At 67.8% G+C, this 217,480-nt stretch carries 230 protein-coding genes, 2 tRNA genes and 1 pseudogene (1 of these 233 running past the window's edge); 118 read left to right on the top strand and 115 right to left on the bottom strand.

Features of this window, described 5'->3' with window-relative positions:
• Positions 1–8: 8 nt before the first annotated feature.
• The 4 genes from cofC to P1L40_RS05300 all read right to left on the bottom strand — a co-directional run bounded on the left by cofC (position 9) and on the right by P1L40_RS05300 (position 3,697).
• Positions 9–620, bottom strand: a complete 612-nt coding sequence (gene cofC, locus P1L40_RS05315) for a 2-phospho-L-lactate guanylyltransferase (protein ID WP_284010286.1) — start codon at positions 618–620, stop codon at positions 9–11.
• On the bottom strand, positions 621–1,400 hold the full coding sequence (locus P1L40_RS05310) for a hypothetical protein (protein WP_284010285.1): 780 nt from the start codon (positions 1,398–1,400) through the stop codon (positions 621–623).
• Complete coding sequence (locus P1L40_RS05305) at positions 1,378–2,559, bottom strand: tubulin/FtsZ family protein (RefSeq protein WP_284010284.1); 1,182 nt, start codon at positions 2,557–2,559, stop codon at positions 1,378–1,380. Before P1L40_RS05305 ends, P1L40_RS05310 begins: the two co-directional genes overlap by 23 nt.
• 235 nt (positions 2,560–2,794) lie before the next feature.
• Positions 2,795–3,697, bottom strand: a complete 903-nt coding sequence (locus P1L40_RS05300; RefSeq protein ID WP_284010283.1) for a complex I NDUFA9 subunit family protein — start codon at positions 3,695–3,697, stop codon at positions 2,795–2,797.
• Positions 3,698–3,797: 100 nt separating this feature from the next.
• Between P1L40_RS05300 and tmk the strand changes: the two genes are divergently transcribed.
• Positions 3,798–4,391, top strand: coding sequence for a dTMP kinase (gene tmk, locus P1L40_RS05295; protein WP_284010282.1), 594 nt, complete (start codon positions 3,798–3,800; stop codon positions 4,389–4,391).
• On the opposite strand, the gene P1L40_RS05290 is transcribed toward tmk, so the two are convergent.
• A complete protein-coding gene (locus P1L40_RS05290; protein WP_284010281.1) occupies positions 4,388–4,708 on the bottom strand; it encodes a DUF7991 family protein in 321 nt (106 codons plus the stop codon). The genes tmk and P1L40_RS05290 overlap by 4 nt on opposite strands.
• A gap of 50 nt (positions 4,709–4,758) precedes the next feature.
• Positions 4,759–4,986, bottom strand: a complete 228-nt coding sequence (locus P1L40_RS05285; RefSeq protein ID WP_284010280.1) for an Lrp/AsnC ligand binding domain-containing protein — start codon at positions 4,984–4,986, stop codon at positions 4,759–4,761.
• A 149-nt stretch (positions 4,987–5,135) separates the two neighbouring features.
• Between P1L40_RS05285 and P1L40_RS05280 the strand changes: the two genes are divergently transcribed.
• A complete protein-coding gene (locus P1L40_RS05280) occupies positions 5,136–5,822 on the top strand; it encodes a potassium channel family protein (RefSeq protein WP_284010279.1) in 687 nt (228 codons plus the stop codon).
• A gap of 1 nt (position 5,823) precedes the next feature.
• Positions 5,824–6,054, top strand: a complete 231-nt coding sequence (locus P1L40_RS05275; protein ID WP_284010278.1) for an Lrp/AsnC family transcriptional regulator — start codon at positions 5,824–5,826, stop codon at positions 6,052–6,054.
• A gap of 288 nt (positions 6,055–6,342) precedes the next feature.
• Here the strand turns inward: P1L40_RS05275 and P1L40_RS05270 are convergent, their stop codons facing one another.
• A complete protein-coding gene (locus P1L40_RS05270) occupies positions 6,343–6,855 on the bottom strand; it encodes a DUF5813 family protein (RefSeq protein ID WP_284010277.1) in 513 nt (170 codons plus the stop codon).
• Between the two features lie 126 nt (positions 6,856–6,981).
• Between P1L40_RS05270 and P1L40_RS05265 the strand changes: the two genes are divergently transcribed.
• The gene (locus P1L40_RS05265) at positions 6,982–7,629 is read left to right on the top strand and encodes a DUF998 domain-containing protein (RefSeq protein ID WP_284010276.1); all 648 of its coding nucleotides are present in this window, start codon (positions 6,982–6,984) and stop codon (positions 7,627–7,629) included.
• Between the two features lie 827 nt (positions 7,630–8,456).
• Here P1L40_RS05265 and P1L40_RS05260 read toward each other — a convergent pair.
• Together P1L40_RS05260 and P1L40_RS05255 are read right to left on the bottom strand one after the other, a co-directional pair.
• Positions 8,457–8,541: transfer RNA gene (locus P1L40_RS05260), tRNA-Leu, on the bottom strand.
• A gap of 40 nt (positions 8,542–8,581) precedes the next feature.
• Positions 8,582–8,923 carry a ferredoxin gene (locus tag P1L40_RS05255; RefSeq protein WP_284010275.1) on the bottom strand — a complete coding sequence of 114 codons (342 nt, stop codon included), beginning with the start codon at positions 8,921–8,923 and terminating at the stop codon, positions 8,582–8,584.
• Positions 8,924–9,080: 157 nt separating this feature from the next.
• On the opposite strand from P1L40_RS05255, the gene P1L40_RS05250 reads away from it, so the two are divergent.
• The gene (locus P1L40_RS05250; protein WP_284010274.1) at positions 9,081–10,391 is read left to right on the top strand and encodes a metallophosphoesterase; all 1,311 of its coding nucleotides are present in this window, start codon (positions 9,081–9,083) and stop codon (positions 10,389–10,391) included.
• Positions 10,392–10,409: 18 nt separating this feature from the next.
• Here P1L40_RS05250 and P1L40_RS05245 read toward each other — a convergent pair whose 3' ends face one another.
• Positions 10,410–11,186, bottom strand: coding sequence for an MOSC domain-containing protein (locus P1L40_RS05245; protein ID WP_284010273.1), 777 nt, complete (start codon positions 11,184–11,186; stop codon positions 10,410–10,412).
• Between the two features lie 139 nt (positions 11,187–11,325).
• A complete protein-coding gene (locus tag P1L40_RS05240) occupies positions 11,326–12,084 on the bottom strand; it encodes a DUF502 domain-containing protein (RefSeq protein ID WP_284010272.1) in 759 nt (252 codons plus the stop codon).
• Between the two features lie 273 nt (positions 12,085–12,357).
• Here P1L40_RS05240 and P1L40_RS05235 point away from each other — a divergent pair, with 273 nt between their 5' ends.
• Positions 12,358–14,700, top strand: a complete 2,343-nt coding sequence (locus P1L40_RS05235; RefSeq protein ID WP_284010271.1) for an amino acid permease — start codon at positions 12,358–12,360, stop codon at positions 14,698–14,700.
• Here P1L40_RS05235 and P1L40_RS05230 read toward each other — a convergent pair whose 3' ends face one another.
• A complete protein-coding gene (locus P1L40_RS05230; protein ID WP_284010270.1) occupies positions 14,701–15,249 on the bottom strand; it encodes a peptidylprolyl isomerase in 549 nt (182 codons plus the stop codon).
• 98 nt (positions 15,250–15,347) lie between these two features.
• On the opposite strand from P1L40_RS05230, the gene P1L40_RS05225 reads away from it, so the two are divergent.
• Positions 15,348–15,683 (top strand): carboxymuconolactone decarboxylase family protein, encoded by a 336-nt coding sequence (locus tag P1L40_RS05225; RefSeq protein ID WP_284010269.1) that lies wholly within the window; start codon positions 15,348–15,350, stop codon positions 15,681–15,683.
• 7 nt (positions 15,684–15,690) lie between these two features.
• Here P1L40_RS05225 and P1L40_RS05220 read toward each other — a convergent pair whose 3' ends face one another.
• The 3 genes from P1L40_RS05220 to P1L40_RS05210 all read right to left on the bottom strand — a co-directional run bounded on the left by P1L40_RS05220 (position 15,691) and on the right by P1L40_RS05210 (position 17,271).
• Positions 15,691–16,623 carry an alpha/beta fold hydrolase gene (locus tag P1L40_RS05220; RefSeq protein ID WP_284010268.1) on the bottom strand — a complete coding sequence of 311 codons (933 nt, stop codon included), beginning with the start codon at positions 16,621–16,623 and terminating at the stop codon, positions 15,691–15,693.
• 67 nt (positions 16,624–16,690) lie between these two features.
• The gene (locus P1L40_RS05215; RefSeq protein WP_284010267.1) at positions 16,691–16,906 is read right to left on the bottom strand and encodes an NAD(P)-binding domain-containing protein; all 216 of its coding nucleotides are present in this window, start codon (positions 16,904–16,906) and stop codon (positions 16,691–16,693) included.
• Positions 16,903–17,271, bottom strand: a complete 369-nt coding sequence (locus P1L40_RS05210) for an NAD(P)-binding domain-containing protein (RefSeq protein ID WP_284010266.1) — start codon at positions 17,269–17,271, stop codon at positions 16,903–16,905. The genes P1L40_RS05215 and P1L40_RS05210 overlap by 4 nt, the downstream gene beginning before the upstream one ends.
• Before the next feature lie 80 nt (positions 17,272–17,351).
• Between P1L40_RS05210 and P1L40_RS05205 the strand changes: the two genes are divergently transcribed.
• Complete coding sequence (locus P1L40_RS05205; RefSeq protein WP_284010265.1) at positions 17,352–17,657, top strand: hypothetical protein; 306 nt, start codon at positions 17,352–17,354, stop codon at positions 17,655–17,657.
• Positions 17,658–17,663: 6 nt separating this feature from the next.
• On the opposite strand, the gene P1L40_RS05200 is transcribed toward P1L40_RS05205, so the two are convergent.
• Complete coding sequence (locus tag P1L40_RS05200) at positions 17,664–18,749, bottom strand: anthranilate phosphoribosyltransferase (RefSeq protein WP_284010264.1); 1,086 nt, start codon at positions 18,747–18,749, stop codon at positions 17,664–17,666.
• Positions 18,750–18,858: 109 nt separating this feature from the next.
• Between P1L40_RS05200 and ahbB the strand changes: the two genes are divergently transcribed.
• The 3 genes from ahbB (at position 18,859) to mptA (ending at position 21,685) form a co-directional block, all read left to right on the top strand.
• Complete coding sequence (ahbB, locus tag P1L40_RS05195) at positions 18,859–19,953, top strand: siroheme decarboxylase subunit beta (RefSeq protein ID WP_284010263.1); 1,095 nt, start codon at positions 18,859–18,861, stop codon at positions 19,951–19,953.
• A 103-nt stretch (positions 19,954–20,056) separates the two neighbouring features.
• Positions 20,057–20,650, top strand: coding sequence for a response regulator (locus P1L40_RS05190; RefSeq protein ID WP_284010262.1), 594 nt, complete (start codon positions 20,057–20,059; stop codon positions 20,648–20,650).
• An 87-nt stretch (positions 20,651–20,737) separates the two neighbouring features.
• On the top strand, positions 20,738–21,685 hold the full coding sequence (gene mptA / locus P1L40_RS05185; protein ID WP_284010261.1) for a GTP cyclohydrolase MptA: 948 nt from the start codon (positions 20,738–20,740) through the stop codon (positions 21,683–21,685).
• 23 nt (positions 21,686–21,708) lie between these two features.
• On the opposite strand, the gene P1L40_RS05180 is transcribed toward mptA, so the two are convergent.
• Complete coding sequence (locus P1L40_RS05180; RefSeq protein ID WP_284010260.1) at positions 21,709–21,852, bottom strand: hypothetical protein; 144 nt, start codon at positions 21,850–21,852, stop codon at positions 21,709–21,711.
• A 92-nt stretch (positions 21,853–21,944) separates the two neighbouring features.
• On the opposite strand from P1L40_RS05180, the gene P1L40_RS05175 reads away from it, so the two are divergent.
• A complete protein-coding gene (locus P1L40_RS05175) occupies positions 21,945–23,150 on the top strand; it encodes an outer membrane protein assembly factor BamB family protein (protein WP_284010259.1) in 1,206 nt (401 codons plus the stop codon).
• 13 nt (positions 23,151–23,163) lie between these two features.
• Here P1L40_RS05175 and P1L40_RS05170 read toward each other — a convergent pair whose 3' ends face one another.
• The 4 genes from P1L40_RS05170 to P1L40_RS05155 form a co-directional block, all read right to left on the bottom strand.
• Positions 23,164–24,351 (bottom strand): outer membrane protein assembly factor BamB family protein, encoded by a 1,188-nt coding sequence (locus P1L40_RS05170; protein ID WP_284010258.1) that lies wholly within the window; start codon positions 24,349–24,351, stop codon positions 23,164–23,166.
• A gap of 71 nt (positions 24,352–24,422) precedes the next feature.
• Complete coding sequence (locus P1L40_RS05165) at positions 24,423–25,229, bottom strand: TrmB family transcriptional regulator (protein ID WP_284010257.1); 807 nt, start codon at positions 25,227–25,229, stop codon at positions 24,423–24,425.
• Between the two features lie 61 nt (positions 25,230–25,290).
• Positions 25,291–26,910, bottom strand: coding sequence for a DUF255 domain-containing protein (locus P1L40_RS05160; RefSeq protein WP_284010256.1), 1,620 nt, complete (start codon positions 26,908–26,910; stop codon positions 25,291–25,293).
• Between the two features lie 50 nt (positions 26,911–26,960).
• Complete coding sequence (locus P1L40_RS05155; protein WP_284010255.1) at positions 26,961–27,686, bottom strand: nucleoside phosphorylase; 726 nt, start codon at positions 27,684–27,686, stop codon at positions 26,961–26,963.
• A gap of 79 nt (positions 27,687–27,765) precedes the next feature.
• Here P1L40_RS05155 and P1L40_RS05150 point away from each other — a divergent pair, with 79 nt between their 5' ends.
• Positions 27,766–27,990: a hypothetical protein gene (locus tag P1L40_RS05150; protein ID WP_284010254.1), complete on the top strand. Its 225-nt coding sequence runs from the start codon at positions 27,766–27,768 to the stop codon at positions 27,988–27,990.
• Here P1L40_RS05150 and P1L40_RS05145 read toward each other — a convergent pair.
• The 3 genes from P1L40_RS05145 to P1L40_RS05135 form a co-directional block, all read right to left on the bottom strand.
• Positions 27,976–28,455 (bottom strand): hypothetical protein, encoded by a 480-nt coding sequence (locus tag P1L40_RS05145; protein WP_284010253.1) that lies wholly within the window; start codon positions 28,453–28,455, stop codon positions 27,976–27,978. The genes P1L40_RS05150 and P1L40_RS05145 overlap by 15 nt on opposite strands.
• Before the next feature lie 48 nt (positions 28,456–28,503).
• Positions 28,504–29,544, bottom strand: a complete 1,041-nt coding sequence (locus P1L40_RS05140; RefSeq protein WP_284010252.1) for an NAD(P)-dependent alcohol dehydrogenase — start codon at positions 29,542–29,544, stop codon at positions 28,504–28,506.
• A 72-nt stretch (positions 29,545–29,616) separates the two neighbouring features.
• On the bottom strand, positions 29,617–30,453 hold the full coding sequence (locus P1L40_RS05135) for a DUF63 family protein (protein ID WP_284010251.1): 837 nt from the start codon (positions 30,451–30,453) through the stop codon (positions 29,617–29,619).
• 85 nt (positions 30,454–30,538) lie between these two features.
• Here P1L40_RS05135 and deoC point away from each other — a divergent pair, with 85 nt between their 5' ends.
• From deoC to P1L40_RS05115, 4 genes are all read left to right on the top strand, one after another.
• Positions 30,539–31,192 carry a deoxyribose-phosphate aldolase gene (gene deoC, locus P1L40_RS05130; protein ID WP_284010250.1) on the top strand — a complete coding sequence of 218 codons (654 nt, stop codon included), beginning with the start codon at positions 30,539–30,541 and terminating at the stop codon, positions 31,190–31,192.
• Between the two features lie 58 nt (positions 31,193–31,250).
• Entirely contained in the window at positions 31,251–32,534 is a 1,284-nt protein-coding gene (locus P1L40_RS05125) for a tRNA (N(6)-L-threonylcarbamoyladenosine(37)-C(2))-methylthiotransferase (protein ID WP_284010249.1), read from the top strand.
• Between the two features lie 54 nt (positions 32,535–32,588).
• Positions 32,589–32,798, top strand: coding sequence for a hypothetical protein (locus P1L40_RS05120; protein ID WP_284010248.1), 210 nt, complete (start codon positions 32,589–32,591; stop codon positions 32,796–32,798).
• A 66-nt stretch (positions 32,799–32,864) separates the two neighbouring features.
• Positions 32,865–33,422 (top strand): YbhB/YbcL family Raf kinase inhibitor-like protein, encoded by a 558-nt coding sequence (locus tag P1L40_RS05115; protein WP_284010247.1) that lies wholly within the window; start codon positions 32,865–32,867, stop codon positions 33,420–33,422.
• Positions 33,423–33,450: 28 nt separating this feature from the next.
• Here P1L40_RS05115 and P1L40_RS05110 read toward each other — a convergent pair whose 3' ends face one another.
• The 3 genes from P1L40_RS05110 to P1L40_RS05100 all read right to left on the bottom strand — a co-directional run bounded on the left by P1L40_RS05110 (position 33,451) and on the right by P1L40_RS05100 (position 35,919).
• Entirely contained in the window at positions 33,451–34,365 is a 915-nt protein-coding gene (locus P1L40_RS05110; RefSeq protein ID WP_284010246.1) for a cation diffusion facilitator family transporter, read from the bottom strand.
• Positions 34,366–34,411: 46 nt separating this feature from the next.
• Positions 34,412–35,299: a Rieske 2Fe-2S domain-containing protein gene (locus tag P1L40_RS05105; RefSeq protein ID WP_284010245.1), complete on the bottom strand. Its 888-nt coding sequence runs from the start codon at positions 35,297–35,299 to the stop codon at positions 34,412–34,414.
• A gap of 80 nt (positions 35,300–35,379) precedes the next feature.
• Positions 35,380–35,919, bottom strand: a complete 540-nt coding sequence (locus P1L40_RS05100; protein ID WP_284010244.1) for an HIT family protein — start codon at positions 35,917–35,919, stop codon at positions 35,380–35,382.
• 242 nt (positions 35,920–36,161) lie between these two features.
• Here P1L40_RS05100 and P1L40_RS05095 point away from each other — a divergent pair, with 242 nt between their 5' ends.
• Positions 36,162–36,359, top strand: coding sequence for a DUF7835 family putative zinc beta-ribbon protein (locus tag P1L40_RS05095; protein ID WP_284010243.1), 198 nt, complete (start codon positions 36,162–36,164; stop codon positions 36,357–36,359).
• Here the strand turns inward: P1L40_RS05095 and map are convergent, their stop codons facing one another.
• The 3 genes and pseudogenes from map to P1L40_RS05080 all read right to left on the bottom strand — a co-directional run bounded on the left by map (position 36,360) and on the right by P1L40_RS05080 (position 38,496).
• The gene (map, locus tag P1L40_RS05090; RefSeq protein WP_284010242.1) at positions 36,360–37,256 is read right to left on the bottom strand and encodes a type II methionyl aminopeptidase; all 897 of its coding nucleotides are present in this window, start codon (positions 37,254–37,256) and stop codon (positions 36,360–36,362) included. It lies immediately after the preceding gene.
• A gap of 44 nt (positions 37,257–37,300) precedes the next feature.
• A complete protein-coding gene (locus P1L40_RS05085) occupies positions 37,301–37,612 on the bottom strand; it encodes a hypothetical protein (RefSeq protein WP_284010241.1) in 312 nt (103 codons plus the stop codon).
• Between the two features lie 33 nt (positions 37,613–37,645).
• Positions 37,646–38,496 (bottom strand): annotated as a pseudogene (locus P1L40_RS05080) (isoaspartyl peptidase/L-asparaginase).
• A 126-nt stretch (positions 38,497–38,622) separates the two neighbouring features.
• Here P1L40_RS05080 and P1L40_RS05075 point away from each other — a divergent pair.
• The 5 genes from P1L40_RS05075 (at position 38,623) to P1L40_RS05055 (ending at position 43,272) form a co-directional block, all read left to right on the top strand.
• Positions 38,623–40,350 carry a sensor histidine kinase gene (locus P1L40_RS05075; protein WP_284010240.1) on the top strand — a complete coding sequence of 576 codons (1,728 nt, stop codon included), beginning with the start codon at positions 38,623–38,625 and terminating at the stop codon, positions 40,348–40,350.
• A gap of 39 nt (positions 40,351–40,389) precedes the next feature.
• Positions 40,390–40,767 (top strand): DUF7312 domain-containing protein, encoded by a 378-nt coding sequence (locus P1L40_RS05070; protein WP_284010239.1) that lies wholly within the window; start codon positions 40,390–40,392, stop codon positions 40,765–40,767.
• Positions 40,768–40,792: 25 nt separating this feature from the next.
• The gene (locus tag P1L40_RS05065; RefSeq protein ID WP_284010238.1) at positions 40,793–41,368 is read left to right on the top strand and encodes an NfeD family protein; all 576 of its coding nucleotides are present in this window, start codon (positions 40,793–40,795) and stop codon (positions 41,366–41,368) included.
• A 65-nt stretch (positions 41,369–41,433) separates the two neighbouring features.
• Positions 41,434–42,609: an SPFH domain-containing protein gene (locus P1L40_RS05060; RefSeq protein WP_284010237.1), complete on the top strand. Its 1,176-nt coding sequence runs from the start codon at positions 41,434–41,436 to the stop codon at positions 42,607–42,609.
• Between the two features lie 48 nt (positions 42,610–42,657).
• Positions 42,658–43,272 carry a winged helix-turn-helix transcriptional regulator gene (locus P1L40_RS05055; RefSeq protein WP_284010236.1) on the top strand — a complete coding sequence of 205 codons (615 nt, stop codon included), beginning with the start codon at positions 42,658–42,660 and terminating at the stop codon, positions 43,270–43,272.
• 37 nt (positions 43,273–43,309) lie between these two features.
• Here the strand turns inward: P1L40_RS05055 and P1L40_RS05050 are convergent, their stop codons facing one another.
• Positions 43,310–43,552, bottom strand: a complete 243-nt coding sequence (locus P1L40_RS05050) for a DUF7123 family protein (RefSeq protein WP_284010235.1) — start codon at positions 43,550–43,552, stop codon at positions 43,310–43,312.
• Positions 43,553–43,767: 215 nt separating this feature from the next.
• Between P1L40_RS05050 and P1L40_RS05045 the strand changes: the two genes are divergently transcribed.
• Positions 43,768–44,169, top strand: coding sequence for a TRAM domain-containing protein (locus P1L40_RS05045; protein ID WP_284010234.1), 402 nt, complete (start codon positions 43,768–43,770; stop codon positions 44,167–44,169).
• Between the two features lie 12 nt (positions 44,170–44,181).
• Here P1L40_RS05045 and P1L40_RS05040 read toward each other — a convergent pair whose 3' ends face one another.
• From P1L40_RS05040 to P1L40_RS05030, 3 genes are read right to left on the bottom strand one after another with little or no spacing between them, the layout of a single operon-like run.
• Entirely contained in the window at positions 44,182–44,937 is a 756-nt protein-coding gene (locus tag P1L40_RS05040; protein ID WP_284010233.1) for a YkgJ family cysteine cluster protein, read from the bottom strand.
• A 36-nt stretch (positions 44,938–44,973) separates the two neighbouring features.
• Positions 44,974–45,744: an MBL fold metallo-hydrolase gene (locus P1L40_RS05035; protein WP_284010232.1), complete on the bottom strand. Its 771-nt coding sequence runs from the start codon at positions 45,742–45,744 to the stop codon at positions 44,974–44,976.
• Positions 45,745–45,757: 13 nt separating this feature from the next.
• Complete coding sequence (locus P1L40_RS05030) at positions 45,758–46,027, bottom strand: MarR family transcriptional regulator (RefSeq protein ID WP_284010231.1); 270 nt, start codon at positions 46,025–46,027, stop codon at positions 45,758–45,760.
• A 169-nt stretch (positions 46,028–46,196) separates the two neighbouring features.
• Here P1L40_RS05030 and P1L40_RS05025 point away from each other — a divergent pair, with 169 nt between their 5' ends.
• The 3 genes from P1L40_RS05025 to P1L40_RS05015 all read left to right on the top strand — a co-directional run bounded on the left by P1L40_RS05025 (position 46,197) and on the right by P1L40_RS05015 (position 48,235).
• Positions 46,197–46,901 carry a class I SAM-dependent methyltransferase gene (locus tag P1L40_RS05025; protein ID WP_284010230.1) on the top strand — a complete coding sequence of 235 codons (705 nt, stop codon included), beginning with the start codon at positions 46,197–46,199 and terminating at the stop codon, positions 46,899–46,901.
• Between the two features lie 86 nt (positions 46,902–46,987).
• The gene (locus tag P1L40_RS05020) at positions 46,988–47,890 is read left to right on the top strand and encodes a glycosyltransferase family 2 protein (RefSeq protein WP_284010229.1); all 903 of its coding nucleotides are present in this window, start codon (positions 46,988–46,990) and stop codon (positions 47,888–47,890) included.
• Between the two features lie 69 nt (positions 47,891–47,959).
• Positions 47,960–48,235 carry a hypothetical protein gene (locus P1L40_RS05015; RefSeq protein WP_284010228.1) on the top strand — a complete coding sequence of 92 codons (276 nt, stop codon included), beginning with the start codon at positions 47,960–47,962 and terminating at the stop codon, positions 48,233–48,235.
• Here the strand turns inward: P1L40_RS05015 and P1L40_RS05010 are convergent.
• Positions 48,232–49,035: an amidohydrolase family protein gene (locus P1L40_RS05010; RefSeq protein ID WP_284010227.1), complete on the bottom strand. Its 804-nt coding sequence runs from the start codon at positions 49,033–49,035 to the stop codon at positions 48,232–48,234. The two genes, P1L40_RS05015 and P1L40_RS05010, sit on opposite strands and share 4 nt — an antisense overlap.
• 166 nt (positions 49,036–49,201) lie before the next feature.
• Between P1L40_RS05010 and thsA the strand changes: the two genes are divergently transcribed.
• Entirely contained in the window at positions 49,202–50,761 is a 1,560-nt protein-coding gene (gene thsA / locus P1L40_RS05005; RefSeq protein ID WP_284011109.1) for a thermosome subunit alpha, read from the top strand.
• Positions 50,762–51,425: 664 nt separating this feature from the next.
• Here the strand turns inward: thsA and P1L40_RS05000 are convergent.
• Positions 51,426–52,181: an SAM hydrolase/SAM-dependent halogenase family protein gene (locus P1L40_RS05000; protein WP_284010226.1), complete on the bottom strand. Its 756-nt coding sequence runs from the start codon at positions 52,179–52,181 to the stop codon at positions 51,426–51,428.
• The gene (locus P1L40_RS04995; protein WP_284010225.1) at positions 52,178–52,750 is read right to left on the bottom strand and encodes a nicotinamide-nucleotide adenylyltransferase; all 573 of its coding nucleotides are present in this window, start codon (positions 52,748–52,750) and stop codon (positions 52,178–52,180) included. The genes P1L40_RS05000 and P1L40_RS04995 overlap by 4 nt, the downstream gene beginning before the upstream one ends.
• 171 nt (positions 52,751–52,921) lie before the next feature.
• Between P1L40_RS04995 and lonB the strand changes: the two genes are divergently transcribed.
• On the top strand, positions 52,922–55,018 hold the full coding sequence (lonB, locus tag P1L40_RS04990; protein WP_284010224.1) for an ATP-dependent protease LonB: 2,097 nt from the start codon (positions 52,922–52,924) through the stop codon (positions 55,016–55,018).
• A 4-nt stretch (positions 55,019–55,022) separates the two neighbouring features.
• Positions 55,023–55,871 (top strand): CPBP family intramembrane glutamic endopeptidase, encoded by an 849-nt coding sequence (locus P1L40_RS04985; RefSeq protein ID WP_284010223.1) that lies wholly within the window; start codon positions 55,023–55,025, stop codon positions 55,869–55,871.
• Here the strand turns inward: P1L40_RS04985 and P1L40_RS04980 are convergent.
• Complete coding sequence (locus P1L40_RS04980) at positions 55,866–56,336, bottom strand: methylated-DNA--[protein]-cysteine S-methyltransferase (protein ID WP_284010222.1); 471 nt, start codon at positions 56,334–56,336, stop codon at positions 55,866–55,868. The genes P1L40_RS04985 and P1L40_RS04980 overlap by 6 nt on opposite strands.
• Before the next feature lie 142 nt (positions 56,337–56,478).
• Here P1L40_RS04980 and trpC point away from each other — a divergent pair, with 142 nt between their 5' ends.
• The 4 genes from trpC to P1L40_RS04960 are packed head-to-tail and all read left to right on the top strand — an operon-like array spanning position 56,479 to position 60,270.
• Positions 56,479–57,279, top strand: a complete 801-nt coding sequence (trpC, locus tag P1L40_RS04975) for an indole-3-glycerol phosphate synthase (protein WP_284010221.1) — start codon at positions 56,479–56,481, stop codon at positions 57,277–57,279.
• Positions 57,276–58,607 (top strand): tryptophan synthase subunit beta, encoded by a 1,332-nt coding sequence (gene trpB / locus P1L40_RS04970; protein ID WP_284010220.1) that lies wholly within the window; start codon positions 57,276–57,278, stop codon positions 58,605–58,607. Before trpC ends, trpB begins: the two co-directional genes overlap by 4 nt.
• Positions 58,607–59,440, top strand: coding sequence for a tryptophan synthase subunit alpha (gene trpA / locus P1L40_RS04965; protein WP_284010219.1), 834 nt, complete (start codon positions 58,607–58,609; stop codon positions 59,438–59,440). The genes trpB and trpA overlap by 1 nt, the downstream gene beginning before the upstream one ends.
• A gap of 26 nt (positions 59,441–59,466) precedes the next feature.
• Complete coding sequence (locus P1L40_RS04960; protein WP_284010218.1) at positions 59,467–60,270, top strand: 2-amino-3,7-dideoxy-D-threo-hept-6-ulosonate synthase; 804 nt, start codon at positions 59,467–59,469, stop codon at positions 60,268–60,270.
• Here the strand turns inward: P1L40_RS04960 and P1L40_RS04955 are convergent.
• Positions 60,267–61,352, bottom strand: a complete 1,086-nt coding sequence (locus P1L40_RS04955; protein ID WP_284010217.1) for a MinD/ParA family ATP-binding protein — start codon at positions 61,350–61,352, stop codon at positions 60,267–60,269. The two genes, P1L40_RS04960 and P1L40_RS04955, sit on opposite strands and share 4 nt — an antisense overlap.
• Before the next feature lie 183 nt (positions 61,353–61,535).
• Between P1L40_RS04955 and P1L40_RS04950 the strand changes: the two genes are divergently transcribed.
• Positions 61,536–62,702 carry a 3-dehydroquinate synthase II gene (locus tag P1L40_RS04950; protein WP_284010216.1) on the top strand — a complete coding sequence of 389 codons (1,167 nt, stop codon included), beginning with the start codon at positions 61,536–61,538 and terminating at the stop codon, positions 62,700–62,702.
• Between the two features lie 33 nt (positions 62,703–62,735).
• On the opposite strand, the gene P1L40_RS04945 is transcribed toward P1L40_RS04950, so the two are convergent.
• From P1L40_RS04945 to P1L40_RS04935, 3 genes are all read right to left on the bottom strand, one after another.
• Complete coding sequence (locus tag P1L40_RS04945; RefSeq protein WP_284010215.1) at positions 62,736–63,983, bottom strand: MFS transporter; 1,248 nt, start codon at positions 63,981–63,983, stop codon at positions 62,736–62,738.
• Position 63,984: 1 nt separating this feature from the next.
• A complete protein-coding gene (locus P1L40_RS04940; protein WP_284010214.1) occupies positions 63,985–64,407 on the bottom strand; it encodes a zinc ribbon domain-containing protein in 423 nt (140 codons plus the stop codon).
• A gap of 163 nt (positions 64,408–64,570) precedes the next feature.
• Positions 64,571–64,750, bottom strand: a complete 180-nt coding sequence (locus P1L40_RS04935; RefSeq protein ID WP_284010213.1) for a DUF8107 family protein — start codon at positions 64,748–64,750, stop codon at positions 64,571–64,573.
• A 72-nt stretch (positions 64,751–64,822) separates the two neighbouring features.
• On the opposite strand from P1L40_RS04935, the gene P1L40_RS04930 reads away from it, so the two are divergent.
• The 6 genes from P1L40_RS04930 (at position 64,823) to P1L40_RS04905 (ending at position 69,169) form a co-directional block, all read left to right on the top strand.
• The gene (locus tag P1L40_RS04930) at positions 64,823–65,167 is read left to right on the top strand and encodes a hypothetical protein (protein WP_284010212.1); all 345 of its coding nucleotides are present in this window, start codon (positions 64,823–64,825) and stop codon (positions 65,165–65,167) included.
• A 38-nt stretch (positions 65,168–65,205) separates the two neighbouring features.
• Positions 65,206–65,610 carry an SRPBCC family protein gene (locus P1L40_RS04925; RefSeq protein ID WP_284010211.1) on the top strand — a complete coding sequence of 135 codons (405 nt, stop codon included), beginning with the start codon at positions 65,206–65,208 and terminating at the stop codon, positions 65,608–65,610.
• Positions 65,611–65,699: 89 nt separating this feature from the next.
• The gene (locus tag P1L40_RS04920) at positions 65,700–65,924 is read left to right on the top strand and encodes a hypothetical protein (RefSeq protein WP_284010210.1); all 225 of its coding nucleotides are present in this window, start codon (positions 65,700–65,702) and stop codon (positions 65,922–65,924) included.
• Positions 65,925–65,967: 43 nt separating this feature from the next.
• On the top strand, positions 65,968–66,264 hold the full coding sequence (locus tag P1L40_RS04915) for a DUF7990 family protein (protein ID WP_284010209.1): 297 nt from the start codon (positions 65,968–65,970) through the stop codon (positions 66,262–66,264).
• A 1-nt stretch (position 66,265) separates the two neighbouring features.
• Positions 66,266–67,237, top strand: a complete 972-nt coding sequence (locus P1L40_RS04910) for an ArsA family ATPase (RefSeq protein WP_284010208.1) — start codon at positions 66,266–66,268, stop codon at positions 67,235–67,237.
• A 102-nt stretch (positions 67,238–67,339) separates the two neighbouring features.
• Entirely contained in the window at positions 67,340–69,169 is a 1,830-nt protein-coding gene (locus P1L40_RS04905; protein WP_284010207.1) for a carbon starvation CstA family protein, read from the top strand.
• 113 nt (positions 69,170–69,282) lie between these two features.
• Here P1L40_RS04905 and P1L40_RS04900 read toward each other — a convergent pair whose 3' ends face one another.
• A complete protein-coding gene (locus P1L40_RS04900) occupies positions 69,283–69,897 on the bottom strand; it encodes a DUF8052 family protein (protein WP_284010206.1) in 615 nt (204 codons plus the stop codon).
• 130 nt (positions 69,898–70,027) lie between these two features.
• On the opposite strand from P1L40_RS04900, the gene P1L40_RS04895 reads away from it, so the two are divergent.
• Positions 70,028–70,231 (top strand): DUF8007 family protein, encoded by a 204-nt coding sequence (locus tag P1L40_RS04895; RefSeq protein ID WP_284010205.1) that lies wholly within the window; start codon positions 70,028–70,030, stop codon positions 70,229–70,231.
• Between the two features lies 1 nt (position 70,232).
• Here the strand turns inward: P1L40_RS04895 and P1L40_RS04890 are convergent, their stop codons facing one another.
• The 4 genes from P1L40_RS04890 to P1L40_RS04875 all read right to left on the bottom strand — a co-directional run bounded on the left by P1L40_RS04890 (position 70,233) and on the right by P1L40_RS04875 (position 73,951).
• Positions 70,233–70,922, bottom strand: coding sequence for a type I 3-dehydroquinate dehydratase (locus tag P1L40_RS04890; RefSeq protein ID WP_284010204.1), 690 nt, complete (start codon positions 70,920–70,922; stop codon positions 70,233–70,235).
• Between the two features lie 40 nt (positions 70,923–70,962).
• Entirely contained in the window at positions 70,963–71,991 is a 1,029-nt protein-coding gene (locus P1L40_RS04885; protein ID WP_284010203.1) for a DNA-methyltransferase, read from the bottom strand.
• Positions 71,992–72,028: 37 nt separating this feature from the next.
• Complete coding sequence (locus P1L40_RS04880) at positions 72,029–72,913, bottom strand: methyl-accepting chemotaxis protein (RefSeq protein WP_284010202.1); 885 nt, start codon at positions 72,911–72,913, stop codon at positions 72,029–72,031.
• Between the two features lie 75 nt (positions 72,914–72,988).
• The gene (locus P1L40_RS04875; RefSeq protein ID WP_284010201.1) at positions 72,989–73,951 is read right to left on the bottom strand and encodes a transcription initiation factor IIB; all 963 of its coding nucleotides are present in this window, start codon (positions 73,949–73,951) and stop codon (positions 72,989–72,991) included.
• Positions 73,952–74,237: 286 nt separating this feature from the next.
• Here P1L40_RS04875 and P1L40_RS04870 point away from each other — a divergent pair, with 286 nt between their 5' ends.
• Positions 74,238–74,948, top strand: coding sequence for a class I SAM-dependent methyltransferase (locus P1L40_RS04870; RefSeq protein ID WP_284010200.1), 711 nt, complete (start codon positions 74,238–74,240; stop codon positions 74,946–74,948).
• 41 nt (positions 74,949–74,989) lie between these two features.
• Positions 74,990–75,316 carry a VOC family protein gene (locus P1L40_RS04865; RefSeq protein WP_284010199.1) on the top strand — a complete coding sequence of 109 codons (327 nt, stop codon included), beginning with the start codon at positions 74,990–74,992 and terminating at the stop codon, positions 75,314–75,316.
• 105 nt (positions 75,317–75,421) lie between these two features.
• On the opposite strand, the gene P1L40_RS04860 is transcribed toward P1L40_RS04865, so the two are convergent.
• The 6 genes from P1L40_RS04860 to P1L40_RS04835 form a co-directional block, all read right to left on the bottom strand.
• Positions 75,422–76,342 carry a sulfide-dependent adenosine diphosphate thiazole synthase gene (locus P1L40_RS04860; protein WP_284010198.1) on the bottom strand — a complete coding sequence of 307 codons (921 nt, stop codon included), beginning with the start codon at positions 76,340–76,342 and terminating at the stop codon, positions 75,422–75,424.
• Between the two features lie 89 nt (positions 76,343–76,431).
• Entirely contained in the window at positions 76,432–77,220 is a 789-nt protein-coding gene (locus P1L40_RS04855; RefSeq protein ID WP_284010197.1) for a hypothetical protein, read from the bottom strand.
• Positions 77,221–77,262: 42 nt separating this feature from the next.
• The gene (locus P1L40_RS04850) at positions 77,263–79,800 is read right to left on the bottom strand and encodes an AAA family ATPase (RefSeq protein WP_284010196.1); all 2,538 of its coding nucleotides are present in this window, start codon (positions 79,798–79,800) and stop codon (positions 77,263–77,265) included.
• Positions 79,797–80,543, bottom strand: coding sequence for a 4-phosphopantoate--beta-alanine ligase (locus P1L40_RS04845; protein WP_284010195.1), 747 nt, complete (start codon positions 80,541–80,543; stop codon positions 79,797–79,799). Before P1L40_RS04845 ends, P1L40_RS04850 begins: the two co-directional genes overlap by 4 nt.
• A 38-nt stretch (positions 80,544–80,581) precedes the next feature.
• Positions 80,582–81,418, bottom strand: a complete 837-nt coding sequence (locus tag P1L40_RS04840) for a pantoate kinase (RefSeq protein ID WP_284010194.1) — start codon at positions 81,416–81,418, stop codon at positions 80,582–80,584.
• Positions 81,419–81,539: 121 nt separating this feature from the next.
• On the bottom strand, positions 81,540–81,785 hold the full coding sequence (locus P1L40_RS04835) for a hypothetical protein (protein ID WP_284010193.1): 246 nt from the start codon (positions 81,783–81,785) through the stop codon (positions 81,540–81,542).
• Between the two features lie 124 nt (positions 81,786–81,909).
• Here P1L40_RS04835 and P1L40_RS04830 point away from each other — a divergent pair, with 124 nt between their 5' ends.
• Positions 81,910–83,148 (top strand): hypothetical protein, encoded by a 1,239-nt coding sequence (locus P1L40_RS04830; protein WP_284010192.1) that lies wholly within the window; start codon positions 81,910–81,912, stop codon positions 83,146–83,148.
• 61 nt (positions 83,149–83,209) lie between these two features.
• On the opposite strand, the gene P1L40_RS04825 is transcribed toward P1L40_RS04830, so the two are convergent.
• The 3 genes from P1L40_RS04825 to P1L40_RS04815 form a co-directional block, all read right to left on the bottom strand.
• Positions 83,210–83,283 (bottom strand) — tRNA-Ile (locus P1L40_RS04825).
• A gap of 87 nt (positions 83,284–83,370) precedes the next feature.
• Positions 83,371–83,916, bottom strand: a complete 546-nt coding sequence (locus P1L40_RS04820) for an FxsA family protein (RefSeq protein ID WP_284010191.1) — start codon at positions 83,914–83,916, stop codon at positions 83,371–83,373.
• Between the two features lie 84 nt (positions 83,917–84,000).
• Complete coding sequence (locus P1L40_RS04815) at positions 84,001–85,377, bottom strand: cytochrome P450 (protein ID WP_284010190.1); 1,377 nt, start codon at positions 85,375–85,377, stop codon at positions 84,001–84,003.
• 121 nt (positions 85,378–85,498) lie between these two features.
• On the opposite strand from P1L40_RS04815, the gene P1L40_RS04810 reads away from it, so the two are divergent.
• The gene (locus tag P1L40_RS04810) at positions 85,499–86,944 is read left to right on the top strand and encodes a universal stress protein (RefSeq protein ID WP_284010189.1); all 1,446 of its coding nucleotides are present in this window, start codon (positions 85,499–85,501) and stop codon (positions 86,942–86,944) included.
• Here the strand turns inward: P1L40_RS04810 and P1L40_RS04805 are convergent.
• Complete coding sequence (locus P1L40_RS04805; RefSeq protein ID WP_284010188.1) at positions 86,941–88,107, bottom strand: NAD-binding protein; 1,167 nt, start codon at positions 88,105–88,107, stop codon at positions 86,941–86,943. The two genes, P1L40_RS04810 and P1L40_RS04805, sit on opposite strands and share 4 nt — an antisense overlap.
• Positions 88,108–88,212: 105 nt before the next feature.
• Here P1L40_RS04805 and P1L40_RS04800 point away from each other — a divergent pair, with 105 nt between their 5' ends.
• The 3 genes from P1L40_RS04800 to P1L40_RS04790 are packed head-to-tail and all read left to right on the top strand — an operon-like array spanning position 88,213 to position 91,894.
• Entirely contained in the window at positions 88,213–89,430 is a 1,218-nt protein-coding gene (locus P1L40_RS04800; RefSeq protein WP_284010187.1) for a potassium channel family protein, read from the top strand.
• Positions 89,427–91,577 carry a DUF8167 domain-containing protein gene (locus P1L40_RS04795; RefSeq protein ID WP_419181191.1) on the top strand — a complete coding sequence of 717 codons (2,151 nt, stop codon included), beginning with the start codon at positions 89,427–89,429 and terminating at the stop codon, positions 91,575–91,577. The genes P1L40_RS04800 and P1L40_RS04795 overlap by 4 nt, the downstream gene beginning before the upstream one ends.
• A gap of 41 nt (positions 91,578–91,618) precedes the next feature.
• Positions 91,619–91,894 carry a ubiquitin-like small modifier protein 1 gene (locus P1L40_RS04790; protein ID WP_284010185.1) on the top strand — a complete coding sequence of 92 codons (276 nt, stop codon included), beginning with the start codon at positions 91,619–91,621 and terminating at the stop codon, positions 91,892–91,894.
• Here P1L40_RS04790 and P1L40_RS04785 read toward each other — a convergent pair.
• Both P1L40_RS04785 and gatD read right to left on the bottom strand, forming a co-directional pair.
• Positions 91,891–92,784 (bottom strand): GNAT family N-acetyltransferase, encoded by an 894-nt coding sequence (locus P1L40_RS04785; RefSeq protein ID WP_284010184.1) that lies wholly within the window; start codon positions 92,782–92,784, stop codon positions 91,891–91,893. The two genes, P1L40_RS04790 and P1L40_RS04785, sit on opposite strands and share 4 nt — an antisense overlap.
• A gap of 69 nt (positions 92,785–92,853) precedes the next feature.
• Entirely contained in the window at positions 92,854–94,101 is a 1,248-nt protein-coding gene (gene gatD, locus P1L40_RS04780) for a Glu-tRNA(Gln) amidotransferase subunit GatD (protein ID WP_284010183.1), read from the bottom strand.
• Positions 94,102–94,202: 101 nt separating this feature from the next.
• Here gatD and P1L40_RS04775 point away from each other — a divergent pair, with 101 nt between their 5' ends.
• Complete coding sequence (locus P1L40_RS04775) at positions 94,203–94,700, top strand: hypothetical protein (RefSeq protein ID WP_284010182.1); 498 nt, start codon at positions 94,203–94,205, stop codon at positions 94,698–94,700.
• On the opposite strand, the gene P1L40_RS04770 is transcribed toward P1L40_RS04775, so the two are convergent.
• The 3 genes from P1L40_RS04770 to P1L40_RS04760 form a co-directional block, all read right to left on the bottom strand.
• A complete protein-coding gene (locus P1L40_RS04770; protein WP_284010181.1) occupies positions 94,692–95,339 on the bottom strand; it encodes an ArsR/SmtB family transcription factor in 648 nt (215 codons plus the stop codon). The genes P1L40_RS04775 and P1L40_RS04770 overlap by 9 nt on opposite strands.
• 52 nt (positions 95,340–95,391) lie before the next feature.
• On the bottom strand, positions 95,392–97,050 hold the full coding sequence (locus tag P1L40_RS04765; protein WP_284010180.1) for a hypothetical protein: 1,659 nt from the start codon (positions 97,048–97,050) through the stop codon (positions 95,392–95,394).
• 95 nt (positions 97,051–97,145) lie between these two features.
• Positions 97,146–97,802, bottom strand: a complete 657-nt coding sequence (locus P1L40_RS04760; RefSeq protein WP_284010179.1) for a DUF1405 domain-containing protein — start codon at positions 97,800–97,802, stop codon at positions 97,146–97,148.
• A gap of 115 nt (positions 97,803–97,917) precedes the next feature.
• On the opposite strand from P1L40_RS04760, the gene P1L40_RS04755 reads away from it, so the two are divergent.
• Complete coding sequence (locus P1L40_RS04755; protein ID WP_284010178.1) at positions 97,918–98,292, top strand: DUF5802 family protein; 375 nt, start codon at positions 97,918–97,920, stop codon at positions 98,290–98,292.
• Between the two features lie 25 nt (positions 98,293–98,317).
• Entirely contained in the window at positions 98,318–98,629 is a 312-nt protein-coding gene (locus P1L40_RS04750; protein ID WP_284010177.1) for a DUF7126 family protein, read from the top strand.
• Here P1L40_RS04750 and P1L40_RS04745 read toward each other — a convergent pair.
• The 3 genes from P1L40_RS04745 to P1L40_RS04735 form a co-directional block, all read right to left on the bottom strand.
• Positions 98,624–99,298 (bottom strand): MBL fold metallo-hydrolase, encoded by a 675-nt coding sequence (locus tag P1L40_RS04745; RefSeq protein WP_284010175.1) that lies wholly within the window; start codon positions 99,296–99,298, stop codon positions 98,624–98,626. The genes P1L40_RS04750 and P1L40_RS04745 overlap by 6 nt on opposite strands.
• A 161-nt stretch (positions 99,299–99,459) precedes the next feature.
• Positions 99,460–100,422: a WD40/YVTN/BNR-like repeat-containing protein gene (locus P1L40_RS04740; protein WP_284010174.1), complete on the bottom strand. Its 963-nt coding sequence runs from the start codon at positions 100,420–100,422 to the stop codon at positions 99,460–99,462.
• Positions 100,423–100,679: 257 nt separating this feature from the next.
• The gene (locus P1L40_RS04735) at positions 100,680–101,522 is read right to left on the bottom strand and encodes a molybdopterin-binding protein (protein ID WP_284010173.1); all 843 of its coding nucleotides are present in this window, start codon (positions 101,520–101,522) and stop codon (positions 100,680–100,682) included.
• Between the two features lie 140 nt (positions 101,523–101,662).
• Here P1L40_RS04735 and P1L40_RS04730 point away from each other — a divergent pair, with 140 nt between their 5' ends.
• Together P1L40_RS04730 and P1L40_RS04725 are read left to right on the top strand one after the other, a co-directional pair.
• Entirely contained in the window at positions 101,663–102,004 is a 342-nt protein-coding gene (locus P1L40_RS04730; protein WP_379773060.1) for a DUF7977 family protein, read from the top strand.
• A 65-nt stretch (positions 102,005–102,069) separates the two neighbouring features.
• The gene (locus P1L40_RS04725; RefSeq protein ID WP_284010172.1) at positions 102,070–103,812 is read left to right on the top strand and encodes a histidine kinase N-terminal 7TM domain-containing protein; all 1,743 of its coding nucleotides are present in this window, start codon (positions 102,070–102,072) and stop codon (positions 103,810–103,812) included.
• A 1-nt stretch (position 103,813) separates the two neighbouring features.
• On the opposite strand, the gene P1L40_RS04720 is transcribed toward P1L40_RS04725, so the two are convergent.
• The 4 genes from P1L40_RS04720 to P1L40_RS04705 all read right to left on the bottom strand — a co-directional run bounded on the left by P1L40_RS04720 (position 103,814) and on the right by P1L40_RS04705 (position 106,177).
• A complete protein-coding gene (locus P1L40_RS04720) occupies positions 103,814–104,512 on the bottom strand; it encodes an SDR family NAD(P)-dependent oxidoreductase (protein ID WP_284010171.1) in 699 nt (232 codons plus the stop codon).
• A 59-nt stretch (positions 104,513–104,571) separates the two neighbouring features.
• Positions 104,572–105,132 carry an NUDIX hydrolase gene (locus tag P1L40_RS04715; RefSeq protein ID WP_284010170.1) on the bottom strand — a complete coding sequence of 187 codons (561 nt, stop codon included), beginning with the start codon at positions 105,130–105,132 and terminating at the stop codon, positions 104,572–104,574.
• 26 nt (positions 105,133–105,158) lie between these two features.
• Positions 105,159–105,806, bottom strand: coding sequence for a helix-turn-helix domain-containing protein (locus tag P1L40_RS04710; RefSeq protein ID WP_284010168.1), 648 nt, complete (start codon positions 105,804–105,806; stop codon positions 105,159–105,161).
• Between the two features lie 95 nt (positions 105,807–105,901).
• On the bottom strand, positions 105,902–106,177 hold the full coding sequence (locus P1L40_RS04705) for a DUF7553 family protein (RefSeq protein ID WP_284010166.1): 276 nt from the start codon (positions 106,175–106,177) through the stop codon (positions 105,902–105,904).
• 92 nt (positions 106,178–106,269) lie between these two features.
• Between P1L40_RS04705 and P1L40_RS04700 the strand changes: the two genes are divergently transcribed.
• The 4 genes from P1L40_RS04700 to P1L40_RS04685 all read left to right on the top strand — a co-directional run bounded on the left by P1L40_RS04700 (position 106,270) and on the right by P1L40_RS04685 (position 108,820).
• Positions 106,270–106,686: an SRPBCC family protein gene (locus P1L40_RS04700; RefSeq protein ID WP_284010165.1), complete on the top strand. Its 417-nt coding sequence runs from the start codon at positions 106,270–106,272 to the stop codon at positions 106,684–106,686.
• A gap of 60 nt (positions 106,687–106,746) precedes the next feature.
• The gene (locus P1L40_RS04695) at positions 106,747–107,046 is read left to right on the top strand and encodes a CGCGG family putative rSAM-modified RiPP protein (protein ID WP_284010164.1); all 300 of its coding nucleotides are present in this window, start codon (positions 106,747–106,749) and stop codon (positions 107,044–107,046) included.
• Positions 107,046–108,113: a radical SAM protein gene (locus P1L40_RS04690; RefSeq protein WP_284010163.1), complete on the top strand. Its 1,068-nt coding sequence runs from the start codon at positions 107,046–107,048 to the stop codon at positions 108,111–108,113. The genes P1L40_RS04695 and P1L40_RS04690 overlap by 1 nt, the downstream gene beginning before the upstream one ends.
• 65 nt (positions 108,114–108,178) lie before the next feature.
• Positions 108,179–108,820, top strand: coding sequence for a helix-turn-helix domain-containing protein (locus P1L40_RS04685; RefSeq protein ID WP_284010161.1), 642 nt, complete (start codon positions 108,179–108,181; stop codon positions 108,818–108,820).
• Here the strand turns inward: P1L40_RS04685 and P1L40_RS04680 are convergent.
• The 7 genes from P1L40_RS04680 to P1L40_RS04650 form a co-directional block, all read right to left on the bottom strand.
• Positions 108,817–109,980, bottom strand: a complete 1,164-nt coding sequence (locus P1L40_RS04680; RefSeq protein WP_284010160.1) for a hypothetical protein — start codon at positions 109,978–109,980, stop codon at positions 108,817–108,819. The genes P1L40_RS04685 and P1L40_RS04680 overlap by 4 nt on opposite strands.
• A 1-nt stretch (position 109,981) precedes the next feature.
• Positions 109,982–110,212, bottom strand: coding sequence for a DUF2249 domain-containing protein (locus P1L40_RS04675; RefSeq protein ID WP_284010159.1), 231 nt, complete (start codon positions 110,210–110,212; stop codon positions 109,982–109,984).
• Between the two features lie 24 nt (positions 110,213–110,236).
• Entirely contained in the window at positions 110,237–110,395 is a 159-nt protein-coding gene (locus P1L40_RS04670; RefSeq protein WP_284010158.1) for a DUF7560 family zinc ribbon protein, read from the bottom strand.
• Positions 110,396–110,431: 36 nt separating this feature from the next.
• Positions 110,432–110,941: a GNAT family N-acetyltransferase gene (locus P1L40_RS04665; RefSeq protein WP_284010157.1), complete on the bottom strand. Its 510-nt coding sequence runs from the start codon at positions 110,939–110,941 to the stop codon at positions 110,432–110,434.
• Between the two features lie 192 nt (positions 110,942–111,133).
• Positions 111,134–112,438 (bottom strand): aspartate--tRNA(Asn) ligase, encoded by a 1,305-nt coding sequence (gene aspS / locus P1L40_RS04660; protein WP_284010156.1) that lies wholly within the window; start codon positions 112,436–112,438, stop codon positions 111,134–111,136.
• A 35-nt stretch (positions 112,439–112,473) separates the two neighbouring features.
• Positions 112,474–113,409 (bottom strand): phosphotransferase family protein, encoded by a 936-nt coding sequence (locus tag P1L40_RS04655; RefSeq protein WP_284010155.1) that lies wholly within the window; start codon positions 113,407–113,409, stop codon positions 112,474–112,476.
• The gene (locus P1L40_RS04650; RefSeq protein WP_284010154.1) at positions 113,406–114,098 is read right to left on the bottom strand and encodes an HAD family hydrolase; all 693 of its coding nucleotides are present in this window, start codon (positions 114,096–114,098) and stop codon (positions 113,406–113,408) included. The genes P1L40_RS04655 and P1L40_RS04650 overlap by 4 nt, the downstream gene beginning before the upstream one ends.
• 101 nt (positions 114,099–114,199) lie before the next feature.
• Between P1L40_RS04650 and P1L40_RS04645 the strand changes: the two genes are divergently transcribed.
• The 3 genes from P1L40_RS04645 to P1L40_RS04635 all read left to right on the top strand — a co-directional run bounded on the left by P1L40_RS04645 (position 114,200) and on the right by P1L40_RS04635 (position 117,498).
• Positions 114,200–114,685, top strand: coding sequence for an Lrp/AsnC family transcriptional regulator (locus P1L40_RS04645; protein WP_284010153.1), 486 nt, complete (start codon positions 114,200–114,202; stop codon positions 114,683–114,685).
• A 147-nt stretch (positions 114,686–114,832) separates the two neighbouring features.
• Positions 114,833–115,294 carry an NAD-binding protein gene (locus tag P1L40_RS04640; protein ID WP_284010152.1) on the top strand — a complete coding sequence of 154 codons (462 nt, stop codon included), beginning with the start codon at positions 114,833–114,835 and terminating at the stop codon, positions 115,292–115,294.
• Positions 115,295–115,296: 2 nt separating this feature from the next.
• Positions 115,297–117,498, top strand: coding sequence for an APC family permease (locus P1L40_RS04635; protein ID WP_284010151.1), 2,202 nt, complete (start codon positions 115,297–115,299; stop codon positions 117,496–117,498).
• A 146-nt stretch (positions 117,499–117,644) separates the two neighbouring features.
• On the opposite strand, the gene P1L40_RS04630 is transcribed toward P1L40_RS04635, so the two are convergent.
• A complete protein-coding gene (locus P1L40_RS04630) occupies positions 117,645–118,364 on the bottom strand; it encodes a phosphoglycerol geranylgeranyltransferase (RefSeq protein WP_284010150.1) in 720 nt (239 codons plus the stop codon).
• Between the two features lie 151 nt (positions 118,365–118,515).
• Here P1L40_RS04630 and P1L40_RS04625 point away from each other — a divergent pair, with 151 nt between their 5' ends.
• Together P1L40_RS04625 and P1L40_RS04620 are read left to right on the top strand one after the other, a co-directional pair.
• Entirely contained in the window at positions 118,516–119,235 is a 720-nt protein-coding gene (locus tag P1L40_RS04625; protein ID WP_284010148.1) for a DUF547 domain-containing protein, read from the top strand.
• Between the two features lie 37 nt (positions 119,236–119,272).
• Positions 119,273–119,674 carry a Rieske (2Fe-2S) protein gene (locus P1L40_RS04620; protein WP_284010147.1) on the top strand — a complete coding sequence of 134 codons (402 nt, stop codon included), beginning with the start codon at positions 119,273–119,275 and terminating at the stop codon, positions 119,672–119,674.
• A 280-nt stretch (positions 119,675–119,954) separates the two neighbouring features.
• On the opposite strand, the gene P1L40_RS04615 is transcribed toward P1L40_RS04620, so the two are convergent.
• Entirely contained in the window at positions 119,955–121,304 is a 1,350-nt protein-coding gene (locus P1L40_RS04615; RefSeq protein WP_284010146.1) for a helix-turn-helix domain-containing protein, read from the bottom strand.
• Between the two features lie 187 nt (positions 121,305–121,491).
• Here P1L40_RS04615 and P1L40_RS04610 point away from each other — a divergent pair, with 187 nt between their 5' ends.
• Both P1L40_RS04610 and P1L40_RS04605 read left to right on the top strand, forming a co-directional pair.
• Complete coding sequence (locus P1L40_RS04610) at positions 121,492–122,448, top strand: hypothetical protein (RefSeq protein WP_284010145.1); 957 nt, start codon at positions 121,492–121,494, stop codon at positions 122,446–122,448.
• A gap of 122 nt (positions 122,449–122,570) precedes the next feature.
• Positions 122,571–123,482, top strand: coding sequence for a hypothetical protein (locus P1L40_RS04605; RefSeq protein ID WP_284010144.1), 912 nt, complete (start codon positions 122,571–122,573; stop codon positions 123,480–123,482).
• On the opposite strand, the gene P1L40_RS04600 is transcribed toward P1L40_RS04605, so the two are convergent.
• A complete protein-coding gene (locus P1L40_RS04600; protein WP_284010143.1) occupies positions 123,418–123,969 on the bottom strand; it encodes a hypothetical protein in 552 nt (183 codons plus the stop codon). The two genes, P1L40_RS04605 and P1L40_RS04600, sit on opposite strands and share 65 nt — an antisense overlap.
• 187 nt (positions 123,970–124,156) lie before the next feature.
• Here P1L40_RS04600 and P1L40_RS04595 point away from each other — a divergent pair, with 187 nt between their 5' ends.
• Positions 124,157–125,452, top strand: a complete 1,296-nt coding sequence (locus P1L40_RS04595; RefSeq protein ID WP_419181206.1) for an aryl-sulfate sulfotransferase — start codon at positions 124,157–124,159, stop codon at positions 125,450–125,452.
• Positions 125,453–125,469: 17 nt separating this feature from the next.
• On the opposite strand, the gene P1L40_RS04590 is transcribed toward P1L40_RS04595, so the two are convergent.
• Entirely contained in the window at positions 125,470–126,984 is a 1,515-nt protein-coding gene (locus P1L40_RS04590) for a PAS domain-containing sensor histidine kinase (RefSeq protein ID WP_284010141.1), read from the bottom strand.
• Between the two features lie 247 nt (positions 126,985–127,231).
• Between P1L40_RS04590 and P1L40_RS04585 the strand changes: the two genes are divergently transcribed.
• Positions 127,232–129,766 carry a DNA topoisomerase I gene (locus tag P1L40_RS04585; RefSeq protein WP_284010140.1) on the top strand — a complete coding sequence of 845 codons (2,535 nt, stop codon included), beginning with the start codon at positions 127,232–127,234 and terminating at the stop codon, positions 129,764–129,766.
• Positions 129,767–130,030: 264 nt separating this feature from the next.
• Here P1L40_RS04585 and gatB read toward each other — a convergent pair whose 3' ends face one another.
• Complete coding sequence (gene gatB, locus P1L40_RS04580; protein WP_284010139.1) at positions 130,031–131,545, bottom strand: Asp-tRNA(Asn)/Glu-tRNA(Gln) amidotransferase subunit GatB; 1,515 nt, start codon at positions 131,543–131,545, stop codon at positions 130,031–130,033.
• Between the two features lie 155 nt (positions 131,546–131,700).
• On the opposite strand from gatB, the gene P1L40_RS04575 reads away from it, so the two are divergent.
• The 3 genes from P1L40_RS04575 to P1L40_RS04565 are packed head-to-tail and all read left to right on the top strand — an operon-like array spanning position 131,701 to position 136,547.
• Positions 131,701–132,009: a DUF7518 family protein gene (locus P1L40_RS04575; protein WP_284010138.1), complete on the top strand. Its 309-nt coding sequence runs from the start codon at positions 131,701–131,703 to the stop codon at positions 132,007–132,009.
• A gap of 18 nt (positions 132,010–132,027) precedes the next feature.
• Positions 132,028–135,609, top strand: coding sequence for a chromosome segregation protein SMC (gene smc / locus P1L40_RS04570; RefSeq protein ID WP_284010137.1), 3,582 nt, complete (start codon positions 132,028–132,030; stop codon positions 135,607–135,609).
• Between the two features lie 2 nt (positions 135,610–135,611).
• Positions 135,612–136,547 (top strand): segregation/condensation protein A, encoded by a 936-nt coding sequence (locus P1L40_RS04565; RefSeq protein WP_284010136.1) that lies wholly within the window; start codon positions 135,612–135,614, stop codon positions 136,545–136,547.
• Here P1L40_RS04565 and P1L40_RS04560 read toward each other — a convergent pair whose 3' ends face one another.
• Positions 136,548–137,759: a cation:proton antiporter gene (locus P1L40_RS04560; RefSeq protein WP_284010135.1), complete on the bottom strand. Its 1,212-nt coding sequence runs from the start codon at positions 137,757–137,759 to the stop codon at positions 136,548–136,550.
• A 33-nt stretch (positions 137,760–137,792) separates the two neighbouring features.
• On the bottom strand, positions 137,793–138,281 hold the full coding sequence (locus P1L40_RS04555; protein ID WP_284010134.1) for a cation:proton antiporter regulatory subunit: 489 nt from the start codon (positions 138,279–138,281) through the stop codon (positions 137,793–137,795).
• Positions 138,282–138,471: 190 nt separating this feature from the next.
• Here P1L40_RS04555 and P1L40_RS04550 point away from each other — a divergent pair, with 190 nt between their 5' ends.
• The gene (locus P1L40_RS04550; RefSeq protein ID WP_284011107.1) at positions 138,472–139,530 is read left to right on the top strand and encodes a site-2 protease family protein; all 1,059 of its coding nucleotides are present in this window, start codon (positions 138,472–138,474) and stop codon (positions 139,528–139,530) included.
• A gap of 1 nt (position 139,531) precedes the next feature.
• Here P1L40_RS04550 and P1L40_RS04545 read toward each other — a convergent pair whose 3' ends face one another.
• Entirely contained in the window at positions 139,532–140,182 is a 651-nt protein-coding gene (locus P1L40_RS04545; protein WP_284010133.1) for a hypothetical protein, read from the bottom strand.
• 79 nt (positions 140,183–140,261) lie between these two features.
• On the opposite strand from P1L40_RS04545, the gene P1L40_RS04540 reads away from it, so the two are divergent.
• Positions 140,262–140,525 (top strand): hypothetical protein, encoded by a 264-nt coding sequence (locus P1L40_RS04540; protein WP_284010132.1) that lies wholly within the window; start codon positions 140,262–140,264, stop codon positions 140,523–140,525.
• Positions 140,526–140,574: 49 nt separating this feature from the next.
• Positions 140,575–140,844, top strand: coding sequence for a glycine zipper domain-containing protein (locus P1L40_RS04535; protein WP_284010131.1), 270 nt, complete (start codon positions 140,575–140,577; stop codon positions 140,842–140,844).
• Here P1L40_RS04535 and P1L40_RS04530 read toward each other — a convergent pair.
• A complete protein-coding gene (locus P1L40_RS04530) occupies positions 140,841–141,551 on the bottom strand; it encodes a phosphoribosyltransferase (protein ID WP_284010130.1) in 711 nt (236 codons plus the stop codon). The genes P1L40_RS04535 and P1L40_RS04530 overlap by 4 nt on opposite strands.
• A 45-nt stretch (positions 141,552–141,596) precedes the next feature.
• The gene (locus P1L40_RS04525; RefSeq protein WP_284010129.1) at positions 141,597–141,746 is read right to left on the bottom strand and encodes a hypothetical protein; all 150 of its coding nucleotides are present in this window, start codon (positions 141,744–141,746) and stop codon (positions 141,597–141,599) included.
• 85 nt (positions 141,747–141,831) lie between these two features.
• On the opposite strand from P1L40_RS04525, the gene P1L40_RS04520 reads away from it, so the two are divergent.
• The 10 genes from P1L40_RS04520 to icd all read left to right on the top strand — a co-directional run bounded on the left by P1L40_RS04520 (position 141,832) and on the right by icd (position 153,625).
• Positions 141,832–142,734 carry a PhzF family phenazine biosynthesis protein gene (locus P1L40_RS04520; RefSeq protein ID WP_284010128.1) on the top strand — a complete coding sequence of 301 codons (903 nt, stop codon included), beginning with the start codon at positions 141,832–141,834 and terminating at the stop codon, positions 142,732–142,734.
• Positions 142,735–142,819: 85 nt separating this feature from the next.
• On the top strand, positions 142,820–145,138 hold the full coding sequence (gene ppsA / locus P1L40_RS04515) for a phosphoenolpyruvate synthase (RefSeq protein WP_284010127.1): 2,319 nt from the start codon (positions 142,820–142,822) through the stop codon (positions 145,136–145,138).
• Between the two features lie 43 nt (positions 145,139–145,181).
• A complete protein-coding gene (locus P1L40_RS04510; protein WP_284010126.1) occupies positions 145,182–146,087 on the top strand; it encodes a chemotaxis protein CheY in 906 nt (301 codons plus the stop codon).
• A gap of 40 nt (positions 146,088–146,127) precedes the next feature.
• Entirely contained in the window at positions 146,128–146,601 is a 474-nt protein-coding gene (locus P1L40_RS04505; RefSeq protein WP_284010125.1) for a DUF3592 domain-containing protein, read from the top strand.
• A 109-nt stretch (positions 146,602–146,710) separates the two neighbouring features.
• On the top strand, positions 146,711–147,763 hold the full coding sequence (gene mfnA, locus P1L40_RS04500; protein ID WP_284010124.1) for a tyrosine decarboxylase MfnA: 1,053 nt from the start codon (positions 146,711–146,713) through the stop codon (positions 147,761–147,763).
• A 189-nt stretch (positions 147,764–147,952) separates the two neighbouring features.
• On the top strand, positions 147,953–148,546 hold the full coding sequence (locus P1L40_RS04495) for a YqaA family protein (RefSeq protein WP_419181190.1): 594 nt from the start codon (positions 147,953–147,955) through the stop codon (positions 148,544–148,546).
• A 58-nt stretch (positions 148,547–148,604) separates the two neighbouring features.
• Positions 148,605–149,282 (top strand): LiaF transmembrane domain-containing protein, encoded by a 678-nt coding sequence (locus P1L40_RS04490; protein ID WP_284010123.1) that lies wholly within the window; start codon positions 148,605–148,607, stop codon positions 149,280–149,282.
• Positions 149,283–149,340: 58 nt separating this feature from the next.
• The gene (gene metG, locus P1L40_RS04485) at positions 149,341–151,530 is read left to right on the top strand and encodes a methionine--tRNA ligase (protein ID WP_284010122.1); all 2,190 of its coding nucleotides are present in this window, start codon (positions 149,341–149,343) and stop codon (positions 151,528–151,530) included.
• 52 nt (positions 151,531–151,582) lie between these two features.
• Complete coding sequence (locus tag P1L40_RS04480) at positions 151,583–152,281, top strand: hypothetical protein (protein WP_284010121.1); 699 nt, start codon at positions 151,583–151,585, stop codon at positions 152,279–152,281.
• Positions 152,282–152,362: 81 nt separating this feature from the next.
• Positions 152,363–153,625: an isocitrate dehydrogenase (NADP(+)) gene (gene icd / locus P1L40_RS04475; protein WP_284010120.1), complete on the top strand. Its 1,263-nt coding sequence runs from the start codon at positions 152,363–152,365 to the stop codon at positions 153,623–153,625.
• A gap of 130 nt (positions 153,626–153,755) precedes the next feature.
• Here the strand turns inward: icd and P1L40_RS04470 are convergent, their stop codons facing one another.
• Complete coding sequence (locus P1L40_RS04470) at positions 153,756–154,559, bottom strand: hypothetical protein (RefSeq protein WP_284010119.1); 804 nt, start codon at positions 154,557–154,559, stop codon at positions 153,756–153,758.
• A 45-nt stretch (positions 154,560–154,604) separates the two neighbouring features.
• Positions 154,605–154,943 (bottom strand): cupin domain-containing protein, encoded by a 339-nt coding sequence (locus P1L40_RS04465; RefSeq protein WP_284010118.1) that lies wholly within the window; start codon positions 154,941–154,943, stop codon positions 154,605–154,607.
• Positions 154,944–155,023: 80 nt separating this feature from the next.
• Here P1L40_RS04465 and P1L40_RS04460 point away from each other — a divergent pair, with 80 nt between their 5' ends.
• A complete protein-coding gene (locus P1L40_RS04460; protein ID WP_284010117.1) occupies positions 155,024–155,548 on the top strand; it encodes a DUF5817 domain-containing protein in 525 nt (174 codons plus the stop codon).
• On the top strand, positions 155,545–155,907 hold the full coding sequence (locus P1L40_RS04455) for a hypothetical protein (protein ID WP_284010116.1): 363 nt from the start codon (positions 155,545–155,547) through the stop codon (positions 155,905–155,907). The genes P1L40_RS04460 and P1L40_RS04455 overlap by 4 nt, the downstream gene beginning before the upstream one ends.
• 4 nt (positions 155,908–155,911) lie before the next feature.
• Here the strand turns inward: P1L40_RS04455 and hmgA are convergent, their stop codons facing one another.
• The gene (hmgA, locus tag P1L40_RS04450; protein ID WP_284010115.1) at positions 155,912–157,123 is read right to left on the bottom strand and encodes a hydroxymethylglutaryl-CoA reductase (NADPH); all 1,212 of its coding nucleotides are present in this window, start codon (positions 157,121–157,123) and stop codon (positions 155,912–155,914) included.
• 48 nt (positions 157,124–157,171) lie between these two features.
• Complete coding sequence (locus P1L40_RS04445) at positions 157,172–157,591, bottom strand: DUF8059 family membrane protein (RefSeq protein ID WP_284010114.1); 420 nt, start codon at positions 157,589–157,591, stop codon at positions 157,172–157,174.
• A 211-nt stretch (positions 157,592–157,802) separates the two neighbouring features.
• Here P1L40_RS04445 and nadA point away from each other — a divergent pair, with 211 nt between their 5' ends.
• From nadA to P1L40_RS04420, 5 genes are all read left to right on the top strand, one after another.
• On the top strand, positions 157,803–158,933 hold the full coding sequence (nadA, locus tag P1L40_RS04440) for a quinolinate synthase NadA (RefSeq protein WP_419181189.1): 1,131 nt from the start codon (positions 157,803–157,805) through the stop codon (positions 158,931–158,933).
• 2 nt (positions 158,934–158,935) lie between these two features.
• The gene (locus tag P1L40_RS04435; protein WP_284010112.1) at positions 158,936–160,507 is read left to right on the top strand and encodes an L-aspartate oxidase; all 1,572 of its coding nucleotides are present in this window, start codon (positions 158,936–158,938) and stop codon (positions 160,505–160,507) included.
• A complete protein-coding gene (gene nadC / locus P1L40_RS04430) occupies positions 160,507–161,313 on the top strand; it encodes a carboxylating nicotinate-nucleotide diphosphorylase (RefSeq protein ID WP_284010111.1) in 807 nt (268 codons plus the stop codon). The genes P1L40_RS04435 and nadC overlap by 1 nt, the downstream gene beginning before the upstream one ends.
• A 160-nt stretch (positions 161,314–161,473) precedes the next feature.
• Positions 161,474–162,325, top strand: a complete 852-nt coding sequence (locus P1L40_RS04425) for a hypothetical protein (protein WP_284010109.1) — start codon at positions 161,474–161,476, stop codon at positions 162,323–162,325.
• A gap of 481 nt (positions 162,326–162,806) precedes the next feature.
• Positions 162,807–163,454 carry an RNA 2'-phosphotransferase gene (locus tag P1L40_RS04420; protein WP_284010108.1) on the top strand — a complete coding sequence of 216 codons (648 nt, stop codon included), beginning with the start codon at positions 162,807–162,809 and terminating at the stop codon, positions 163,452–163,454.
• Between the two features lie 6 nt (positions 163,455–163,460).
• On the opposite strand, the gene gpmI is transcribed toward P1L40_RS04420, so the two are convergent.
• Complete coding sequence (gpmI, locus tag P1L40_RS04415; RefSeq protein WP_284010107.1) at positions 163,461–165,020, bottom strand: 2,3-bisphosphoglycerate-independent phosphoglycerate mutase; 1,560 nt, start codon at positions 165,018–165,020, stop codon at positions 163,461–163,463.
• Positions 165,021–165,131: 111 nt separating this feature from the next.
• Here gpmI and P1L40_RS04410 point away from each other — a divergent pair, with 111 nt between their 5' ends.
• Positions 165,132–165,524 (top strand): DUF7522 family protein, encoded by a 393-nt coding sequence (locus P1L40_RS04410; protein WP_284010106.1) that lies wholly within the window; start codon positions 165,132–165,134, stop codon positions 165,522–165,524.
• Here P1L40_RS04410 and P1L40_RS04405 read toward each other — a convergent pair whose 3' ends face one another.
• Positions 165,525–166,493, bottom strand: coding sequence for a sodium:calcium antiporter (locus P1L40_RS04405; protein ID WP_284010105.1), 969 nt, complete (start codon positions 166,491–166,493; stop codon positions 165,525–165,527).
• A gap of 85 nt (positions 166,494–166,578) precedes the next feature.
• Between P1L40_RS04405 and P1L40_RS04400 the strand changes: the two genes are divergently transcribed.
• Positions 166,579–167,829: a DNA double-strand break repair nuclease NurA gene (locus tag P1L40_RS04400; RefSeq protein ID WP_284010104.1), complete on the top strand. Its 1,251-nt coding sequence runs from the start codon at positions 166,579–166,581 to the stop codon at positions 167,827–167,829.
• A 1-nt stretch (position 167,830) separates the two neighbouring features.
• Here P1L40_RS04400 and P1L40_RS04395 read toward each other — a convergent pair whose 3' ends face one another.
• From P1L40_RS04395 to P1L40_RS04385, 3 genes are all read right to left on the bottom strand, one after another.
• Positions 167,831–168,121, bottom strand: a complete 291-nt coding sequence (locus P1L40_RS04395) for a HalOD1 output domain-containing protein (protein ID WP_284010103.1) — start codon at positions 168,119–168,121, stop codon at positions 167,831–167,833.
• 194 nt (positions 168,122–168,315) lie between these two features.
• Positions 168,316–168,654: a DUF7113 family protein gene (locus P1L40_RS04390; protein ID WP_284010102.1), complete on the bottom strand. Its 339-nt coding sequence runs from the start codon at positions 168,652–168,654 to the stop codon at positions 168,316–168,318.
• Positions 168,655–168,701: 47 nt separating this feature from the next.
• The gene (locus P1L40_RS04385) at positions 168,702–169,484 is read right to left on the bottom strand and encodes an endonuclease/exonuclease/phosphatase family protein (RefSeq protein WP_284010101.1); all 783 of its coding nucleotides are present in this window, start codon (positions 169,482–169,484) and stop codon (positions 168,702–168,704) included.
• 125 nt (positions 169,485–169,609) lie between these two features.
• Between P1L40_RS04385 and P1L40_RS04380 the strand changes: the two genes are divergently transcribed.
• Positions 169,610–171,442 (top strand): ATP-binding protein, encoded by a 1,833-nt coding sequence (locus tag P1L40_RS04380; protein WP_284010100.1) that lies wholly within the window; start codon positions 169,610–169,612, stop codon positions 171,440–171,442.
• Between the two features lie 11 nt (positions 171,443–171,453).
• Here the strand turns inward: P1L40_RS04380 and P1L40_RS04375 are convergent, their stop codons facing one another.
• On the bottom strand, positions 171,454–172,317 hold the full coding sequence (locus tag P1L40_RS04375) for a class 1 fructose-bisphosphatase (protein ID WP_284010099.1): 864 nt from the start codon (positions 172,315–172,317) through the stop codon (positions 171,454–171,456).
• 137 nt (positions 172,318–172,454) lie between these two features.
• On the bottom strand, positions 172,455–173,234 hold the full coding sequence (locus P1L40_RS04370) for a TSUP family transporter (protein ID WP_284010098.1): 780 nt from the start codon (positions 173,232–173,234) through the stop codon (positions 172,455–172,457).
• Between the two features lie 217 nt (positions 173,235–173,451).
• Here P1L40_RS04370 and P1L40_RS04365 point away from each other — a divergent pair, with 217 nt between their 5' ends.
• Positions 173,452–174,150, top strand: coding sequence for a hypothetical protein (locus P1L40_RS04365; protein ID WP_284010097.1), 699 nt, complete (start codon positions 173,452–173,454; stop codon positions 174,148–174,150).
• A gap of 43 nt (positions 174,151–174,193) precedes the next feature.
• On the top strand, positions 174,194–174,625 hold the full coding sequence (locus P1L40_RS04360) for a universal stress protein (RefSeq protein ID WP_284010096.1): 432 nt from the start codon (positions 174,194–174,196) through the stop codon (positions 174,623–174,625).
• A gap of 36 nt (positions 174,626–174,661) precedes the next feature.
• Here P1L40_RS04360 and P1L40_RS04355 read toward each other — a convergent pair whose 3' ends face one another.
• Complete coding sequence (locus tag P1L40_RS04355; protein ID WP_284010095.1) at positions 174,662–175,105, bottom strand: universal stress protein; 444 nt, start codon at positions 175,103–175,105, stop codon at positions 174,662–174,664.
• Between the two features lie 105 nt (positions 175,106–175,210).
• Here P1L40_RS04355 and P1L40_RS04350 point away from each other — a divergent pair, with 105 nt between their 5' ends.
• Positions 175,211–175,912, top strand: coding sequence for a DUF4013 domain-containing protein (locus P1L40_RS04350; RefSeq protein ID WP_284010094.1), 702 nt, complete (start codon positions 175,211–175,213; stop codon positions 175,910–175,912).
• Between the two features lie 7 nt (positions 175,913–175,919).
• Here P1L40_RS04350 and P1L40_RS04345 read toward each other — a convergent pair whose 3' ends face one another.
• Entirely contained in the window at positions 175,920–177,071 is a 1,152-nt protein-coding gene (locus P1L40_RS04345; RefSeq protein ID WP_284010093.1) for a KaiC domain-containing protein, read from the bottom strand.
• A 139-nt stretch (positions 177,072–177,210) separates the two neighbouring features.
• Positions 177,211–177,486 carry a PadR family transcriptional regulator gene (locus P1L40_RS04340; protein WP_284010091.1) on the bottom strand — a complete coding sequence of 92 codons (276 nt, stop codon included), beginning with the start codon at positions 177,484–177,486 and terminating at the stop codon, positions 177,211–177,213.
• A gap of 273 nt (positions 177,487–177,759) precedes the next feature.
• Here P1L40_RS04340 and P1L40_RS04335 point away from each other — a divergent pair, with 273 nt between their 5' ends.
• Genes P1L40_RS04335 through purM form a run of 3 tightly spaced genes read left to right on the top strand, consistent with a single transcriptional unit; the run spans position 177,760 to position 180,947 of the window.
• Positions 177,760–179,268: a TraB/GumN family protein gene (locus P1L40_RS04335; RefSeq protein ID WP_284010090.1), complete on the top strand. Its 1,509-nt coding sequence runs from the start codon at positions 177,760–177,762 to the stop codon at positions 179,266–179,268.
• The gene (locus P1L40_RS04330; protein ID WP_284010089.1) at positions 179,265–179,897 is read left to right on the top strand and encodes a site-2 protease family protein; all 633 of its coding nucleotides are present in this window, start codon (positions 179,265–179,267) and stop codon (positions 179,895–179,897) included. The genes P1L40_RS04335 and P1L40_RS04330 overlap by 4 nt, the downstream gene beginning before the upstream one ends.
• Before the next feature lie 42 nt (positions 179,898–179,939).
• A complete protein-coding gene (purM, locus tag P1L40_RS04325; protein WP_284010088.1) occupies positions 179,940–180,947 on the top strand; it encodes a phosphoribosylformylglycinamidine cyclo-ligase in 1,008 nt (335 codons plus the stop codon).
• Between the two features lie 17 nt (positions 180,948–180,964).
• On the opposite strand, the gene P1L40_RS04320 is transcribed toward purM, so the two are convergent.
• On the bottom strand, positions 180,965–181,507 hold the full coding sequence (locus P1L40_RS04320) for a CBS domain-containing protein (RefSeq protein ID WP_284010087.1): 543 nt from the start codon (positions 181,505–181,507) through the stop codon (positions 180,965–180,967).
• A 45-nt stretch (positions 181,508–181,552) separates the two neighbouring features.
• On the bottom strand, positions 181,553–181,921 hold the full coding sequence (locus P1L40_RS04315; RefSeq protein ID WP_284010085.1) for a DUF555 domain-containing protein: 369 nt from the start codon (positions 181,919–181,921) through the stop codon (positions 181,553–181,555).
• A 254-nt stretch (positions 181,922–182,175) separates the two neighbouring features.
• On the opposite strand from P1L40_RS04315, the gene P1L40_RS04310 reads away from it, so the two are divergent.
• From P1L40_RS04310 to P1L40_RS04290, 5 genes are all read left to right on the top strand, one after another.
• On the top strand, positions 182,176–182,346 hold the full coding sequence (locus P1L40_RS04310) for a hypothetical protein (protein ID WP_284010084.1): 171 nt from the start codon (positions 182,176–182,178) through the stop codon (positions 182,344–182,346).
• Between the two features lie 52 nt (positions 182,347–182,398).
• A complete protein-coding gene (gene psmB / locus P1L40_RS04305) occupies positions 182,399–183,127 on the top strand; it encodes an archaeal proteasome endopeptidase complex subunit beta (RefSeq protein WP_284010083.1) in 729 nt (242 codons plus the stop codon).
• Positions 183,128–183,404: 277 nt separating this feature from the next.
• Positions 183,405–184,763 carry a phosphohexomutase domain-containing protein gene (locus P1L40_RS04300; protein WP_284010082.1) on the top strand — a complete coding sequence of 453 codons (1,359 nt, stop codon included), beginning with the start codon at positions 183,405–183,407 and terminating at the stop codon, positions 184,761–184,763.
• Positions 184,764–184,808: 45 nt separating this feature from the next.
• A complete protein-coding gene (gene cdd, locus P1L40_RS04295) occupies positions 184,809–185,201 on the top strand; it encodes a cytidine deaminase (RefSeq protein ID WP_284010081.1) in 393 nt (130 codons plus the stop codon).
• Complete coding sequence (locus tag P1L40_RS04290) at positions 185,198–186,022, top strand: nucleoside phosphorylase (protein ID WP_284010080.1); 825 nt, start codon at positions 185,198–185,200, stop codon at positions 186,020–186,022. The genes cdd and P1L40_RS04290 overlap by 4 nt, the downstream gene beginning before the upstream one ends.
• 34 nt (positions 186,023–186,056) lie before the next feature.
• Here the strand turns inward: P1L40_RS04290 and P1L40_RS04285 are convergent, their stop codons facing one another.
• Positions 186,057–186,380 carry a hypothetical protein gene (locus tag P1L40_RS04285; RefSeq protein WP_284010079.1) on the bottom strand — a complete coding sequence of 108 codons (324 nt, stop codon included), beginning with the start codon at positions 186,378–186,380 and terminating at the stop codon, positions 186,057–186,059.
• Positions 186,381–186,600: 220 nt separating this feature from the next.
• Between P1L40_RS04285 and P1L40_RS04280 the strand changes: the two genes are divergently transcribed.
• Complete coding sequence (locus P1L40_RS04280; RefSeq protein ID WP_284010078.1) at positions 186,601–187,371, top strand: class I SAM-dependent methyltransferase; 771 nt, start codon at positions 186,601–186,603, stop codon at positions 187,369–187,371.
• 206 nt (positions 187,372–187,577) lie between these two features.
• Here P1L40_RS04280 and P1L40_RS04275 read toward each other — a convergent pair whose 3' ends face one another.
• Together P1L40_RS04275 and P1L40_RS04270 are read right to left on the bottom strand one after the other, a co-directional pair.
• A complete protein-coding gene (locus P1L40_RS04275) occupies positions 187,578–188,741 on the bottom strand; it encodes an NAD(P)/FAD-dependent oxidoreductase (RefSeq protein WP_284010077.1) in 1,164 nt (387 codons plus the stop codon).
• Positions 188,742–188,864: 123 nt separating this feature from the next.
• Complete coding sequence (locus tag P1L40_RS04270) at positions 188,865–189,398, bottom strand: HTH domain-containing protein (protein ID WP_276180423.1); 534 nt, start codon at positions 189,396–189,398, stop codon at positions 188,865–188,867.
• A gap of 103 nt (positions 189,399–189,501) precedes the next feature.
• On the opposite strand from P1L40_RS04270, the gene P1L40_RS04265 reads away from it, so the two are divergent.
• Genes P1L40_RS04265 through P1L40_RS04255 form a run of 3 tightly spaced genes read left to right on the top strand, consistent with a single transcriptional unit; the run spans position 189,502 to position 192,780 of the window.
• Complete coding sequence (locus P1L40_RS04265; protein ID WP_284010076.1) at positions 189,502–190,419, top strand: NAD-dependent epimerase/dehydratase family protein; 918 nt, start codon at positions 189,502–189,504, stop codon at positions 190,417–190,419.
• A gap of 57 nt (positions 190,420–190,476) precedes the next feature.
• Complete coding sequence (locus P1L40_RS04260; RefSeq protein WP_284010075.1) at positions 190,477–192,048, top strand: hypothetical protein; 1,572 nt, start codon at positions 190,477–190,479, stop codon at positions 192,046–192,048.
• Positions 192,049–192,051: 3 nt separating this feature from the next.
• Entirely contained in the window at positions 192,052–192,780 is a 729-nt protein-coding gene (locus P1L40_RS04255) for a PH domain-containing protein (protein WP_284010074.1), read from the top strand.
• A gap of 34 nt (positions 192,781–192,814) precedes the next feature.
• Here the strand turns inward: P1L40_RS04255 and P1L40_RS04250 are convergent, their stop codons facing one another.
• Positions 192,815–194,368 (bottom strand): receiver/sensor box histidine kinase, encoded by a 1,554-nt coding sequence (locus P1L40_RS04250; protein ID WP_284010073.1) that lies wholly within the window; start codon positions 194,366–194,368, stop codon positions 192,815–192,817.
• Positions 194,369–194,439: 71 nt separating this feature from the next.
• Here P1L40_RS04250 and rocF point away from each other — a divergent pair, with 71 nt between their 5' ends.
• Positions 194,440–195,354: an arginase gene (gene rocF / locus P1L40_RS04245; RefSeq protein WP_284010072.1), complete on the top strand. Its 915-nt coding sequence runs from the start codon at positions 194,440–194,442 to the stop codon at positions 195,352–195,354.
• A 38-nt stretch (positions 195,355–195,392) separates the two neighbouring features.
• Here rocF and P1L40_RS04240 read toward each other — a convergent pair whose 3' ends face one another.
• The 5 genes from P1L40_RS04240 to gyrB form a co-directional block, all read right to left on the bottom strand.
• The gene (locus P1L40_RS04240; RefSeq protein WP_284010071.1) at positions 195,393–195,725 is read right to left on the bottom strand and encodes a DUF7521 family protein; all 333 of its coding nucleotides are present in this window, start codon (positions 195,723–195,725) and stop codon (positions 195,393–195,395) included.
• Position 195,726: 1 nt separating this feature from the next.
• Complete coding sequence (locus P1L40_RS04235; RefSeq protein ID WP_284010070.1) at positions 195,727–196,086, bottom strand: ArsR/SmtB family transcription factor; 360 nt, start codon at positions 196,084–196,086, stop codon at positions 195,727–195,729.
• 89 nt (positions 196,087–196,175) lie between these two features.
• Positions 196,176–197,393: a hypothetical protein gene (locus tag P1L40_RS04230; protein ID WP_284010069.1), complete on the bottom strand. Its 1,218-nt coding sequence runs from the start codon at positions 197,391–197,393 to the stop codon at positions 196,176–196,178.
• A 177-nt stretch (positions 197,394–197,570) separates the two neighbouring features.
• Positions 197,571–200,021: a DNA gyrase subunit A gene (gyrA, locus tag P1L40_RS04225; protein WP_284010068.1), complete on the bottom strand. Its 2,451-nt coding sequence runs from the start codon at positions 200,019–200,021 to the stop codon at positions 197,571–197,573.
• Positions 200,018–201,946, bottom strand: a complete 1,929-nt coding sequence (gene gyrB / locus P1L40_RS04220) for a DNA topoisomerase (ATP-hydrolyzing) subunit B (protein WP_284010066.1) — start codon at positions 201,944–201,946, stop codon at positions 200,018–200,020. Before gyrB ends, gyrA begins: the two co-directional genes overlap by 4 nt.
• Before the next feature lie 221 nt (positions 201,947–202,167).
• Between gyrB and P1L40_RS04215 the strand changes: the two genes are divergently transcribed.
• The 4 genes from P1L40_RS04215 to P1L40_RS04200 all read left to right on the top strand — a co-directional run bounded on the left by P1L40_RS04215 (position 202,168) and on the right by P1L40_RS04200 (position 206,807).
• Complete coding sequence (locus P1L40_RS04215; protein WP_284010065.1) at positions 202,168–204,555, top strand: DNA topoisomerase VI subunit B; 2,388 nt, start codon at positions 202,168–202,170, stop codon at positions 204,553–204,555.
• A gap of 1 nt (position 204,556) precedes the next feature.
• The gene (locus P1L40_RS04210) at positions 204,557–205,657 is read left to right on the top strand and encodes a DNA topoisomerase IV subunit A (protein ID WP_284010064.1); all 1,101 of its coding nucleotides are present in this window, start codon (positions 204,557–204,559) and stop codon (positions 205,655–205,657) included.
• Positions 205,658–205,750: 93 nt separating this feature from the next.
• Entirely contained in the window at positions 205,751–205,909 is a 159-nt protein-coding gene (locus P1L40_RS04205; RefSeq protein WP_284010063.1) for a hypothetical protein, read from the top strand.
• Between the two features lie 46 nt (positions 205,910–205,955).
• Complete coding sequence (locus P1L40_RS04200; protein ID WP_284010062.1) at positions 205,956–206,807, top strand: NAD(+)/NADH kinase; 852 nt, start codon at positions 205,956–205,958, stop codon at positions 206,805–206,807.
• Here the strand turns inward: P1L40_RS04200 and P1L40_RS04195 are convergent.
• Positions 206,804–207,091: a DUF8006 family protein gene (locus P1L40_RS04195; RefSeq protein WP_284010061.1), complete on the bottom strand. Its 288-nt coding sequence runs from the start codon at positions 207,089–207,091 to the stop codon at positions 206,804–206,806. The two genes, P1L40_RS04200 and P1L40_RS04195, sit on opposite strands and share 4 nt — an antisense overlap.
• Positions 207,092–207,196: 105 nt before the next feature.
• On the opposite strand from P1L40_RS04195, the gene P1L40_RS04190 reads away from it, so the two are divergent.
• A complete protein-coding gene (locus P1L40_RS04190) occupies positions 207,197–207,763 on the top strand; it encodes a response regulator (protein ID WP_379775764.1) in 567 nt (188 codons plus the stop codon).
• A gap of 18 nt (positions 207,764–207,781) precedes the next feature.
• Here the strand turns inward: P1L40_RS04190 and P1L40_RS04185 are convergent, their stop codons facing one another.
• Positions 207,782–208,384 carry a hypothetical protein gene (locus P1L40_RS04185; RefSeq protein ID WP_284010059.1) on the bottom strand — a complete coding sequence of 201 codons (603 nt, stop codon included), beginning with the start codon at positions 208,382–208,384 and terminating at the stop codon, positions 207,782–207,784.
• A gap of 110 nt (positions 208,385–208,494) precedes the next feature.
• On the opposite strand from P1L40_RS04185, the gene P1L40_RS04180 reads away from it, so the two are divergent.
• Entirely contained in the window at positions 208,495–209,043 is a 549-nt protein-coding gene (locus P1L40_RS04180) for a response regulator (RefSeq protein ID WP_284011104.1), read from the top strand.
• A 3-nt stretch (positions 209,044–209,046) separates the two neighbouring features.
• On the opposite strand, the gene P1L40_RS04175 is transcribed toward P1L40_RS04180, so the two are convergent.
• Complete coding sequence (locus tag P1L40_RS04175; RefSeq protein ID WP_284010058.1) at positions 209,047–209,664, bottom strand: TetR/AcrR family transcriptional regulator; 618 nt, start codon at positions 209,662–209,664, stop codon at positions 209,047–209,049.
• A 240-nt stretch (positions 209,665–209,904) separates the two neighbouring features.
• Here P1L40_RS04175 and P1L40_RS04170 point away from each other — a divergent pair, with 240 nt between their 5' ends.
• From P1L40_RS04170 to P1L40_RS04160, 3 genes are all read left to right on the top strand, one after another.
• Positions 209,905–211,830, top strand: a complete 1,926-nt coding sequence (locus P1L40_RS04170) for a sialidase (RefSeq protein ID WP_284010057.1) — start codon at positions 209,905–209,907, stop codon at positions 211,828–211,830.
• A 1-nt stretch (position 211,831) separates the two neighbouring features.
• Complete coding sequence (locus tag P1L40_RS04165) at positions 211,832–214,351, top strand: efflux RND transporter permease subunit (protein ID WP_284010056.1); 2,520 nt, start codon at positions 211,832–211,834, stop codon at positions 214,349–214,351.
• 78 nt (positions 214,352–214,429) lie between these two features.
• Positions 214,430–215,833, top strand: coding sequence for a dihydrolipoyl dehydrogenase family protein (locus tag P1L40_RS04160; protein ID WP_284010055.1), 1,404 nt, complete (start codon positions 214,430–214,432; stop codon positions 215,831–215,833).
• A gap of 44 nt (positions 215,834–215,877) precedes the next feature.
• Here P1L40_RS04160 and P1L40_RS04155 read toward each other — a convergent pair whose 3' ends face one another.
• Positions 215,878–217,480 carry the 3' portion of a hybrid sensor histidine kinase/response regulator gene (locus P1L40_RS04155; RefSeq protein ID WP_284010054.1) on the bottom strand. 431 nt of this gene lie beyond the right edge of the window, so only the last 1,603 of its 2,034 coding nucleotides appear in the window; its start codon lies beyond the right edge, outside the window — the gene reads right to left on this strand; the stop codon is at positions 215,878–215,880.

Raw genomic sequence — 217,480 nt, 5'->3', positions numbered from 1 at the left:
AAAAGGGTTCAGTTTCGGGTGACGCCGACGCGGCCGTCCTCGAAGGCGAGTTCGACGCCGGCGTCGACGAGCCAGTCGGCCGCCCGGCCGTCGCTGTGTAGCAGCACCTCCGCCAAGTCCGCGGGTTCGTCGATGTCGGTCGCCAGTCGTCGGGAGTCCACCTCGACAAGATCGGCCCCGATCTCGCGGGCGATCCGCCGGTGGTCGCGGATCGATGCGCCGTGGTAGTCCACCCGGAAGTCGGGGTGCCGACAGACGAAGGCGTTCGTTCCCCCACCCAGTCCCGGGGCCAGCACCACGTCGGCGTCGGGTGCGAACAGTCGCTCGACGGCGTCGCCACTCAGCAGCGGGAGATCTGCCATCACGACGGCCAGGGCGCCAGCGGCGTCCGCGAGCAGCCCGTTGATAAGCGGGTCCAGCGGACGCTCGTCGACGGTCACCGGCGCCGGACAGTCGACTGCTGCGGTCGCGACGACCTCGGGTGCGTGGCCGGCCGCAGCGAGGGTCTCGACCACGTCACCGAGCATCGCCTCGGTAAAGGCCAGGCGCTCGTCGGCGTCGAGAACGTCTGCGAGGCGGGTCTTCGGGTCCGACCCCGAGACGGGGACGACGACGCGCATCTACAGCTTGCTGTAGTCGTCGCCCTGCTGGGACCACCAGTAGACGCCGCCACCGAGCAGGAGGAGGACGACGACCGCACCGCCGACCAGGAGGAGCGTCTGGGTGGTCTGCTGGCTCTGCTGGGCTTGCTGAGCCTGGGACTGGGCCTCCTCTGCCAGCGAGATCGCGTTCTCGAAGTTCTCGCCCTCGTAGGCGGAAATCGCGCGGTCGATGTCGGCCCGTGCGTCGCTGTTGTCGCCCGGCGCGTTCTCGACGGCCTGCTGGGCGCTCGCGATCGCTTCACGGGCCGCCCGGCTGTCCTCGGTGTAGTGGTGGGCGGTGTCGTTCTGGAACTCCTGGGTGTTGTCCCCGGTCGTCCGGCTGAGCGACGCGACCAGGAACTGCTCTTCGGGCTGGTAGGTGTAGTTCCCGACTTCCGGGACGGTCCCGACCAGTTCGACGCGGACCTGGTCGCCGTTGTTGTCGATCGCCAGGTCCCGCGTGAAGTTCTGGCCGCCGGCGGTCGTCTCGCCGTCCTCGACCGGGTTGCCGGCCCGCAGGACCGTCACCGTCCAGCTGACGTTCTGGAGGCCGGTCTCGCCGGCCAGCGTCCACTCGTCGGGCGCGTCGGTGAACGGGTCGTCGATGGTGTACGTGACCGAGATCTCGTCACCGACCGCCGTCTCGCCGGGCACGCCGTCGGCCGAGACGGTGAAGGCACTGACCGGGCCAGCGATGGCGAGCAGACACACGATTCCAAGCACCGCGGCGATACCCCTAGAACAACGGGTCGAGTTCATCTTCATCGTCTTCCACCAAGTCAGTCAAGTTGTCTTCGCTTTGCTGTCGAATCTCGTCGATATTGTCCTGTGCCTCGATCGCGACCTGCTGGAGTTCCTTGATCCGCGGTACGTTGTGCACGCCCGACAGCAGGATCGACGCCGCGACTTTCGGCGTCTCGGTCGGATAGTCACCGCCCCGGACCTCCATCGATCCGGTCTGCTCTTCGAGCCACTTGCGCCCGCGCTCGATCCCTTTCCGGTTGAGGTGTTCGGGCGGCCCGGCGATCACGAGCAGCGCCCGCTCTGACCCGTCGATCTCACAGGGCAGGGTCAGCCGACCCAGCGCGGCCTTCCGGACCAGCGAGGTGATGCGGTTGGTCGTGTTGGCCGTGTCCAGCCCGTCGTCCATGCCGTCGTCGCCGCCCTTGAACCGCGAGAGCAGGCCGCCGCCGCCGGAGAGCTCCACGTCCTCGGCGGCATACCCCACGGTCGAGACGCCGCCGCCGTCGAGCGTGTTGATGATCTCGGAGGAGTCGACGACGCTCTCGGCGACGTTGTCGCCCGCCTCCACCTCGCCGGCGCCAAAGAGGACGCCGAACCGGCGGACGATCTCGTCGTTGATGTGGTCGTAGCCGCCCTCGACGGACTCGCCGGTCTGGCGCCAGGCGTCGTTGTCGAACACGAGCAGGTTGTCGACCTCGCGGACGAACGTCTGGAACGACCGGGCGGCGTTGAGGGTGTAGATCCCGCCCTCGTCACTGCCCGGCAGGACCCCGAGCCCGTACACCGGTTCCGTGTAGATCCGCTTGAGGTGTTTCGCCAGTACCGGCGACCCGCCCGAGCCGGTCCCGCCGCCCAGCCCCGCGACGATGAGGAACGCGTCGACCTCGTGGACCGGGATGTTGTCGATCGCGCCCTGGATCTCGTCGATGTCCTCCTCGGCGATCTCCGCGCCGAGTTCGTTGTCGGCCCCGACCCCGTGACCCTTCACGCGTGCCTGCCCGATGAGGACCCTGTTGTCCTGGGGAATGCGCTCGAGTCCGAGCAGGTCGGCCTTGGCCGTGTTGACCGCGACCGCCGACCGGACGATGTTCGACCCCGTCTTGTGGTCGTACTCGAGGAATTTATCGACGATCTTGCCGCCGGCCTGCCCGAAGCCGATCATGGCGAGTTTCATTATAGAGTACTCCGCTTAAAAGTGGTATGCAGTATCGCGCGTATAAGTTTTTTCCCCAAATCTCAACTATGAAACCCTTCTTGATGGACACGAAGCACAAGATGCCTCGGTAACGGGTGTTTACGGGCGCAACGCGCGGTTGTGTGATATTCCCTGACGAACTCTCCCCGAAGGCAGCCCGGTCGCGATACGCGTGCCTCCCGTCGCTCGGGCTGTCGGCGGTGGTATTCGGGAGTCAGGTGCCCCGGAGGTAGTCGCCGAGTGTCGTCAGACCACCCGGCTCACGACCCAGTGCTTCGAGGTCGTTCTCCGAGGGGACGTTGTCGAAGTCCAGCGACTCGTACTGGTCTTTCCCCATCTTGAAGCCCAGGTTCCCGAGCACTGTGAGTCCGATCTTGGCCATCGGCATCGGGAGCGGGACGATCGTGATCGACTTGCCTTCGGCGTCGTAGACGGTGTTGGTCACCTCTCGGAGCGTGAGTATCTCGGGACCGCCGATCTCGTAGGTCTGGCCGGCGTGGCCCTCCTCTTCGAGGATGTCGCCGAGGATCGGGGCGAACTCCTCGACCCAGATGGGCTGGAAACGCATCGTGTCCCCGCCCGCGGGAAGCGGGTACAGCGGCAGCCCGGGCGCGAACATCCCCTTGAGTTGCTTGGTGAAGCTGACGAACTCGCCACCGTCGCCGAAGACGATCGAGGGGCGGATGATCGTCCAGTCGAGGTCGGAGTCCTCGACGACGCCCTCCGCTTTCCCCTTCGCGCGGATGTAGTGGGTGTCGCCGTTCGGGTCCGCACCGAGCGCGCTCATCTGCATGTACCGGTCGACGCCGTGTTCCTCGGCGGCTCTGACGCAGTTCTCGGTGCCCCCGAGGTGGACCCGCTCGTGCATCCCGTCGCCGCCGCTTGGCTTGAACAGCGGCGACAGCGCGACGAGGAACACGACCGCGTCCTGTCCCTCGAAAGCGCCCTCGATGCTGTCGTAGTCGGTGACATCGCCCTGCTTGCGGGTCACCCCGTCCGGCAGCGACCCTTCGCGTGGGTTGCGTGCCAGCGCGGTCACGTCGTGTCCCCGACTGTCGAGTTCTCGACACAGGTACTGTCCGATGAAGCCGGTTCCGCCGGCCACGAGTACGTCCATGCACGTGACAACTCTCGGATACGGTATAAGCGTGGCGCGCAACTGGTTTGGGTCGGTCCCGGTCGGCGTCCTTACATACCCCCGACTGTACCATCACGGTATGCTCGTCACGCTGGAAGGCCTCGACGGGACCGGCAAGACGACGGTCTGGGATCGGCTCCGGGCCGACGACGCCGTTCCCGCCGATACCGTGTTCACCCGGGAACCGACCGAGAGCTGGTACGGCGAGGCGGTCCAGCGCTCGATCGACGACCCCGACGCCGACTCGCTGGCCGAACTCTTCCTCTACACTGCCGACCACGCCGCCCACCTCGCCGACACCGTCCGCCCGGCGCTGCGCGAGGGGCGACTCGTCGTCTCCGACCGCTACAGCGACTCCCGATACGCGTACCAGGGCGCGACGCTCGCGGACGCGACGGATCTCCCGGATCCACTCGCGTACGTCCGCGAGGTCCACGCACCCTGGACCCGGCCCCCGGATCTGACGGTGTATCTCGATCTCGACCCGGAGACGGCGGCCCGACGAAGCGGCGCGACGAACAAGTTCGAGACCGCAGACTACCTCGCGGACGTACAGACGAACTACGAGCGCCTGGTCGAGGACGACCCCGAGCGGTTCGTCCGGGTCGACGCTACCCAGTCGCCGGAGACGGTCTACGCGGCCGTCCGCGAAGCGATCCTGGAGCGACGCTAGCTCGTCGACTGGGGCAGTTCGACCTCGTCGGGCGAGGGCATCCAGACGTAGTCGAAGGTCATCCCGACAGCCAGCGGTACGGCGATTGTCACCAACAGCGCCAGCGACCGACTGCCGAGGTTTCCGCCGAGACTGAACACGCCACTGAGCACGAGGACGATCACGAACATGACGACCGGGCAGAGGAGGACCGCGTAGGCGAGACTCCCCCACCTGGTGTCCAGGCGAACCCGGAAGAAGCGTGTCATCAGCGCGGTCACCACGCTGTTTGCCAACACGATGACGAGCAGTCCGATGACATCGACGACGGCGACCATACCACCAGTAGGTGACCGACACTCTTTGCCGTATCGGAACCCCGCCGTCGCTACTCCAGGCAGACGTAGGTCCGCGTGTCCAACACCCCCTCGATATCCCGGACCTGCGTCGCGACTGACTGCATCACGTCGTACACCTCCCCACTCGCCTCCGCGACGATATCGTACTGGCCCGCGACGATGTGTGCCTCGGAGATACCCGGGAGTGCCTGAACCTCCGCCAGGAGTTCGTCGGACTTGCCGGTGTCGGTCTTGAGCATGATGAACGCGTCGACCATATTACTTGCTAACGATACACATGGTAAAAACGTTTGCTGCGGTGTCACGTCGCCGCCGGTCGCAGCCACCGATCCCCCCGTCGTCACCCACTCTTCCGGGGCCCTCACGACGGGCTAGCTTTATCCACCCCCGTGCCATACGACAGCACATGCGATTCGTTATCGTGGGTGCAGGTCGCGTCGGACTGCGCACCGCACGCGTCTTGCGTGAGAGCGACCACGAGGTCGTCCTCATCGAGCACGACGACAGTGCGGTCGAGCGGGCCCGCAACGCCGGGTTCGAGGTGATCGCTGGCGACGGCGCGCTCGAAGACACACTCGGGGAGGCCGACCTCGGCGCGGCGGACGCGCTGGCGGCGCTGACCGGCGACCTCAACGACAACTTCGTCGCCTGCATGGTGGCGAAAGAACACGGCTGTCGCACCGTCATGCGGATCGACGAGGACTACCGCGAGGAGATCTACAAGCGCTACGCCCAGGATGTCGACGAGGTCATCTACCCCGAACGGCTGGGCGCCATCGCCGCCAAGAACGCGCTCCTGGGGGGGAACATCCGGGCCGTCGCCGATATCGCCCACAACCTCCAGTTGGTCGAACTGGCGATCACCGACTCCTCACCCATGCGTGGGTACTCCCTGTCGGAACTGGAGTTACCCGCCAAATCGCGACTGCTCGCTCACGGGAAAGGCGACGGCCCGCTGGCCGTCCCGGACCCCGACCAGACGCTCGAACTCGACGACAGCCTGGTCGTCCTCGCCGACTTCGATGTCCTCGGGGATGTCCGGAGCCTCGTCGTCGGCGAGACCGACCGCGCGACCGCACTCGGAGGTGCCTAAGATGGTTACTGCCTACATCATGATCAAAGCGAACACGGGAGACGCCGATCGACTACGAGACGAGATCGAGGCCGTCGAGGGGGTGCTGGAGGCCCACATCGTCGCCGGCGATGTCGACCTCATCGCGAAGGTCCAGGTCGACAGCCCCGCCGCCGTCAAGGACGTGGCGGCGACCCACATCCAGGGGATCAACGGGGTCGAGAGCACACAGACGTACATCGCGATGGACTAGCAACCACTTTTTACGCGGGGGTTCGGCGAGCGCGGCGCGCTCGCCTCAACCCCCGCGCAAAAACGTGGGGAAAAGGCGGGACCGTCGCTTCGCTCGGTCCCGTGAAACCGCTCGCTTCGCTCGCGGTACGCTCCATGGTCAGCCTGCCCTCCCCCGTCTTCGCGGCACGGAGGCCGCGAACGGCCACAGTACCGCCCGGCCACCGCACCGCCCCCGTTACAGCACCGCCCGGCCACCGCACCGCCCCCGCTACAGCACCGCCCCGCAACAGCAAACGGCGCGGCTCCGCTACAGCGGCGTCCCGCCGCGAGTCCCCTCGCTGCCGCCGGTACTCGCGGAGTCCATCAGGTCGGCCACGACGCCGACGTAGCTGTAGCCCGGGACGATCCCTTCGACGTAGGTCCCCTCGACGTACTCGACGAACGCCTTCGCCACGTCGGCGGCCTGGCTCTCGCTGCCCAGGCTGAACCGATAGGTGACGACGACCTCCTCGCCGTCGCGTTCGACGGTGTACTCGTCCAGTTCTACCGTTGCCCGCGTCGACTTGGGGGCGTCCTCTAGCCGGCGCTCGAACGTGTCGAACCACCCGCCGGCGACGGCCCCGCCGACCTCGTCGGCGGTCGCGGCCTGTAGCGTCGGCGCTCGCACCGTCACCTCGTAGTCGGTCCGCCACTTCTCGCCCTCGCTCGCGGTCACGTGACCCTCGAAACTGGTCGTCTCTACCGCGTAGCCGTCACCGCCCGCGACGAAGGTGTCGCGGCGCTCGAACACGTCCGCAACGTCGTCTGGCACGTCGGTCATTGGCCGTCTCTAGGCCGGTGCGCCGGAAAAACGCGTCGTATCGGTGCCCAAGGCCAGCGTCGTCGCTCGACCGGTCCATAGCCGACGGGACCGAGCTGTTAACCCCTACCTCCGAGTACCTATAGTATGGACAACACGAACGATCGCACACGCTCAGAACGGCTCGGCTACCCGGACGCGTCGGTCGCAGGGTTCAGTCTGGTCCTCGCGGGGTTCGTCGGTTTCATGGGGATCATCACCGCCGAAGTGCTCTACCCCGACTACTCGACGCGCCAGGAGATCAGCGACCTGGGGTCGACGGTCCCGCCGAACCCGATCATGCACGAGCCCTCGGCGACGATCTTCAACAGCACGATGCTGGCCACGGGCGCGCTGGTTCTGGTCGCCGCCTACTTCGTCGCCAGGACCGCCGACCGGCGTGGTTTCCCGGTCGCACTCGCCGTCTTCGGGGCCGGCGCGTTCGGCGTCGGTGTCTTCCCCGGCAACGTGACGCCGTGGCACGGCCTGTTCGCGCTGCTGACGTTCTTCAGCGGCGGCGTCACCGCCGTCCTCTCCGCGCGTGTCGCCGACCGGCCGTTCTCGTTCCTCTGTGGCCTCTTCGGCGCCATCTCCCTGACCGTGCTGGTCAGCGTCTTCGTCTACGGACTGTTCCTCGGCGGTCCCAGTCCGCTTGCGCCGCTGGGCGCTGGCGGGATCGAACGCTGGGTGGCGTATCCGATCGTCCTGTGGGTGCTCGCCTTCGGCGGCTATCTGCTGGGTGGGTCCTGGGAGTAAGCGACAACTCACGAGACGGTCGTGGATGTGAGGGATGGGGCTCGAACCCGATGCCAGACCTCACTGCGTCGGGTCTCTCGTGTCTCGAATCGACATCGGGTGGATCTTCACGCCTCTCATCTGTTCGGGTCGGAAGACGCGAGGGATGGGCCCTGTTGACTCCCTCCAGACCCGATAGAACTGGTGTGCGAGATACAGAGGACCAATACAGCACCCGGATAGTACTAATAGTACTATATAAAACATAAAATAAAAGCTAAGAGTGTATCGAGTTCCCCTCACATCTGTTTGCCGATTTAGCTCTAACTGACAAATATTTGAAACAACGGTGGGCAATGTTTTACATGGAATTACGAGAATTAATCTCCGCTCACCTCCCAAACGCCGTGGTCGCTGCGGTGATCTTCACGCTTTACAACATCTCTATCGACGGTATTGCTGATCCGCTTACGATTGCCCTCAATTCCATCTCGTACGTAATCACAATCTTCCTCGGGTTTGTAATCATCACTCCAATTTTGGACAGAGCATTCGGTAGCAACACAACGTGACCGGACTATCCCAAACAACTGTAGTTGCGGCTCACGATCTGTTCGCCGCAAAATGCGAGGGATGGGATTCTCACTCGATGCCAGACCTCACTGCGTTCGGTCTGCCGTAGTTCGAATCGCCATCCAGACGATTCGGCGCGGCGCGGAACCGCGCCGCGCACTCATGCGAGGGATGGGATTCGAACCCGATGCAAACGCTCGCTTCGCTCGCGTTTCCGTACTTCGAATCCCATCGGTTAGATTTTCACGACTCTCACGTCCGTTCGAGTCGGAAAATGCGAGGGATGGGATTCGAACCCATGGACCCCTACGGGAGCGGGTCTTAAGCCCACCGCCTTTGGCCAAGCTCGGCTACCCTCGCCCAGTCCCCTCTCTACGCCCCTCGGGAAAACGGGTTTCGGTTACCAGTCGACCGAGAGCGTCCCGTCGCCGTTGGGGTCGGGGGCGATCTCCTCGTTCGTCCGGCGGTCGACGACGTGGATCACGCCGCGGTCTTTCTTGGCCGGACAGACCTCCGCGGCGGCGACGTTGTGGTCGAGGTCGGCCTCGTCGATGTAGTAGGTCTCGGGCCTGGCGATGCCGGTATCCAGATCCAGCGACCACGTCTCCGAGACCTCCGCGCACTTGCCCGCGCCGAAGCACTTGTTTGCCTCGAAGATGATCTTGTACGGCTTGTCCTCGATCGGGGGACCGTCCTGGTCCCCGAACTCGCTGGGGTCCACGGGACCGTCTTCGTCTGCCATGCACGCCGGTTGGCGGTCGACGCTCTTTCCGCTGTCGGTTGGGCGCGGTCAGTCGCCGTCCCACTGTCGACTCGACGGCGGCCACACGGCTGGGTCCGGTTCCGGGGCCGACGGCGCCGTGACAACACCTATTACCGTCGGAAAAAAGAGACGGACAATGCCAGACGCGGCCGACGATGCGGTCTACTACGTCATCAGTGACCTCCACATCGGCGGCGACGAGCAACTGGAACACGTCGAGTTCCTCGACGAACTCCTGGCCTTTCTGGAGCGACTGGAGACGACCGACGAGGACGCGGAGCTGCTCATCAACGGTGACGCCTTCGGCCTCTGGGAGTTTACCGGGGCCGACGGGCCCGAGAAGTTCGACATCCTCGTCGAGACGTATCCCGAACTGTTCGAACAACTCCGGGCGACCGGTGAGGCGATCCCGATTACACTGCTTCCCGGGAACCACGACCACGAGTTGGCGGCCTACGACGAGTACGTCGAGCGGTTCGCCGAGTACAACGTCGAACTGGTGCAGACAGAATCGACCACCCGGCCGGTCGGCGATCGGACGATCTGGTTCGAACACGGCCACCAACAGGACCCGAACAACCGGATCGAGGACTTCGGGAATCCGGACGCGACGCCGCTTGGCTACTACTACAACACGCTCGTGACCAGTCGAGCCGGGAAGCTCTCCGACCGGGGGCGGTTCAACTGGCTGAAAGACGTACAGGCGGTGACGCCGACCGAACGGATGCCCAACTGGATCGTCTCGAAGTACTTCTACCGCGAGATGAACCCCTTGATCCGGTACGCCGCGATCCCGTTCCTGTTCCTGTTCAACGTCAGTGCGGTCCTCGCGGTCCTCGCCGGATTGGATCTCGTGGGGCTCTGGTCGCTCCCGGTCACCCAGACCGAGGCGTTCCTGGGACAGTTCGGTCAGGCCGGCGCGACGGTGTACCTGATACTGTCGGTCAACGTCACGATCGCCGGCCTGCTGTTGATCGTCGGTATCCCCGTCTCGTTCCTGATACGGGATGCCAGGAAGACGATCGACCGGTTCGGTGTCTTCGAGACCGACCTGACTGTCGATCCCAGTGAGCCGTACGAAGACGCCGCCAGGGAGGTGTTCGACGAACACCCCGAGACGGCGATCTACTGCTACGGGCACACACACCGGCCACGGACGACCGAGGTCGACGGGCGACTGCTCGTCAACACCGGTACGTGGCTGAAGCGCCTCCACCGCCGGGACGTTATCGCCGGCCGGCTTCCACCGGTGTTTTACCCGTCGTACCAGCTCTGTGCCGTCCGCATGACGGCTGGCGAGGACGGCATCGTCGTCGACTACCAGGGGATCGACAAACCGAACCCCAGCGCCGAGGAACTCACGCGGACGGAGCGGCTGCTCACGCTGGGCAGAGAACCGGACCCATCGCTCCCCGATCGACAGATCGTCGCCGTCGAGGACGACTGACCGCTGGGAGCGGGCTGGCTACCCGTCGACGACCTCGACTTCGTCGCCGACAGCGATCGTCTTCCCGCGGTCGCGCTCGGGAATCCGGGCGATGAGCATCAGCGTGTAGAAGTGATCGAACGCGTCCCGGTCGGCCCAGTCGGGAAACGTCTCCCGGCGGCGCCGGACGAACTGCTCGCGGAACTCCGGTGTGGGCTCGCCTGTATCGGGGTCTCGCTCCGGGACGACACAGCGGCCACAGGGGGTCACGCCCTCGATCCGGACGCCGCCGGCCTCGAACGCCGGCGCGTCGGCCCCGACGAAGCGGTCCTCCCAGAACGCCGGCACTCCGCCGACCTCGATGTTCGCACGCAGGCGCCGCCGCGCACCGTCGACGGTCACGTCCGCGAACCACGAGGCGACCGTCTCCAGCGTGGCCGTGCTGATCACCGACGGCCCCATCTCACGGCGGTCGACGTAGCCGCGGTCGGTGTCACGGACGACGGTCAGGTCGACGCCGAAGAAGTCGCTGAACCACGCACCCGCCCGCGCTCGGCCGTCCTCGGTTCCGAGCGCGAACTCCTGGCGCTCGTCGGGTGCATCGACCGTCAGCCCCCGGGTCGCCGGCTCGAACGCCGTCGACAGGTCGTGGACCGCGGCGGCCTGTTTCCCGTTGTAGGCCGCCCCGTCGGCGTCGTGGAGGGCGAACTCGCGGTCGAACGCGAGGGTCCCGCCCGGCAGTATCTCGCTCTCCTCGCGGTCCATGCCGTCCAGTGCCTTGACCGGATAGACGGTGAGTCGCTCGATGTGTGCCACTACCGGACGGGTGGCGGCGAGCGGATAAATCAGTTGTCTCGACTGGCTCGGCCGTGTGTCTGCGGGCTCTGTCACCACGGGGACTGTGACAGCGATGGGACGATCCGCCGGAACCCGATCGCGTCGGTACGGGCCGGCATCACGGCTCTCTGTCCTCGTCCGTCGCCCGGTCGCCGTCGAACGCGTCGTTGATCGGATCCATCGTCATGTCGCTGAGTTCGTCCATCGACATCGGCCGGTCGCGGTCGCGGTCGGCGACCTCGACGGAGACACCGCTCGTGACGATCGATTGCACCGCTTCCTCGACGGTGAGGTCGACCTCGTGGATCTGTTCGGCCGTGAAGTTGACGAGAAAGCCACCCATCACCGGGTTCGGCGCCAGCGGCACGAACAGCGTCTGCATCTCGATCTCGCCCGCCGCGGCCTGGATCTTCCCCGGCGTGTCCGCGGTGACGAAGGCGATCGAGTACGCCCCTTCGTGGGGGAACTCCACGAGTTTCACGTCCCGGAAGGTCTCGATGTCACTCTCGACGAACACGTCGCTCATCCGGCGAAAGCTGCGGTAGACATCTCCGGCGACGGGGACCGCCTCGACCGCCGAGTGAAACGTCGGCGCGTAGTTGTCCTCGGTCAGGTCGGCGACGGCACCGATCGCGATCACGAGACCGAGCAGTGAGAGGAGACTGGTGAGCTGGATGAGAAAACCCTCGACGACGGGTGTCACCCCGGGGATTATCTCGACCAGCGTCACGACCGGCGAGACGACGTTGAACAGGAAGTTCACGACCACTCCCAGGACGAGTATCGTGATCACGAGCGGAATCGTCAGCGCGGCACCGCTGAGCAACCACTTCCGAACCCGTCCGAGCGTAACGCCGATATCGTCAGACTGCTTCATGCGAGGGAACCGGCTGGCGGACGTAAAAACGTCCTACCAACGGGGACGCTCACTCTGGGGTCGGTCCCCGAGCGAAGGCGGATACCCCTGTTTCCGGCCGCACCCGGGTCGGAACCGCAACCGTGGGGTCGTCGGCACACGCGCCTGTCCAGTGCATGACGCCCGGGAGCGCGCTCGGTCGAGCGGTTCGACAGGGCCGTTCCGGCCCGCTCACGGTTCGTTCGTGGAAGCGACACAGTTACAAGCGAACTGAAACAACCGCTGTTCCAACGAATGGTCGAGCACACCCGAACCCTGGATTTCAAGATCGCCTTCGCCATCGGCCTCGGGACCATGATCGCGGCCGGGATCTTCTCTCTGTCCGGGACGGCGGTCGCCGCCATCGGGTCGAGCGCGGTGATCGCGTTCGTCATCGCCGCGCTGGTCGCCGGCGTCACCGCGGCGGCCTACTCCGAGTTCGCGTCGGTCTACTCCGAGAACGGCGGGGGCTATCTCTTCTGTTCCCGGACCTTCGAGGACCGGGACCTGCTGACCTACGCCATCGGGATGTCGCTCTTCTTGGGTTACACCGGGACGACGGCGTTCTACCTGGCGACGATGGACGAGTGGTTCTTCGAGTTCGTCCTGCCCGAGTGGCTCCACGTCCTCCCCCACGGGACGACCGGGGTCGTCGCGGCCCTGTTGCTCGGCGTGCTCAACGCCCGCGGGACCGAGGAGAGCGGCGGCTTCCAGTTGATCGTCACCGGCGCGAAGGTGGCCGTCCTCTTTGCTTTTATCGGCGGCGCCTTCGCCTTCCGCGGGCCCGGCACCGCCGTCTCGACCTTTGCCGGCAGCTTCGGCGGCGACGCGGTCGGTATCCTCACCATCTCGGCGCTGGCTTTCATCACGTTCTTCGGCTTCTCCGCGATCGCGGCCAGTGCCGGCGAGATCATCGACCCCCAGCGGACGGTCCCCCGGGCAATCGCGGCCAGCATGGTGACGGTCACGATCCTCTACGCGCTTGTCATCGTCGCGATGGTCAACTCCCCGGTCCCGCCGGAGGTCATCGCCGAGCAGGGCGAGACGGCGATGGGCCGGGTCGCCGCGGGCTTCCTCGGGAGCATCGGCGAGTCGCTCATCGTCGCCGGCGCCATCTTCTCGATGGTGTCTGCCTCGAACGCGTCGATCCTGGCCGCGAGCAGCATCGGCTCGCTGATGGGCCGACAGGGTCAGGCCCCACGGCGGTTCGCACGCATCCACCGGGAGTACGGCACGCCGTTCTGGAGCGTGATGACGGCGACGGCGACCATCGTCGCGCTCATCGTCCTCTTCATCGGCGTCTTCCCGGCCGAGGGTGGTCTGGGCGCGCCGATCGGGCTCACGCTCGGGCTGACGCCGCTGACCGGGTTCGCGACGCTGAACCTCCTCCTCCCGCTCGCGGTCGTCAACGTCGCGCTCGTCTTCTCCCGCCGGAAGTTCCCCGACATCACGCGGGGCTTTCGGGTTCCGGGGGTCCCACTCGTCCCGGTCGTCGGCGTCCTCGCGAACCTTGGGCTGATCTACAACCTCCCGCCCAAAGGCGTCGTCGCGGGGCTGGTCCTGACGGCTGCCCTGGTCGTGGCGTACCTCGTCTGGGGCGGCGCCCCCGACCAGGCGGAACTCGTCAAGCGGGTCGTCCCACCCGAACCCGGCGAGGAACCCGCGTCGGGGATCGTCTCGGAAGCCGAGACGGAGGCCCCGGCGAGCGAGCAGTTCCGCGTCCTCGTTCCGATCGCCCGGCCCGACCGCACGCTCCGGTACGTCCGCCTCGCCGCGGCGCTTGCCCGCGTCTCGGACAAGGAGGCCGTCGTCCACGTCCTGAACGTCACTCAGATCCCCGACCAGACTCCCTGGGAGACGGTCCAGGACACGGCCCGCGCCCGGACCGAGCGCATCCAGGACGAACTGGCCAGCACCGACATCGACGTGGACTACCTCGTCGAGGGCCACACCTGCCGCGACATCGCCTTCGACATCCTCCAGACGGCCCGGGACGACGAGGCCGACCTCGTGTTGATGGGCTATCCCGAGCGCCATCGAGAGGTCACCGAGACCGTCGAGCGGGAAGCGCCCTGTGACGTGTTCTTCGCCGACAAGACCGTCGACGAGGCCGATCTGGATGTCATCAACATCGGCGCGGGCGGCGGGCCACATCACAAAGCGCTGCTCCCGCTCGTGAACGCGCTGGGTCAGCACGGGAGCGAACTCCACCTGATCAACGTCTCGGCCGGCGAACGCGGGACCGACGAGACATCGGGTGTGACGATGGACGCGCTGGAGGGCGTCGAGACCACGCAGGTCCACAACGTCACCGCCGGGTCGGTCGCCGACGGCCTGGTCGAGACGGCCGCCGACAACGGCGGCGTGTTGATCATCGGGGCCTCGCGGGACCGCTGGCTGCGACAGGCGCTGTTCGGTAGCACGCCCGACGAAGTCGTCGCGCTGGCCGCCGAGCGTGACGTGCCGGTACTCGTCTACGCCAGCCAGACGGGCGTCTCCGATCGGGTGACCGAACGGCTGTTCCCGGTCGCACGCTACCTCAGAAAACGGCTCTCGCGGGCCGGCAAGACCGGCGGGTCCAGCCCGGACTGGGGCTGATTACTGGTCGATGTCGACGGATTCGAGCAGCAGTTCCGATTTGGGTGCGTCGTTGCGGTCCGTGTCGGCGTTCCCGATCGCCTCGACGACATCCATCCCGTCGACCACGCGGCCGAAGACGGCGTGTTTCCCGTCGAGGTGGGGCTGGGCGTCCAGCGTGATGAAGAACTGCGAGCCGTTGGTGTTCGGGCCGGCGTTGGCCATGCTGACGACGCCAGCGCCGTCGTGAGTCAGGTCGTCGTGGAACTCGTCGTCGAACTGGTAGCCCGGGCCACCCCGGCCGGTGCCGGTCGGGTCGCCCATCTGGATCATGAAGTCGTCGATGATCCGGTGGATCTCGATGTCCGTATAGAGGGGGTCGATGCGCTTCTCGCCGCTCTCGGGGTCCTCCCAGGCGCCGGTGCCACGGCCGACCTCGGTCCCCTCGTAGTCGTTCGCGCCCTCCGCCAGACCGACGAAGTTCTCGACGGTCTTGGGCGCACGCTCGTCGTACAGTTCGATCTCGATGTCGCCTTCTGTCGTGTGCAGTGTCGCCGTCAGGTCGCTCATGCCCGGCCAGAGGCGTCCCCCGGGGAAAAGCCTGCTCACTGGTCGTGTGGTGTGGTACCACAAGCGCTGTTACCCCTCGGTTCGACCACTCGCCCGTCATGTCTGATACGGTCGACGACACGGACGAACTGCCTGCGACGGCCAGCGACTTCGCCGATGCCTATCCCGAGGTCTGGACACAGTACGCCGACCTCGGGAAGGCCTGTTCGGAGGCCGGCCCGCTCGACGGCGAGACGAAACGGCTCGTGAAACTCGCGCTCGCGGTCGGCGCGCAGTCCGAGGGCGCGGTTCACTCTCACACCCGTCGCGCCCTCGACGAGGGAGTCGACCCCGCGGCGCTGGACCACGTCGCGGTGCTGGCGACCACGACGCTGGGGTTCCCGAAGGCGATGGCCGCCCGGTCGTGGATCCGGGATATCACGGAGTCGGAGTGAACGTGAGTTACGCCGGGGGCAGAAACGCCAGCAGACGCTCGGTCACGTCCTCGGGCGCGTCGAACTGCACCCAGTGGCTCGCGTCGGGGAACCGCTCGACTTGGATGTCGGGCACCCACCGGTCGAGTCCCTCGGAAAGCGACACGTCGAGCATCCGGTCTTGCTCGCCCCAGAGTAGCAGCGTCGGCCGCGCCACGCGCAGGTCCTCGACGCCGCGCATCGTGAGCGTGCGGGTGGCGCTCCGGCGACCCATCGCACGGTAGTAGTTCACCGCCGCGGTCAGTGCACCGGGCCGGCTCAGTGCGGTCTTGTAGTACCGGATATCCGTCTCGCTGAACGCGCCGGGGGTGACGGGCTGGTCGGTCAACAGCCCGTCGAGCGCCCGGTAGTCACGGGCTCGGAGGACGGCCTCGGGAACCACCGGGAGCTGGAAGAAGAACACGTACCACGATTTGAGAAGCTGTGTGGGCGAGGCTCGCAGCGCCCGCTCGTACGCCGAGGGGTGTGGCGCGTTCAACACTGCCAGCCGGTCGACCACGTCCGGTCGGCGCGCGCCGACGTACCAGGCCACCAGTCCGCCCCAGTCGTGGCCGACGACGTGTGCTGACTCGCGGCCGGTACCCTCGACGAGCCCGGCCACGTCCGCGACGAGTTCGTCGATGTCGTAGGCGGCGACGCCCGTCGGTTTCTCCGAACAGTTGTACCCCCGGAGGTCCGGCGCCACGACCCGGTAGCCCGCGTCGGCCAGGGGCTCGATCTGGTGGTGCCAGGCGTACCAGAACTCCGGGAAGCCGTGCAACAGGACGACCAACTCGCCGTCTTCGGGGCCGGCCGTCACCGTGTGGAGCCGTATCCCGTTGGTCTCTGCCGTCCCGTGTGTCCACACCTGGCCGTCGGCGGGGACCGTCCAGTCGTCGCCGTCGGGTGGCGTCGTTGCCATCGCCACCAGTTCGGGCCGGGAAAGGATGGGCCTACTGGTCGCGTGGTTCGATGGAATCCGTCTCTCGCTACGCCCGCAACAAGCGGAAGGCGATGTCCCGACCGTACTCCCGGCTCAGGTCGATCCACAGCCGAGCGAGGTGTTCCAGCCGGTCGGCGGCCCCGAGGTCGCCGGCGATCACCGGCTCGAACCCGAGGTCGGCGGCCAGGTCGGCCACGGTGTCGGTGCCGCTGCCGGCCACGAACATCGTCGCCCGCTCGCCGTCGATCACGGGATCTGTCATCCGGTTGGCGCCGATAGTGTTGAACGCCTTGACGACGCGGGCCTCGGGGGCGGCGTCGGCGATCCGCTCGGCGAGCGACCGGTCCGCGGTCGGTTCGGGGTACTCGTTCGTGGCGTCGACCAGCGTCGTGCCTGCCAGTTCGTCGGCCAGGCCGGCCGCGACTTCGGGGCGGCGCCGCCGGGGACCGCCAGCACGACCACTTCGCCGTGGGCGGCCGCGGCCCGCTGGGAGTCGACGGACACGCCCGCCGGTCCAGTCGCGTCCGCGGGCGACCGCGAGCCGAGGACCACGTCGTGACCCGTCTCGGCGAAGCCAGTGGCCAGTGCCGTTCCGACGCTGCCGGTCCCGATGATACCGATTCGCATGGTCGGCCTACGCCGTCCGGACGGATAGCGCTCGCGGCGGTGACACCGGGCTTTTGCCGGTCGGGCGCGAGCGACCGGACATGACCGACGAGCGAGATCCCGAAGCCAGCCTCCAGGAGTGGAAAGAGACGATGCAAGCAGAACACGCCGAGGCCATCGCCGACCCCGACCCCGGCGCGGACCACCGGATCGAGGGGGTCACACAGGTCAATTATCGGGTGTACTTCGACTACGACGCCGAGGCGGACGAACTGGAACGCGCCGAGCGCGAACAGGTCGACGAACTCCGGGACCCGGAACTGCTCGCCTGTGCGTGTGGCGTCCGCGGGATGACGCCAGAGGAAGCGCGCCGGCACGTCGCGGCCGCCCGAGCGGCCGAGGAGTAACCCAGTTCAGAACGCCCGGAGGTCCTCCAGCGCGTCGGCGGCGCTTCCGTCCTCGATCGCCGCGCGGGCCTGTTCGAGGCCGTCCTCGATGCTGTCGGCGTCCTCGCGGGCGTAGATTCGGAGGGCGGCGTTGAGCGCGACGGCGTCCGCGAAGCCGTCCTCACGCTCGCCGGTCAGGACCGCCTCGGTGATCTCGGCGGACTCCTCGGCGACGTTCTCGACCTGGAGGTCTTCGCTGACCAGATCCATCCCGTACTCCGCCGTGCGGATCTCGAAGTCCGCGATGTCCTCGTCGTCCGAGTCGGCGCCCTCGACGGGCCACTCGGCGACGATGGTCTCGCCGGGGCGCACGTCGTCGTACCCCTCCATCCCCTGGAAGAACAGGGCCCGCGAGACGGTGCTCTCCGTGGAGTTGGTGAGCGTCCGGACCATCTTCTTGGCGAACGGGAGGTGATAGAAACTGCCCAGGTGGACATCGGCGCCGGCGGGGTTGGCGAGCGTCTCGACGGTGTTGACGAACGACCGCACGCCCATGTTGTCACGCCGGTCGAACAGGGCGTCGATCCCGGGGTTGAACTCGGGCTGGTAGTAGAAGCCAAAGCCCACGTCGTCGACCATGTCGGCACTCTCCTGAGGGTCGATCTCGGTGCGGACGCCCAGTTCGTCCAGGACGTGCTTGTAGGCGTCCTGTTTCTGTGTCGGGACCCGGTCGCCCGAGTGGACGACGACGGGTGTCCCTGCGGCGGCGGCGACCAGGCCGGCAGCGACGCCGAGGATCGCCGAACGCCCTTTGCCGTCGTAGTTCGCGCCACAGTCGACCGGATCGGCGTCGGGTTCGGCGGTGACGACCGACTCCTCGTGCATCACGTCGACGTAGGCGCCCAGTTCCTCGGGGGTGTTTCGCTTCCAGCGGTTGGCGAGCCAGAACGCCCCGAGTGTGGTGTGGTCGGGCTCGTCGTCGAGGATGCGCTGGAACGCCTCCCGGGCCTGGTCGCGTGTCATGTCGTCGGCGGACTTGTGGCCGGAGCCGACGACTTCGGTCATCAGTCGCTTGAGCGGCCATTCGCCGTACTCCCGGGTCGCTTGAGCCATGGGAACCCGTTCGGGCGCGAGTTCAAAAGCCCCTGCGTTTCGTTCCCATCCGCTGGGAACGCTCGGGCCGGACGAAAGGGATACACCCCTCGACTCCTAACGACAGCCAATGAGCCTCCAGTCGGGTGACTGGCGCGAGCGCATCGACGACGTGGACGCCGCTCTCATCGACGGGTTCCAGAGCGACTTCCCGATCGAAGAACGGCCTTTCGAGGCGGTCGGCCAGGCACTCGGCGTCGACCCCGCCGACGCGCTCGCCCGCGTCGAACGGCTCCGCGAGGAGGGAGTCTTCCGGCGGTTCGGCCCCGTCCTCAACCCACCGGTGATCGGCTCGTCGACACTCGCCGCCGTCAGCGTATCGGAGGACCGCTTCGACGAGGTCGCCGAGGTGATCAACGGCTACCGGCAGGTCAACCACAACTACGCCCGCGACCACGAGTGGAACATGTGGTTCGTCGTCACGGCCGGCTCGCGAGCGAAACGCGACGAGATCATCGCCGACATCGAAGCCCGGACCGGCTGTGACGTGCTCGTGCTCCCGATGCTGACGGACTACTACATCGACTTGGAGTTCCCGGTCGTCAACGGGGACCGATTCGCGAGGGAGACGCGCCCGGAGAGCGGGTCCCCGGACGGGCGAGCGGGGGACCCGCGAGCCGGAGAGGGCCTGGAGGAGACCGACGCCAGCGCGACCCGGATCAGCGAGGACGCCGCCGCGGACCTCTCGGCGCTCGACCGGCGATTGCTCCTTGAGATCCAGGAGGGGGTTCCGCTGACGGCGACCCCGTATCGGGATGTCGCGGCGGCCGTCGACGCCGATGTCGCGGACGTTCTCTCGGCTATCGAGGCTCTGCGCGCCGACAACTGTATCAAGCGGATCGGCTGCGTGGTCAACCACATCGTCACCGGCTTCGACAGCAACTGCATGGTCGTCTGGGACGTGCCAGACGACGACCTGGACCGGCGCGGCCAGGCCGTCGGCGAACTGCCCTACGTGACGCTCTGTTACCACCGGCCACGGCGGCCCGACCAGAACTGGCCGTACAACCTGTTTACGATGATCCACGGGCGGGAGAGCGAGGCCGTCGACGCGAAGATCGACGACCTGGCGACCGACCACCTGCCGTACGACCACGACCGCCTGTACTCGACGGCGACGCTGAAACAGACCGGGGCACGGTACGACGACATCGTCGGAGAGTAGTCCAGCGACGAATCGGCGACGGCGGCCGGACCGGGGGTTTGCTTCGCCGTCGTGGACGCCGGAACGTTTTTGTCCGTCGTGGGGGTACTTATACTGGTACCAGATGACACACCAGGGGAAGCTGACGGTGTTGGTCGTCGACGACGAGTCGGCCGTCGCCGATGCGTACGCCGAGACTGTCGACCAGCGATACGAGGTCGAGGTCGCCTACAGCGGTGCCGAGGCACTGGAGAAACTGTCCGCGGCGATCGATGTCGTCCTGCTCGACCGTCGGATGCCGGACATCTCCGGCGACGAGGTGCTCGAAGAGGTCCGTGACCGCGGGATCGAGGCACGGGTCGCCATGGTGACGGCGGTCGACCCCGACCTGGACATCATCGAGATGCCCTTCGACGACTACATCGTCAAGCCGGTGTCCCCCGAGGCGCTGTTTGAGACCATCGAACGCCTCTACAAGTGTGTCGACTACGAGGACCAACTCCGGGAGTACTACTCGTTGACGGCCAAGTACGCCGCTCTGCGGTCGAGCAAGCCCGTCGAGGAACTCGAAACCAGCGAGGAGTTCGAGGCACTGGAGTCGGACATGACCGAGAAACGGGACGAACTCGACGACCTCACCTCGTCGCTTGACAACCGGGACTTCCAGAAGATGTTCGCCGATATCGGGTCCGACCGCGAGTGGCTCGACAACGAGTGAGACCGTCCCGCACGCCCCGGTTTCCTGTCGGTTCTCCCGGGCTACCCTTCCGAAAGCACTAACGGTGTCTCTTCCCTAGGACGGTCAATGAGTCAGCAACTCCCGGACGTACAGGCGTCGAGTCCGGATGTCACCGTCGGCCTCAACCGCGTCGGTGTGACAGGTGTCGAGAAGCTTGTCAAGCTGGGGCGACGCGACCGCGATCCGATCGTCCTGATGGCGGAGTTCGAGGTGTTCGTCGACCTCCCGTCCTGGCGAAAGGGGGCCGACATGTCCCGCAACATGGAGGTCATCGACGAGACGCTGGAGACGGCCGTCTCCGAGGAAGCCTACCGCGTGGAGGATGTCTGTGGCGACGCCGCGGAACTCCTCCTGCAGAAACACGACTACACGACCAAAGCGGAGGTCCGCATGGAAGCGGAGTACGTCACCCACGAGCGGACGCCACAGTCGGACGTGGCGACCCAGTCGACGGCCGACATCATCGCCTCGGCCACCGCGACCGAGGACGGGACCAGCGAGGAGATCGGTGCCCGCGTCACCGGCATGACGGTCTGTCCCTGTTCACAGGGGATGTCCGCGGCCCGCGCCCGCCAGACGCTGCGCGGGATGAACGTCGAGGACGAGGTCATCGACGAGTTCCTCGAAGCGATGCCCCAGGCGGGCCACTCACAGCGCGGTCACGCCACGCTGACCGTCGAGAGCGACGGCGCGCCCGAGGTCGATCTCAACGAACTCATCGAGGTCGCTCGGGACTCGATGAGCGCGCGGATCTACAACCTCGCGAAACGGCCTGACGAGGACCACATGACCTACGAGGCACACAAGGACGCCAAGTTCGTCGAGGACTGCGTTCGGGCGCTCGCTGAGGGCGTCGTCGAGCGGTTCCCCGATCTGGACGACGAGGCCGTCGTCACGATGAAACAGTCCAACGACGAGTCGATCCACCAGCACAACGCCCACGCCGAGCGGGTGGCGAAACTGGGCGCCCTCCGCGGCGAGATCACGGCCGACGCTGCCGCGGCGGACGACTGAGGGCAGTCGGCCGGGACAGTCGTTCACTCGGTGCTCAGAGCGTCCAGTGTGCCACCACAGGCCGGACACGTCGGTTCTCCGTCCGGCGTCTCCGGGACGACGCTGAGCCGGCAGTTCCGGCACCACACACGCCGGTCCGGCGCGCCGTTCGGTGTGTCGTGTGTCACGGCGTCCCGTTGGGACTCGATCCAGTTGAGTCGTCCGGCGTGGCAGTACCGTTATGACCCACTGCGCGTAACCGTTGAACCGACGAGGAGTCGTGTCCGGACCGAACCGCCGCCGCCTGCTGACGACGCTCGGAACCGCCCTGACTTCCGGGTGTCTCCGAGCCACGACTGAGACCGGCCAGTCGCCGTCTGACGGGGACGTGACACCCGACGACCGACCGACGGCCGACGCCGGTGGGGCGACACAGCGCACGTCCACGTCGCCCGCCGACGGGGGGCTCGATCCTTCCTCGCTCTCGGTCGTGTGGGAGACGGAGCCGGAACTGGAGTTCTCCCAGGCCGGCCTGGTGGCGGCCGAGACGGTCCTCACGCAGCGACCCGGCAGGCAGACCTACGTCGCGCGGTCGCTCGGGGACGGGAGCGAGCAGTGGCGAACGACTCTCGACGCCGGTGTCACGCTCCCGCCGCGGGTCGTCGGATCGACGGTGCTCGTGGGGACGACGGCGGGGACGCTCCACGCGCTCGCGCTCTCGGACGGGAGCGAGCGGTGGCGCTACGAGACAGACGGGGACCTGTTGGTACTCCCGGTCGCCGGCCCGGACGCCGGAACGGTACTGCTTCCCGTCCGGTTCGACAGCGATCGGTCCGGGGTGGTCGACGCGGTATCGCTGGCGAGTGGCGAGCGACAGTGGCGTGTCGACGGGATCGATCGGCCAAACTCGATCTCGCCGGTCGTCGACGGCCGGTTCTATCTCGGCTTCAGCGACAGTTTCCGGGGCTACACGGCGATCGACGGCCGACCGCTCCCGCCCGGACAGCAACCGTCCTCCGTTCCGGGAGTCAGTACCGGGTGGTTCCCACACGGGCGGCTCCTGTTCGTCCACGAGGGGACGGTGTACCTCCCGGAACCACGGACGGCCGACCCGATCGTCGCCTACGACCCGGTGGCCAACGAGGTCCGCTGGCGGTACGAACCGTTCGGCGACCTTCGCTCCGTTACTGCCTGGGGTGAGACCCTGGCGTTCACCGCGAGTGACAACGCCGTCTACGGACTCGACCGCACCACTGGGGACCGTCGCTGGCGCGTCCAGCGCGACGACCGGCTCTCGCCCGTCTCGGCAGCGCGCGGCGTCGTCTGGACGGCGCGGGGCCGGACGCTGCTCGGGATCGACGCCGTGACCGGGACGGTCCACGTCGAACGGGACCTGCCGCTGTCGGCCGACCTCGTCTTCGCCCTCGACCGGCAGGTCGTCGTGTTGGGCGCGGATGGCGTGCGAGCGTACCGCGTCGAGACCTGACGGCGCGGGCGGATCACGTATCGGGGTGTCGGTACGCGTAGACGCTCGCGTCCTCGGCACCGACGTAGACGCCAGCGCTGTCGGCGGCGGCGCCGGTCGACACCTCGTCGATCATCTCGACCGCGCCGCGGCGCTGCCCGTCCGCGCCCAGTTCGTACAGCCGTCCGTCCGACGGAACGAGGAAAGCGCCGTCGTGGACGGCCGGGGCGGCAAACGAGTCCGTCTCGTGACCGCTGAACGCCCACTCCGTCCGACCGGTCGCCGGATCGATCGCGCGAAACCGATCGCCCCCGGTGTAGATCCTCTCTCCGATCGCGGTGACGAAGTACGCGTCCAGATCGTCGCGTTGCCACGCGTGGTCGCCGGTCTCGGTGTCGAACGCGTGGAGGGTCCCGTCGTGCCCGCCGCTGACAGCGTACCCGTCGGCCGAAGCGACGTTCAACTCGCCGACGTTCGCGTTGACGGCGGTCTGCCAGCGCTTCTCGCCTGTCTCGGCGTCGATTCCGTACGCCGCGCTGTGTGTGCTAGGGCGCTGTCCGCCCTTCCCCGCGACGACACAGACGAGGCCGTCCTCGTAGGCCGGTTGCGCGACGACGAAGGTCCGCTCGTCGGTGTCGCGCTCGGTGAAGAGCCACTGTACGTCTCCCGAGGACAGCGACCGGGCGACGACGCGGACCCCGATCCGCGACCGGGCGCCCAGGAAGACGGTGTCGTCGACGGCGAGGGGCCGATAGCTGGTGGCCGTCGAGGCCTTCTCCCACCGTATCGCCCCCGTCGTCACGTCGATCGCGTAGACACGAAAGTCGCCCAGCACGACAGCGGTGTCCCCGGCGACGGTGAACAGCGGTTCGGTCTCGAACTCGACGACCCACTCCCGGGAACCGTCCGCAGCGTCGAACGCGTACAGGTGCCGGTCGGTGCTGCCGACGAGGACCAGGCCGTTCGCGGCGACCGGCCGCTGTCGGACCGGTGCGCGCGTCCGGCGGACCCACCGGGCCGGCCCCGGAACGTCCGCGGAGACTGTGGCCGTGGCCGGCGGCGACGTGGTTTGTGCGTCCGTCTGCCGTGTCGGTGTCGAGACAGCCGTGCTCGGCCCGTCGTCGGGTTCCTGCAGGGTCAGACAGCCACCGGTCGATCCCAGGCCGACGACGCCTGCTGCCGCTCGGAGGAACGTCCGACGGTCCGTCCGCGTGCCGTCCATACACGGCTCGTCGGCGACGGGACACAAATTATGTCGGGGTGCGACGCCCGCCGCCGGACCGGTCGACTCGCTCAGGGCGGCCGAATCGGCGTCGCCGACTCCCAGTGGTCGACGAACGCCTCGCTGATGTCCTCGGTGAAGTCGGGGTCTTTGAGATCGATGACGCCGAAGGTCTCCTCCAGTCCGAGGGGGTGGGGAACCTCGATGCACACCTCGATATCGTCGATGAGTTCGAACGTCGTCGTGATGTTCGAACTGGCGCGGGCGGTGTAGTTGTCGTACGGCGCAAGCCGGTCGTAGTACTCCTGGTTGGCCGACTCGGGGAGGTTCTCGAAGAGGTCCGGCCGGACCAGTAGCGACACGTCGACGCCACGCTCCAGGGCCGCCTCTAGCTCGTCGACGATCCGTTCGGTCCCGGCCCGGATGTCGACCTGCCGGGCCGGCGAGGAGCCGACCATGACGATCCGGTGGTCGGCGGCAGCCAGTCGCTCCAACAGGAGGTCGAGCGAGTCCTCGGGCCCGACCGCGGCCGTCCAGAACGGCTCCTCGACCGGGTCGGCGCTCTCTAACTGCTCTGCGAGGTCGTCGACGATGCTCTCGTACTGCTGGGACTTCTCTTCGAGTTCCCGTTTCTTGTCCTCCAGCAGCCGATCGAGCGCCGTCTCCGGTTCGACGGCGACGTACTTCTTCGGCCGACTCGCCGTCTGGCTCCGGACGAGGTTGTAGGTCACCAGACTGTTGAGTACGTCGTAGATCCGCCCCATCGGCACGTCACTGGCACGGGACAACTCCTTGGCCGTGGTCGGGCCAGTCTCCAGCAGCGATCTGTAGGCCCGTGCCTCGTATTCAGAGAGACCGAGGTCGCGTAGGCTCGCCATATCCGCATATGAACTGGCCGTCCCAAAAAACTAGCTGTGTGTTTACCGTTTCTCCGCGCCGCTACTCCCCGCCGGTCAGTGCCGTCTCCAGTGCGGCCGGCGTCTCGGCCTCGGCCGTGACGGTCCCGGCTTCCCGGCGTCGCGCGACGCCGTCGCCCTCGGGGTCCGGGACGACCGTCGTCTCGTGGTCGGCCAGTCGCAGCGCCGCGCGGTGGAGGTCGGTTCCCGCCTCGGTCCCGACGACGACTGCCTGGGGGTCGCGGAGCCGGGCCGCCACGGCGGCGTAGCCGGCCACCTCGACGCCCATCCGTTCCGCGGCCCCGGCGAACGCCTCGACCGCCTCGGTCGCGGCCTGTCGGTACCGGTCGTCGCCGGTCAGCGCGGCGAGGTCGACCAGGGCGTCGGCCAGTTCGACCGTCGTGTCGAGGGGGTGCAACGAGCGCCCGCAGAGGCCGGCGCCGCTGTCGGGGCCGTCCCGGAACGCGCCGTTGTCCTCCTGGCGGTGCTCGATAGTCCAGTCGGCGACCGCCTGGGCCGGCCCGGCCTCGCCGGTCACCTGCCAACTGGTCGTCAGCCCCTGGAGCAGGCCGGCCTGGTCCCCGAGGAGGCCGCGCTCGCTGTCGGCCCCGTCGTAGTGGGCGACCGCGCCGTCCTCGACCAACTGCTCGCAGACGCTGTCCCTGGCCCGCTCGGCGTACCGCCGGGCGCGCTCGTCGTCGGTGTAGGCCGCGAGCCACAGCAGGCCGTCGACCGCCAGGCCGTTCCGGTCGGCGAACACCGTCCCGTCGACGTACGGCGGGTCGGCCTCCTCGCGCTCGCTGGGTTCGAGCCGGTAGTAGTCGTCGACGCCGGCCTGGCTGCCGGCGAAGGCGTCGGCGTCGTCGGCCCACAGCGTCGTCGTGAGATACTCGGCGGTCCGCTGGGCGGCGTCGCGGTAGGTCTCGGTCCCGGTGTACCGGTAGCCGTGGGCGAACGCCCGGACCAGCGCGGCGTTCTCGTCGAGCAGTTTCTCCCGACGGGGGCTCGCCCAGCTCCGGTCGGTCGCGTACCGGAAGAAGCCGCCGTCGTAGGTGTCGAACAGGTGGGTGTGGATCGCTTCGAGCGTCCGGGTCGCCTGGTCGCGGGCCCGGACCAGCGCGAACTCGACGGTCCGGGCGAGCGGGAACTTCACGTCGGTGCCCCAGCCGCCGAACTCGTCGTCGTAGGCGCCCAGCAACTGTTCGACCATGTGCTCCTCGATCCGGGGGCGCAACTCGCCCGCCGGCGGGGCCTCGTCCTGAAGCTGTCTGGGGATCGAGCCCGCCTCGACCCCTCGGGAGTCCCAGGCCTCGCGGACGCTATCGAGGATGCCCCGGAAGCCGTCCGGGCCGAGATACGTCGCGCCGGTGATGACCTCGCCGTCGGGGGTGAGAACCACGGTCGACGGGAACCCGCCCATGGTGTACCGCTCCCGGACGCGGGGGTTACGGTCGGCGTCGACCCGGACGGGGACGAACCCGTCGTTGATGTTGGCCGCGATACGGGGCTCGCCGTAGGTCCCGTGGTCCATGGCCCGACACTCCTCGCTCCAGGGCACGGTCAGGGCAAGCAGGACCGGCCGGCCGCTGTCGGCGGCCGCCTCGAAGGCCTCGGCGCCCCACTCGCGCCACTCGACTTTCGTCTCCGCCGCGAACTCGTCCATACCGGTCGTCGGCCCCGGGCGTACATAGGCCCTTCACTCCCCGACGGCGACTACAGCGACGCTGCGGCTGTCAGGCCGAGTTCGATCGCCCGCTCGACGTTGTTCCGTGCCTTCTCGGGCAGTTCGTCGGCGTCGGTCTCGCCTTTCTGTGTCCCCTCGACGAGGTTGCCGTCGACGGTACAGATCGCGCCGGCGGCCAGCCCCTTCCGGCGGGCCAGGGTGAACACCGCCGACGCCTCCATCTCGACGGCCAGCAGGCCGGCGTCCTCCCAGTCGCTGACGTACGCGTCCGTCTCGGCGTAGAAGGCGTCGTCGGTGGCGATCGGGCCGACGTGGACGGCCTCGTCGTTGGCCTCGGCGGCGTCGACCAGCGCCGAGAGCACGTCGTAGTCCGGGACCGCCGGGACGGTCACGGCCTCGTAGCGCTCGCTGGTCCCCTCGTCTTTCGCGGCCCCGGTCGCGACCACCATGTCACCGATCTCGATGTCCGACTGGAGCGCACCGGTGGTGCCGACGCGGATGAACGTCTCGACGCCGACGGCGGCCAGTTCCTCGACGGCGATGGCCGCCGACGGGGAGCCGATCCCGGTCGAACAGATCGTCAGCTCCCGGCCCTCGTAGGTCGCGTTGACGACCTTGTACTCGCGGTTCTGTGCCACCGTCTCCGCGTCCTCGCAGTGGCTCGCGATGCGGTCGACCCGGCCCGGGTCGCCCGGGATGAGCGCGATGTCGGTCAGATCGCCCGGTTCGACGAGCAGGTGGGGCTGTTTTGCCATATCCGCGGTTGCACTGGCGGGGCGAAAAACGGCGGGGGTTCGCCACAACAGTGAGGTGCGCGGAGCGCCTGGGTGGGCTATGAGCGACGACCTCTCGCCACTGGATCGGCGGATGTTCTGGCCCGGCGTGTTCGCCCTCGGCGTCGGACTCGGCCTCGCGGGCCTGGCGGTCATCACCGCACGACAGGGCGGAACCGGCCCGACCTGGGCCGCCGGACTCCCCGCCGGCCTGCTCGCGGCAGTGGCGCTGTACGCCGTGATGTACCGCAACCTCTCGCGTCGAGTCGCCTCAGAAGGAGAGTAGGCGGACCATCACCGGGACCAACAGCGCGAGTGTCACACCGTAGATGAACGCCGACAGCGCCCACTGGCGGACGATCGGCGTCGCCTCCTCGCGGAGACTCCCGCCGGCGCGTGGCATCGCGATCCGTTCGAAGAAGTAGTAGATGAACAGCGTGAGCACCGCGACACCGACGAGGTGGGGGATCACCGGGACGCCGTTGAGCGACAGCGGGCTCGGCAGTACCGACAGCGCGAGGGCGACGCCGCCGTACAGCAGGGTCGCCACCGTCCCGGTCACCTGGTGGACCGCGACAGCGAGGGGCTGGCTCACCTCGGTGGGATCACACCGGCGGAGCCCGGCAGCGGCGACGGAGGCCGGCTGATACCCCTGTGGCTGGACGTACATGGGGATGTTCATCAGCGCCGCTGCCATGGCACCGGAGGCGAGACAGACGAGCACCCACTGCCCGAGCGGGAGGGCGAGCATACCGTCCGGTGTGACGGGCAGCACAAAGGGCGTTGCGGACCGATCCGGTCAGGGAGTGATGACCGCCCGGCCGTCGATCTCCCGCGCTTCCAGCGCCACCGCCACGTCGTTGACCTCGCTCAGGTCGTACCGGGTCGTGTGGAGGTCGACCTCGCCGCGCTCGACCAGCGCGACCAGTTCCTGGAGTTCGGTGTACCGCCCGACGATGTTGCCCCGATAGCTGAACTCGCCGTTGACCAGGGCCTGGGCCGGCTCGTGGATGTGGCCGCCGTAGCCGATGATGTGGTGGTCGCCGCCGGCGGCACACAGGTCCGGCGCCAGCGCGGTCGTCTCGTCGGCGCCGACGAAATCGAGCACCTGGGCCGCGCCGACCCCGTCGCTGATGTCGGCGACCTCGCTCGCGATGTCCTCGTTCTCGGGATCGAGCGTGTAGCGAGCGCCGAGATCGGCCGCGAGGTCGCGGGCGGACTCCTTGAGATCGACGGCGACGATGTCGGCCGCGCTCATCGCGTCCAGACACTGGAGGCCGATGTGCCCCAGCCCGCCGACTCCGATGACGACGGCGGTGTCACCGGGGTTGAGCCCGTCGACGGCCTTCTTGACGGCGTGGTAGGCCGTGATCCCGGCGTCGGCGTGGGGCGCGATGTCGACCGGGTCGACGCCGTCGGGCAGCGGGATCACCGCCCGCTCGCTCGTGAGCAACTCGTTAGCGAAGCCCCCGTCGGTCGTCAGCCCGTTGAACGACTGGTTCTCGCAGTACATCGTCTCGCCCTGCCGACAGGGCCGGCAGGTGCCACAGGTCTGGACCGGGTGACAGATCACCTGATCGCCCTCGGAGACGAGTTCGACCTCCTCGGCCGTCTCGACGACGGTCCCGGCGTTCTCGTGGCCCAGCGTCATCGGGAGCGGCTGCTCGACGTACTGCTCCCACATCCCCTCGATGATGTGGTTGTCGGTCTGACACCACCCTGCGCCCTCGACGGAGACGACCACCTCTGTTGGCGTCGATACCTGCGGTTCGTCGACTTCGTCGAGCGACAGACCCGCGGACATGTCGTGTGTGTACTCGTGGAGTCGTGCGGCGCGCATCGTTCGTAGTCGGGTCGGTTAGATAATAAAAATTCGTGAGGGACCGGCGAGCGGACGACCCCGAACGGACGGTCAGGGCGCCAGAAACAGGAACAGGACGAAGTTGTTCGTCGCCGGCCCGAGTCCGACGGCGGCGATCAGCGACAGCAAGAGTCCGCCTTCGACGGGTTCCTCGTCGAGGTACTGGTGCATCAGGAGGACGACGCCGACGGCGACGACCAGCTTGACGACCACGAACAGCCACCCGCTCCCGATCAGCGACGCGGCTTCGAGACTGCCGGCGAACTCCATGATCGCCCGCGGGACCGGCGAGCGCTCGCCGATCCCGAGGATGTCGGTCCCGATGGCCGTCGAGATACCGTCGAACGTGTGCGCGAACACGACGACGGGCGCGGCGTAGCGAGCGCGGACCATCACCGGGGTCCGCCACAGCGCGACGACGAGGACGACGACCGCGGCGACGACGACGCTCGCGACGACGGCAACGGTCGGCCACAGGAGCGACAGCAGTCCTGATTCGAGCGCCATCGCGACGCCGATCACCAGGAGGACGGTGAACACACCGGTTCCGATGAGTCCGAGGTTACGGGTGACGGTCTCGTCGTGACCGCTACGAACCCCGAACAGCGACGCGGCGATCCAGGCGGTCCCCAGGACGATGTAGGTCGTGAGATACACCGACGGCGTCCCGAACAGCGGCCGGTAGACCGCGTCGTAGGCCTCGATGGGCGGTTGATTGAACGCGTGGAGCGCGCCGCCGACGGCCATCCACGGGGCCAGCGCGGCGACCGTGCGCTGGTCGATCGGTGGCTCGACGGCGTACAACAGCGCCGTCACCAACAGGACCCCGGAGACGAGCGCGATCAGGTAGGGCAACGGTGGCAACCCGAACCCCGACGGCAGTACCATACCCCAGCGGGGGACCCGGGGGCGGGAAAAGGTTCCGGCCCGGGGCGCCGAGACGTTTACGTGCCGGCCAGTCGTTGCCGGGCGTATGGACGACGTTCCCGACCGGATCGAACACACCGTGCTGGGGCCGACGACGACCCCCGAGGACGTGCGGACCTGTCTCGACGAGGCCATCCAGTACGGTACACGAGCCTGCATCCCGCCGTGTTACCTCCCGCTGGCGACCGACTACGCCAACGTCACGCTGTCGACGGTGATCGACTTCCCGCACGGCCAGGGGAGCCCGGACGCGGCCTGTAGCGAGGCCAGACAGGCCTGGGACGACGGGGCCGACGAACTGGACCTCGTCTGTAACGTCGGACGCCTGCAAGCCGGCGAGGACGAGGCCGTCCGCGAGAAGATCGCCGAGGTCGTCGCCGCCGTCCCGATCCCGGTGAAGGTCATCGTCGAGGCGCCGCTGCTGACCGAGGCCGAACTGCACCGCGTCGGCGACCTGGCCGTCGAGGCCGACGCCGCCTTCCTCAAGACCGCGACGGGGTTCTCGGAGGGCGGCGCGACGGTCCCGGACGTGGAACTCTTGAGCAACTACCTCCCGGTCAAAGCCAGCGGCGGCGTCGGTTCGTGGGCGGACGCGAAGGCGCTGTTCGAGGCCGGCGCCGAGCGGATCGGCGCCTCCAGCGGGGACGTGATCGTCGGCGAGTGGCGCGAGACACAGGAGCAGGCCGGTCGGGAGTGGTGACCTCGCGGTCCAACCGTCGCGCTTTTGCCCGCCCGGGAGAAGTATGTCGTGACCGCAGATGGCCCGCTATCACATCGAGACGTACGGGTGTACCTCCAACAGAGGTGAGACCCAGCAGATCGAGCAGACGCTCCGCGAGGGCGGCCACCACCCCGCCGACGGCCCCGAAGCGGCGGACGTGGCGATCCTCAACACCTGCACGGTGCTCGAAAAGACCGAGCGCAACATGCTCGAACGGGCCAAAGAACTCGACGCGGAGACGCCGGCCGATCTCGTCGTGACCGGCTGTATGGCGCTGGCCCAGGGCGACGAGTTCCGCGAGGCCGGCGTCGACGCCGAGATCCTCCACTGGGACGACGTGCCCCAGCACGTCCTCAACGGCGAGTGTCCGACGGTGACGCCCGACACCGAGACGGTCCTCAACGGCGTCGTCGGCATCCTCCCGATCGCCCGCGGGTGCATGTCGGACTGCTCGTACTGTATCACCAAGCAGGCGACGGGCCGCATCGACTCCCCCTCCGTCGAGGAGAACGTCCGGAAGGCCCGGGCGCTGGTCCACGCCGGCGCGAAGGAACTCCGGATCACGGGCCAGGACACCGGCGTCTACGGCTGGGACACCAACCAGGGGACGAGCCTGCTGCCCGAACTGCTAGAGCGCATCTGCACCGAGATCGACGGCGAGTTCCGGGTCCGCGTGGGAATGGCGAACCCGAAGGGGCTCCACGGGGTCCGGGAGGAACTCGCTCGGGTGTTCGCCGAGCACGACGAACTGTACAACTTCATCCACGCGCCGGTCCAGTCGGGCAGCGACGACGTGCTCGCGGACATGCGCCGCCAGCACGCCGTCTCCGAGTACGTCGAGGTCGTTGAGGCCTTCGACGACGCGCTGGACTACTGGACGCTGTCGACGGACTTCATCGTCGGGTTCCCCACCGAGGAACCCGAGGACCACGAGCAGTCTTTGGCGTTGCTCCGGGAGACTCGCCCCGAGAAGATCAACGTCACGCGGTTCTCGAAGCGGCCCGGCACCGACGCCGCCGACATGAAGGGACTGGGGGGCCAGACGAAGAAGGACCGCTCGAAGGCCATGACCGAACTGAAGATGGAGGTGACCGGCGGGGCCTACGAGGAGATGATCGGCCGGGAGTCCTCCGTGTTGCTCGTCGAGGACGGTACCGAGGAGTCGCTGGTGGGCTACGACGAGGCGTACCGGCAGGTCGTCATCGCCGACGCCCAGGAGCGCGGGCTGGAACTGGGCGACGTGGTCGATGTCGAGGTGACGAGCCACAACACGGTGTACGCCTTCGGCGAACCGATCGAAACACGGCTCGCCGCCGACTGACGGATTGTCTCGGCTTGGCGTACAACTATACTTACCGAGCCCGTAGCCGTACGTATGCCGGACGAAACGCCTACCTACGAGTGTGGCCGGTGTCGGGAGCCGTTCCCGGGGACAGCGAACCACACCGAACTCGTCCGTCGGGACTTCGTCGACAGGCCTCGTCCGTCACAGATCGACCGACTCTGTCCGGAGTGCTGGGCGGCGTACGTCGGGGAGTTTCTCGGTCGGGACTTCGACGCCGTCGTCGCCGAGTACGAACAGTGATCGGGGACGGCCCGCGAGGACGACCGGCACCGAAGGGGGGAAGTACGCGACGCCGTCAGTTGTGGTATGCGACGCCGCTCGCTCCTGGCGGCAGTGGGGACAGCGCTCGGGACCGCCGGCTGTGTCGGCTCGTCGAGCCCCGGCCGGCCGCTGCGGGTCTCGCTGCCCGGGAGTGACGGGCGGCTCCCGACCCGGTACACCTGTGACGGCGCGGGGGAGTCACCGCCGATCACCGTCGAGTCGGTCCCCGAGCCAGTGTCGGCGCTGGCCGTGACCGCCGAGTCCAACCGGGACGCGATCATCGAGCCCGTTCACTGGACGCTCTGGAACGTCCCCGCAGACCGAACCGAGATCCCCGCCGGCCTCCCGCGGACGGCGACGGTCGACGACCTGGGGGGCGCGCGACAAGGACGGTCGGGCGGGCCGCCCGGCTACGATCCGCCCTGTCCGGCCACCGGTGGGACCGAGGAGTATCGCTTCCAGGTGTACGGCCTCGACGCCCCGCTCGAACTGGCGGGCGGGACCGCGAACGACGACGCGCTGGACGCGATCAGCGCCGCGACCGTCGCCAGCCAGCGGTTCGTCCGGACGTACGAGCGGCCCGCCGACGACGAGTCCGGCTGAGCCTGTTGGACGCGCCGGCCAACCACGCTCACTCCAGGTCGGCGAGTCGCTCGACCTCGTCGTCGGCTTTCCACTCGCCCAGTTCCTTCGGGTCGACGTGGACGAACACGTCGTCGACTTCGGGGAGGGCCTGGACCGACTTGATGACGGCCGTCTCGATGTCGTGGGCCTCCCGCAGGGTGAGATCACCCTCGACCTCGATGTGGAGGCTCACGTCGATCTCGGGGCCGACGTAGTGAGCGATCACGTCGTGTGCGCCCCGGACCTCCGGGTGTGAGAGCGCCCGCTTGAGGATCTCTTTGCGCAGGTCCTCCGGCGGTGCGGCGCCGACGAGGTACGCGACGTTGTCCTGGACCACCTCGACGCCGGTGTAGAGGATGCCGACGGCGACGACCAGCGCAGCCAGCGGGTCCGCAAGCGGGAACCCAAGCAGGGCGCCGGCGACGCCGACCAGCGCCGCCCCTGCGGTGAGGATGTCGTTGCGGTTGTCCGTCGCCGTCGCGACCAGCGCCGGCGAGTTACGGTCCCGGCCGACGGCCAGACAGTAGCGGTAGAGGCCGTACTTGGCGACCCCCGAGAGGACCAGCACCGAGACCGCCGCCGGGCCGCGCGTGACGGCGACATCGCCCGAGAGCAGGACGGTTCCGGCCTGCCAGAAGACGACGCCGCCGGCCACGAAGATGCCCGCGGCGACGAACAGCGAGACGAACGGCTCGATCCGCTCGTGGCCGTGTGGATGTTCGAAGTCGGGCGGCTGGGTCGTCAGATAGAGGCCGGCGACGATGACCAGCGAGTAGGCGGTGTCGGCGGCGCTGTTGACGGCTTCGGACTGGACGGCGAAGCTGCCGGTCACGGCCCAGACACCGCCTTTCAGCAGTGCCAGCACGAGGTTCACACCGAGGACCAGGAGGCCGACCCGTCGGAGCGTCGCACGGCGTGACATCGGCCGTCTGTAGACGGCCCCCCGTCAAAGCCGCTTCGCCACTCGATCAGCCCAGCGGGCGGGGGCGGGCGACGAAGGTCTTCTCGATCGGGCGGAAGGGATCGTAGACCGACTGGTGACAGTTACAGTACACCTGGTTCTCGGCGCCGAAGTCGGCGCTGCCGGGGATCGTCTTGTAGCCGGGGTTACAGCAGAGGTGGGTACACTTGTTGACCCAGGCCATGAACTCCTCGGCGGTCGCGGCTTCCAGGAAGGTCCGCACTCGCTGTGACAGTTCGGCGTACTCGCCCTCGCCGGCGATCATCTTCGGGAGTTCGGGGGTACGAAACACCAGCACCTGGATCGGCGTGGTCACGTCGCCCTGCGAGCGCCAGGTCGCCAGCGCGGGCTTGCCCAGGCCGTCCCGCCCGATTCCGTTGCCCCACTCCTCGTAGTCCCGGAACTGCTCGACCCGGAGTTTCGCCCCGTCGTCGAGACCGGACTGCCAGTCGTAGCGACCGGCCGATCGGAGGTAGGGGTCCCGGTCGGGGTTCGGGTGTAACCCCTCGGTGACCTCCAGGCCGCAGTACTGGAACCACCGCTGGGAGTAGGTCAGGCCGCCCAGTTCCTCCTCGGCGACGCGGTAGGTCCGCTCGCCTTTCGTCTTCTCGACGACCGCCGGCCAGACGCCTTTCAGCGCCCCGTCGTCGATCTCGATCGGCAACAGCGGCATCGGCCGACCGGCGGGACCGTCGATGTTGTTGATCCCGACGTAGGTGGCGCCGCCGCCACCGACGCCGCTCTGATCGGTCGTCGCGTCGACCGCCAGTCCGCCGGCAGTCGCGGCGCCCGCCAGTGCGCTGGCACCGACCATGCCCTTGACGAAGCGTCGTCGCCCGGACTGGGGCGGGTATTTGTCAGACTGTCCGTCGGTTGGAGGGGGTGTATCAGCCATCGGAGACCACACCCGTGGCTGCCGGTGCCACGGTAAAGACGGGTGGGCGTGGTTTCCAGAATCCGGAAATCGGCTCGGGCTCAGGCGAACCGAACGGCGCTGTCCGGCCCCGACACGTCGGCCCCGTCCTGTTCGGCGAACGCGTCGTGTAGCCGCTCGTAGGTGTCGTCGACCGCCTCGACGATCACCTTCGTGTCGCTGACGACCGGCATGAAGTTCGTGTCGCCGTCCCACCGGGGGACGACGTGGGTGTGGAGGTGGTCGTCGATCGACCCCCCGGCGGCGGACCCGCCGAGGTTCAGTCCCGCGTTGAACGCGTCCGGCCCCATCGCGGTCTCCAGCGCGTCGAAGGCCCGCTGTTTCAGCCGGGCGTGGTCCAGCAGGGCCGCCTCGGTAAGCTCGCCGTACTCCCCGGTGTGGTCGTGGGGGATGACCATCACGTGCCCGGGGTTGTACGGGTAGTTGTTCAACAGCACGAACGACCGATCGCTCCGGGCGACCACCCGGTTCTCGCGGTCGGCGTCGTCGTCCCGGAACGCACAGAACACGCAGTCGACGCCCGGGTCCGACTCCTCGCGTTCGACCCACTCGATCCGCCACGGCGCAAACACCTGATCCATGCGCCGACACTCCGTCCAGCGGCCCCTAAACCGCTTCGCACACCTCGAAAACAGGGATATAAAACTATCGGCCGTTCATCCGTGAAATGGGGTGAAAACGGCAGGAGAACGGTCGATAAAGTCTCTCGGGGCAACGAGCGACGCCGTTCCGATTTTCCCGCTGCCGTCCCGCGATAAACGATCTGAACGGTGTGGAACCGAACTGGGTTTTTATGCGGTCTATCGCCCTCGTTTCGGGTACGATGGCAACGACACCCCACGATCCGGACATGGCCGAGCCCTGTTCCACGTGTGACCGCGAGACGCCCCACGCGGTCAGGGTCGAGATCCTGACCGAGAGCTCCCAGCCCGAGAACGCAGCCTTCTCACGGGAACCCTACCGGGTCAGCGAGTGCCAGGTCTGTGGCACCACGACGAAGATCCGGATGAACAACGCCTGATTACCGCGAGCGAGTCGTCACTTCACAGCCGTCCTCGGTGATGATGACGGTGTGTTCTTTCTGGCTGACGTAGTAGCCGTCCTGTTCCTTGAGGACGGGATAGCCGTGGACGATCCCCTGTTGCTGGAGGCGGCGAAGCGCCATCTCGGCCCGCGAGGAGTCGAGCCAGCGGGCGGCGAAGGGCAGCGTCCGGAACTCCTCGGCGATCTGGTCGAGCACCTGCCGCGCCTGGCGGTTCCGGACGTTGCCTTCCCGTTCGAGCGCGAAGATCTCCTCCTCGGCGCCCTCCTGGACCTTGCCGCCGCCGTCGGTCGCGAACGGTTCGATGGCGACCACGTCACCGGTCTCCAGGACGGCGCCCTGCTGGACCTCGCGGTTGGGGATGTTCGGGGCCGTGTGCTGTTCCCAGTGGCCCAGTCCGTGACCGGTGAGGTTGACAACGGGGTTGAAGCCGTACCCCTCGATGACATCCTCGACGGCGGCACCGATCTGTCCGACATCGACGCCCGGGCCGGCGACCTCGAGGGCGGCGTCTAGCGCCTCCTCGGAGGCCGCGGCCAGGTCGTCGTGTCCCGAGAGGTCGACGGTGACGGCCGTGTCGGCCAGCCAGCCGTCGACGTGGACGCCGATGTCGAGGTTGATCATCTCCTCGCCGAAGGTGGCGTCGTCGTCACGCGAGGGGGTCGCGTGGGCGGCCTCCTCGTCGATCGAGATGTTGACCGGGAACGCCGGTTCGCCGCCCAGCTCCCGGATGCGGTCTTCGGCCCACTCCGCGAGTTCGAGGTGGCTGGCGCCGACCTCGACCCGCTGGGCGGCCTCGTCGCGTACCTGTGCGAGAATCTCACCGGCCTCGCGGCACTGCTCGTACTGCTCGGCCTGGAGGTCCACGTCGCTCATGCCCCGTCGTTGTGCGCTGTGGGTGAAAGCGTTTGCCGTTGGACTCAGCCGGTCGGCCGGAACCGCGAGAGGGCGCCGTATCCCGACAGGACGGCGACGAGCGCGACGACACCGACCACGAGCGCGAACACCTCCCGGGGCGACGTAACGACGAGGGGACCACCGGTCACGGCGGCGTAGCTGGTCACGAGCCAGTCACTGCTCAGGAGGGCGCCACCACAGCCGACAGCGGTCGCGCCGCCGACCCCGACGGCGACACGGCCCCAGGGGCGATCTCTGGTGGCCGCGTCGTGGCCGGCGACCGCGGCCGCGAGGAGGGCACAGACGGACGCGAGGGCGAGATAGACGGGAGTCACGGACCGAGATTCGCCCCTCTCGGGGATAAACGTTCACTCCGGACCGGCGCGTGCCGTCTGCATCGCCTGGCTGTTGAACTCCGCGCCGGCGTGACCGGCTCGGTCCATGACGATCACGCCGGCGCGGCCGTCCGTCTCGGCGGCGAACTCGTCGATCGCCTCGCTGGCGGCCTGCCGGGGGCCGTAGGTGTCGAGCGACTCGACGGCTCGCCGGGCGAGGCCGAACCGCGCGATCGCCTCGCCCTCGCCGGTCGCGCTCGCGCCGCCGCGCTCGTCCGCGTAGAACCCCGCGCCCAGGTGCGGAACGTCGCCGACGCGGCCGGCCAGCGCGAACCACCGGCCGGCTGTCGAGGTCGCCGTCGCCAGGCGGTCGCCGTCGGTGGCCACCGCGCCGACGGTGTCGTGGCCGCCAAATCGGTCCCGGACCCACTGGAGGTGGGCCTCGTCCAGCGGTCCCGGCGGGTCGGCGTCGGTCCAGCGACGCCGGGTCTCGTCGGTCAGGAGCGATTCGTCGGTGTCGACGCCACACACCCCTGCGAGGTCGACCGCTTGCTGGCCGGCGACGAGGAGGTGTGGCGTCTCCGTGGCGACGGCGTGTGCGACATCGACGGCGTGGGCGACGCCCGGCATCGAGCAGGCCGCGCCGGCGGTCCCGTCGGCGGTCATCAGGCCGGCGTCCGTCCGGACCACGCCGTCGCTCTGGACGGCCCCACCCACGCCGGCGTTGAACGCCGGCTCGCGTTCCAGCGGGCGAACCGCCGCGCGGACGGCCTCGATCGGTGTCGCCGCGTCGCGGCCCTCGTGGCTGCCTCGTCGAGGGTCTCGCGGCGCTCGGTCGGCTGGTCGGGTGCGCTCCCGGCGCCGCCGTGGACGATCACGTGCATACCGGTTCTCACACTGCCAGCCCGAAAGGCGCTTGCACCGCGGCGCTAGTCCGGCAGCGGAGGCGGGACCGGGCGTGCCGGGCGAACCGACGGTATATTGATAATCGTCGACACGAGACACAGCCTGTGGCGGTTCCACCCGTCGTGGTCGCGCACGTCGTCCCGCCAGTGCTCACCGTTTTCCTCTCGCTGGCCGTCGGCGGCGTGCTCTGGCGGACACAGAACGAGGTCCGCGGCGTCAGGTTGTACCTCGCAGTGGTGTTCGTCGCGGGGATCCTCTGGCAGCTCCAGCTCGTCGCGCTGGTCCTCACGACGGAGTGGCGACTGGCCCGCGCGCTCGTGATCAGCGAGAAGTTCACGGGGTTTCTCGCGAGCTTCCTCTGGGTCGCCTTCGTCGCGGCCTACACCGACAGCGACCTCCACCGACAGCGATGGGTCCAGGTGGTCTCGGCCCTCGTCGTCGGGGGCTACGCCGTGCTCGCGGTGACAAACGGCACACACCACCTCTTGTTGACCGATGTCGTGCGCGTCCAGACGCCGTTCTTCCACGGCAGCGCGGTCCGCGGGCCGGTGTACTACCTGTTCCTGACCATCACCTACGCGTTCGTCCTGATCGGCGTGCTCGTGCTCTCGCAGTTCATCGGGCGGACCCGGCGGGGGAACCGGATCCGGACGGCGCTGCTGTACACCGGTGCCATCGGTGTCGGGACGGCGAACATCGCGTCGATCCTGGAACTCGGCCCGGTCGAAACCTTTCAGTACGGCGGCTACGGTGCGTTGCCGTTCATCCTCGCGACGACGGTCGGCGTGTTCGGGATGGGGCTGTTCGACATCGCACCCGTCGCTCGCACGCGGTTGGTCGAGACGCTCTCGGACGCCGTCGTCGTCCTCGACGACGAGGCGCGTGTGGTCGATTACAACCGGGAGGCACGCTCGCTGTGGCCTGGCCTGGCCGACAGCGAGGGCGGGGAGTTCACCACAGTGTGTCCGGAGCTGGCGAGCCAGGTCACGCTCCCCGTCCCGGCGGACCAGACGACCCGGATCACGCTGACGGTCGACGGGGAAACCCGGTACTACTCGCTTCGGACGACGCCGATCGAGGAGCGCGACACCGCACACCGGATCGGTCACTCACTGCTCCTGCGGGACGTGACGCCGCTCGAACGGTCACGCCGCCGCCTCGAAGCGAAAAACGACCGCCTCGACCAGGTCGCCGCGACGGTCAGTCACGACCTGCGGAACCCGCTCCAGGTCGCCGACGGATACACGAACGTCCTGGCGGAGGAACTCGACGACCCCGAACTGACCGGCTACGTGGCGTCGATCTCGGAGTCCCACGAGCGGATGGACGAGATCATCGAGGACGTGCTCACGCTGGCCAGACAGGGCGACGACATGACCGAGCAGGAACCGCTCGACTTCGGGGCCGTCGTCGAGGCGGCCTGGAAGAACGTGGAGACGGGCACGGCGACGCTGTCGGTCCAGGGCAGCGGGACCGTCCACGCCGACCGGACGCGACTGCTCACCCTGCTCGAAAACCTGATTCGGAACAGCGTCGAACACGGCCCCGCTGCCGACGACGAACCACCGGACGGGGACGTGTCGCCGGTCACGGTCACCGCAGAACTGTTCCCGGGTGGGTTCGCGGTCGCCGACGACGGCCCGGGCGTCCCGGCCGACCACGCCACGGATGTCTTCGAGTACGGCTACACGACCAGCGACGACGGCACCGGCCTCGGCCTGGCGATCGTCCGGACCGTCGCCCACTCACACGGCTGGACCGTCGAACTCGACGAGGACCACGACGGCGCCCGGTTCGTCTTCGGCGGCGTCGAGACGACCGAGCGCACGTAGTCACAAGCCCTTTTGTAGGCTCGCCGACTACCGACTGACATGGACGATGGTGACGCGCCCGGACCGCGACGGCGCGACGACACCGACGGCGGCGACCGGTTCGTCGAGGAGTACGACAACGCCACCGAGGCCGACGTTATCAGGGTCGACGACACCGAGGACGCGGAGAACCCCTACGATGACGGGAGCGAGGCCGGGACGTTCTCCCCCGACGTGGAAGTGACACCCGGGCGCCCCAGCGTGGAGAGTGTCGTCTTCGTCGCGCTGGGCGTGTACATCGGGCTGTTGGCGATCGGCGGGATGTTCGCCGGACCGGCACTGGCCTCGCCGACCGTCCTCGGCGGGATGACCGCCGCCGTCGCCGTCGGCGCAGCAGTGCTGTACGGACTGTTCGTCCGGACCAACCCGGACACTTAATCCTGCTCCGCCCCTACTGGGTGGTATGGTAGGCTCGCTGGCCGTCCTCGCCCCCGCCCAGGTCGATCCACTGTTCGGGCTGTCCCTCTCGGTACTGCTGTTTCTGGCCGGCGCCGGCCTCATCGTCGCGGAGGCGCTGGCACCGGGAACGCACTTCTTCGTGCTCGGCGTCGCGCTCCTGACTGCCGGGCTCGTCGGCCTGTTCATCCCCGCGAGCCTGGGTATCTTCGCACCCATCGTCCTCACCGTTGTCGTCCTCGCGACGACAGCGGTGACGCTGTGGGGGTACCGGAAACTGGACTTCGCCGCCCCCGGACGCGGCCAGACACTCAGTTCGGACTCCCTGAAAGGCCAGTTCGGCGTCGTCACCGAGCGGGTCACCACGTCCGACGGCGAGGTCAAACTCGAAGACGGCGGCTTCAACCCCTACTATCAGGCCCGGAGTATCGACGGGACCATCGAGGAGGGCGAAGAGGTGATGGTAGTCGACCCCGGCGGCGGCAACGTCCTCAAGGTCGAACGCGTCTCGGGGACCGACGACGACATCGACCGCGCGCTGGAACGGGACCGCGAGCGGTCGACCGAATCGGAGAAAGCGTGACTCGCGTTAGTGTGTGACACAGACACCGAAGGCTTTTCTTTCAGGGAGACCGAGTTGGAGGCGTTATGCTCCCCGCGTTAGTACCGCTGCAGATTCTGGGCGGCATCATCGGCTTCGTCGCCGTCGTGTTCCTGCTCATCGCCATCGCGCTGGTGTACTCCAGCGTCGTCATCATCAGGCCCTATCAGCAGGGTGCCTACACCGTGCTCGGGACCTACCGTGGCCTGCTCGACCAGGGGATCCACTTCATCTATCCCTTCGTCTCGGACGTTACCCGCTTCGACATGCGGACTCAGACGTTAGACGTGCCACGGCAGGAAGCGATCACCCGCGACAACTCGCCGGTGACCGCCGACGCCGTCGTCTACATCAAGGTGATGGACCCCAAGAAGGCGTTCCTCGAAGTCGACAACTACGAGCGCGCCGTCTCGAACCTCGCACAGACGACCCTCCGTGCCGTCCTGGGTGACATGGAACTGGACGACACGCTCAACAAACGCCAGGAGATCAACTCCCGCATCCGGAAGGAACTGGACGAACCCACCGACGAGTGGGGTGTCCGCGTCGAGAGCGTCGAGGTCCGCGAGGTCAACCCCTCCAAGGACGTTCAGCAGGCCATGGAGCAACAGACCTCCGCCGAGCGGAAACGCCGTGCGATGATCCTGGAGGCCCAGGGTGAACGGCGTTCCGCGATCGAGACCGCGGAAGGTGACAAGCAGTCCAACATCATCCGCGCACAGGGTGAGAAGCAGAGCCAGATCCTGGAAGCCCAGGGTGACGCGATCTCGACCGTGCTGCGCGCGAAATCCGCCGAGTCGATGGGCGAACGCGCCGTCATCGACAAGGGGATGGAGACGCTGGCCGAGATCGGGCAGGGCGAGTCGACGAAGTTCATCCTCCCGCAGGAACTCACGTCGCTGGTCGGCCGGTACGGCAAACACCTCCAGGGGTCCGATGTCAAGGAGAACGGCAGCGTCCTCGAAGGACTGGAGTTCGACGCCGAGACCCGCGAGATGCTCGGACTGGACGACATCGAGGAGATCCTCGGCCAGATCGACGAGGAGGCCGAGGTCGACGTAGAGGCGATGGAGGAGGAAGCCCAGAAGATCAAACACGGCGAGGACGCCGGCGTCGACAGCGCAGACGAGGTCATCGAACAGATGGACGCCGAGATCGACAACGGCGGCCAGACCGACGTTGCCGGCGGCCCGGACGACGACGGCAGCGAGAAGTCCTCCTGATCAAGGCCGAAGCCTTTTTACAGCAGAATCGCTTCCCCTGACATAGTTATGGGTCGGGATGGGACAGTCGACGAGGACAAGCGGGCGACGCTCCGCCGCTTTGCCGCCCTCGGTGCGGCGAGCCCGTTCGCCCGATTCGGCGAGGACAGTGGGGACAGCGACAGTGATGCCCCCGGTGCCATCGCCGGCTACGTCTCGGCCCACCCTGGTACCCACTTCTCGAAGCTCCGTGACGATCTCAAACTGGGGACCGGCGAGACACAGCACCACCTCCACCGTCTGGAGTCCGAGAACGTCGTCGCCTCGCGCAAGGACGGCGACTACCGCCGGTATTTCCCGGCCGGGCAGTTCTCCGAAACCGAGCAGGTGATCCTCGGATTTCTCCGCCGGGAGACCGCCCGCGGGATGCTCGTGACGCTCCTCCGGAACCCGGCAGTGTCGGCCGCCGAACTGGCCGATGAACTGGATGTCTCGCGGCCGACAGTGAGCAACTACGCCGGCGACCTGGAAGCGGCGGGCCTGCTGTCGCGGGCCGACGGCTACGCGATCACGAACCCGGAGACGGTGTTGACGCTGCTGATCCGCTACGCGGACTCGTTCGGCGACGACGCCGCCGCGCTGGCGGGCGAAGCGGACTCGCTGGTGCGGTACGATCCGGCGTGAGAAGGGCGAAACGCCACGTCTGCCCGCAGGCGCGAACTTACGTTTCGACCATCCACGTCGTCGACGACGAGTAGCCCCACTTCTCGACATCGACGGTGGTGGCGCTGTTGGCAATCGCGGTCATGTTGGCGCCGACCTCTTTGGCGGACATGTCCAGCTCGTCGCCGATGAGCCGCGACTTGAAGTAGGTTTGGCTGTCGGCGTTGGCTTCGAGGTACTCCAGGATGCGACGCTGCTTGTCCGAGAGTGGGGCGTCAGTCGCCTGTACGGTCGCGCTCATTGGTACAGTACGGGGTAGCACCGAAACTCCCTTAGGGGGTTTGGTACAGTCGGTTAACACGCCGCTGTCTTGCGGTTTTGTCGCAGCGAGTCGCGGAACCGACACGGCGACGGGCGGCTCACATCGGTGGTTGGTACAGGGCGAAAACAGCGACTGCTGCGTCCGGCAGTTCTATAGTGGTGGGCGAACAGTAGCGCAAACGGAGGTCTACTACATTGGAAATCTCGGAGAAACTCCTGTGTCTGTTCAGCGCTGACGTGACCGACGAGGGTGACAGGTACGTCGTCGAGGTCCCGCGCCGCGAGGTCGAGACGGGGGCCGTCGAGGCCGGTGGCACCTACCGCGTCGCACTCATCTCCGCCGACGACGAGAGCACCGAGGACGAGGCGTCGGTGAGCGAGACGCCGCCGGACCAGCCCCAACCGCCGGTCGAACCCGGTGAGACACGCTACGTCGAGATCGAGGACATCGGCAAGCAGGGCGACGGGATCGCCCGCGTCGAACGGGGCTACGTCATCATCGTCCCCGGTGCCGAGATCGGCGAGCGCGTCAAGATCGAAGTGACGGAAGTCAAATCGAACTTCGCGGTCGGCGAGATCATCGACGAAAGCGTCTGAACAGCGTCTGGCCTACTCTCTCGGCGTCCCATCGGGTCGTTTCTGGCCCTCGGAGTCGTGGACGACGACTTCGCCAGGGGCCGTCTCCACCGGCTGGTACTGCTCGCGGACGCCGATGGCTTCTTCTAACTCACGGACCGCTCGCTCTTTGAGTGCCGCTGCCAGTTCTTTCGCGTCCGCCCGCGAGATGTCACGCCCGAGCCCTTCACACTCGTGGGCGCGGACCATCCCCGAGCCGTCGTCGGGTTCGTCGGCTTCGCCGTCCCCCTCCGGGGCAACGCTGTCGACGACCTCGCCCATCGGCTGTGTCGTCCCGCCGAGCGCGACGCTGAACGGGTAGGTCCGACAGATGAGCGGCCGGTCCTCGTGGACCGTACAGGCGCCGGTGCCGCCCGTCTCCTCGTAGAAGGTGCAGTCGCCGCAGCCGTCAGTCTGGAGCGCCCACTCGAAGGTCTCGCCCTCGGGGCCGTCGGGACCCTCGGTCAGCCCGTAGGGCATCGGTCGGGCGACATCCCGGAAATCGTAGTCGGTCCCGTCCGACGCCTGGAGCCGGCGGATCTCGTCGGGGAAGACGGTCGCCGTGTGTGGGTCGGCGCTCTTCGATCCATCGTCGTCGGCTGCGGTCCCGTCGGCGCCCCCACACCCCGTCTCGGCCTTGCAGCAGGCGCCACAGCGCGTACACTCGAACCCGATCGTCTCGATCGCGTCGGCCAACTCGGCCACGTCGAGGTCCCTGGCGCGGTCGAGTTCGGTTTCGAGCGACTCCATGCGAACTCGTACGCGTGGACGGGGAAAAAGTACGCGTCACGGGCCGGCGACGGTCGCGCGCTCGCCGTCCCAGGCCAGCGCGCCCTCGACCGCGAGTTTCTTCAGGTGCGCCCGGACCGTCGCGGCGGCGAGGTCCCGGACGCCCGAGAGGTCCTTCTCGTAGGCGGCGTCGAGTATCGCGTCGACGGTCGCCGCGCCGTCCGCGACCGCCGCCCGGACCCGACGCTCGCGTTCGAGTCGATGCGCGAGCAGGCGCTCACACGTCGCCCGTGGCTCGTCGATGATCGGACCGTGAGCCGGCAGGAGCCGAGTCGGGGACCGGGCCGCCAGTCGCCGCAACGAGGTCAGATACGCCCGCATGTCCCCCTCCGGCGCGCCGACGACGACGCTGCCCGCCGCGATGGCCAGATCACCGGAGACGACGGCGTCGCCGGCCACGAACGCGACGTGTTCGGGCGCGTGGCCGGGCGTGTCCAGAACCGCCACGTCGCCCCCGCGGGTCGGAATCCGTGTCCCCTCGGCAAACGTCCGGTCCGGCGTGACGCCGGTCGCCCGCTCGAAGGCCGCCGTGCGGCCGGTCCGAGCCCAGACGGTCGCGCCGGCCTCGGCAGCGTAGTCGGCGACGGCGCCCGTGTGGTCGGGATGGTGGTGGGTGACGGCGACGTGCTCGATATCCGGTACGAGCGCGTCGAGCGCGTCGGTTCTGGCTGCGGGGTCGATCAGCAGCGACCCGCCGATCAGATACGCGGCCGTCTGCCCGGTCGGTGCGCGCGTCGCCACGGGCACGTCGACCCGCGTCCAGTCCATGCGGTAGCGTCGGTCAGGTCGACAAAAAGTACACCTGTTTGCGAGCGTCGGTGAAACTGTACCGGGACTCGACGAGCTCCGAGTCTTCGAGCCTGTTCAGCGCGTAGCGGACGGTGCGGTCGGGGAGCAGAGAGGCGTCCGCGAGCTGCCCCTGGGAGAGCGGCGCCTCGTCTTCGAGCACCTTCGCGACGAGTTTCGCGCTCGGCGGCAGGTCACGGAGCCGCTCGCGAAACTCCTCGGTCGCGAAGGGGGTTGCCAGCGTTTCATCGGAAATCGTGCTCATACTGGACAGAATCACAAACATCCTGGTAAAAGTTGGCTATGTGTGTGACCAAACAATACAGAGAGTATTGACTGTATAATGAATCCTTATACACGCGTCCCCTACAACGGTTGACGACCGACCGTCGATTCCAGTATCGTTTTATTCCCCCAGTGGGGACGATTGAGACGTGAAAGGGCAGGAGTGGTACCAGGCCGACAACGTCGCCGAGGAGTACGACGACAAGCGGTTCTCCCGCGGTGGCCGGCTCATCGACCGCCGCGAGAAACAGGCTGTCCTCGACGCGCTCGGGCCGGTCGACGACCGGAGCATCCTCGAAGTGGCCTGTGGTACCGGACGGTTTACCGTCATGCTCGCCGAGCGAGGCGCCGACATCGTCGGCCTGGACATCTCCGGGCCGATGCTCCAGCAGGGACGCCAGAAGGCCGCCGCGGCCGGGGTCGACGACCACGTCGAGTTCATGCGCGGCGACGCCGCCCGCCTCCCGTTCCCCGACGACCACTTCGACGCGGTGCTCGCGATGCGGTTTTTCCACCTGGCGGACACGCCCGCGGCCTTCCTCGCCGAGATGCGCCGCGTCGCCAAAGAGCAAGTGGTCTTCGACACGTTCAACCGGTTCTCGACCCGCTCGACCTACAACTGGGCGCTCCCGATGGGGTCGCGGCTCTACTCCCGGTGGGAGGTCGACCGGCTGCTCGACGGCGCCGGGCTGGAACTGACCGAGGCGACCCACGACTGGGTGCTTCCCTACGGTTTCTACCGGAAGATCCCCAACGAACTCGCCGCCTCGTTCCGCTCGATCGACACCGTCATCGGCGGGACGCCGCTGGGCGAGAAGATCGCGTCGGTCTCGTACTGGAACACACACGTCTAGGCCGCGGTTACCGGAGGTGGCGCGCTCGCGCGTCGGTGGCAGGTCGCCCGCGGGGTTTATGCGGTTCCGGCGAACTACCGGATACCATGGAGCTATCGGTGGTGGTCCCGACACTGAACGGCCGGGAGGAACTCGCCGGCTGTCTGGACGCACTCGCCGAGCACGTCCCGGACGCGGAGGTGATCGTCGTCAACGGCCCCTCGGCCGACGGGACGACCGGGATGGTCAGGGACCGCGACGACGTGTCGGTGCTGGTCGAGATCGCCGACCGGTCGGTCAACACCGCACGGAACGCCGGGCTCGACAGGGTCACCGGGGACGCGGTCGCACTGGTCGATCAGACCCTCTCGGTCGGCGACGGCTGGGCCGAGGCTGTTCGCTCCGGCCTCGCCGCCGGCGCGGTCGTTACCGGGCCGACACACGAACGCCTCACGGCCGGCCTGACGACCGACAGCAAGGAGATGCGGACGATCGCCGGCCGGCAAGTGACCTACTTCAACCCGGGCAACGTCGCGTTCCGTCGGGAGGTACTGAACGCGCTGGACGGCTTCGACGAGTACCTCACTGTCGGCGGTGCCCGCGATCTGGCACACCGGCTCTCGGGAACCGGTCGCGAGGTCATCTGGGACGCTTCGATGACCGCCAGCCGGGAGTTCGAGTCCGACGGCGGCATGCTCGCGACCGACTGGGGGAGCAAGTACCGCTCTCTGACCTATCGGCTGGTGAAAAACTACGGCCTCCGGCCGACCGTCGTCCGGCGGATCGCCAGCCACGCGGGCCGGGACGGAGCGGACGCGCTCACCGGCGTCCTCAGAAACGAAACGACGCTCTCGGAGTGGCTTGGCACCGGGCGGTCGGTGCTTGGCGGTGTCGGCGTTGGGATCAAAGACGGACTGCTCGCCTCGGTCCGGGACCGCACCAGCCGCCGCAACCCGAACGGGCGCTCGGAGCGGGCCGACCGGGCCGTGACCGTCTACGACTGGCGCTGACGGCGTGTGTGCGGGCCGTCCCCGCGGCGGAACCGGAACCGACAGGTGGCGCTGGCCCCTCTCGACGGTGTGACACGGACTGTCGACGAACTCAGGAACGACATCAGAGCGGCCACGGGGCGGTTCGAGCGCGAGATCTCCGCCACGTTCACCAAAGAGGACCTCGCGGCGCTGTGTGAGGCGGTCGGCTACGACATCGATACGGGATCGCTGCCGTCGAAACCACAGATGCGGGCGGGCGCCCTCTCCGCGATCGGTGTACTCGACACGGACGACCCAAGCGAGAGCGAGCGACCGTTCCGCAAGGGAGAACTCGAAGCGATCGCCGACGCCCTCGACGCCTAGAGTGGGTCGAAGACCCGCGCGGGGTTGTTCGAGAAGACCTTCTTCATGGCGTCTTCGGGCACGTCCAGCGTGAGAATCTCCATCACCGCGACGTTGGGATGGGTGTCGGGTGCGCCGCTGCCGAAACACACCCGATCCGGGTGTTCGCGGATTGCGCGCTCCAACGGGTCACGGTACCGGACGACGCTCGTGTCGAGATAGAGCCCCTCGTAGCTGTCGAGCAGGTCGATCGCCTCGGCCATCAGGTCCCGCCGCAACGGGTGGGCCCCGAAGTGGGCCAGGACGACCGGAACGGCCCCGTCAAGCAGCGACTCGGCGACCGCCGACGGGGGGAACCGCTCGCCGCCGTGGACCAGTATCGGCTGTGAGACGGCCGAGAGTTCCGCCAGCACCGCCTCGTCGGGGAGGCCGTCCTCGGCCGGATCGAGGGCGAAGCCGCCGAACCGCTCGTCGTACGCGAACTGCTCGATGTCCTCGGGCGAGACGTGGTCGGGGCCGCGGCTGCTCGTGAAGTTCCGGAGCGCCGCAGTCGGCCCGTCTCCGACCGCGCGGACGCCGTTCAGCCGGGCGAGCGCGACCAGCGGGCGGCCGACGGTCGTCCTGGCGACGGCGTTGTTTACCTTCAGGTAGCTCCCCTCGCGCGTGCTCGGGTGGACCAGCGCCCGCGTGATGCCTGCCTGGCGCATCTCCCGCTCGAACTGCTCGGCGCCGCCGATCCCGGGCCGCGGACGGCGACTCTCCTCGGGTTCGATCCGCCCCGCCACGTCGACGATGCGGAACCCGTGCTCCAGTTCGAGCATCACCGAACGGTACGGGCACCGCCGCATTAAACCATCGCCGGGGTCGGTGGCGGTCGAACCGCCGTCGTCCGGGGGTGTCGGGACGGTCCTGTTCGAAGGATTTATATAGAACCGCTTGCGATGTCTTAGGTGAGGTAACCCACATATGTCATCTGGCCAGCGACGCATGGGCGGCCAGCCCCTCTTCATTCTCGACGAGGACGCCCAGCGCACACACGGCAAGGACGCACAGTCGTCGAACATCTCCGCCGGGAAGGCCGTCAGCGAGTCGGTACGTACGACGCTTGGCCCCCGCGGAATGGACAAGATGCTCGTCTCCGACGACGGGGATGTCGTCATCACCAACGACGGCGCGACCATCCTCTCGGAGATGGACATCGAACACCCCGCGGCACAGATGATCGTCGAAGTCGCCCAGACCCAGGAGGACGAGGTCGGCGACGGCACGACGACCGCGTCTGTGCTGGCCGGCGAACTGCTGGCGAAGGCAGAGGACCTGCTCGACGACGATGTCCACCCGACGACGATCGTCGAGGGCTATCACGCCGCGGCCCAGCTCGCCCAGGAATCCATCGAGGAGAACGTCCTCGATGTCGACCTGGACGACGACACACTCGTCGAAGTCGCCGAGTCCTCGATGACCGGCAAAGGCACCGGCGATGTCGAGGCTCACCGACTGGCCGAGGTCGTCGTCGACGCCGTCCGCCACGCCAAGACCGACAACGGCGTCGTCCGTGACAACATCGAGATCCACACCCAGACGGGTGCGGCTTCCTCGGCGACGGAACTGGTCGAGGGCGTCATCATCGACGAGACGCCGGTCCACGACAACATGCCGACCTCGGTCGAGGACGCCGAGATCGCCGTCGTCGACGCCGAGCTCGAAGTTCGGGAGAGCAACATCGACGCCAGCTACAACGTCACGAACGTCGACGAGCTCAACGCCGCGCTGGACGCCGAGCAGCAGGAACTCCAGGGCTACGCGAAAGCGATCGTCGACAGCGGGGCCGACGTGGTCTTCGTCACCGACGGCGTCTCCGACCTGGTCGCGTCGACCCTCGCCAAGGAGGGCGTCTTCGCCGCAAAGAGCGTCGACTCCTCGACCGCGAAAGACATCGTCGAGACGACCGGCGCAAAGCGGGTCGGCTCCGTCGAGGACCTGACCGAGGACGCACTGGGCCATGCCGACAGCGTCACCGTCGAGAAACACGGTGACGACGACGTGACGTTCATCCGCGGCGGCGCCGCGGCCAAGTCCGTCACCGTCTTCGCTCGCGGCTCGACCGACCACGTGGTTGACGAGATCGAGCGCGCGCTGACCGACGCGCTGGATGTCGTCGTCGCAGCCCTGGACAAGGGCGGCGTCGTCCCCGGCGCGGGTGCGACCGAGATCGCGATCGCCGACGAGATCCGCAGCGAAGCCGCGTCCATCGAGGGCCGCAAGCAGCTGGCCGTCGAGGCCTTCGCCGACGCCGTCGACGTGCTCCCCCGCACGCTCGCGGAGAACACCGGCCTGGACGCCATCGACGCGCTCGTCGACCTCCGCTCGGAACACGAGAGCGAGGGCATCGCCGGCATCATCAGCGAGGGCCAGACGGGCGTCGTCGGTGACCCCGTCGAGTACGGCATCCTCGACCCCGCCGCGGTCAAGCGCGAAGCCGTCGACTCGGCGACCGAGGCCGCGACGATGATCGTCCGTATCGACGACGTGATCTCGTCGTCGTAAGCCGGCACAGCGCGTCGCCGACCGACGATTCGCGTTCACCACCCGACTTTTTATCGGCGAATCGAACTGCCAGTGGCCTCCGTAGCGTATACCTGGCTGTCTCCGGAAGGTCCAGGGTGCCACGAGCGAGGAGCAACTGGGATCGAGCGAGGCGGCGGCGATCGGTCTCGGCGGGAGGATCGGCGGCGTTCGGCCCGACTCTGCTGTGGCATCTGACGACGATGTCGCTCTCCCGGACTTCGAGCGGGAGACGATCTAGGACGGGGCCCCCACTGTCGAGACACACGTCTGATCGGCGTCCACGTCGACGACGGAAAACTGCTGGGAGAGTCCGGGCTGCCCGCGTTCGCGGGCGAGAAGATGGGACAGACACGAGTCGGCACTCGTGTGTGCGGCGGCAGACCGTGCCCACGGTAGCACCGCCGCGCAGCCATGAACCGAGTCTGGACGACTACAGCGCCTGATCGACACCCCCTGTCGTCGAACTCGGTCCGAGTGCGGCGAACGGGCGGCCGGCTACGCATGACACGCTCTCTCCCCGGCGACGCTCGGCCGCGTGCCAGCCCGCTCGGTGACTCGGCATACAACTGTTTAGGCTACCCTAAAACACAAAAAACCATCGATTTTAGTCTTGCCTAAAAAGTGACAGGCAGAAATCGTTCGGCTACAGCGACAGGGAGACCGGGTCGCCGACGCCGACGCCGAACGCCTCGTCGCCCCGCCCCCGATTGACCGCGAGTTCGACGTTGCCGTGGCTGCCGACGGTCACCAGCCGCTCGCCGGGGTCCAGAGCGGCGTAGGCCCGGCGGACCGGCACTGACTCGCCGTCAACGCGGACGGTGTCGCCGAAACGTCCCTCCAGCACCGATCCAGGGATGTTCGTGACGACGTTGCCGAAGCCGTCGACGACCAGCACTTCGCCCGTCGCGCCGTCGTCGTCGGTCTCGGCCGTCGGAAAGCGCAAGTCGGCGTAGTCGTCGGTGGGCGTCGTCCGGTCCAGATCCCCGAGGGCGTCGACGCCGGCGTCGTGGACCGCGGCCGCCGCGGGCGCGAAGACATCACGTCCATGGAACGTCGAACTGGCCGGGTCGTCGTAGGCCCACGTGAACACCTCGACGGTGTCGGCCAGTTCGCGGGCCGCCGGGAGGACGACGCCGTTGTCGGGCGCCACGAGGGCGTGGTCATCTGCGCGGACGACGACCGCGTCCCGGTCCGTGCCGACGCCGGGGTCGACGACCACGCAGTGGACGGCCGGCGGGAAGTACGGCAGCGTCTGTGTCAGCCAGAACGCCGCGGTACGGACGTTCTGCCGGGGGAAGTCGTGAGCGATGTCCTCGATCCGGGCGTCGGTCCGCTGGCAGATCACGCCGCGCATGGCGGCCGGGTACGGCGTGCCGAAGTCCGACGCGAGGGTGATCATTGGTCCGCCGGGTCACCGACCTCTGGCTCGTCGAGGTCCTCGCTTTCGGCGGTGTAGCGCCGCAACGAATCGGTGTCCGAGACGTGCTGGAGGCGCTTGACGCCGTGGATCTCCTCGATAACGTCGACGACCGGGCTCGGCACCCGGTCGCGCCAGGACTCGTCGTGGATCATCCGCTGGCGGATCTCGCTGCCTTCGAGGCGGTCCCGATCGAACATCGGCGACTGGCGCACCTCGATCCCGCCCTCCTCGAACAGCCTGACCACGAGCGGGTTGTTCGAGTAAGCAACGTCGAAGTCCGGGCACATGCTCTGGACGTGGCTCACCCAGACGGCGTTGCGGTTGATGTCCTCCAAGGGAACGACGTACGTCGTCAGGTCGAACTCGGCGACGGCCTTCGTGATCATCATGATCCGCTCGCCGGCGGTAAACGGGTCGTGTGTCGTGTGCGAGTCGTCGGCGCTCCCGATCCCGAGGACCAGTTCGTCGACCTCGTCGGTGATCCGATCGACCATCGCGTGATGGCCGTCGTGATAGGGCTGGAACCGACCGATGTAGAACCCACGCATACCCCACTGTGTGCTTGGTGGTTTGATAAACCCGACGACGGCTCCGAATGGACGGCAGCTCTCGATGGTATCGGGTCGCCTTCTTGCGGTTTTCGGGGTGTCTCGGGGCCGGTCACGGGGAGAAAGTATATCAGTAGACAGCCCTTGAAATCCGATGTTAGCAACGTTTGTATGAGCGACAATACCGAACACGACGCGGCTCCCGACGCCGGCCGGGAGGACGCCGATGCCGGCGAGGCCACGGCGGCCGACAGCCCTGCCGAGGCGAGCGACGAGCAGGTGTCAGAGCCGACCGTCGACGAGCCAGGTAGCGACGACGAGGGGACGACCCTCGGGAGCGATGTCGAAGTCGAGGGAGAGAGCAACCTCGACGGCGAGGAGGAAGACCTGCTCGGTGGTCTCGACATCGATTCGACCGCCGATATCGAGGTCCCCGACCGTCTCGTCGATCAGGTCATCGGGCAGGACCACGCCCGAGACGTGATCAAGAAAGCAGCCAAACAGCGCCGGCACGTCATGATGATCGGCTCGCCCGGGACGGGCAAGTCGATGCTGGCCAAAGCGATGAGTCAGTTGCTCCCCCGCGAGGAGCTACAGGACGTTCTGGTCTATCACAACCCCGACGACGGCAACGAGCCCAAGGTCCGGACCGTGCCAAGCGGGAAGGGCGAACAGATCGTCGACGCCCACAAGGAGGAAGCCCGCAAGCGCAACCAGATGCGGACCTTCCTGATGTGGATCATCATCGCCATCGTCATCGGCTACTCGCTGATCATCGCCCAGCAGATCCTGCTGGGTATCCTGGCGGCGGGTGTCATCTACCTCGCGTTCCGCTACGGCTCGCGGGGCAGCGACGCGATGATCCCGAACCTCCTGATCAGCAACGCCAGCCAGAAGACCGCGCCCTTCGAGGACGCGACCGGTGCCCACGCGGGTGCGCTGCTGGGCGACGTGCGCCACGACCCGTTCCAGTCCGGCGGCATGGAGACCCCCAGCCACGACCGCGTGGAGGCCGGCGCCATCCACAAGGCCAACAAGGGTGTCCTGTTCGTCGACGAGATCAACACCCTGGACATCCGCAGCCAGCAGAAGCTGATGACGGCGATCCAGGAGGGCGAGTTCTCGATCACGGGCCAGTCCGAGCGCTCCTCGGGCGCGATGGTCCAGACCGAGCCCGTCCCCTGTGACTTCATCATGATCGCGGCCGGGAACCTAGACGCGATGGAGAACATGCACCCGGCGCTGCGCTCCCGGATCAAGGGGTACGGCTACGAGGTGTACATGGACGACACCATCGAGGACGACCCCGAGATGCGCCGGAAGTACGCTCGGTTCGTCGCCCAGGAGGTCGAGAACGACGGGCGGCTCCCCCACTTCACCGAGCAGGCAGTCGAGGAGCTCATCCTCGAAGCCCGCCGCCGCGCGGGCCGGAAGGGCCACCTCACCCTGAAGTTCCGTGACCTGGGTGGCCTCGTTCGGGTCGCGGGCGACATCGCTCGCGCCGAGGACAAGGACAACACCACGCGCGCCGACGTGCTCCAGGCCAAGCGCCGCTCGCGCTCCATCGAGCAACAGCTCGCGGACAACTACATCGAGCGCCGCAAGGACTACGAGCTGACGGTCAACCAGGGCGATGTCGTCGGTCGCGTCAACGGCCTGGCCGTGATGGGCGAGGACAGCGGGATCGTCCTCCCCGTGATGGCCGAGGTCACGCCCTCGCAGGGTCCGGGCCAGGTCATCGCGACCGGCCAGCTCCAGGAGATGGCCGAGGAGGCCGTCCAGAACGTCTCGGCGATCATCAAGAAGTTCAGCGACGAGGACATCTCCGAGAAGGACGTGCACATCCAGTTCGTCCAGGCCGGGGAGGGCGGTGTCGACGGCGACTCCGCCTCGATCACCGTCGCGACGGCCGTCATCTCCGCGCTGGAGGACGCCCCGGTCGAGCAGAACATCGCGATGACCGGCTCGCTCTCCGTGCGGGGTGACGTGCTCCCGGTCGGCGGTGTCACCCACAAGATCGAGGCCGCCGCCAAGGCCGGTCTGGATACGGTCATCATCCCCGAGGCCAACACCCAGGACGTGATGATCGAAGAGGAGTACGAGGACATGATCGAGATCGTCCCCGTCTCCCACATCTCGGAGGTCCTGGAGGTCGCGCTGTCGGGCGAGACCGAGAAGGACTCGCTGGTCGACCGCCTGAAGTCCATCACGGGCAAGGCCCTCGAACACGAGGTCGGCCGCCAGGGCGGCAGCCCGAGCCCGCAGTAAAACCGTGCCCGGTTGGGCCGCCTTCGTCGGCCTGACGGGGCTCCTTCTGACCGCGTTACTCGCGCTCGCACGCCTTTCGCAGGGAGTCGCCGACGAGCAGAGCGGTCTCCCGGCGACCGCCGAAGGCGTCCCGTCCGTCGAGGGCCACGCCGACACGGCGACCCCCGATCCCGTCGTCCCGCGGTTCGAGACGCCCGAGACCGCCCGGCGGCGGCGCTGGGTCGAACGCCGACAGTCCACGACCCCCGAGGATTTCTCGACGGGGGCCTTACTGGCGAACGTCGCGCTCACACAGGGGCTGTTCGGGGCGCTCCTGCTCGCCGGCGCGTTCTACTACCAGATCCCGGCCAGCGCCTTCGGCGTCACCGCGGCGCCGCTCTCGACCGGCCTGCCCGCGGTCGCCGTGGGCGTCGCCGCCGGCGTCGGGTTCTGGCTGGGCAACGAAGCCGCGGCGTCGCTCGCGGCGGGGTTCGACATGGCCTTCGACGAGTCGGTCCGCGAACTACTGGCGCCGGACTCGCTTACCGGGTGGGTCGTCCTCCTGGGGGTCATCCTGCCGACCATTGCCGTCGTCGAGGAACTGCTCTTCCGCGCGGCGGCGATCGGCGTCCCCGTCGCCGGCCTCGGTGCGCCGGCGTGGGCGATGGCGCTCGTCTCCTCAGTGGCGTTCGCGCTGGGCCACGGCGCCCAGGGTCGCGTCGGGATCGTCGTCACCGGGACGCTCGGCCTGGGACTGGCCGGCCTGTTCGTCGTCACCGACAGCCTGCTGGCCGTCGTCGTCGCTCACTACCTCGTCAACGCGCTGGAACTGGTCGTCCACGAGGGGCTGGGGATCGATCGACTGTCCCTATAGGCCTTCCAGCGACCGCAACTTCTGTTCGACGGGTGGCGGCGCGGCACTGGGGCCGTCGCGCACGCGGTGGTCCGGGATGAGGAGCGGGACCGGGTTGGCCGCGAGCGCCTCACGGACCGCAGTCAGATCTTCCTGTTCGGTCGAATCCAGATCGGGCGTCATCCGGGCGACCTGCTCGACGGTGGCGTTCTCGCCGTACGGGATCTCCCGGACGGCCTCCAGCACGCGTCGCTGGTCGGTCGGGACCGTCAGCCCGAGGGCTACGTCCCGGAAGTCGTCTTCCGCCCCGGCGAGGTACTCGTCGATTCGATCCAGCAGGGCGTGGTCGTCGCTGGTGACATCCTCGGGGTGGGTCGGGAACGACAGCGAGATGATCCGGTCGCCAGCCGCCCCGAACTGGACGTACCGGTCGAGATACTCCGACTCGCGGGCGTAGATGCCCGCGTCGTCGCTCGGCGTCTCCATGCGCGGACAGACGACGGGTCGTGCCTTCAACGTTCGGCTACCGTCCGGGACGGAGCGGGTCCCGAGAGTCCCCGTGCCAGGTCCGACAGCCCCGGCGCCGAAGGCAACTCTTATGTACACTTCTGTACGTTAGTGTTCAGTAATGGACGACAGTGTGGGTGCGATCGCACCGGAAGTGGCGTCGATACTCGCGGCGGCGCGTGAGCGCGGCGGTGGTGGCGAGCGGGTCGCTGCCGACGCGCGCTCGCTGCCGGCGGCCTTCGAGCGGGCCGAGAGCGAGGGACGGGTCCCGCTGATCGCCGAGATCAAACCGACCAGCCCGACGACCGAGGGCGCGCGGACCGACGACCCGGTCGCGCTCGCGGAGCGGATGGTCGAGGGCGGCGCGGCGGCGCTGTCGGTGTTGACCGAACCGGACCACTTCGGCGGCTCCGCACGGACGCTCGAACGGGTCCGCGAGGCCGTCGACGTGCCCGTCCTGCGGAAGGATTTCGTCCTGCACGAGGCGCAACTGGACGTTGTCGAGGCGGACGTGATCCTCCTGATCGTCCGGTTCCTGGAGGCCGAGGGGACCGACGACCTGGGCGATCTGGTGGCGGCGGCCCGCGACCGCGGGTTCCAGGTCCTCGTCGAGACTCACACCGAGGCCGAAGTCGAGCGGGCCATCGAAGCGGGGGCCGACATCGTCGGCGTCAACAACCGCGACCTGGCGCAACTCGAAGTCGACCTGGGAACCTTCGAGCGGGTGAGCGAGGCGGTGCCCGAGAGCGTTACCCTCATTGCCGAAAGCGGCATACACACGCCGGAGGACGTGCGACGGATGCGCCGGGCCGGTGCCGACGCGCTGTTGGTCGGCTCGGCGATCATGGACCACGGCGCGGACACCGACGTGGCAGCGAACACGCGGCGACTGACGAACGCGGAGACGGAGACACAGACATGAGCACGGACGACGCACACGACCCCAAGTTCGGCGAGTACGGCGGACAGTACGTACCCGAGGCGCTGATGCCGGCCATCGAGGAGTTGGCCGACGCCTACGAGCGGTACGTCATCGAGAACGAGGACGGTTTCATGGACGAGTTCAGGGACCGACTGGCCGACTTCGGCGGCCGACCGACCCCCCTGCAGTACGCCGAGCAACTGTCCGAGCGGTACGACACCGACGTGTACCTGAAACGTGAGGACCTGCTCCACGGCGGCGCACACAAGCTCAACAACGCGCTCGGACAGGTCCTGCTGGCGAAGTACATGGGCAAAGAGCGCATCATCGCCGAGACGGGCGCCGGCCAGCACGGCACCGCGACGGCGATGGCCGCCGCCCACCTCGATATGCCCTGTGAGATCTACATGGGCGAGACGGACATCGCCCGCCAGCGGCCCAACGTCTTCCGAATGCGGATCAACGGGGCCGACGTGAACCCGGTGACGGTCGGTCGCGGGACGCTCAAGGAGGCTATCTCCGAGACGATGCGGGACTGGGCGACCACCGTCGAGAACACCCACTACGTCATCGGCAGCGTCGTCGGTCCGCACCCGTTCCCGAAGATGGTCCGGGACTTCCAGTCGGTCATCTCCGAGGAGGCCCGCGAGCAGGCCATCGAGCAGACCGGCGGGCTCCCGGACTCGGTGATCGCCTGCGCCGGCGGCGGGTCGAACACGATGGGGACGTTCGCGGAGTTCGTGTCCGACGAGGAGGTAGCGCTGTACGCCGTCGAGGCCGGCGGCTCCTCGCTGGCCGTCGACGAGGACCGCGGCGTCGCGCCCAACTCCGCGACCCTCTCGACGGGCGACGAGGGCGTCCTCCACGGCGCCCGGACGAAGCTCCTGCAGGACTCGGACGGCCAGATCATGGAATCGCACTCCGTCTCTGCGGGGCTCGACTACGCCGGCGTCGGACCGGAACTCGCACACCTGGTCGACGAGGGGCGGGTGACGCCGGTCAACGTCGACGACGACAGCGCCCTGGAGGCGTTCCACCGCCTCTCCCAGGACGAGGGGATCATCCCGGCACTGGAGACGGCTCACGCCTTCGGCTACCTGGAGCGCGTGGCGGGACCCGCCACGGACGGTCGAGCGGCGGAGCCGCGAGACGAACACCACGACGAGGTCGGCGACACCGTCGTCGTCAACGTCTCGGGCCGCGGGGACAAGGACCTGGAGACGGTCATCGAGGAGACGAGCAAGCGTGACCTCTCGATCGCGCCCGACATGTCGGTGTTCGACACCGGCGGGATGATGAGCCCCGGCGGCGCGGGGGGTGAGCACTGATGGGACTGGAGCGAGTCTTCGCGGGCGACGACCCAGCGTTCGTCCCGTATCTGGCTGCGGGCGACCCCGACTACGAGGCCTCACAGGCCTACGTCGAGGCCCTCGAACGGGGCGGCGCGGACCTGATCGAACTCGGGCTGCCGTTCTCGGAACCGATCGCCGAGGGCAAGACCATCCAGGACGCCGTGGTCCGATCCCTGAAGGCGGGCATGACCGTCGAGCGGTACTTCGAGTTCGTCGAGGAACTGGACGTGGACGTACCGCTGGTCTGTATGACCTACTACAACCTGGTCTTCCAGTACGGCGAGGAGGCCGGTCCGCGGCCGTTCGTCCAGAAGGCCGCCGAGGTCGGCATCGAGGGGTTCGTCGTCGTCGACCTCCCAGCCGAGGAGGCCGGCCCGCTCCGGGCGGCCTGTGACGAGTTCGGACTGGACCTGGTCTTTATCGTCGCGCCGACGACCGAGGGCGACCGGCTGGACAGCATGAAAGCACAGGTGTCGGGCTACGTCTACGTCCAGGCTCGCCTGGGCGTGACCGGCGCTCGCGACGACGTGGACGACGCCACCGAGGACTCGCTGGCCCGACTGTCCGACTGGGACGTGCCCAAGGCCGTCGGCTTCGGCATCAAGACCGGCGACCACGCCGAACGGATCGTCTCGGCGGGCGCCGACGGCATCATCGTCGGATCGGCGCTGGTCGACATCGTGGCCGAGGGCCACGAGAACGACGAGTCAGTCGAGACGGTCGCCGACCGACTGGAGGCGAAGGCGCGCGAACTGACCGAGGGGGCCCACCGTGGGGCACAGAACCGGCCGCAACCGGAACGCACATAATTGTACTTGCCACACTGTCTCATATCATGAACACAGGGAAACACGCACGGCTCACACGCATCGGGACAGACGGGCAGTACGTCATCGTCCCGATGGACCACGGGATCACGATGGGGGCCGTCAAAGGACTGAAAGACATCGAATCGACGATCGACGCGGTGACACGCGGCGGTGCCGACGCCGTTCTCACCCAGCGGGGGATCGCCGACCGCGTCCACCCGAACAAGAACGACGCCGGCTACATCGCCCACCTCAACGGCTCGACGACCATCGGCCCGGACGAGAACGACAAGCGCACCACCGGCACCGTCGAGGACGCCATCCGCGCCGGTGCCGACGCCGTCTCCTTCCACATCAACGTCGGTAGCACCTACGAGCGCGAACAGATCGAGGAGCTGGCAGCACTGACCAGCGAGGCCGACCGCTACGGACTGCCGGTCCTGGCGATGGCCTACGCCCGCGGACCCGACATCGACCCGGCGGCCGACGACTACAACCAGGCGGTCGGCCACGCGGTACGGCTGGCCGAGGAACTGGGATCGGACGTGGTCAAGACGGGGTACACCGGCGACGCCGAGAGCTTCCAACACGTCGTCGAGTCGACGGCGCTGCCGGTCGTCATCGCCGGCGGCGCGAAAGGCACCGACGAGGAGACCCTGAACATGGTCCGTGGCGCGATGGACGCGGGCGCGTCGGGGATCTCGATGGGCCGCTCGATCTTCCAGCACGACGAACCGGAGAAGATCGCCCGGGCCGTCGCCGCCGTCGTCCACGACGACGCCGGTGCCGTCGACGCGCTCCACGAGGCGGGCCTGGCCGTCGAAGCCTAGAAACCAAACACCGCGCGGATCTTCTGTCCGAACGACCGCGAGGCGTCGCCGTCCCGGTCGGCCGTCGGTTCGTCCTCTCGACCGGCCGTCGGTTCGTCCTCTCGGTCACCCATCCGTTCGTTCGGTCGACCGTCCGGGACCGTGTCGTCGCTCCCGTCCGAGCCCGTTCGGTCCGGTGCTGTCGTCTCTGTGGGCGGCACCGACTCGTCGGTCGTCCCGGAGGCCACCGAGTCAGTGTCTGCGACCTGTGCCGTCTCCTCGGCCACTTTGGAGACGTGCCCGCCGTCGGTCCGCTGGCCCATGCGGTCGGCCGTCGCCGCCGGTCCCGGTTCGGTGTCGGGACGTGGCTCGGCCGTCGAGGTTGCTCCGACGAGCCGACGAGCGATCTTCCGGTACGCGACAGCCGCCCCGCTGCGTGGCGCGTCCTCGACGACCGGTGACCCCCGGTCCTGTGCGTGTGGCACCGCGTCGTCGTCGGGGACGTGTCCGAGCAGGTCGACATCGAGAAACGACGCGATCCGGTCGGCACCCGGGGAACTGCCGGTCCCCGACATCGTCAGGACGAGCCCACGGACCTCGGTCTCGACGCGATCGGCCAGTTCGCGGGTGTTGTCGGCGTTCCGGATCGACGACACGCGGGGCGTCGAGACCAGCACGACCGCGTCGGCCAGTTGCATCGGCCGGAGCGTCTCCTCGCTCAGTCCCGCCGGTGTGTCCATCAGGACGGCGTCGTACTGCTCCCGTAGCGTCTCGACGACCGCCGGGAGCCGGGCGAGGTCCGTTCGAGCGTACCCGTCGAGCTCCGTCCCGCTCGGGACCACGTCGAGGCCGTCGACGGCCGGATACGTCGCGTCCTCGACGGCCGTCTCGGCCCCGAGGACATCGTGGAGCGTCGTCGCGACCGTGACATCGATATCGACATCCAGGAAGTCGACGAGGTTGGCCATGGCCAGGTCGAGTTCGACGACGGCGACATCGTACCCCTCGGCCGACAGCGCGGCACCCAGGTTGATACTCGTCGTCGTCTTTCCCACGCCACCTTTCGCGCCTGCGACTGCGTACACGTTGCTTACTGTTGTCATCTACTCCCGAACCCCTGTGTCCCCTGCATCCACCCGAACGGGCATTGTTATGGATCGGCTTATCACGGCAGTAAGCATGGCCTAACGGCACGAAACCGACCGGTATCGGCGCACCGGCCGACCGCGTCCCCGGGCGTTGCTGAATCCGCCACGTTCAAGCCCCGGCGTCGCGCACGTCGCGGTATGACACGAAGCGTGTGGCTCAAAGCCGACGACGAAGTCGGCGACTGGGAGACACGGAAGCGCCGTATCACCGCCGGCCTGGAGGCCGGCGTCGACTGGGTCCTGGTCGACGAGGCGGATGTCGACCGTGTCCAGGAACTGGGGGCAGTCAACGTCGCCGCCTTCTCGAACGGCGATGTCCACGTCATGGAGGCCGAAGAGGAGGTCTCGGAGAGCGACGCCACTATCGTCGGCAAGGGCGGCGAAGGCGACGGCACCGTCGACCTCCCCTCGGATTTCTCCGGCTCCGCGGACCTCTCGACGCTGCGCCGCAACGAGACCACGCCCGACGGCGGCTACGTCCGGATCTTCGACGAGGACTACGAGGCCTTCGCCGAGGCGGTCGCGGCCGAGGCCGACTTCACCATCGTCATCGGTGAGGACTGGCAGATCATCCCCCTGGAGAACCTCATCGCCCGGGTCGGCGACGAGACCCAGCTCATCACCGGCGTCCAGACCGCCGAGGACGCCCGCACCGCCTACGAGACGCTCGAACACGGCGCCGACGGCGTCCTGCTGGACACCGACGACATCGACGAGATCCGCAAGACCTGCGAGGTGCGCGACGCCGTCGGGCGCGAGCAACTCGACTTGCAGTACGCCGAGGTGACCGCCGTCGAGCAGACCGGCTCGGCCGACCGGGTCTGTATCGACACGGGCAATCTGCTGGAACACGACGAGGGGATGCTCGTCGGCTCGATGGCCCGCGGACTCTTTTTCGTCCACGCAGAGACCGCCGAGTCCCCCTACGTCGCCTCCCGGCCGTTCCGGGTCAACGCGGGCGCCGTCCACGCCTACGTCCGCACTCCCGACGGCGGCACGAAGTACCTCTCGGAGCTCCAGAGCGGCGACGAGGTCCAGGTCGTCGACAGCGAGGGCCACACCCGCGAGGCGATCGTCGGCCGCGCGAAGATCGAGAAACGCCCGATGTTCCGCGTCCAGGCCGAAACCGGGGACGGCGACCGCATCGAGACGCTGCTCCAGAACGCCGAGACGATCAAGGTCCACACCCGCGAGGGTCGGACCGCGGTCACGGACCTGGAACCGGGCGACGAGTTGCTCGTCTACTACGAGGACACGGCGACGCACTTCGGCGAGAAGATCGAAGAGAGCATCATCGAGAAGTAGCGCCGAGACGACAGCCGTCCTGCTTCGACCGCGTCAACTGGTCTGCTGTCCGGGATCGCCGTGTTCGGCCCCGCCGGCGAGCCCGGGCGGGCGGAGTGTCAGCGTCGCGAGGCCGGCGACCGCGAGCAACGCAGCCCCGACCAGGAACGACGGCACCCAGCCGAACCGCGCGATCAGGAACCCCGCGACGGTCCCGCCGAGAACGCCGCCGGGGACCTTCGCCGAGTAGACGAGCGCGTAGTTCTCCGAGGAGCGCGCCCGGCCGTAGTAGCTCCCCACCAGCGACGGAAAGACCGCGAACGCCGGGCTCCGGAAGAAGGCGGTCGCGCCCACGAGAACGACGAACAGCGGCGCGATCCCCCGGACGCCGACGGCGACAGCGCCCGCGAGGGAGGCCCCACACAGCAAGAGAGCGACGCCGACAGTCCGCTCCCCGCCGACCCGATCCGAGAGCCCGCTGACGACGACGATACCGCCGGCGTCCGCCAGCGCGACGGCCGAGGCCACCGTCGTCGCCGTTCCCGGCCCCAGTCCCAGCCCCCGGGTGAACCCGATCGACTGACCGATGAGCATGAGGCCGACGCCGTTGACCACGATCATGACGCCGAAGAACACCCAGAACTGCCAGGACCGCAGGACAGAGCGCCAGCCGACCGCCGCCGTCTCGTCGACGCTGACCGTGGACTCGCTCGCGGCTTCGTCGGGGTCGCTCGGTGGGTCCCGGAGGACCAGCGCCGCCAGCAGCCCCGTGGCCCCGACCACGAGTCCCAGTGTCAACAGCGTCGCGCGGTAGGACGCGTCCAGTCGGGACTGGAGCAGCGGGATGGCGACGACGCTGACGGCGCTGTAGGCCATCGTGACCGCCCCCGTCGCCAGCCCGCGCCGGTCGGTGAACCACTTGACCGGCGTGTTGACCGCCACCGTGTAGGCGATGCCGGAGCCGACGCCGCCCACCGAGTAGGCGGCGGCCGCGAGCGGATACGACTGGACGACGGCGAGTCCGGCGTACCCGCCGGCCAGCAACAGGCCGCTGGCCGCCAGAAGCACCCGCGGGCCGTAGCGGTCTCTGATACTGCCGGCCGGGATCTGGACGAGGGTCTGTGCGACGACGAAGGCCGTAAAGACGGTCCCGAGTTCGGTCGGCGACGCGCCGACGCGGGCGCCGACGGCGCCGCTGAGCGAGCTCCAGACGAACTGGTAGGTGCCGGCCCCGCCCATCACGCCCGCGGCGACGACCACCAGCAGCCAGCGGCTCCCGGGCGGCGATGGATCGTCGGCCACGTCACCGGGCCGCGTCCGCGCCGGTGTCCTCGGCGGTCGACAGTTCGGTCGTACACCAGTGACAGAAGTCGATGTCCTCGTCGAGTTCCTTCCCGCAGTTGGGACAGCTCATCCCGTCCGAGACGGCGGCGTCCTGCTGTGTCCGTGCTGCCATCCAGTAGGCGTCGGCCATGCTGAGAAGCGTAATCGCGAGCAGTGCGACCGACGCCTCCAGGGGAAGCGCGCGCGAGGCCGCGAGGAAGGCGTCGACGGACAGCTCCGTCGGGAGGTCCCCCTCGCCCAACAGCAGTGTGGTCGTGCTGAACACGAGCCCGAACCACAGGACGGCACGGAGCCACTCCCGCAGGTAGACGTGACCCAGCCCCGGGTAGATGAACGCCAGGCAGACCGCCAGCCAGGGCCGCTTGCGTCCTGTATCGCTCATATCTCCGATATCCAACAGCCACGCCCGTATATCTTCCGAAGCCGGGAACCGGACGGCCGTTTCGAGACCCGAGAGCGCCCTCGCTGTCGCTGTCCAGACCCCGCTGTGTCCGCCCGCGCTTCCGGGGCGGAGCCACGCCGGGCGCGGACACCTACTCGGTCGCCTATCGAAGGACGACGAGATACGTCAGGAACGCGAGCGCGAACGTCCCCAGGAGGATCGTCTCGGCGGTAAACGACGCCAGCCCGACGAGACTCGCTCCCCAGACGACGACGGCACTGAACGTCGCCGAGAGCAGGAGGTTCAACACGAGTAACACCCTGATGTCCCCGTCGGAGGCCATACTGGTGCTGCCGGCGCGGCCGACGTATAACTGTTGGAACGTTCATTGACATCAAATGACATGAGAGCGTTCATGCCGACGCGACACCAACTACGGGGCATGTTCCACAACAGCGAGGGAATCCGGGTCGATCCGGTCCCGTTTCTCGTCGTCAGCGGCCTCGGGTTCGCGGTCGCGTTCTCGTTCGGGCCGATCTACGTCACGACGCTCGGGGCGTCGCTTGCTGCGGGACTCGTCGTCGCCGGCGCGGCCGCCCTCGCGACGACGGCCGTCGCCTACCACCGGTACGTCTGGACCGAGCGGCCCGCCCTCCGGAGGGAGATCCCGGCCGCCGCTCGGTTTCGGCGGCTGATCTACGGCCTGATCGGTGGGTTCCTGGCCGTCGCCGCGCTGGCGCTCCCGCCACTGGCGCTGTGACCCGTGGAACTAACAGGGCGCGGAGCGAGGACGACTGCATGCGCGAGGTCGAGCGCACGTGCTTCGTCGACGCGTCTCCAGCCGAACTCGACAGGGCGCTGACCCCGACGGGGCTCATCGAGTCGGAGGGCACCTTCACGGTCCGGGCAACGGAGGAGACCGACGCCGGGACGCGCGTGATCGCCGGCGGTGGCGGTGTCGAAGCCGCGTTCGTCGTCGAACCCCGAACGCACGGCTACGACTACCGCCAGGTCGGCGACCGCGGCCCGTTCGAGGCGATGGAGACGAGCCTGACCTACGACAATCGGGACCACGGGAGCGACGTGACCGTCCGCTCTGCGGTCAGCCTCGGCCTCCCGCTCGCTCCGGTGAGCGACCGGGTCGCCGCCTGGAAGCGACGTGCCGAACTCGACCGGCTGCTCGACGCGCTCGAAGCCGTCTGAAGCGCGACCGCCGGCAGGCAGTGGGTCGGTCGTGAGCACCGCGGACAATCCACACGAACGTTTATGTTGGATACGGCACACGTCACCGTATGGGATTGTTGACGACGGTCAGAGACGTTCTCCAGGCGTCGACGGAGTCGGCAAACAGGGGTGACGTGACCGACGAGCGGTCCGAGGGTGCCTACTGGTGTGACGACTGTGACGTGCGTATCCGCGACATCGATGTCGAGGGCGACGACCCGCCGGACTGTCCCGACTGTGGAGCGGCGATGCGGTTCGAGCGGTCGCCCGGTTCGACCGGCTGTGCCTGTTGAGACGCCACAACACGTATGAGTGTCGGGCGTGGTACCGGAACACATGACTGTCTCGGACCGTATTCGGGCGTACCTCGACGGCCTCGACGCGTGGCTCCACGGGCTGTACCACGGCATGATCGAACACCCCTCCTTCGAGAAGATCGAGAAGGAGGCGGAGGATACGGCCGACGTGTTCATGTTCGCCTGCTTCGCCGACGCGTTTGGCATCCCGAGTCCGGTCTCGTACTACACGGCCGAGTTGCTGCCCCACCTCACCGAGGAGTTCGTGGCCTGGGAGCGGCGGATGTGGGACCGCGAGTCGCTCGTCGAACGGAAGGGCCAACAGTACCACTTCTGAGATGAACAAGTTCGTCTTCTTCGGTGGGAAGGGTGGTGTCGGCAAGACGACCGTCTCCAGTGCCTACGGGCTGCGCTGTGCAGCCGAGGGGATGCGGACGCTGTTAGTCTCGACCGATCCCGCCCACAGCACCTCCGACGTGTTCGACCAGCAGTTCGACGACGATCCGGCGGCCGTCGGAGGCTACGAGAACCTCTGGGCGATGGAACTGGACCCCGACGAGGAGGTGAAACGGCACATGCAGTCGATCAAGTCCTCGATGACCGACCAGGTCAGTCCCGCCATCGTCAACGAGATCGACCGACAGATCGAACTGGCCCACCGGACGCCCGGTGCCTACGAGGCGGCACTGTTCGACCGCTTTATCGACGTGATGCGCGACAGCGAGGCGTACGACCGCGTCATCTTCGACACCTCGCCGACCGGTGGGACGCTCCGGCTACTCGCGCTCCCGGAGTTTCTCGAATCCTGGATCGAACGACTCGCCGCGAAGCGCGAGGAGAGCGTCGATCTCTTCGAGAAAGCCGCGGTCGGGGACAAGTCCGCACGAAGGAAATTGGAGCAGGACCCGATCCTCGAACGTCTCGCCGAACGCAAGGCGGACTTCGAGTTCGCCGGCGAGACGCTTCGAGAGGCCGCCATGTTCTACCTCGTGCTCAACCCCGACGAACTCTCGATCGAGGAGTCCCACCGCGCGGTCGCGGACCTCACCGACGCCGGCCTGACTGTCGGGGGGTTGATCGTCAACAAGGTCGCGCCGGCACCCGACGACGGGGAATCGGGCACCGGGGCGACGTACTTACGGGAACGTCACCGCACCGAACAGCAACGTCTCGAGCGGATTCGCGGAGAGTTCACACAACCGGTCGCCGGCGTCATCGAGCAACGCGTCTCGGAAGTGAAAGGTGACCTCCTGGCCGAAGTCGCAGACGACCTCGTTATCGACACCGAAGCCACGGCGCCGACGATCTGATCTGTGCTCCGACGACCGAGGTGCTCTAATACTTTATCCATCATAATATTCCCATAATTATTAAATACTTTTTCGCCGCACGTGTGTCTGAGGTACATTACCATGGTACAGGTACTCTGGCTCGTCGTCGCGACACTCATCACGTTCAGTATCGGGTATCTCGGCTATTCGAGATACCTCGCACAGTTCGTCGAACTTGACGATTCGAACGACACACCTGCCCACAAGTACGAGGACGGGCAGGAGTACGTCCCCTCGAAGAAACCCGTCCTGCTGGGACACCACTACTCCAGTATCGCCGGCGGAGCACCCATCGTGGGTCCTATCACGGCCGGTGTAGTCTGGGGGTGGGTGCCGGCCCTGCTGTGGATCGCTATCGGCAATCCGCTGATGGGGAGCGTCCACGACTTCGTCTCGCTGTCGGGGAGTCTGCGACACGAGGGGAAGTCGATCGGGTACATCATCGGCGAGTACGTCGGCGACCGCGGCAAGAACATGCTCCTGTGGTTCGCGTTCCTGACGATAATCCTCGTCGTCGCGGTGTTCGCACTCGTGGTTGCGATCGTGTTCAACGCCTTCCCGCAGGCGGCGACGGCGAGTTTCGTCTACATCGCCTTGGCGCTCGTATTCGGGGTGTACCTCTATCAGCTTGATCTCCCCTTCCTCCCAGGGACGGCGGTGTTCGTCACTGCCGTCTTCGGGGGCGTCTGGGTCGGCATCAACTTCCCTGTCGCGCTGTTCCCGGCGGCGGAAGCCGGGACCTACCCGGCCGGAACGATCGTCCTGTTCGGTTCGGGACTGGCGTCGATGGTCCCGGCCGCGGGAACGCTGGGCGCGAACACGGCCGGCTGGATCCCGGTCATCCTGCTGTACGCGGCCAGCGCCTCGGTACTCCCGGTGTGGACGCTGCTCCAGCCCCGTGACTTCCTCTCGTCGTTCCTGCTGTACGCGGGCGTCGGGGGCGCGTTGCTCGCGGTCGTCGTCGGCACGCTGCTGGGAACGTCCGCCCAGCCGCTCGTCATCAATCTGGAGCCGTACTACGGGTTCATGGGGACCGCGGGACTGCCGCTGTTCCCCCTGCTGTTCGTGACCATCGCCTGTGGGACCATCAGTGGCTTCCACTCGCTGGTCTCCTCGGGCACGACCGCGAAGCAACTGAACAAGGAGTCTGACGCCCGGGCCATCGGTTACGGCGGGATGCTCGGCGAGGGACTGCTCGCGACAGTCGCGCTCGGTACCGTCGCTATCGCCGGCGTCACCGCCGGTGGCGGTATCGGTCGCGCGCTGCCGAACTTCGCGACCGGCGGGAGCGTGATGCTGACGAGCTTCGGTATCCCGACCTCGGTCGGTGCGCCGTTCATGGCACTCGTGCTCGTGAGCTTCCTGCTGACCTCGACGGACACGGCGGTCCGGCTGGGCCGCTACATGGCGGAGGAGATCGTCGGCACGCCCGACGCCGAAAACGTCGTCGTCCGCCAGGTACAGGAGGTCGGCATCAACCGTTACAGCAACGCGACGATCCAGTGTCTGCTGGCCTACGCGCTGGTCGCAAGCGGCTCCTGGGCGAGTCTCTGGCCCCTCTTTGGCGGTGCAAACCAGTTGCTCGCCGCGCTGGCACTGCTGACGGCCACGGTGTGGCTCGCCAACTGGGACGACGACAAACAGCTCATCAGCACCGGCGTCCCGATGGCGCTGATGACGGTCATCACCGTCTGTGCGTTGCTGTACCTCTCGCTGTATCAGAACCTCTACCAGCAGTTCATCCAGGGCGGTTTCGCCGAGAGCGCTGGCATCTTCGCACGTATCTCCGTCGCGGTTCAGATCGTGCTGGCGCTGGTGCTGGTCGGCCTGGCGCTGTCGCTCGTCTGGATCGGCTACAGCAACATCAAGTCCGTCCGTGAGGCGCCCGGCGCCACGCCGGCCGACGACTGATTCGACCGCGATCCTGTTTTATCGGCGCTTCGGTCACCGAGGAGCCGCGTGACTCGTTCCGGTCGCGCGACCGACCGCGGACGGTGACGACACCGACAGACCGAGACGGCGCCTCAGCCGAGCCAGGAGCGAAGCCGGCCCAACAGCCCCGAAGGTGTGAGTTCCGCCGGATCACGCCACAGCTGGAAGGCGACGGCCGTGTCGGCCTCGCTGCTGGCGACCGCCGTCTCACGCTCCGGTGCGACGACTGCCAGGTTGATCTCGTAGTCGCCGTAGTAGCCGTAGCGCAACAGCGTCCGGTCACGGAAGCCGTCGACGAACGACCGCACACCGTCGGGAATCCGCGGCACGACCAGGACGAAGGTAAACTCCGTTCCCTGGTGTTCCTCGTCGGCGTCGATCCACTCGTCGGCGAGGTCGTGACCCAACTCGACCAGGTGTTCCAGATCCGCCCGCGAGACGCCGTCGACACGGCGGACGAACAGGTGTTCGGCGGTCTCGTAGTTGGCCCAGTTGATCGACTGGTGGAGGAACTGCTTCTGACTCTCGATGGCGAGTCGCCCGTACATCTCGAAAGATTCCCCTCGGACGGTCCTGTCGCGTTCGAGGTCGTAGTTGAACTTGAGCCGGTCGGCGACCGATCGAAGGTACTGATCGTCCCAGGACGGAAGATCGGGGTCCTCGCTCTCCGGGTCGGCCGTCTCCTCCCCGTGGTCCGCTTCGCTCATGGCACCGGCGCCCCGTCCCCGTTCAAACCGTCACGACAGCACATATCACAGTCCAGAACGGCGACCCACCTAAAACGTCGGTCCGACCGCGGCAAGCTTTATTCCGGTCGCCCAACAACTATCGGCGCAAATGAGCAAGGACAGCGAGGCCTGTGGTCGGTGCAGTATGACCGCCGTGGTCGACACCACCGACGACGGAACCGAGGACCCGTTTTCCGGGTCCCGGATCGAGGTCGACGACGCCCAGGCACGGGCTGTCTCACCGGGGGCGTGGCTGGCCGGTGTCAAAGCGCGTCTCGACGACTGGGCGACCCGACTGACGTACGGGCGGTGACTCAGCCCTCGCGCTGAAGCTGCGTGACCAGCGAGCGCAGCGTCGCCAGGTCGTACTGTCCGGGCGCGGTGGCGTCGGCGGGATCGACCGGCGCGTAGCCGATCCGCGAGCCATACACCGGCGCGACCGCCCTGGAGTGGCGCCCGGCAGCGCCCATACACATCGTCGCCACGGTGTCACCGGCAGCCGTGCGGTCCCGCGTCGCGCCCAGCATCGCCAGCACGTCGTCCGGCGAGTGGGCGGTCGAGGCCATCTTCCCGACATCGCCGTACGAACACGCCCGTTCGAGGCGTTCGGCGATATCCGCCCGCTCGGGGGTCGACTCGAAGTCGTGGGTCGAGACGACGACCGACACACCGCGGTCACGGGCGGCGTCGACGACGCGCCCCGCATCGTACTCGCCCGCCCCGGAGACGGCCGCCAGTTCCAGGTCGACGGCGGTGACGGCGTCGTACCCCAGTGCCCGTTCGAGCGTGTCGAGCCTGTCGGCCGAGTCCGGCGCCTCGCCGCCCTCCCACTCGACGCGGTTCGTCACGAGCACCGGGAGCTCTCCGTCGTAGGCATCGAGTTGGGCCAGCGGGTCGTCCGCGAAGTCCATCCGGAGTTCGACGCCGTCGGCGTGGGCGCGCCCCTCGGGTTCGACCGAGAGGTCGTCGGTCGCGGCAAGCAGCGTGAACGACTCGAAGTTCATACTCGAACTTCGCCCGAGGACGACAAAAAGCGTCGCCCTCTCACTCGACCGGGACGTGTGTAGCGCGGTAGCCGTCTTCGGTTCCCTCGACGGAATCGACGCCGTACAGGCGGATCTGACGCTCCTGTTTGGTGTTGACCGGGAAGTCGTAGTGCGCTGCGTCGTAGCCGGGTTCCCCGCCGTCGGCGCGCCGGTTTGTGACCCACTCGCGGTGGTCGGCCAGGCGGTCGCGCGCGATCTCGCGGGAGCGGTCGGGCGCCGTCTCGACCCGCCCGGCAAGGGCCGCCAACAGCTCCGGGTCCCGGTCGACACCGACGGAGTTCCTGGCCGAAACCAGCGCCGCCAGCGTCGTCGTCCCGGTCCCCAGGAACGGATCGAGGACGGTATCGCCGTACACCGAGAACATCGAGATCAGTCGGTAGGGGACGACGAGCGGGAACGCGCCCGACCGGTCCCGCAGTCCCGCCTCGATGTCCTGGGCCTCGCCGGGGAGCTCCCAGAGGTCGGAGAACCACTCGTTGCGCTCCTCCCAGAAGTACGCGCTCTCGTAGCGACGGGTTGCCCCCGGTTCGAGGCGCCGCCGTTCGCCGTTGCGGAACACGAGGATCTGTTCGTGTTCGAGCGTCGGGTAGGCGTTGGGCGGCACCATCCCCGATCCCATGAACTTCGCACCGCTGTTCGTGGGTTTCCGCCAGAGGATGTCCGGCAGCGCCCGCAGACCGTGGTCGGTGACACGGGCGGTCACCTCGGCGCCGTTCGGGTAGGAGCGAAAGCCGTCGGCCAGCGAGCGGGTCGCGTCGCCGACGTTGAGACAGGCGATCCCGCCGGGGACGAGGACGCGAGCGATCTCGGCCCAGACCGAGTCGAGCACGTCGTGCATCAACCGGAAGGCCCGGTCGCCGTCGCCGTCATCGAGCGCGTCGGCGATGGCGGGGTCCAGTTCGCCGAAGATGTCGTCCCACATCTCGATCATCGGATACGGAGGGGACGTGACGACGAGTTCGACGCTGTCGTCGGGCAGAGGGAGGTCGCGGGCGTCACCGGTGTGGACCCGGTGTGTCGTCTCCATACCGGCCCGAGAAGGTGGGGCGACTCGTGTCTTGTGGTTAGCGGTCGCCGACGGCGCTCTGGAGTTCGGTGATCTTCGCGGTCTGTTGCTCGTTGGCCGCGGCGATCTGTTCGATCTGTTCGGCGACCTTCTCGGCGTTCTCGGCGGTCATGTCGACCATGCTCGCGACCTGCTCTGTCGAGGCGGCCTGTTCGTCCGTCGCGGAGGCGACCTCCTCGGCGCCGCGGGCGGCTTCCTCGACGGCCTCGTCGATCTCCCGGAGGATCTCGACGGTGCGGCTGACCTGTTCGATGCCGGATTCGACCTGTTCGTTCGCGTGGTCGATGCTGTCGACGGTGTCCTCGGTGTCGGCCTTGATGTTGGCGACGAGCTGTTCGATCTCGGTCGCGTTCTGCTGGGACTCCTCGGCCAGCGATTTCACCTCGTCGGCGACGACGGCGAACCCTTCGCCCGCCTCGCCGGCCCGAGCGGCCTCGATCGAGGCGTTCAGCGCCAGCATGTTCGTCTGGTCGGCGATGTCGTTGATGACTTCGACGATCTCGTCGATCTCGTCGATGCGCTCCTGGAGTTGCTCGACATCCTCGGAGACATCGCTGTTGGCCTCGTCGACGGCCTCCATCGCGCCGATGGCGTCGTCGGCGACCTCGCGTCCCTCCGCCGCGAGGTCGCGGGCCTCGTCGCTGACCTGTCGGACCTGGCTCGCACTGGAGGCGACTTCCTCGACGGTCGCCGAGAGGTTCGATACTTCGCCGGCGACTTCACGCATGTTCTCGGACTGCTGGTCGGCGAGGTCGCTGATCTCCTGAGAACTCGACGAGACGTTCTCGGAGACGCGAAGCAGTTCGTCGATCGCGTTCCCGATGTTCTCGCCGGTGACGCTACCGACACTCTCCATGCCGGTCTCGTCGATATCAGAGGCCATAGCTCACCGGCCGGGGGCCAGCGGATTAAACGTACCTCCGCAGTTATCAGCGGTGATTTTCCGCCGCGGCGCCGACTACGCGACCGGGAGGTCCTGCTCGGCTTCGAGCAGTTCGTGGTAGCGGTTGCGGATGGTGACCTCCGAGATGTCCGCGACCTCGCTGACCGCGGCCTGGGTGGTCTTCTCGTTGGTCAGCAAGGCAGCGGCGTAGACGGCGGCTGCCGCCAGGCCGACGGGCGACTTCCCGGAGTGGACGCCCTGTTCCTTGGCGTTCTGGAGGAGCTGGCGCGCGCGGTGTTCGGCCTCGTCGGAGAGTTCCAGCGAGGAGGCAAAGCGGGGGACGTAGCTCTCGGGGTCGGCCGGCGCGACTTCCAGCCCGAGTTCCCGGACCACGTAGCGGTAGGTGCGGGCGATCTCGCTCTTCTCGACGCGGGAGACCTCGGTGATCTCGTCGAGCGACCGCGGCACGCCGGCCTGACGAGCGGCGGCGTACACCGAGGACGTGGAGACGCCCTCGATCGAACGGCCGGGCAGGAGGTTCTCGTCGAGCGCGCGCCGGTAGATCACACTGGCGGTCTCGCGGACGTTCTCGGGGAGGCCAAGCGCCGAGGCCATGCGGTCGATCTCGCCCAGGGCCTGCTTGAGGTTCCGCTCCTTGGAGTCACGCGTGCGGAACCGCTCGTTCCACTTGCGCAGGCGTTGCATCTTCTGGCGCTGCTTGCCCGACAGGGAGTTGCCGTAGGCGTCCTTGTCGCGCCAGTCGATGTTGGTCGAGAGGCCCTTGTCGTGCATCATGTTCGTCGTCGGGGCGCCGACGCGTGACTTCTCGTCTTTCTCGCTGGCGTCGAAGGCGCGCCACTCGGGGCCGCGGTCGATCTCGTCGGTCTCGACGACCAGGCCACAGTCCTGGCAGACCGTCTCGCCGTGTTCGTCGTCCATGACGAGCGTGCCGCTGCATTCCGGGCAGGCCGTCTCTGTCGAGGCGGATTCCTCGGTCTGTTCGTCCGTCCGTCGTCGCGTGCGTGTGTGTTCGCTCATGGGGTGCGAAGGCGGGTGCTCACCGGGCAGGGACAAACCTGGAGAAACCCGGCGGCAATCGGTAATCCTGGCTTCGGTCGAAAGTCATTTAAACGCTATGGTATCGATCCGAGGACCGGCCGTTCACGCCACGAACTCCGATTCTGTGTCCAGCGCACACGACCATTGAAATGTCCGTTTAGACAACCTCTCCGTGGTTGTTCCGGGAGATGTCCCCGTGAAACCGGCGGGAGCGTGTCTCCCAGTGACGGACATATTTATACAACGATGGGCAGATGTTGACACCATGTCTCGCGGGTTCAAAGTGAACGAGGACTACCGGTTCATCGGGCGGACTTTCGCCGAGTACACGCGGATGTTCGGGATCAGCGCCGGAGACCTGGCCGGTCGCGTCGTCCTCGACTGTCCGGGCGGTCCGGGGTCGTTCACTGCGGTCGCCGCACGGCTCGCAGACCGGACGCTGGCGGTCGACCCCGCGTACGGGCCGCCGGCCGACGCCCTCGCGCCGGTCTGTCGTGACGCCGTCGAACGGACCGTCTCGCAGTTACAGCGGGACCCCAGCCGGTTCGTCTGGGACGAGTATGGCGACCCGAAGACACGCGGGCGGTACCTGCGAGCGGCCGCCGAGCGGTTCCTCGCGGACTACGCCACCCACCCCGATCGATACCTGCGGGCGGCCCTGCCGTCGCTGCCGCTCCCCTCCGACAGCGTCGACCTCGCGCTCTCGGGGAACCTCCTCTTCCTGTACGACGACCGGCTCGACGCCGAGTTCCACGTCGACGCCGCGCTCGAACTCGCCCGGGTCGCCCGGGAGGAACTGCGCGTGTTCCCGCTGCACGCGCTGGACCGCGCGGAGTCGTCCCTGCTGGAACCGACCGTCGAGCGACTCCGCGAGCGTGGGCTGGCCGTCGAGCGACGCGGGGTCCCCTACGAGTTCCAGCCCGGCGCGACCGAGGCGCTTGTCGTCTCCGACACGGCGGGGTTCGACGGGCGCTGAGCCGGCGGTGCGTATTTGGGCGTACCGTTCCCACCACCGCTATGGACGGTATCGTCTTCTTCGCCACCGAGCGCCACGACGAGGTGGTCCGGTTCTACCGTGACCTCGGCGCGGCGGTGTGGCGCGAGCAGCCCGACTGCACGATCCTCGAAGCCGGCGGCTTCCGTTTCGGGTTCTGTGCCCGGGACCACGCCGACACCGAGGGGATCGTGACGTTCGTCTTCGAGGACCGCGCGGGCGTCGACGCGGCCTACGAATCGCTCGCCGATCCCGGCGACCCGCCGGCGTTCAACGACACATACGACATCTACCAGTGTTTCGCCACCGATCCGGAGGGCCGGACCGTCGAGTTCCAGACCTTCGAGTAGCCGACGCTCACCGCGCTCCACGGTCGAAACACGGTGGGCCGCGCTTCCGGCGGTTTGAGATTTGCAGACGGGTATCGCTGTGGTAGCCCGCGCAGTAGGACGTGACTAGTCGTCAGCGGGCGTCGCGCGACTCGTCAGGTCCACCTCGGCAGCGTCGACCTCCAGTTCGTCCAGGGCGACCTGGGCGGCCCGCTTGCCGGAGACGAGCATGGCGCCGAAGGTCGGCCCCATCCGCGGGAGGCCGTAGGTCGTCGCCGTCGCCATCCCCGTGACGACGAGGCCGTCGTGGGCCAGGCCGGTGTGTTCGACGACGGCGTCCTCGCTCTCGCCGACCCACATCGAGTCGTGGCCGGGCGAGTCGTGGCCGGGGGCGCCGTAGGTGTCGTCGTCGGTCTGGTCCATCCCGCTGTCGCCCTCCTCGATGCCCGGCGCGTTCAGGACGCCGCGCTCGTCGAGTTTCTTGACCGCCATCGCGTCGTGGCCCGTCGCGTCGATGACCAGATCGGCCTCGACGGCGATGGGGTCGACGCAGGTGATCTCCCGCGGCAGCGCGTGGACTGGGGTCCAGTTCATGACGATGCCGCCGACGCGGTGGTCCTCGCGGATGACGATGTCGGTAAACTCGGTCATGTTCTGCATCTTCGCGCCGGCGTCGCAGGCGGCCTTGATCAGCCCCGAGCAGGCTTCCGGCCCGTTAGCGATGTACAGCCCCTCGCTGTCCTGGGACTGCTTGAAGTCGACATCGAGTTCGTCGAGCACCTGCTGGGCGGGGTCCCGGACGGTGACCTTGTTCATCAGGAAGCCGCCGAGCCAGAACCCACCGCCGAGGTAGTTGTTCTTCTCGACGACCATCGTCTGGACCCCCCGCTCCGAGAGTTCCTTGGCGGCCATCAGTCCGGAGGGGCCGCCACCGACGATGATCACGTCGCTGTCCGAGAAGTCCATGAACTCGTCGGTCCACTCCTGGCCGATCGCGCGTGTCACTTCCGCCTCGCCGACATCGCTGAACTGATCGAAGTTCTGCATACCACCTAGTGATATTTTGCTGTGGTAGAAAGGCGTTGCGGTGTCCGGAGCCACGGCTGGCCGATCGAGCGAACGACAGCGAGACGCGGCTACGACCAGGCGTGCAGGCCCGCCGCGGTGAGGACCTGCTGCCCGCCGTCCGGCTGACAGACCGCCCACCGGCCGAGATCAGCGTCCTCGGGGAACAGATGTTCCGGGACGAGCGGCATCGGGACCGGCGCGTAGCCGTCTCGCCGCATCACGGTCGGCCCGGGGAACCGCTCGACTACCTCGTCCTGAGCCGTGACCTCGAAGCGGCCGTCGTCGGCCCGCCGATAGGCATACTGGAAGGCGTGGCGCTCGGCGGCCGCCAGCGCGTCGACGTTCTCGAAGACGGCGACGACTTCGGTGCCGACCCCCAGTTCCAGTCGGGGCCGGTCCTCGCCGACCGGGACCTCGCGCCACTGGAGTTCGGCCGTCGTCGCCCGAGCGCAGGCGTAGCTCCCGTCCGAGAGCGGGACCCGGTCGGGTCCCTTGTAGAAGTGTCGCCCGTCGGGGCCGCCGTCGGCGACACAGGCCGGCTCACCGAGCACCGTTGCGACGACCTGTGTGAGCGTCGTCCCAGTCGATTCCGTCGAGGGAACCACGAACAGACAGTCCCGTCCTTCCCTGAGCGCACCGGCAAAGCGCGGGACCAGTCCCGCCGGGCCGACATCGGCCTCCGTGAGCGGTTCGATCGCGACCGGACGCGGGGTCCCGGCGTCGACTAAGCCGACGGCGTCGCGTGTCGGTGTCGCCAGTGCCGTCGGCGTCCGCCGGTCGTCCGCCGACTCGATCTCGTAGCCGGCCCGCTCACACAGTTCGATGCCGTGATCGCGGACCGAAGGATAGACGGGCATTCGCCGGAGGTAGGTCCCCGAGTCGCAAGAAGGTCCCGCCGGTCAGTCAAGCGCCGTCGTGCCGTCGGCGGCGTCGTACCGATCCCGCCCCTCCCAGTTCTCGATACTGGAGTGGGTCTCCCACACCGCCGTTTCGAGGTGTTCCTGAGCCAGGTCGGCGCCGTCACGGAGCGCGTGGCGGGCCGCGTCCTCCGCGAGCAGTTCGAGGTCGCTGGCGGCGTACCCCGCGGTATCCTCGACGATCGGGTCCCAGTCGATCTCCCCGGCCACCGGCCGCCCGTCGAGATGGATCTCCAGGATCTGGCGCCGTGCTTCGGCGTCCGGCGGGGGCACCTCGACGCGCTCGTCGAACCGGCCCGACCGCCGGAGCGCGCCGTCGATGTCCTCGACGAAGTTCGTCGCTGCCACCACCACCACGTCGTCGTCGGACGCCCCCTCAAGTTCGGTCAGCAGTTGGTTGACCAGCTGTTGCTCGCTCGTGTTCATCGAGCCGTGGCGCGAGCCGGCGATGCCGTCGATCTCGTCGATGAACAGGACACACGGCGCGTTGGCCCGCGCGATCTCGAACACCTCCGCGACGTTCTTCGCGGGCTCGCCCATCCACTTGCTGGCGATGTCCGCGGGCGCGACTTCGACGAAACTGTGGCCGAGTTCGCCCGCCAGCGCCCCTGCCAGATGGGTCTTGCCACAGCCCGGCGGCCCGTAGAGGAGCAGGCCCGAGAGCACGTCGATCCCGTACTCCGCGTAGGTGTCGGCGTTCTCCAGGGGATCGATGACAGTGTCGTCCAGCCGCGCTTTCAGGTCGGCCATCCCGCCGACATCACCGAACTCCCGGCCCGGGTCGGTCTCGACCAGACTGGACGCCTGGAGGTCGACGCCGTCGGGCTGGACGACGCCGTCGACGGCCACGTCCTCGGGATCGACCCAGTCCTCGATGCTGGTCTCGGACTCTTCGACGACGGCCACGAGGTGGTCGGTGCCGATCGGTTCGTCCGCGCGCAGCGCCTTCCGTGCGGCGTTCTCCGCGGCGAGTTCGAGGTCACTGGCGGCGAACCCGGCCGTCTCCTCGACGACGGTAGCGAGCGAGATGTCGTCGGCGGTCGGACGGCCCGCCAGATGGAGTTCCAGGATCTGTCGGCGGGCCTCGGCGTCCGGCGGGGGCACCTCGACGCGCTCGTCGAACCGGCCCGACCGCCGGATCGCGTCGTCGACATCCTCGACGAGGTTCGTCGCCGCGACGACGACCACGTCGTCCTCGGCGATCCCCTCCAGTTCGGTCAGCAGTTGGTTGACGAGCTGTTGCTCGCTCGCGTTCATGTTGCCCTCGCCGCTGCGGGAGCTGGCGATACCGTCGATCTCGTCGATAAAGAGGACACAGGGCGCGTTGGCCCGCGCGATCTCGAACAGCTCCTCGATCTTCTTGGCGGGCTCGCCCATGTACTTGCTCGTCACGTCGGCGGGCGTCACCTCGACGAAACTGTGGTCGACCTCGCCGGCGAGCGCACCGGCGACGTGGGTCTTCCCACAGCCCGGCGGCCCGTGCAACAGGACGCCGTTGACGACGCCGATGCCGTACTCCTCGAAGGCGTCGGGGTTCTGGAGCGGCCGGGCGACCTTGTGGTTCAGCGTGTCCAGGAGGTCGCTCATCCCGCCGACATCGGCGAAGCTCCGCTCGGGGTCGGGCTCGACGAGCGACTCGGCGTCCATCTCGACGCCGTCGGGCTGGACGACGGTGTCCTCGTCGGAGGGACGCTCACGGTTGATCGTCGGAGCGCCGTCAGGTTCGTCCGCTCCGTGGCCGCTCCGACCGTGCTGCTCCTGTTGGTCCTCGCCGTCGGGCTGGTCGACCCGCTCGCGGATGTCGCGTTCGAGGCGGTCGGCGTCGACCTCGTAGCCGTAGGTCGCCAGCCGCCGGGGGTCCGCGCTGACGTACTCGGCCAGCCAGGCGTGCCGGCGGAGTTCGTCGGTGTCGGCATCGGGGTCGCGCAGCGAGACCATCACGACTGCCTCGCTGTGTGGCGCGTGGAACTCGGCCAGCCAGAACGGGAGGTAGAGCCGGTCGACAGCCTGCACGCCCTCGAACCCGTCGGGGTCGAAGTCCGCGGGAAGCCCGTACGCCTCCCGGAGCTTTCGCAGGAAGACGTTCGCCGTCCCGGCGTTTTGCTCGCGGAACTCGGTGAGCCGACTGGGGAGGATCGACGCCGCGTCGTCGGTCGTTCCCTGGAACTCCAGAAGCACCGACCGGCCCAGCGACGGCGTGTCGGTCCCGAAGTCGTAGCCGCCGGTCCGCAACTGACGGGGGTCACCGGCCCCGTCGGCGTACTGCGAGAGCGCGCGGTCGTTGTCGGCCCAGAGGCCGTCGAGCAGCGCCGTCGCCTTCCGGCGCTCGGTCCCGAACAGTTTGCCCTCGCCGGTCTCGTAGGCGTACTCGACGCGAAACACCGGATAGAACACCCGGTGGAGCCGTTCGAGCCGCTCGTCGTCGCCCAGTTTCGTCAGCGTCCGGTCGGCCAGCGTCTCCCGGACCCGCTGCTCGTCGGGGAGCGGCCGATCGATGTCGATCGTCGACGGGAGGCTCATTCCACTCCCTCCCGGATGCGACGCCTGGCGTCGTCGAGCGTCGCCTCGGCGTCGAACCCGTCGATGGCGGCCTGCTGTGCCTCGGGGTCGCCGGCCAGTTCGCGGGCGTGGTCGATGACGGTGGGAATCGCCCGGATGATGTTGTCGACGATCGGCACCGTCGCGACCTGTGGCGAGCGGCTCAGCGGGTTCAGATCGACGACGAGTTCGGTCTTGCCCATCTCGCCCAGCGCCTCGGCCCGGTCGCCGTCTTCGAGCGGGACGAGTACCACGTCGGCGTCGTAGATACCGTCCGCGTCGACTTTCGCTCGCTCGTGGTCCAGCCCCGGGATACGGGCGTCCGCCGCTAGCCCTTTCACCTCCTCGGCGCCGTGCTCGCGGAGGTAGTCGGCGATCGCCTCGATGCGCTCGTCGGTCCGGTTGAACAGGTTCACTTCCAGGTCGGCGCCGGTCACGTCGGCCAGTTCGACGAGCTCCTCGGGGACCAGGGCAGCGGCGTTACCGTTGACGGAGACCACCGCGTGCTCGGCCGACAGGAGGTAGGCGGCGGCCGCACGCGCCGCGCGGTCGGCGCTGTCGGTCGTTTCTTCGCCGAGGAGGTAGTCGAACGCCTCCCCTCGTCCCTCCGCGATGAGTCCCTGTTTGGAGGTGATGCCGCGCTCGACGCCCGCCTCGATGCGGTGGCGCGTCAGTAGCGACTCGTATCGCGGGTGGCTCTCCGGTACGGAGACCTCTTCAGTCATACGTTCCGTTGACGCCCCGAGGGTAGAAAAGCCGTCGGTCAGGCGCCGTCCTCGACGGTCGCGCCCGGCGGGTACGCCTCACAGACGGCGGCGTCGTAGCCGGCGTCGGTCAGCCCCGTCCCGAGCGTGAACACCGTCTCGCCCAGCATCGCCATCGAGGCGTCGCCGCCGGCGTCGGTCACCTCGTCGATGACGCGCTTTACTTCGGGCGTCAGCAGCTCTGCCTCGCGGGCGAACTGCCGGGAGGACTGCATGAACGTCGACAGCGTGGGTTCACGGACCACCTGGGAGATCGCACGCTCGCCGGCGGCCGTCAGAGCGTCGGTCTCGCCGTCGATGACCTCGGCCGTCGATAGCTCCCCCAGCGAGTGGTACTCGACGCGGGTCCGTGCCGGCACCGCGTCGACGTAGTTGTACTGTGGCCCGCCGGGTTCGAGGCGAAGCGGGATGCCGCCCCGTGCCTGTGCGACCACGTCGCCGAGTCCGGTCCCGGCCTGGACCTCGGCGCCGTGGGCGACCGTGACCAGTTCGTTGTACGACAGTCCTCGCTCGAAGGCGGCGTTCGCCGCGAGCGCCGTTCCCAGCGCCATCCCGCCGGAGACGCCAAAGCCCGCCCCCAGCGGGAGGTCGGTCTCGGCGCTGACGTGTGCCGTCGCCCGAAGCGCCTCCAGCACCCGGTCGACGGCGTCCATCTCGATTTGCTCCCCGTCGAGTTCGACTGCGTTCTCCTGGGCGCGCTCGACGGTCACGCTGACCCCGTCCGAGAGCGCCAGCCCGCCCCCGCGGGAGCCCGCTTTCGTCGGATCGTCGTCCCGGTCGACGGTGAAAAACCCCGTGACGTGCCCCGGAACGAACGCGTGTGCCTCGTCGCTCATACCGCACCAGTCGGACCGGACGGGGTTTAACGGTTGGCCGTCGGATGCGGGCGACGGCGGCGCTCGGTGCGCTCTGCCGGCCGACGTGAGCGAGTGACGACTACGCCGCTACAGCGGACCGCTACAGGTCCCGCGGGACGCGGATCTCGCTGTCGGTGACCGTGGCGACGCTCTCGGCGGGGACCTCGATGTCGTCGGCGTCGGCGTCACCGAACCCGAGTCCCTGGACGATCGCCTCGGCCACGTCGGGCTCTGGCTCGACGTACGCGATCTGTTCGTCGGGGTCGACCTCGGTGACGATACCGATCTGCTCGCCCTCGTTGTCCATCAGGAACTTCCCCTCGTCGGTCGTCGACAGGACTGTCATGTCACTCGTGAGGTGATACCCGGCCGACAAATAACCCGGTGGTTCCGGGCAACGACCGCCCCCGGCCGGTCCGCTGTGACCGATAGCCCCGAACGTTCTTTTGCGAGCTGGCTGAATCCCGCCCATGGCCGCCGCCATCGAGACCGAACCCCGGGTTCTCGCCCGGGCGAAACGACGGCTCTTTCCCGACGACAGGGCCGACCAGTACGTCGTCACCGACACGCAGTTCGCCCAGGAACAGTGGCTCTCGGAGACGCCGATCCCCGCGGAGACGCGGGCGGCGCTGGCCCCGTTCAACCACGTTCGCGTCGGCTCGGGCTACCCGGATCTGGTCGGGGTCGGTCGGCTCGACAACGAGGTACTGGCCGTCGACCGACTCGGCGAGGAGCCGCCGCTGGTCGCCGTCGAGGCGAAGGGACTGACCCGCCACGGGGGCGCCGACGTGGCCCGCGGCGTCGTCCAGGCCCACGACCGCCTCGGCGAGGCCAACGTCGCGTTCGTCGCCGCGCCAGCCCGGACGATCGACCAGTCGACGCGGACGCTGGCCCGGCAGGTCAACGTCGGTCTCCTCGGTGTCGACGCCGACAGCGTCAGTGTCCTCGAACGCCCCCGCGTCGTCGGCGCTCGCTCGCCCGACGACGCGACCGCGATCCGCTTCCAGGCCAGCCCACAGGGCGTCACCGACCGGAGCTTCGGACTGAACCACCCCAAGAACTACCTCGCGGTGCCGCTGGCAGTCGTCCACGACGGGCCGACCGACGACATCCTGGCCGACCGCGTCGTCGGCGCCGTCGACGACGCCCGCCGAGGAGCGGTCTTTCTCGGGCTGCTCGACCGCGGTCCCACTGACCGACTCACTCCGCTTGGCCGCGAAGTGGTCCGGTTCGCTCACCGGGAGTACGACACCGTCGACGAGGCACTGGACGCCTTCGGAGCCTGGAAACGCTCGCGGAAACGGTTCGCCGACATCGCGCCCCGGTGGGGGCAACTCGCCCGCCGCGTCGTCTACGCGTACCCGGCGACACAGTTGCTCGTCGAGGAACTCCAGTGTCTCCACGACGACGGCTTTCCGGCGCCGTCGCTCGTCGCGTTCGTCGAGTACCTCCACGCCACGCACCCGACGTTCACCGTCGAGTTGTTCGTCCGCGGGGACGCCGACGTGCGGCGCCGCGTGCTGACCGACGACGGCGGCCTCCGCCGGCCCGCGCTGACGGACGGCGGCGTCTATCACTCACCGACGGTGTTTCAACTGAAGGCGATGCTGTACCACGCGGGCGTGGTGACAGAACGCGGGTCCGAGCCGTCGCGGCTCGATCCCGAGACGGATACGTGGGCGCTCCGGGAGTCGGTGCCCGAACGGTGACACGGTGGCCGGGGGATCGACTGCTGAGTCCGTATCGGCTAGGAAACGGAAGGAAAGCGAGTGGGCCAACGCGGATTTGAACCGCGAACCTCCCGGTTATCAGCCGAGCGCTCAACCTGATTGAGCTATTGGCCCGCTGGACGCACCAGATTGTACCCGAGGGGTAGTGAAAAGGGTAACGTTTCGCGGGCGCTCGGGTGTGAAACCGCACCAGGGCAGTGACTACCGATCCGAGTCTTCGAAGTCCACGTCGGTGGCGTCGTCGGGGGAAAAGCCCGAGCCCGAGCCACCGCTGGGACCGGACCCGGCGTCCGGGCCCTGGCCGGCGCCCATCCCGCCTTGGCCCTCGTCGGGGAAGCCGCCGACGTACACCTGGCCGCTGGCGAAGCCGCCGGTCTTGGCGTCGATGTAGGGTCTGACGACCCAGCGGTTGGTGGCGGCCCGGATCGGATAGCGGGTGAACGGAATCGCGAGCAACAGACCCACGGCGTCGGTCACCAGCCCGGGGGTGAGGAAGAACGCGCCGGCGGCGATGAGCAGGCCGCCGTCGACGAGTTCGTCCGTCGGGACCTCGCCGGTGGCGAGCTTCCGCTGGATCGATCTGAGCGTCGCACGGCCCTCCGCGCGGACCAGGAGCATCCCGACGAGCGCCGTCAGGACGACGAGCGCGACCGTCACGAGCGGACCGAAGAAGGGGATGGCGACGGTCACCAGTAACACGATGTCGAACAGCGGGATGAGCAACAACAGCCCGATGACCCGGAGCATACCCGATCTTGCAGGTCCGGCCCCAAACGCCTTTCGAGAGCCCGGGCGACCGAAAAAGAGACGAGCGTGTGCGACGGGGTCCAGTCAGCGCTGCCGTGCTCGGACTTCGATCGGCTCGGCCGGCGAGAGGGTGATCTGCATGGCCAGTTCGAGGGGCGGTTCCGTGACGGGGTCGACCGCGAACCGCTGGGCGATCGTCGCCAGCGCGAGTTTCGCCTCCATCCGAGCGAAGCGCATCCCGATGCAGTGGCGCGGGCCGCCGCCGAAGGGGTAGTAGGCGTAGTCGGGCAGCGTCGCCTCGAAGTCGTCTGTCCAGCGGTCCGGACGGAAGACGTCGGGGTCGTCGTACCAGCGGGCGTCCCGGTGGACGAGCCACTGGGGGAGGGTCAGTTGTGCGTCGGGGGCAATCTCGTAGCCGCCAAGCGAGACCGGCGCGGTCGGCTGTCGGAAGACGGTAAACGCCGGCGGGTAGAGGCGAAGCACCTCCGAGAGGACTCGATCCAGATACGGCAACTCGAAGAGGTCGGCGGGTGCGGGGGTCGCACCGTCCAGCGTCTCGTCGAGTTCGTCGTGGAGGCGTTCCTGAACGTCGGGGTGAGTCGCCAGCAGGAACCAGGCGTACGACAGGGTCAGCGACGTGGTGTCGTGGCCGGCGACGAGGAAGGTCAGCAACTGGTCGCCCAGGCGCTCGCGGTCCATCGTCCCCTCGTCCATCGCCAGCAACAGCGAGAGCACGTCGTCGCGGGCCTCGCGGGTCGCCTCGGCTTCCTGACGGCGGGCGGCGACGATGTCGTCGAGCGTCGCCTCGAACGTCGCCAGCGAGCGGTTCACCCGGCGGTTGATCGGTGTCGGGACCCACAGCGGGAGATACGCCGACAGTGCCCGCGGATCGAGCCGGTGTCGGAGCGCCGACAGCAGCGGTTCGAGTGCGTCGGCGGTGGTCTCGATGTCTACGTCCAGCAGCGTCTTGCCGAGGATACGCAGCGTGAGCGACTGCATCGACGGCCGAACGTCGAGGACTTCCCCGTCGGTCCACTCGTCGGCGGTCGCGGCGGCGAAGTCGGTCATCGTCTCGCCGTAGGTCTCGATGCGGTCCCGGTAGAACGCCGGCTGGAGCGCCGTCCGCTGGCGCTGCCACTCCTCGCCCTCCAGGAGAAACAGTCCCTCGCCGACGAACTTCCCGAGGGTCCGCTGGAGCAGGGCGCCTTTCTCGTAGTCGCCGGCGTCGGTGACCAGCACCCGTTCGACGAGGTCCGGGTGGGTGAGGAAGTAGCCCGTGGTTCCGGCGACGTTGTAGCCGACGACATCGGCCTCGTGGGCGCCGACGCGGTCGTAGAAGGCAAGCGGATCCCGTACCATCGCGACGGTGTTGTCGACGACGGGGACGCGGCCGAGAGATGGCGGCCGGTCGCCCGGCGTCACCGGCGCGTCGGCGGGCCGACCCACCTGTTGGGCACACATGACCGGACGTTGGGGCGGCCGCCCAATCGGTCTTTCGTCGGGTCTCCGAACACGGCGGCGTTCGCTACCCACCGACCGGGCGGTGGTTTTACTCTCGCCGACACACAGAGTCAACACAGCCATGCTCGACGGGATCAGACATCGGGTCCGGGCGGGAGTCCAGCGACTCCACCGCGTCGAGCGCCGCGAGGTGCGGGAGTTCCGCCGCTGGATGGAGACCACCGACCATCTGGTCCACCTCTCGATGCTCGTTGTCGTCCCGCTGTTGATCGGCGTGGTGACCGCGCTGGCGAACGCCGTCCCGTCGCTGACGTTCCTGCTCTTTCCGCCGCTGGCCTCGGGCACGTACACGCTCTTCGTCGACCCGACCGGGAAGTACTCCAGCCCGGGGCGGTTCGTCGCCGGGCTGACACTCGGGGCGGCCTGTGGCCTCGCGGCGCTGTGGGTCTCGCAGTCGTTTCTCGTGACGCCGCCGGGGCCGTTCGCGGTCAACGCCGTCGCCGCGGGCGGTGCGGTCCTGCTGACCGGGCTGGTGACCTGGCCGCTGGGGATCGAGGAGCCGTCGGGCTACGCCACCGCGCTCCTGACGCTGTTGCTCCAGCCGTCCCAGCAACTCCCCTTCCTCGGGAGCATCTTCCTGGCGAGTTCGCTCGTCGCGGTGGTGTTTACCGTCTGGCGCGAGCGGTTCTACGACCGGCGGGCGACGTACCTCTACGAGTCGACACAGGGCGACGACCACGTGCTGGTCCCGATGCGGGGGGAGACCCCGGGGCGGACCGCGCTGCTGGGGGCGCGACTGGCCGCGGCCCACGACGCCGGGAAGGTCGTCCTGCTCGATCTCGTCTCGGATCGCGAGATCGCGGCCGCCGAGCGGGCGCTGCTGGACGGCGAGGAGACGGATATCGACCCCGACGCCGGCGGCGAGTCCCCGCTGGACGAGGAGCTGGCGACCCGTGTCGACGCCCTGGAGCGGGAGGCCGGCCGGATCGAGACCCGCGCCGGCGTCCCGTGTGAGGTGGTCGTCGCCGTCGACGGCGGGGACCCGGCCACGACCACGCTCCGGACGGCGGACGAGGTCAACTGCGACCTCGTGGTCGCGCCCTACGAGAGCGAACACGGCGCGCTCACGCCGTACCTCCGGCAGTTGTTGGGCGGTGACACCGACGTGTTGGTCCACCGTGCGCGGACCGACCGCACTCGCTGGAAACACGTCCTGGTCTCGGTGCGCCGGGCCAGCGATGTCTCGCACAACATGGTCGACTTCGCGACTCGCCTGGCCGGCCGTAGCGGCCGGGTCGCGGTCGCGACCTGTATCGGCGCCCGCTCCGATCGCCGGCGGGCCGAGGAGATGCTGGCGAACCTGGTCGAACCGTTTGAGGGCACCTTCGAGACGCGGGTCGCCCGGACGGACATCCAGTCGTTTCTCACACAGACCGGGTCACAGTACGACCTGGTCGTCATCGGTGCCAGTCAGGACCGCAGCGCAGCCTCGCGCTTTATCTCGCCGCCGACCTTCGAACGGCTCGAAGCCGTCGAGGCCGACGTGGCGATCGTCGACCGGAACTAGATGTCGGGTTCGTCCTCGTCGACTTCGAGGATCGTGTCCGCTAGATTCTCCATCCCCTGTCGACCCAGCGCAGACTGGACGATCAGGTGCCCGCCGATGACGGCGGGGCTGATGACCGTGTCCGCACCGGCCCGACGGAGTTTCTCGACGTTCTCGCGGTCGGTCGCGGCCGCGACGAACGTCGCCGCCGGGTTCAGGTTCTTCGCGGTCAGCAGCGCCAGGGCGTCCTGTGCGTCGTCGTTGGTGGCCGCGACGACTGCCCTCGCGTCCTCGATGCCGGCCCGCTGGAGCGGTTCCTCGTCGCTGGGATCGGCGGTGAGGACGGCGATGTCCTGTTGCTGGAGCCGCGTTGCCGTCTCCGGGTCCGGCGTGATGACCACGAACTCCACTGCACCGGTCAGTTCTTCGAGGATCGGTTCCGTCAGGTCGCCGTAGCCCAGGACCAGCACGTGGTCCTGAAACAGTTCCAGTTGTGCGTCAGTCATGTTCCCGAGTGCCTCAGAGAGCCGCTTTTCGATGGCCGGCCCCAGCAGCGACCCCAGCGCGATGGCGAAACTGGCGGTGCCAAGCACGACCACCGACATCGCGAACAGCGTCGCCTGCTCGCTCGTGGGGGTCACGTCGCCGTAGCCGACGGTGCTCGCGGTCACGAGCGTGTAGTAGAACGCGTCGGTCAGCGTCGAGACGTTGTTGAACTCCTCCCGCAGCGCGAAGGTACCGACGGTGCCGTACACCTGTGCGCCGATCAGGGCCGCACCCGCAGCCAGTTGGGCCGTCGAGAGGTCGATCGCGCGGTCGAACCGCCGCCGATTGAACAGCATCGTCGGGATCGAGACGAGCGACAGCACCACGAGCGGCACCGACACCGCAGAAGACTGGACGAGGCCCTGTGCCGCCGAGACCGGCAGGAGAACGACGGTCACGTACCACGCCACTCTGAGCCGACGGCGCAGTCCCAGTACCCCCACTAGCAGCGTGAACCCGGTCAGTGCGCCGGTAAAGCCCGCTGCCCGCTGTGCGCTGCGCGGGACGTACTCGGCCGCCGGGCCGAAGGTAGCGGCTTCGCTGATGTTGACGACCCCGGTCGCAAACGAGAGGATCGCGACCACCGTCGGGAGAAGGATCGCGGCACGCGCACCGACCCAGTCCCGTGGCTGGTCCATACCTCCCTGTCACCGTGGCCTGGCCTAAATGTACTGCCTCGGATTGGCCGCAGTGGGGTGATCCCCGCCGGAAGCGATTTACTGCCGGGCACATACGGTGGGGACATGGCTTCGCTCCCGGTCGAGATTCTCCTGGGCGTCTACCTGGGGCTGCTCGTGGGGATCATCCCCGCGCTCGTCTCCGGTGCGCTGGGGTTTACGTTCAAATATTTCACCGGGGTGACACTGCCCGGGTTCGGTGTGGCCGTGCTGGCGATCGCGCTGGCCGGCGTCAGCGGCGGACTGCTCGCGCTTGCCGACCAGTCGATCACGTCCCTGCCCAACGCCGAACGGGTCATCACCGCGATCCTCGTGGTCGCGATGGTGTCGCTGTACGCCCACGCGAAGGGCGACCAGATCGGCGCAAACTTCCCGAAGCGGCTCTCTCTCCAGTCCCTGCGCGAGCGGAAGCTCTCGACGGACCTGGCGGACCTGGTCGGCGGGCGCGACGAGGTCCGGATCCACGTCGTCGGCGAGGTCGCCGACATGGAGGGGTACCCACCGCTCTCGGAACCGCTGCGGGCGGAGATCCGGGGCAGCGAGTGGACCTTCCCGGTCGACCTGCGGATCGGCGAACTGGAGACTCGGCTGGCCGACCGCCTGAAGACCGAACACGACCTGGGTGACGTAGCCGTGAGTATCGACGAGCGGGGGCAGGCGACGGTCGTCGCGGCGCCGCCCTTCTCGGGGCTCTCGAAACGCGTCGGCGACGGTCGGCACGCGGTCTCGGTCGACGCCGTGCTCCCGACGGGACTGGCTCGCGGGGACGAAGTGACCGTATTGACGACGGACGCACAGGTCCGGGGGACCGTCGTCAGCGCCCGCTGTGAGGGGTCGAAACCGGTCGAGACGCCCGAAGAGCCGGCCGTCGACGCCGCCGAGAAACCCCCGACGCCGGTCCAGGCGCCGACGACCGACGGCGGCCAGGGGCGGCTGACCGTCGGCGTCAACCGGACCGACGCCCAACCCCTGTTGCGGGCCTCACGGGCCAAGGTCGTCGTCGAGCCCCGCGGCACCCGCCGGGAGTTCGAACTCGTCTCGTTGCTGCGTCGGGCCGGCAGCCGGTTCCAGCGGGTCCCGGTCGGGACCGACGGTGCGCTCGACGGGCGGACGATCGGGAGCGCACAGGTCCGGGAGACCTACGGCGTCGCTATCGTGGCCGTGCGCACCCAGGGCGGCTGGCGGCTCGCACCGCGTGGCGACACCGAGCTGACCGCGGGTGACGAGCTGTACGCCGTGGGGCCGCGGGACGCGCTGACCGAGTTCGCGGAGGGGATCGCGTGACCGCACTCGGGCTGGCGCTCCAGGGCGTCGTCCCGCAGAACGGGACGCTCACCGACCAGATCGTCGGTGTCGTCGCGGGCCTGCTCGGCCTGGCGGCCGTCGCGGGCACGCTCTCGGGAACCGTGGCGCTGGTGTATCGCTGGTACGTCCGCGAGCGTGCTCCGACCGGACTGGCGGTCCTGGTCGGGCTGAGCGCCGTCGCGATCTACATGGGGACGACGACGGCGCTGGGCCAGGTCATCGGCGGTAGCGACGACGTGCTGGCCGCCGAGGCGATCCTGGCGAACCTCGGGGCGTTCGTCGTCGGCGGCGCGGGCGCCTACACCGGGATCCGCGTCGGCGAGCGGCTGGGGACCGACCTGTTCGCCGCGACCGGGGGCAAGGAGATCGACGCCGATGTCAGCGAGATCGTCCGGACGGTCGGACGTGTCACGTCGGTCACGCTCCCCGACGAGATCGACGACATCGTCGGCTACGATCCGATGCCCGACAAGACCAAGGAGACACTGGCCGGCCGGCGGTTTCTCTTCCCGCGGCGACTGACCAAGGGCGACCTCCGCGAGCGGTTGGTCTCCCGGCTCAAGAACGACTACGGCGTCGGCCACGTCGATCTGGAACTGCGCGACGACGGGACAATCGAGTACCTCGCCGTCGGCTCCCGGGCCGCGGGGATCGGGCCGACGCTCCCGCCGGCGACAAACGCCGTCGCCATCCGGGCGGACCCGGCCAACGCCGCGAGCGCCGGCGACCTCGTTCAGGTCTGGGAGCCCAACCCCCTCCGGCGGGTCCTGACGGGCGAACTCCGCGGCGTCGCCGGCGAGGTCGTCACCGTCGCTATCGACGCGGCCGACACGCAGAAAGTCGATCCCGACACGCAGTACAAACTCGTCACGCTGCCGGTCCAGGACCGCCCTGACCGGGAGTTCGCGTCGCTGCTCCGGGCGGCCGACGAGACCCTCGGGACCGCGACGGTCGAAGCCAGCAGCGCCCTCGACGGCGTCACCGTCGGCGCGTTGCAGGCCACCGTCGTCGCAATCACCCGCGAGGACGCGAAACCGGAGCCGATCCCGCCCAGGAGCCGCGTCCTCGCCCCCGGGGACGTGCTCTACGCGATCGCGACCCCGGACGCCTTGCGCCGGCTGGACGCCGCCGCTGCGGGCGACGACCCCACCGAAGTACAGACTCGGGACGGGGCGACGACGGGTGCGGTCCCGGCCGACGGTGACCAGGCCACGGACGACAGTTCCGACCCGCAGCCGGGTGCCGACCGGGCCGAGACGGGGGCCGACGAGCCACTCCCTGAGACCGACGACTCCGCGCCCCCGTTTACCGAGGCTGTGGTCCCGTCTGACGACACCGTAACCGAGCAGTCGGCGCCCGCCGAGACCGACGACTACGGGGGCGCGGACGACGCTCCGGCGGAAGGTCCCGAAAGCGAGGACGACCCTCCCGAACCCGAGCGCCCGGCGGACGCACCGTCCGCCGACGACACGGACGGAGCCGACGCGATTCCCGACCCGTCCGACGACGACCAGTCGCTCGTCGACGCCCTGGGCGGGACACCCGACGGGGCCGATTCCGGGACCGAACCGGCGCCCGGTCCGTCCCCACTCGACGACGTATCCGCGGACGCGGGCGATTCCAGCACCGCCCCGGACGCCGATCCAGACGCGGAGCCAGCGCCGGACGACAGCCCGGACGCCGACGGAACACCGTCGGAATCGCCCGCTGACCCGAACGGGACGGAAGCGGAACGATCCGCCGACGAGACTGATACCGAACCGTCGACTGCTGGGGCTGACACGGACCAGCCGGCCGGTGCAGCGGAAACGGGGGCGTCCGACGAGACGAACGACGACACCGATCTGCTGGACGCCTTCGTCGAGGACGCCGACGACGAACCGGCGGACGAGGGTGACCTGACCGACGCCGACGACTCGGACCGCCAGACCGATCCGGCCGTCGACACGGCCGACAACATCTTCGAGTCGCTCAACGAGAGCGACGAGTCGGATGTCGACCTCGACGCGTTGCTCCAGGGCGACGAGGACGATGTCACGGTGTGGGACCCCGAGGCCGACGACCCGGCCGACGGGGAAGACGCGACCGCCGACCCGGACGCGGACGACGACACCGACCGCGCCTGACGTTCGGAACCCTCTTTGTCTCCGGGCTATCCCCTTCGCGTATGGAGTGGAAACTGTTCGCACACCTTCGGGAAGCCGCCGACGGCGACACCGTCACCGTCGAGGTCGACGGCGAGCCAACGGTCGGTGCCGCCCTCGACGCACTGCGCGAGGAGTACCCGGCACTCGCCGAGGAGGTGTCCGACGACGGCGAACTGGTCGACCACGTCCGGCTGCTCGTCGACGGTGAGGACCCGTTCAGCGGTGGCGACGGGCTGGACACGATCGTCGACGAGGACACGGAACTGGCGCTGTTCCCGCCGGTCAGTGGCGGCTAGGTCCCGGTGAGGTCCGCAGAGAGGACGAACGTCGGCCAGTCGCTCGTGTTCGCTCTGACGTAGGCCGCCTCGGCGACGTGACGCGGCGTCTCCGGAATGAACACGCGGGTGCCGTCGACACCCAGTTCGGCCGCGTCGGCCCTGATCGCGTCGAACAGCGCGTCGGCCGCGTCGGTGTCCGCCCACGTTCCGACGGCGTACTCGGCCAGCGTCCCGTCGCTTCCGGCGTCCGCTGTCGTCCGCACACGGCAGGCCATCCCGCGGGTGCCGTCGCCCATCACCGCGAAGACGGCCTGCTCGTCGGCCAGACGCTCGACCCGCTCGCGGGTCAACTCGGCGACGGCCCAGGACCGGTCGGTGTCGAGCGTGACCCCGGAGAGGGCCGTCCGGCCGTCGCTGCGGGTCCAGTAGCTCCAGGCCGCTGCCGGATCGTGTTCGACCGACACGGACGGCTCGACCTCGGTCGGTGTCGGCCGCGCCCAGCGGAAGGCGCTCTCGGGCTCCAGGCCGGCCGCGACGGCCTGGCCGAGGCCGGCGTCGTTCCAGGAGAACACCATCCCGCGGGCGACGATCGCGCCGCGGTCGCTGGCCCACTCGAAGAGGCGTCCCAGCATCGACAGTCCGTGGCCGGCGCCGCGGTGGGCCGGATCGACCCGGATTCCCTGGACGTAGGCATCGTAGTCGGTGAGAAGCACGGCCTGACAGAGGCCGACGACGGTCCCGTCGACCTCGACGACGACCGTCCGCTGGCTCGGGCCGTCGGTGGCGACCCACTCGCGGAACACGTCCGGGACGTAGTCGGCCGTCTCGCGGTCGTCCCAGACGCCGTCGACGACCGACACCACGTCCTCGTAGTCCTCTTCGCGCGCCTGGCGGACGCTGGCTGACATACGGGTACTGGCGGCGGCCGCCGTCTTGAAACTGTGGCGGGAGATCCAGTGTGCGCGACCGATCCGAGGCTACAACCAGGGCGTCGAGCGGTCCTGTATCTCGCCGGCGAGGGACTCGCCCATCGCGTCCTCGACATCCTCGGTGTTCGCGAGCGTCCACATCAGCTTGACCTTCGCGGTGCCGGGGAGCATATCCTCGCCTTCGACGACGCCGGCCTCTAGGAGGTCCCGGCCGGTGTCGTAGACGCGGTCACAGACGCGGCCTTCGAGACACTGGCTCGTCATCACGACCGGCACGTCCAGCGCCTCGATGGCGTCGATCCAGTCGGTGTTGACGTGGCCCAGGCCGGTCCCCTCGATGACGATTCCGGCGCTGTCCTCGGCGGCCGCTTCGAGCAGACTCGCGTCCATCCCCGGCGTGAACTTCACGAGGTCCACGTCGGTCTCGATGTCGTCGGCCAGCGCCAGGTCGGTCTCGCCGCGCTCGGCGTACGCCCGGCGGAAGCTGACCTCGTTGTCGCCGTCGGTGTCGTAGTCGACCTCGCCGAGCGGTCTGGCACCGACCGTCTCGAAGGCGTCACGCCGGGAGGTGTGGTTCTTCCGGACGCGGGTCCCGCGGTGGAGCGCACACCGGTCGTCGGACTCGTCGGCGTGCATGCAGACAAGCACCTCCGCGCAGTCGCTCGTCGCCGCCTCGACCGAACAGACCGCGTTCATCACGTTGTCCGAGGAGGGCCGGTCCGCCGAGCGTTGGCTCCCCGTGAACACGATCGGAACCGGCGTATCCAGCATGAACGCGATCGCGGCGGCGGTGAACTGCATCGTGTCGGTGCCGTGCATGACGACGACGCCGTCCGCGCCGGCTTCGATCTCCTCGTGGATTGCGCGGACGAGGTCCTGCCAGACTGCGGGGGTCATGTTCTCCGAGAGGATGTTGGCGACGACCCGGCCGCGATAGTTGGCTATTCCCGCCAGGTCCGGCACCGCCCGGAGGACATCTTCGGCGTCGAACTGTGCCGTGACTGCACCGGTACGGTAGTCGACGGTCGAGGCGATGGTACCGCCCGTCGAGATCAGCGACACCGTCGGCAGGTCGTCGTCGAACTCGATCCGGGACTGGCCCTGTTCGTCCTGTGCGCTCTCGACATCGTAGACATCGGATTCGAGCACTTCGACATCGGCGTCGGCACGGTCGACGCCGACGTTGTAGCCGCCGTCGAGCTTGATCGCCAGGTGATCGGGGGTGCTCGACGGGAGCAAGACCCCCTCGTAGGTCTGGTCCGCGCGGTCGACGCGGACGCGGTCGCCTGCGTTCATGAGCGCCCGTTCCGCCCGGCGGGACTTGAACCCATCCGTTCGCGGGCCGAAGCTGACACGTTCCCGAAAGGTCCATGCCCTTCGGCGTGCCATCCGTACGTATGTCCGAGCGAACCGAGGAGCGGACCCGCGAGGCAGACACCACGACCGACGCCGACACGGGCGTCGACATCGGTGGCCTCGGGGGGACCGCGACCGAGCGCCAGCCCGCCGAGGAGGCGGAGTCGAGCGGGAGCTACTTCTCCGCGCGGGCGCTCCTGTTCGCGTTCGCGGCGACCGGCGGCGGGATGGTCGCCGGCAGTCTCGTCCCCGTCATCCCGTTCACCGCACTGCTTGGCATCCCCGCCGGCGCGTTCGTCTACGGCCTGCTCACCAGCGAGCGTCGCTACGTCGAGACCGGGCTGGCCGGCGGGCTCGTCGCCGGCGTCGGCACCGTGCTCTCGGTGTTCTCACAGCTCGCGCTCCGGGGGGTCGCCGGCGGGAACGTCGGTGCGGGCCGGCTCTTTCTCGTCGCGGCGGCGCTGGGCCTGGTCGCGTCGCTCGTGGCACACTACTTCGGGCGGGACCTGCGTTCGGGGCTCACGGCGGATCTATCGTAACTGCCAGCCGTCCTCGGTCTCTTCGACGACGTTCTGTGCCGCGAGCCGGTCGAGTGCCTCCTCGATCAGTTCCGGCGGCGCCTCGACCTCGCGGGCCAGCGCCGGGACGCCGGAGATGCCCGAGGCCAGCGCGCTCACGAGTTCGGCGTAGAGGCGGCCGTCGCCGTCCTCGACGGCCTCGTCGATCCGGTCCCGGACCTCCGTCGCGCGGCCCTGGACCCACCGCTGGGCCAGCGACAGCTCGTTTTCCAGCTGTTCGAGCCGTTCGAGTTCGCTCGCGAGGTCGCCGAGCGTCTCCTCGCCGCCGTCGCCGATGTCGATGCTGATGTGGCGACACCGGGACATGTCGAAACCGGGGTTCGTGGGATAGGCGCTCTTGGTCCCGAACTCGTAGGGCGAGACCCGGACTTCCAGCCGGAGGTTCCGCGAGATGGAGAAGTACTTCCGCCGCTTGTCGTCGGTCCGTGAGGTGACCAGCCCGGCGTCCTCTAGCTTCTGGAGGTGGTCGATAACCGCCTTGGGGCTGACGCCGAGATACTCGCTGATCTCCGTGATGTAACAGGGTTTGTGCGCGAGCAGTCGGAGGATACGCCGACGGTTGGCGTTCCCGAGGAGATCGAGCAACTCGGCGGAGTCCATTCACCCGAGGGTAGCGGGTCGGTGTAGAAAAGGGTGACTCCTCCGGCCGGAGTCAGGGCGGGCCGCCGCTGCCGCCGTTTCCGCCGTTGCCGCCGTTATCGGGTGGGCCACCGCTGCCGCCGTTGCCGCCGTTGCCGCCGTTATCGGGCGGGCCACCGCTGCCGCCGTTGTCCGGCGGTCCACCGCCGTCCTCTGCTGGCCCCTCGTTCCCGGTGTCCCCGTCCTCGGGCGGGCCGCTGCCGGGTGACTCACTCCCCTCGTTCGGTTGGCCGCCGTCACTGTCCTCGGGCGGGCCGCCGTTCCCGGTGTCGCCGTCCGCAGGCGGCCCGCCGCCGTCGCTCGGCGAGTCACCGGAATCGGGCGGACCGCCACCGTCGTTTGGTGGTGCCCCACCGTCGCTGGGTGATCCATTGGTTCCGTCGTCACCGTTCGCGGGTGGTGCCCCACCGTCGCTGGGTGATCCATTGGTTCCGTCGTCACCGTTCGCGGGTGGCCCCCCACCGTTACCGGGTGAACCATCGCCGGCGTCGGGCGGCCCGTCTCCGTTGTCAGGCGGGCCGTCGTTCCCGGGTTCCTCCTCAGGTGGTCCTCCCTCACTCTCGTCGTCGTCAGGCGGGCCGCCTTCATCTGGCGGCCCGGTATCATCTGGTGGTCCGGTATCCGATTTGTTGTCGTCGGGCGGCCCCGTCTCGGATTCGTTATCGTCAGGAGGCCCAGCATCGTCCGGTGGTCCGGTGTCATCGGGCGGCCCCGTGTCGGACTCATTGTCGTCAGGAGGCCCGGTATCGTCGGGCGGTCCCGTATCTGATTCGTTATCGTCAGGTGGTCCAGCATCGTCGGGCGGTCCCGTGTCGGACTCATTGTCGTCAGGAGGCCCGGTATCGTCGGGCGGTCCCGTATCTGATTCGTTATCGTCGGGTGGCCCGGAATCGTCGGGTGGCCCGGAATCGTCGGGTGGCCCGGAATCGTCCGGTGGTCCGGAATCGTCCGGTGGTCCGGTGTCGCCGGGCGGCCCCGTATCTGATTCGCTGTCCTGGGGCGGTCCGGCGTTGTCCGGCGGTCCCTGGCTGGAGTCGTTGCTCTCCGACGGGCCGGCGCTGTCGGGCGGTCCACGCTCGCTCTCGTTCGGTGGCCCGGCCCGTTCGGGCGGTCCGGCGATCCCGCGAGCGATCTCTGACACGTTCGGACCCGTGAGGTTGCTCGCGTTCTGCTTGAGCCGTTCGAGTTGGGTGTCGTCGACGCCCGTCTCCGTCGCGGCCGTGTCAGTCTCGTTGACGGCCGTCTTCAGGGCAGAGATCCGGGCGGCCAGCCGGCTCTGCTGTGCGACGTAAGCCTGCTCCGGGAGCGTCCCGTTCTCGTATTTGGCCTGTAGCGACTCGTTTCGGTCCCGTAACCGTTCGAGCCGCCGTTCGAGCCTTCCCGTCCGGTTCTTGACGAGGTCCGGCCGCTCCTCGTCGCTGGCCTGCTCGTAGCCGGCACGCCACATCCCCGACTCGACGGCGTCCTCGGTCGCTGCCGAACTGGCCTGCAGGAAGGCCGTCAGCTGTGTCCCGACCGTCGTTCCGTTGTCGGTCGCGTTCACCTGATCGACCGCGACGCCGCTCTCGGCGGCGGGACCCGCCACGGTGTCCTGTGCGGCGACTGTCGGAACACCGAGTGCCAGCGCGAGGACGGTAACCAACGTAACCAACACGAGGTGGCGGTGGCGCATCTACCTACGGCTTTGGCTACACGGGCGTAAAAATAGGGGCCTTCGTTCGTACCGTTTACCGACGGCGAAAACAACGACAGACCGTCCAATAGCGTTTATTCCCTCGTCTCGCTCCGTCTCGGGAGCAGCCATGCTGCGACCGCGACGGCGGCGATCGAGAGCGCGACCGTCGCCGCCGTGAGCCCGATGCCGGGGTCGTAGCGAAGCGGTGGGTAGTAGCCAAAGCCGTAGTCGAGCACGTCGTTGGCGAGCGCGAGCGCCAGCGCCGTCAGGAGCGCGCCGCGGGTCGTCCGGGCGTAGTGGGGCACCAGCAACCCCTCGGCGACGAACCCCAGGTGCGTGACGATGATCCCGAAGTACGCCCACGGCGCCGGGAAGTAGGCGTCGAACCCCAGGTTGAGCGCGACGACGGTCCACAGCCCCATCTTGAGCAGCCAGACCAGCGCGATCGTGTGGAGATACGCCAGCGGGCGGCTCAGCGGCACCTCGTCCAAAGACCGGCCCAGGAAGGGGAGAAGCGTCGCCAGCGAGAGCGTCATGAGAAACAGTGCGGCGGGCGAATCGGCGTACAGCGGCCAGAGGAACGTCGAGACCTCCGGCATCGTCTCGACGTAGTACCGGACTCCGACCAGCATCGCGACGACGTTGACGAGCAGCAACCAGATCAGACTCGGCGTGTTCTCCAGATAGTAGCGCGCGTATCGACGTGGAAGCAGCCGGCCGCCGGCGCTGGTCGCTCGCTCGCCGTCCATACCGGACCGGGACCCCGCGGGGAGAAAGCCCTGTCGGAGTCGGTCGGATTGCCCGACGACAAAAGCCTGTGGGCCAGTGTTTATGCGTGTCGATGACACACATGCATCCGTACCGATGTTCGAACAGTTCTCCCGCGGATACTATCTCGGCCGACTGTACGTCGAGCCACACGACGACGCGGCCGCACGGATGTGTCGCGACCAACACGAGCGAGTCAACCGACAGCTGTACGCCACCGGCGAGGGAGTCGAACGCACAGACCTCCCACTGGTGATGAAACTCGGCTCGCAGCATTTCACCGTCCACGGCGACGACGGCGTCCCCGCCGACACACTCGCGGTCCCTCACGGGCTACTCGACGACCAGCGGTTCGAGAACCCGCCCGACCTGCGCGAAGTGTTCCTGGCGAAGGCCGACCACGCACAGCAACTCCTCTCGGTCGCCGGCGACACCCCCGACGCCGGTCCGTCCTGGAACCGAACACATTAACGCCTCGAAGCTCCCCCCTCAACGTATGAACATCGTTCTCGCCGGGTCCGACGAGCACGGACTGGGTACCGCGCTGGCCGACATCGAGGCCGACGTTCGCGCGGTCGACATCGCGAACCGGCCGGGACTGGAGGAGGCCGGCATCCACGACGCCGACGTGTACCTGCTGACGGAGATGCGCCAGGCGACTTCGATCGCGGTCGCGAAGGACCTCAACCCGGATGTCCGCGTGGTCATCTACGCCGAGGGATCGCTCCCCGATTTCGCCAGCCGGCAGGCCGACCTCGTGGTCGATCCGAACCTGCTTCCCCCCGAGGCGGTCGCCGAGGAGCTATAGCCGCGCGGCCAGGTCGGCCAGGCGGTCCGAGCCGCCGCGCTCGAAGGGCGTGCCGTGGCCCGGTACCGCGATCTCGAACGGCGGTGCCCGTTCGACCAGCGACGTGATCGACCGCCGAACGTCACAGGTGTCGTAGCTCAGGTACCACGGGGACGGGTGGAACTGTCCGCCTTTCTCGCGGACAACGTCCCCGAGCAGCGCGGCCGACAGCGACTCGCTGACGTAGCTGACGTGACCCGGCGTGTGACCGGGGGTGTGGTACGCCGTGAAACTCCCGACGGTCTCGCCGTCCGAAAGCGGTTCGATCGGGAGTTCGGGTGGGTCGACCAGCGCCGAGGAGAGCCGCTGGAACGCGCCTTTGTGGTTGCCCAGCGGCGGCGACCGGTCGCCCGCGACGAGGGTCGCATCGGCCGCCCCCACGTAGACCGTGGCGTCGGTCCGCTCGAACGCTGACAGGCCGCCGACGTGGTCCATGTCGTAGTGGGTCAGGAGGATGCGTTCGACATCCCGGCGTTCGAAGCCGGCCTCGATCAGGCCCGCGATCAGTCGGTCGCCGTGCCAGGGCATCCCCGTGTCGATCAGCGTCAGCGTCCCGCCGTCGTCGACGAGCGCAGCGTTGACGCCTGTGAGATCGTACCACCACACGTCGTCGCCGAGAGACTGAACCATAGCCGGTCGTACGGACGCCGGCGGCAAAATCCTTCCCGGCCCGGCGGGCGTGATACCCGGTCGGGTCGGTCGCCGGGCGGTGCGGGAACCCGGTGTCTAGTCCGGGTCTCGATCGAGCGTGGCTGGAGGGCCGAACGAGTCCGTCGTGCCGTAAGGCTGTCCTACCGTTCGACGATGGTTCCGCCGGCGCCGACGGCGATGTCGGTCTCGCCGCGGACGACGGCTTTCAGGTTCTGGCCGCTCGGGGTCGCCTGCTGGGTCCACTTCTCGTCGAGGTCGTACACTTTCCCGCCGCCACCGACGGTGAGGCCGTCGCCGTCGTCGTCGGTGACCTCGATGTCACGCAGACCGGCGTCGCCGGTGTCGGCGGGCGTCCACTCGACGCCGTCCCAGTGGAAGATCATCCCGCCGCCGCCGGAGATCCACACGTCGTCGAAGCCGTCCGAGTCGACGCCGTAGAAGTTGACGTTGGCGTCGGCCAGTCCGATCTTGTCCCAGGTCGCGCCGTCGGCCGTCCGGAAGACGCACTTGTTCCCGTCGACGATGTGTCCCTTCCGGTCGCCGAAGAAGTCGACGGCGTTGATCGCGGAGCCGGACCCGGGCGTGACGTACTCCCAGGTCTGGCTGGCGCCGTTCTCGAAGGAGTAGTACAGCTTCCCCGAGTCGCCGGCGACGTAGACGTTGGCCTCGCCGGCCTGTCCGGTGACCGACACGTCGTTGAAGTTGTTGGTCACGTCCATCGGGGCGCTGTGGTCGGTCAGGACGCCCGACTCGACATCGTACTCGCCGATCGCGCCCGAGGAGCCGACGAACCACAGGCGCTTGCCGTCGTCGGTCACGTCCGCGCCGTAGAGGCTGTTGCCGTTGCCCGTCGGGCCGCCGTCGACGATCTTCTGCCAGCCCAGCGGCGTCCGTTCGAGGACGACGCCGCCACCGCCGACCGCGTACGCGCTCTCGTCGGTGTACTCGACATCGTGGAGCGTGTTCCCCGTCGGCGACTCGACGGCGGTCCAGGGCGACTGGGCGGCCGCCGACCCCGAGAGGGCCGTGATGCCCGTCGCCGCGGCAACTGTCGCTCCGATACCCTTGAGCGCACCACGTCGCGTCGCAGTTCGATCGGACATTGCATGCTCACCTGGTGGGTGGAAGCAACTTGAAGGGTGATCGAAGTTAACGCGATTTAGTCGGTTTAGAGACCTCATGCGGCCGATTTTCCGGCGGCTCGGTCGCTGAGCGCCGAAACCGGCGGCGGTCGGGTCGGCCCGTCGCTCAAGCAGTTCATAGCGTCTCGCTTCACTCGTTTTACGAACCGCCGGTTCGATTACGACGTTTTATTCGTTTTACGCGGTCGATTTCGACACGGAGAACCGTCCGAACGGCGCTATTCGAGTTCGGCGACGAGCGCCGGGGCTTCGGCCGCGACGACCGCCTCGACGGCACGGTTCGCCAGTCTCCGCTCGCCGGGAAGACAGAAGATCGGGCTCGAACCGGTGATCCCGGCGGTCGTTCGGACACCGACGACACCGGTTCCGGCCTGGTAGAACAGGAGGTTCCGGACCACTTCACCGAACCCCGGCAGGACCTTCTCGAACAGCGGGTGGACCGCTTCGATGACCACGTCGGACTGGGCGACGCCCGTCCCGCCGACGGTGACGATCGTCTCCACGTCCGGGCGTGAGACGAGTCCGTCGACCGCGCTCTGGACCTCGTCGTACCCGCCCGCGAGTTCGCGGGTCACGGTGACCGTGTGGCCGGCGGCGACCAGACTGTCGGTGAGCCGGTCGGCCGTCGGGTTCGGGTCGCCTTCGGGGGTCGTCGCGTCGCCGACGGTGACCAGAGCCACGTCGACCGAACGCGAGGGCGTCTCGGACGCCGCGCTCGGTTCCCGGGTCGCCGATGTCGGGGAACCGCCGGCCGGCGCCGATCCGGGGGGTGTGACCGACCCCTCGGTCTCCGGCGGGGTGCTCGCGGGGCCTGTCTCGGGCGAGTCGACCTGTGTCGACGCTTCCGCTTGCGGCTGGTCCCCGCCCGGCTCCGAGTCCGTCCCTGGGCCGGTGTCGCGTGCCGACTTCGCCGGCTCCGAGCCGTCGTCGGTCGACGCCGCCGTCTGGTCTTGCTCCGCCGTTGCCTCCCCGTCCGCCTCCTCGGAATCAGCTGCCTCGTCGGCCTCGTCGGCCGCCTCGCCTGCCCTCCGGCGGGTGTCCCTGGACTGGAAATCGACCATGCCGGTACGTGGATGGCGCCGGGTAAATACTCGGGGGCCAGTCCGGGGCCGGACCGCCAGCGTTTTGCGGCCGCTGGCCCGACTGCGTGGTATGTCCAGTCCCGACCGCGGCGCCAGGACCGTCACCTGCTCCGTCCGTCATGAGTGACGACGCCGCGAGCGACCGTGTCACCGTCGACAGCGACGGTTCGGTGACGGTCACCGGCGACGACGAGGCCGGGTACGAGCGGCCCAGCGGCGAGCCGCCACGGCAGGCCGAACCGACGGAGGGATTCGGTTGGCACGGCTGGGTGCTCGTCGGCCTGATCTTCGTCGCCTTCCTGGTGATCCCCGGGATGATCCTCTTTCTCCCCGCGGCACAGGGAGTCGTCGCGTCGCTGGGGCTCACACTCCGGGACGCCTATCTCGTCTTGCCGCTGGTGCCGGCGCTCGTCCTCGGGGCGGTCGCCGTGTGGTCCGCACTGCGTTCCCGCCGATCCTGACCGCAGTATCAGAGCTTGTAACCTCGGGGAACGATTTATACTGGGGTTCGATCTACCATCGGTAGATGCTCCTCTCGGTCGTCCTCCTGGCGGCCGTCCTCGGGATGTGTGTCGCCTTCCTGGTCTGGCTCCACCGCGACCGCCCGGGTGCGGGTCCCCTCGCCGCGTTCGTCGTCGCCGCGAGTTTCTGGGCTGTCGCCCACGGTCTCGAACTCGCGGTCCCCGACATCGACACGATGCGCTGGCTCTTCCAGGTCCAATTGACCCTCTCCGTAGTCGTCCCGGTGGCCTGGTTCGTGACCGTCATAGAGTACAGCGGCCGCCCGGAGTGGCTCACCCGGCGGCGACTAGCGCTCCTGTTGGTCGAACCGGGCGTGTTCGTCACGCTCGTCTGGTCGAACCCGGGCCACCGGCTGATCTGGGACGGTGGCACGACGACGCTGCTGGGCGGGACGAGCGCGCTCGTCCCAGAGTGGACGCTGCTGTACTGGGGCCATCTGGTGTACATCCTGGCACTGATACTCGCCGGCGGCGTGTTGCTGATCCAGTCGATGCTCCGGGCCAACGAGTCGTTCCGGGGCCAGATCGTCGCCCTGTTGCTCGCGATCACCGCCCCGACGGTCGCACACGCGCTGTACGTCCTCGACACGGTGCCGACGGAGTTCGACCCGACGAGCCTGGGCTACGTCGTCTCCGGGATCGTCCTCTCGGCGGCGCTGTTGCGCGGGCAACTGCTCGATGTCGCGCCGGTGACCCGTGACCTCGGGCGGGAGGCCGTCTTCGCCGAGATGGACGATCAGGTGATCATCGTCGACGAGGCCGGCCGTCTCGTCGATGTCAACGACGCGGCAGCCGCCCTGTTCGACCGCGATCGAAACGAGATCCAGGGGCAGCGACTGGCCGAGTTGGTCCCGGCGCTGGCGGCGACGGTCCCGGACGCCGGGGAGTCGGCACAGGCGGAGACGGAACTGCAACACGACGGTGCGGTGAACTACTACGACGTGCGTGTGACGCCGCTGTACCGGGCCTACGGCGTCGTCTCCGGCCACCTCGTCAGCCTCCGGAACGTCACCGACCGCCGCCAGCGCGAACAGCGCATCGATGTCCTCAACCGCCTCCTGCGGCACAACATCCGCAACGAGATGAACGTCGTCCGGGGCAACGCCGACCTGCTCGTCGGAGAGGTCGACGACGACGCCCGGGACCGGATCGAGCGCATCCGCGAGACGGTCGACACCGTCGTCGACCGGAGCAACAAGATCGGTCGGGTCTCGGAGGCGCTGGAAGACGAGTCGGTCCGGCCCGTACGACTCGCGAGCGTTTTGACGCCACTCGTCGAACGCGCCCGCGAGACGTATCCAGAGGCGGACATCTCCCTGACCTGTGACGACGATGTCTGGGTGTCGGCCGCCCCGTCGCTCTCGATCGCCTTCGAGGAACTCGTCGACAACGCCGTCGAACACGGCGGCCCGGCGGCCGAGAACCCCGGTCCCGGAACGACGCCGGCGACCGGGCGAACGGACGGCGGCAGTGCCGGCGTCCACGTCGACATCGATGTCGGCTACCGCGCGGAACCGCCGAGAGTCTGTGCCACCGTCGCGGACGACGGACCGGGGATCGACGCCCACGAACGGGAGGTGATCCAGGCGGGCGAGGAGACGCCCCTCCAGCACGGCTCCGGCGTGGGCCTGTGGCTCGTCGCCTGGGTCGTCCGCAGCGTCGGGGGCACCCTCTCGTTCAAGGACGGCCCGGGCACCACCGTCGCGGTCGGGCTCCCCGCCGCGAAACCGCCCGAGGCCGTCGACTGACTCACCAGGGCTTCGGTTCCCGGTCGCGCCAGAACTCCCCGCTCGGGGCCTCGGGTCGGAACCGCGCGAGCCACACCGGGGTCTCGGCGCCTTTCTCGGGTGTCCGCGGGGCGCTCCCCTCGGTCATGTCCGTCCGGACGTAGCCGGGACACACCGAGTTCGCCAGCAACCCGTCGCCGCCGTACTCGCCGTCGAGATAGCGAGTCAGGCCGTTCAGTCCCGTCTTCGACACCCGGTAGGCCGGCATGCCGCCCGACTGGCGTTCGGTGATCGCACCCAGCCCCGAGGAGACGTTGACTACGCGTCCCCCCGGGCGGTCGAGCAACAGCGGGAGCGCATGTTTGGTCAGGACCATCGGCCCCCAGAGGTTGGTGTCGAGCGTGCGGTCGATGGCGTCGGTCGGCATCTCGGCCAGCGACTCGCGCGTGTCCATGACGCCGGCGTTGTTGACGAGCACGTCGAGCCGGCCGGTTTCGGCCTCGATGCGGTCGACCGCGCCGGCGATCTCGCCGTCGTCGGTCACGTCGAGTTCGATCGCCCGCCGGTCCGTCGCCGCCACGTCCGCCGGGTCCCGTGCTCCGGCGTACACCGTCGCCCCGTGGCCGACGAGGCCGTCGGCGATGGCCTTCCCGATCCCCCGCGTCGCGCCGGTCACCAACGCGACCTGACCGTCGAGACTGTCGTACAGCGAGACGTTCATGTCCCGAATAGGCAGTCCGTCTTGAAAAGCCGGCCGACGGCACGGAGTTCCGGAGCGCGTTACCGTTCCTCGTCGCGCCGCATCGCGATCTCGAACCACGGGCAGAGTCGCAGTTGCCGGTAGTACTCGGGGTGTTCCCGCAGGCGCTCGTAGGGGACCCACATCAGGCCGTCGACCTCCTCCGGGTTGGGGTCGAGCGAGGTGTCGTGCAGCGTCGCCTGCAAGACGGCACAGACCTCCCACTCCAGGCCGGCGTTCTCGTAGTAGCGCTTGTACTCGAAGCGGTCGGTGACCCGCAGGTTCTCGTACTGATCGGGCGAGATTCCCAGTTCCTCTTCCAGTCGCTCCCGGGTCGCTTCGACCTGCGTCTGGCCCTGGACGGGGTGGGAGGCGACGGTGCCGTCCCAGTGGGTGTCCCAGAGGCGTTTGCCGGCGGCCCGCTGGGCCAGCAACACCCGGTCGTCCTCGTCGAACAGCAGTGCGGTAAAGGCGCGGTGCCGGACGCCGTCGCCGGTGTGGGCGTCGAGGCGGTTGACCAGCCCCTCCTCGTTGTCGTCGGCGTCGACCGCGATGACATCCTGCTCGGCGTTCTCGTGTACCTCGGCCGCGTCGTTGCTCATTGTCAGTTCACTCACAGCGGGGATTCTTACGCGCTTCGACTCGGCGCGGCCTCCAGTTCCGAGACGAACCGCTTGAGGACTTGCTCCTCGGCCCGGTGGAGCGTCTCGCTGCAGGTCGACTTCGCGATCCCCACCGTCTCGGCCAGTTCGGTCAGCGAACAGCGTCGCGGCGTGTCGTAGTACCCCTCCGAGACGGCCGTCTGGACGAGTTCCCGCTGGCTCTCGGTCAGCACCGGCTCCTCGGTGACGTGTTGCTGGACCTTCTCGACGGTGAACGGGATCCCGAACTGGTCGAGTTGCTCGCCCAACTCCGAGAGCCGTTCCTGCGGGGCCGTGATCTCCCAGATCGCCTGCCCGTCCTGGAGCGTGAACGGCATCTCTAGGGGGATCCCCGACCCCTGGATCGGGAAGAGCAACAGCGGCGTCGACGTTTCGAACTGGATCAACGCGGTGTCGCCCGTGTTCGAGAGGATCTCCATCGAGGTCACCGGGTCCCGGGACTCGATGTCCCCGAGGACACCCGGCAGGTCCTCGGTGGTCACCTCCGCGAGGCCGACCCCGGAGTCCTCGTCCGGGAGCGCGGCCAGGACCCGGACCGTCACGTCGTGCTGTCTGGAGACATCGCCGATCCAGATGTCGTCGGGCACCGTGAGCGTGAGTTCCGCGCGTGGCATCGTTCTCACCCGAATATATTCGGCGGAGCGCCAGACCAGTGTCGCCGAACATGTTCGGTTCGACGGCTTGGTTTATAAGTGCCGTGGCTCACGGTTCAGACCGGCTCCAGCAGCCGACGGTACTCGTCGAGCGCCTCGCGGGCGCGCCGGAGCCGTCGCGCGCGCCGGTCGTGAGCCTGTTCGGCGAGCTGTCCCAGCGAGTACCTGAGCCGTGCGATCTGTCCGGTGTCGGGGTCGTGTGGGTGTTCTTCGGCGAGGTACCACAGCCGGGCCGCCACGTCGTCGAGGCGCTCCTCGATGCCGGAGTCGGGTGGGGTCTCGATCGCACACAGGACCTCCCGGTTCGCCCGAAGGAGTGGACGGCGGCGCACGGAATCCAGTAGGCGGTCGACGGCAATGAGCGTCGAGCCGGACATGTTCGGTCGTGGCGAACGCTTATCCCGTCGGGCGGTCGCCATCCGATATGGAACGCGTGTCGGTGGCACGAACCTTCGACGCGACACCGGAGGCGGTCCGGGAAGCGATGGCCGACCTGGAGGCGTTCATGCTCGGTGCCGGCTTCGACGACGTGACCGTCGAGGACGACACCATTATCATCAACAACCGCGTGGGGCTGTTCGACATCGAACTCGTCCTGGCGGTCGTCGACGACGCGGACGCAGCACTGGCCTACGAGCAACGCGACGGCGTCTTCGAGTCGATGCGGACCGAGTACCACGTCGACAGCGCCGGCGACGGGACCACGGTGACCGCGACCACCGAGTACGCCGCCCTGGACCTGGCCGTCGTCGGCCAGTTGCTCGACTCGACGGTCGTCGACCGCCAGCGCCGGAAGGAACTCGACGCGCAGTTCGACTGGCTGGAAGCCCGACTCGACTGACGGCGTTTCCCGAACATGTACGGGACAGGACGGACCCGCCGGGCGGGCCAACCTCCGGGTATGAGCCACGCCCACGAGGACATCCCGCCGGTGACCGACACTGTCCACGACAACTCCTGGTCGGCGAACCTAGAGCAGCCGAGCCACGCCGACGACCGGGACCTGGTGGTCGAACAGGCCATCGAAGCCGTCGACCACACCACTGCGGGCAACCACGTCAACCTCGTCACCCACGGGGACCAGGGACATCCGGAGACGTACCTGTTCGCCGAACTGACGGCAGCGTTCGGCGACGACATCGACATCGAGTACGTCCAGCAGTGTGGCTGTGGCGGCCACGTCACCCGGGTGTTCGTCTGATGTACGGTGACATGGACCTCACCGAACGGCCGCTGGTCCTGATCTGGGAGCTGACCCAAGCCTGTGAGCTGGCCTGCAAGCACTGTCGGGCCGACGCCCAGCCACGGCGCCACCCCGAGGAGCTGACTACTGCCGAGGGGAAGGCCCTGCTCGACGACGCCCGCGAGTTCGGCGAGGGACAGCTGGTCGTCCTCTCCGGTGGTGACCCGCTGGCGCGGGACGACGTGGTCGACCTCGTCGACTACGGCACCGACCAGGGGCTCAGGATGACCCTGACCCCGAGCGGGACCGCTTCGGTCACTCGCGACGCGCTCACGGACCTCTCCGAGGCCGGGCTCCGGCGACTGGCGCTCTCGCTGGACGGCGGTGACGCCGTCGCCCACGACACCTTCCGGGGCGAGAGTGGGAGCTACGAGGCGACGATGGACGCGGCCCGAGCGGCCGACGACCTCGACGTTCCGCTCCAGATCAACACTACGGTCTGTGCGGAGACGGTCGACCAACTGCCGGCCATCCGCGAGCGCGTCGCCGAGTTGGGCGCCGTGCTGTGGTCGGTGTTCTTCCTCGTGCCGGTGGGCCGCGGCCGGGTCCTGACGCCCATCTCCCCGGCCCGCGCCGAGCGGGTCATGGAGTGGCTCCACGAGGTCAGCGACGAAGCCCCCTTCGGCGTGAAGACGACCGAGGCACCCCACTACCGCCGGGTCGGGATGCAACAGGCCGAGGACGGCGGGCCGACCCGGCGGATGGGCGTCCGCGCCGGCAAGGGGTTCGCCTTCGTCAGCCACACCGGCGAGGTGTACCCCTCGGGGTTCCTCCCGGAGTCCGCGGGCGATGTCCGCGAGGACAGCGTCGTCGACATCTACCGGGACGCGGAGCTGTTCCGGTCGCTCCGTGACGACGACGCCCTGTCGGGGAAGTGTGGCGCCTGTGAGTTCCGCGGCGTCTGTGGCGGGAGCCGCTCGCGGGCGTACGCGACGACCGGCGATCCGCTAGCGGCGGACCCACTGTGTGACTACGAACCGCCGGGGTACGACGGCCCGGTCCCCGACCAGCACCCGGCCGATTGAGGGGGTTTTTCACCCACTGGGAACGCGCGACCCCCGTTTTATGCCAGTGGTCCCCACAGTCAGGTATGAGCGACTCGGGTATCAGGGTCGAACTGGCAGTCGACTCCCCCGGCGCCTGTCCCGTGGCGGACGTGACCGAGGAGGTCGGCGCGTCGGTGACCGACGTGTCACGGTCCAGCCCACAGGGGGGACAGGTCGTCGAGGAGTTCACCACAGACGGCGACGCCGACGTGGTCGAGGCGTATCCGGGCGCAGAACAGGTGTTCGCGGCGGGCGACGGCGGGCGCTACCGGTTCGAGCGCGACCGGACCGACTGCGTCTGTGAAGCCGTCGAGACGTTCTCCTGTCCGATCGCCGACATCCGTGCGGTCGACGGGCGGCTCCTGTTGACGTTCCACGCGCCCGATGTCGACCGGGTCCGGGCGATCGTCACCCGACTCAAGGACCTCTACGACGGTGTGTCGCTGCGGTCGCTGCGGCGGGACGGCGAGCAGACCGCCATGGACACCGCCGTCGTCGACCGGAGCAGGCTCACCGACCGTCAGCGCGAGGTTCTGGAGACGGCCGTCGAGATGGGCTACTTCGAGTATCCGAAAGGGGCAAACGCGGGCGAGGTCGCCGAGGCGCTGGACATCTCTGTCTCGACGTTCGCCGAGCACCTGGCGGCGGCCCAGACGAAGCTCCTGGAGTCGATCCTGGCCGACTAACGCCGGCGAAACGCCGCGCCGAGCAGCCAGCAGTACAGCACGGCGCCGGCGATCCCGGTCGCGGCGCCCCCAGTCACCAGCAGCGAGTGACCGCTCACGAGGCCGAGTAGCTGTCCCCCGAGTCCGACACCGAGCAAACCGATCACTCCCCCCGCGGTCCGGTCCGTCGACAGCCGGGAGCGCCCGACCGTGGGCGGATAGAACTGGAACGTCGCACCGACGATCGTCAGCCCGAGGAAGCCGGCGAGCATCGTTCTGTAGTGTGCTCGGACGAGCGCGGGGTCCCGTCCGTCGAGGACCGCCATGACCGCCAGTCCGACGCCGACGGCGCCGTATCCGACGGCTCCGAGCACCGCGTAGAACCCGATCCGGCGACGATCCGAGCGACGGAACAGGGCGACGTACGCGACGGCGAACCCGACGACGGCGAGCGCTTCCAGGACGCCGCCGAGAAGCAGGAGCCACCGGTCGAACAGGCCGCCGGCGAGCAACGCCGGCGCGAGCGCACCGGCCGGGAGGACGAGTCGGACCAGCGACCGGGGTGGCTCGGCGACGAGGAACCGGGGGAACAGCCTGAAGCCGACGCCGAACACGAACAGCGCGGCCGTCCCGGCGCCGAGCAGATGCGAGACCTGCGCCGCGACGAGCCACCGGCGGCCGACGGTCGGGAGCGCCACGGCGACCGCCGCGGCCGCCAGATACACCAGCGCAATCGGGAGGACAGCGTTAGCGAGCCTGTCGACCGGCTGCCGGTGGGTGTTCGCTCCGCCGGTGCCTGTCTCCGCTCCCGTCGGGTTCGTCCGGACGGTCCAGCCCACCGCTCCGACGAACACGGCGACACCGAGCGCCCAGCAGACGCTGCCGATAGCGCCAACCCACCCCGGAGCGACGGGCGCAAGCGCCAAGCCGACGGTCCCGAGGACCGACAGCGGGAACTGCGCGGCGGGTGCCTGCGGGACCGAGAGATCACGGTCGAAGTACGCCGGGACGAGAGCGTACGCCTTCCCGAACAGGACGTGCAGGACGAACCCGTACAGGCCCAGGACGACGACGAACCGGCGACCTGCACCGGTCGCTACTGCGAGGTGAAAGGCCAGGAAGAAGCCGGCGCCGGCCGCGACGAGCCTGCGGGCCCAGCGTGTGACCCGCGGGTCGCTCATCTCACGCCGGACTGATGTGGACGTGCCACTCGTCGTCGTCGACTCGCTCCGTTTCGTGGGTGAACCCCTTGGACTGGAGCGCCTCGTACAGCGGCACCGGCTCGAAGCTGTTGATCAGTTTCAGAGTCTCGCCCTCGTCGAGGTCGTCGAGCGCGCTCATGATCCGTCCGAACGGTTCGCCGTCGATGGTTCGGACATCCAGCGTCCGAACGTCACGCTGTTCGGGAGCCATGCGTGAGACAACGGCTGCTGCCGGTCAGACGCTTGTCCCGAACGTGTTCGTCGCGGTGAACGCCGCCGTTCCGACGCGTGCGCCACACACTGCACAGCCGGCGTCGAGCAACCGTTCGCGGGCGCCCGAGTCGACGGTGACGGCCGCGCCACACTCCGGGCAGGTGAACCGATACGTCGACATCGGTATCGGATGGTCCCGCGACGGGAACAAAACCGCTCACCCATCGTTCTGTGGGTCTTCAGGGGCGAGCCGTCGCGCCATCGCCACGAACGGGACGGTCACGCCTTCGATCTCCCGGTCGGTGGTTCCGGTCCGCTCGTAGCCGTGGCGCTCGTAGAACCCCACCGCGGTGAGCGAGGAGGTGAGTTCGATCCGCTCGATGCCGGCGAACTGCGCGGCGGTCTCCAGTTGCTTCAGCAGCGTCGTCGCGATTCCCGCGCCGGCGTAGAACGGGCTGACGAACAGCGCGTCGAGTCGCTCCTCGGGCAGGTGGAGGACGCCGTACCCCACCACTGTGTCGTCGATCGTCGCCACCCGGATCTCGTACTGGTCGGCCGAGGGCGACGCTTCGAACGCGCCCAGGTTACCCCCGTCGGGCGCCCAGGCCGCCAACTGGTCCTCGTCGTAGCGGTCGTCCTCGATCCCGAGGATCGCCGCACGCTTGACCGACAGCATCGTTCCCGCGTCGCCCGGTCTGGCCTTGCGGAACTGAACGTCGTCACCCACTGCCGGCTGTCAGATAGACGAACTGATAAACGTTCCGTCGTCACGAGCCCTCACACCGTTCGGGCTCTCTCCATCGACTCAGCCGCTGGCGATCCCGCGGGAGCTCGACAGTTGCGCCGTCGCCTATGGCGACAGGCGCTGTCGGTCCTGCGAGACTCACTGCGTTCGTCTCGCTGGCTCCCAACGTCTTCCTCAGGGACTCAGACGTTGGCGATCCCGCGGGAAGAGAACTGCTTCCCGGATGTTCTCTAGGCCGAGCATCGTCATGATGAGCCGTTCACCACCGAGGCCCCAGCCGGCGTGTGGCGGCATGCCGTAGCGGAACATCTTGGTGTAGTACTCGAAGGCCTCGGGGTCGAGGCCCTGCTGCTCGAAGCCGGCGACGAGGTGGTCGTAGCGGTGTTCACGCTGGCCGCCGGAGACCAGTTCCATCGACGGGTGCATCATGTCGAAGCCCGTCGAGACCTCCTCGTCGTCGTCGTGGTCCTTGATGTAGAAGGGCTTGATCTCGCTGGGCCAGTCCGTGATGAAGTAGTGCTCGCCGACCTCCTGGCCGAGGACGTGTTCGGCCTCCGTCGAGAGGTCGTCGCCCCAGACCAGCGGCTCGTCGAGTTCGCCGGTGGCGTTGATCTTGTCGAGAGCGTCCTGGTAGGTGAGCCGCGGGAACTCGCCCTCGGGCGCCGCGAAGTCGTCGGCGAGATCCAGCGCTTCGAGCTGGTCCTGACAGTTCTCGGCGACGGCCTCGTAGGCCGACTTGACGACGTGTTCGCAGGCGTCCATCGCCTCGGTGTGGTCGAAGAAGGCGGACTCGAAGTCGATCGACGTGGCCTCGTTGAGGTGCCGGGGCGTGTTGTGTTCCTCGGCGCGGAAGATCGGACCGATCTCGAAGACCCGTTCGAGGCCGGAGCCGACCATCAGCTGCTTGAACAGCTGCGGGCTCTGGTTCATGAACGCCTCGCGGCCGAAGTACGTGATCGGGAACAGCTCGGTGCCGCCCTCGGTCCCCGTGGCGACGATCTTGGGCGTGTTGATCTCCGTACAGCCGATCTCGCGGAAGGCGTCCCGGACCGCGCGCAGCACTTCGGCACGGATCTCGAAGATGGCCTTGATCTCGGGCTTGCGCAGGTCGAGCGTCCGGTTGTCGAGTCGGGTGGGCAGTTCGGCGTCGACCTTCCCCGAGGGGTCAAGCGGCAGTTCGGGGTCGGCCTCGGAGATCACGTCGACCGATTCGGGCGTGACCTCGACGCCGGTCGGGGCGCGCGGTTCCTCCTCGACGGCGCCGGTGACCGAGATGACCGACTCCCGGTGGACGTTCAGCCCCGTCTCGACGAGGTCTTCGTCCATCTCGTTTTTCTCGAACTTGACCTGGATCTTACCGGTCGTGTCCCGCAGGATGAGGAAGGCGATACCACCCAGATCTCGGAGTTCGTGGACCCAGCCGGCGACGGTGACCGTCTCGCCGGGCTCGGCGTCCGCTGTGTAGGTTCGGTCGTCCATATTCCCCCGTTTGGGGGGATGGACTTAAACTCCGTTTATTCACTCTCGCCGGCGTCCAGCCACTCGGTCATCCACGCCCGGTGGATCGCGACCGCCGCCTCGCCCGTCCGCTCGGGGTAGTGTGGTCGGGTCACCACGCCCTGCGAATCCACTGCGGCGGTGACGACGGCGGCTAAGCGGTAGGCCCGCGGAACCGCCGGGAGCGGACGCACTGACCGATAGCCGGCCCGGAACGCCGACCGGAGCGGGTCGGGGTCGGTCCCGTACCACCGCGTGACGAGGTGTTCGGTCTTGGCGATCGACAGCGCCGGATCGGCGGCTCGCGGGTCGCCCCAGTCTAGCACCGCCGCGAGGTCGCCGCCCGAGACGAGCGCGTTCCCCGGACGGAGGTCCCAGGGGAACAGCCGCGGCCGGCGGGTCCGCTCGGGCGGGTCGAGCGCCGCCAACAGCGCCGGCCGCAGGTCGTCGAAGGGACCGGGAAGCGCCGTCAGGGCGTCCTCGGCGGCCGCCGTGAACGCCTCGGCGGGCGCCAGCCCGGCCGCGACCAGCGACCCGTCGCTCTCGACCGACAGCGACCCCGCAGACTCGAAGGGAAACGCCGCGTGGAGCCGTGCGAGGCCGATCCCGAACCGCCGGGCGAGGTGCTGTCGCCGCCCGGCGGGCAGGCCGACGAACCGCTCGTGGAGGTCCGCACCGTCGACGTGCTCGGTGACCAGATACCCCCGGCCCCCGAGCCGACCGTGTGCCAGCAGCCGCGGGACCGGCACGCTCGTCCGTTCGGCGACGGCGCCCAACAGCACCGCCTCCGTGTGGATCGCGTCGGCGTCGTCGGCCAGTTGCACGACGACGGCGGGGTAGTCGGTGTAGCGGGCGACGGTTGTCTCCTTGTGGTTGCCCTGTCTCGGCCGCTCGATCGTCTCCGGGGAACGGGTCGGGACGACACGCCGGAGGACCCGCTCGCTGTCGGTCACGGCTGTTCGGCGTGCTCTGTCCGCCCCAACACTCCGACGAGGTCACCGATGTCGTTGAGGACGTACTCCGGCCGGTACCCCTCGCTGTCGCCCGGCGACCGCGGACACCAGGCCGCCTGGAGCCCGGCGCCGTGGGCGCCCGCCACGTCGTAGGAAAGCGAGTCGCCGACGTACAGCGTGGCTTCGGGGGCGATCCCGAGCGTCTCGCACACCTCGACGAACGGCTCCGGGTGTGGCTTGCGCCGCGGGCGGTCGCCGGCGTAACAGACGGTGTCGACGCGGTCGGCGAGCCCCAGGGACTCGACTTTCGGGCGCTGGCGGCGCGCGGGGCCGTTGGTCAACAGGCCGACGGGGCCGTGCTCTCCGGCGGCCCGCAGCGCCCGGTCTGCCCCCTCGCGGAACGCGACGGCGCTCCGGTCGACGGTGTCGAGCAGCCCGGCGGCCAGTTCGTCGGCCGGGACCTGTCTGTGACCGTGCTGGGCGCCGAGTCGGCGAAAGCCGGCGGCGAGATACGACTGCTCGTCGTCGGGGTCCGGCGGCCCGTCGAGTGCCGCCCACAGTTCCTCGGCGGCGCCGAACTGCGGCAGGTCGACGGCCGCGAAGGCGCCGGCGTACAGCGTCGCCTCGTCCTGGGTGGACTCACACAGCGTGCCGTCCAGATCGAAGACGACGCCGGCTGGCGGTGTCATAGCCGCCGTACGGGCTGCACGGAGAAAGCCGTTCGGTCCCCGCTGTGGCCGGCGGGACGGAACCCTGAACGTTTGTACCACACCCTGCACAACCGGTGGGTATGGCCGACGACAGGACTCCGATCGACGACCTCGACCGCCGGATCATCCACGCGCTCCAGCAGGACGCCCGACACACGACCGCAAGCGAGATCGCCGAATCGTGTGACGTGTCCGCACGGACCGTCCGAAACCGGATCGACCGTCTCGAAGAGCGCGGCGTCATCCAGGGGTACGATGTCGATGTCGACTACGAGGCGGCGGGCTATCAGCTCCACACCCTCATCGTCTGTACCGCGCCGATCCACGAACGCGAGGAGATCGCGCTCCGTGCGCTCGATGTCGACGGCGTCGTCGCGATCCGGGAGGTGATGACCGGCGCCGACAACGTCCACGTCGAAGTCGTCGGTGTCGACAGCAACGACCTCAGTCGGATCGGCCGGGACCTCAACGACGTGGGCTTGGAGGTCGTCGACGAGGACCTCATCCGCAACGAGTACACCCGGCCGTTCCACCGGTTCGCCGCACCCGCCTCCGACGACGAATAGTTCTGTAATAGGACCTAAATCTAATTCTATTTCCGTATCGGAACTAGAAGCTAGGCATTTATCTTTTTCCGGAATCTCTTGTCGGATGAACGGTTCTGAGCCGTCGACGACTTGTCGGCGGCCCCAGGTCGCCGATCGTCTCTACTCATGCTATCCGCACGAACGTTCCGAGACAGGCTCTCAGGGGAACGGGACCGACCGTCGGTCCTCGTCGTCACCGACCGGTTCGCCGGTGCAGTCATCGCAGGGGAACTGGCGGCCACCGCAGCGGTCGGCATCGTCACCGACAGGGAACCCGTCGCTGATCGCGCCGGTGACGTGGACGCGACGGTCGGCGACCCGGCGGCAGTCGAGACACTCGCCGCGGCGAGCGCCGCCGACGTAGCGGGCGCTATCGTCGCCTTACGGAGCGACCGCCGGGCGCTCCTTGTGGCACAACTGCTCCGTACACGGTTCGGGCTCGACCACGTCGTGGTCCTGGTCGGCGACCCCGCTCTCGAAGACGCCTTCGAGGGAATCGCGACGGTCACCGTCTCCGAGGGCGCGGTGCTCGCCGCGGAGGCGTGTGCACAGTTCGAGAACTCGATCGAAGTCACTCATCTGGACTGACGATGCCGAAAGACCTCGAACGCGACCTCGGGCTTCCGGCAGTCATCGCCATCTCGATCGGTGCGATGGTCGGCAGTGGCATCTTCATCCTGCCCGCACTGGCCGTCAAGGAGGCCGGCGCGGGCGTCATCGTCGCGTATCTGCTCGCGGGTGTGTTGGTCCTCCCGGCCGCGGTGAGCAAGGCCGAGATGGCCACCGCGATGCCCGAAGCCGGCGGGACCTACGTCTACATCGAGCGGTCGATGGGCCCGCTGCTGGGAACGATCGCCGGCGTCGGGACCTGGTTCTCGCTGTCGTTCAAGGGCGCGCTCGCGCTCGTGGGCGGCGTGCCCTACCTCGTTCTGGTGTTCGATCTCCCGGTTCGACCCGTGGCGGTCGGCCTCGCGGCGCTGTTGATCGTCGTCAACATCGTCGGCGCCGAACAGACCGGCCGGCTCCAGGTCGGGATCGTCGCCGTGATGCTCGCGGCGATGGCCTGGTTCGTCGTCGGCGGCGGGCCGGCCGTCGAGACGGCGTCCTACGGCGGACTCTGGAGCTACGGCGTCGAGGGGATCTTCGCCGCGACGGGGCTGGTGTTCGTCTCCTACGCCGGCGTGACCAAGATCGCCAGCGTCGCCGAGGAGGTCGAGGACCCCGACCGCGTGATCCCGGTCGCGATGCTCGGCTCGCTCGGCATCACGACGCTGCTGTACGTCCTCATCGTCGCCGTCATCGTCGGCGTCGTCCCGCTGGAGACGATCGCCGGGAGTTCGACGCCGGTCGCCGACGCGGCCGACGCGACGCTGGGGGCCGCCGGCGTCGGCGCGGTCGTGCTCGCGGCCCTCCTGGCGCTCGTCAGTACCGCAAACGCGGGCGTGCTGTCGGCCTCGCGGTACCCGTTCGCGATGGCCCGGGACGGGATCGCACCGAGGATCTTGAGCACCGTCAGCGACCGGTTCACCACCCCCGTCAACGCGATCACGCTGACCGGCCTCGTCATGCTGGTGTTGATCGCGTTCGTCGATATCCTCGAGATCGCGAAGCTCGCGAGCGCGTTCAAGATCCTCGTGTTCGCGCTCATCAACGTCGCCTTGATCGGCTTCCGCGAGTCGGAGACGACCGCCTACGATCCCTCCTTCGAGTCCCCGCTGTACCCGTGGACCCAGATCTTCGGCACGGTGACCGGGTTCGCTCTGCTCACGCAGATGGGGACGGTCGCCATCGTCGGCGCGGTCGTCATCGTCGCCGCGAGCGCGCTCTGGTACTTCGGCTACGTCCGCCGCCGTGTCACCCGCGAGGGGGCGATCCGCGAGTCCGTCCGCCGGAGCGTCGGCCAGCAGGCGATGGAGCGGACCAGAACGGCGCTGGCGGAGACGCCGGGCGAGACCGTCCTCGTCGCGCTCCCCGAAGGAGCGAGCGCCGAGAGCGAGCGGTCGCTGGTCACGCTGGCGTCGACGCTGTGTCCCGACGACGGCCGCGTCGTCGTCGTCCAGTTCGACGAGGTTCCCGACCAGACGCCCCTGCGGTACGCCGCCGACGTTCAGTCGGTGACCGACGCCGAGTTCGAGCGCCGGACCGACGAACTCGCGGCCGATGTCGATGTCCCCGTCGAGTACGGCGAACTCGTCAGCCACCACCCCGATCGCGCGGTCGCGAACGCCGTCACCGACCTCGGCGCGACGCTCTTGGTGGTCGACCGCGACGCGACCTTCGAGTCCTCCGTCTTCGGCGACAGTGTCGCCCGGATCGGGGAGAGGGCCGACTGCGACACGCTCGCGGTCAGTGCCGGTGAACTCGCGGACATCGGGACCGTCTCGCTCGTGACCACGCGGGGCCCCTACGACCCGCTGAAGGTCCGGATCGGGGACGCGATCGCCAGCGACACGGGGGCGTCGCTGCGGTTCGTCTACCCGCTCGCCGAGGACAACTCCGGCGAGCAACTCCGCGTCCTCCGAGAGTACCACGACGACCTCGTCGAGGCGTGCTCGGTCCCCACCGCCTGTACGTTCGCCCGTCGCGACGACATCGACGTGGCGGTCTCGACCGACGACCCCGAGGGCAACCTCGTCATCCACAGCTGGGAGGGGGGACTGACCGCTCGTCGATCCGAGCGCGAACGGGCGACGCAGGCGGCGATCGACGACACCGGGCAGGCGACCGTCGAGGTCCACCCGCGGACCGACCACGGCCCGCTCCGCCGCGCGCTCGATCGACTCGTGTTCTGAGTGGTCGTGGCCGTGACCGGGCACGGCTCTCGCGGCGATTCAGACGGGAAGAAGCGGAGCGGACGGATGGACGACCGACCAGCGGAGCGGATCGACGACTGGAACGTGTGTGCTGGGCAGTGAGCCCGTATCGCGGGCGCGGCCGGTCAGCGGTCGGCGGTCGCGGCGTGGGCGTCCCTGGCACCCTCGACGGTCTCGCGGACCGCTTCGACGCCCTCGTCGTGGACCAGGTCGCCGACGACGATGGTGTCGGCGTGCTCGGCCATCCGGCGGGCGGACTCGTAGTCGCCGATGCCGCCGCCGTAGAAGAGGGTCGCGTCGTCGACTGCGTCGGCGGCCGCGGCGACGATCTCGGGGTCGCCCAGCGTCCCGGAGTACTCGACGTAGACGATCTCCTGACCCAGCAGGTGTTCGGCCGCCTCGGCGTAGGCCGCGACCTCCTCGGCGTCGAGATCACAGTCGGCCTGGGTGTAGGTCGCGACGGAGGCCTCTGGGTTCATCACGATGTAGGCCTCGGTGAACGTGCGCGACCAGTCGATCTCGTCGTCGATGCGGATCCACTCCTTGTGGGCGCCGGTGATCCAGGTCACGTCGCCGGCGTTCATCACGACCGGGACGAGATAGCCGTCGTGGCGGTCGCTGTGGACGACTGAGGCGGGGTTCGACGGTTCGATGTAGACGGGGATGTCGTACTTCCCGCAGGCCTCGACGACCCGCTGCATCTTCTCCTCGGTCATCCCGGTCGTGCCGCCGACCTCGATCGCGTCAGTGCCGGTCGCGGCCACGTCTTCGAAGGTCTCGCCGTCGACCAGCGTCTTGTCGGGGTCGATCTTGACGATGTGGTCCCAGTCCGCCCAGTCGCTCATACCGCAGTGACGTTCGTCTGTCGGCATAACGGCTTCGGATGGGCCGGACCAGCACGGTGTGGCCCGCGCGACAGCGCACGCCCACCCGGCCGTGGCCGACGCCGGAGACACCCGCACAAGCCTTTTCGACGGTGGCTCCCTCTCGGGAGACATGCAGCCGACGACGGCGGCGACACCGACCACACTGTCCGCGGATCTCCTGGTCGCCACACGCGTCGGCGACGATCCGGCGCCGGTCCTCTCGGCGTTGGCTGCCCTCGACGAGGCGGCACTGGCTCCCGTTCGCGAGGACCGCCGGACTGCGCTCGCGTTCTGGCTCAACTGCTACAACGCTGGGACGAATCTCCTCCTGGACCGCCGCCCCGGCCTCTACGAGGGCCGGGTCCGCTCGCTGCGCTTCTTCCGCGCGCCGGCGGTCACCGTCGGCGACCACCCGCTCGGGCTGGACGACATCGAGCACGGCATCCTCCGGGGCTCGCGCTCGAAGTTCGGCCTGGGCTACTTGCCGCGCCTGCTGCCCGACAGCTTCGAACTCCGCTACCGGCTGGCCGACCCCGACCCCCGTATCCACTTCGCGCTGAACTGCGGGGCCGCAAGCTGTCCGGCGATCAGGGCCTACGACCCCGCCGCCGTCGACGACCAACTCGACATCGCGACGCAGACGTATCTCGACGCGACCGTGCGCTACGACGCCGACGAGGGGGTCGTTCGCGTCCCCCGTGTCTTCCGGTGGTTCCCCGGCGACTTCGGCGGCAGGGGGGCCATCGTTCCGTTCCTCCGGCGGTACGACCAGCTCCCGGCCGACGCCGCGCCGCGGGTCCGCTATCTGCCGTGGGACTGGACACGGACCGACCCGGCCTTTGTCGACTGACCGCCACGAATTAGCCGTTCGCGTCCCACGTCCCTCTATGCATCAGTTGACGACGGTCGAGACCGTCCACGACGAGGGGTCGTTCCTGTTCACCGCGACCGATCCGTACGGCGACCGCGAAGAGGTCGTGGTCGTCCCCTGCGAGGACGGGGTCGAGGCGTGGGTCAACACCTGTACCCACGAGCAACAGCGCTTCGACACCGGACGGGGCGTCCCGATGCGGGATGGCCAACTCATCTGTCCCCGGCACGGCTCGCTGTTCGACGCCTGCGAGGGCGACTGCGACAATGGCGAGGCCGCCGGGACGACCCTTCCCGGCGTCGACCTCGCAGAGCGCCACGGCACCGTCTTTCTGACGGACGACGACTACGAGTTCCACCACGAGGGCGGGATCGACGACGACGACGGTCCGAGTTCGACCTCGCATCTGCAGTTGTAGGCGGTGGCGGTTGGGGTGGCAGTACGGTTGCTGTGGCGGTAGCTGTCGCGGTTGCGGTGGCCGGGAGCGCACTGCGTCGCGCGTGCCGGGAGACCACTGGTCTCCCGAACCTCGCGGTGTAACCGCGAGAACCCGGGGCAGGGCAGGGGTTGCCTGAGAGCATCCGGCGGCGAAGCCGCCGGTTCCCCGGACGCGAGGCATCGCCGAGCGTCCGGCCGTTTTTCCCCATGTTTTTGCGATGGGGGTCGCCAGTGGCGACCCCCGACGTAAAAAGTGGTTGCTAGTCACCGGGACTGGAACCGACGGCGGTCGAGTCGCCGCGGTCGCCGACGCGGGGTGTGATCGCCGCGGCGGCGGTCGGTGCAAGCGAGTTGACCACCGCGCGGCCGTCGCGCTCGCGCTCGACGAGCCCCGACTCCTGCAGGCGATCGAGGTGGTGGGTGACGGTACTGGGGTCTCGGTCGAGTTCGTCGGCCAGCGCCGACACCGAGGCGGGACCGACGGTGGCCAGCGCCCGGAGGACCGACTCGGTGGCGTCGTCGGCCAACGCGGCGGCGAGTTCGTCGGTGGGTTCGTCGCCGGGGAAGTACCGCCGTTTGCCCCGGATCTTCACCGGCGTGACGACCGCCTCGCGTTCGAGGACCTTCAGGTGGTAGCGGACGGTGCTCATCGAGGCGTCGCTGGCGTCGGCCAGTTCCGAGAGGTACGCGCCCGGGTTGTCCTCGATGGCCGACGCCAGGTCCGCACGAGTGTCGTGTTCGAGGGTGTCACCGGAGTGGAGCGCGTAGCCGGCGATACCGAGGACCCGCCAGAGCCGGTCCACGGCGTCGCGATAGGCCGTGCGGACGAGCGGGACGCCCGACTGGGCAACGCCGTGTGCGGCGCTTGGACTACCGCCCGTGGCCCCGACGTAGGCCCGGCCCGCCGCGCCGGCAGCGACGGTGGCACCGACGCCGACGGCGACGGTCTTCCCGTCCGGCGTCGGCATCTCGCCGCCGAGTCCCGGCGGGCCGGAGCCGTCCGGGCCGGCCGCCGAACCGTTGGCCTCACTGGAGGGGTTCCCGGCGGAGCGGTTGGGGCCCGGGGATTCCGGACCGGTCGCCCCGCGGGCCGCGCTGGCGTTCGACCGGGGCGTCTCCGGGGCCCGAGCAGGTGTTGACGGAGGAGCGCGAGCCGTCGCGTCGGCCGCTGCCTGTGCACTCGCGTTCAGGGACGCGTCCGCGGTCGTGTTCGTCGAGGCACGCACCGTCGTGTTCGCCGACACGTCAGCGGTCGTGTTCGAGACCGGCGAGAGCGCCGTCTCCGCGGACTGGTTGGCCGTCTCGACCGTCTCCTCGGGCGCTCGGGAGGTGTTCGTGAGCGTCCGGGAGGCGTCCGTCGTCGAATCCTCGTCGGTCGTCTCCGTCTTCTCGTCTGTCGTCTCGTCGACAGTCTCGGTCGTGTTTTCCGCCGTCTCCTCAACCACGCCAGTGGACGTGTCCCCGGTGTCGTTCGTGGCGACGACGCCGTCGGCCGCGACCTGTGTCGCCGCCACGCCGCCCTCGCCCGTGGTAGCCGCGGCTCCGAGCCCCGAGGCGAACACCAGACAGCAGACGAGCCCGACCGCGAGGGCGATGGTCGTTCGGCGCATCGGCGGTTCTATCTGCGGGCTAGTTTCCCAGAAGGACGCAAGTATCTTGTGCCCGAACGCGGATCTTTTATATACTCTTCCGGATTTCCGATCGGCGGGATAGAGAACTGCTGCTGGTCGAACACCTACCTTTGGACGGTTTTGTCAGAAACTCCTTTTAACAATCTCCCATCGATCCGAGTGGACGATGATCCGACGAACGACACTGACCGCGGTGATGGCAGTGCTGCTGGCCACCGCCGGGATCGCACCGGCTGCTGCGGCCAGCGGCGACGCGAGTAGTACAGCCAGCGAGTCACTGACCGTGACGGTCCACACGACCGAGAACGAGACCGTCGTGACCGTCGAAGCCGACGGTGAGGCCGTCTCGAACGCGTCCGTCGAGGTGGACACCGTCGGCGACGGCGAAGTCGCCGCCGAGGGCGAGTACGAGACCGACGCCGAGGGACAGCTCCGCGTCCCCACGCCCGAGACGACTACGGCCGGCGAGGTCGAGATCGAGAGCGATGCCGTCGACGCCGAGGGCGTCGTCACCCTCGCCGGGACGGACGCCGCCGAGCGGACGATGACGGTGACCGTCGACGTGGAGGCCGACTCCGAGGCCCGCGCGGCCGAGGACAACGAGACCGCTACCGACGAACAGCCCACGGCTGACGAGGAGCCCGAGAGCCCCGAGGATCGAGGCCAGAACCGGTCGAACGCTGACCGCTCCCCGAACGCCGGCGAGGGTAACGGCTTCGACGCCAGCGTCGTCATCGACATGGTCGTCGAACTGTTCGCCGGCGGCCCCGGCGAACCCGCTGAACCCGCAAACGAGAACGCACAGAACAACAGCGCGAGCGAACGCGGCCAGGGCAACGCCGACCAGTCCGACGGCGCTACCCGCGGTGAGGGCAACGGCAGCGCGGCCGCCAGCGCCCGGGCCAACGCAAACGCAAGCACCAACGCCGACGTGAACGCGACCGCCAACGTCGACGCCAACGCGGCTGTCCACGTCGACAGTGGCACAGACGAGGAGAGTGACACTGACGCAGACAGCGAGAGCGACGCGAACGCGCCCGTCGACTCGGACGCCGAGACGAACACGAGTGCAAAGGGTAACGCGTCCGCCAGCGGTGGCGCAAGCGGTATCCTCGGCCTGTAAGCAGCCCAATAGTCGACTCCGACAGTAGCGCCCCCTGACCCCGTCGCTCCCCCGCTTCGGCCCGCTCGTTTTCCGCACCGATCCGGCAGAAGGCCTTTACCGTCGCTTCTGGCAGTTCCGGTATGCCCTCTACCCCCTCCAGGAGAGCCCTTCTCGGCAGTCTCGCCGGCCTCTGTACCGGATTCAGTGGCTGCCTCGACGGCACGTTCCAGGCGCCCGAGACCGACGCGCCGGCCAGTACCGACGAGGCAGGGACGACGCCGACTCCCGTCACCAGTTCCGACGACGCCGAGCCCCGACTGGGCACCGTCTGGGTGACCGATAGCGTCGTCCACGTCGCCGCCGTCGACAGCCTCGTGGTCACCGGCGCGCCCGACGGCCACCAGTTCGTGTTCGCCGGTTACCGCGACGATAGCGACGTTCTTCCCGAACGGTTCGGGCTTCGGATCGACGGCGACCGGCGCGCGCCGGAGGAGCCGAAGGGGTCCTACGTCAGTTTCGACACCATCGCGCGGACGAGCGACCGGGTCGGCGACGGGGAGACAGTCACCGGATTCGTCGTCCCCGTGCGTGACACCGTCGAGCGGGCGACACTGACCTACGCCGGACGGCCGATGCGCGAACTCGACCGGCGGGCGCGCCGGCGGCTGACCGGCGACCCGACCTTCGCCGTCCGGGCGTTCTCGCTGCCGGATCGGCTCAGTCCGACCGAGCGACTCGTCGCCGATCTCACCGTCGCGAACGTCGGCAGTCGGGACGGGACGTTCCGAGCGACTGCACCGCAGTTCGCCGTCCTTCCAACCGTCGTCGAGCACGAGATTCCGGCCGGCGAGACGGCACAGTTCACGACCGCGATCACCTGGGGAGCGAGCGCGACACCGATGCAACGGTCGGTCGGGGAAGAACTGACGCTCACGCTGTCCTGGTCGGGCGGGACACGGACGGCGACGGTGTCCGTCGAGCCGACGGTTAGTTCTCGGCTGTCTCGCCGGCTTCGGCCTCGGTCGGACCGGTCTCGCCCCGGTCGGGGATGATCGCCGGGTCTCTCCACAGCAGCGTGACGAAGGCGGCGACGCCCAGGAATTCGACGGTCTTGATCGCCGATTCGACCGGTTCGGTGACGAAGTGGTCGGCGATCAGGAGGAGGAGGCTCCCACCGTGGTGGCCGGCGCCGCCGCCCGGTGCGTCGAAGCCGTTGACGAGGAACGCCCCGTGGCCGGTCGCGTGCCAGAACACCCACGCACCGATCGATCCCGCGAGCAGGACCATCCCGGCCAGGTAGCCGTTCCGGAGGCTGACGTACCGTCGAGTGACCAGATACGGGCCGGCGAGCAGTATCGCCGCGAACGCGACGAAGAAGAACGGCCGCGGGTCCGGCGGGAGCCCCCGCAGGAGGAACCCCTCGGCCGCCTGGAGGTAGATGATGCTCCGGGGCAGGCCCCACCAGAGGTGAAACGCCGCCGTCACGAACACCAGCGCCGCGGCGGTCGCACGGAGGCCGGTGACGAGCCGTCTGTCCATACCGGCGTTCGGACCCCAGGCGACAAGAGCCCATCGGAATCACGGGTACTGGGGGCGGTGTGCGGCCCGTCTCAAAAGGGTTAATCCGCGGGCTCCCCGACCGGGTGGTGTGCTCCCCGCCGATCGCTCCCGCGCGACCGTCGCACGCCTCCTCGCCGCGCTCCTCGTCGCCTCGCTGCTCGCGCCGATGGCCGTCAGCGCCGTGACTGCCGACGGCGAGCAGGCGACGACCCTCCAGCGCGGAACCGTCACTGCGCCGGCCAACGGCACCACCGTCGTCAGCACGCAGGGCTACACTTTCCGCGGGAACACGAACCCGAAGAAGCCCGCTCGGCTGGTCGCCGTCGACGAACGCGCCCGCCACGAGTGGACCTACACGAGCAGACAGGGGACCGACGCGTGGTTCTTCGATGTCGACCCGCTCCCGAACGGGAACCTGCTCGTCGTCTCGCCGCGTGAGGGCAAGACCCTCGTGTACGAACTCGACCCGGCGACCAAAGAGCGAGAATGGGAGCAGTTGCTCCCGTACGAGGACACCCACGACATCGACATGCTGAACGACACCGCGCTGGCGATCTCGCACATGCGCGGGTGGAACGAGAGTCGCGGCGTCTCGACCGACGAGCTACTCGTCTACAACCTGACGACCGAGCGCGTGACCTGGCGGTGGCGCTACCGCAACCACTACCCGGACAGCACCGACGGCGGGCAAGACCGGGACTGGACACACAGCAACGACATCGACCCCGTCGGTGACGACCAGTTCCTGGCCTCGCCGCGGAACTTCGATCAGGTCATCCTCGTCAACCGGACGACCAAGGAGATCGACCTCCGTCTGGGCGAGGACGACAACTACGAGATCCTCAACGAGCAACACAACCCCGACTTCCTGCGCGGCGAGGACGGCACGCCGACGATCCTGGTCGCCGACAGCCACAACGACCGCGTCGTCGAGTACGCCTACACGGACGGGACCTGGACCCGGACCTGGGAGGTCGGGACCGGCCAGCTGAACTGGCCCCGTGACGCCGACCGGCTCCCCAACGGCAACACACTCATCACGGACACGCTGAACCACCGCGTCATCGAGGTGACGCCGACCGGCGAGGTCGTCTGGGAGTACTACGCCACCTGGGGGCCATACGACGCCGAACGGGTCGCTCACGGTGACGGCTCGACGGGACCGACGATCCGCGAACAGAACGCGACCGGGAGCTACGAACTCACGGGCAGTGCGGGTCTGAGGGCCGGCGAGAACGCCACCGCGTCGGTCGATACGTTCATCGAGGCGACGTTCGCGGGGACGCCGCTGGCGGGCGCGGCCGAGGGCGTCGGCGCGCTCTGGGGCCACTACACCCCCTGGCTGCGCCCGGTCTGGATGAGCGGCTGGGACCTCTTCTACGCGTTGCTGGCCGCGCTCGTCCTGCTCGGCTGGACAGTCGCCGAAGGCGTCAGCGTCGGCCGACGGCGGCTGGGGCGGTAGTGACCGCTGCTCGGTGTCTAACTGCCGACGAAATCGACACCGCCGATCTCGAACCGCGCACCACCCGCCGCCGATTCGGCCGCTGAGACCTGCCAGTCGTGGGCCGAGGCGATGTCTTTGACGATGTTCAGGCCGAACCCGGTCCCTTCGTTCTGTGTCGTGTAGCCCGGCTCGAAGACCTGGTCCCGCTCGCCCGTCGGGATACCGACACCGTCGTCCGCGACGTAGAAGCCGGGTTCGTCGTCGAGTAGCCCGACCTCGACTCGCGTCGCGCTCTCACCGTGTTCGGCCGCGTTCCGAAAGAGGTTCTCGAACACCTGCCGGAGCCGACCTGGGTCCGCCAGCACCGTGGCGTCGTCGGCCGTAACCGTGATCTCCACGTTCGTCGGATCGACGGTTTTCCACGCCGTCCGGGCGGGCTCTGGCAGTCGAACTTCCGATGTCTCCTTGACCTTCTGTCCGTCGCGGGCCAGTGTGAGCATATCGTCGATGAGTCGCTCCATCTGGTCGAGCGAGCGCTCGATGGGCGGGAGATGCTCGCTGTCCGTCTCCGATTTCAGTAACTCGATACGGGCAGTCGCCGTGTTGAGCGGGTTCCGGAGGTCGTGTGAGACGACCTGTGCGAACTCGTCGAGGCGATCCCGCTCCCGCAGGACCTGCTCTGCCGCCTGGTTTCGCTCCAGTTCGTAGCCCAGCCAGCGGGTGAGCAGTTCGACGAACGTCCGCTGGGTGTCGGTGAACCCCTCGTCGTGGGCCCTCGTATCGGCGAAACAGAGCGTGCCGTACAGCTCCCCGTCGACGGTCAGTCGGCCGCCGATGTACGTCTCGAACTCGAACCGATCGTAGGCCGGATCGTCGTTCCACCCCTCGTCCGAGGCGTTGACGACGGTCATCAGTTCGTCGAGTTCGATCGTCCGCTTGCAGTAGGCCTCGTCGAGGGGACAGGAACTGCCCTCCTGAACCTCCGGGTGTGTCGCCGCCGAGTGGACGATGTACTGTTCGCCCTGTTCGATCCTCGTGACGAACCCGTTCGGGAGGTCGAGGAACTCACACCCCAGCGCGAGCAGGTCGTTCGTCTTCGTGTCGAAATCCGTGGACCCGTCGGAGGAGATTGAGTAGAGTTGCTGGAGCGCGTACAGGCTGTCCTGTCGTTCCTGTGCGAGTTCCTTGTACGCTGAGATATCACGAAAGTACACCGACAGCCCGGAGTCGGAGGGAAACACCCGGACTTCGAACCACGCATCGACGAGCGCGTAGTACGTCTCGAACGTCACCGGCTCCTGTGTCACCATCGACTCGGTGAACTTCTCGAAGAACACGCTCTCCCGTGAGTCCGGGACAGAATCCCAGAGGTTCATCCCTTCGATGTCGTCGATATCGTCGGCCACGCTTTTCCGGAGGATCGCCTGGCCCTTCGCGTTCGCGTAGGTGAGACACCACGAGTCGTCCAGCGCCAGAAAGCCGTCGCCCATCCGGTCGAGAATCGTCCCCGGATCGGCATAGTCAGCCTGCACGGGAGAACCGTCGGTCATACGTAACACCGTGGGTGGCGATGGATAGTACTGCCGATGTCTGTCGTGTTACGTCCTCACAGCCCAGTATTCGCGATCCGGTGTCGTCCCCGGGACCGCCGAAGGGCGACCGTTGATAATCCTCGTCGCACGCGAGCGCGAGCGGCCGTGTACGCCGCGCACACCCGCGCTGTCTGCCGGTTTCGGCGAAACACTTTAGAACTCGTCCGGGCCTATCGGGACCAATGACAATCGAAGGTGGTGTCCGATGGAGCTGATAATCACCGAGAAGGACAACGCCGCACGCCGTATCGCCGAAATCCTCTCGGAGGGGAGCGCCGACAGCGAGCGGCGAAACGGCGTCAACGTCTACCGCTGGGGCGACAAGCGCGTCGTCGGCCTCTCGGGCCACGTCGTCGGCGTCGACTTCCCGCCCGAGTACAACGACTGGCGCGACGTGGAACCGGTCGAACTCATCTCCGCCGACGTGACCAAGGAGCCGACCCAGGAGAACATCGTCACGACGCTCAAACAGCTCGCCCGCCGCGCCGACGAGGCCGTCATCGCGACCGACTACGACCGCGAGGGGGAACTCATCGGCAAGGAGGCGTACGAACTCATCCGCGAGGAGACCGACATCCCCGTGAGCCGGGTCCGTTTCTCCTCGATCACCGACCGGGAGGTGCGCGAAGCCTTCGCCGACCCCGACGAGATCGACTTCGATCTGGCCGCGGCCGGCGAGGCGCGTCAGATCATCGACCTCGTGTGGGGGGCCGCGCTCACCCGCTTTCTCTCGCTGTCGGCCCGGCAACTGGGCGACGACTTCATCTCCGTTGGCCGGGTCCAGTCGCCGACGCTGAAACTCATCGTCGACCGCGAGCGCGAGATCCAGGCGTTCGACCCCGAGGACTACTGGGAGCTGTTCGCCGACCTCCAGAAGGACAGCGTCACCTTCGAAGCACAGTACTTCTACGACGACGACGGCACCGAGGCCGAACGCGTCTGGGACGAAGCCGACGCCGAGGCGGCATACGAGGACCTCCGGAGTACCGACGCCGCGACGGTCACGAGCGTCCGCCGGCGGACCAGAACAGACAGCCCACCGACGCCGTTCAACACGACCGCGTTCATCTCGGCGGCCGGCTCGCTGGGCTACTCGGCACAGCGAGCCATGTCCATCGCGGAGGAGCTCTACACCGCCGGCTACGCCACCTACCCCCGAACCGACAACACGGTCTACCCGGAGGATCTCGACCCCGACGCGCTGCTGGACGAGTTCGTCGGCTCCGCGTTCGGTGAGGACGCCGAGTCACTGCTCGAACAGGACGACATCGCCCCGACGGGGGGCGACGAGGAGACGACCGACCACCCGCCGATCCACCCCACGGGGGAGCTGCCCTCGAAGGCAGACCTCTCGGAAGACGAGTGGGAGATCTACGAACTGATCGTTCGGCGGTTCTTCGCGACCGTGGCCGAGGCCGCGACCTGGGAGCACCTGCGCGTCGTCGCCGAAGCCGCCGGTCGCTCGCTGAAGGCCAACGGCAAGCGCCTGGTCGACCCGGGCTACCACGCCGTCTACCCGTACTCCAGCGCCAGCGAGAACCACGTCCCCGATGTCGAGGAGGGCGAGGAGTTGGCGATGCCCGAGGTCCGGATCGAGGCCAAACAGACCCAGCCACCGCGTCGCTACGGCCAGTCGCGGCTCATCCAGACCATGGAGGACCTGGGGGTCGGGACCAAATCGACCCGCCACAACACCCTCGAAAAACTGTACGACCGGGGGTACATCGAGGGCGATCCGCCCCGACCGACCACGCTCGCGATGGCCGTCGTCGAGGCCGCCGAGGAGTTCGCCGACCACGTCGTCAGCGAGGAGATGACGGCCCAACTGGAGGCTGATATGACCCGCATCGCCAACGGCGAGGCGACGCTGGACGACGTGACCGACGAGTCCCGCGAGATGCTCGACCGGGTCTTCGAGGAACTGCGCGACTCCCGGGAGGACATCGGCGACCACCTCCAGGAGTCCCTGAAAGCCGACAAGACCCTGGGCCCGTGTCCGGAGTGTGGCGAGGACCTGCTCGTCCGGCGCTCCCGCCAGGGCTCGTACTTCGTCGGCTGTGACGGCTTCCCGGAGTGTCGGCACACGCTCCCGCTGCCCTCGACCGGCGAACCGCTCGTGTTAGAGGAGCGCTGTGAGGACCACGACATGCACCACGTGAAGATGCTGGCCGGTCGTGACACGTTCGTCCACGGCTGCCCCCGCTGTGAGGCCGAAGCCGCCGACGAGAGCGAGGACGAGGTGATCGGCCCGTGTCCCGAGTGTGGCGTTGCTCCACCGGAGCAACGATCCGAAGGCGGCGAAGCCGCCGAAGGGAGCGACGACGAGGAAGGCGGCGAACTCGCCATCAAACACCTCCGCTCTGGCTCGCGGCTGGTGGGCTGTACGCGCTACCCCGACTGTGACTACTCGCTGCCGCTGCCCCGCAACGGCGACATCGAGGTCACCGACAGCTACTGCGAGGAGCACGACCTGCCCGAACTCGTGATCGACCCCGACAGCGACGACCCCTGGGAGCTTGGCTGTCCCATCTGTAACTACGAGGAGTACAAGGCCCGCAACGCCGTCGAGGATCTGGAGGACCTGAACGGCATCGGCTCGGCGACAGCCGAGAAACTCGAAGCAGCCGGCGTCGCCGATCTGGACTCGCTCCGGGACGCCGACTCCGACACCGTCGCCACCGAGGTCCAGGGTGTCAGCGAGAGCCAGGTCCGGGAGTGGCAGGCCCAGCTCGACGACTAGCGACCACCTTTTACGTCGGGGTCGCCGGTGGCGACCCCCATCGCAAAAACATGGGGAAAAACGGCCGGACGCTCGGCGATGCCTCGCGTCCGGGGAACCGGCGGCTTCGCCGCCGGATGCTCTCAGGCAACCCCTGCCCTACCCCGGGTTCTCGCGGTTACACCGCGAGGTTCGGGAGACCAGTGGTCTCCCGGCACGCGCGACGCAGTGCGCTCCCGGCCACCGCAACCGCGACAGCTACCGCCACAGCAACCCGTTCTCGCCTCAGTCTTCCAGTTCGGCCCGCAGTCGCTCGTTCACGTCGCCGGGGTCGGCGCTCCCGCCGGTCTTTTGCATCACCTGGCCGACGAGGAAGTTGATCGCGCCGCCCTCGCCGGCGTGGAAGTCCTCGACGGCGTCGGGGTTCTCCTCGATCGCCGCCTCGACGGCCTGCTGGATCTCGTCGCCGGAGGTCTTGCCCAGGTCCTCCCGCTCGACGATAGCGTCGGGGTCGTCGTCCTCGTCGAGCATCTCACGCAGGACGGTCTCGCGGGCGTTCTTGGCGGTGATCTCGTCGGTCGCGACGAGTTCGACGAGCCGCATCACCTCGTCGAAGCGGTCGTCGATGTCGGTGATCGACATGTCGCGGTAGTTCAGTTCCCCGAGGAGGTTGTCGGCGACCCAGGTCGCCGCCAGGTCGGCGTCGAACCGCTCGGCGACGTTCTCGAAGAAGTCCGCGACCTGTTTCGTCGAGGTGAGCTTCGAGGCTGCCTCGTCGCTGAGGCCGTACTCAGCGACGAACCGCTCGCGGCGGGCGTCCGGGAGTTCCGGGATCGAGAGTTCGTCTTTCCAGTGGTCGACCTGTAGCGGCGGGAGGTCGGCCTCCCGGAAGTACCGGTAGTCCTTCTCTTCTTCCTTCGAGCGCATCGAGACCGTGTTGCCGTGAGTCTCGTTGAAGTGGCGGGTCTCCTGTTCGACGGCGCGACCGGACTGGATGAGCTTCCGCTGACGGGAGGCCTCGAAGGAAAGCGCCTGCTCGGCGCCCTTGTGACTGGAGATGTTCTTGACCTCGGTGCGGTTGGCGTCTTCGAGGACTGACTCGTCAATGTCGCCCTCGTCGCCGACCTCGCTCGCGTCGACCATCGAAAGGTTCGCGTCGATGCGGAGGCTACCGTCCCGGCCGGGGTCGAACACGCCCAGATACTCCAGGACTTCCTCCAGTTTCTCCAGGAACGCCCGGACTTCGCCGGGCGCCCGGAAGTCCGGTTCGGTGACGATCTCCATCAGCGGCGTGCCGGCGCGGTTGTAGTCGATCAGCGTGTAGTCGGCGCGCTCGATCGAACAGGTCCGGGACTCCAGCGGGCCGGTCCCCTCCCGGACGTGTTTGATCGACCCGGGGTCCTCTTCGAGGTGCGCCCGGCGGATGTCGACGGCGCGGCGCTCGCCCTCGACGGTGAAGGAGAGCTCCCCGTCCTGGCAGATCGGGGCGTCGTACTGCGTGATCTGGAAGTTCTTGGGCAGGTCGGGGTAGTAGTAGTTCTTCCGGTGGAAGGTGGTCTCCTCGGGCACGTCGGCGTCGATGGCCTTCCCGATCTTGACGGCGGCCTCGACGGCGCCCTCGTTGACGACCGGCAGGGCGCCCGGCAGGCCGAGACAGACCGGGCAGGTGTGTGTGTTTGGCTCGTCGGTCGGCGCGGTCGAGCAGCCACAGAAGATTTTCGTCTCCGTCTCCAGCTGGACGTGGACCTCCAGCCCGATGACGGCCGCGAGTTCGCGGGACTCGGCGGCTTGTGCAGTCATTACACGGCGTTCGATGGGAGATGGCTAAAGGCTAACGACCACGCGCGGACGGGTACCGAGTCGTCGTCTCCGTCCGAGGGCTGGTCCGAAAGCTATCAGAATCCATGATATTGTCTGACGTAGGTATAAGTGTCCAGGCCGGAACGTGTATCGATATGAGCGACAACCGCGTCGCGGAACTGGAAGCGCGCGTCCAGGAACTGGAAGCATCCGTCGAAGGACTCACGGACGAACTCGTCGAGTGCAAGGTCCGCCTTCGCGAGATGGAGAACGCCGTCGACGGCGAAGTCGGCCCGATCGCCAGCCAGCAGGACGACGTGGCGACCGATGTCGACGCGGAGTTCGACGGGGAGGCCGACACAACTAACACCGAGGCCCCCGAGGAACCGGCAGAGGAGGGAGCCGAGGTGCCCGCCGACGCCGAGTCCACCGAGGAGTCCGAGTCGGACATCATCGTCGCGTAGGGACCCGGCCCACACCGCATGCACATCAAAGAGCTCGTTCTGGATAACTTCAAGAGCTTCGGGCGAAAGACCCGGATCCCGTTTTACGACGACTTCACGACGATCAGCGGTCCGAACGGCTCGGGCAAGTCGAACATCATCGACGCCGTCCTCTTCACACTGGGCCTGGCCCGCACGTCGGGCATCCGGGCCGAGAAACTGACTGATCTCATCTACAACCCCGGTCACGCCGACGAAGACGCCGAGGTTTCGGGTGAGCGCCAGGCCAGTTGCGAGGTGATCCTCGCCAACGACGACCGGACGCTCGACCGCTCGCAGGTCGTCAACGCCGCCGGAACAGAGGACGTAGGGGATGTCGACGAAATCGCGATCAAGCGCCGAGTCAAACAGACCGAGGACAACTACTACTCCTACTACTACATCAACGGTCGCTCGGTGAACCTCTCCGATATCCAGGACCTGCTCGCACAGGCTGGCGTCACGCCGGAGGGGTACAACGTCGTCATGCAGGGCGACGTGACCGAGATCATCAACATGACCGCCGGCTCCCGCCGGGAGATAATCGACGAGATCGCGGGCGTCTCCCAGTTCGACGCGAAGAAAGAAGACGCGTTCGAGGAGTTGGAGGTCGTCCAGGAACGGATCGACGAGGCCGAGCTCCGGATCGAGGAGAAGCAAGACCGGCTGGACCAGCTCGAAGACGAACGCGAGACGGCCCTCGAGTACCAGTCGCTGCGCGGGGAGAAAGAGGAGTACGAGGGCTACCGGAAGGCCGCCGAACTCGAAGACAAACGCGCGGAACTGGACGCAGTCGAGGACGACATCGACGACCTGGAAGCGGAACTCGCGGAGCTACAGACCGAACTCGACGAGCGCCAGGGGAAGGTCGTCCGGCTGGAGGACGAACTCCACGAGTTGAACCAGGAGATCGAACGCAAGGGCGAGGACGAACAGCTCGCCATCAAACGCGACATCGAGGAGATCAAAGGCGACATCTCCCGGTTCGAGGACAAGATCGAGGCCGCCGACGACGCCGTCGAGGAGGCGGAAAACGAGCGCCGCCAGGCGTTCGTCCAGATCGACCGCAAGCAGGAGACCATCGACGATCTGGAGAGTGAGATCCGCGAGACGAAAGTCGAACAGTCAAACGTCAAGGCCGACATCGCGCAGAAAGAGAGCGAACTGGCCGACGTACAGGAGCAGATCGACGCCGTCGGCGAGGAGTTCGAGGAGGTCAAAGACGAACTCGAATCGAAACGGGATCGTCTGGAGACGCTCAAGAGCGAGCACAACGACCTCCAGCGCGAGCAGGACCGCCTGCTCGACGAGGCCCGCCGGCGCTCCAACGAGGAAGACGAGAAACGGACCCAGATCGAGGAGTGCGAGGCGCGCATCCCCGAACTGGAGGCCGACATCGAGGACCTGGAGACCGAACTGGAGAAGGCCCGAAAGAACAAGGCGACCATCGGCGACGTGGTCGACGACCTCCGCGCGGAGAAGCGGGAACTCCAGTCGGACCTGGACGAACTGGAAGACGAGATCAGCGCCAAACAACAGGAGTACGCCGAACTCGAAGCCAAGGCCGGCCAGGATGGCGACTCCTCGTACGGCCGTGCGGTGACGACGATTCTGAACAACGACTTCGGGGGCGTCCACGGCACCGTCGGGCAACTCGGTGGCGTCAACCCCGAGTACGCCACGGCCTGTGAGACGGCCGCCGGCGGCCGCCTGGCACACGTCGTCGTCGACGATGACGGCGTCGGCCAGCAGTGTATCGACTACCTGAAATCGCGCAACGCCGGCCGGGCGACGTTCCTGCCGATCACGAAGATGCAACGGCGCTCGCTGCCGTCGCTGCCCAGCCACGACGGCGTCGTCGACTTCGCGTACAACCTCGTCGACTTCGACTCGGAGTACGCTGGCATCTTCGCGTACGTCCTGGGCGACACCGTCATCGTCGACGACATGGACACCGCCCGGGACCTCATCGGGGACTTCCGGATGGTCACGCTGGAAGGTGACCTCGTCGAGAAGAGCGGCGCGATGACCGGCGGTTCCTCGTCGGGGACGCGCTACTCCTTCTCCGGGGGCGCCGGCAAACTGGAGCGGGTCGCACAGCGAATCACCGACCTGGAGGAAGAACGCGAGAGCGTCCGGAGCGACCTCCGGGATGTCGAGGAGCGTCTGGACGACGCCCGGGACCGCGAATCGGACGCGACCGAACAGGTCCGTGACATCGAGGCCCAGATCGAGCGCAAGCAGGAAGCACTCGACGACACGGAGGACCGCATCGCCGAACTCGACGAGGAACTGGCCGAGATCGCGGCCGAACGGGCGAACGTCGCCGACGAGATGGACGAACTGGAGGCCGAGATCGAGACCAAAGACGAGGCGATCGCCGCCGTCGAGGGCGAGATCGACGACCTCGAAGCGGAGGTCGAGGACTCCGAACTGCCGGCACTGACCGACGAGCGGGAGGCGATCAGGGCCGAGATCGACGACCTGGAAGATCGGCTCGACGATCTGGAGGGCACCCGCAACGAACTCCAACTGGAGAAACAGTACGCCGAGGACGCCGTCGAGGACCTCCACGACGACATCGAGGCCGCACAGAACCGCAAGGCCGAGCAGGAAGAACGGATCGAGGAGTTCGAGGCACAGGTCACAGAGAAGCGAGAACTGAAAGCCGAGAAAGAGGAGAAGATCGCGGACCTCGAAGAAGAGCTGGCCGACCTCAAGGCCGACCGCGAGGACCTGCGCGAGGACCTCTCGGCGGCAAAGGAGGCCCGCGACGAGCAACAGGCCGCGGTCAGCGATGTCGAGCGCGACCTCGACGACGCACGCGAGGACCGCGAGCGGCTCGACTGGGAGATCGACGAGCTCGAATCCCAGGTCGGGGACTACGACCCCGAGGATGTCCCCGACCACGACACCGTCGAGGCCGAGATCGAGCGCCTCGTCGGCGAGATGGAGGCGCTGGAACCGGTCAACATGCGCGCCATCGACGAGTACGACGACGTGGCCGACGACCTGGCCGATCTGGAGGACAAACGCGAGACGTTAGTCGAGGAGGCCGACGGTATCCGCGATCGCATCGACACGTACGAAGCACGGAAGAAAGAGACGTTCATGGAGGCGTTCGACGCCATCAACGAGCAGTTCGAGGAGATCTTCGAGCGGCTCTCGAACGGCACCGGCCACCTCCACTTAGAGAACGAGGACGACCCCTTCGAGGGCGGTCTGACCATGAAGGCCCAGCCCGGCGACAAGCCGATCCAGCGGCTCAACGCCATGTCCGGCGGGGAGAAGTCCCTGACGGCGCTCGCGTTCATCTTCGCCATCCAGCGGCACAACCCGGCGCCGTTCTACGCGCTGGACGAGGTCGACGCCTTCCTCGACGCGGCCAACGCCGAACTGGTCGGCGAACTCGTCGACGAACTCGCCGGCGACGCACAGTTCGTCGTCGTCTCGCACCGCTCGGCGCTGCTGGAGCGCTCGGAACGAGCCATCGGCGTGATGATGCAGGGCGACAACGTCTCGGCGGTCACCGGGATCGACCTCTCGGGCGACGGCACGGAGGAGGCACCAGCCGACGACTGATCATGACAGACGACGATATCCCCCTGGACATCGCCGGCCACGAAGATCGAACCCCTCCCGACAGCGCCCGGGCCGACGACCCGTTCGCCGACGAGGCCGGCGCGGACCCGCCCGACACCGACCAACCGACCGACGACGACGCGGCCAGTGACGCGAACGACGAGACGGTCGAACCCGTCGAGGTGATCGTCCAGTTGGCCGACGACGGGGAGATCGACCCCTGGGACATCGACGTGGTGGAGGTCACCGACAAGTTCCTCGACCACATCGACGACGCGGACCTGCGCACCTCCGGGCGGGTGCTGTTCTACGCGTCCGTGCTGATCCGGATGAAAAGCGACGCGATGCTCGGCGAGGACGAGGACGCGGAGCCGGCAGAGCCCTGGGAGCAGGCGATGACCGAGGACGCCCCCATCGAGGACCCCGACCCCTTCAGTGCCCTGGAGTCGGAGATGGACCGGCGACTCGAACGCCGGCGCGCTCGCGGGATGCCCCAGACGCTGGACGAACTCGTCCGCGATCTGCGGGAGGCCGAACGGGACTCGTGGTGGAAAGAGTCCCGCGAGTACGACACCAGCGACTCCCCCAGCGGCTACGACCGCGGGACACAGGAACTGGACTACCGCACGGCCGACGACTTCCGGATGGACGAGGAGCCGACCGCCGCCGATGTCACCGACACGGCTCACGCCGAGGACATGGACGCGATCATCGAGGACGTTCACGCCGCCGTCCGGGAGCACTACGAGCAGGGCCGTGAGGAAGTCCTGTACCGGGAGGTCAGCGACGCCGGCGGGACCCGCGTCGAGACGTTTCTGGGCTTGCTCTTTCTGGCCCACCGCGGACAGGTCCGCCTCCAGCAGGACGACCTCTTTGGCGACCTCTGGATCCAGGACCCAAACGCCGCGCTCGGCTCCGAAGAGGCCGTCGCGGACTGATCACTCCGTCCCGAGACGCGCCTCGACCGCCGTCTCGATGGGCGCCGCGTACTGCATCAACAGCGTGCCGAGGATACTCATCACGAGGACGTAGCCGACGGCGAAGGCGTACACCGACTCCGCGGTCGCGGCAGTTAGCGAGGTGCCGGCGCCGGTCAGCGCCACGGCGGCGATGATCAGCGAGAACTCCCCGCGGGTGACCATCCCGAGTCCGACCCGGGTCGAGCGCCGCGGGCTGAGGCCGTAGACGCGCCCGCCGAGGTAGCCCGAGATGGCTTTCGTCGGGACCGAGACGACCGCCGCGACCGCGACCAGGCCAGCGACGCCGGCCACCAGCACCGGGTCGGTCTCGACGCCGATCCAGAAGAAGAAGACGGCCGCGAACGTGTCCCGGATGGGTTCGAGGAGTTCCTCCAGTTCCTGGACGTGGCTGGTGGAGGCGAAGGCCATCCCGACGAAGAAGGCGGCGACGGCCTCGCTGACGCCGAGGGCCAGTGCGGCGCCGGCCACGAGGACGGTGATCCCGATCGCTCGGAGGACGGTGAACTCCCGGGACGTGGTCGCCAGCGACCGCTCGAACCAGGCGGTCCCGAGATAGACCACGAGCACGAGCACGAGGATGAACCCGACGGCGATGCCGACCGAGGTGGCGGTCTCCGTGATGTTGTCTCCGCCGGCGACGAGCGCCGCGGCGACGGTCAGGTAGACGGCGATCACGAGGTCCTCGAAGACGAGCGTCCCCAGTAGCGGGTCGGCCTCCTCGTTGGCAATCCAGCCGAGGTCGATGAGCGACTTCGTGATGATCGCCGACGAGGAGATGTAGACGATGCCGGCGACCAGCAGGGCCGCCAGCGGATCGCCAAACAGCACGAAGCCGAGCAGGAGCCCCGCGGCGAAGTTGACCACGAAGTCGATGGTACCGGCCCGAACGATCCGGTCCCGGCTCTCGACGAGTCGGCTCGGGTTGAACTCCAGGCCGAGGAAAAAGAGGAGGAAGACGATCCCCAGCTCGGCACCGATCTCGACGAACTCGGTCGACTCGACCGACGGCAGCGGGTAGCCGCCCAGCGAGAACTGGCCGGCGACCGACGGCGAGAGCATCATCCCGACGACGATGTAGAACGGGATGACCGACTTGTCCAGCCGCGTCGAGAGGACGCCGGCGACAGCGATGGCCGCGAACATCACGCCGACTTCCAGCAGATCTGCCACGACTCGTCACCTCCGACAGGCGCGGACGACCACCTACGCGTCCCCCGCCAGCAGGGCCTCGAACTGATCGCAACTGTCCCGATCGCCGACGACGACGAGCGTGTCGCCGGCCCGGATCTCGGTCTCGGCGAGCGTATCCGAGAGCACCTCGTCCTCGCGCTGGACGGCGACGACGGTGACGCCGGTCCGCTGGCCAACGTCGGCGCTCCGGAGTGTCTCGCCGACCAGCGGCGAGTCGGCTTCGATGCCGTACCACTCCAGCAGTGTCCCCTCGGTGAGCATCGTCTCGACCTTCTCGGAAGCGACGGGCTGGAAGTACGCCCCCTCCAGGACCGTCCCGACGGTCCGGGCGAGTTTGTCCGAGAGTTCGAACAGTTCCTCGCTATCGGCGTCTGGCCCTTCTTTCAGGAACAGCTGTCGCTTTCCGGTGTTGTGTGTGACGATGACGAGCCGCTGTCCGCCCCCGATCTCGATCTCGTGTTTCTTCCCGACACCGGGAAGGTCGCTCTCGGTGATCTCCATATCTGGCCGTGGATGCGGACCACCATAACGCTCCGGGCTGGGGGCCGCCAAACAGCCTAAACGGGTCGAGTCCCTAGCCCGGTTGATGAGCGAGGAGCCACTCCCGGGTGAGTTCTCCAGCGACCGGTTGGCGGGCACCGTGCCGGACCGCGAGCGCCTGCCCGAAGACCTCCCGGCCCCGAGACGGCTGATGGAGACCTTCCGTGTCTACGAGGTCGACGCCGCGGCCGACGAGGGCGTCAAGTACTACGGGGACCCGGTCGCCGACAGCGAGACGATCCTCCAGCGGATCGGGCCGCTGTTTCGCGAACGGGGGTACCGCGTCGCGCTCCGCGAGGAGATGGGCGAACACGTACTGGTGGCCCAGCGGCGGTCGGTCGGCGTCGACGGGGTCCCGTGGACGAACGTCCTCCTGGCGGTCGCCACGCTCGCCTCGACGCTGTTCGCCGGCAGCCGCTGGTACGGACTGGACGTGCTCGGCGACCCCGCCTCGATCCTCCAGGCCTGGCCCTTCGCGGCCGGCGTGTTGGGGATCCTCGCGATCCACGAGTCGGGCCACTACATGTTGAGCCGGTACCACCGGGTCGAGGCCAGCCTCCCCTATTTCATCCCGCTGCCGTTCAACGTCATCGGGACGCTGGGAGCGGTCATCCGGATGAACGACAACATCCCCGACCGGCGCGCGCTGTTCGACATCGGCGTCGCGGGGCCGCTCGCCGGCCTCGTCGCCACCGTGGCGGTGACCGCGGTCGGCGTCACGCTCCCGCCGGTGGAGGTCGCCGGCGGCATCGTCACGCAGGTCGAGATCGGGTTCCCGCCCCTGATCCAGGGCATCGCACTCGCCGTCGGCGAGCCCCTGGAGTACCCCGGCCCGACTACCCTCGTCAACCCGGTAGTCATCGCCGGCTGGGTCGGCGCCTTCGTCACGTTCCTGAACCTGTTGCCGGTCGGGCAACTGGACGGCGCCCACGTCGTCCGGTCGCTGCTGGGCGAGCGGTTCGGCACCGTCCAGTTCGCCGTTCCGATCGCGCTGTTCGCGCTCGCGGGCTACCTGGTCCTGTTCGAAGGCGGTCGGGGCGCGTTCCTCTGGGGGTTCTGGGCCATCCTCGCGCTGGTCTTCAGCCGTGCCGGCGCGGTGACCCCCTTCGACGAGACGCCGCTGGGTCCCGGCCGGAGCGCCGTCGGTGTCGCGACGATGCTTCTGGGCGTGCTCTGTTTCGTCCCGATGCCGCTGGTCGTCTCGGTCTGAGTCAGATCCCGTAGGGGTCGTAGTCGGGCCGCGTGTCGGTCTCCGGGGGGCAGTCGTACAGTTCCCGGAACTCCGCCAGTACCTCGTCGGCTCCGTCGGCGAACAGGACGACGACGCCGTACGGGCGGCTGTACTGGTCGCTGTCTGGCGGGTCGGGGTCGATAAACAGCGCGTGTGTCGCCGGCGCGCCGACGCTCGGGAGCTCCGTGAGCCACGGCTCCATCGGGACCAGACCGGTGAGGACGCTCGGGACGAACGAGCCCCCGGGAAGCGGGTCGCGTGGCTGGACGTACACCTCGGCGACCGGCGTGTCGTCCTCCTTGAGAACGGCTCTGGCCGGCTGTTCCATCCCGGGCTCCCACAGTTCCGTCGCGACCGCCGGCGGGTCCGCGCCGACGGCGAAGTCCATCGCGACGCCGCCGACGCGCTCGACCGACTGGATCGACCAGGGGTCGTCCGCGTCGTCCGGGTCGCCGGCGAGCGTCGCCTCGACGAGGTCTCCGGTCCGCAGGTCGTCGACGGCCGACTGCGCGTCGCCGTAGCCCGACTGGAACACCGTGTACAGCCGCGTCCCGTCCGTGTCGAAGAAGTTGATGTGGGGCACCGACTCGACGACGCGGAAGACGCGGAACGTCCCCGTTCGTTCCTCCATGGGCTCCGTAGCGGGGCCACGTTCAAGACTCCGCGGGTCGCGGGCAACACACAAGACGCCGGGCACCGTTGCTCCCACCATGAGCCAACAAGCGGGCGTTCCGGAGCCGGACCCCGAGGAACTGCTTGCCGCGGTCGAGCGGCTCCTCGACGAGACGGTCGACCGCGAGGAGTCGATCCACCTGGAAGCCGACGACCTCACGGTGACCGTCCCCATCCGGTTCGGCGACGACTCCCCGCAGGCGACCTGGCGGTTCAACGGCAGCCTGAACGTGGATGTCGACGGGATCAGAGGGCCGTTACGGGAGTGGATCGAGATTCACGAGGAAGGGAGCGACCGGTAGGCCGGTCACGAAAACGTTTCAACCGAGCGACTCGAAGGGCGACTGTCCTATGACTGGCAACGACTGTGACTCCCTGGACGAGGACCCCGAACGAGCGGCAGAACGGTCGGCGACCGTCGGCGGGTTCGTCGGCGCGGTGCTTGGCTCTCCCGGCGGCCCCGTCGGCGCGAGCATCGGCGGCCTCGTCGGCGGGTCGACCGGCTACGCGGTCGGCTACGCCATGGGCGAACAGGCCCAGAAACAGCGCCACGACCGCGACGACGATGACGACGGCCCCGTCTCCGTTCCCGTCGACGAGGAAGACGGCGACGACAGCTAATCGCCCGCGAGTCGCCAGGCGTCGGTCCCGTCGGTGGTCGTCGTTCCCTCCGCGACCGATCGACGCTCCATCTCGGCGAGCACTTCGTCGAGCCGGCCCGGCTGTGCGACCTCCATCGAGATGCGCGTGACGCCGTGGTACTCCTCCAGCAGCGTCCGGAGGTTCTCGGCGGTGTGGACCTGCCGGTCGGACTTCTCCATGACGCCCTCCAGCAGTTCGATCATGTCCTCGACGAAGTTCCAGGGGTAGACCACCCAGCGCCAGGTGTCGAGCCGTTCGCCCACGAAGTCGGGTTCGTGCTCGCTCGTCTGGAGCAACTGGAGCGTCGCCGTCCGCACGCTTTCCGGGTCGCTGTCCTCGACGCACTCGGCGGCCGTCGAGATGGAGCCGCCGGTGTCGGCGATGTCGTCGACGACCAGTACGTCCTTGCCGTCGACGGCGCCGTCGGCCAGCGGGTAGCGGACCTCCGGCTCGCCGCTCTTCTGTGCGGTGCCGACGTAGTGTTCGACCTTCAGGCTCGCCAGGTCGTCCAGCCCGAGGAAGTCACACAGACACCGCCCGGCGAACCAGCCGCCGCGTGCCAGCGCCACGATCACGTCCGGTTCGAAGTCCGCGGCTTTCACGTCGTCGGCCACGTCACGGCAGAGTCCGTAGATGTACTCCCAGTTGGTGATTGTACACGGGAACTCCTCCGGTAACTCGCCCATACGTCATCGCTGGTGCGGCGGGACTTAACGGTTTCAGAAGGCCGCTCAGTTCAGGAGGGGGTTGTCGACCGTCTCGAAGCGGTGGTCACACGCCGGACAGGCGACGACCTGTGGCGACTGCTCGACGACCGCGAAGCGTCGGCTCCAGCCGACGTGTCCGCAGTTCGGACAGCGCCGGACCAGCGGTGGGATCACGACTGAGGATACGTGGTCGGCGGGCTTGACTCCTCGGTGTCGGTCACCGACAACTGTTATCACTGCCACCCCACAACGGGCGGGCATGGAGACGAGACAGGCGCTGCTCGTCGATGCCTTCGCCGAGGAGCCGATGACGGGCAACCCAGCCGGCGTGGTGCCCGACGCCGACGGACTGACCGACGACCAGCTACAGGCGATCGCGAGCGAACTGGGGGCCAGCGAGACGGCGTTCGTCCTGCCGGCCGAGGACGCCGACCGGCGACTGCGCTTTTTCTCGCCCGAGCGGGAGGTCGACCTCTGTGGGCACGCGACCGTCGCGGCCCACGCGGCGCTGGCCGAGCGGGGGCTCGACGACGGCCAGCACACGATGGCGACCCCGGCCGGCGACTTCGCGGTCGAGACCAAGGCAAACGGGATGGTCTGGATGGAACAGGACGAGGCCGACATCCGCACCGTCGACGTGGACGAACAGCGGGTCGCCGACGCCCTGGGGCTGGACGTGGCGACGCTGCGGGACGTGGGGGCCGACCTCCCGCTGTCGGTCGGCGACACCGGGTTCGCGTGGCTGCTGGTGCCGGTGAACTACTTCGAGCACATAAGCAGCGTCGACCCGGACGTGACAGCGATCGAGGAGCTCTGCCGGGCCGTCGACGCCGAGGGAATCTACCCGTTCACGTTCGACACGATCAGCGGCCGGGCGACGCTCCACGGACGGGCGTTCGCGCCGCTCGCCGGCATCCGCGAGGACCCGGTGACCGGGACCGCCGCCGGGGCCTGTGGGGCCTACATCCGCCGGCACGGCGCCATCGACAGCACCGTCGAGCAGGTGGTCGTCGAACAGGGCCACTTCCTCGACCGCCCGGGCACCGTGACAGTCGATACCGACGGGCAGGAAGTGTGGATCGGTGGCCGCGGCGTCACGACGCTGTCCGGCGATCTCACCGTCCCGCTGGCCGACGAGGACGACGACATCATCGAGCTATAATTTCCTCGGTTGCGAGTGAGCACAAGCCGGGAATGCCGCGACCGGAAAGACCATACTCGTCGTTCATGAACGTCCCGGTGAGTCAATGCCAACACTGTGGCTCGACGATATCGGTGCCGACGACCTCGACGTGGTCGGCGGCAAGGCAGCGTCTCTCGGTGAACTCACCGCAGCCGGGCTCCCGGTTCCGTCGGCGTTCGTGGTCACGGCCGACACCTATCGTTCGTTTATCGAAGCCTCGGGGATCGACACGGAGCTGTTCGAGGCGGTCGACATCGACAGCGACGACTCCCAGGCGCTCGCGGCGGCGGCGGAACACGCACAGGACCTCATTCTGGAGACCGACACGCCACCGTCTGTCCGCGAGGACCTGCTGTCGGCCTACGACGAGATGGGCGATTCGGACGTAGCGGTCCGCTCTTCGGCGACCGCGGAGGACCTCCCGGACGCGTCCTTCGCCGGCCAGCAGGAGACGTTCCTGAACGTCTCGCGGGCCGACCTGTTAGACCGGGTCAAGGAGTGTTGGGCCTCGCTGTTCACCCAGCGAGCGATCTACTACCGGCAGGAACAGGGCTTTTCGCATACGGATGTCGACATCGCTGTCGTCGTCCAGGAGATGGTCGACGCCGAGAAGTCGGGCGTGTTGTTCACGAGCCACCCGTCGACGGGCGCGCCGACGGCGATCCTCGAAGCCGCCTGGGGGCTGGGCGAGGCGGTCGTCTCCGGCGCCGTCTCGCCGGACAACTACGTCGTCGACCGTGAGAGCGGCGATATCGAGGAGGTCACCGTCGCCGACAAGAAGGTGATGTGCGTCCGGGGCGAGGACGGAGAGACCATCGAGCGGTCGGTCCCCGAGGCAAAGCGGACCGAGCGCGTGCTCTCGCCCGAGGAGATCGACCGCTTGCTGACGATCGGCGAGCGGGTCGAGTCCCACTACGGCGAGCCACAGGACGTGGAGTGGGCGATCGACGACGACACCGTCTACGTCCTGCAGTCCCGGCCGATCACGACCATCGACGAGGAGACGGCCGGCAGTGCCGACGCCGAAAGCGGAAGCGAGGCGACGAACGCCACGGCGGCCGGCGTCGCCGACGGCGGCGAGATGGAGGCCCCAGAGGACGTGCGCCTGACGGGGATCGGTTCCAGCCCGGGGACGGTGACCGGCACGGTCAGCGTCGTCACCAAACTCGACAACCTCGACAAGGTCTCGGAGGGGGACATCATCGTCACCGAGATGACCACGCCGGACATGGTGCCGGCGATGAAACGCGCGGCCGGCATCGTCACCGACGAGGGCGGGATGACGAGTCACGCGGCGATCGTCTCCCGCGAACTGGGCGTACCGGCGGTCGTCGGCGCCGAGGACGCGACCGACCGACTCCGCGACGGCCAGACGGTCACGCTCGACGGCGACATGGGCACCGTCGAACAGGGGACGACCGTCTCCACGGACGACGACGAGCAAGCGGAGCCGGACCCTGTCGCCCAGGCCAGCAGCGAGCACTCCCCGGTCAAGCCGATGACCGGCACGGAGGTGAAGGTCAACGTCTCCATCCCCGAGGCCGCCGAGCGGGCCGCGGCGACCGGCGCCGACGGCGTCGGCCTGTTGCGGATCGAGCACATGATCCTCTCGACGGACAAGACGCCCGCCCGCTACGTCGAGGACCACGGCGAGCGGGCCTACATCGACGAGATCGTCGAGGGCGTCCGGACCGCTGCCGAGGCGTTTTACCCCCGACCGGTTCGGGTCCGGACGCTGGACGCGCCGAGCGACGAGTTCCGCCAGCTCCAGGGCGGCGAGGACGAACCCAGCGAGCACAACCCGATGCTTGGCTATCGGGGCATCCGGCGGTCCCTGGACCGGCCCGGCGAGTTCAAACTCGAACTCCGGGCGTTCGAGCGGCTGTTCGACCTGGGCTACGACAACGTCGAACTGATGTTGCCGCTGGTGACCGACGCCGAGGACGTGCTGCGCGCGAAGTCGCTCATGCGGGAGGTCGGGATCGACCCCGAGAAGCGCAACTGGGGCGTAATGGTCGAGACGCCGGCCAGCGCGCTCTGTATCGACGAACTGTGCGAGGCCGGGATCGACTTCGTCTCGTTCGGGACGAACGACCTCACGCAGTACACGCTTGCGGTCGACCGCAACAACGGCGGCGTCGCCGACCGGTTCGACGAACTCCACCCGGCCGTTCTGGACCTGATGAGCCGGGTCATCGGTACCTGCCGGGAAGCGGACGTGGCGACGAGTATCTGCGGCCAAGCCGCCTCGAAACCCGAGATGGTGCAGTTCCTCGTCGACGAGGGCGTCACCTCCATCTCGCCGAACATCGACGCCGTCCGCGATGTCCAACACGAGGTCAAGCGGGTCGAACAGCGGCTCCTGCTCGAGTCGGTTCGCTGACACCCCCCGCACCACTTTTTACGCCCGTCACCGTCGTCGTGGTATGACACCTTCCGCACCGGAGGCAAAGAGCATCAGTGCGGGCGTCTCGTACATGCCCTTCGGGATCCCGGGACTGGACGGCAACGTCCGCGGGGTCCCGACCGGCAGCACGGTTCTCGTCGCCGGCGCGCCCGACGCCGGCGGCGACGCCTTCGTCTACACGAGTCTGGCGACGCTGATGCTGGCGAAACACACCCCGGAGATGGTCCCGAACGGACTGTCACGGCGGAGCGACACGATTCCCGAGTCGGTCACCTACGTCACCCTCTCGCAGGACCGCGAGCACGTCTACAGCGAACTGGACGCGGTGCTCGACGGCTACCAGTTCGAGACGCTGACGGACAACATGACCGTCGTGGACTTCTCCCAGCGGTTCATGGAACTGCTGCCGGTCCCGAAAGCGCTGTTCGACGCCCGCCGGGGCGACAGCGAGATCGAGGCCGCCGAGACGACCGTCGAGGACGAGGACGGGACCGCCGACGACGCCACGTTCGGCGACCTCCTCGAAGAGATCAGCGAGGCGATCACCGAGTCACCCGACGACATTGTCGTCGTCGACTCGCTGTCGGACATCGAGCGCGCGACCGAGTTCGGCCTCTCGAAGGGGCGGGAGATCGCCTTCCTGATGGGACTGCGCGAGGCCGTCGTCAACTGGGGCAACGTCGCCTTCGTCAAACTCGACCGCCGGGCGAGCGACGTTCGTGACGACGACCGGATCCACGGGTTGCTCCACGGCGCCGTCTACTTCTACTCCAACGACAAGGGGTTCGAGACCTACCGGACGATGCGGGTCGGCTCTTTCGGCGGCGCGCTCGACTCCGAGCGCCAGACCGTCTTCGAGTCGCTGATCGGGCCGACCGGCTTTCGCGCCAAGGCCACGAAGAAGATCGGTCCGTCGAACTGGTGACCCGGCGAAGGCTTATCTCGTCGTCGCTCCCGCTGGATGTATGGGTTCGCTCGGACAGGCAATCGTGTTGATCGCTCTCGGCGTCGTGTTCGCCGGATTGGGTGGGTACCTCTACGTCGACCAGCAGGCGGCCATCGAGAACAGCGTGCCGATCGAGGGGACCGTCGTCGCCTCCGAGGTCGAGATCGATCGACCGGCCGACCCCGACGACGCCACGAGCTACTACCCCGTGGTCACCTACCGCTACGAGTACGACGGCCAGTCGTTCACGAACGACAACGTCTTCCCGGGCACCGGCCGCCAGAGCACGTCCGAGTCACGCGCGGCCGAGATCGTCCGGGAGTACGCCGAGGGGGACGCCGTGACCGTCTACGTCGACCCCGCTGCGCCCGAGCGATCCTTCCTGCTCGAAGAGAGCGCCGAACTGTTCCACTTCGTGTTCATCGGCATCGGGGGGTTCGCCGCTCTCTCCGGGGTGGTGTCGCTGGCGCGGCGACTGCTACCGTTCGTGTGAACGGCCAGCCAGCGGGACAGTGGCGATGTCGCCGTTCTCCGCGAACCCGGAACTCGGCCGTCGCCCGAGCAAAACCGATAAACCGTTTGCCTTCCGTATAGTCGATAGAATGCTTCAGCGGGCCGAACCACAGGATTTCGAACGCGTCCTCTCGTCGATGTGTACGGTCCCGCACCCGGCGGCCCGCGAGGCCGCCGAACGGTTTCTCGCGACGAATCCTGGCGACCCGGGAACGTACGAGACGATCGCGGATCTGGAGGCCGACGCCGTCGACTCCCTCGGCGAACTGGCCGGCCTCCCGAACCCGGCGGGCTACGTCGCCTCCGGCGGGACCGAGGCGAACGTCCAGGCGGTCCGGATCGCCCGCAACCGCGCCGACACCGACGACCCGAACGTCGTCGCGCCGGTCCACGCGCACTTCTCGTTTACCAAGGCCGCAGACGTGCTCGACGTAGAGCTCCGGACGGCGCCAGCCCGGGACCACCGCGTGAACGTCGAGGCGATGGCCGAACTGATCGACGACGACACGGTCTGTGTGGTCGGCGTCGCCGGCTCGACGGAGTACGGCTACGTCGATCCGATCCCCGCCATCGCCGATCTGGCGGCCGACGCCGGCGCGCTGTGTCACGTCGACGCCGCCTGGGGCGGGTTCTACCTCCCGTTTACCGACCACGACTGGCACTTCGGCCACGCCGACGTGGACACCCTGACCATCGATCCCCACAAGGTCGGGCAGGCCGCGGTCCCCGCCGGTGGCTTGCTCGCACGGGACCGCTCGCTGCTCGACGAACTGGCCGTCGAGACGCCGTATCTGGAGTCGACGAGCCAGTTGACGCTGACCGGCACCCGCTCGGGCGCCGGCGTCGCCTCGGCGGTCGCCGCCATGGAGGCGCTGTGGCCGGCCGGCTACCGCGAGCAGTACGAGCGTTCGATGGCAAACGCCGAGTGGCTGGCCGACCAACTCGACGCCCGCGGCCACGAGGTCGTCGGCCCGGAACTCCCGCTGGTCGCCGCGGACCTCTCGGTGCCGATGACCGACGAACTCCGCGAGCGGGGCTGGCGCGTCTCCAAGACCGGTGCTGGCGAGATGCGGGTCGTCTGTATGCCACACGTCACCCGGTCGATGCTGCGGTCGTTCGTCGCCGATCTGGACTGGTACTGAGCACGACCGCGAACGGAGCAGGATGCGTTTTCGGCCCGGGTGCCTCCGGACATCACTTACAGTAAAAAGGTGGGGGCCGGTGCAGCGGTCGTTCGTCGCCGATCCGGACCGGTGCCGGATGGTCCGCTCCCTTCCCGTTGGGTAGTCCTCCCGAGAACACATACCAAGCTTTAGAACCCCCTGATTGCTATGGGGGGTGTGGACCCGGTAGCATCCCTCCAGGCGCTGGTCATCTTCGTCGGTGACTGTACGTCGTCGGGAACGGCGCTGACGCCGTTAGAGGACGCCGTCTGTACCGCGACGGGACCGACGGGGCTCGGTATCATCGGGCTGTACTCGTTCCTGATCGCCTTCATCCTCCCGCTGCCCAGCGAGGTCGTCCTCGTGCCCGCGGAGACGCTCCGCCTGGGGCTGTCGACGACGGGGAACATGGCGGTCATCATCGTCGTCAGCGCGTTCGGCAAGGCACTGGGCAGTCTCTTCGCCTTCCACATCGGTCAGGAGGCAAAGGAGTACGGCCCGCTGGTCCGGCGGATCAAACAGTCCCGGTTCGACATCATCGAGTGGTCCGAACGGAAGACCATCCAGATCGCGAAGAAGTACGGCTACGTCGGCCTCGCGCTGGCGCTGTGTGTCCCCTTCTTCCCGGACACGCTGTCGATCTACGCCTTCACCGTCCTGGAGGAGGACTACCTCCGTTTCGGTGCGGCGACGTTCGCCGGCAGCGCGGGCCGTCTGCTCGTCACGCTGGGACTGGCCGGCGGGACGCTGGCGCTGTTGTAACCCCCGTGCCAGCGGGTGCCAGCGCAGTTTCTTGTAGTATCGCCAACAACATCCCCGTATGAGCCCCCGCCGCATCACCGCTCAGACCCTGCTCGGTGCCATCATCGTCCTCGTCGGGCTCGGACTGCTCGCCCGCTCGACGGGGCTGTTCGATGTCGGGAGCCTGTTCCGATTCGTGCCGTCGCTGTTCATCCTGCTCGGCGTCTACGCGCTGGTCTCCAGTGGCTTCCGGAACCTCGTCGGCCCGCTGTTGGTCGTCCTGGTCGCGACGGCGTGGCAACTGGTCGCGCTGGATGTCCTCGCCGCCCGCGATGTCCTCCAGTTCTGGCCGGTGTTGGTGATCCTGCTCGGGGTTTCGCTGGTGCTGAGCCAGCGGCGTGCCCGCGCCCGGAGTCAGGACAGCGACGCCGTCTCCGCGTTCGCGTTCTTCGGCGGCGCCGACCGGCGTGTCACGTCGGCAGAGTTCCGGAACGCGGACCTGACAGCCGTCTTCGGCGGCGTGGAACTTGACCTCCGGGACGCCGCGATCGCCGACCCGCCGGCCCACGTCAGCACAACCTCGATCTTCGGCGGGACCGAGCTCCGCGTGCCCCGGGAGTGGAACGTCCGGATCGACGTGTTGCCGCTGTTCGGGGCGAGCGAGGACAGCCGCCCGCGGAGCGAGGCCGAACACGAGACGGTCGACCTCGTGGTGACCGGGTTCGTCGCCTTCGGCGGGCTGGAGATCCTCGACTGACGCTGCCGGCCGCGCGGAAACCGCCTCCCTTTTGACCCGCCGGCGGCACAGACCGGGTATGAGTCACGACGAGTTCCCGACGGACCAGCCGGCGGTGGTGACCTGCGGGTTACCCTACGCCAACGGCGACCTGCACGTGGGCCACCTCCGGACGTACGTCGACGGGGACGCCCTCTCGCGTGCCCTGCGTCGCATCGGCCAGCAGACAGCCTTCGTCTGTGGGTCGGACATGCACGGGACGCCGGTGGCAGTCAACGCCGCCGAGAAGGGCGTCGAGCCCCGCGAGTTCGCCCTGGAGTACCACGAGACCTACGCCGAGACGTTCCCGCAGTTCAACGTCGAGTTCGACAACTACGGCCACACCGACGACGAGACGAACACCGAACTCACCCAGGAGTTCGTCCGGTCGTGGATCGACAACGACCACGTCCACGAGAAGGAGATCCAGGTCGCCTGGGACACCGAGGAGGACCAGCCCCTGCCCGACCGCTTCGTCGAGGGGACCTGTCCGTACTGTGGCGAGCAGGCCCGCGGCGACGAGTGCGACGAGGGGTGCCAGCGCCACCTCGAACCCGGCGAGATCGAGGACCCCGTCAGCACGATCACGGGCAACCCAGCCGAGTACCGCGAGCGCGAGCACAAGTTCCTCCGTCTGGCGGACTTCCAGGACTACCTCCAGGGCTTTCTGGACCGTCTGGAGGGGACCGACAACGCCCAGAACCAGCCCCGCGAGTGGGTCGAGGGCGAACTGCAGGACCTCTGTATCACGCGGGACATGGACTGGGGGATCGACTACCCCGGGGACAGCGTTGCTCCGGAGGAGCAACGTGAAGAAGGAAGCGGCGAAGCCGCAGACGCCGACGGCGACGACCTCGTGCTGTACGTCTGGGTCGACGCGCCCATCGAGTACGTCGCCAGTACGAAACAGTACTCAGAGCGGGTCGGCGCCGACGAGTACGACTGGGAAGCGGTCTGGAAACTCGACGGCGAGACCCAGCACGGCACCGCGTGGGACGACGACTGGAGCGCGGACAACGGCGAGATCATCCACGTCATCGGCCGGGACATCATCCAGCACCACGCCGTCTTCTGGCCGGCGATGCTGCGGGGCGCGGGCTACAACGAGCCCCGAACCATCCTCGCGACCGGCTTCGTCGGCATCGACGGGAAAGCCCTCTCGACTTCCCGGAACCGCGCGGTCTGGGCCGAGGAGTACCTCGACGCCGGTTTCCACCCGGACCTGTTCCGGTACTACATCGCCACCGGCGCGGGCCTGGAGATGGACGTGGACTTCTCCTGGGACCGTTTCGCCGAGCGGGTCAACGGCGAACTCGTGGGCAACGTCGGGAACTTCGCCTACCGGTCGCTGCTCTTTGCCCACCGCAACTACGACGGCACGCCCGACGCTGCGGTCAGCGACGATGTCGAGGCCCGCATCGAAGCGGCCATCGACGAGTTCGAGACCGCCGTCCGGGAGTACGACATCCGGTCGCTGGCCGACGTAGCGATCGAGCTGTCGAACTACGGCAACGAGTACATCCAGCGCAACGAGCCCTGGAACCTCGTCGGCGACGACCCCGAGGAGGCGGCCCAGGTCATCCGTGACTGCGTGCAACTGACGAAGGCCGTCGCCGTCGTCATGCAGCCGGTCATGCCCGGCAAGGCCGAGCGCCTGTGGGGCCAGCTGGGCGAGCGCGGTTCCGTCGCCGACGTGACCCTGGAGACCGCCCTGTCGGAACCGCCCGCCGAGTTCGACGAGCCCGTCGAGCTGTTCGAGCAGGTCGAGGACGACCACACCGAAGCGCTCCAGGAGCAGCTCCGGCGCCGCGTCGAGGCCGCGAGCGAGGACGACGGTGAGGGTGCGGACGACGAAGACGGCGAGGACGCGGACGACGAAGCCGAGCCTGCCGACCTCGAACCGCTCGTCGAGGAGCGCATCGGCTTCGAGGACTTCGAGGGGATCGACATGCGGGTCGGCGAGATCGTCAGCGCCGACCCCGTCGAGGGCGCGGACAAGCTCCTCAAACTGGAGGTCGACATCGGTCACGAGGTCCGGCAGGTCGTCGCCGGCCTGGCGAAGCTCCACGATGTCGAGGAGCTCCCGGGGACCCGTGTCATCCTGCTCGCCAACATGGAGAAGGCCGAGCTGTTCGGCGTCGAGTCCGACGGGATGGTGCTGGCGGCCGGCGACGAGGCCGACCTGCTGACCACCCACGAGGACGCGCCGCTTGGCACCCGGATCCAGTAACGCGACTGCCGGAACCTGAACGGTTTTTCCGCTGGCTGTCGCCGTGCCAGCTATGCCGATGTACGCCCGCGACGAGGCAGCCGACCTCCGAGTCGTCGACCGGTTTCCCGACGGCGTCGGCTGGCAGGCCCATCCCGAGGAGGGCGGCTGCCGGACGAGCCACGCGATCCGCGACGACGACGGCGGCGTCTGGCTCGTCGATCCCCTGGACGCCCCGAACGTGAGCGATGCGTACGCCGACCTGGGCGAGGTTGTCGGCGTCGCCGTCCTCGCGGACTACCACACCCGGGACGCAGCGGTTTTCGCCGAGCGCCACGACGTGCCGGTGACGGTGCCGACGGGGCTGAACCGGGTCGTCGAGCAGCTGGACGTGCCTACCCGCCGGGTCGTCGACTCGGTCGCGGGCTTCGAACTCCGGTGGCTGAACCCGCTGCGGGCCTGGCGCGAGACGGTCGCCTACCGCGAGCGCGACGGCACGCTGTACGTCCCCGATGTCCTCTCGTCGGGCGAGTCGTTCACCGTCGGGCGCGAGCGGTTGGCGATGAACGTCCTGGTACGCCTGTCGCCGCCCCGGGCGACGTTCGCCGACCTCGATCCCGAGCGAGTCATCGTCGGCCACGGGAGAGGCGTCTTCGAGGACGCAGAGGCGGCGCTTTCCGACGCCGTCGGGAACGCCCGCCGGCGGTTCCCCCGGGCGCTCGTCTCCAGCGGGCCGCGGGAGTTCAGGGCGATGCTCGACGCCGTTCTGTGACCGTCCCTGTTCGTGTGTCTCACGTTACCGTTCTTGCAGCAAAACGGCAATTCTTTACGCCCCACTATCGATGCCCGCAGTATGGGATACGATTACGACAAAGTGGAGGTGCCCGACGAGGGTAACCCGATCGAAGTCACAGCCGACAACGAACTCGACGTTCCCGAGAACCCCATCATCCCCATCATCCACGGGGACGGGATCGGGACCGATGTCGGCCCCGCCGCCCAGAAGGTCCTCGAAGCCGCCGCGAACGCGACCGGGCGCGACATCTCCTGGATGCGCGTCTACGCCGGCTCCTCGGCCCGTGACAAGTACGACGAGAACCTGCCCGACGACACCGTCGAGGCGATCAAGGAGTTCAACGTCGCGATCAAGGGCCCGCTCACGACGCCCGTCGGCGCCGGGTTCCGCTCGCTGAACGTCGCGCTGCGCAAGACGCTTGACCTCTACGCGAACGTCCGGCCGACCTACCACCTCGACGGCGTCCCGTCGCCTGTCAAGAGCCCCGAGAAGATGGACATGGTCACCTTCCGGGAGAACACCGAAGACGTGTACGCCGGCATCGAGTGGGAGGCCGGCACCGACGAGGTCCAGGAGGTCAAGGAGTTCGTCGAGGAGGACATGGGCTTCGACAGCACTATCCACGACGGCCCGGTCGGCATCGGCGTCAAGCCGATCACCGAGTTCGGGACCAAGCGCCTCGTCCGTGAGGCCATCGACTACGCCCTCGAAGAGGACCGTGACTCGGTCACGTTGGTCCACAAGGGCAACATCATGAAGTTCACCGAGGGCGCCTTCCGCGACTGGGGCTACGAGGTCGCCGACGAGGAGTACGACGACTCCGTCATCACCGAGGACCAGCTGTGGGACGAGTACGACGGCGAGGCCCCCGAAGACGCGCTGGTGGTCAACGACCGCATCGCCGACAACATGCTCCAGCAGCTGCTGACCCGGACCGACGAGTACGATGTCATCGCGACGATGAACCTCAACGGGGACTACATGTCCGACGCCGCCGGCGCACAGATCGGCGGGCTCGGCATCGCCCCGGGTGCGAACTTCGGCGAAGCACGCTGTCTCGCAGAGCCCGTCCACGGCTCGGCCCCGAAGTACGCCGGCGAGGACAAGGTCAACCCGACCGCGATGATCCTCTCCGGTCGCCTGATGCTCGAATACATGGGCTGGAAGGACGCCGGCAAGCTCGTCCGTGACGCCGTCGAGGAGACCATCTCCAGCGGCCAGGTCACCTACGACCTCGAACGCCAGATCGAGGGCGGCACGAAGCTCGCGACGAGCGAGTTCGCCGACAAGGTCGTCGAGAACATCGAGAAACTGGCCTGAAGCCAGTTTCTCGTCCTCTGGCGGTTCCACCGCCAGAACATCGAAACGTTGGCGACGCCAACTTTTCGTGCGCCCGTAAATCGGAGGTTTACGGGAACATCGGGAAGCTCGCGTAACTACCGACGGTCCGCTATTCCTCCGTCTCCATCGTCGCGTTCGCGACCCAGGCCGGCCGGTCGACCGTCGTCTCGCCTTCGTTACTGAGGCGTGTCGTCCGGACGATCCGGATGTCCCGGCCGCTGAGCGTGGCGTCGTAGCCGATCCGTTTCGCGACGACCGTCCCGTCCGAGCGGACCCGCAACTGGACGCTGACGTTCGTCGGGTGGCTGACGAACAGCGGCCGGATGAGTCGGTCACGGTCGACAAAGTCCGAGCCCACCAGGACGACATCGCCGTCGGGTTCGTGGCGCGCGATTCGCACGTCGACCGCTTCGAGCACCGCTTCCAGCCGCTGGCGGCCGGTCAGATCGGTCACCGAATCGACGCTGTCTGCGGGCCACATGTGCAGCGACCGGCGGCCGGTTCGCTCCTCGTACCGGGTCGCGACGACGCTCCCGTTGGTCCAGTAGTCGACCCGCGTCGTGAGGCCGGCGCTGGGGTACTCGGTCGTGTTCTGGAGGAAGTAGCCCCGGTAGCTACTGGCGTTTTTCGCCACCAGCCGCGAGCGGTTCGTCCGGCGTAACACCTCGCCGTCGTCGCCTTCGATTCGCTGGCGAGTCGTCAGCGTGTAGCTGCTCGTCCGGAGCGACCCCTCGTGCGAGCGCGCCAGGACGCCCGGCTCGATCGCCCGCTCGGAGACGCCGGGCGGGTACTGGGCGTCGTCGGTGGGGATCGGCGCTGGCGTCAGTCGCTCGGGTGCTCCCTGACCCCCGAACCCGCTACAGCCGGCGAGCACGAGTGCGAGGACGGCCACCGAGACGCCGATTCGGTTCATCGGCCCAGCTTAGGCGTGCTCCTACAAACCACTAGGGGCCCGCGCTCAGTCGCGCCAATCGGGGTTCGCCCGCGGCGGGCTGAACACGTCGATGCCGGTCATCGGTTCGTCGGTCCGGTTCTCGACGCGGTGTGGTTCGTCGCTGGGGATCACGTAGGAGTCTCCCGAACTGATGACGAACTCCTCGTCGCCGATACAGAACGTACAGGCTCCCCGGACGACGAAGCCGATCTGCTCGTGTTCGTGGCTGTGTTCCGGGACGACTGCACCGGGTTCGATGTGGACTTGCTGGGCGCTCATCCGCTCACCGACGGCCAGTTGCGTCAGGTGGACGCCGTCGACCGCTTCGACGGTCTCGCTGGCTGCCTGGGGAACTTCCTCCATACGAGAGCGGTCGACGGCGACCGGCCTAAATCCAGCGGGTGATCCGAACGTTCAATCGGCAGCGGGCCAAACCCCGGTGTATGTACGCCGTCGTGGGGTGTAGCGAGTGCAGCGCCCTCTGGATCGTCGAGGGCGAGCAGGCGACAAGCCAGTGTCCCCGGTGTGGCTCCCGTCGACAACACGACAAGCGCCGGCGGTTCGTCGAGACCGACGACGAGGCTCACGCCCGTGAGGTCCGGGCGTCGATGCTGGCCAACCGGCAGGGTCACGGTGAAGACTTCGCCGAACTGGACTCCGTCGCGGAGATGGAAGGACAGATCGAGGACGCCGGCGTCGACGACGAGACGTACCTCGAAGGGTCCGGTGTCGACCCCGACAGCGCGGCGGCGGCCGGAGATCGCGCTGGAACGGGCGCCGGCGGCGGCACCTCCCGAAAGGAGAGGGTACGTGCTGCGCTCCGCGCGCTCGACTCACCCAGCGAGGAGGCGGTCGTCGCCTACGCGCAGGAGCGGGAGGTACCGCCCGACTACACGCGGAAGGTGTTACAGAAGCTCGTCAGGGCCGGTGAGGTCACCGAGTCCCGGGGCCGCTACCGGCTCCTATGACGACCGCGTCCGATCTGGGCCTGGATCTCGAACCGGGACCGATGGCGGTCGGGTGCCTCGTGGGCCTCTCGGGCCTGCTCTTTCTGGTGACGCCGCTGGTCGGCCCGGTCCCGATCGGCGGGCTCTCTGTGAGTCCGGTCGCGCTCTCGGCGGTCGCGCTGACTGCCGGGTTCACACTCGGGACGGTGGTGTTCGCCCGGCGGGGCCGGCGGCTGTTCGCGCTCGCCCACGGCGTGTTCGCGGTCGCGTGGGCGCTGCTGGTCGCCGGCCCGCTGCTGGGGAACGGGGACCTGTTGCTCGCCGGTGTCGTCGTGCTGGTCGCCGGTGTCGGGTTCCTGGTGAGCCAGTCCCGTCAGTGAACCGTCAGCGGCCCAGTTCCGCGTGCGCCGAGGAGAGGTGTCGCGAGGAAAGCGCCGCGAGCAGGGAGAGTTCGCCGGCCAGGACGCCGGCCGCGACGACCTCCGCGAGCGCGTCGGCGTTGCTCCCTGCGGGGTCGCCGCCCCCGCCGTAGCCGAGCACGTCCAGCGCCTCGGACTGGGTCGGCAGGGAGGTCCCGCCGCCGACGGTGCCGACTTCCAGCGAGGAGAGCGTCACCGAGGCGTACAGGCCGTCCTCGCGGGCGTCGACGGTCGTGATCGTGTTGGCACCCTCGACGACCTGGGCGGCGTCCTGGCCCAGCGCGAGGAAGGCCGCGGCGATCACGTTGGCGGCGTGAGCGTTGAACCCCAGCGCACCCGCCTTCGCGGAGCCGACGAGGTTCTTGCGGGTGTTGGCCTCGACGACGGCGTCCGTGGTCGTGTCCAGACGCTGCTCGACCTGCTCGTGGGGGAGCAGCACGTCCGCCGAGACGGTCCGCCCCCGGCCCTCGATGGCGTTGATCGCCGCGGGCTTCTTGTCCGAACAGAGGTTGCCCGACAGCGCGACCAGTTCCGCGGGCGTCTCGCGCTCGACGACCTCGCAGGCGGCCTCCGTCGCGATGGTGGCCATGTTCATCCCCATGGCGTCTTTCGTGTCGTAGGAGAACCGCAGGAAGACGTTGTCGCCGACGACGTACGGGGTGACCCCCTGGAGTTCGCCGTGACTGGTCGTCGCCTCGGCGGCCGCGGCGAGGTCGTCGACGTGCTCTCGGACCCACCCCGACACCTCCCCGGCGGCGGCCACGTCTTCGACCTTGAACACCGGGGCGCGGGTCATCCCGGATTTCAGGACCCGCGCCGTGGCGCCGCCGGCGGTCCGGATCGTCGAGACGCCGCGGTTGACCGAGGCCAGCAGGGCGCCTTCGGTCGTCGCCAGCGGGAGGTAGTGGTCGCCCTCGGCCGCCCCGCCGTCGACCGGCAGCGGCCCGACGACGCCCATCGGGATCTGGGCGGTACCGATCATGTTCTCGATGTTGCTGTCGGCCTCGCCGGCGGCGAAGCCGTAGTCGCCGACCGTCGAGAGGTCGGCGCCGGTCTCCTCGGCCAGCAGCCGTCGGCGGGCCGCGGCGGCCGTGTCCGGATCGGCGTGGTCTTCGAGTTCGTACAGGCGAAGGTCCCCCTCGCGGACGCGCTCGGCGAGAGTCTCGGCGTCGGTCATACTGGGGCGGTGGCGGGCCGCGCCCCTAACAGTTGCTCTTGTCGGCCGTCAGTCGTCGGCCGTCGCCGTCCCCGACAACCCGCCGCTGGCACCGCCGACATCCTGGGTGACGGTCTTGTAGAACATGATTAGCATCGAGGCGATCAGACACCCGCCCCAGAGGAACCCCGTTGGCATGAGGATCGTCAAGCCGAACCCTTCACCCAGCCAGACGATCCCCGGAATCCCCCACTGGCCGGCGACGAACAGCCCCGTCACGGCGGTCCGCAGGGACCCAGTCACCCCGACGGCGGGGACGGCAAACCCCATGACGATCGACAGGATAGACAACACCCCCAGGTGGGCGTGCCCGCCGATCATCCATCCCGGGACGCCGGACCCACCGGAGAGCAGGACGAACTGGTAGAGCCCGACGACCATCATCACCGCGAGTCCGAGAAACCCCGACGCCTTGAGCACCCGTGTCATGTCAATCGTTCGTCCTGCATACGCGATGTTAACTGTTTGCATCCCTGCAACCGCTCCAGCGACGACGAAGACCGTGGAGATCGGTAACACAGTACAAAACCCATCAATCCGCGGTACAACCCATCGGATCCTCTCCACCACCTACTATTGTAGGCAAAATCTTTTCAATAAGCCAGTCCGAATCACTTGATACCCACAGGGCCACGTACCCATGCCACAGATGGAAACAGCAGCGTTCGAAACGGACCTCAGTCTCTTCAAGTACGACAACCTCGAACAGCTTCCGCCGGAGTACCGGGAGCTCGACGAAGGCGAGCGAACAGAGCGGATCGAGACCGCGCTCGACGAGCTCGGCGACGACGTGGTCATCCTGGGCCACAACTACCAGCGCCGGGAGATCGTCGAGCACGCCGACTTCATCGGCGACTCCTACCAGCTCTCGAAGGAGGCCGCGGCGGCCGACGCCGACTACGTCGTCTTCGGCGGCGTGACGTTCATGGCCGAGTCCGCCGACATCATCACGGACGACGAGCAACGCGTGATCCTCCCCTCGATGGAGGCGTCCTGTCCGATGGCCGGGATGGCCGAGGCCCTCCAGGTCGACGCCGCCTGGGCGGAGATCACCGCCGAGACCGACGACGACATCATCCCGATCACCTACATGAACAGCTACGCCGACCTGAAGGCGTTCTGTGCCGAGCAGGGGGGGCTGGTCTGTACGTCCTCGAACGCGCACAAGGCCTTCGAGTACGCCTTCGAGCGCGGCGACAAGGTCCTCTTCCTCCCGGACAAGCACCTCGGGGAGAACACGGCCCACCGACTCGGCCTCGAAGACGAGATCGTCGAGTGGGACCCGTGGGACCCCGAGAGCATGGACGCCGCGGCGGCCGTCGAGAACGATGTCATCCTCTGGGAGGGGTACTGCCAGGTCCACGAGCGGTTCCGCGAGTCCCACGTCGAGGCGATCCGCGAGGAACACCCCGACGCGAACGTCATCGTCCACCCCGAGTGTCGCCGCGAGGTCGTCGAGGCCGCCGACGTGGCCGGCTCCACGGCGGACATCTGCGGGGTCGTCGAGGACGCCGATCCCGGCGACACCTGGGCGATCGGTACCGAGATCCACCTCACCCACCACCTCCAGCGGTGGCACCCCGAGGTGAACGTCCTCCCGCTGTGTGGGGACGCCTGCATGGACTGCAACGCGATGCGCCAGATCGACCCGAACTACCTCACCTGGGTCCTGGAGGAACTGGTCGCCGGCCGGGAACGCAACGTCATCGAGGTCGCTCCGGAAGAGAAGGAACTGGCACAGGTCGCACTCGACCGCATGCTGGAGATCTAGCCATGAGCGACGAACAGACCGACACCCACGAGACAGACGTACTGGTCGTCGGCTCCGGCATCGCCGGGCTGGCGGCGGCGCTCGCGGCAGCACGCGCGGGCAGCCAGGTCACCGTCGCGACCAAGGCCACCCGTCCCGAAGGGGCGTCCTCCTGGTGGGCACAGGGCGGCATCGCCGTCTCCCGGGACGACCCCGAGCAGTTCAAGGAGGACATCCTGACGGCGAGCGCCGACACCGCCGACCCCGAAGCCGTCGACGTGCTCGTCGAGAACGCCAACGCGGCCGTCGAGGACGTGCTCTTCGAGACGCTCGATGTCGCGTTCGACCGCGCCGAACCACGCTCGACCGACACGGACGAGCAGGCGTCGATGGCGTCCACGAGCCGCGCGGACCTGGACTACGCCCGCGAGGCCGCCCACAGCGAGGATCGCATCCTCCACGTCGACGCCGCGACGGGCAAGCACATCCACGTCCCCTTCCTGAACTACCTCGACGACCACGACGGCGTGACGATCCTGGACGGCACTGCCGCGCTGGAACTCATCCGTCACGAGGGTCGTGTCCACGGCGCGATGCTCGAATCCGACGGCGCCGTCGAGCCCTGGTTCGCCGGCAGCGTCGTCCTGGCGACCGGTGGCATCGGCGAACTCTACCCGCGGACGACCAACCCCGACCACGCGACCGGGGACGGCATCGCGATGGCGGCGCTGGCCGGCGCCGACGTGGCCGACATGGAGTACGTCCAGTTCCACCCGACCGCCTGCGTCGTCGACGGCGAGGTCGCATTCCTCGTCAGCGAGGCCGTCCGCGGGGAGGGCGGCCTGTTGCGCAACGGCGACGGCAGGCGGTTCATGCCCGACTACCACGAGGACGCCGAACTCGCGCCCCGGGACGTTGTCGCCCGAGCGGTGAAAGCGGAGCGCGAGGCCACCGGCGAAGTCCGACTCGATGTCTCCACGCTCGACTTCGCCGCGGAGTTCCCCGGCCTGGCCGACCGCTGTGGGGATCACGGGATCGACTGGACCGACGGGATTCCGGTCGCGCCGGCCGAACACTTCCTCTGTGGCGGCGTCGCCGTCGACGACCGGGGTCGGACGACGCTCGACCGGCTCTACGCCGTCGGGGAGTGTTCCCGCACCGGCGTCCACGGCGCGAACCGGCTGGCCTCCACGTCGCTGCTCGAGGGGCTGGTCTGGGGGCTGCGCGCGGGCGAGGACGCCGCCGGCGATCCGGTCCAGCCGATCGAGGCGCCCGAACTGCTGGAGCGGGACCCGGCCCTCCCGGACAGTTTCGCCCGCGAGAAGTTCCACCGGCTACGCCGGGTGATGGACGAGCACGTCGGCGTCGAGCGCGATCCGGCCGACCTCCAGCGCTCGATGGCGGTGTTGCGCCGCCTCAAGGGCGAGGTCGACGCCTACGTCCGGACCCGGACCGCCCGGTCGCTGTACGAACTCCGGAACGCGAGCATCACCGCGCTGTTGATCGCCCGCCACGCGGCCGAGAACGACGAGAGCGTCGGGACCCACAACCTGGTCACGGCGGCCGACGAGCCGCCGGAACCGACCGCGGACTGATGCTCACCGACGCCGATGTCGAGCGCTGGCTCCGCGAGGACGTGGGCCACCACGATGTCACGAACCACGTCCCGGGCGACACCGGGGGCCGACTGGTCGCGAAGGAGTCCGGCGTCGTCGCCGGACTGGCGGCGGCAACGGCGGTGTTCGACTATCTGGACGTGGGGGTCGAGACGCCAGTCGAGTCGGGCGACCGGATCGATCCCGGCGACGTGGTCCTCCGAACGGACGGTCCGGCCCGCGAGACGCTCCGGGGCGAGCGGGTCGCGGTCAACCTCGCCGGCCACGCCTCGGGCGTGGCGACGAAGACTCGCGCGGCCGTCGACGCCGCTCGGACGGTCGAGGACGACGTACGGGTCGCCTGCACCCGCAAGACGACGCCCGGCCTGCGCGGCATCGAGAAACGCGCGGTCGCCGCCGCGGGCGGGGACACACACCGGCTGGACCTCTCGCATACGGTGATGGTCAAGGACAACCACGTCGCCGAGATGGGGCTGGAGTCGGCCGTCGCTCACTTCCGCGAGCGGGCGTCGTTCACGACGAAGATCGAAGTCGAGGTCGAGACCCCCGAGCGGGCGCCCGAGGCGGCCGCGGCCGGGGCCGACATCGTCTTGCTGGACAACATGTCCCCCGACGAGACGGCGCGTGCCGTCGATCTGGTCGACGGCGCCGCACTGACCGAAGCCAGCGGCGGTCTCACCGTCGCGGACGTGCCCGACTACGCCGCGACCGGCGTCGACGTGCTCTCGATGGGTTCGCTGACTCACTCGGCGCCGACGCTCGACCTCTCCTTCCGGACGGGATGACCGGCCGGGAGATCCGACGGTCGAACGCGGCGTCGACCGCCGGCCGACCCTCCGCAGTCGCCGGGTTCTGACGGCCGGAGCGGGACCGACATGCTTATGCGAACCATACAACAACCGTCGGGTCGAGCGGATACATCGTCGTCGACACTGAGAGGTAGGCATGGGGCTGTCACTCCAGGGGAACGCCAGCGACGTGGACGACCTTCTCGACCAGCGACAGCTCGACGCGTATCTGGGGAGCGACGAGCGGCTGTGTCACGTGCTGACAAACCGTCGCGTCGGCGTCGAACGGACCGAGGACGGCGACACGACGAAGGTCACGTCGGGCGAGGACTGCGGTGCCGTCGCCGCGCTGACCGACCGGCGCGCGCTCTTGCTCGTCGGTGACGCGGACCGCACCGACGGCGACTACGCGGCGTCGCTGCCCTACGCCGACATCGAGACGGCCGACGCCGTCGCCGAACTGCTGACGGCACGGCTCCGGTTCGAGACCGGGGCCGGCGTGACCTGGGAGTTCACCGCCCGCGAAGCCGACATCGACGAGGTCGCCGAGTTCCTCCGGGAGGCCTGTGGCGTCTGGAGCGAGGTCCGGACCGCGCTCGACGCGCTCTCCGAGCACTGTGACGCGCTCGCCGACGCGCTCGACTCGGCCGATTGGACCGCCTTCGATCGGTACCGAGCCGACGCCGAAACCGCGCTGGAGACGGCCCGTCAGGGGGCCGACGCTGCCCCCGTCGACGGCGTCGAAGACCGGATCGACCGGCTCGAAACCGAGCTCTTCCGGCTCGTCCGGGACCGCCACGTCGCCCGCGGCGAGGACCTCCTCGCGGAGGCCCGCCGGTCGCTCGACGACCGGCAGTACGAGGCGAGTTACGACCGGATCCGAACGGCCCGGGAGCGGTTCCGGGACGCGACCGACGTGGCGACCACACACGACATCGACGACGAGGGGGCACAGGCCGGCTGGCCGCCGCCGACGACCTGGCGACGACCGTCGCCCGGCGCCCGCTGACCGCCGCACGAGAGGCCCACGAACGGGCGGGTGGCATCGAGGAGCCGGGCGAACGGGCCTCGGCGCTGGAAGACGCGCTCGACAGCTACCGCGTCGTCGCGGGGCTGGTCGGCGGCGAGGGCACGCCGTTCGCGGGCGGTGAGGAGACCGCCCGCACGGAGATCGAGACGGTCCTCGGCGAACTGATCGAGGCGCGGCTCGCTTCGGCCCGCGAGCGCCGGACCGCCGGCGACTGGGAGTGGGACGCCGGCAACGAGGAGGTCGCCTACGACCTGCTGTCGAGTGCGCGTGACGATCTCGACCGGGCGATCGAACTCGCCGAGGAGTTCCCGCCCGGCGACCCCGAGGAGATCCGCGCGACCCGGGACGACCTGGCCGACCACTTCGACGTGCTGGCGATCCGCTACGAACTGTCCCAGACCGGCGACGAACTCCAGCACTGACCGAGCGAGTTTTCCGCACCCTGCTCGAAGCGGCACCCATGCCGGACCCGATCTTCGTCTGCGAGACCCACGGCTACCACCAGGGGCCTGCCTGTCCGGTCTGTGACGAGTCCGGCAGCGAGGTCCTCGACGCGAGCCGTCGCCGCCGCCTCTCGAAGTTCCTCAGCGGTGCGTTACGCCACTTCCCTGACGACGCCGGTATCGACCTCGACGACGCCGGCTGGACGCCGCTCGCCGACCTGGTCGCTGCCGTCGAAGGAAAGTACGACTGGGCGACCCGCGAGCACGTCGAGGGCGTCGTCGCGACCGATCCGAAGGGTCGGTTCGAGCGCGACGAGGCCGGCGGCGTCCAGCGGATCAGGGCGGCCTACGGCCACTCGGTCCCGGTCGATCTGGCGTCGGCGCCGACGCCGGTGCCAGAGACGCTGTATCACGGGACCGCACCGCGACACGTCGACCCGATCATGGCGGAGGGACTGCGGCCGATGTCACGCCAGAAGGTCCACCTCTCGGAGACGGTCGAAGAGGCACAGGCTGTCGGGAGACGCCACGCCGAGGACCCCGTGGTGCTGGTCGTCGACGCCGAGTCGATGCGGGCCGACGGCCACGAGATCGTCAAACGCGGGACGGCGACCTACACCACCGACCGGGTACCGCCGCGCTACGTCTCTCGGCGGTCGCTGTAGCCCGTCTCACTCCACGAGCGACTCGCCGGTCATCGCCGCGGGCTGTTCGATACCCATGAGCGCGAGCATCGTCGGCGCCAGATCGGCCAGCGTGCCGCCCTCGCGGGCAGTCTTCCCGTCGGCGGTCCCGTCGGGCGAGAGGTAGATGAACGGGACGGGGTTGGTCGTGTGCGCGGTGTGGGGGTCCTCGGCGGTCCCCATATCGTCTGCGTTGCCGTGGTCGGCACAGAGCAGGACGTGCCCGCCGGCGGCGTTGATCGCGGCGACGAGGCGACCGAGTTGCTCGTCGACGGCCTCGACGGCCGCGACGGCGGCGTCGAAGTCGCCGGTGTGGCCCACCATGTCCGGGTTCGCGTAGTTGAGCACCATCGCGTCGGGGTCCTCGTCCTCGATGAACTGGATCGCGGTGTCGGTCACCTCGGGGGCGCTCATCTCGGGCTGGCGGTCGTAGGTCGGCACGTCCGGGCTCTCGACGATCTGGCGCATCTCGCCCTCGAACTCCACTTCGCGGCCGCCGTTGAGGAAGTAGGTGACGTGGGGGTACTTCTCGGACTCGGCCAGGCGGACCTGCGTGCGGCCGTTCTCCGAGAGCACTTCCCCCAGCACGTCTTCTGGCTGGTTCGGCGGGAAGGCGACGGGTACGCCGAAGGTCGCGTCGTACTCGGTCATCGTCACCAGCCGGATCTCGGGCGGCGAGGTGTCGGCCCCCCAGTCCTCGGGGCGGATGTCCCCGAGCATCCGAGTGAGCTGTCGGGCGCGGTCGGCACGGAAGTTGAAGAAGATCACCGCGTCGCCGTCGGCCAGGCCGGCGTGGTCGCTGACGGTCGTGGGCTCGATGAACTCGTCGGTCGTGTCCCGCTCGTAGGAGTCGGTCGCCGCGGAGACGGCGTCCTCGGTGTGGTGGTCGCCCGCCCGGTCGACGATGGCGTCGTAGGCCCGGCGGGTCCGGTCCCAGTTCTGGTCCCGGTCCATGGCGTAGTAGCGGCCACAGACGGTGGCGACGTGGCCCGTGCCGTGGTCGTCGGCGTGGGCTTCGAGTTCGGTGAGGTACTGTTCGCCGCCGGTCGGTGAGGTGTCCCGGCCGTCGGTGAAGGCGTGAGTGACGGCGTCGGTCCCACGCTCGCCGGCCAGTTCGATCAACGCGTGGAGGTGGTCCTGGTAGGAGTGGACGCCGCCGTCCGAGACCAGCCCCATGAAGTGGACGCGCCCGTCGGTGGCCTCGGCGTGTTCGAACGCCGAGCGGATCGTCTCGTTCTCGAAGAACGGCGGGTCTTCTGCGTCGTCGTCGGGCGGACTCTCGCCACGCGAGCGGGCGATGCTGTCGGAGACCCGGGCCGAGTCCTGCTTGACGACCCGGCCGGCCCCGATGTTCAGGTGACCGACCTCGGAGTTGCCCATCTGGCCCTCCGGGAGGCCGACCCGGCGACCGTGGGTCTCGAGCGTCGAGTGGGCGCCGGCCGCCCAGTAGCGGTCGAAGTTCGGTGTCTCGGCCGCGGCGACGGCGTCCCGCGTGTCTTCGTCCGGATTGAGCCCCCAGCCGTCGAGGATGACGAGCCCGACTTGCATGCCTGGACCCTCGCGGGAGACTCAAAAGAGGGCTTCGGTCACGGACTCCCGGCGAGCGTCGCAGGTGCCGGGAACATCGATATTAATAGGGTGGGATGTCTCGGTCCGCCTATGAGCCCGGATATCCTCTCGGACGAGCTCGCCGACAGTATCGTCACGACCGCGCGGACGGCGACCGGCGACTCGCTGCGCTCTGTCACTTACTTCACTCGCGCGAACTACGAGCAGCTCTATCTGCGGGGCGATCTCGAACAGGACGCCGACCTCAACGACTTCGTCGGCCACGAGTGGCAGGGGTACAAACAGACCGAGAACGCCTACCAGGAGTCCGAACTGGGCGACTATCGGTTCACGGTTCGGGCCTTCGAGAACGGCTACCTCCTGCGGGTGGCGACCGAGCGCCAGGGCGTGCTCATCACGACCGACGGGCTGTCGATGAACTCCTACGAGGAGATCGCCGACGCGATCGACAAGCTCCTGCGCGAGCAGTCCGGCAAGGAGTGATCAGCCGTAGAGCAGGAGGTCGAACACCCAGTTCACGGCGTTGAGCGCGACCAGCACGGCGCCTTCGACCCGTGAGAGCAGTTCGTTCGTGTAGAACATGACCGCTACCAGCACCGTCACCCCAAGCAGCCACAGCGTCGTCTCGACGGCCGCGCTGGCGACCGGGAGCGGCCGGACCGCGGCCGCGAGCCCGAGGACACCGAGCGTGTTGAACACGCAACTCCCGACGATGTTCCCGGCGGAGATGCCGACACGGCCCCGACGGACGGCGGCGACGGAGGTCGCGAACTCCGGGATCGAGGTCCCGGCCGCGACGACGGTCACGCCGATCACCCACTCGGAGATGCCGACCGTCAGCGCGATGTCGACCGCGGACCCGACCAGCAGGTGTGCGCCGCCGACGACCAGTCCCAGCCCGCCGACCAACCGACCGAGATCGAGCCAGCCGAAGGTCGCGCTCGAAGGTTCGGTCGCCTCACCCGGTCCCGTCGTTCCGGCACGGGCCAACACTGCGAGATACGTCACCAGCACGCCGAACAGGACGATCCCGTCCCCGCGGCCCACGCGGAGATCACGGACGACCACGAGCAACAGGAGCGTGGTCCCGACGAGCAAGGTGGCGTCCCGGCGGACGAGGTCACGCCCGACGGGCAACGCCCGGACCAGGGCGGTCCCGCCGAGGATAAAGCCCAGGTTGAGGACGTTCGAGCCGACGACGTTGGCCACGGAGACATCCGGCCGCCCCGAGAGCGCGGCGTCGAGCGTCACCGCGAACTCCGGAGCCGAGGTCCCGAAGGCGACGACGGTCAGCCCGATGACGAGGCCCGGGACACCAAGGCGGCGGGCCGCCTGACTCGCCCCGGCGACGAACTGGCCGGCGCCGATCCACAGCGCCAGGACGGCGACGCCGACGAACAGGATGTCGAACAGCACGTCACGACCTCCGGCGATGCCTGTGACACCAGCCACTCGATCCCATGTCGCCCGCTGAGGGGCCGCCGGCCCCTAAGCCTGCCTACCAAACCCTTACGTCCCCGCCGTCGAACCACCCCGCATGACTCTGGACCCGGTACACGTCGACGGTATCGCCCACCTCGCCCGGCAGGTGCGCCAGACCGTCGAGACGAGCGACCACGACGCCGCCGCCGAGCGGGTGTGGGCGGAGTTTCTGGACCCGCTGTATCAGGACGGGACCGAGATCCTGGTCCCGATGGGCGACCGGCGCCGCCGGAAGGTCCCGATCGCCGACATCGCGCTGACCGACCCGCCCTTCCCGACCCAGCACGGACTGGACTCGGGGACGATCAACCCGACGACGTTCAAGAACGGGCTGGTACTGGATGTCGCCCAGGCGGCCATGAGCGCGGTCCCCTCGGATGTCGAACTCCACCGCGGCCGCACGATCATCATGGCGGTCCACTCCAACGACGCCACCGTCTCGCTGTCCGAGGACTGGGCCGTCGACGACCGCGGCTACGCGAAACGCCGGGTGCTCAACGCCCCCAAGGTCGACCGCTACGAGCAGCGGGTCGTCCACGCGCTGGCGCTGTATCTCGCCGAGAGCGAACACGCGCTGACGAACGCCGACATGGTCGAGGACCTGTTCGTCCTCGACGGGCCGATCTATCCGACCGGCCTCCTGCGGTGGGCCGACCGCGAGACGGAACTGGCAGACCTGCTGGCCGAGGACGACCGCCCGAAGACCGTCGTCGGCAACTACGTCGAACTCGTCGAACGGTTCGTCGAGCGGGATGTCCCGCTGATCGGCTTCGTGAAGAACTCCTCGACGAAGGCGCTGACCCGCGCCGTCCGCCGCAAGACGAACGCCCCGTGGGTCGACGACACCGCCTTCTTCCGGCGGGTGCTCGAACGGCGCGACGACGACGGCGACCGGCGGACCGACGCCTTGACCTGTACGAACTGGTTCCGCTCGCGGGCCGGCACCGACGGTGTCATGGCCGCCGACGGGGACGCGTTAGGGATCGAGCGAGAGCTGGACCCGGAGGCCTACGAAGTCACCTTCTTCGTCTGTTACGACCCGCGCAACGACCTGGTCTTCCGCGTCGAGGCACCCTACGCGTTCACCAGGGACTCGGACTGTCGGGAGCGACTCGCCCGTCAGGTGCTCCACGACGTTGCGGCCGAACAGGGACCGCCGCTGGCTGTCTCGAAGGCCGACGAACTCGCCGGTATCGACCGGCAGGGCGGCGAGGAACTCACGCGGCGAATCGAGCGCGCCTTCGACACCGACCGGGAGCGAGGCTACGACGACCTGCGCTGGGGCGCGGTCGAGGAAGCGTTCTGACTCAGCTCTCGACGGTGTCGGCGCTCCCGGCCGCCCCCGGTTCGGCCGCGTAGTCACGAACGGTGACGGACCCGCTCGACTCGACTTCGACCCGGTGGCCGCGGTACGTGAACGCACACCGTAGGCCGGGGGTACCGACGTACCTGTCGGCAAATAGCGCGTCGAGCGCGTCGGGGTCGACGACATCGAACAGCGGTGGCGTCAGCGAAGCCGGGTCGACGCCCTCGTATCGTGCCACGGCGCTGATCACCGTGTGCGTCACCGACCGGGTCTGTCTGTGTGCCTCTGACATTGCTGCTCAGTACAACGCTGTTGCCGGGTATAGCTGTTCGCCAAAACCCGCGAACGAATCTGTCGTAATAATCCCTGTTTCGATAGAATCTGTTATACGTCGCGCCGATCGGATTCGTCGGGGCACGGCGGACACCGCCGCTCCGGGCGGTGGGTCTCGTCGACCGCGCTGTTGTCTGCCTTCCCGGCGTCGGACTACTGTGCCTCCTCGGCTTGCATGACGGTCACGTCGACGGCTGCCTCGGGGACGCCGAGCCGGGCGAACTGGGTGCGAACGTGCTCTTTGGCCGCCTCGATGGCGCTGTCGCGGTCGGCGAACTCCTGTGGCATCGGCGACTCGAAGGCGACGTTGAGTTCCCGGCCGCCGATCGTCTGGGTCTGGCCGCCGCTCTCGACCTCGTAGAAGGCGTCACACACCCAGACGTACGGTGCGCCGCCGTCGGGCGCACCCTTGAACGACGGCGGTGAGTCGCCGGGTTCGTAGAGGGTCCCGGTCAGCCCGGTGCCGCCGGCCGACCCGCGGATGAGAAGCATACCCTCTGTAGGCGCCCCAGCGGCAAAAGGGTCTCTCCGACGCGGCGTCAGCGATCGATGTCGACGACCACTGGCAGGTGGTCCGAGGGATAGCGGTCGTCGTCCCGGTCGGTGCAGACGGCGTGGCTCGCCACGTTCAGGTCGTCGGTGACGAACACGTGGTCGATCCCCATTCCCGGAAGCAGGTCGTGGAAGTCGGTTCGCGTCGTCGTCGGTCCGTGGCGGTGGTCGGCCAGGCCGCGCGTGTCTTCCAGCCGGCGGCCGTCGGCGAGGGGGTGGCCCGCCGCGCGTTCGTACGCCGGTTCACCGACGACGCAGTTGAAGTCGCCCTGCAACACGACCGGTTCGCCGTCGACGATGCCGTCCAGGCGTTCGAGCACCAGATCGATCCCCCGCCGGCGGGCCCGCTCGCCCTCGTGGTCGAGGTGGGTGTTGACGACGAGGAGCGGGTCGCCGTCGTCCAGGCGGGCCCACGTCGCCACCCGCGGGTACGCCGCGTCCCAGCCGACGCTGCCCGGCTCTGTGGGGGTCTCCGAGAGCCAGAAGGTGTCGGTCGCCGTGCAGTCGAAGCGGTCGGTCCGGTAGCCAACGGCGGTGTGTTCGCCGCCGACGGCGACGCTGTCGCGTGGATCACCCACCCAGTCGTAGGCCGGAAGCATCGCCTGAAGCTCCCGAAGCTGATGGGACATCGCCTCCTGGACGCCGACGACGGCGGGCGCGTGATAGCGGATCGTCCCGGCGACCAGTTGGCGTCGGTGTGCCCAGTTGTCGGTCCCGTCTTTGGCGGCGTCGTAGCGGACGTTGAACGACGCTACCCGCACCCGGTTCATACCCGTGCTCCGGCGTCCTCCGTGGTAAGGCTTCCAGTTCCGGCCCGGACGAGCCGCTGGGTGGACAGGTCCGCCGCTCCCTCGCCAGGGAAAGGCGTTAGTCCCCCGCCGCCGTCGATGGAGCTATGTCAGATCTCGGGGACTTCACGGACTTCGACGCCGACGACGACGGGCCGTCCGAGGCGGCCGACGACGACGCGGCCGATTCCTTCGACACCGCAGCCGACAGCGCCGAACCCGACGACGGGGCCGACGCCGACTTCGAGTCGATGAACGTCTCGCCGGCCGACCCCGACAGCGGGCTGGGCGTGCTCTCGGCCGCCAACGGGCTGCGCATCAGCGAGGAGGACGACGAGTCACTCTTGCTCGCCTACGTCACCGCCGCGAACCGCTCTGCGGTCCGGCTCGGAAAGTACCTCCTCGTGCCCTATCCGGACGGCGAGCGGCTGTTTTGCCGGATCACCGCCCTGGAGTACGCCCAGGAGTTCCGGGCCGACGACGCCACAGAGATCCACGCCCGGCGGGCGATGCGCGAGCAGGGCATCGACGAACAGGACTTCAAGTTCATCGCCGAACTGGAGCCCGTTGCTGTACTCTATTCGGACGGTGGCGAACTCAAACGCCGGATGACCGACCGCGTCCCGAAACCGGAGACGGTCGTCCGCGAGGCCACCGACAAGACCGAGATCAAGACCGGACTCAAGATCCCCGAGGACGGCGTCTTCCTGGGCCACCTCTCCGTCGGCGGCGAGAAGGTCCGTACCGCCGCGGAGCCGCCGACCATCGACTACCGGCTGAAAGACAGCTACGACGACGGCGACCCGCTCGTGTTCCGGCACTCGCTCGTGGCCGGCGGCACCGGGTCGGGGAAGACCCACGCCTCGAAGAACGTCCTCCGGCAGTACCTCGGGCGGACCTACGAGATGGGCGACGGGCGCTCGCCGGAACTGGCTGTCGTCCAGTTCGACCCCCAGGACGAGTACGCCCAGATGCACGACGACAACCCCGCGATGACCGACGAGTTCGCCCGCCGCTGCGAACGCGAGGGGGTCGCGACGGGCGGCTACGACGACACCATCGCGTTCGTCCCGAAGGTCGCCGGCGCCGACTACAGCGCCAGCCACCACCGCGCCGAGCAGGTCGAGTTCACCGTCCCGTTCTCGCTCGTGTACGACAACCCCTGGCTCATCGCCGGGTCGAGCCTGAACGACAACCAGTACGGCGCCCTGGTCAACACCTTTCTCCCGCGATTCCAGCGCCAGTACGGGTCGAGTGGCACCTACAGCGAGTTCCTGAGCTTCCTGGACGACCCGGCGCTCAAGGAGGAACTCCACGAGGCCGGCGACGTACACGAGGCCACCTTCGACGCGGTCAAGCGTCGTGTGCGCGGGTTCGGGGCCGTCTTCGACCAGGACGCCCGCCCGATCACCGACCAGATCTCGCAGTTCGTCCGGGCCGGCGGACTGACGGTCATCCCGACGTATCACCTTTCGGACTCCCGGACGGCCTCGACGGTGGTGCTCGCGGTGTCGAGCCTGCTCATCGACCAGAAGCTCTCGAACGACCCGACCTACGACCGAATCAAGGAGACACCGCTCGTCCTGGGGATGGACGAGGCCCACAACTTCCTGACCGACGCCGACAGCGTCCAGGCACGGAAGGTCATCGGGAAGTTCACCGAGGCCGCAAAGCAGGGCCGCAAGGAGCGACTGGGCCTGTATCTCATCACCCAGGACCCCCAGGACATCGCCGACTCGGTGTTCAAACAGATCAACACGACCATGGTGTTGAACCTGGGCGACGACGACGCCATCTCCGCGGTGAACATCCCGTCGAACCTCGAATCGAAGGTGCCCTACATGGAGAAAGGCCAGCGGGTGGTGTACTCGCCGGACAACTCCGAACCCGTCGAGCTGATCGGCCTCTCGACGTGTGTGACCCGTCACGGCCGGGAGTGAGGCGGGACTGCTCAGTCGAGACTCGCTTCGAGCCGCTCGATCAGCTCCGTGTTGCCGACGTGGAGCGGACACCGCTGGTGGAAGCCGTCCGGTTCCACGTCGAGCATCGACTGTGTGCCGTCCGAAGACGCCCCCCCGGCGGCCTCGAAGACGAACGCGATGGGATTGCCCTCGAACTGGAGGCGCAGTTTCCCGTCGGGGTTGCTCTTGAGCCCGGGGTACGCGAAGATACCGCCGTAGGTGAGCAACTGGTTGATGTCGGCGATCATCGCGCCGCCGTAGCGGAGTTTTAGCTCCTGTTCGATCTCCCGGGCGAACGCGGTGAAGTCCTCGGGCCAGTCGGGGACGAACCCGCCAAAGCCGTAGATGTCGGGGTCGTCGGGGAGCGTAATGTCGTCACTGAGGACCTGGGGCGTCTCGCCCTCGATGAGGTAGTCGGTGACGACATCGTCGCGGGCGACGACCATCGTCGTGATCGGGCCGTAGAGGACGAACCCGCCCGCGACTAGGTCGCGGCCCTTCGCGGGGAGCGGTGCGTCGTAGATCCCGAAGACGGTCCCCATGGCGTTGTTCGACCGGAGGTTCGAGGAGCCGTCGAGCGGGTCCAGCGCGACGTGATAGGGGCCGTCGCCGCCGTCGACGAGATCCTCGCGCTCCTCGCTGGCGTAGGTCCCGAGTTCGTCGTGGGCAAGCAGTGCGTCCTCGAACAGTTCGTCGGCGCGGACATCGGCGGCCTCCTGGCGCTCGCCGCTGGGGTTGGTCCCGACCTTCGCCGTCCGGTCACTGGCGAGCCCCTCGCGGACTTCCGTCGCCGTCTCGGCGATGCTGTCGACGATCCGGTCGACGGCGTCCCCGCCGGGTTCGTAGGCCGTCATCGACGCCCCTCCGGTGACGGGTTGCTGTCGGTCGCCCCGTCGGCCCAGCCGTCGACTGTCGCGGTGCAGTGGTGCATCGTCTCCTCGTAGACGTGACAGCTACGTAACTCTCCCGGCTGTCCGGGTCTCGGCGACGCTCACAGGACACCCAGGCCGCTCGCGACGAGGCGGACGCCGATCACGGTCAGGAGGCCGAGGACGACCGTCTGTCGGAGTCGGTCGCCGATACGGCTCCGAAGGCGGCGTCCGACGGCGACGCCCGCCGCGGCCGGCACACCAGCAGCCAGCGACGCGAGCGCGACGGTCGCGTCCGGATAGAGGCCAAGCGCCCCGGCTGCAGCGACCCTGATCGCGCTGAGGCCCAGGAACACCAGCGCGACCACGCCGACGAACAGCCCGTGTGTGAGGTCGAAACTCCGGATGTAGGCGACCAACTGGACGCCGACGTTGGTCCCGCCGAAGAGCACCCCCGAGAGTCCGCCGATCAGCACCATCGCGCCCGGCCGTTCCATCGTCGCCCGACCGAGCAGGGCCGAGAGGGTCGGGACCCGGCGGTGAACGCTGAGGACGAACGCCAGCGCGACGAGTCCGAGCCCGACCCGAAGCGGTGCCTCGGGAAGCCGATCGAGGACGACCATCCCCAGTACGGTCCCGAGCAGGGCCGCGGCGAGGAGCGGGCCGAACCGACGGCTACACGTCCGCAACTCCGTCGGCGAGAGCTCACGGACCAGCGAGACGTTCACGACGAGGATGGGGACGATCATGAACACGACCGCGACGGTGGGGTCCAGTACCGTCGCCAGCGCCATCGTGCCGACCACGGCGAAGCCAAAGCCCGCGACGCCGTTGACTGCCCCGGCGACTAGCACGACGAGGGCCACGCCGACCACCAGTCCCGGCGCCAGCGAGAGTGCCATGGGACCCGTTTCGGCGCGGCCGACATAGCCGCTGTGCCGGTTCGGCCGACACCCGAGCGCTCCGTGCCCCCGAGCCCTGCACGAAGATACGAGAGCGATTACGGCGGGAAGTCCGGGCGTGACGGCGTCCGACTCGCTACTCGACTGCTCGGCGACGAGGAGTGAGTCGCCCACGAGTAACTAAGTTACAAGTGCGGTGGGAGTGAGCGAACCGACTATGGCGGAGTCCGGCGGTTACGGATCGATCAGTGCACAGCCGACAGCGACGACGAACGTCAACAAGGTCGTGGGTATCGCGTCCGCGCTCGTCGTCGTCAACGTCCTGTTGATGCTCGCGCTCTCGTACACGCCCGTCGCGGAACTGGGGGCGGCGCTGTTCTCGAACTTCTTCGTCGGTATCGCCGTCTTCCTCGTGACTGTCGGGGGCGGCTACTGGCTGGCGGGGAAAGGAACCGGGAGCGGGAGTCTACCCCTGGCGGGCGCCGGCGTGGCGCTGATCCAGACCGGGTACGGCCTCTTCGGGGCGGCGCTGCTGCTGTTCGCGCCGTCCGCCCTCCGGGCGCCGGCCCTGGGAATCACGGCGGTCATCACGGGGCTCATCACCGCCGCCGCCGCGGTCGTCGTGTTCAAAACGGACCACGACTTCTCGCGCTGGCGGATGTACTCGTACGTCTGCTTCGGCGGCGGGTTCGTCATCGGTGCGGTCGCGTACTTCGTCGCGCCGGCGTTCGTCGTCGTGGCCGGCGTGTGCTTCTTCCTGGGCTTTCTCGCCGACCTGGTCTACGAGATCTGGGCGGTCAAGACCGACCAGTACGCCAGCGACCTGCTCAACGCCGTGGGCATCTACGTCGCCGTGATGGGTGTGTTCATCCACATCCTCCAGCTCGTCCTGCGGGTCCTCGGGGAACTGGAGTGAGTCGAGCCGAAGATTCAAGCCCGACGGCGTGACCACGTACTGTATGGGAAAGCGCATCCTCGTTCCTGTCGACGGCTCCGACGGCGCGGCACACGCCTGTGAGTTCGCCGCCGAGGAGTTCCCCGATGCGACGCTGGTGTTGTTACACGTCATCAACCCCGCTGAGGCGGGCTACAGCGCACAGGCGTCGGTCCCCTCCTTCTCCGAGCAGTGGTACGAGCAACAGGAGAGCAGCGCCGAGGAGCTGTTCGACCGACTCGACGAGACGATCCGGACCGCCGGCGGCGGCGACACCGAGCACGCTCTGGAGGTCGGTCGGCCGACGAAGACCATCGTCGACTACGCCGACGACCACGACATCGACCACATCGTGATGGGGAGTCACGGCCGATCGGGCGTCTCGCGGATCCTCCTGGGCAGCGTCGCGGAGATCGTCGTCCGACGGGCGACGGTCCCGGTGACGGTCGTTCGCTGAGCCGGCTGTCGTCCGACGACAGTCGGCCGTCCCGATTCAGGCGTGCCGGACGATGTGCACGTCGTACTGGGGGTCCTCAGAGACCGGCGCGCCGACACTCGTGACCGGGGTAGATACCCGGCCGGCGTTCTCGCTCCCGATGAAGATGATCGAGGCGTTCACCTCGTTGGCGACGGCGCGGATCGTCCGGACCACGTCTGTCGTCAGCGACGCCATCGAACTCACGTCCTCGGGGACCTCACAGCGGAAGCGAGCGTCGGGGGCGATCTCGCGGGCCTGTGTTTCGAGTTTGTCGGCGATCAACTCGGTGCTGAACGTCTCGTCGGCGTTGAGCCAGCCCCGCTCCAGCGCGAACTCGGGGGCCTCGGGGACCACGCTCAACACGAGCACCTCCTCGTCCCGGTAGGCGGCGAATTCGGTCGCTCGTTCGAGGGCTGACTCCGACAGATCCGACCCGTCGAAAGGGACTAGCAGAACCATACCGGCCGACTCGAACGGGCGTGAGTTAACTGTTGTCGGTCGTGCCGATGTGTCTCGTTGACACGACACAAAAGGTTATGTGCGTGTACAGTAGTCATTCGTAACATGAGTTTCAGTGAAGACTCACTTACGTACCCGATGGAGAGTGACGACTGGATAAAGACGATCATCATCGGCGGCCTGCTCGGGCTGTTCAGCTTCCTGATCGTTCCGGGGATCCTGGTCAGCGGCTACGTCGTCCGGGCGGTCCGTGAACGGGCGGCAGGCGCGACCGAACCACCGGTGTTCGACGAGTGGGGTGAGCTGCTGGTAGACGGCCTGAAGGCGACGGTGATCGGGTTCGTGTACATGCTCATTCCGCTGGCAGTGTTCGCGTTCACCGTCGGCACGGCGATCGTGGGCTTTCTGACGGGGACCGACGCCGGCGCAGGGCTCGGTCTCGCGAGTCTCCTGGGTGGGTTCGTTGTCTCCGGGATCCTCTCGCTGATCTTCGGCTACTTCGCCGTCGCGGCGGTCGTCAACTTCGCGTGTGAGGACAGCCTCGGCGCCGCCTTCGACATCGGCGCGCTCCGGAAACTGGCACTGTCGACGGACTACGCCGTCCCGTGGCTCATCTCGGTCGGGATCTTCTTCGCGGCCGGCATCGCCGTCAGCGTCCTCAACGTCGTGCCCGGCCTCGGCGCGATCATCGGGCCGTTCTTCTCGTTTTACGCCTACATCGTCGCCGCAGAGCTGTGGGCCGGCGGGTACAACGACGTGATGAAGCGAGCCGACGAGACCGAACCGTCCGCGGCGGCCGCAGTCTGACCGCCGCTCAGAAGATGTTCGCCTGCTGGTAGACGCTGATGCCGTCCATCGTGATCTCGTAGGGTTTGGTCTCCCGTGAGTGGTTGGCGTTCCTGATCTTCTGGATCTCGACGGCCAGCCGCGTCTCTCTGGTCTCCGACCGGACGTACTGGAGGATGAACACGGCGTCGGTCAGGTACTCGATGATCCCGTGGCGGGAGGCGTAGGGGTTGTCCTCGCTGGCCTCGGAGGTCAGCATCGTCGTGACGCCGGCGTTTTTCAGTGCCCGCGTGAAGTCGAACACCTCTGTGCGACGCTTGGCCTGGTCGTCGTACATCATCTCCAGCAGCGACACCGAGTCGAGGACGAGTCGGTCGGCGTCGAAGTCCTCGATGAGCGTCGGCAACTCCCCCCGGATGTTGTCGAGGCTGTTCGCCATCTCCACGGGGTCCAAGTCGACGACGGCCAGTTGGCCGTCCTCCTCGTACCGCTCGAACTCCCAGTCGCGGTCGCTGGCCGTGTCCATGATCGACTCGTAGGACTGTTCGAGCGTGATGTAGATGCAGTTCTCGCCGATCTCCAGGCCGTGATGCAGGAACTGGAGGCCGAACGTTGTCTTCCCGGTCCCGGCCGATCCGATCGTGACGACGAGATGCCGTTCCGGGATTCCGCCCTGGATCATCCGGTCGAGCCCCTCGATCCCGATGTCGATTCGCGGGATCTCCGAGTCGAAGTCCTCGTTCTCGAACTCCCCGCTCCCGTCCCCGTCGCCGCCGGCCGAATCGAACGCCGAGGCGAAATCGTCGTCGAACAGGCCGCCCTCGTCGTCCCCGCTATCGTCGTCGAAGGGGCTCTCTCGTCCGCTGTCGTCGTCGAACGGGCTCCCACCGCTATCGTCGTCGAACGGACTCTCCTCCCCGCTGTCGTCGAACGGGCTCCCGCCGCCGCTGTCGGTAAACGGACTGTCTCCACCGTCGCTATCGCCGAAGGGGCTGTCACTGCCACCGGTGTCGGCTGTCTCGTCGCGCGTATCCTCGGGATCGTCCTTCACCCCGTCGGACGGGCCGGGCGCCTCACCGGTGGCAACCTGGTCGGTCGACTCGCCGCCCTCGTCGTCCGCTCCCTCGATGGCTTCCTCGAACCAGTCGTCGTCCTGATCTGTCGAGTCGTCGTCGCTCATGCGTCCGACCACCGACCGCGAAGACGCACCATGATTCAGGGTTTTCGTGCAGCCTGATATAACCTTGCCGTCGCTGCCGGTTCCCGACGGTCAGGCACACTCGCTGTCGGCAGAACAGTCAGCAGTCGTGTCCCGTCCGCTACGCCGAGACGTACTGCGCTTCCCAGTCGTTGCGTGCGTCCAGTTCACGCCGACCACGCTTTGTCAGCGTATAGAAGTTCGTCCGACGGTCGAGTTCCCCTTTCTCGATGAGTCCCTTCTCGACGAGCGTGTCGAGATTGGGGTAGAGTCGACCGTGGTTGACCTCGCCCTCGTAGTACGTCTCTAGCTCCTCTTTGATCGCCAATCCGTGTGGTTCGTCGAGACCCGCGATTACGTACAGCAGATCTCGTTGGAATCCGGTCAGATCGTACATTCTCCGCCGGACAGTTTTCGCTCCGTACACATCAATATTCATGGTATACTAGTTAGTTACTTACTAACTAGTTATCCGATAACGTCTGGTAGTTCTCAGAGAGAGACGGATAAATCCAAACACCAGCTATCGAGAGACGACAGCGCGCGACCACCGGCATGTCTCCGAACCGGAACTGATGTTGCCTATGTAACAGGAGCGCGCTCTGTCCCCTAGTTCCGAGCGTTGCTGTGTCCCGACAACGGTAAAGGACCCGACTGTGTAGAGCGGTTGATGACCGAACACGCGGAGTCGGTGGCAGACGAGCTACCGGAGCCGTCGGGCGCGGGCCGTGTCCGTGTCGTCGGTACCGCCCACGTCTCGGAGCACAGCGTCGAGGAAGTACGGGAGCGCATCACCGAGGACCGACCGGACATCGTCGCCGTCGAACTCGACGAGGGGCGCTACCGCCAGATGCAGGGCGAGACGCCCGACGACCTCGACGCCAGTGATCTCCTCCGCGGGAACACTGTCTTCCAGTTTCTCGCCTACTGGATGCTCTCGTACATCCAGGCCCGCATGGGCGACCGGTTCGACATCGAACCCGGTGCCGACATGAAGGCCGCCATCGAGACTGCCGAGGAACACGGTCTCGGTGTCGCACTCGTCGACCGGAACATCCAGACGACCGTCCAGCGGTTCTGGTCGCGGCTCACCGCCGTCGAGAAACTGAAACTGGTCGGGAGTCTCATGACCGAACTGGGGCCGCCGCTGACGGTCGGCCTCACGATCGGCGCCGTCTTCGGCGTGATGGCGGCCGTCGTCTCCGGCGTCGTCGGCTGGCCGGTTCTGGTGTCGACTGCGGTGGCGGGCCCGCTCGCGTCCGTTCTGAACACGGTCCTCGTCGGCGTCCTGATGACCGCCGCCATCGGTGTCCCCATCGCCGCCTTCGTCACGCAACTCCACAGCGAAGAGGACATCGAGGAGTTCGACATCGAGCAACTGACCGACACCGATGTCGTCAGCGCCATGATGGAAGAGTTCCGGCGCTTCTCGCCGGGCGGTGCGGAGGCGCTGATCGACGAACGCGACGCCTACATCGCCCACCGACTCGTCGGTCTGCGTGAGGCCGGCTACGACGTGGTCGCCGTCGTCGGCGCCGGACACAGGGAGGGGATCGAGCGATACCTGGCGAACCCGGAGGAACTCCCGCCGATGGAGTCGCTCACCGGGACTACCTCCGGCGGGCGCTTCTCGGTGTACAAACTCCTCGGCTACGCGATGACGCTCGGCTTCCTGGTCTTTTTCGTCCTGCTGGTGATGGCCGGCGTCAACGACGCCTTTCTCCTGCGGCTCTTTGGCGCCTGGTTCCTCATCAACGGCGTCATCGCCGCGGCGCTGGCCCGGCTCGCCGGCGCCCACTGGACGAGTTCGCTCGTCGGCGGCGGCGTCGCCTGGATGACGAGCGTCAACCCGCTGCTGGCGCCGGGGTGGTTCGCCGGCTACGTCGAACTGCGGTACATCTCGGTCAACGTCGGCGACATCGCGACGCTGAACGAGATCCTCGCCGACGAGGAGTCGCCGATCCTCGATCTGATACAGCGGTTGCGTTCGGTGCCACTCTTCCGGCTTATCATGATCGTCGCGTTGACGAACATCGGTAGCATGATCGCCAGTTTCCTGTTCGCGACGGTCCTGTTGCCCTACTTCTCACAGGAGATCGGCGGTGTCGACGGGGTCGCTCGGCTGATGGTCCGTGGCGCCCGGAACAGCGCCGACCTCCTCTGGGGGGTGGTACGGTGAACCTGACCTTCTCCGACCAGGAGATCCGGGATCTCGCGATCGCCTGGCTGGCGCTCGGGCTGGCGTTTACGCTCCTGCTGGAGCCACAACTGACCGGCGTATTGCTGGGGACCGCCGCCGGAGTTCCGCTCAGTACAATCGGTCAGACGCTCGTCGTCAGTCTCTTGACGGTCGGCGTCGCCTTCCTGTTGCACGAACTCGCGCACAAGATCGTTGCGGTCCGGTTCGGACAGGTCGCCGCGTTCAAGGCCGACTACCGGATGCTCGGGTTCGCTATCGTCGGCGCGCTCGTGGGCTTTCTGTTCGCTGCGCCCGGCGCCGTCGTCCACCGTGGGCGGATCACGCTCAAGGAGAACGGCCTCATCGCGCTGGCCGGGCCGGTGACGAACATCGGGCTGGCCGTCGTCTTCCTGGTCCCGTATCTGGCCTTCGCCGCCAGCGGCGTCGGCGGGTTCCTCTGGGAACTCGCCAGCCGCGGCCTCCAGATCAACCTCCTGCTGGCCGGGTTCAACATGCTCCCCTTTGGCCCGCTGGACGGTCGGAAAGTACGGGAGTGGAACACGGGCGTGTTCGTCGCCGTAGCTGTGCCCTCGATCCTGCTTGGCTTCGGCGCGCTGTTCGTGCTCTGACGGAACGATGGGCTTTTGCCCGCGCCCCGCACCCTCTCGGACATGACAGCCGACGAGCCTGCGGACGACGATCCCGACGAGGAGAGACTGACCTACGCCGAGACAGGCGTCGACATCGACGAGAGCGAGGCGGCGACGATGGCGCTGATCGGCGCCGCCGGCGAGTTCGAGGGCGACTACGCGGGCCTGGTCGACATCGGCGAGCAGTACCTCGCGCTGGCGACCGACGGCGTCGGCACGAAACTGCTCGTCGCCGAGGCCGTCGACGACTACTCGACCATCGGCATCGACTGCATGGCGATGAACGTCAACGACCTCGTCGCCACTGGGGTCGAACCCGTCGCGTTCGTCGACTATCTGGCCGTCGAGACGCCGGACGAAGCCACCAGCGAGGAAATCGGTGCGGGCCTGCGCGAGGGTGCACAGCGGGCGGGCGTCGCGCTCGTCGGCGGCGAGACGGCGGTGATGCCCGACGTGATCAAGGGCCTGGACATCGCCGGGACCTGTGCCGGGCTGGCGCCGAAAGACGGCGTCTTCCCCGGGGAGGCCGAGGCCGGCGACGCCATCGTCGGCTGGCCGTCCTCGGGTATCCACTCGAACGGCCTCACGCTCGCCCGCGAGGCGGTCACCCGCGACCACGAGTACACCGATCCGTTCCCGCCCGCGCCCGACCGAACCATCGCCGAGGAACTGCTGACACCGACCCGGATCTACACGGACGTACTGGAGACGCTCCGGGCTCACGAGACCCACGCTGCCGCCCACGTCACCGGCGGCGGCTGGACGAACCTCACGAGGATGGGCGAGAAGCGCTACGAGATCACCGACCCCTTCGAGGCCCAGCCGGTCTTCGAGTTCGTCCAGGAGGCGGGGAACGTCGATGACGAGGAGATGCACCGGACGTTCAACATGGGCACCGGATTCGTGGCGGCGCTTCCGGAAACGGACGCCGAAGCCGTCGTCGAGGACAGCGAGGACGCACGGATCGTCGGCGAAGTCACCGAGGGTGAGGAGGCGGTCGCGATTCGCGGGCTCGAACTGACCGAGTGAGTGGCTGAGACGGCTACTCAGCTGACCGTCCGGGCGATGTCGGCCTCGGTGATGACGCCGACGGTCTGGCCGTCCTCGACGACGAGCACGGCGGCGTTGTGGTTGAGGTAGTCGTCGACGGTGTCGATGGTCGCGTCCGGTTCGACCGTCGTGATCGACTCGTGCATCACCTCGGCCACGGGGAGTTCGCCGACGTTCTCCTCGTCGCGCTGGCGGATGTCGGAGTTGCCGATCAGCCCCTCCGGGGAGCCGTCACGGACGACCGGGACCTGCGAGAACCCCTTCCCGTCCATCAGTTCCTTGGCGTTGTGGACCGAGTCGTCGGGCTCGACGCTGTGGACCGGGGAGTTCATCAGGTCGCGGGCGCGGACGATCCCGCCCTCGGCTTCCTCCAGGGCGTTGACGATCCGGCGAAGGGTCGAGAGCCGCGGGTCCACGTCACCGCCCTCGATCCGGGCGATCAACGGCTGTGACACGTCGGCCCTGTCGGCCAGTTCGCTCTGGGTCAGATCGAGTTCGGTCCGCCGCTCCCGCAGATCGGCTGATGTCGGTAGGTCCATACGATCGATAACCCATGGTAATACAAAAAGCCACCGGCGGCCGGTTCAGGCCTCGGCTTCGCTCTCCTCGTCGGTCTCGGTCTCGAAGGACTCGACGACCTTCAGCGGCACGTCACGGAGGGCACCGCCGATCTCGCTCTTGGCGATCCGCTGGGCGTGTTCGGTCGACTCGGCGTTGAACACTTCCATCTCCAGGACCAGCCCCACCAGCGCCGTGTCGGCGGCGATAAACGCCGAGTCGAACGGCTCGCCACAGGCCGGACAGCCGGTGGCGCCGACCTCGACCTCGACGTAGTCCATGTCGGCCTCGTTGAGGCGCTTCCCCGCTTCGCTCACGGCAACGCCGATCGCGTCGTCGATGTCTTCTACGTCACGAACCAGCCAGGCTGCTTCCATCGCCACGAGGTAGTTCATATCTCCTCCAATGGCGGCCGACTACTCGATAGTTTTGATTCGTCGGTGTGCGCACGTCACCGTCATCATCGCCATAACTTATGCGAACGACGCAGTTCATCGACGCCCGTGTTACGCCACGAACGGGGGGAACGGAGCGCGCGCCGGTCGCCCGGCCGCCGATATCGAAAACCACCAGACGGGGGCGGTTTTGTCCGTCCGATCCCGACGAAACGTTTATGTACCACTCTCCCGCTGCCTGCAGCTATAGGACGATGGAGGTTCGACTGTACTCCGCCGCGCTGCTTGCACTGTACCAACTGACGCTGCTGCTCGGGATCGTGTTGCTCCCGGTGGCGATGGTCACCGAGCGACTGGGACTGCGACTCCCGGTCGATCGGCTGGTGACCGAACTGGGCTCGGCCTACGAGCGGGCGAGCGCGTGAGCGACAGTTCCAAGAAGAGGATTTATGCCCGCCGGACGGGAAAGGTGCGCTAATGCGCGACCCCACTCCTGATTCACCGTTCTCCCAGCAGCGTTCCCCGTCGGCCGGCGAGTTCCAGACCGACCCCTACGAGCCGGAAGTCGGCTCGCTGCCGGACCGCAGCGACCAGGACACCGAGAAGGTCAACAAGACCGGGACGACCACCATCGGTATCGCGACGAACGAGGGCGTCGTGGTCGCGACCGACATGCGCGCCTCGCTGGGCGGTCGCTTCGTCTCGAACAAGAATGTCCAGAAAGTCGAGCAGATCCACCCGACAGCGGCGCTGACGCTGGTCGGCAGCGTCGGCGGCGCCCAGTCTTTCATCCGCTCGCTGCGTGCCGAGGTCAACCTCTACGAGGCCCGCCGCGGCGAGGACATGAGCATGCAGGCCCTCTCGACGCTCGCGGGCAACTTCGCCCGCGGTGGCCCGTTCTTCATGATCAACCCGATCCTGGGCGGCGTCGACGGGGACGGCCACCACGTCTACTCGATCGATCCGGCCGGCGGCGTCATGAAAGACGACTACACCGTCACCGGGTCCGGCCTGACCGTCGCCTACGGGACCCTGGAGGACCGCTACGAGGACGACATGACCAACGAGCAAGCTCGCGAGGTCGCCGCCGCCGCGATCAAGGCCGCCGCCGAGCGCGACACCGGGTCGGGCAACGGCATCTACCTGGCCGACATCACGAGCGAGGGCGTCGACATCGAGGGCTACGACTTCGACGAGCTGCTGTAGTCCCTTTTTGCGCGTCGGGTGCGCCCCGTGCACCACTCGGCGTTCGAGCCTGCGATCACGGGACTCCCACAGATCACCGGAATCGGCGCGTCGCGCCGATTCCGGCCGTTTTCGCCAACGTTTTTCAAAGAGTGGTGGTCGAGCGTAGCGAGGCCACCCGACGTGGTTCGAAAGACGCCGACGGCGTCTTTCGTCATCACGAGAGAGCCTCGCTCTCCCGAACGACAGAAAAAGGTGGGTGGGCAGGAGTTAAGCGACAGCCGTCCCGAGCACCGGTATGGAACTGTTCGGGACGGCCGGGATTCGTGGCGATGTCGTCGAGCGGGTGACGCCCGAACTCGCCCTCCAGGTGGGACGGGCCGCGGGACAGGACGGCGCGGAGTTCGTGCTCGGCTACGACGGTCGGGTGACATCGCCGGCGCTGGCGGACGCACTCGCGTCGGGCCTGGCGAGCGCCGGAACCAAGGTGATCCGCGTCGGCCGAGTCCCGACGCCGGCGCTGGCCTGGGCCTCCCGTGGCCGCCGGGGCGTGATGGTCACGGCGAGTCACAACCCACCACACGACAACGGCATCAAGCTGTTCGTCGACGGGCAGGAGTACGACAGCGCGGCCGAGAGTCGGATCAGCGACCGCGTCGAAGACGGCCTCGCGCCGGCCGAGTGGGGCCGGTGGGGTGACACCGACAGGGTCGACGTACTGGCGGACTACCGCCGTGCGGTCGCCGGGTACGCCGGCGACCACGGCGCGGCTCCCGACGGGCTGACCGTCGCGGTCGACAGCGGCAACGGGATGTCCGGCGTCGCGACGCCACAGGTCCTCCGGGAACTAGGTGTGAGCGTCCGGGCCGTCGAGGCCAACGTCGACGGCTACTTCCCGGCCCGGGAGAGCAAACCCACGGCCGAGACATTGTCGAAGTTCCGGGCCTTCGTCGCCGACACCGCCGTCGATGTCGGGATCGGCCACGACGGCGACAGCGACCGGATCGTCGTCGTCGACGGTGGCGGCGAGGTCGTCCACGAGGACACCGTTCTGGCGATCCTGGGCGAACACTACACCCGGGTCTCGACCGCGGGCGACCCCGTCGTCGTGACGACGCCCAACGCGTCCGGGCGGGTCGACGAACGGGTCGGGGCCGCCGGCGGCCGGGTCGAACGGGTCCGGCTGGGCGCGCTCCACGAGGGCATCGCCCGGGTCAGGGCCGACGCCGGCGCGGAGACCGCGGTCGTCTTCGCCGGCGAGCCCTGGAAACACATCCACCCCGCGTTCGGCGGGTGGATCGACGGCGTCGCCAGCGCGGCGGTCCTGACGCGACTGTTCGCGGACGAATCGCTCGCCGACCGGCGTGCGGTCGTCCCCGAGCGACCCTACCGGAAGGTCAGCGTCGAGTGTCCCGACGACGCGAAAGCCGGCGCGATGGCGACGCTGGCCGAGTCACTCCCCGCCGCCTACCCCGACGCGGGCGTCTCCACGGAGTACGGCGTCAGGCTCTCGTTCGAGGACGGCTCCTGGACGCTCGTGCGCCCCAGCGGGACCGAACCGTACGTCCGGGTGTACGCCGAGAGCGACGACGTGGACACGCTCGTCGCGGGCGTCGTCGAGACGGTCGAGGACGCCGTCGCCGCCGAGTCCGTGTAGGCGGACGCCGGTGGGTATTTGCCCTCGCCGCGAGTGCCCCGGCGTATGGACGACCTGCTGGAGACAGCCCGTGCGGCCGTCGAGGACTCGTACGCCCCCTACTCGGAATACCGGGTCGGTGCCGCGATCGAGACGGCCGACGGGACGGTCTACACCGGCTGTAACATCGAGAACGCCAACTACAGCAACAGCATCCACGCCGAGGAACTCGCGCTGGGGAAAGCAGTCCAGGACGGCCACCGGGAGTTCGCTCGGCTCGCGGTCGCCTCGGACAAACGCGACGGCGTCACGCCCTGTGGGATGTGTCGCCAGTCGCTCGCGGAGTTCTGTGGCGAGGACCTCCCCATCTACTGTGATGAGGGCGACGGCGAGGGCAGCGAGTACACGCTGGGCGAACTGCTCCCGAACACCATCACGAAGGCCCATCTGAACGTATGACCGGCGACAGCGAGGACCCCAACGACGAAGAGCAGTACCACCTGGAAGTCGGGCCGGGCGACGTGGCCGACAGCGTCCTCCTGCCGGGCAACCCCGAACGGGTCGCGAAGGTCGTCGACGGCTGGGACGCTCACGAGGTCGTCGCCGACCACCGGGAGTACCGCACCGCGACCGGTACCCACGAGGGGACGCCGATCTCGGTCACGTCGACGGGGATCGGCTCCCCCTCCGCGGCGATCGCCGTCGAGGAACTGGCACGGGTCGGTGCGGACACGCTCCTCCGGGTGGGGTCCTGTGGCGCTATCCGCGAAGAAGCGAGCGTCGGCGACCTGATAATCACGACCGGGGCGGTCCGTCAGGAGGGGACCAGCGACGAGTACGTCCGCGAGGACTACCCCGCGAGTGCGGACCACCGGGTCGTCTCGGCGCTGGTCGCCGCCGCCGAGGAGCTGGGTTACGACTACCACCTCGGCGTGACATGCTCGACGGACAGCTTCTACGCCGGCCAGTCACGCCCCGGCTTCGACGGCTTCGAGGCCCGCGGCTCGGCGGAGCGACTCGACGAACTCCGCGAGGCCGGCGTCCTCAACTTCGAGATGGAGGCCGCCAGCATCCTCACGCTCGCGAGCATCTACGGGCTCCGGGCGGGCGCGGTCTGTACGGTGTACGCCAACCGCGTCACCGGCGAGTTCCGCACGGAGGGCGAGCGCAAGGCCGCGAAGTGTGCGAGTCTCGCCGTCACCTACCTCGAACGGATGGACGAGGCCGTCGCGGCCGCCGACGCCGACCAGTGGCACGCCGGGCTCTCGATCGAGCGGTAGCCGGCGGCGCCGTTGATGCCGGTGTTGCCGTCGGTCAGGAGTTGTACGCCGCGATGACTGCCATCACGTCTTCGGCCGTGACGGGTCGCCCGCCGACCTGCTGTTGCTTGTCGTAGGCGTCGATCGCGACGACGACTTCCGACCGCTGGATGCCCTGCTGGCCGTTCGTGTCGAACCGCGAGACGGGTGACGACGGCGACCTGCCCCCGTAGCCACCAGCGCCGTAGCCCCCGGTCCCGTACCCCCCAGTCGACTGTGCAGCCCCGACCCCCGTTCCGAGCGAGAAGAGTGCGCCCACACCTGCCGCTGTTCGTAACACGGCTCGACGGGAGTAGTTCTTCGAATCACCAGTTTCCATGTACTCCTCATATCATCTATGTGTAATAAAGTCATTGTGTGAACTCAGTTCGTGATGACGTCCGGCCGGAAGCAACACCTGCCGTACTCTCCTGATCGGACGAACTGATGCGACAGGGCGTGGCGCGATATACCGGCCCGTCAACAGCGATCGAATTCGGGTGTGGTGGGGCCTGACACGCGACCAGAACACTCTTTCGACAGAAGTGTGACCGACCGATATGGCGGAGCCTGACAGGGAGAACCGACGGTTGTGGGACGCGTGGAGCGACGAGCATCAGGCGCTGTGGAACGCCGGGACTGCCGAGGGTGGACTCCCGCCGGTGTACTCGCCGCTTCCCGACTCGATGGCCGACTGGCAGGCCGACCACCTTCCAGCCCGTGCGGAGATGTCGGTCGTCGAACTGGGCTGTGGCGGCGGCCAGGGGACGGTCGGCCTCGCCCGGGACGGCGTCGAGAGGGCGGTCGGCGTCGACTTCTCGATCGAGCAACTCCGCCACGCGACTCGCCTGCGGAACCTCTACGATGTCGACGCCGAGTTCGTCACCGGCGACGTGACTGATCTGCCACTCCCCGACGACACCTTCGACCTGGCGTACTCGGGGTTCGTCTACTTCATGGTCGAGGACATCGACGCGGCGCTCTCGGAGGCCTACCGGATTCTCAGGGACGGCGGCCTCCTGACCTTCGACGTTCCCCATCCGTACCACGAACTGTTCGACCCCGAGACCCTGACGCTCGAACGGAGCTACCACGACACTGGTCCTCGCCGGGACAAGCACGACCCGGTCCTCCACGACGACATCGTCGTCTTCGACCGGACGGTCGGGGACCTCCACACGGCACTCGTCGAGGCCAGCTTCACGGTGAAAGAGGTCTACGAGGCTCCGGACAGTTCCGACCCCGAGGACTACGACGATCAGCCTAGCACCTCACCCGAACTGATGTCCAGGGTCCCACGGACGCTCGGTTTCTGGGCGGTCGCCGCGTAGTGACGGGTGGGCGGTCGTGCGGAGTGGAGTACGGTGACTGTCTGTGCAGTGCGGTGGCCGTGAGCGAGTGCCGCGACTGCCGTCGCGGCCGAGCGAAGACGGGGAAAGGCAGGCTGGCACGAGCAGTTTTTCCCCAGGTTTTTACAAGGAGTGGTGTCCGCAGCGAGCGAAGCGAGCGAGGACACCCGACGCAGTAAAAAGTGGTTTTACATATCGGGCCACGCCTTCGCGGCGCGGCCGTAGCCGGTCACGTCGGAGATCCAGCGGGCGGCGATACCCTTCTTGAGCAGTTTCGCCGGGAGCCCGCCGAACGTGTCGACCGGGACGTTCATCACGTCGTGGGCGACGGCCTCCTCGCCGACGGAGATGACCGTCCCCTTGTCCTTGTGGGTCCAGGTCTTCAGGGGTTGGCCACGGACGGCCCGGGCCAGGTTCTCGCCGGCGACCTCGGCGGCCTGCCAGGCGGCCTGTGCCGTCGGCGGCGCGGGGTTCTCGCCGGGCTGGTCGATCAGCGCGCAGTCGCCGATGGCGAAGACCCGCTCGTCGTCGGTCTGGAAGTCGCCTTCGGCGTGGACGCGGTGGTTGCGTTCGTCCTTGTCCAGCGTGATGTCCTGCATGCACTCCCGGCCGGTGATGCCGCCGGTCCAGATGAGCACGTCGTAGTCGAGTTCCTCGTCGTCGCCGATGTAGACCGTCTCCTCGTCGACCTCGCCGATGAACTCGCCACACATGATGTTCACGTCGCGTTTCTCCAGGCGCTTGCGCAGCGCGCCCTGGAGTTCGGGGTCGTTCCCGGGGAAGATCTCGTCGAGGCCCTCGACGAGGTGGATGTCGAGCGGCGCGCGGTGTTCGTCGCGGAACTCGGCGATCTCGCCGCAGGTCTGGATGCCCGACAGGCCGGCACCGCCGACGACGATCTGTGCGGGGTCGTTCCGGGATGCCTCGCGGGCAGCCTGCTGGATGGCGTCGTGGATGCCCAGCGCGTCGTCTAAGCTCTTGAGCGTGTGGGCGTACTCTTCGAGCCCGTCGATACCGAAGAAGGCGGTACTGGTACCCAGCCCGACCAGCAGGTAGTCGTACTCGACATCGTCGCCGTCGGCGAGTTCGACTTGGCGGTCGTCGGTGTCGATGCCGGTGACTTCGTCCTGGATGAAGGCAGTGCTTGGCTCTTTGATCTCGTGGACGGGGATCGAGACTTTCTCCTGGACGCTGGGATCACGGATGCAGCGGTGGGACTCGTGGAGCACGAGGTGATAGTCCGTCTCGGAGATCCAGGTGATATCGGCCTCACCGTTGAGTTCGGATTCGAGGCTGTTTATCGTGCCAGCACCGGCATAGCCTGCACCGAGGACGACGACGTGGTCTGTCATACACGGGGCTCAGTAGTCAGGTGATACAAAGGCTTTGAAATCGCTGTCTGGAGTCGTGTTCCGGGTGATCGTTCGTGATCGATCCGCGGCGACGGAAACAGGAGGAGAAGGGGGTCGATCCGATCAGTGCTCGGGCTCGCCGGCCGGGGCCCGCATGTCGTCGATCGTCAGGATGAGTTTGTTGTTCGTGTCGTCTTTCCCTTCGAGTGTGCCGATGATCTGGAGCTTCGAGAGCGGGGTGGGACCGACGGTGACCGAATCGCCCTCGTGGAACTGCGAGATCGATCCCTGGAGCTGGATCTCGGCCCGACACTCCTCGGGGTGGTGGACGCTCGTGAGGTCGATCTCCTCGACGTTGGCGTTCTCGACGAGTTCCCCGTTGTGTCGGAGCGGGACCTCGGCGGCCTGGTCCATGTCCTGGATCTGGAGGGCGTCGTAGGCGGTCGCGGTCGGTTTGTACCCGCCTTTCGGTCCGGGAACACCCTCGACGAGCTGGAGCGCTTTCAGGCTCTGCATCTGGTTGCGTATCGTGCCGGGGTTCCGGTCGACCTTCTCTGCGATATCTTCGCCCTTGACAGCGCTCTCGCTCTCGCGGTAGAGGTTTACGAGCTCCTGCAAGATATTCTTCTGACTCGGAGTCAGTTCTATTGATGACATAATATTTCGTTCGGTACAGCCGTCCTTAAAAGCGACGGTGGTGGGTTCGGGTCGGCCGCCGGCAACCGACACCCCTTTGCCAGCCCGTGTTCGTGCAGCAATCATGAACGGAGAGCGCGTGCTGGTCACGGGCGGCGGCGGATTCATCGGGTCGAACCTGGCGAACTCGCTGGCTGTCGACAACGACGTGGTCGTGGTCGACGACGGCTACTTGGGGACGCCGGCGAACGTCCGCGAGGATGTCGAGTACGTCGAGCGAAGCGTCGTCGAGGACGAGTTGCCGACGGACGTGGATGTCGTCTTCCACCTGGCGGCGCTGTCCTCGTACGCGATGCACGAGGACGACCCGACACACGGCGCACGGGTCAACGTCGAGGGGTTCGTCAACACGGTCGAGCAGGCCCGCGACGACGGCTGTGACACCGTGGTGTACGCCTCGACCTCCTCGATCTACGGGAGTCGAACCGAGCCCTCGCCGGAGGCCATGGACGTGACGGTCAACACGGGCTACGAGGCCTCGAAGATGGCCCGCGAGACCTACGCCGAGTACTTCCAGAACCACTACGACCTCTCGCTCGCGGGGATGCGCTTTTTCTCCGTGTATCAGGGCTACGGCGGCGCCGAGGAACACAAAGGCGAGTACGCGAACGTGATCGCGCAGTTCGCCGACGACATGGCACACGGCGAGGCGCCGGTGCTGTACGGCGACGGCACGCAGACCCGTGACTTTACCCACGTCGAGGACATCGTCCGCGGCCTGGAACAGGCCGCCGACCACGAACTGAACGGCGTGTACAACCTCGGGACGGGCGAGGCCTACGACTTCCTGACCGTCGTCGACCTGCTCAACGACGAACTGGGGACGGATATCGATCCGGAGTTCGTCGAGAACCCGATCCCCGAGGATGTCTACGTCCACGACACCTGCGCCGATTACGCGAAGATCAACGACGCCACCGGCTGGGAACCACAGATCGACTTCGAAGCGGGCATCGAACGCGTCTGCCAACAGTACAACTGAGCGACGTATCGTCGTGAATGTCGGCGTTTTATTACCCCCTACTCGGAAACGCCGCCCATGTTGCCCCGCGTCGATCCCCCTCCAGCGGTAGTGATACTCCTCGTCGGCGCCCTCGTTCTCGTCGCATCGGCGCCGGCGATCACCGCCGCCGACGGTCCCGACACCGACCACAGACCGCGGACGGTCGAAACGACACACCACACGCAGAGCCAGAATACGACAGCGACACCGACGAGTTCGCCGTCGGAGACCGCGACCCCGACATCGACCGCGACACCGACGGCGACACCAACCCCGACCGGGACGCCGACGGCAACGCCGACGACGACACCAACCGCGACGGCAACGCCGACCGCGACACCAACCGACACAGTGACGCCGACCGCGACACCGACGACGACCAACCCACAGGGTGGGGCAGACGGTCGCCAGACGGCGTCGACATCGACCACTGCCGACGCGTCTTCGGGGCTCGTGATCACCGACCTCGCTGCGCCCGAGCGGGTCCGACCGGGCGAGACCATCACCGTCTCGGCGACCGTGGCGAACCCGGCGAGCGAACGACGATCCGAGCGGGTCGAGTACGTCTTCGCGGGATCGACAGTCGCCGCTCGATCGGTGACGCTCGACGGTGGCCAGTCCCAGGTCGTCACCTTCGAACCGGCCGCCGAGGCGTCGCTGACCGACGCACAGTCGCTCGACACCGGGACGTACGTCCACGGCGTCCGCAACGCGTCCGGTGAGGGGGTGCCACGCTATCTCCGTGTGACACCCGATGTCGACCTCGGGCTCGACGGGTTCCAGTCACCCGTGACGGCACCCACAGAGCAACAGTTCGTCGTCCTGGGGACGGTCTCGAACCCCTCGGCGACGACCGTCACACGCGAGGTCGCGTACCAGTTCGCCGGGACGACGGTCGAGCGAAAGACGGTGACCGTCGGCGGCGGCGAGCGCAAGCAAGTGGCGTTCGCGGTCACGGCGGCAGCGATCGACGCCGCCGGTGTGTCGACCCGGACCGGGACGACGTACGACCACGGGCTCGTCACCTCCGGCGGTGCCAGCGCGGGTGATGCGATCCGACTGGGCGGCGGATCGAGCGCGAGTGCCGACGCGCTGGCGACGCAGGACCGCTCGCTCCCGACGCGGATCGAGGAGGGCGATGCCGGAAACGCCACGATCACCGTCCGGAACGTGGGGACGGTTCCGTTCGACGGGCAGTTCGTCTATCGGATCGGCGAGACCGTCGTCGCGACCCAGCGGATCGAACTCCCGACGGGACAACAGCGGACCGTCGCGTTCGACGCCGGCTACGGCGCGATCCAGCGAGCCACGTTCCCGCTCTCGTCGCCGACACAGCGCCAGCGGATCACGGTCGGGAACGAGTCGGTCGCCAGCGGGCAGGTGACCATCGAGAGGGTTCGGACTCCGACACCGACCCCGACCCCGCGCGGGTCGCCGACGTTCGCGGACGATACCGACGAAGCCGGCGGTTCGGCCGGCACCGATGGCTGTTCCCGTGGCTTTTTCACCCGGTGTGGGGAGACATCGTTCGATCAGATGACGCTGACGCTCATCGGGACCGTCTCCTCGATACTGGGGATCCTCTACGAGATGTTCACGGGGGGGTAACTGATGGCACGAGGACTTCCAGCCGTCTGGAGCGCACTGTTCGGGCTCCCGATGATCGCCGGCGGCGTGTATCTCTACGAGTTCGAGACACGGTATCCACTCGTCGCGTCACAGCCTGCGACACCCCCGGAAGTCGGGATCGCCCTGTCGGTCTTCGGGCTGTTCGTCGTCGCCCTCGGGACGTACGTCCACTTCGTCGCCGCGCCGGAGGCGCCCCGGATGCGGGACGACGAACACGTCGTCGAGGAGCGGAAACCGGCCCAGCGCAACGCCCTCGCGGAAGCGATCGTCGGGGCGCCGATCCTGGGCGTCGCCGGCTATCTGCTGTATTTCACGGAGCGGCCGCTGATCCAGCCGACCGTCGTGTTCGCCGTCGGATTCTTCCTGTTTTCCAGGGGCCTGTATCGGTACTGGCAGCACACGCTGACGACGTACTTCCTGACGAACCAGCGCGTCCTCGAAGAGTACCGGTTCATCTCGCTGCTGCGCAACGAGGTTCCGCTGGAGAAGGTCCGTGGCGTCGAGGAACGGCGGTCGGCGTGGGAATCGCTGTTCGGGTTGGGGACGGTCGCGGTTCGATCCGGCGCGAGTGGCGGGCTGACTGTCTCGGTCGGCGAGATCTACGAACCCAGCGAGTTCGCGGATCTGGTCCGCTCGAAACTGACCGACGGCCCGAACGAAGGGCAGGCCGCGACAGAACCCGACGAACAGGACACAGCGCGGTCGGAGTAGGCTCGCCGACGCGGCTCTCGACAGCGTGGCGGGCTCAGCTGTCCCGAGGCTCGGGGCTGTCGAAGGACGGTCTGTCGACGCCGGTAAACTCCAGTCGCGCGCCGCCCTCGTCGCCCGTAGTGGCACGGACGGTCCAGTCGTGGGCGTCGGCGATCTCGGCGACGATCGAGAGCCCGAAGCCGGTTCCCGTCTCGCTCGTGGTGTAGCCGGCCTCGAACAGTTCGCTGTCGTCCGGGTCCGGAAACCCGGGGCCGTCGTCCTCGATGTAGAACCCGGTCTCGTCCGGCAGCCGGCCGACGCTGATCGTCACTGCCGTCCCGGCGTGTTCGATCGCGTTCCGGAAGACGTTGGCCACGAGCTGTCGGAGGCGCCCCTCGTCGCCGAGGACCGTCCCCGGCGACGAGGCGAGCACGAACGTCGCGTCCGGTGCGTCGACGGAGTTCCAGGCCATGTGGAGGACCTCGTCGAGGTCGATCGGTTCGGGGTTGACGACACGCTTGCCCTGTCTCGCCAGCGCGAGCACGTCCTCGATGAGGGCGTCCATCCGCTGGAGTGCGGCGTCAACGTCGTCGAGATGCTGTGTCGGGTCGTCGGCCCGCCGGGCGAGTTCGAGTCGCATCGTGGCCAACTGGAGGGGGTTCCTGAGGTCGTGACTGACCATGTTGGCGAACCGTTCGAGACGCTCGTTCTGTCGTCTGACCTCGTTCTGGCGCTCCTTGCGGGCCGAGATGTCGCGGGTCACACCGATGAGCCCGACGACCTCCCCGTCGGGACCGTGCCAGGGCACTTTCGAGGTGAGGTTCCACTGATCGAGCATCGGCAGGTACTCTACTTTGTCCAGGACCGGCTCGCCCGACCTGATCACGTGCTCGTCCTCCCGGTGTGCCCGTCGGGCGTGTCTGTCGGCGACGAGTCCGATCTCGGGGTCGGTGTTTCCGATGAACTCGTCGAGCGACTCCTCGAAGTAGCCGGTACTGACGTAGAGGTGTCGCGCGTCGATGTCCTTGATGTAGAGGTGGACCGGGATCGACTCCATGATCGTATCGAACAGCCGGCTCTTGTGGAGGAGCCTGGAGAGCTGGTCGGCGTCGATGCCGGCCGAGAGCAACTCCTCGACAGTCCCGGCATCGACGTTCGGGGTCGGTGGGTCGTCGAGCGGCGGTGTCGTCAGGTCGTCCTGTGCGGTCGAATCCAGCGCAGTGTCCTCGACCGCGGCCGCAAGCTCGGTGACCCGGTCACCGCTGGTTCCGTCGACGAACTCGTCGATCGCGGTCCCAACCGCCTCCTGGGCGACCGTCGACTCCGTAGTCGTGTACAACACGACCGGAAGACAGGGGTGTTTCTCACAGATTGTTTCGGCCGCCCCGACGGCATCGAACCCGTCGCCGTCGTGGCGAACGACCAGACAGTCGATATCCGGCCAGGCGAGCCGATCGATGGCCGCGTCGACGGACGCGCTCGCGTACCCCTCGATGGCAGCGTGGGTTTCGAGCCTGTCCGCGAGTCGATCACCCCGGGTCGGACTGGGATCGACGACGAGCACGTGCGTCGATCCCGCGTCCGATCGGTGCGACTCGCGCTGGTCCATGCTACCAGATGTAACCGACAGACCGACTTAATTGGTGTCATTTTTTTGCTAGCGGCTCTCGTAGTGAACGTATGCGACCGAACGTGCGCGTCCTCGGCGTTCCGATGGACCTCGGCGCCGACAGACGAGGCGTCGACATGGGGCCGTCCGCCATCCGGTACGGCGGACTGGCAGACCAGCTCGGGACACTCGGGCTCGACTGTGTCGACGGCGGTGACATCGCGGTCCCGCGACCGGAGGAGGGGGACCCGGACGCGGACGGGCTCCCCGACGGCCGAGCGAAGTTCCTCGCCCAGACACGAGAGGTCTGTGCGGACATCTCGACGGCCGTCGCCGCGACGCGTGCCGACGGCGAGTTCCCGCTGGTGCTTGGCGGTGACCACTCGATCGCCATGGGGACCGTCGACGGGGCGACCGACCCCGACGAGGAACTCGGGATCGTCTGGTTCGACGCACACGGGGACTTCAACACGCCACAGACGACGCCGAGTGGCAACATCCACGGGATGTCGCTCGCTGGCATCCTGGGAAAAGGATACTTCGCTGACGCCGGGTGGGCACACGTCCCGGGCGTCAGCGAGGAGAACGTCGTCCTCGTCGGACTGCGGAGCCTCGACGAGGGGGAGAGACGGCTGGTCGCCGACAGCGACGTGACCGCGTTCACGATGTCAGATATCGACGCCCGCGGGGCCTCGGCGGTCGTCCAGGAGGCGCTGTCGATCGCGACCGACGGGACCGACGGGCTCCACGTCTCGCTAGACCTGGACTGGCTCGACCCGACGGAGGCACCCGGTGTCGGGACGCCGGTCAGGGGTGGTGTCTCCTACCGGGAAGCCCACGTCGCCATGGAGTACGTCGCCGACAACCGGGAGTCGCTCCGATCGATGGAGGTCGTCGAAGTCAACCCGATCCTCGACGAACACAACCAGACCGCGGAGCTGGCCTGTGAACTCGTCGCCAGCGCGTTCGGCGAACGCATCCTCTGAACCGCACACGCACGGTGTCGCCACCGGCCCGGCCTCACTCACCGCGAGAGCGCCCCGCCGTCGGTGGCGAGCCGCAGGGAGTACGCGATGAGCCCCAGGCCGGCGAACTGGAGCAGTCTGACGACGAGTCGGAACGCCCCCTGGTAGCGGATCCCGACGACGTGGGAGGCGATCAGTCCCTGGCCGAGCAGCGCGACCAGATACGTCACGCCGAACAGGAGGATCATCCCCATGGAGAGGTATCGCATGGAGGGGTCGCCGTGGCGCCGGAGCCCCCGGTACGCGTGGGCCCCGATGTAGAGACCGATGATGGCCGACCCCGTCGCCGCCGCGCCGGTAAGCACGTCGACGAGTGAACCGAGTGCGACCATCTCAGAAGTTCCCCCAGAGGCGGGTGAGTTCGTCGGCCACGTCGGTGTCGGTCTCCTCGACGGTCCACTCTACGCTCCCGTCCTGGATCGTGAGCTCGAACCGGCCCAGCAGGGAGGCGTAGACGGTGTCGTGGTGGCCGTCGCGGCGCGGTCGTGTCTGTTCGTCCAGCAGGTTCGCCGCCTCTAGTCGGTCGAGGCGGCGATAGATCGACGAGACGGACACGTCACACCGCTCGCTCAGCTCCGCCGCCGACAGCGGTTCCTCGCTCGTCTCGACGAGGATCGACCGGGCGTGCTCGTCGTCGAGGAGGCTGACGACGGTCGATAGGTCGGTGTCCTCGGCCACAGATGTCTCTGTCATGTGCTGGGGAAATAACCTCCCGTGGTGGCGGGGCTCGGCAGGCGGGGACGGGGGTCGGGTCTGTCGGCCGGCGGGCGCGGTCGCTACGGTCATCCGTCGCCCTCCGTCTCGATAGTGAACAGCGAGCCGTAGCTGGCGCCCTCGGCCGTGTACTGGAGGGTGGACGCGGCCACGTCGGCCGACGCCGCTCCGTTCGAGGGGACGGTCGTGGTGTCGCCGGGCCGGACCGAATCGGCCCCGGTCCACGGCGTCCCATCCTCTCCGACAGTCCCGTCAGGGGAGCGCAGTTCGAATCGCAGGTTCGACGGGTCGACGGGCTCGCCGGCCTCGTGACGGAGCGTCGCGGTCCCGGCGTCGGGATCGACGGCCCCGCCCCAGGTGGCGTGTGGCGGGTACGGCTCCGTCGCGGGGTCGAGCCCCTCGCCCGGTGGGATCCGACCGGCGACCGTCGCTCGCTGGCCGCGTTCCTCGTAGTGGAACGCGTCGACTTCTCGGGTCAGCAGCGTCTTCTGGACGCTGCGCTGTTTGAGTCGGTCGGTCGGGACCGCCTCGCCGTCGGGGTAGAGGTGGGTGACGACGTGGTACGCGGTGTCGCCGTCGAAGCGAAACCCCTCGGCTTTGAGCCAGCTACGCGCGTCGTTCGGGCGGAGGAACTCGACCATGCGGCTCTCGCCGATGGCCGCGCTCGCCCGGGCGAACCGGTCCTCGGCCTCGTGATAGCGGTCGATACGACCGGCCTCGGCGTCGACGAGGGCTCGCACGTCGGCCGCCTCGTGGCGGCGCTCGTTCGCGTACACCACGGTGCCGTCACGGACCGCGACCGTCCGCGGGTCGTCCGCGCGGGTGAACAGGTCGTACTCGTGGAAGGCGCCGTCACGGGCGTAGCCGGTGTCGGCCAGCGTGGCCGTGACCGTCGCCGCGTCGAACTGGCCTTCGAGGACGACGCCGAAGGGCGTCGAGAGCAAGCGGTCGTAGTTCGCGTAGCCGACGCCGACGTAGTCGAGATCGGTCAGCAGGGACTTCTTCGGGACCACGAACCGCACTGGCGCGGTGTAGTCGAGGGCGGTCGGTCGGCGGACCAACACGTCGTAGTGGTGGCGGTCGTCGGCGATCCGGGCGGGTGCCGGTAGCCACTGTCTGTACGCCGGGTCGTCCGCGTCGGGAACGTCGACACGGCCGAAATCCAACTGTGAGCCGAGCGGCGGCAGTGCGGAGGTACAGCCACTCAGACTCACGGCCGTGCCGGCCGCGAGCGAACCCGCGGCGAGTCGGAGTGCCTCACGTCGTGTCGTCTTCTCGGGGACCATCGCGTGTAGACGGACGACCGCCGGGATCATTATATAAAAGGCCGGGTTGCGACCAAGCGCAATCGGCGACAGGTTTTTATTCGCTGACGTGGCCGCCGGCTCAGATAGGCACACAACGCTCGGCCACCACTCACCGCAAAAACGTGGGCGAAAAAGCCGCTCGCTTCGCTCGCGGTCCTACTCGTCGGTCAACGTCGGCACCACGGTGACGCTCGCGACACCGTCGCCGTCTTCCAGTTCCATGATCGTCACACCCTTGGTGTTTCGCCCGACCTGGGAGATGTCGGCGGCGCGGATTCGCATGATCTGGCCCTGTTCGGACATGATGACGAGGTGGTCGTCGTCGGTGACGGCCTTGGCCGTGCGGACCCGGCCGTTGCGCTCGCCGGTCTTGATGTCGACCAGACCCTTTCCGTACCGGGACTGAGCGCGGTACTCGGTGAGTTTCGTCCGCTTACCGAAGCCGTGTTCGGTCACCGTCAGGAGCGCGCGGTCGTCGTCGTCGTCGGTGGCGACCATCGCCGCGACACTGTCGCCCTCGTCGAGTTTGATCCCGTTGACACCGCGGGCCGAGCGCCCCATCTCGCTGACCTCGTTCTCGTCGAAGCGGATGGTCATCCCGCCCTCGGAGGCGATGACCAGGTCCTTCGTGCCGTCGGTCACCTCTACGTCGACGAGTTCGTCGCCGGCTTCCAGTTTCGCCGCGCGGATCCCCGTCGAGAGGATGTTCTCGAAGTCCGCCGCACAGGTGCGCTTGACGTAGCCGTTCCGGGTGACCATCGTGAGACACTCCTCAGCCTCGAAGTCGTCCGTGGAGACGACGGCGGTGATCTCCTCGCCGTCGTCCAGGTTGATGATGTTGACCGCGGACTTCCCCCGGGCGGTGCGGGACATCTCCGGGATCTCGTACGTCTTGAGCCGGTAGACCTGCCCCTGGTTGGTGAAACAGAGCAGGTAATCGTGGCTGTTGGCCCGGAAGACCTTCGAGACGCGGTCGCCCTCCTTGGGGTCGGCGCCGATGATCCCCTTCCCACCGCGGTTCTGGGGATCGAAGTTCTCGACGGGCATCCGCTTGATGTAGTCGTCCTCCGTGATGACGACCACGCAGTCCTGCTCGGGGATCAGGTCCTCGTGGGTGACCTGGCCCTCGTCCTCGATGATCGAGGTCCGGCGCTCGTCGTCGTACTCGGCTTTGACCTCGTGGAGTTCGTCCTTGATGACACCGTCGAGTTTCGCCTGGCTGTCCAGTACCGCCTGGAGGTACTCGATGGTCTCCTGAACGTCCTCGTACTCCTCTTCGATCTCGGCGGCCTCCATCGAGGTGAGCGAGCCCAGTTGCATCCGGACGATGTGGGCGGCCTGGTCCTCCGAGAAGTCGAACTCCTCGTGAAGGCCGGCCCGAGCGGCGTCCCGGTCCTCGCTGTTGCGGATCAGCTCGACCACGTCGTCGACGTTCTGCAGGGCCTTCAGCCGGCCTTCGAGGATGTGTGCGCGGTCCTGGGCCTCCGCGAGGTCGTGTTCGGAGCGCCGGCGGACGACCTCCCGGCGGTGTTCGACGTAGTGTTCGAGGCTCTCTTTCAGCGAGAGCACCTGTGGCTGGCCGTCGACCAGCGCGAGGTTGATGACGCCGAAGGTCGATTCGAGGTGGTGGTCCAGCAGGCGGTTCTCGACCACGTCGACGTTCGCGCCGCGTTTCAACTCGACGACGATCCGGACGCCGTTGCGGTCCGACTCGTCGCGCAGGTCCGCGATGCCCTCGATCTTGCCCTCGTTGACATCGTCGGCGATCCGCTCGACGATACGGGCCTTGTTCTCCTGGTACGGCAGTTCGCTGATGACGATCCGCCCGTTCTCGCGGTCGACCTCGTACTCCGCCCGCACGCGGAGCCGGCCCCGCCCGGTCGCGTACGCCGAGTAGATGGCGTCCCGGCCGACGATGTTGCCACCGGTCGGGAAGTCCGGTCCGGAGACGTGTTCCATCAGGTCCTCGACGGTCGCCTCGGGGTTGTCGATCAGGTGGACCGTCGCGTCGACCAGCTCCCCGAGGTTGTGCGGCGGGATGTTCGTCGACATCCCGACGGCGATCCCCGACGAGCCGTTGAGCAGGAGGTTCGGGACCTTCGCCGGCAGCACCGCCGGCTCCTGGAGCCGGTCGTCGTAGTTGCTCTGGAAGTCGACGGTGTCTTTCTCGATGTCTTCGAGCAGTTCCTCGGCGATGGGGGCCATCCGGGCCTCCGTGTACCGCATCGCCGCGGGCGGGTCGCCGTCCATCGACCCGAAGTTCCCCTGGCCGTCCACGAGGGGATAGCGCATCGAGAAGTCCTGGGCCATCCGCACGAGCGTATCGTAGATCGCGGAGTCGCCGTGGGGGTGGTAGTCACCCATCGTCTCGCCGACGATCGAGGAGGACTTCCGGTGGCTCGACCCCGCCGAGACGCCCATCTCGTGCATCGCGTAGAGGATGCGCCGGTGGACGGGCTTCATCCCGTCCCGGACATCCGGCAGGGCTCGACCCGCGATGACCGACATCGCGTAGTCGATGTAGGACTGCTCCATCTCGTCCTCGATACGGACGTGTTTGACCCGCTGTGCGGGCGCGTTCGCGTCGTCGGGCACGTCCGAGCTCATATGTCCACCCACTCGGCTTCCGGGGAGTGTTCCTTGATGAACTCCTTGCGGGGCTCGACGGCGTCACCCATCAGGACGTTGAACATCTTGTCGGCCGCGGCAGCGTCCTCGATGGTGATCTGCTTGAGGATGCGGTTGTCGGGGTCCATCGTCGTCTCCCAGAGCTGTTCGGGGTTCATCTCGCCCAGGCCCTTGAACCGCTGGACCTGGGTGGGGTTGCCGTTGCACTTCTCCTCGACGATCCGGTCGCGCTCCGCCTCGGTCATCGCGTCGTAGGTCTCACCGCGGTACCGGATGCGGTACAGCGGGGGCTGGGACGCGTAGACGTAGCCCGCTTCCAGCAGCGGCTTCATGTGCCGGTAGAGAAGCGTCAACAGCAGCGTTCTGATGTGTGCGCCGTCGACATCCGCGTCCGTCATGAGGATGATCTTCTCGTAGCGGAGTTCGTCGATGTCGAACTCCTCGCCGATCCCGGTGCCAAGCGCCGTGATGAGGTTCCGGATCTCGTCGTTCTCTAAGATGCGGTCCAGACGGTGTTTCTCGACGTTGAGGATCTTCCCCTTGATCGGGAGGATCGCCTGGAACTCGGGGTTTCGCCCCTGCTTCGCGCTCCCGCCCGCGGAGTCGCCCTCGACGATGAACAGTTCGGCGTCCTCGGGGTCGCGGGTCTGGCAGTCGGCCAGTTTCCCGGGCAGTGCCGTCGAATCGAGCGCGGACTTCCGCCGGGTGAGCTCCTCGGCCTTCTTTGCGGCCTTGCGTGCCTTCGCGGCCTCGACGGCCTTCCCGACGATCATCTCGGCGGTGTCGGGGTTCTCCTCGAAGAAGGTCGCCAGCCCGTCGTGCATCGCCGACTCGACGATCCCGCGAACCTCGCTGTTGCCGAGTTTGGTCTTCGTCTGGCCCTCGAACTGCGGGTCGGGGTGTTTGACCGAGATGACCGCGGTCAGCCCCTCGCGGATGTCGTCGCCCTTGAGGGTGTCGTCGAGGTCCTTCAACAGTCCGTTGTCGGTCGCGTAGTCGTTGACGACGCGGGTGAGCGCCGTCTTGAACCCTGTGAGGTGGGTCCCACCCTCGCGGGTGTTGATGTTGTTGGCGAAGGCGTGGATCGACCCCTGGAGGTCGTCGGTGCCCTGCATGGCGATCTCCACCTGGACGGTCCCCTCGGCGATGTCGTCCGTGTCCTCGAAGTAGATGACCTCCGAATGTAGCGGCTCTTTGGTCTCGTTGAGGTACTCGACGAACTCCTTGATGCCGCCCTGGTATTCGAAGGTCTCGGCGGCGCCGTCGCGCTCGTCCTCGATGGTGATGGAGACGCCGGAGTTGAGGAAGGCCAGTTCGCGCAGCCGCGAGGACAGCGTCGAGAAGGAGAACTCGCCGGTCTCGAAGATCTCCGAGTCCGGCCAGAACCGGACGGTCGTCCCGGTGTCCTCGCCCGGTTCCAGGTCGCGGATCTTCTTCAGGTCGTACTCCGGTGTGCCGTGGTCGAAGCGCTGGCGCCACAGGGCGCCGTCGCGTTTGATGTCGACTTCGAGCCACTTCGAGAGGGCGTTGACGACACTCACGCCGACACCGTGCAGGCCACCGGACACCTGGTAGGACTTGTTGTCGAACTTCCCGCCCGCGTGGAGGATGGTCATCACGACCTCGACGGCCGGGCGGCCGTGTTCTTCGTGTTCGTCCACGGGGATCCCCCGCCCGTCGTCGCTGACGGAGACGGAGCCGTCCTCGTGGATGGTCACGTCGATAGTGTCACAGTAGCCGGCCAAGGCCTCGTCGATGGCGTTGTCGACGACCTCGTAGACGAGATGGTGGAGGCCTCTGGCGTCCGTCGACCCGATGTACATCGCGGGCCGTTTCCGGACGGCTTCCAGCCCTTCGAGGGTCTGGATCGACTTTGCGCCGTACTCATCAGACTCTCCTGACATAGGAACTTACTCTCCTTAGTAGATGCGGGTTGATAAAACTCCCGCACGCGCGTGCGAGCGACGCGGGCGAAACCCGGCGAGGGAGACGGGATTAAATAAATTTTCCGGCCACTCGTCAGACGAAATAACTGTCCGGCACACCGCCGCTGGGACGGCCAGTTTCACTTTCACTCCGGCGGCGAACACCTTTTAACCCCGACGCCGGTACCTACCGCACGACAATGACTTCGTATCAGTCGCGACTCGGCGAGGGTGAGGGGATCGCCGAGGAGTTGGCCGAGTCCCAGCGGGCCATCTCCATCGCCGAGTTCTTCGAGAAGAACAAGCACATGCTGGGCTTCGACTCGGACGCCCGGGCGCTCGTGACGGCCGTCAAGGAGGCCGTCGACAACGCTCTCGACGCCTGTGAGGAGGCGGGTATCCGGCCGGACATCTACGTCGAGATCCAGGAGGCCGGCGACTACTACCGGCTGATCGTCGAGGACAACGGCCCCGGGATCACGAAAGAACAGCTCCCCAAGATCTTCGGGAAGCTCCTCTATGGCTCCCGGTTCCACGCCCGTGAGCAGAACCGCGGCCAGCAGGGGATCGGTATCTCGGCGGCCGTCCTGTACTCACAGCTCACCTCGGGCAAACCCGCCAAGATCACCTCCCGGCCGAAAGGCCAGTCCGAGGCCCAGTACTTCGAACTCATCGTCGACACCGACACGAACGAACCGGAGATCAGCGTCGACGAGACGACCACCTGGGAGCGCCCCCACGGGACCCGCATCGAACTGGAGATGGAGGCCAACATGCGGGCCCGCTCGTCGCTGCACGACTACATCCAGGACACGGCGGTCGTCAACCCCCACGCCCGGATCGAGTTCGACGAACCCGGGCTGGACGAACCGAAGAAGTTCGAGCGCGTCGAGGGCGCCGACCTCCCCGATGAGACCGAGGAGATCCGACCCCACCCCCACGGCGTCGAACTCGGTACCCTGTTGAAGATGCTGGAGGCGACCGACTCCTACTCCATCTCCGGCTTTCTCCAGGAGGAGTTCACCCGCGTCGGCGGCAAGACCTCCGACAAGGTCATCGCGAACTTCAACGACCGCCACTACGGTCGCGGGATGGCCTGGTGCCCGCCCCAGGCCCACGAGGACGAGGCGATCGAGGCGGCCGTCGAGGACGCGGTCGCCAACAAGGGCGCCGACGCGACCGCCGCGTTCGCCGCCGGGGTGGCCGACGCAATCGAAGATAGCGACCGGGTCGCTCACCACGAGATCGCCGAGATCGTCGACGAGACGGCCGCCGACGTAGAAGCCGAGTACGACACGACGTTCGGGTCGACGGTCCGGGAGAACGCCGTCGAGGCGGCCTGGGCGGCCGTCACCGCCGAACGGACGAGCGACTGTTACGAACTGGTCGACGCGGCGACGACCACGCGGAAGGACGACGCTGCCGTCCAGGGCCTCGCCAGCCGACTCGCGGACAAGTTCGGCGACGGGCGCCACCGGCTGACCCGGGACGAACTCGGCGAGTACGTCGACCGCGCCGCGGACATGACCGAGGAACAGGACGACGAGACCTTCGGCGAGACGGCCCGCGAGAAAATTCTCGATCGGCTGTGGGACGTGGCCGTTCGGGTGCCCGACGACCCGCCGACGGTGTCCGACGTGGCCGACGACCGCGACACGGCGAGCGAACTGCTCTCGGCGATGCGCGAGACCGACATCATCGCGCCGCCGACGGACTGTCTGGCCCCGATCAGCGCCGAGTTGGTCGAACAGGGGCTTCGCAAGGAGTTCGACGCGGACTTCTACGCGGCCTCGACCCGGGACGCCGCCGTCCACGGGGGCGACCCGTTCATCGTGGAAGCCGGCATCGCTTACGGCGGGGACATCCCCGCCGAGGGTGCCATCGACGTGATGCGCTTTGCCAACCGGGTCCCGCTGGTCTACCAGCGGGGCGCCTGTGCGACGACGGACGTGATCAAAGGGATCAACTGGCGCAACTACAACCTCGATCAGCCCGGCGGCTCCGGCATCCCCAACGGCCCCGCCGTGTTGATGGTCCACGTCGCCTCGACGAACGTCCCGTTCACGAGCGAGTCGAAAGACGCCATCGCCAACGTCCCCGAGATGGAAGACGAGATCGAACTCGCCATCCGGGAGGCCGCCCGCGAACTCAAGAGCTACCTCAACAAGCGCCGGTCGATGCAACAGCGCCGCAAAAAGCAGAACAAACTGGCGACCATCCTGCCGGAGATGGCCCAGAAGCTCACCGAGGTCACCGGCAACGACGAGTTACACATCGACGACTCGCTGGCCCGGATCATGAACAACGTCCTCGTCGAGCGGGAGGTCGAGGACGGCACGGTTCGGCTGACCGTCGAGAACAACGACGACACGAACGCCGACATCGAACTGACCGACATCGTCACCGCCGAGCCGACAGACACCAACGGCGCGACGGTCGTCGAGATGGACGGCGAGTGGTTCGTCAAGTGGTCGCCGACGGTGGGCGCCGGCGACCGAACGACTCTGGAGTACAGCGTCACCGAGGCGGCCGAGTTCACCGTCTCGGTCGACGGTATCGAAGACGAGAAACTGACGGTGGATGCCTGATATGAGCGAGAGCACGACACCCGATTCGACGGAGGCCCGCGAGCAACTGATCGACCTCGCGGCGGAGTTCTACGACCAGTTCGCCCAGGGGGACGTACCGACCATGACGATTCCCACCCGGACGAAGTCAAACATCGAGTACGACGAGGACAAGCACGTCTGGGTGTACGGCGACCGCACCTCCACGCGGTCGGCAAAGTCCGTCTCGGGCGCACAGAAGCTCCTGAAGGCGATCTACACCATCGAGTTCCTCTCGAAACAACTGGACGAGGACCGCTCGTCGACCCTGCGTGAACTGTACTACCTCTCGGAGTCCTGGGACCTCGAAGACGCCCAGTTCTCCAGCCAGGACGAGTCGAACCAGCTCATCGAGGACCTGGAGATCGTCTCTGAGGTGACTCGCGAGGACTTCCACATGCGTCCCGAGGAGTCGGGCGCGACGATCATGGGGCCTCTAGAACTGCGCGAACAGACCCGGCGTGGCGAGCGGGTCATCCACTGTCAGGAGGACGTGGGAGAGGGCGGCTACCAGATCCCGAACAACCCCGACACGATCGAGTTCCTGGACAACGACGCCGACTTCGTCCTCTGTGTCGAGACCGGCGGGATGCGCGACCGGCTGGTCGAGAACGGCTTCGACGAGGAGCACAACGTCATCGTCGTCCACCTGAAGGGCCAGCCGGCCCGGGCGACCCGGCGGATCACCAAACGGCTCCACGACGAACTCGACCTCCCGGTCGTGGTCTTCACTGACGGGGACCCCTGGTCGTACCGCATCTACGGCTCGGTCGCCTACGGCTCGATCAAGTCCGCGCACCTCTCTGAGTACCTGGCGACGCCGGAGGCGCAGTTCGTGGGCATCCGCCCGGAAGACATCGTCGAGTACGACCTCCCGACGGACCCGCTGTCGGACTCCGACATCAACGCCCTGGAGTCGGAACTGGAGGACCCGCGCTTCCAGACCGAGTTCTGGGAGGAACAGATCGAACTCCAGCTCGACATCGGGAAGAAGGCCGAGCAGCAGGCGCTTGCCTCCCGCGGGCTGGACTTCGTGACCGACACCTACCTCCCCGAGCGGCTGACCGATATGGGCGTGCTGTAAGGGGGTTCGCCGGCGTCTACTCGGGACCGGCGACACACCGCAAAACCGCCCCCGAAGGCGAGATTTATACACCAGAACGCCGTTGCTGTGTGTATGCCGGTCATGGCGAGTGGTGACTTCTCTCTCCACCGGGAGGGCTGTGGGGAGTTCGACGACGGGATGCCAATCTCGTCGTTCCCCGACGAGGTAACGTCGATCGAGGACCTGGAGTGTGAGTGCTGGAGCGAGTTCGACTCGCTCGAGGAGATCTGAGGGCGAACCCTGGCTGGTTTATGACCCCCGCGCCGTAGCTACCGGTATGACCGTCGGCATCGTGGCCCAGCGCAACAACGACCGGGCCATCTCGCTTGCGAGTACGCTGTCGGACCGGCTCCACGAGGTCTCCGCCGCTGTCGTGGTCGACGAGACCACCGGCGAGACGGCCGACGACCACGACGCCTGGGAGCGTCCGACCCCGGAGACCGCACCCGTCGAGTCGATGGACGAGTGTGCTCTCGTCGTGAGCATCGGCGGCGACGGCACCTTCCTCTATGCCGCCCGCGGGGCGGGATCGACACCGATCATGGGCGTCAATCTCGGCGAAGTCGGCTTTCTGAACGCCATCGCGCCCGAGGAGGCGATCGAGACGGTCGTCGCCGAGGTCGAACACATCCAGAAGACCGGCAGCGCACGCACCCGGGCACTGGCGCGGATCCGGGCCAGCGGCGACGACTGGGAACTGTCGCCGGCGCTCAACGAGGTCGTCGTCCAGGGGTCCCGTCGCGGCCACGGCGGCGGCGGAACCTTCAGGGTCCAGGTCGACGGGGCGACCTACACCGCGGACCACGCCGACGGCGTCCTCGTCGCGACACCCACGGGCTCGACCGCCTACAACCTGAGCGAGGGCGGGCCGCTCGTCCACCCCGATGTCGACGGCCTCATCGTCACCGAGATGGCCGGTGACGAGGGGATGCCACCCCTCGTCGTCGACGCCGACAGCGAGGTGGTAGTCGAGGTGACGGCGACGGACACGGGTGTCGTCGTCAGTGACGGGCGTGTCAGACAGAAGATCGAACCGCCGTGTCGGGTCGCCATCTCGCGGGCGAGCGACCCGATCCGCCTCGCGGGACCGCCGCTCGATTTCTTCACCGCGCTGGAGAAACTCGCCTAGCGCCGGCCCAGCGAGAACAGCACGGGGGCGATCACGAGCAACACGAGCCCGAACAGCTTGTACTGGAACGACGAAGTCAGAAAGCTCCCGGCGCTCGGTTCCATCGTCGTCGTCGGCAGGATCAGCAGGACGACGCCGATACCGACCGTGTGTAGCCCCAGCAGCCGGAGCGACCGCGTCGGCAGCACTCCGACAGCGCCGAGGACGAAGCTCAGTAACAGGACATCGCCAACGTTGTAGTTCAGCAGGAAGCTGTCGATGAGTTGCAGCGGTGGCGCGAGCATTCCTATCCCGAATCTCGCCGTGACGCAATCATTAAACTTCCGTTACAGCCGTACCGTGACCGCTTCCCCAGTATAGTTATATGGACACAGCGGGCACTACAGGATATTGTGACAGAGGCTACTGTCCTCGTCGTCGACGACGAGACGGAGGTCGCGGATGTCTACGCGCTGCGCCTCCGGAACGAATACGAGACGGAGACGGCCTACGGCGGTGGGGAGGCACTGGAGTTGATCGACGACGACATCGATGTCGTCCTGCTCGACCGACGGATGCCGGACATCTCCGGTGACGACGTGCTCGAAGCGATCCGCGACCGGGAACTCGACGTGCGTGTCATCATGATAACGGCCGTCGACCCCGACTTCGACATCATCGAGATGCCCTTCGACGACTACCTGTGCAAACCCGTCGACAAGGACGATCTCGTCGCCGCCATCGAACAGCAACTCGCTGCCCGTCGGTACGACGACCGACTGACCGAGTATCTGGAGACGACATCCAAGCTCGCGTTACTGGAAGCAGAGAAGACACCACAGTCGATCGAGGACAGCGACGAGATGGCACAGCTCCAACAGCGGGCGGCACGCCTCAGAGCGGAGATGGACGACGCGCTCGCGGAGTTCGAAGACATCGCGACGGCGTTCGAAGAGATCGGCCGCCGACCGGGGTGAGACTGCCGGCGAGGACGCTCAGGGCTCCAGGGGGGTGTACAGCAGATAGCCGTCGTCCCCGTCCCCGACCGACCGCAATCGGTACTCCCTGTGGCCGGTCGCCGTCTCGAAGGTATTCGTCGCTTCGAACTCGTCGTCCGCGACCGCCGCGGTGTCGATCGCCGCCGAGTCGACCGCCATCAGTGTCTCCCCCAGCGGCGTCCCGGCGATCCGGGCAGTCGGGACATCGAAGGTGGCGCCGAACGCCTCGTTCGCGGCCCGAACGACCGGCCCGTACCCTTCGTCGGTGTAGTAGAGGATCGGGTCGGGGTGGCCGCCGAACAGGTCGATCGGTTCCGGGGCCGGGATCTCCTCGTCGTCGAGTTCGACGGTCTCGGCCGGCCGATCGGTCTCGGGGTGCTCGATGTCGTCGACCGAAACGATGTAGCCGACCGCACCGATGCCGCCACCGAGTGCGATCCCCAGACCACCGAGGACGGTCCGCGACAGCGGGAGGTCGACGACCGAACCGACGGCGAGCGCCCCGCCGGCGACGAGGACCGCCCCGGCACCGATCCAGGCGACCATCGTCGCGACGCTCCCGAACCGACTCCCGTCCTGTTGTTCCGATCTGCCGGCCATCACCCGATCCGTCGACCGGCCGCGGGTTAACCCTTTCCGCATCGATCGGGCGTCAGGCATAAACGCGCGTCAACGATAGATTAGCTGTGGTATCGTCCCAAAACGGTCGCGTGTTGATCGTCGACGACGAGCAGGCGGTCGCAGACACACAGGCGGCCCGTCTCGCCGGCTACTACGAGACCGAGACGGTCTACGGCGGCGAGGCCGCGCTCGACCGCGCGGGGCCGGCGTTCGACGCGATCCTGCTGGACCGCCGGATGCCGGACATCCACGGCGACGACGTGCTCGATCGGCTCCGCGAGCGGGGGTACGAGGGCGCTGTCGTGATGCTCACCGCCGTCGATCCGGACCTGAACATCTTAGAAATGGGATTCGACGACTACCTCTGCAAACCCGTCGACCGCGAGACGCTGCTCGCGGCGCTCGACCAGCAGCTATCGACGCCCGATCGGGACGCGCGGCTCGACGAGTACTTCGAGATCACGGCGAAACTCGCGGTCCTCGAAGCCGAGAAGACACCGGGACAACTCGACACCAGCAGCGAGTATCGAGCACTCAGAAACCGTGCCGACGAACTCGAGACGACGCTCCGGACGGCGATCGACGACTTCGAGGCGCTCGTCCAGGCCCACGAGTCGATCCGTCGGGAGACCGGCTGACCGTCACCGGACGACCAGTCGCTCGTCGATGTACGTCTCCAGTGACTCCTGCATCGTCGCGACGGGGTCGTCCTCCCGGGTCGCGTTCTGGAGGACGATCCCGTCGATCATCGTGAGCAGGAACTGCGCCGTCTGCTCGGGGTCGACATCGGCGAACACGCCTTCCTCGATCCCTTCCTCGATGATCGTCGATACCCGGTCGGTGAACCGGTGGTCGGTCTCGGTGAACTTCGCGCGGAACTCGGGGGTTCGAACCGCGTGGGCGCGCAACTCGACGTACGTCCGCAACGCGGCGTCCCTGTCGGGGAGCTCCTCTGCGTGTGGAAAGTCACCGAGGACCAGGCTCACGAAAGTCTTCAGATCGGCGTGAGGGTCGCCAGAGGATTCGAGCTGGAACAGCTGATCGAACGTATCGAGGATGAACTCCAGAAAGGACAACAGCAGGTCCTCCTTGCCGTCGAAGTGGTGGTAGAACGTCGACTTGCTCAGCTCCGCCTCGTCCGCGATCCGCTGGATCGAGAGTCCGGCGTAGCCGTGCTGCTGGAGCGCACAGAACGTGGCGTGCATGATCGCCTCTCTCGAATCGCCCGGTTCACCGCTGAACGGAACCCCATCGACCATCTGACCGAATATTCGTTCGGGTGCATAAATACCCTGTAGATGACGGGTGAACCACAACGTTGATAACCAACCGAACGTTCATTCGATCCGAGAACGCGGAATGGAACACGATAGTCGAGACACTCGTGGGGGGTTCGATACCAGCCTGTCAAACCCGTTGTCGACGCCGGTGCCCCACCGTCCCGAACTGTCCCGTTCTGCTACTAATCACACTTGCACAGTCGGCCTCCAGTCACAGTTATGAACTCACGTACACTTCTCACGCTGGCAGTTGTCGCATTGTTGCTGGTACCCGGTATCGCCGCCGGCGCCGTTGTCGGGAGCCCCGACATCACAGCTACACTCACCGAATCGACGGTCGTCCCCGGCGAGGAGACGACGTTCGATGTCGTGCTGACGAACACCGGATCACTGGAGACGGCATCCGCACGCAACCCGAACTACAACAGCCAAGTGACGACCGCCCGCGGACTGCGGGTGGCCGTCAGAGACGGTGGCGGGCCGTTCACGATCACGACCGGTCAGCAGGTCTACGGGTCGCTGCCCGAGACCACCACGGAACCGATCTCGTTCGATGTCGTCGTTCAGGACGACGCCGAACCCGGGACCTACCGCGTCCCGGTCGATCTCAAGTACAAGTACACCGACTACATCTCCGAGAGCACGGGCGACCGCGATGAAACGGACGCGACGGTCCGGGAGTACGTCACAGTCAGAGTCTCCGACCGCGCGAAGTTCGACGTGACCGATGTCGACTCGAACGCCCGCGTCGGGTCGACAGGCACCGTCTCGGTCACCGTCGAGAACACGGGCTCCCAGGACGCCAGTGACGCCTCCGTCAGCTTCGAGTCCAGCAGCTCCGAACTCACCGTCGGCGGCCAGCAGGCCAGTTCCCGCTACGTCTCCGAGTGGGAGCCCGGTGAACTCCGGACCTTCAGCTACCGTGTCGGCTCGACGCCCAACGCGGAAGCCGACGCCTACGAGTTCGGCCTCTCCGTCAACTTCGAGGACGAGTCGGGCGCCGACCGTACTTCGGCCCGCCAGTCCGTCGGCGTCGACCTGGCGTCCGAACAGACGTTCAGCGTCACCGCACTCGACAGCGACGTGTCGGTGGGCGACACCGGAACCTACAACGTGACCTTCCGCAACGAGGGTCCCATCGCCGTCAACGACGCGACGGTCCAGATCACCTCACAGAGCAGCGACGTGTCGTTCAGCGGCTCCGAGTCGACGACCCAGTACGTCGGCCCGTGGCAGCCCGGCGAAACCCGGACGGTCCGCGTCGAAGCGACCACCAGCGATAACGCGCAGGTACGGCCCTACGCGCTCGTGGCGACGGTCGGCTACACCGATCCCGAGGGCGACGCCGGCGCCGACGAGAACATCCAACTGGGTCTGCAGCCGGAGCCCGAACAGACGTTCAGCCTGACCGAAGTCGAATCGAACCTCCGGGCCGGCGACGACGGGCGGCTCAACGCGACTCTGACCAACACCGGCGCGAACGCGGTTCAGAACGTCGTGCTCGTCTGGGACAGCGAGAACGACAACATCTCGCCACAGAAGACCGAGTACGCCGTCGGGAACCTCGAACCCGGCGCCTCCGCACAGGTCTCGTTCGGCGTCGATGTCTCCAGCGCCGCCGAGGGCGGCCCCCGGCAGTTCGACTTCGTGACCCGCTATCGCAACCGTGAGGGCGACCGCCGCGAGAGCGACACGATCGAGATCCTGCAGCCGGTCGCCGACAGCGCAGACGAGTTCCGCATCGACACGACCGATGTCAACGTCAGTGCCGGCCAGACCAAGACTATCGAACTCACGGTCACCAACACCAACGACCAGCGCCTGACCAACATCGACGCGAAGCTGTTCACCAACGCACCCATCTCGGCGACCGACGACAACGCGTTCGTCTCCGGGCTCGACCCCGGTGAGTCGGCGACGCTCAAGTTCGGTATCAGCGCCAGCGGCGGTGCGATGGAGAAGACCTACCCCGTCTCGATGGACCTCCAGTACGAGGAGCCCGACGGCGACACGTCGATCTCCGACACCTACCGCTTCCCGGTTTCGGTCACGGAACAGAGCGGCGGCGGACTCCCGCTCCCGCTGATCGGTGGCATCGTGCTACTGGTTGCGCTTGCGGTGGCCGGATACCTCAGGTACCGATAAGATGGATCACCAGCGGTACATCGACTGGATCGACGACCGGATCGTCGAGGACTCCAGGAGAGTCGTCATCACCTTCCTGGTGGTGACGCTCCTGTTCGGTGCCGGCCTCGGCGGCGTCTCGACGAACGCCGGGACTTCGCAGTTCACCACCGGACTCCCCGCCGAGGAGGCGTTCGAACAGGTCAACACGAAGTTCTCTCCCAGCTTCGAGACCGACACCGGCAACACACAGCTCATCCAGGATAGCAACAACGTCCTCTCGAAGGCGTCGATGTTGCGGATGCTCCGGTCACAGAACCGCCTGGAAGACCACGCCGAGCTACGGGTCACGTCGACATCCTCCGCCGCTGGACTGGTCGCCACTCAGCTCGATCCTGACGCGACGACCACCGAGGCACAGATCCGCGCGGTCGAACGTGCGACCAACAGCGAGATCGACGCCGCGGTCCGCGACGCGGCCACGGAGACACCGCAGTTCACCTCGCTGGTCAGCAACGACTTCAACCGCGAGTCTGCGAGCGCCTCCGCGACCATCGGGCTCGTCACCCACGAGGTCCCGGCAGGCCTCTCCTCGGGGTCGGGACAGGGCGGGTCGAGTCCGCTGACGAGCATCCAGCAGCGCTCGGACTTCGTCGTCTCCTCGACCGGGCCAAACGGTATCACGGTGTTCGGCTCGGGCATCCTCGCCGCGGAGTTCTCGAACGTCGTCGGTGACTCGCTGATCCTGACGGTTCCGGCGGCGGTCCTCTTTATCCTCCTGTTCCTGACGATCGCCTACCGGGACCTGGCGGACATGGCGCTGGGCCTGATCGCCCTGTTCATGACGATCGTCTGGACGTTCGGGTTCATGGGGCTGGCGGGCATCCCGTTCTCACAGATGCTCATCGCGGTCCCGCCGCTGTTGCTGGCGGTCGGGATCGACTTCGGGATCCACGCCATCAACCGCTACCGGGAGGAACGCGAGAACGGCACCGGTATCGGCACGTCGATGCGGATCACGACTGACCAGTTGATCGTCGCCTTCTTCATCGTCACGGGGACGACGGTCATCGGCTTCCTGGCGAACCTGACGAGTTCGCTGCCGCCGATCCAGGACTTCGGCTACGTCGCGGCTATCGGGATCCTGTTCACGTTCGCCATCTTCGGCGTGTTCCTCCCGGCCGCGAAGGTGGAACTGGACCGGCTCCGTGAGAACTACCCCATCCCGACGTTCAGCCAGCGACCGCTCGGGTCCGAAGAGTCGGCCCTGGGTGGCGTCCTCCGTGGCGGTGTCGCCATCTCCGAACGGGCCCCGGTCGTCTTCCTGTTGCTCGTGCTCGTGGTGACCGGCGGGGCGAGCGTCTACGCGACGGGCGTCTCGACATCGTTCTCCCAGGAGGACTTCCTTCCGCCGGAGGACAACCCCGAATATCTCGAAGAACTGCCCGAACCGTTCGCGCCGAGCGAGTACACCGTCACCGGCGTCACCAACTTCCTCGAAGACAAGTTCTCCTCGACACAGAGCAGTCAGGCGACGATCTACGTCGAGGGCCCGATGCGGAAAGACGACGCCCTCGAACAGATCTATCGGGCGGGAGACAACCCGCCCGACTCGTTCGTCCGCGAGAACGGCCGTGCGTCCTCGACATCGATCGTGACCGTCATCCAGGACCACGCCGAGCGCGACGAGGAGTTCCGGCGACTCGTCGAGCGCAACGACGCCAACGACAACGGGATCCCCGACGACAACCTCGGGAAGATCTACGACTACCTGCTCGACTCCCCGGTGCGTGGACAGGCGCTCAACTACATCACCGAGGACTACCGGAGCACGCGCGTCGTCTACACCGTCGAGTCCGACGCCTCCGACGCGGAGGTCGCCACCGACGCACGGACCGTCGCCGAGGACTTCCGATACGAGGCGACGGCGACGGGATCGATCGTCGTCTTCCAGGCCGTCTCCGACGCCATCTTCGCGTCGGCGATCCAGTCGCTCGCCATTGCACTGGCTGGGACGGCGGTGTTCCTGGTGTTGATCTACCACCTGCTCGAAGGCCGGGCGTCGCTGGGGGTCGCGAACCTCGTCCCGGTGGTGATCACCGTCGCCGTACTGGCGGGGACGATGCGGGTGCTCGACATCCCGTTCAACGCGCTGACGGCGACGATGCTCGCGATCACCATCGGACTCGGGGTCGACTATTCGGTCCACGTCACCCACCGGTTCGCCGACGAGATAGAGGAGACCGACCTGGAGACGGCGCTGGACCGGACCGTCCGCGGGACCGGCGGAGCGTTGCTGGGAAGCATGTTGACGACGGTGTTCGGGATCGGCGTCCTCGCTCTCGCCGTGTTCCCGGCGATCGGTCAGTTCGGGATCCTCACGGCGATGTCGGTCGCGTACGCCTTCCTCTCGTCGCTCCTGGTCCTCCCGTCGGTGCTGGTCGTCTGGGACCGCCTGTTCAACCGCGACCGGCCACTGGGTGTCTTACCCGACGACGACACCGAGGCTGTCACCGACCAGGCGGCCGGCGTCGACGACTGACGAGCGATCGGACCCCGGTCGTGTCCGGGCCGGACACACTTCTGTGGATTTTATCCCCGCAGGGATACTGGACCCAGTATGACTCACGTCGTCATCATCGGCGCGTACGGGAGCGCCGGCGCCGCGGCCGCCGGCGAACTCGTCGAGACCGACGGGATCGAACTCACACTCATCGACGACGGCGACCCCGGCGGCGGCCTCTGTATCCTCGAAGGCTGTATGCCCTCGAAGGAGGTCCTGTCGGCGGCCGCCCACCGCTTCCAGGCGCGCCACGACGACCGCCTCGTCGGGGACGTTCCCGAAATCGATCTGGAGCGCGTCGTCGAGACGAAAAACGACCGGACGCGGGGCTGGGCCGGCCACCGGCGGGAGTCGATCCACACGATGGCCGACCGGGACGACGTGACCTTCGTCCACGACACCGCGACGGTCGTCGACGACCACACCGTCCGGGCCGGTGGGACGGACTACGACGCCGACTACATCGTCGTCGCCACGGGGTCGTCGGTCAACGTCCCCGACATCCCCGGGATCGATGCCGTCGACTTCATGACGAGCAAGGACGTGCTCCACGCCACCGACCTCCCGGATTCGGGGATCGTGATGGGCTTTGGGTACATCGGGATGGAACTGGTGCCCTACCTCGCGGAAGCCGGCGGGATGGACCTGACCGTGATCGAACACGACGAGCGCCCCATCGACGAGGCCGACCCGGCCTTCGGCGACGAGGCCCGCCGGATCTACGAGGACAACTGGGCCATCGACATCCCGACCAACTGCTACGAGTGTGAACTCGAAGCGACGGCCGACGGCGGCGTCCGCCTCTACGTCGAGTTCGACGACGGGACGGAGGATGTCTACGAGGCCGACCAACTGTTCTGTTTCACCGGCCGTCGACCGACCGTCGACGGTCTCGGCCTCGGCAACGCCGGAATCACGCCCGAGGGTGACTGGGCACGGGAGACGATGCAGACCCGGGACGCCGACCACGTCTACGCCATCGGGGATGTCAACGGCAAGGAGCCGATCCTCCACGTCGCCAAAGAGCAGGGGTTCACCGCTGCCGAGAACATCCGCCGACAGGAGGCCGGCGCCGACCCACAACCCTACGAGAACGTCCACCACCACGTCATCTTCTCCGGGCTGGGGGTCTACCCGTTCGCCCGGGTCGGCCACACCGAAGGGACCGCGCGGGCGGCCGGCTACGACACCGTCACGGCGACCCGGCAGGCCAGCGACGACGGCGTGTTCAAGTCCAAAGACGTTCCCGAGGGCCTCGCGAAACTCGTCGTCGACGCCGACGACGGGACGGTTCTGGGCTGGCAGGGCCTGCACTACCACGCCGACAGCTTCGCGAAGACGCTCCAGATCGTCGTCGAACTCGGACTCGACGTTCGTGACCTGCCCGACCGAGCCTACCACCCGACGCTGCCGGAGAACGTCGACGGCCTCATCAGGGACTGTGCGGCGCAACTGGAGTGACTCCCCGCACGACGAATCGCGAACGGCGTGCCGGGAGCGGCCGCTCACCGACTGTCGACATCGATACCGCTGACATCGAAGCGCGCACCGCCGTCGTCGCTTTCGGTGACGCTCACGTTCCCGCTGTGGGCCTTGGCGATCTCCCTGACGATCCGCAGTCCCAGCCCCGTCCCCTCGGTCGCCGTGGTGTATCCCTTCTCGAACACCTGATCGCGCTCGTCTGCAGGGATGCCCGAGCCGTCGTCGGCGACGAAGAAGCCGCTGTCGTCCGATAGCGGGCCCACACGCACGGTCACCCCGTCCCTTCCGTCTCCATCCTCGACATCGGTGCGTTCGACGCTGTCGTCGGCCTCCGGCCGACTGTCCGTGGAGCCGTGTTCCACGCTGTCATCGGACTCCGTCCGGTTGCCCGTCGAACCGTGTTCGACGGCGTTCCGAAACAGGTTCTCGAACAGCTGTCTGAGGCGGTTCTCGTCACCGTCGAGGGTGAACGAGTCGACGATTTCGAGCGTCTCGGCCTCGGTGTCGACGCCGGCCCAGGCCGTGCGGGCGGTCGACTCGGCGTCGACCGGCGACGCCTCGACGACTCGGTCCCCGGACCGGGCGAGTGTCAGGACATCCTCGATGAGCGCGTCCATCCGTTCCAGTGCGGACTCGACCTTCCGAACGTGCTCCGGATCGCCGTCGTACTCCGCCTCGATCAGGTCGAGGTGGCCGGTCGCGACGCTGAGCGGGTTCCGGAGGTCGTGGCTCACAAAGTTCGCGAAGTCGGCCATCCGATTGCGCTCGCGGGTCAGCGCCTGTTCGCGCCGCTGTCGCTCGCGTTCGTAGCTGACCCAGTTGCCCATCAGCTCGACCAGCGTGACCTCCCAGTCGGCGAACGGCTCCGTCCGCGCGCCCCGGTCGTAGAAACAGAACGTCCCAGTCACCGAGCCATCGACGACGACCGGGGTCCCGAGGTAACAGGCGATCCCTTGCTCGGTGAACCCCGCGCGGTCTGTCAGCTCCGGTGCCTGCTCGGCGATGTCCGACAGGACGAGCGTCTCCTCCTCGTCGATCGCTCGCTCGCAGTTCGTCGTCGACAGCGGGACGGTATCGCCCGGTTCCGGCCCGTCTTCGGGCGTGTCCGTGATCTCGAAGACGTACGTCTGCCCCTCGATGCGCGAGAGGGCGGCGAACTCGGTCCGCAACAGGTCCTTCCCGATCCCGAGGAGGGCTTCGACTTTCGATTCGAGCGACGTTTCCTTCTGTGCGGTCACCCGGTACATCTCTCTGAGCGCCTCCTCGCGCTCGGCGATCGACTGCTCGCGTTCCACACGGTCGGTGATGTCCCGGAAGTACACCGACAGGCCGGTGGCGGAGGGGTACGCCCGCACCTCGAACCACGTGTCCAGGGCGTCGTATCTGGCCTCGAAGGACACGGGTGATTGTTCGTCCATCGCCTCGTGGTATCGGTCGTAAAACTCCGTTCCGATGGCTCCGGGGATGATCTGCCAGATGTTTCTCCCGACGAGTTCCGCCGTCGCGACTCGGTCACTGGCTGCACTCCGGATGATCTCCCGGCCACGCTCGTTGAGGTAGGTGAACTCCCAGTTCCTGTCCAGCGCGAAGAAGGCGTCGGCCATCCGGTCGAGGATCGCCGTCCGC

It is taken from the genome of Haloarcula pelagica (genome assembly GCF_030127105.1).
Taxonomy (GTDB): domain Archaea; phylum Halobacteriota; class Halobacteria; order Halobacteriales; family Haloarculaceae; genus Haloarcula; species Haloarcula pelagica.
Note: the sequence above shows the minus strand (reverse complement) of the source record. Positions and strands in the feature narration are given on the sequence as shown.

What these genes read in the sequence shown, in the direction of transcription:
- cofC (WP_284010286.1), bottom strand. Translation starts at nt 620, where the DNA reads ATGCGCGTCGTCGTCCCCGTCTCGGGGTCGGACCCGAAGACCCGCCTC.
- P1L40_RS05310 (WP_284010285.1), bottom strand. Translation starts at nt 1,400, where the DNA reads ATGAACTCGACCCGTTGTTCTAGGGGTATCGCCGCGGTGCTTGGAATC.
- P1L40_RS05305 (WP_284010284.1), bottom strand. Translation starts at nt 2,559, where the DNA reads ATGAAACTCGCCATGATCGGCTTCGGGCAGGCCGGCGGCAAGATCGTC.
- P1L40_RS05300 (WP_284010283.1), bottom strand. Translation starts at nt 3,697, where the DNA reads ATGGACGTACTCGTGGCCGGCGGAACCGGCTTCATCGGACAGTACCTG.
- tmk (WP_284010282.1), top strand. Translation starts at nt 3,798, where the DNA reads ATGCTCGTCACGCTGGAAGGCCTCGACGGGACCGGCAAGACGACGGTC.
- P1L40_RS05290 (WP_284010281.1), bottom strand. Translation starts at nt 4,708, where the DNA reads ATGGTCGCCGTCGTCGATGTCATCGGACTGCTCGTCATCGTGTTGGCA.
- P1L40_RS05285 (WP_284010280.1), bottom strand. Translation starts at nt 4,986, where the DNA reads ATGGTCGACGCGTTCATCATGCTCAAGACCGACACCGGCAAGTCCGAC.
- P1L40_RS05280 (WP_284010279.1), top strand. Translation starts at nt 5,136, where the DNA reads ATGCGATTCGTTATCGTGGGTGCAGGTCGCGTCGGACTGCGCACCGCA.
- P1L40_RS05275 (WP_284010278.1), top strand. Translation starts at nt 5,824, where the DNA reads ATGGTTACTGCCTACATCATGATCAAAGCGAACACGGGAGACGCCGAT.
- P1L40_RS05270 (WP_284010277.1), bottom strand. Translation starts at nt 6,855, where the DNA reads ATGACCGACGTGCCAGACGACGTTGCGGACGTGTTCGAGCGCCGCGAC.
- P1L40_RS05265 (WP_284010276.1), top strand. Translation starts at nt 6,982, where the DNA reads ATGGACAACACGAACGATCGCACACGCTCAGAACGGCTCGGCTACCCG.
- P1L40_RS05255 (WP_284010275.1), bottom strand. Translation starts at nt 8,923, where the DNA reads ATGGCAGACGAAGACGGTCCCGTGGACCCCAGCGAGTTCGGGGACCAG.
- P1L40_RS05250 (WP_284010274.1), top strand. Translation starts at nt 9,081, where the DNA reads ATGCCAGACGCGGCCGACGATGCGGTCTACTACGTCATCAGTGACCTC.
- P1L40_RS05240 (WP_284010272.1), bottom strand. Translation starts at nt 12,084, where the DNA reads ATGAAGCAGTCTGACGATATCGGCGTTACGCTCGGACGGGTTCGGAAG.
- P1L40_RS05235 (WP_284010271.1), top strand. Translation starts at nt 12,358, where the DNA reads ATGGTCGAGCACACCCGAACCCTGGATTTCAAGATCGCCTTCGCCATC.
- P1L40_RS05230 (WP_284010270.1), bottom strand. Translation starts at nt 15,249, where the DNA reads ATGAGCGACCTGACGGCGACACTGCACACGACAGAAGGCGACATCGAG.
- P1L40_RS05225 (WP_284010269.1), top strand. Translation starts at nt 15,348, where the DNA reads ATGTCTGATACGGTCGACGACACGGACGAACTGCCTGCGACGGCCAGC.
- P1L40_RS05220 (WP_284010268.1), bottom strand. Translation starts at nt 16,623, where the DNA reads ATGGCAACGACGCCACCCGACGGCGACGACTGGACGGTCCCCGCCGAC.
- P1L40_RS05215 (WP_284010267.1), bottom strand. Translation starts at nt 16,906, where the DNA reads ATGACAGATCCCGTGATCGACGGCGAGCGGGCGACGATGTTCGTGGCC.
- P1L40_RS05210 (WP_284010266.1), bottom strand. Translation starts at nt 17,271, where the DNA reads ATGCGAATCGGTATCATCGGGACCGGCAGCGTCGGAACGGCACTGGCC.
- P1L40_RS05205 (WP_284010265.1), top strand. Translation starts at nt 17,352, where the DNA reads ATGACCGACGAGCGAGATCCCGAAGCCAGCCTCCAGGAGTGGAAAGAG.
- P1L40_RS05200 (WP_284010264.1), bottom strand. Translation starts at nt 18,749, where the DNA reads ATGGCTCAAGCGACCCGGGAGTACGGCGAATGGCCGCTCAAGCGACTG.
- ahbB (WP_284010263.1), top strand. Translation starts at nt 18,859, where the DNA reads ATGAGCCTCCAGTCGGGTGACTGGCGCGAGCGCATCGACGACGTGGAC.
- P1L40_RS05190 (WP_284010262.1), top strand. Translation starts at nt 20,057, where the DNA reads ATGACACACCAGGGGAAGCTGACGGTGTTGGTCGTCGACGACGAGTCG.
- mptA (WP_284010261.1), top strand. Translation starts at nt 20,738, where the DNA reads ATGAGTCAGCAACTCCCGGACGTACAGGCGTCGAGTCCGGATGTCACC.
- P1L40_RS05170 (WP_284010258.1), bottom strand. Translation starts at nt 24,351, where the DNA reads ATGGACGGCACGCGGACGGACCGTCGGACGTTCCTCCGAGCGGCAGCA.
- P1L40_RS05165 (WP_284010257.1), bottom strand. Translation starts at nt 25,229, where the DNA reads ATGGCGAGCCTACGCGACCTCGGTCTCTCTGAATACGAGGCACGGGCC.
- P1L40_RS05160 (WP_284010256.1), bottom strand. Translation starts at nt 26,910, where the DNA reads ATGGACGAGTTCGCGGCGGAGACGAAAGTCGAGTGGCGCGAGTGGGGC.
- P1L40_RS05155 (WP_284010255.1), bottom strand. Translation starts at nt 27,686, where the DNA reads ATGGCAAAACAGCCCCACCTGCTCGTCGAACCGGGCGATCTGACCGAC.
- P1L40_RS05150 (WP_284010254.1), top strand. Translation starts at nt 27,766, where the DNA reads ATGAGCGACGACCTCTCGCCACTGGATCGGCGGATGTTCTGGCCCGGC.
- P1L40_RS05145 (WP_284010253.1), bottom strand. Translation starts at nt 28,455, where the DNA reads ATGCTCGCCCTCCCGCTCGGGCAGTGGGTGCTCGTCTGTCTCGCCTCC.
- P1L40_RS05140 (WP_284010252.1), bottom strand. Translation starts at nt 29,544, where the DNA reads ATGCGCGCCGCACGACTCCACGAGTACACACACGACATGTCCGCGGGT.
- P1L40_RS05135 (WP_284010251.1), bottom strand. Translation starts at nt 30,453, where the DNA reads ATGGTACTGCCGTCGGGGTTCGGGTTGCCACCGTTGCCCTACCTGATC.
- deoC (WP_284010250.1), top strand. Translation starts at nt 30,539, where the DNA reads ATGGACGACGTTCCCGACCGGATCGAACACACCGTGCTGGGGCCGACG.
- P1L40_RS05125 (WP_284010249.1), top strand. Translation starts at nt 31,251, where the DNA reads ATGGCCCGCTATCACATCGAGACGTACGGGTGTACCTCCAACAGAGGT.
- P1L40_RS05120 (WP_284010248.1), top strand. Translation starts at nt 32,589, where the DNA reads ATGCCGGACGAAACGCCTACCTACGAGTGTGGCCGGTGTCGGGAGCCG.
- P1L40_RS05115 (WP_284010247.1), top strand. Translation starts at nt 32,865, where the DNA reads ATGCGACGCCGCTCGCTCCTGGCGGCAGTGGGGACAGCGCTCGGGACC.
- P1L40_RS05110 (WP_284010246.1), bottom strand. Translation starts at nt 34,365, where the DNA reads ATGTCACGCCGTGCGACGCTCCGACGGGTCGGCCTCCTGGTCCTCGGT.
- P1L40_RS05105 (WP_284010245.1), bottom strand. Translation starts at nt 35,299, where the DNA reads ATGGCTGATACACCCCCTCCAACCGACGGACAGTCTGACAAATACCCG.
- P1L40_RS05100 (WP_284010244.1), bottom strand. Translation starts at nt 35,919, where the DNA reads ATGGATCAGGTGTTTGCGCCGTGGCGGATCGAGTGGGTCGAACGCGAG.
- P1L40_RS05095 (WP_284010243.1), top strand. Translation starts at nt 36,162, where the DNA reads ATGGCAACGACACCCCACGATCCGGACATGGCCGAGCCCTGTTCCACG.
- map (WP_284010242.1), bottom strand. Translation starts at nt 37,256, where the DNA reads ATGAGCGACGTGGACCTCCAGGCCGAGCAGTACGAGCAGTGCCGCGAG.
- P1L40_RS05070 (WP_284010239.1), top strand. Translation starts at nt 40,390, where the DNA reads ATGGACGATGGTGACGCGCCCGGACCGCGACGGCGCGACGACACCGAC.
- P1L40_RS05065 (WP_284010238.1), top strand. Translation starts at nt 40,793, where the DNA reads ATGGTAGGCTCGCTGGCCGTCCTCGCCCCCGCCCAGGTCGATCCACTG.
- P1L40_RS05060 (WP_284010237.1), top strand. Translation starts at nt 41,434, where the DNA reads ATGCTCCCCGCGTTAGTACCGCTGCAGATTCTGGGCGGCATCATCGGC.
- P1L40_RS05055 (WP_284010236.1), top strand. Translation starts at nt 42,658, where the DNA reads ATGGGTCGGGATGGGACAGTCGACGAGGACAAGCGGGCGACGCTCCGC.
- P1L40_RS05050 (WP_284010235.1), bottom strand. Translation starts at nt 43,552, where the DNA reads ATGAGCGCGACCGTACAGGCGACTGACGCCCCACTCTCGGACAAGCAG.
- P1L40_RS05040 (WP_284010233.1), bottom strand. Translation starts at nt 44,937, where the DNA reads ATGGAGTCGCTCGAAACCGAACTCGACCGCGCCAGGGACCTCGACGTG.
- P1L40_RS05035 (WP_284010232.1), bottom strand. Translation starts at nt 45,744, where the DNA reads ATGGACTGGACGCGGGTCGACGTGCCCGTGGCGACGCGCGCACCGACC.
- P1L40_RS05030 (WP_284010231.1), bottom strand. Translation starts at nt 46,027, where the DNA reads ATGAGCACGATTTCCGATGAAACGCTGGCAACCCCCTTCGCGACCGAG.
- P1L40_RS05020 (WP_284010229.1), top strand. Translation starts at nt 46,988, where the DNA reads ATGGAGCTATCGGTGGTGGTCCCGACACTGAACGGCCGGGAGGAACTC.
- P1L40_RS05010 (WP_284010227.1), bottom strand. Translation starts at nt 49,035, where the DNA reads ATGCTCGAACTGGAGCACGGGTTCCGCATCGTCGACGTGGCGGGGCGG.
- thsA (WP_284011109.1), top strand. Translation starts at nt 49,202, where the DNA reads ATGGGCGGCCAGCCCCTCTTCATTCTCGACGAGGACGCCCAGCGCACA.
- P1L40_RS05000 (WP_284010226.1), bottom strand. Translation starts at nt 52,181, where the DNA reads ATGATCACCCTCGCGTCGGACTTCGGCACGCCGTACCCGGCCGCCATG.
- P1L40_RS04995 (WP_284010225.1), bottom strand. Translation starts at nt 52,750, where the DNA reads ATGCGTGGGTTCTACATCGGTCGGTTCCAGCCCTATCACGACGGCCAT.
- lonB (WP_284010224.1), top strand. Translation starts at nt 52,922, where the DNA reads ATGAGCGACAATACCGAACACGACGCGGCTCCCGACGCCGGCCGGGAG.
- P1L40_RS04980 (WP_284010222.1), bottom strand. Translation starts at nt 56,336, where the DNA reads ATGGAGACGCCGAGCGACGACGCGGGCATCTACGCCCGCGAGTCGGAG.
- trpC (WP_284010221.1), top strand. Translation starts at nt 56,479, where the DNA reads ATGGACGACAGTGTGGGTGCGATCGCACCGGAAGTGGCGTCGATACTC.
- trpB (WP_284010220.1), top strand. Translation starts at nt 57,276, where the DNA reads ATGAGCACGGACGACGCACACGACCCCAAGTTCGGCGAGTACGGCGGA.
- trpA (WP_284010219.1), top strand. Translation starts at nt 58,607, where the DNA reads ATGGGACTGGAGCGAGTCTTCGCGGGCGACGACCCAGCGTTCGTCCCG.
- P1L40_RS04960 (WP_284010218.1), top strand. Translation starts at nt 59,467, where the DNA reads ATGAACACAGGGAAACACGCACGGCTCACACGCATCGGGACAGACGGG.
- P1L40_RS04955 (WP_284010217.1), bottom strand. Translation starts at nt 61,352, where the DNA reads ATGACAACAGTAAGCAACGTGTACGCAGTCGCAGGCGCGAAAGGTGGC.
- P1L40_RS04950 (WP_284010216.1), top strand. Translation starts at nt 61,536, where the DNA reads ATGACACGAAGCGTGTGGCTCAAAGCCGACGACGAAGTCGGCGACTGG.
- P1L40_RS04940 (WP_284010214.1), bottom strand. Translation starts at nt 64,407, where the DNA reads ATGAGCGATACAGGACGCAAGCGGCCCTGGCTGGCGGTCTGCCTGGCG.
- P1L40_RS04935 (WP_284010213.1), bottom strand. Translation starts at nt 64,750, where the DNA reads ATGGCCTCCGACGGGGACATCAGGGTGTTACTCGTGTTGAACCTCCTG.
- P1L40_RS04930 (WP_284010212.1), top strand. Translation starts at nt 64,823, where the DNA reads ATGCCGACGCGACACCAACTACGGGGCATGTTCCACAACAGCGAGGGA.
- P1L40_RS04925 (WP_284010211.1), top strand. Translation starts at nt 65,206, where the DNA reads ATGCGCGAGGTCGAGCGCACGTGCTTCGTCGACGCGTCTCCAGCCGAA.
- P1L40_RS04920 (WP_284010210.1), top strand. Translation starts at nt 65,700, where the DNA reads ATGGGATTGTTGACGACGGTCAGAGACGTTCTCCAGGCGTCGACGGAG.
- P1L40_RS04915 (WP_284010209.1), top strand. Translation starts at nt 65,968, where the DNA reads ATGACTGTCTCGGACCGTATTCGGGCGTACCTCGACGGCCTCGACGCG.
- P1L40_RS04910 (WP_284010208.1), top strand. Translation starts at nt 66,266, where the DNA reads ATGAACAAGTTCGTCTTCTTCGGTGGGAAGGGTGGTGTCGGCAAGACG.
- P1L40_RS04905 (WP_284010207.1), top strand. Translation starts at nt 67,340, where the DNA reads ATGGTACAGGTACTCTGGCTCGTCGTCGCGACACTCATCACGTTCAGT.
- P1L40_RS04900 (WP_284010206.1), bottom strand. Translation starts at nt 69,897, where the DNA reads ATGAGCGAAGCGGACCACGGGGAGGAGACGGCCGACCCGGAGAGCGAG.
- P1L40_RS04895 (WP_284010205.1), top strand. Translation starts at nt 70,028, where the DNA reads ATGAGCAAGGACAGCGAGGCCTGTGGTCGGTGCAGTATGACCGCCGTG.
- P1L40_RS04890 (WP_284010204.1), bottom strand. Translation starts at nt 70,922, where the DNA reads ATGAACTTCGAGTCGTTCACGCTGCTTGCCGCGACCGACGACCTCTCG.
- P1L40_RS04885 (WP_284010203.1), bottom strand. Translation starts at nt 71,991, where the DNA reads ATGGAGACGACACACCGGGTCCACACCGGTGACGCCCGCGACCTCCCT.
- P1L40_RS04880 (WP_284010202.1), bottom strand. Translation starts at nt 72,913, where the DNA reads ATGGCCTCTGATATCGACGAGACCGGCATGGAGAGTGTCGGTAGCGTC.
- P1L40_RS04875 (WP_284010201.1), bottom strand. Translation starts at nt 73,951, where the DNA reads ATGAGCGAACACACACGCACGCGACGACGGACGGACGAACAGACCGAG.
- P1L40_RS04870 (WP_284010200.1), top strand. Translation starts at nt 74,238, where the DNA reads ATGTCTCGCGGGTTCAAAGTGAACGAGGACTACCGGTTCATCGGGCGG.
- P1L40_RS04865 (WP_284010199.1), top strand. Translation starts at nt 74,990, where the DNA reads ATGGACGGTATCGTCTTCTTCGCCACCGAGCGCCACGACGAGGTGGTC.
- P1L40_RS04860 (WP_284010198.1), bottom strand. Translation starts at nt 76,342, where the DNA reads ATGCAGAACTTCGATCAGTTCAGCGATGTCGGCGAGGCGGAAGTGACA.
- P1L40_RS04855 (WP_284010197.1), bottom strand. Translation starts at nt 77,220, where the DNA reads ATGCCCGTCTATCCTTCGGTCCGCGATCACGGCATCGAACTGTGTGAG.
- P1L40_RS04850 (WP_284010196.1), bottom strand. Translation starts at nt 79,800, where the DNA reads ATGAGCCTCCCGTCGACGATCGACATCGATCGGCCGCTCCCCGACGAG.
- P1L40_RS04845 (WP_284010195.1), bottom strand. Translation starts at nt 80,543, where the DNA reads ATGACTGAAGAGGTCTCCGTACCGGAGAGCCACCCGCGATACGAGTCG.
- P1L40_RS04840 (WP_284010194.1), bottom strand. Translation starts at nt 81,418, where the DNA reads ATGAGCGACGAGGCACACGCGTTCGTTCCGGGGCACGTCACGGGGTTT.
- P1L40_RS04835 (WP_284010193.1), bottom strand. Translation starts at nt 81,785, where the DNA reads ATGACAGTCCTGTCGACGACCGACGAGGGGAAGTTCCTGATGGACAAC.
- P1L40_RS04830 (WP_284010192.1), top strand. Translation starts at nt 81,910, where the DNA reads ATGGCCGCCGCCATCGAGACCGAACCCCGGGTTCTCGCCCGGGCGAAA.
- P1L40_RS04820 (WP_284010191.1), bottom strand. Translation starts at nt 83,916, where the DNA reads ATGCTCCGGGTCATCGGGCTGTTGTTGCTCATCCCGCTGTTCGACATC.
- P1L40_RS04815 (WP_284010190.1), bottom strand. Translation starts at nt 85,377, where the DNA reads ATGTGTGCCCAACAGGTGGGTCGGCCCGCCGACGCGCCGGTGACGCCG.
- P1L40_RS04810 (WP_284010189.1), top strand. Translation starts at nt 85,499, where the DNA reads ATGCTCGACGGGATCAGACATCGGGTCCGGGCGGGAGTCCAGCGACTC.
- P1L40_RS04805 (WP_284010188.1), bottom strand. Translation starts at nt 88,107, where the DNA reads ATGGACCAGCCACGGGACTGGGTCGGTGCGCGTGCCGCGATCCTTCTC.
- P1L40_RS04800 (WP_284010187.1), top strand. Translation starts at nt 88,213, where the DNA reads ATGGCTTCGCTCCCGGTCGAGATTCTCCTGGGCGTCTACCTGGGGCTG.
- P1L40_RS04790 (WP_284010185.1), top strand. Translation starts at nt 91,619, where the DNA reads ATGGAGTGGAAACTGTTCGCACACCTTCGGGAAGCCGCCGACGGCGAC.
- P1L40_RS04785 (WP_284010184.1), bottom strand. Translation starts at nt 92,784, where the DNA reads ATGTCAGCCAGCGTCCGCCAGGCGCGCGAAGAGGACTACGAGGACGTG.
- gatD (WP_284010183.1), bottom strand. Translation starts at nt 94,101, where the DNA reads ATGAACGCAGGCGACCGCGTCCGCGTCGACCGCGCGGACCAGACCTAC.
- P1L40_RS04775 (WP_284010182.1), top strand. Translation starts at nt 94,203, where the DNA reads ATGTCCGAGCGAACCGAGGAGCGGACCCGCGAGGCAGACACCACGACC.
- P1L40_RS04770 (WP_284010181.1), bottom strand. Translation starts at nt 95,339, where the DNA reads ATGGACTCCGCCGAGTTGCTCGATCTCCTCGGGAACGCCAACCGTCGG.
- P1L40_RS04765 (WP_284010180.1), bottom strand. Translation starts at nt 97,050, where the DNA reads ATGCGCCACCGCCACCTCGTGTTGGTTACGTTGGTTACCGTCCTCGCG.
- P1L40_RS04760 (WP_284010179.1), bottom strand. Translation starts at nt 97,802, where the DNA reads ATGGACGGCGAGCGAGCGACCAGCGCCGGCGGCCGGCTGCTTCCACGT.
- P1L40_RS04755 (WP_284010178.1), top strand. Translation starts at nt 97,918, where the DNA reads ATGTTCGAACAGTTCTCCCGCGGATACTATCTCGGCCGACTGTACGTC.
- P1L40_RS04750 (WP_284010177.1), top strand. Translation starts at nt 98,318, where the DNA reads ATGAACATCGTTCTCGCCGGGTCCGACGAGCACGGACTGGGTACCGCG.
- P1L40_RS04745 (WP_284010175.1), bottom strand. Translation starts at nt 99,298, where the DNA reads ATGGTTCAGTCTCTCGGCGACGACGTGTGGTGGTACGATCTCACAGGC.
- P1L40_RS04740 (WP_284010174.1), bottom strand. Translation starts at nt 100,422, where the DNA reads ATGTCCGATCGAACTGCGACGCGACGTGGTGCGCTCAAGGGTATCGGA.
- P1L40_RS04735 (WP_284010173.1), bottom strand. Translation starts at nt 101,522, where the DNA reads ATGGTCGATTTCCAGTCCAGGGACACCCGCCGGAGGGCAGGCGAGGCG.
- P1L40_RS04730 (WP_379773060.1), top strand. Translation starts at nt 101,663, where the DNA reads ATGAGTGACGACGCCGCGAGCGACCGTGTCACCGTCGACAGCGACGGT.
- P1L40_RS04725 (WP_284010172.1), top strand. Translation starts at nt 102,070, where the DNA reads ATGCTCCTCTCGGTCGTCCTCCTGGCGGCCGTCCTCGGGATGTGTGTC.
- P1L40_RS04720 (WP_284010171.1), bottom strand. Translation starts at nt 104,512, where the DNA reads ATGAACGTCTCGCTGTACGACAGTCTCGACGGTCAGGTCGCGTTGGTG.
- P1L40_RS04715 (WP_284010170.1), bottom strand. Translation starts at nt 105,132, where the DNA reads ATGAGCAACGACGCGGCCGAGGTACACGAGAACGCCGAGCAGGATGTC.
- P1L40_RS04710 (WP_284010168.1), bottom strand. Translation starts at nt 105,806, where the DNA reads ATGCCACGCGCGGAACTCACGCTCACGGTGCCCGACGACATCTGGATC.
- P1L40_RS04700 (WP_284010165.1), top strand. Translation starts at nt 106,270, where the DNA reads ATGGAACGCGTGTCGGTGGCACGAACCTTCGACGCGACACCGGAGGCG.
- P1L40_RS04695 (WP_284010164.1), top strand. Translation starts at nt 106,747, where the DNA reads ATGAGCCACGCCCACGAGGACATCCCGCCGGTGACCGACACTGTCCAC.
- P1L40_RS04690 (WP_284010163.1), top strand. Translation starts at nt 107,046, where the DNA reads ATGTACGGTGACATGGACCTCACCGAACGGCCGCTGGTCCTGATCTGG.
- P1L40_RS04685 (WP_284010161.1), top strand. Translation starts at nt 108,179, where the DNA reads ATGAGCGACTCGGGTATCAGGGTCGAACTGGCAGTCGACTCCCCCGGC.
- P1L40_RS04680 (WP_284010160.1), bottom strand. Translation starts at nt 109,980, where the DNA reads ATGAGCGACCCGCGGGTCACACGCTGGGCCCGCAGGCTCGTCGCGGCC.
- P1L40_RS04675 (WP_284010159.1), bottom strand. Translation starts at nt 110,212, where the DNA reads ATGGCTCCCGAACAGCGTGACGTTCGGACGCTGGATGTCCGAACCATC.
- P1L40_RS04670 (WP_284010158.1), bottom strand. Translation starts at nt 110,395, where the DNA reads ATGTCGACGTATCGGTTCACCTGCCCGGAGTGTGGCGCGGCCGTCACC.
- aspS (WP_284010156.1), bottom strand. Translation starts at nt 112,438, where the DNA reads ATGGACGACCGAACCTACACAGCGGACGCCGAGCCCGGCGAGACGGTC.
- P1L40_RS04650 (WP_284010154.1), bottom strand. Translation starts at nt 114,098, where the DNA reads ATGACACCGCCAGCCGGCGTCGTCTTCGATCTGGACGGCACGCTGTGT.
- P1L40_RS04645 (WP_284010153.1), top strand. Translation starts at nt 114,200, where the DNA reads ATGGCCGACGACAGGACTCCGATCGACGACCTCGACCGCCGGATCATC.
- P1L40_RS04640 (WP_284010152.1), top strand. Translation starts at nt 114,833, where the DNA reads ATGCTATCCGCACGAACGTTCCGAGACAGGCTCTCAGGGGAACGGGAC.
- P1L40_RS04635 (WP_284010151.1), top strand. Translation starts at nt 115,297, where the DNA reads ATGCCGAAAGACCTCGAACGCGACCTCGGGCTTCCGGCAGTCATCGCC.
- P1L40_RS04630 (WP_284010150.1), bottom strand. Translation starts at nt 118,364, where the DNA reads ATGAGCGACTGGGCGGACTGGGACCACATCGTCAAGATCGACCCCGAC.
- P1L40_RS04625 (WP_284010148.1), top strand. Translation starts at nt 118,516, where the DNA reads ATGCAGCCGACGACGGCGGCGACACCGACCACACTGTCCGCGGATCTC.
- P1L40_RS04620 (WP_284010147.1), top strand. Translation starts at nt 119,273, where the DNA reads ATGCATCAGTTGACGACGGTCGAGACCGTCCACGACGAGGGGTCGTTC.
- P1L40_RS04615 (WP_284010146.1), bottom strand. Translation starts at nt 121,304, where the DNA reads ATGCGCCGAACGACCATCGCCCTCGCGGTCGGGCTCGTCTGCTGTCTG.
- P1L40_RS04610 (WP_284010145.1), top strand. Translation starts at nt 121,492, where the DNA reads ATGATCCGACGAACGACACTGACCGCGGTGATGGCAGTGCTGCTGGCC.
- P1L40_RS04605 (WP_284010144.1), top strand. Translation starts at nt 122,571, where the DNA reads ATGCCCTCTACCCCCTCCAGGAGAGCCCTTCTCGGCAGTCTCGCCGGC.
- P1L40_RS04600 (WP_284010143.1), bottom strand. Translation starts at nt 123,969, where the DNA reads ATGGACAGACGGCTCGTCACCGGCCTCCGTGCGACCGCCGCGGCGCTG.
- P1L40_RS04595 (WP_419181206.1), top strand. Translation starts at nt 124,157, where the DNA reads ATGGCCGTCAGCGCCGTGACTGCCGACGGCGAGCAGGCGACGACCCTC.
- P1L40_RS04590 (WP_284010141.1), bottom strand. Translation starts at nt 126,984, where the DNA reads ATGACCGACGGTTCTCCCGTGCAGGCTGACTATGCCGATCCGGGGACG.
- P1L40_RS04585 (WP_284010140.1), top strand. Translation starts at nt 127,232, where the DNA reads ATGGAGCTGATAATCACCGAGAAGGACAACGCCGCACGCCGTATCGCC.
- gatB (WP_284010139.1), bottom strand. Translation starts at nt 131,545, where the DNA reads ATGACTGCACAAGCCGCCGAGTCCCGCGAACTCGCGGCCGTCATCGGG.
- P1L40_RS04575 (WP_284010138.1), top strand. Translation starts at nt 131,701, where the DNA reads ATGAGCGACAACCGCGTCGCGGAACTGGAAGCGCGCGTCCAGGAACTG.
- smc (WP_284010137.1), top strand. Translation starts at nt 132,028, where the DNA reads ATGCACATCAAAGAGCTCGTTCTGGATAACTTCAAGAGCTTCGGGCGA.
- P1L40_RS04565 (WP_284010136.1), top strand. Translation starts at nt 135,612, where the DNA reads ATGACAGACGACGATATCCCCCTGGACATCGCCGGCCACGAAGATCGA.
- P1L40_RS04555 (WP_284010134.1), bottom strand. Translation starts at nt 138,281, where the DNA reads ATGGAGATCACCGAGAGCGACCTTCCCGGTGTCGGGAAGAAACACGAG.
- P1L40_RS04550 (WP_284011107.1), top strand. Translation starts at nt 138,472, where the DNA reads ATGGAGACCTTCCGTGTCTACGAGGTCGACGCCGCGGCCGACGAGGGC.
- P1L40_RS04545 (WP_284010133.1), bottom strand. Translation starts at nt 140,182, where the DNA reads ATGGAGGAACGAACGGGGACGTTCCGCGTCTTCCGCGTCGTCGAGTCG.
- P1L40_RS04540 (WP_284010132.1), top strand. Translation starts at nt 140,262, where the DNA reads ATGAGCCAACAAGCGGGCGTTCCGGAGCCGGACCCCGAGGAACTGCTT.
- P1L40_RS04535 (WP_284010131.1), top strand. Translation starts at nt 140,575, where the DNA reads ATGACTGGCAACGACTGTGACTCCCTGGACGAGGACCCCGAACGAGCG.
- P1L40_RS04530 (WP_284010130.1), bottom strand. Translation starts at nt 141,551, where the DNA reads ATGGGCGAGTTACCGGAGGAGTTCCCGTGTACAATCACCAACTGGGAG.
- P1L40_RS04520 (WP_284010128.1), top strand. Translation starts at nt 141,832, where the DNA reads ATGGAGACGAGACAGGCGCTGCTCGTCGATGCCTTCGCCGAGGAGCCG.
- ppsA (WP_284010127.1), top strand. Translation starts at nt 142,820, where the DNA reads ATGCCAACACTGTGGCTCGACGATATCGGTGCCGACGACCTCGACGTG.
- P1L40_RS04510 (WP_284010126.1), top strand. Translation starts at nt 145,182, where the DNA reads ATGACACCTTCCGCACCGGAGGCAAAGAGCATCAGTGCGGGCGTCTCG.
- P1L40_RS04505 (WP_284010125.1), top strand. Translation starts at nt 146,128, where the DNA reads ATGGGTTCGCTCGGACAGGCAATCGTGTTGATCGCTCTCGGCGTCGTG.
- mfnA (WP_284010124.1), top strand. Translation starts at nt 146,711, where the DNA reads ATGCTTCAGCGGGCCGAACCACAGGATTTCGAACGCGTCCTCTCGTCG.
- P1L40_RS04495 (WP_419181190.1), top strand. Translation starts at nt 147,953, where the DNA reads ATGGGGGGTGTGGACCCGGTAGCATCCCTCCAGGCGCTGGTCATCTTC.
- P1L40_RS04490 (WP_284010123.1), top strand. Translation starts at nt 148,605, where the DNA reads ATGAGCCCCCGCCGCATCACCGCTCAGACCCTGCTCGGTGCCATCATC.
- metG (WP_284010122.1), top strand. Translation starts at nt 149,341, where the DNA reads ATGAGTCACGACGAGTTCCCGACGGACCAGCCGGCGGTGGTGACCTGC.
- P1L40_RS04480 (WP_284010121.1), top strand. Translation starts at nt 151,583, where the DNA reads ATGCCGATGTACGCCCGCGACGAGGCAGCCGACCTCCGAGTCGTCGAC.
- icd (WP_284010120.1), top strand. Translation starts at nt 152,363, where the DNA reads ATGGGATACGATTACGACAAAGTGGAGGTGCCCGACGAGGGTAACCCG.
- P1L40_RS04470 (WP_284010119.1), bottom strand. Translation starts at nt 154,559, where the DNA reads ATGAACCGAATCGGCGTCTCGGTGGCCGTCCTCGCACTCGTGCTCGCC.
- P1L40_RS04465 (WP_284010118.1), bottom strand. Translation starts at nt 154,943, where the DNA reads ATGGAGGAAGTTCCCCAGGCAGCCAGCGAGACCGTCGAAGCGGTCGAC.
- P1L40_RS04460 (WP_284010117.1), top strand. Translation starts at nt 155,024, where the DNA reads ATGTACGCCGTCGTGGGGTGTAGCGAGTGCAGCGCCCTCTGGATCGTC.
- P1L40_RS04455 (WP_284010116.1), top strand. Translation starts at nt 155,545, where the DNA reads ATGACGACCGCGTCCGATCTGGGCCTGGATCTCGAACCGGGACCGATG.
- hmgA (WP_284010115.1), bottom strand. Translation starts at nt 157,123, where the DNA reads ATGACCGACGCCGAGACTCTCGCCGAGCGCGTCCGCGAGGGGGACCTT.
- P1L40_RS04445 (WP_284010114.1), bottom strand. Translation starts at nt 157,591, where the DNA reads ATGACACGGGTGCTCAAGGCGTCGGGGTTTCTCGGACTCGCGGTGATG.
- nadA (WP_419181189.1), top strand. Translation starts at nt 157,803, where the DNA reads ATGCCACAGATGGAAACAGCAGCGTTCGAAACGGACCTCAGTCTCTTC.
- P1L40_RS04435 (WP_284010112.1), top strand. Translation starts at nt 158,936, where the DNA reads ATGAGCGACGAACAGACCGACACCCACGAGACAGACGTACTGGTCGTC.
- nadC (WP_284010111.1), top strand. Translation starts at nt 160,507, where the DNA reads ATGCTCACCGACGCCGATGTCGAGCGCTGGCTCCGCGAGGACGTGGGC.
- P1L40_RS04425 (WP_284010109.1), top strand. Translation starts at nt 161,474, where the DNA reads ATGGGGCTGTCACTCCAGGGGAACGCCAGCGACGTGGACGACCTTCTC.
- P1L40_RS04420 (WP_284010108.1), top strand. Translation starts at nt 162,807, where the DNA reads ATGCCGGACCCGATCTTCGTCTGCGAGACCCACGGCTACCACCAGGGG.
- gpmI (WP_284010107.1), bottom strand. Translation starts at nt 165,020, where the DNA reads ATGCAAGTCGGGCTCGTCATCCTCGACGGCTGGGGGCTCAATCCGGAC.
- P1L40_RS04410 (WP_284010106.1), top strand. Translation starts at nt 165,132, where the DNA reads ATGAGCCCGGATATCCTCTCGGACGAGCTCGCCGACAGTATCGTCACG.
- P1L40_RS04400 (WP_284010104.1), top strand. Translation starts at nt 166,579, where the DNA reads ATGACTCTGGACCCGGTACACGTCGACGGTATCGCCCACCTCGCCCGG.
- P1L40_RS04395 (WP_284010103.1), bottom strand. Translation starts at nt 168,121, where the DNA reads ATGTCAGAGGCACACAGACAGACCCGGTCGGTGACGCACACGGTGATC.
- P1L40_RS04390 (WP_284010102.1), bottom strand. Translation starts at nt 168,654, where the DNA reads ATGCTTCTCATCCGCGGGTCGGCCGGCGGCACCGGGCTGACCGGGACC.
- P1L40_RS04385 (WP_284010101.1), bottom strand. Translation starts at nt 169,484, where the DNA reads ATGAACCGGGTGCGGGTAGCGTCGTTCAACGTCCGCTACGACGCCGCC.
- P1L40_RS04380 (WP_284010100.1), top strand. Translation starts at nt 169,610, where the DNA reads ATGTCAGATCTCGGGGACTTCACGGACTTCGACGCCGACGACGACGGG.
- P1L40_RS04375 (WP_284010099.1), bottom strand. Translation starts at nt 172,317, where the DNA reads ATGACGGCCTACGAACCCGGCGGGGACGCCGTCGACCGGATCGTCGAC.
- P1L40_RS04370 (WP_284010098.1), bottom strand. Translation starts at nt 173,234, where the DNA reads ATGGCACTCTCGCTGGCGCCGGGACTGGTGGTCGGCGTGGCCCTCGTC.
- P1L40_RS04365 (WP_284010097.1), top strand. Translation starts at nt 173,452, where the DNA reads ATGGCGGAGTCCGGCGGTTACGGATCGATCAGTGCACAGCCGACAGCG.
- P1L40_RS04360 (WP_284010096.1), top strand. Translation starts at nt 174,194, where the DNA reads ATGGGAAAGCGCATCCTCGTTCCTGTCGACGGCTCCGACGGCGCGGCA.
- P1L40_RS04355 (WP_284010095.1), bottom strand. Translation starts at nt 175,105, where the DNA reads ATGGTTCTGCTAGTCCCTTTCGACGGGTCGGATCTGTCGGAGTCAGCC.
- P1L40_RS04350 (WP_284010094.1), top strand. Translation starts at nt 175,211, where the DNA reads ATGAGTTTCAGTGAAGACTCACTTACGTACCCGATGGAGAGTGACGAC.
- P1L40_RS04345 (WP_284010093.1), bottom strand. Translation starts at nt 177,071, where the DNA reads ATGAGCGACGACGACTCGACAGATCAGGACGACGACTGGTTCGAGGAA.
- P1L40_RS04340 (WP_284010091.1), bottom strand. Translation starts at nt 177,486, where the DNA reads ATGTACGATCTGACCGGATTCCAACGAGATCTGCTGTACGTAATCGCG.
- P1L40_RS04335 (WP_284010090.1), top strand. Translation starts at nt 177,760, where the DNA reads ATGACCGAACACGCGGAGTCGGTGGCAGACGAGCTACCGGAGCCGTCG.
- purM (WP_284010088.1), top strand. Translation starts at nt 179,940, where the DNA reads ATGACAGCCGACGAGCCTGCGGACGACGATCCCGACGAGGAGAGACTG.
- P1L40_RS04320 (WP_284010087.1), bottom strand. Translation starts at nt 181,507, where the DNA reads ATGGACCTACCGACATCAGCCGATCTGCGGGAGCGGCGGACCGAACTC.
- P1L40_RS04315 (WP_284010085.1), bottom strand. Translation starts at nt 181,921, where the DNA reads ATGAACTACCTCGTGGCGATGGAAGCAGCCTGGCTGGTTCGTGACGTA.
- P1L40_RS04310 (WP_284010084.1), top strand. Translation starts at nt 182,176, where the DNA reads ATGGAGGTTCGACTGTACTCCGCCGCGCTGCTTGCACTGTACCAACTG.
- psmB (WP_284010083.1), top strand. Translation starts at nt 182,399, where the DNA reads ATGCGCGACCCCACTCCTGATTCACCGTTCTCCCAGCAGCGTTCCCCG.
- P1L40_RS04300 (WP_284010082.1), top strand. Translation starts at nt 183,405, where the DNA reads ATGGAACTGTTCGGGACGGCCGGGATTCGTGGCGATGTCGTCGAGCGG.
- cdd (WP_284010081.1), top strand. Translation starts at nt 184,809, where the DNA reads ATGGACGACCTGCTGGAGACAGCCCGTGCGGCCGTCGAGGACTCGTAC.
- P1L40_RS04290 (WP_284010080.1), top strand. Translation starts at nt 185,198, where the DNA reads ATGACCGGCGACAGCGAGGACCCCAACGACGAAGAGCAGTACCACCTG.
- P1L40_RS04285 (WP_284010079.1), bottom strand. Translation starts at nt 186,380, where the DNA reads ATGGAAACTGGTGATTCGAAGAACTACTCCCGTCGAGCCGTGTTACGA.
- P1L40_RS04280 (WP_284010078.1), top strand. Translation starts at nt 186,601, where the DNA reads ATGGCGGAGCCTGACAGGGAGAACCGACGGTTGTGGGACGCGTGGAGC.
- P1L40_RS04275 (WP_284010077.1), bottom strand. Translation starts at nt 188,741, where the DNA reads ATGACAGACCACGTCGTCGTCCTCGGTGCAGGCTATGCCGGTGCTGGC.
- P1L40_RS04270 (WP_276180423.1), bottom strand. Translation starts at nt 189,398, where the DNA reads ATGTCATCAATAGAACTGACTCCGAGTCAGAAGAATATCTTGCAGGAG.
- P1L40_RS04265 (WP_284010076.1), top strand. Translation starts at nt 189,502, where the DNA reads ATGAACGGAGAGCGCGTGCTGGTCACGGGCGGCGGCGGATTCATCGGG.
- P1L40_RS04260 (WP_284010075.1), top strand. Translation starts at nt 190,477, where the DNA reads ATGTTGCCCCGCGTCGATCCCCCTCCAGCGGTAGTGATACTCCTCGTC.
- P1L40_RS04255 (WP_284010074.1), top strand. Translation starts at nt 192,052, where the DNA reads ATGGCACGAGGACTTCCAGCCGTCTGGAGCGCACTGTTCGGGCTCCCG.
- P1L40_RS04250 (WP_284010073.1), bottom strand. Translation starts at nt 194,368, where the DNA reads ATGGACCAGCGCGAGTCGCACCGATCGGACGCGGGATCGACGCACGTG.
- rocF (WP_284010072.1), top strand. Translation starts at nt 194,440, where the DNA reads ATGCGACCGAACGTGCGCGTCCTCGGCGTTCCGATGGACCTCGGCGCC.
- P1L40_RS04240 (WP_284010071.1), bottom strand. Translation starts at nt 195,725, where the DNA reads ATGGTCGCACTCGGTTCACTCGTCGACGTGCTTACCGGCGCGGCGGCG.
- P1L40_RS04235 (WP_284010070.1), bottom strand. Translation starts at nt 196,086, where the DNA reads ATGACAGAGACATCTGTGGCCGAGGACACCGACCTATCGACCGTCGTC.
- P1L40_RS04230 (WP_284010069.1), bottom strand. Translation starts at nt 197,393, where the DNA reads ATGGTCCCCGAGAAGACGACACGACGTGAGGCACTCCGACTCGCCGCG.
- gyrA (WP_284010068.1), bottom strand. Translation starts at nt 200,021, where the DNA reads ATGAGCTCGGACGTGCCCGACGACGCGAACGCGCCCGCACAGCGGGTC.
- gyrB (WP_284010066.1), bottom strand. Translation starts at nt 201,946, where the DNA reads ATGTCAGGAGAGTCTGATGAGTACGGCGCAAAGTCGATCCAGACCCTC.
- P1L40_RS04215 (WP_284010065.1), top strand. Translation starts at nt 202,168, where the DNA reads ATGACTTCGTATCAGTCGCGACTCGGCGAGGGTGAGGGGATCGCCGAG.
- P1L40_RS04210 (WP_284010064.1), top strand. Translation starts at nt 204,557, where the DNA reads ATGAGCGAGAGCACGACACCCGATTCGACGGAGGCCCGCGAGCAACTG.
- P1L40_RS04205 (WP_284010063.1), top strand. Translation starts at nt 205,751, where the DNA reads ATGCCGGTCATGGCGAGTGGTGACTTCTCTCTCCACCGGGAGGGCTGT.
- P1L40_RS04200 (WP_284010062.1), top strand. Translation starts at nt 205,956, where the DNA reads ATGACCGTCGGCATCGTGGCCCAGCGCAACAACGACCGGGCCATCTCG.
- P1L40_RS04195 (WP_284010061.1), bottom strand. Translation starts at nt 207,091, where the DNA reads ATGCTCGCGCCACCGCTGCAACTCATCGACAGCTTCCTGCTGAACTAC.
- P1L40_RS04185 (WP_284010059.1), bottom strand. Translation starts at nt 208,384, where the DNA reads ATGGCCGGCAGATCGGAACAACAGGACGGGAGTCGGTTCGGGAGCGTC.
- P1L40_RS04175 (WP_284010058.1), bottom strand. Translation starts at nt 209,664, where the DNA reads ATGGTCGATGGGGTTCCGTTCAGCGGTGAACCGGGCGATTCGAGAGAG.
- P1L40_RS04170 (WP_284010057.1), top strand. Translation starts at nt 209,905, where the DNA reads ATGAACTCACGTACACTTCTCACGCTGGCAGTTGTCGCATTGTTGCTG.
- P1L40_RS04165 (WP_284010056.1), top strand. Translation starts at nt 211,832, where the DNA reads ATGGATCACCAGCGGTACATCGACTGGATCGACGACCGGATCGTCGAG.
- P1L40_RS04160 (WP_284010055.1), top strand. Translation starts at nt 214,430, where the DNA reads ATGACTCACGTCGTCATCATCGGCGCGTACGGGAGCGCCGGCGCCGCG.